This window comes from Pseudomonas sp. LBUM1641 (genome assembly GCF_059716235.1).
Window position 1 is genome coordinate 4053567 of the sequence record NZ_CP166815.1, and the last position, 226962, is coordinate 4280528.

The following is a 226962-nucleotide window of genomic DNA, read 5'->3' on the forward strand; positions in this document are numbered from 1 at the left end:
TGGAAGAGATCCTGCGGGGTTTTGATGACCTGGTGCGGGCCGGCAAGATCCACTATGCGGGCTTGTCCAACTTTCCTGCCTGGCGCATTGCCCGCGCCGACCTGCTCGCCGAAGTGCGCGGCTTTGCGCCGCTGGTAGCGATCCAGACCGAATACAGCCTGGCCGAACGCACCGCCGACCGTGAGCTGCTGCCCATGGCCGAAGCGCTGGGCCTGGCTGCCACGTTGTGGTCACCGCTGGGTGGTGGTTTTCTCACCGGCAAGTATCGCAACAGCCAGGCCGATACCCGCGCCAGCAAGTTGGGGATTCTGGTCCACGCTGAAAAAAGCGCACGGGAAACGGCAGTGCTCGACACCTTGTTGGCGGTTGCCGGCGAGCTGAACGCCACGCCGACTCACATTGCCATCGCGTGGCTGCGGGAAAAAGCCCGTCGATCCACCACCGCGCTGATTCCGATTCTGGGGCCACGTACCCGCGAGCAACTGGATGGCACCCTGGGCGCGCTGACGGTGCAACTCTCGGCTGAGCAAGTCGCCCGCCTGGACACTGCCAGCGCGATTCCGCTGGGTGTGCCACACGAGATGATCGCGGAGCGCTTCCCCCGCTATACCGACGATGATGCACAAGACCTGCGCTGGCCGCCGGTTATCTAAGGCCCGTTGTGGCGAGGGAGCTTGCTCCCGCTGGGCTGCGTAGCGGCCCCAAAATCTTGGGAGCGCTGCGCACTCCAGCGGGAGCAAGCTCCCTCGCCACAGATGCAGTACTCAGCCTCAGTTAAGCGAGGCTTTTGCTCACCACCTCAAACACATCGCTGGAGAGCTCGCCCGAAGCGCGAATCCGCTCCAGTTCACCTTTCATCAGCGCCTGCCGCGCGCTGTCGTACTTGCGCCAGCGGGTCAACGGCGCCAACTGCCGCGAAGCGATTTGCGGATTGAAGCCGTTCAACTGGATCACCAGGTCCGCCAGGAACCGATAACCCGAACCATCCGCCGCGTGGAAGTTGATCAGGTTCTGCCCGGCAAACGCGCCCACCAGTGCCCGCACCTTGTTCGGGTTCTTGATGTTGAACGCCGGGTGTTGCATCAGCGTCTTGACCCGCTCCAGCGCGCCCGGCAAACCACTGCCCGCCTGCACGCTGAACCACTGGTCCATGACCAGCGGGTTGTCCTTGAAGTTCTCGGCAAACACCGCGAGGGCCTTGGCCTTCTCTTCTTCGAACGGCGAGTTGACCAACACCGCCAACGCCGTCAGGCGCTCGGTCATGTTGTCGCACGCGTCGAACTGCTCAAGGGTTGCCGCCAACACTTCCGGCTTGCCGCTGAGCATCAGGTAAGACAGCGCGATGTTCTGCAAGGCGCGACGGGCAAAGTGTTCCGCCTCGGCCACGTACGGGGTTTTCTTCGACAGGTCGCGATTGGCCTGGTAGCGCAGCCACAAACCTTCGAACAGGTTATCGGCCAATTGCTTGCGGGCGAACTCGCGGGCCGCGTGGATGGCGTCGACGTCCGCCACTTCGCTGATTTCAGTCAGGTAGGCTTCGCTCGGCAGCGAGAGCATCTCGGCGACCATCGCCTGGTCCAGGCTCTGGTCGCTGAGCACAGTGCGCAGCGCCGTGATCAGGCGTTGGTCCAATGCCAGTGCCTTGCCCTGCTGATGCTGGCCGATCAGCTCCTGCAACACCTGCACCGACAGCTGCTGGCCGGCGTCCCAGCGATTGAAACCATCGCTGTCGTGCTGCATCAGGAACATCAACTGGTCGCGGTTGTACGGGAAGCTCAGTTTCACCGGCGCCGAGAAGCCACGCAGCAGAGACGGCAGCGGATGTTCGGCAATGTCGACAAAGGTAAAGGTCTGCTCGGCTTCGGTCACCGAGATCACCCGTGACGTGGCGCCCGCCGCGGCTTCACCGGCCAGGCGTAAGGCGATACCCGCGCCCTTGCTGTCCAGCAGGCCCAGCTCAACCGGAATCACGAACGGCAGTTTCTCTACTTTGTCCGGGGTTTCCGGACAGCTTTGACGGAAGGTCAGGCTGTAGGTTTTAGCCGCCGCGTCGTAGGACTCGCTCACCGCCAGGCGTGGTGTACCGGCTTGGCTGTACCAGCGCTTGAACTGGGTCAGGTCGGCGCCGTTGGCGTCTTCCATGGCCTTGATAAAGTCGTCGCAGGTCACAGCCTGTCCGTCGTGGCGTTCGAAGTACAGGTCGCTGCCCTTGCGGAAGCCTTCGGCGCCAAGCAAGGTCTGGATCATGCGGACCACTTCCGAGCCCTTTTCGTACACGGTCAGGGTGTAGAAGTTGGAGATTTCGATAAAGCCGTCCGGGCGTACCGCGTGGGCCATCGGCCCAGCATCTTCGGCGAACTGGTGCGTGCGCAGGTAGGCCACGTCCTGGATACGCTTGACCGTCGCCGAGTTCATGTCGGCAGAGAACTGCGAATCACGGAACACCGTGAAACCTTCCTTCAGCGACAGCTGGAACCAATCACGGCAGGTCACGCGGTTGCCCGACCAGTTGTGGAAGTATTCGTGGGCGACGATCGCCTCGACACGCTGGTGCGCGGCGTCGGTGGCGGTTTCGGCGCGGGCCAGCACGGCGCTGGAGTTGAAGATGTTGAGGCCCTTGTTCTCCATCGCGCCCATGTTGAAGTCGTTGACCGCGACGATCATGAAGATATCGAGGTCGTACTCACGGCCATAGGCTTCCTCGTCCCAGCGCATGGACTTCTTCAGGCTGTTCATGGCGTGCTGGCACTTGTCGATGTTTTCCGGCTCGACATAGATACGCAGCGCCACGGTGCGCTCGGTCATGGTGGTGAAGGTGTCTTCGACGCACCACAAATCACCGGCCACCAGTGCGAACAGGTAAGCCGGTTTCTTGAACGGGTCTTCCCAGGTCGCCCAGTGCCGGCCGTCTTCGCCCGGGCCGGAAGCAATCGGGTTGCCGTTGGACAGCAACACCGGGTAGCTGTGTTGCTCGGCGATCACCGTGGTGGTGAACACGCTCATCACGTCCGGGCGGTCGAGGTAATAAGTGATCTTGCGGAAACCTTCGGCCTCGCACTGGGTGCAGAACATGCCGCCGGACTTGTACAGGCCTTCCAGGGCGGTGTTGGTTTCCGGGTGGATCTTCACCGTGGTGTCGAGGGTGAAGGTTGTGCTGGTGGGGTGCACGGTCAGGTGGCTGTCGCTCAGTTGGTAGTCGGCGTCGGTCAGTTCCTGGTCGGCCAGGTTTACCGACACCAGCTCCAACTGCTGTCCGTCGAGCACCAGCGGCGGCAGGCCGGCGCCACGCTCGGGGTTGCGGCGCATCACCAGCTGCGCGTGGACCAGGCTATGGTCCTCGAACAACTCGAAGGTCAGGTGCGTCTCGTCGATCAGGTAGTCCGGCGCCTGATAGTCCTTCAGGTAAATCATCTTCGGCTGTTCGGTGCGCATGTCTGTCGTCCTTCTACTGATGCACGGCGAGCTGGTAGGCCGTGTATTTACGAATGTTGATCACGCCGGTGTCGAAGATCAGGTATTGGCCCTTGATCCCCATCAGCGTGCCTTCGGCAATCGGGTTCTTGTCCAGGTTGAAGCTGACAATCTTGGTCGGATACTGCTCGATCGGGTAACGGATTTCGATCGGTTCGATGTCGGTCACCGGTTGGATGGCTTGCAAGCCAAAGCGTGCCTGCAAACCGAGCAAACCCTCGGCACAGCTGGCGAACAGTTCGTCCCGCACCTGCGCAAGATTTACCGTCTGGGCGTCGCCCTTGAGCAGCGCGCGCCAGTTGGTCTTGTCGGCCACCTGGCTGCGGAACAGATCTTCGACGAAGCCCGACTGCTGGCGCGTGGCAACACGCATGATCGGCAGCGCCTGGCTTGCGCCCTGGTCCAGCCAGCGGGTAGGCAGCTGGCTGGCGCGGGTAATGCCGACCTTGATCCCCGACGAATTCGCCAGGTAAACCACGTGATCGGTCATGCAGAATTTTTCACCCCAGGCCGGATCGCGGCAAGTGCCTGCGTCGTAATGGCAACGCTCGGGGCTCATGATGCACAGGTCGCACTGGGCCAGTTTGGTCATGCACGGGTAGCAGTAACCCTGGCTGAAACTGGTCTTGGTCTTGCGACCGCAATGGGTGCAATGGATCGCACCGAGGTATTCCAGGCGCACGGTGGTGCCAATCAACGGGTTGACCGGCACCTCGATGTCGCCCAGACGAAACGCGTATTGAACGGTCGGCTCACCCAACTGCGCCGACATCTTGCTGACTGCACCACGGCCAATCTCAATCAATGGATGGCATCCGACTTGAACAGGATGTTCGGCACCGGCGCCGACTTCGAGGCGCATTCCTGCGGGCCCATGTAGCCGGTGCGCTGGTCTTCCGGCAGGTTCTGCAGTTCCCAGGCGATCACCGCCTGCAACGACAATTCACGCTGCTCGGCGGTGAGCTTGCGGCCATCGGACCACTTGCCGATTTCCACGGCGAGCTTGAGGCTCTCGTAGATGTCCGGGGTGATGTTTTCGATCATTTCGACAAAAGAGGACATAAGACTCTTCCTTAACTAAATAGGAGACATTTTGCGGCGGCTGTACAAGCCACCCAACAAACCGGTCAGGCAACCCATCACTAGGCCACCCACGTGGGCCGCGTTGGCGATTTCGCCGAAACCGATCATCGAAACCAGGCCCGAGAGGCACAGGACCAGCCACACCAGCATCATCACCAGCACCCCGCGAGGCAGGCGATACGCCGGGTTCGGCGACAACAACTGATAGATCCAGCAATGCCCGAGCAAGCCGTACAGCACCCCGGACAACCCGCCAAACAGGCCAGGACCACCAAAAGAGTATTGAGCGTAGTTCGACACCAGGCTGAACAACAGGGTCAGGCCCAGCAGGTTGATACTGCCCTGGCGCAGCTCGATGCGCCGCCCCAGCTCCCAGTACCACATGCCGTTCATGGCCAGGTGCAGGATGCCGAAGTGGATCAGCATCGGCGTGACCAACCGCCACCACTGCCCCGATGCAAGGCTGTCGGCCAGCGACGTGAAGTGCAGGTACTCACCCGACACACTGAACGGCAGGAACGTCAGCCAGCTCATGGCTTGCAGGTTTTCACCCAACAGCGTGACGGCGCCGACGATGATGCTCAGCAGCAGGATAAGTCCGGTCACCGGGCTGTGGCGCAACTGCTGGAAAAACCCCGGACGCTTGGCCGTCGCCGCCTGCGCCGGAATATCCAGTTGCTGGTCCGGGTCACCGGCCGGAAAGCGCTGGTACAAAACCTTCACGTCTTCGCTGATGGAATCGGGTACCCAAAGCACCTGCTCGCCAGCTTCTTCGCTGACGCGATGGGGCACTTGCATGCGTTGCAGCAGCTTGACGAAACCACTCAAATCCACCGCCAGCGGCAGGCGTAATACAGCCACGGTACTCATGTAATAACCTCAGGGCGCTCGACATCGACCCAAACAAATTTACGCGGGTCCAGGCGGGTTTCCTGATCCAGTCGGTAAGCCACCAACTTGCCGTACAGCACTGCGCTGTAGTCCAGGCAGGCCAGGTTCGGGCGGATCGGCGCCGGTTTGCCGCTGCGCCAGTAATGGCCGACGAACAGCAACGGCTCGTCGACGCCGTAGCGCAGCAGGGAATTCTTTTCAGTGGACGACAGTGGCGTGGCGGCCACCGGTTCCGGTAGCGCATCAGGCTGGAACACGATGTCACCGTAGGTTTTCGGATCGTCTTCCCAGAACTTGGTGCGGAAGAACGAGCGCGTCAGCCCGTCGCCGCCGGTCAGGGTCAGGCCGTCCGGCAGGCGCATGTCGGTGCCGCGCAGCAGGCGGTCGAAGGCGTTGCTGGCGAAACTGCCGGGCACGGCGGCGGCTTGCAGGAAGTGCTGGTCGATGCAGCCGTCCGGGAAATGCGCGCGCAGGGGTTCGATAAAACCGTTGTCCCAGCAGGCGTGCACCACGCGGAACCGTCCGGCATCGACAAACAGCGGCATGTCGTAGAACCAGCCGAGGAAGTCGTGCCAGTCCGCCGGGTGCTGCTCGAACTGCGTCAGCGTCTCCTGGATCAACCGCGCATGGCGTGGCGTGTGCTCACGCACGAACTGCTTGCCGCTGCCCGGGGGCGCCGGCGTGCTCCAGCCCAGCGCGTTGAACTCATGGTTGCCCATGATGCACAGCGCCTGGCCGGCCTCGGTCATGTCGTGAACGATGTGTAGCGCCTCGCGAATGCGCGGGCCACGGTCGATGATATCGCCGAGGAACACAGCCATTCGCGACGGATGCCGCCAGGTACCGCCCTGCTTGTGGTAACCCAATTGGTCGAGCAAGTGCTCAAGGGTATGAGCGCAACCGTGCACGTCACCAATCAGGTCGTAGCTACGCGCGGGATCGAGCATCAGTCGCCTCCACCCCCCAAGCGGCTGCCCCAGCCCAGCTTGGTCCGGCACACTTCGTAGTAGTTGTGGTCCAGCGGGTGGATCAACCGCAACTTCTGCGCCTTTTTGCTCACGGTGATGGTGTCACCGGGGGCGCAGGTGAAATGGTTCTGCCCGTCGCAGGAGACTTGCGGGTAGATCTGCATGTCTTTGGACACCACGATTTTCAGCTCACTGTTGCCGTCGACCACTATGGGTCTGCTGGACAACATATGGGGGTACATCGGCACAATCACAATGGCATCCAGCTTGGGATGCATGATCGGCCCGCCGGCAGACAGCGCGTAGGCCGTGGACCCGGTCGGCGTGGCGACGATCAGGCCGTCGGCCTTCTGGCTGCACACGAACTGGCCGTCGATGTACAACTCGAACTCGATCATCCGCGTCGACTTGCCGGGGTGCAGCACCACATCATTGAGGGCGTCGCCCTGGCCGATGGCTTCGCCGTGACGGCGCACTTCGGCTTGCAGCAGGAAGCGGTTTTCCACCAGGTAATGGCCGTCCAGCACCTTGGCCACTTCGACTTCCAGCTCGTCGGGGCGAATATCGGTGAGGAACCCCAGGCTCCCGCGGTTGATCCCCAACACCGGCACGTTATGCCGCGCCAGCGCACGGGCGGCGCCCAACAGGCTGCCGTCGCCGCCCACCACGATCACCATGTCGCAGACTTCACCGAGCATCTTGCGCGACGAGGTTTGCAGGCCGTGGCCCGGGAGGATTTCAGCGATGGTGTCTTCGAGGATCACATGCAGGTGGCGCTCGAGCAGAAACTTTTTCAGCCGGCGGACGGTGTCCAGCACCTGGGTACTGCCCAGGCGACCGATAATGCCGATATTGCGAAATTGCTCCATGGGGCTCCTGCGGGGTTCGGGTTCTGGCAAAAAAGAACGATTATGGGCGAAAGCCGGCGTTACACAAAATCCTTTGTCGCCGCAAACCCCAGACGACAACGGTTCTCAGCCCCCTTCCCGGCTGTAAAAGGCTATGCTCGGACCATGACTCTGTTCCCTGATTTACAGCACCTGCCCCGCCAACTGCGTCACCCCGAGGTGCGCGACCTCGCGTGGGTGATGCTCGCCCCGCCGATGCTTGAGCAGACACCGTGGCCGCAACGCCACCCGCTGACCGGCAGCGACTGGGTGCAGGCCCCGCATTTGCTGGAACACTGGCTGCGCCAGCTGGACCATGACAGCAGCGCCTTGCTGCATTGGCTGAGCCAGGCACGTACCCGTCGGCTGGGCCTGTATTACGAACGACTATGGCAATTCGCCGTGCAGCATGCGCCCGGCGTGGAGCTGCTGGCGGCCAACCTGCCTATCCGCCAGGCCGGGCATACCCTGGGCGAACTGGATATGCTGCTGCGCGACCGTGACGGCGTGCACCATCTGGAACTGGCGATCAAACTGTATCTCGGGCCCCAGGACGGCGACGGCCGGGACACCGCGCAATGGCTGGGCCCGGGCTGTCATGACCGGCTCGACCGCAAGCTGGCCCATCTGGCGCAACATCAATTGCCGATTTCCGCCCGGCCGGAAAGCCGCGAAATACTGGCGGCGTTGGATATCCAGAGATTTGACGCGCATCTATGGCTGGGCGGGTATTTGCTCTACCCATGGCCCGGCATGGCGCAAGCGCCGGTGGGCGCGCATCCGCAGCACCTGAATGGCCGCTGGCTGCACCAGCGCGATTGGTCACGGTTTATCGAGCAGAGTCCCGCCGGTCGCTGGCAACCGCTGCCCCGCCATGCGTGGCTGGCACCGGCGCACTACCCGGCGGACGAGGCCTGGGACGCGGCCCGGATGCGAGACTGGCTAACCGAGCTAGACCCCATGGCGCCCGCGCAATTGCTGGTGCGCCTGGTGGAAAACAGCGAGGGAGAATGGGAAGAAGCCGAACGGCTGTTCCTGGTGGCCGATCTGTGGCCGAACGTACCCGGCACCCCCGTAGCAGCTGTCGAGCTTCAGCGAGGCTGCGTCGGCAGCACCGCAATTGCCGAGTCATCCCCCATCACCGAGTCGCGCCCGACGCAGCCTCGCTGAAGCTCGACCGCTGCTACGGACGGATTTACGGGAGGTTATTACAGGTGATCGATGTGCCGATAATCCACCTGCAGCCCGGCAGCCAAGGCTTTCGCGCGCCCCAAGCGGATCGGCCCGCGCTCGATGTCCACCAGCAATCCTGGGCAGTCCAGCTGCGGCAGCCCTGCCACATCCTTAAGTCGTCCATCGGTGATCACCAGCAACCGCTGCTGCTCCACCGGGTAACGCTTACGACGAGCCAACAACCAATGCCCCGCTTCGCTCAGCGCTGCCAACAATGGCGTGCCGCCGCCTGCACCGAGGCCATCAAGCCAATGACCAAGCCCTTTTGCCGCCTTTAATCCCTGCACCTGCCACTTTGGCGACTGTCCGCTCGCAGTGAGCAACGCCATGCGCGCCCGCTGTCGATAGGCATCGTCGAACAGTTGGGCCAGCAAACCCTTGGCATCACTCAGCGCCTGATGCCGCCGGGTGGACGCCGACGCATCGACGATCACCAGCCACAGTTCGTGGGGCGTGCGGCTGCGCAATTGATACAGCAGATCTTCACGGCGCTGCGGCCGCCCGCCGAGCAGGGTGCCCGGCCAGTTGATCGAACCTTCGGCCGCGCTGCGCGCCTGCCCTCGCCGGCCCTTGTCCAGTCGACCCGCCTTGGGCCGTGCATCCGCCCCCGCTTTAGGCCTGGGGCGGATGCCTAGGGCTTTTTTGGCCAGGTGGGCACGTCCCGGCGAGCACCCGTCGCCAGCGCAGGCGCGGGCATGTCGCCCCATTGGCCCTGGCCTTCTGTTGAATCATTGGGCTTGGGTGATTGACTGCCTGCAGGCGGAGTAGCAGGCGGTGATTGCTCCTGGCGCCGGTGACGCAGGGCAAATTCCGCAACGGCCTCGATATCTTCCTCGCCGATGGCCGGCGCACCCCGCCAGGCGGCATGGGCACGGGCGCCGCGCAGCCAGACCAAGTCGGCGCGCAAGCCATCGACGCCCGCAGCAAAACAGCGCTCGGTGATCTGCGCCAGCGCCTGGTCATCCAGCGGGATGCTCTCCAGCAACGCGCGGGCCTGAGTGCAGCGCTCACGCAACGCGGCCTGCTGGTCGGCCCATTGCCCGCAGAAACCCTGAGGGTCGCTGTCAAAATCCAGCCGACGACGGATGATCTGCCCACGCTCGGCCGGCTGGGTGTTCCCGCTCAACGCCACGTTGAAGCCAAACCGGTCGAGCAATTGCGGGCGCAACTCGCCTTCTTCAGGGTTCATGGTGCCGATCAGCACGAAGCGCGCCGAATGCCGGTGAGAGATCCCGTCGCGCTCGATGAGGTTGGTGCCGCTGGCGGCCACGTCCAGCAGCAGGTCCACCAGATGGTCGGGCAGTAAATTTACTTCGTCGACGTAGAGCACGCCGCCGTCGGCCTTGGCCAGTACGCCGGGGGAAAACTGTGCGCGGCCTTCGCCGAGCGCCGCGTCCAGGTCGAGTGTGCCCACCAGACGCTCTTCGGTAGCGCCCAACGGCAGCGTGACGAACTGGCCGCTGGCGAGCAGGTCTGCCAGGCCACGCGCCAGGGTGGACTTGGCCATGCCGCGCGGGCCTTCAATCAGCACGCCGCCGATTTTCGGGTCGATGGCGGTCAGGCACAGGGCCAGTTTCAAGTCGTCGGCGCCGACAACGGCGGACAGCGGGAAATGCGGGAGGTCGGTCATCAACTGCCTTCTTCTATATCCAACAACAGGTTTTCCAACGCCTCGCGGTACGCCCCGGGCTCCTGCCACATGCCGCGCTGCTGGGCTTCGAGCATGCGTTCGGTCATGTCCCGCAGGGCATCCGGGTTGTGCTGCTGCACAAAGGCCCGGGTGTCCGGGTCCAGCAAATAGGCGTCCGCCAGCAACGCGTATTGATGATCGTCGATCAGCGCCGTGGTGGCGTCGAACGCGAACAGATTGTCCACGGTCGCGGCCATCTCGAACGCGCCTTTATAGCCGTGGCGCTTCACCCCTTCGATCCACTTCGGGTTGGCCGCCCGGGCACGGATTACCCGGTTCAGCTCTTCCTTCAGCGTGCGGATCTTCGGCAGGTCCGGCTGGCTGTGGTCACCATGATAGCTGGCGGCCTTGTCGCCGCTCAGGGTTTCCACGGCGGCGAGCATGCCGCCCTGGAATTGGTAGTAGTCATTCGAGTCGAGCAAGTCGTGCTCGCGGTTGTCCTGGTTCTGCAACACCGCCTGCACCTGGCTCAAGCGCTGGGCAAACTGTTCGCGGGCGGCGGTGCCTTCGTCGGAGCCGCCATAGGCGTAGCCGCCCCAGTTCAGGTAAACCTCGGCCAGGTCTTCGCGGCTCTGCCACAAGCGCCCGTCAATCGCGCCCTGCACGCCGGCACCATAGGCACCGGGCTTGGCACCGAAGATCCGCCAACCGGCCTGCTTCGCCGCCGCTTCTTCGTCCAGGCCCGACAGGCGCAACGCTTCACGCTCGCTGCGCACCTTGGCGGCCAGGGGGTTCAGGTCGTCGGGCTCGTCCAGCGCCGCCACGGCTTGCACCGCCGCGTCGAACAGGCGGATCAGGTTGGCGAACGCATCGCGGAAGAACCCCGACACGCGCAGGGTCACGTCGACACGCGGCCGGTCCAGTAGACTGATCGGCAGGATTTCAAAGTCATCCACCCGCTGGCTGCCCGTGGCCCACACCGGGCGCACGCCCATCAGCGCCATGGCCTGGGCAATGTCGTCGCCGCCGGTGCGCATGGTGGCGGTGCCCCACACCGACAGGCCGAGCTGGCGCAAGTGGTCGCCATGGTCTTGCAGGTGACGCTCAAGAATCAGGTTCGCCGATTGGAAGCCGATACGCCAGGCAGTGGTGGTTGGCAGGTTGCGCACATCCACCGAGAAAAAGTTACGACCGGTAGGCAACACGTCCAGGCGGCCACGGCTCGGCGCGCCGCTGGGCCCGGCTGGCACGAAGCGCCCGCTCAATGCATCCAGCAATCCGCGCATTTCCGCCGGGCCGCAAGCATCCAGGCGCGGCGCGACGACGATGCGCAGGCTCTCGATCACCGACTTGACGTCTTCCCAGCCGGGTTCTTCAAGCTGTTCCACCGCACCTTCCAGCGCCTGCTCGATCAGGCGTGCGGCATACAACTCCAGGCGTTCACGGGTGTCGCCGGCGGTACGCCACAATTGCGGGTCGATATCCTGCAACACCAATGGACGACGCCCGGTCCACGGCTCGGCCAGGGCACAGTCCAGCGGGTCGAAGCCCAGTTCGAAAGCCTTGGCCAATACCCGCAGCAGACTCGATTGCGGCCCACGACCATCGCCACGCGGAATGCGCAGCAAGGCCAGCAAGGTGTCGATGCGCAACCGGCCCTCGGGCGACTCACCAAAGATGTGCAGGCCATCGCGGATCTGCGACTCCTTCAAGTCACACAGGTAAGTGTCCAGGCGCGGCAGCCAGATCGCCGCGTCGGCATCGCTGTTGAGGTTTTCGTCCAGGGCCAGTTCCTGGTCGATACGGGTTTCCCGCACCAGCTTGAGGATGTCCTTTTGCAGCTCGCGGGCACGTCGTGGGTCGAGCAGTTGTGCTTCGTAATACTCGTCGGCCAGCAGCTCCAGGTCGCGCAACGGCCCGTAGGTTTCGGCGCGGGTCAGCGGCGGCATCAGGTGATCGATGATCACCGCCTGGGTGCGACGCTTGGCCTGGGCGCCCTCGCCCGGGTCGTTGACGATAAACGGGTAGATATTCGGCAGCGGCCCCAGCAATGCGTCCGGCCAGCAGTTTTCAGAAAGCCCGACACCCTTGCCCGGCAGCCACTCCAGGTTGCCGTGCTTGCCAACGTGGATCACACCATGAGCGCCGTAGGTCTGGCGCAACCAGAAGTAGAACGCCAGGTAACCATGGGGCGGCACCAGGTCCGGGTCGTGGTAGACCGCACTGGCGTCGACTTGGTAACCCCGGGCCGGCTGGATGCCCACGAAGGTCAGGCCGAAACGCAGGCCGGCGATCATCATGCGGCCGTCGCGGAACATCGGATCGGTGTGGGGCGCCCCCCAACGTGCGAATACGGCCTGGCGATTGGATTCGGGCAAGCGATTGAACATCGCTTCGTAGTCGTCGAGCGCCAGGCTTTGGTGACAGGGACGCAGGTCGAGGCTGTCCAGGTCGTTGCTGACACCGCCCAACAGCTCATGAATCAGCGCCGTGCCGCTTTCCGGCAGGACGTCCGGCAGCGGATAACCCTCAGTCTTTAATGCGCGCAAGATGTTCAGCGCAGCGGCTGGCGTGTCGAGCCCCACACCATTGCCGATACGCCCGTCCCGGGTCGGGTAGTTGGCGAGGATCAGCGCGATGCGTTTTTCGCCATTCGGTACCCGCGCCAGTTCCACCCAACGCCGCGCCAGTTCGGCAACGAAGTCCATGCGTTCCGGCTGCGCGCGATAGCACACCACATCCGACTGGCTGCGCTCGCTGCGCCAGGCCAGGTCCTTGAAGCTGATGGGCCGGCTGATGATGCGCCCGTCCAGCTCCGGCAACGCGATGTGCATCGCCAGGTCACGTGGGCCGAGGCCTTGCTCGCTGGCCTGCCAGCCGGGCTCGTTGTCCTGGGCACAAATCGCCTGGATCACCGGAATATTGCGGCGAAACGGCCGCAGGTGCGGCGCTTCGGGGCTGGATTGGGCAAAGCCGGTGGTGTTCAGAATCACCGCGGCGTGCACCTCGTCCAGCAAGTCCTCGACCACCGTCAGGCAGCCAGGTTCTTTCAAACTGGCCACCGCCATCGGCAACGGATTAAGACCCGCGGCCTGCAAGCGTTGGCAAAAAACATCGATAAAGCCGGTGTTGGCCGCCTGCAAATGGGAGCGGTAGAACAGCACCGCCGCCACCGGACATTCAGGTTGCCAGTCAGCCTGCCAATCGTTGAGGCGGGCGTTGGCTTTGTGCGGGTGATAAATCGCCGTACGCGGCAGGGTTTGCGGCTCGTCCCAGGCGTAATCTCGGCCAAGGTAGCTGGCCGCCAGGCAACGATAGAAATCCAGCGCATTACCCAAGCCGCCCTGGCGCAGGAAGTGCCAGAGCCGGTCACGCGCCTCGGCACCCACGGTGCTGAGGCCGCTGAGTTCCGGGTCCGGGCGGTCGTCCCCCGGCACCAGAATCAGTTGCACACCGCGCTCGGCCAACTCCACCAGGCGCTCGATACCGTAGCGCCAATAACCGATGCCGCCGTGCAGCGAAATCAGGATGACCTTGGCGTGGCGCAGTACCTCATCCACATACAGGTCGACCGAAGCATGGTTCTGCACCTGCATCGGGTTGGCCAGGCGCAGGCTCGGGTAATCCTCGGGCAGCTGCTGGGCCGCTTCGGCCAGCAGCGCCAGGCTGGAATCACCGCTGCACAGGATCACCAGCTCGGCGGGAGTCTGTCCAAGGTCGGCGATGTTGTCATCCGAAACGAAACCGCCGGGCTGGGTCCTGAGCAGGTGCATGGGTTAAACGCTGAGGGCGGCGCGCAGTTGCGCTTCGAGCAAGGCGGCGTCCAGTTCCTGGCCGATCAGCACCAGGTGCGTGGCGCGCGGCTCATCGGCGCGCCAAGCGCGGTCGAAGTGCTTGTCGAAACGCGTGCCCACGCCCTGGATCAGCAGGCGCATCGGTTTGTTCGGGATCGCGGCGAAACCCTTGACCCGCAGGATGCCGTGCTTGACCACCAGTTGGGTCAGGGCGTCCAGCAGCAGGCTTTCGTCGGCCTGGGGCAGTTCGATGGAGATGGAGTCGAAAGCATCGTGATCGTGGTCGTCTTCACCTTCGTGGTGATGATCGTGATGGCTGTGGCGACCGTCGATGTGTTCTTCGGAGCCCGCGCCCAGGCCGATCAACACTTCCAGCGGCAGGCGACCGCTGCTGGCTTCGATGATTTTGACCGCTGGCGGCAGCTCTTCTGCCACTTCCAGGCGCACGCGGGCCAGGTCTTCAGGGCTGATCAGGTCGGACTTGTTGAGGATCACCAGGTCGGCGCTGGCCAGTTGGTCGGCGAACAGCTCGTGCAGCGGCGATTCGTGGTCCAGGTTCGGGTCGAGTTTGCGCTGGGCGTCGACCTGGTCCGGGAAGGCCGCGAAAGTGCCAGCGGCCACGGCTGGACTGTCGACCACGGTGATCACGGCGTCAACGGTGCAGGCGCTGCGGATTTCCGGCCACTGGAACGCCTGAACCAAGGGTTTTGGCAGGGCCAGGCCCGAGGTTTCGATCAGGATATGGTCGAGGTCGCCGCGGCGGGCCACCAGTTCACGCATGACAGGGAAGAACTCTTCCTGGACCGTGCAGCACAGGCAGCCATTGGCCAATTCGTAGACGCGGCCGTTGGCTTCTTCTTCGGTGCAGCCGATGGAGCATTGCTTGAGGATTTCACCGTCAATGCCTAGCTCGCCGAACTCGTTGACGATCACCGCGATGCGGCGCCCCTGGGCGTTGTCCAGCATGTGACGCAGCAAGGTGGTCTTGCCCGAGCCGAGGAAGCCGGTAACGATGGTGACGGGGAGTTTGGCCAGTGTTTTCATCGGATGCCCTTTGGGGCGGGCATACGGGACGAGTGGCCCTGCGCGGGTGCGCAGAAGCAGAATTCGCCACCGGATCACCCCGCCCGGTTGAAGTAGAAAATCGGTTGCGAGGCAGGTCTCCTGGCTTGGGGCTTGCCGGCGGTGAGGCCGGCGCTGGCTGCGCCTTCCCGCCTTGTTCAGGCAGTGGCGTGGCAGTCAGATAAACCCTTTACAGTTGCGGGGGCAGCCGCGGCATTGACCGCGTTCCCTTCTTAGCTTCGGCCTGGGCCGAAGAACCTCGAAGGTGCAAGGCTACGCAGTGCGCGGGGACGGGTCAATGTCCGAGCGTTTGGCGCGAAGCAGCGCCAGGCGCTCCAGCATGCCGTCGCTGGCGGCAGGCCCAGCTTGAACGCTGCACTGCTCGACGGACACGCGCGCGCCGTCGGCATCCACCACCGCCACTTCCACCGGGCGCCGGGTTTTGCGGTCGACCAACTGCAGGCTTTCACCTTCGGTAGCGAAGTGGCGATTGCCCCAGCCGATGAACGCCATGATCACTACCCGGAAATCCTCGCCGACCGGCGTCGGCACGTACTCGAAACGTGGCGGCCGCTCGCTGTATTGGCGGCGCTCCAGCAGCCCCGCTTCCACCAGGCTGTTGAGCCGGCGCGTGAGCATGTTCGGGGCAATCTCCAGGCTTTGGGAGAACTCGTCAAAGCGCCGCAAGCCTTGCAGCGCGTCGCGCATGATCAGGATGCTCCACCACTCGCCTACCCTTTCCACTCCACGGGCTACCGGGCATTCGGCGTTCACCAGCGACTTACGTTGCATTGCAGTTCCTCTGTGGGGCGGCCCCGGAAATTTAAGCTATCGAATGTTACTTTCATAATGATAGCTTCGTCCATGCAGTGCTACCAACCTGAAATTTGCGGAGCTAAGCGATCATGAGTAAGCGAATTGTTGTGACCGGCATGGGCGCAGTGACCCCGCTGGGAACCGGCGTGGAACAGACCTGGAAACGTTTGTTGGCAGGTGAATCCGGGATCCGCAGGCTGCCCGAGGCATTGGTCGGCGACCTGGCAATCAGCATCGGCGGCCAGGTGTTGGACCGCAACCAGGACCCTGAAGCCGGCTTTGACCCGGACACTGTCATCCCGGCGAAAGAACAGCGCAAGATGGACCGATTTATCGTGTTTGCCCTGGCCGCCGCCCAGGAAGCCCTGGCGCAGGCCGGCTGGCGTCCGCAAACGGCAGCGCAGCAGGAACGTACCGCGACCATTATCGCTTCCGGCGTGGGGGGGTTCCCGGCGATTGCAGAAGCCGTGCGCACCGCTGACAGCAAAGGGCCACGGCGCCTGTCGCCGTTCACGATTCCGTCATTCCTCGGCAATATGGCGGCCGGGCATGTGTCGATCCAGCATCAACTGAAAGGCCCGCTGGGCTCGCCTGTCACCGCGTGCGCCGCCGGCGTACAGGCCATTGGTGATGCCGCTCGGATGATCCGCGCTGGCGAAATCGACATCGCCGTGTGTGGCGGCGCTGAAGCCTGCATCCACCGGGTCAGCCTCGGCGGTTTCGCGGCGGCGCGTGCGCTGTCCAGCGATTACAACGACACGCCGGCACTGGCTTCGCGCCCGTTCGATCAAGGCCGCGATGGGTTTGTGATGGGCGAAGGTGCCGGGCTGTTGGTCATCGAGGAGCTGGAACATGCGCTGGCTCGCGGCGCCACGCCCATCGCGGAACTGGTGGGCTATGGCACCAGTGCTGATGCGTATCACATGACATCGGGACCGGAAGATGGCTCAGGTGCGCGCCGGGCGATGGAGATCGCGATTGCGCAAGCAGGGATCAGCGCCGCACAGATCCAGCACTTGAACGCCCATGCCACGTCGACCCCCGTAGGTGACAACGGCGAGCTGGCGGCGATCAATACGCTGTTCGGTGCAAATGCCAGCGTCGCGATCAGCGCCACCAAGTCGGCGACCGGCCATCTGTTGGGCGCCGCGGGCGGGATCGAGGCGATCTTCACTGTGCTCGCCCTGCGCGACCAGATTGCCCCGGCCACCCTCAACCTGGACAACCCGGACCCCGCTGCCGAAGGGCTGGATATGGTCCGAGGCCAAGCCCGGCCGTTACCGATTGAATACGCGATATCCAATGGATTTGGCTTTGGTGGCGTGAATGCCAGTGTGTTGTTCAAACGCTGGGGTTAACGCGGCGATTTGACGCCCATCGCCCGCCCATGCTCTCCTACACATCTTGTTTCGGGTGCCCTTCACAGGGTGAAACGGGAAACCGGTGAGTCATGTTCCTTTACTCAAGGGCGTGACGAGTCCGGTGCTGCCCCCGCAACGGTAAGCGAGTGAAGCGTCAAATCCACTGTGCCTCCAGGGCATGGGAAGGTGATGCTTTCAAGGCCCAGGCCCCTCGCAAGCCCGGAGACCGGCCCGAAAAAATCAGATAACAAACCCGCGGTGGGCGGGCGCTGTTCAGAACCCTGCGTGCCTGGCTCGCGGGGTTTTCATGCGCTCGTGCACCCTGAACCCTGAAGGGACGCGCCATGTCGATCATCAGCAGCACCGCCTCTACCGCCAGCACCACTGCCACCCTGAGCCAACGCCTGACCGCCGCCATCGGCGCGTCGATCCTCGGCGCGTGCCTGGTGTATTTCGCCGGTTTCTCGCACATCGAAGCGGTGCACAACGCCGCCCACGATACCCGCCACAGCGCCGCGTTCCCGTGCCACTGAGACCTGCCGACATGATCAAGCGTATTGCCAAAACCGCAGGTTTCACCGGTCTTCTGGCCGCCTTGCTGCTGACCTTGCTGCAAAGCTTCTGGGTTGCCCCACTGATTCTGCAGGCGGAAACCTTCGAAAAGGCCCCCGTGGCCACCGAAGTGCATGAGCATACCGGCGCTGCGGCCCACAGCCACGACGCCGAAGCCTGGGAGCCGGAAGATGGCTGGCAGCGTGTGCTGTCGACCACGGGCGGTAACCTGGTGGTTGCCGTGGGTTTTGCCCTGATGCTTGCCGGCCTGTACACCTTGCGTGCACCGACCCGCACGGCCCAAGGCCTGCTGTGGGGCCTGGCCGGTTACGCCACCTTTGTGTTGGCGCCGACCCTGGGCTTGCCGCCTGAATTGCCGGGCACTGCGGCTGCAGACCTGGCGCAACGGCAAATCTGGTGGATCGGCACCGCCGGCTCCACCGCTGCCGGTATCGCGCTGATCGTATTCGGTCGCAACTGGCTGCTGAAAGTCCTGGGCGTGGCGATCCTGGCGGTGCCTCATGTGATTGGCGCACCACAGCCGGAAGTCCACTCGATGCTGGCGCCGGAAGCCCTGGAAGCTCAGTTCAAGATTGCCTCGCAGTTGACCAACGTTGCCTTCTGGCTGGCGCTGGGGCTGATCAGTGCCTGGTTGTTTCGCCGTAACCGTGATGGTCAGTATTCGGCATGATCCTGGCGGTTGGCCTGGGGTGCCAGCGGGGGTGTTCTGTCGACGCCCTGCTTGACCTGTTCAATGCCGCCCTCGCCGAGGGTGGCATTGAGCGCCAGCGCATCACTGCGCTGGCCAGTATTGATCGCAAAGAGGATGAGCCGGGGCTGCTGGAATTGGCCCTGGCGCTGAAGCTGCCGCTGACGTTTTTCAGTGCGGGGCAACTGGTGTCTTATGAAGGTCAATTGAGCCATAAATCAGAAACTGTTTTTGCGCACACCGGCTGCTATGGCATCGCTGAAAGTGCCGCCTTGGCCCTGGCAGAACACCTGTCCCAACGCCCTGCTACTCTGCTGATCGCCCGCAAAAAAACCGCCCAGGCCACCTTTGCATTGGCTTGCGCCGGCTGAATTCCCGATAATCGTCAGCTTTGATCATGAGCAATCTTCATCTGGAGGGCTGCTCGCGTGCTTTTTTCACAGGAATGAATCCATGACTGTCTTTTTCATCGGCGCCGGTCCAGGTGACCCGGAACTGATCACCGTCAAGGGGCAGCGGCTGATTCGCAGTTGCCCGGTGATCATCTATGCGGGTTCGCTGGTGCCAGCGGCGGTGCTTGAGGGGCATCAGGCGGAGCTGGTGGTTAACAGTGCGGAGCTGCATCTGGAGCAGATCATTGGGTTGATCAAGACGGCCCATGAGAAAGGCCAGGATGTGGCGCGGGTGCATTCCGGGGATCCGAGTTTGTACGGGGCGATTGGGGAGCAGATTCGGCTGTTGCGGGAGCTGGGGATTGGGTTTCAGATCATTCCCGGGGTTACGGCGGTGGCGGCGTGTGCGGCGTTGTTGGAGGCTGAGCTGACGTTGCCGGACATCGCGCAGAGTGTGATTTTGACGCGGTATGCGGATAAGACGGCGATGCCTGAGGGTGAGGCGTTCAGTAGTTTGGCGCAGCATGGGACGACCATGGCGATTCATCTGGGGGTGAATCATCTGGAGAAGATCGTGGCTGAGTTGGTGCCTCACTATGGGGAGGATTGTCCGATTGCGGTGGTGCATCGGGCGACCTGGCCGGATCAGGATTGGGCCATTGGTACGCTGGCGGATATTGCCGGGAAAGTGGCGGCCAAGGGGTTTCGGCGTACGGCGTTGATTGTGGTGGGTCGGGTTTTGGCCAGTGACAGTTTTAGTGAGTCGTCGTTGTATCGCGCGGGGCATGCGCATTTGTATCGGCCCTGAGGGGGTTGGTGGGCATATCCGTTATTTTTGTAACGGCCGCCTATGGTTCCGCTCTTACAGCGGCTCACTTTTGAACAGCGCAAAAGTAAGCAAAACGCTCTTGCCCCACCACTCGGCACCTCGCTTGGGCTCGGTGTGCCCTCACTCCGGCAGCACGAAGCGGGCCACCGCGACGGGGCGTCCCTGCCCCGTCGCGGCTAAACCGGCGTCCTGCCGGTTTACCCGCTCCGTACTGCCTGCGTTCGGCCAGCGTGGTTTAACGGGGCGCCTAAGATCAAGATCAAAAGCAGATCAACAGCACAGCGGCCTACAGGCCGGCTTGAGTGTGGTGAAGCAACAGCAACAGCAGAATCAAAAGCTAAAGCGGGCACGGTCCAAATGTGGGAGCGGGCTTGCTCGCGAAGGTCGTTAACGATGATGTGGGCATCCTGATTCAACGCGGCGGTCTCAGGTTTTCGCGAGCAAGCTCGCTCCTACAGGAAAGCAGCTTTGTTTTTGCTTTTAACACTCAAGCCGGCCGGTAGGCCTCTGTGCTCTTGCTTTTGATCTGCTTTTGATCTTGATCTGCGGGCCCCGTCAACCACGATGGCCGCAAGCAGGCACGGTGGAGCGGGTAAATCGGCAGGGAAGCCGATTTAGCCGCGCCGGGCCATGGATGGCCCGTCGCGGCGGCCCGCGGAGCCGAGCCGGAGTGCGGGCATGCCGAGCCTAAGCGAGGCACCGAGTGGTGGGGCAAAGACCTTTTGGTTACTTTTGGCTGGGCCGGCATTCCGGGCGTTTGCCAAAAGTGACCCGCTGTAAGAGCGGAACCATAAGCAGCCGTTACCGCAGCAACGGATATGTACACAATGCAACTAACCTAAAACCTCACAAACACCACGCAACCCACTGAATAAAAAGCAAAAAAAACGGCGCTCACGAGGCGCCGTTTTTCCACATCCGCAGCGAACACCCTTAGTAGTAGGCGTTTTCTTTCTGCGTATGGTCAGTCACATCCCGCACACCCTTGAGCTCCGGAACCCGCTCAAGCAGCGTACGCTCAATACCCTCACGCAAGGTCACGTCCGCCTGGCCACAGCCCTGGCAACCGCCACCAAACTTCAACACAGCAATACCATCATCAACCACATCAATCAGGCTCACCTGACCACCGTGGCTGGCCAGCCCGGGATTAATCTCGGTCTGCAGGTAATAGTTGATGCGCTCGTTAATCGGGCTATCCGCATTAACGTTCGGCACCTTGGCGTTCGGCGCCTTGATGGTCAGTTGGCCACCCATGCGATCAGTGGCGTAATCAACCACCGCATCGTCAAGGAACGCTTCGCTGAACGCATCGATATACGCCGTGAAGCTTTTCAGCCCCAACGCCGTATCTTCAGGTTTTTCTTCTCCCGGCTTGCAGTAGGCAATGCACGTCTCTGCGTACTGGGTGCCGGGCTGGGTGATAAAGACGCGGATCCCGATGCCCGGGGTGTTCTGCTTCGACAGCAGATCAGCCAGGTAATCGTGGGCGGCGTCGGTAATGGTTATGGCGGTCATGGAAACTCCTCGCAGGCTTGCCGGCAGTTTACGCCAAATTATTACCGAGGTACAAAGTCCTAGTATTTTTGTCGGGAAAGCATCAACCGTTCGTCGCGATCAAACCAGCCTTTGAGCCGACGATAACTGCCCTTTTCCAACCAGTGATAGCTGGCCAGCGACCCAAGGGCGATCAGCACCACACACATACCGAGCATCACGTAGGCGTTAACCCCGTAACGCTGGGCGACAAAACCACCGGCCGACAGCACCAGCACGTGCATCAAATAGACCGAGTAGGAACAATCCCCCATCACCTTGAGCAGTCGGCTGCGCTCGAAATAGCGCTCCATCGAAATACAGGCCACCACCAGCACCGCGCTCGGCAAGCCCCAGGTCAGGGCCCGTGGCGATGCCGGCCAGTGATAAATCGCCAGCAACACGCCGGCAATACCCGCCAGCGGCAGCCACAGGCCGGGGCGAATCCAGCCCTTGCGGTACAGCATGCCGATGCCAATCCCCAGCAAGAACTCGTACACGATGTCCGAACGATAGAAATCGCTGATCCAGCCAAACGACGTCCACGCTTGGCACACCGCGAACAACAACGCGCCCACCACCAGCACCCGCCACTGCCGGCGAAACAGCAGCGCCCAGGCAAACAGCACGTAGAAGAGCATTTCGTAGTTCAGGGTCCAGCCGACATTCAAGGTCGGGTACACGCCATAACCACCGGGATTTTCGGAAGGTATAAACAGCAATGACATCAACACATGAGCGGCATCGACGCTCTGGTCCGGCAACACCGGCCGGGCAAACACCACCAGCAGCGCCATCAGCACCGTGTAGAACCAGTACGCCGGGACGATCCGCAGCAGGCGATACAGCAGGAATCGCCAGGGCGGCAGCTGTTTGTTCTCGGTGGAGAGGAAGATCACCAGGCCGCTGATGACGAAGAACACGTCCACGCCCGCCGCGCCCTTGTCGACAAACAGGTGCCCCAGCGCCGAGTCGGCCTGGAAGCCAAAGAAAATCTGCATGAAGTGATGACCCACCACGGTCCAGGCCGCCAGGGCGCGCAGTGCCTGTACTGAAATCAACATCGTCGACCCGCTCTCCCAACCATCGACACCGATTATTCAGGTGCCTCTGGCTTGGGACAGCCGTCGACGGTCAAAGGTCGATCAAAGATTCTCGTAGCGGTTCATGTCCAGAACGCCCTCTTCCAGCGGCGTGGTTTCGTGGAGGTACTGCGACAGGTCGTGGAAGTACTGCCAGAACTGCGGATGGCTGCGGCGAATGCCCCAACGGTCGACAATCTTCTCGAAGCGATTGGCGTCCTTGGCATTCTCCATGGCGGCGACAAACTCCGGTACCTGCTGCGCCGGAATGTTGAACATGAAGTTCGGATAGCTGCTCAGCACCCCGGGATAGAGGGTCACGGTGTCCAGGCCGGGCTGATAGCGATAAGCCTCACCGAGCATGAAGGCCACGTTGCTGTGGGCGCGGTTGCGCAGCAGGCTGTAGATCTCACGTTTGCCGCTGCGGGTTTCGATGCGCAGCATGGTCGCTTCCGGCAACTGGTCGATCACCTTGAGCCCCGCCGCCGGGCGATTGGTCAGGCGGCTCAGGGCCTGTTCGGCGTCCTGCAGCGCCGAGTCGATGCCGGGACGCGAGCAATAAGCGCTGATGCAACGGTTAATCGGGTCCGGGCTGGCGTTCAGGTCGCCGTAACGGACCAGCAACTGGTTGGCGAAGTCGCGCTTGGGGTCTTTTTCATCGAGGGTCAGGCCAGTGGGCTTGTCATCGTCAATGGCTTCATAGTCCATCCACAGCTTGACCTTGCCGCTGTTCTGGTACCAATCGTCGAGGAAATCATCCCGCGAGTCCGCCGGCATCAAACGCAGGAAGTTCTGCTCGGCGCCGTTGCGGATCAGGTCGAAATACAAGCGCGTCTGGGCCTGATGGGAGACGTTGCCGAATACATCGAAATTCACCGCCAGCTGGTAATAGGTGCGCTCCAGCAGCGGGTAGTCGAACAGCCACATCGTTTGCGGCACTTCGCCGATCAAGCCCTTGGTCACCGAGGCGCTGTCGAAGTGGCGGAAGATGCTCAGCAAGGCGTTATCGTTGCCCGCCCACAGGGACGCCCAGCTCGGCGGTGGCAGGTCGGCATAGCTGTCTCGGCGCAGCGCTTCGTATTCGTTGCGCTTGTCACGGTATTTAAGCCACAGGCTGAGCACGCTGCCCACATCGTCAATCTGCCCCGGCATCGCCAGCAACGGCGTGGCCTGGCCGCGGTAGCGGGCATCGGTGATGTACAGGTCGTGGTCAGGGTCCTGGAACAGGGTCCAGAAGTTGTCGCGGATTACGTCCGTGGCGATTTGGCCCCGGCATACCGGCCCACGAATGAAGGTGCGTACGAAGTATTCGGCGTTATCCAGCATGAACTGGTAGCGCGCCTTGACCGGAATCGCCTCGAAAGTCTCGAACGGGTTGGCCCGCCGGCCCGGCCCGTAGCCCGGCAAGGCGTTCACCTGCCAGTCATCGGTGTAGAACAGCGACTTGATGCGGGCCATTTTTTCGGCGCTGAACGGGTAGCTGATGTGGGTTTTGTGCACGATCACACCCTGCACCGGCCACAGGCGGTAGTACACCTGGGTGCCCGGGTCGTCGTTGGGGCGACGGGTGTTTATCAGGTCGATCGGCTGCCCGCTCGGGGTGCGCGAACGCACCCACTGGAAGAAATGCCCCGGCTCGCCACCTTGAAAGTAGATGTGGGCGAGGAACAGGTGCTCGAACAACCAGCGCGCCACCAGGCTTTCCCGGGCGCCGGGCTGGTTGAACAGGTTTTCCCATTGCTGCACTTGCAGGGCTTCCTTGGCACTCGGGGCCAGGCCTTGTTCGTCGATCGGTGCACCCGAGGCCAGCCAGCGCTGCAAGGTTTGGTACTGCTGGTCGGTCAGGCCGGTGACCGCCAGGGGCATGCCTTCCTTGGGATGACTACCTGCGTAGGCGTTGAACTCCCCCGGCATCGGGCAGGTGTTTTCGCGGTTCAGGCCCAGCACGATGTCGTCAGGCAGCTTGGCATTGGGCTGCAACGGTGCGTTATGCCCCAACTCCAGCATGCGCGCCATCAGTGCGGCCTGGCTGCCCTGGGCGTCCAGTACCGAGTAGAAACCCTTCTGCTGCCACGCGGCCTTGCCGAAGGCGTCATAGAACAAACGGGTGGGCTGGCTGGCCTGGCTGCGTTCGCCGTCGTACACCGGCACTTTGGTCGCGCCACGTGCGGCGCCTTCAGCACTGCCGAGGTTTAGCTGGCAGGCCGAGTCATAGCAGGCGTGGCAGGCCACACACTTCTCGGTGAAGATCGGCTGAATATCACGGGTATAAGAGATCGCCGGAGCGGGACCTTCTGCCTGTGCGGTAATAGCGACCAGCGCAAAAACGGCGCTGACGATGAGGCGAAGTGACATGTTCCCGGTCCCGGTTCGATGCGTACGGTGAAAAACCTGGCGATTCTACCGATGTAACATCCCCGACAACATGAGCGATATTCATGCAAACCCGGCACATGCTCTAAAGGCGCACAGGTTTGTTATGATCTTCGCCCTCCGTAATACCTGACCAGAGTAGTCCCATGCCCGATCGTAGCGCTCGTCTGCAAGCCCTCCACCAAGCCCTCAAGGAACGCATCCTGATCCTCGACGGCGGCATGGGCACGATGATCCAGAGCTATAAGCTGGAAGAGCAGGACTACCGTGGCAAACGCTTCGCCGACTGGCCGAGCGACGTCAAGGGCAATAACGACCTGCTGGTGATCACCCGTCCGGACGTGATCGGCGGCATCGAAAAAGCCTACCTGGATGCCGGCGCCGACATTCTGGAAACCAACACCTTCAACGCCACGCGCATTTCCATGGCCGACTACGGCATGGAAGACCTAGCCTACGAATTAAACGTAGAAGGCGCACGCCTCGCGCGCAAGATCGCCGACGCCAAGACCCTCGAAAACCCGGCCAAGCCGCGTTTCGTCGCCGGCGTGCTCGGCCCCACCAGCCGTACGTGCTCGCTGTCGCCCGATGTGAACAATCCCGGCTACCGCAATGTGACCTTCGATGAGCTGGTGGAAAACTACACCGAAGCCACCAAGGGCCTGATCGAGGGCGGCGCCGACCTGATCCTGATCGAAACCATTTTCGACACCCTCAACGCCAAGGCCGCGATTTTCGCCGTACAGGGCGTGTTCGAGGAGTTGAACGTCGAGCTGCCGATCATGATCTCCGGCACCATCACCGACGCCTCCGGCCGCACCCTGTCGGGCCAGACCACCGAAGCCTTCTGGAACTCGGTCAGCCACGCCAAGCCGCTGTCTGTGGGCCTGAACTGTGCCCTGGGTGCGAGCGAGTTGCGCCCGTACCTGGAAGAGCTGTCGAACAAGGCCAACACTCACGTTTCCGCCCACCCGAACGCCGGCCTGCCCAACGAATTCGGCGAGTACGACGAACTGCCGTCGGAAACCGCCAAGGTCATCGAAGAGTTCGCCCAGAGCGGCTTCCTGAACATCGTCGGTGGTTGCTGCGGCACCACGCCGGGCCACATCGAAGCCATCGCCAAGGCCGTGGCCGGTTACGCACCGCGCCCGATACCGGACATTCCCAAGGCCTGCCGCCTGTCTGGCCTGGAACCGTTCACCATCGACCGCAGCTCGTTGTTCGTCAACGTCGGCGAGCGCACCAACATCACCGGCTCCGCCCGCTTCGCCCGTTTGATCCGTGAAGACAACTACACCGAAGCCCTGGAAGTCGCCCTGCAGCAGGTGGAAGCCGGCGCCCAGGTGATCGACATCAACATGGACGAAGGCATGCTGGATTCGAAGAAGGCCATGGTGACCTTCCTCAACCTGATTGCCGGCGAGCCGGACATCTCCCGCGTGCCGATCATGATCGACTCCTCCAAGTGGGAAGTGATCGAGGCCGGCCTGAAGTGCATTCAGGGCAAGGGCATCGTCAACTCCATCAGCATGAAGGAAGGCGTGGAGCAGTTCATTCACCACGCCAAGCTGTGCAAGCGTTACGGCGCGGCGGTGGTGGTAATGGCGTTCGACGAAGCCGGCCAGGCCGACACCGAAGCGCGCAAGAAAGAAATCTGCAAACGCTCCTACGACATCCTGGTGAATGAAGTCGGCTTCCCGCCGGAAGACATCATCTTCGACCCGAACATCTTCGCGGTCGCCACCGGTATCGAAGAGCACAACAACTACGCCGTCGACTTCATCAATGCCTGCGCCTACATCCGCGACGAGCTGCCGTATGCGCTGACTTCCGGCGGCGTGTCCAACGTGTCGTTCTCGTTCCGTGGCAATAACCCGGTGCGTGAAGCGATCCACTCGGTGTTCCTGCTGTACGCGATCCGCAACGGCTTGACCATGGGTATTGTCAACGCCGGCCAGCTGGAGATCTACGATCAGATCCCGGCCGAGCTGCGCGACGCGGTGGAAGACGTGGTGCTCAACCGCACCCCGGAAGGCACCGACGCCCTCCTCGCCATTGCCGACAAGTACAAAGGCGACGGCAGCGTCAAGGAAGCCGAGACTGAGGAATGGCGTGGCTGGGAAGTCAACAAGCGCTTGGAACACGCGCTGGTCAAGGGCATCACCACCCACATCGTTGAAGACACCGAGGAATCCCGGCAGTCGTTCAAGCGCCCGATCGAGGTGATTGAAGGCCCGTTGATGTCCGGCATGAACATCGTCGGCGACCTGTTCGGCGCCGGCAAAATGTTCCTGCCCCAGGTGGTGAAATCCGCCCGGGTGATGAAGCAGGCCGTGGCCCACTTGATTCCGTTTATCGAGCTGGAAAAAGGCGACAAGCCGGAAGCCAAGGGCAAGATCCTGATGGCCACGGTGAAGGGCGACGTGCACGACATCGGCAAGAACATCGTTGGCGTGGTGCTGGGTTGCAACGGCTATGACATCGTCGACCTGGGCGTGATGGTCCCGGCCGAGAAAATCCTGCAGGTGGCCAAGGAACAGAAGTGCGACATCATCGGCCTGTCCGGGCTGATCACCCCGTCCCTGGACGAGATGGTGCACGTCGCCCGCGAGATGCAGCGCCAGGATTTCCACCTGCCGCTGATGATCGGTGGCGCCACCACCTCCAAGGCCCACACGGCGGTGAAGATCGAGCCGAAATACAGCAACGACGCGGTGATCTACGTCACCGACGCCTCCCGCGCCGTGGGCGTGGCAACGCAGTTGCTGTCGAAGGAATTGAAGCCGGCGTTCGTTGAAAAAACCCGCCTGGAATACATCGACGTTCGCGAGCGCACCGCCAACCGCAGCGCCCGCACCGAACGCCTGAGCTACCCGGCCGCCATCGCCAAGAAGCCACAGTTCGACTGGAGCAGCTACACGCCAGTCAAGCCGACGTTTACCGGTGCCCGGGTGCTGGACAATATCGACCTCAACGTCCTGGCCGAGTACATCGACTGGACGCCGTTCTTTATCTCCTGGGACCTGGCCGGCAAGTTCCCGCGCATCCTCACCGATGAAGTCGTGGGTGAAGCCGCGACCTCGCTGTACGCCGACGCCCAGGAAATGCTCAAGAAGCTGATCGACGAAAAACTCATCAGCGCCCGCGCCGTGTTCGGCTTCTGGCCGACCAACCAGGTGCAGGACGATGACCTGGAAGTCTATGGCGACGATGGCCAGCCGATTGCCAAGCTGCACCACCTGCGCCAGCAAATCATCAAGACCGACGGCAAGCAGAACTTCTCCCTGGCCGACTTCGTCGCGCCTAAAGACAGCGGCGTGACCGACTACATCGGTGGCTTTATCACCACCGCCGGCATCGGCGCTGAAGAAGTCGCGAAGGCTTACCAGGACGCTGGCGACGACTACAACTCGATCATGGTTAAAGCGTTGGCCGACCGCCTGGCCGAGGCGTGCGCCGAGTGGCTGCACCAGCAAGTGCGTAAAGAACACTGGGGCTACGCCAAGGACGAAGTGCTGGATAACGAAGCACTGATCAAGGAGCAATACAGCGGTATCCGCCCTGCCCCGGGCTACCCGGCGTGCCCGGATCACACCGAGAAGGCCCAGTTGTTCCAACTGCTGGACCCTGAAGCCCGCGAAATGCAGGCCGGCCGCAGCGGCGTGTTCCTCACCGAGCACTACGCGATGTTCCCGGCAGCGGCAGTCAGTGGCTGGTATTTCGCTCACCCGCAGGCGCAGTACTTTGCGGTGGGCAAGATCGACAAGGACCAGGTGGCGAGCTACACCGCCCGCAAGGACCAGGACCTGAACGTGACCGAACGCTGGCTGGCACCGAACCTGGGTTACGACAACTAATTGCTGGATTGACTATGCTGTCCATACACACCTTCACTGGGGGATGTATGGACGATCCAGCCAACCACAAGCCACCGACGTTCTGGCAAATGCTCCACAGCGTGATGGCCGCCGCCTTCGGCGTGCAAAGCGGGAAAAACCGTGCCCGCGACTTCACCCACGGTAAGCCCAGCCACTTTGTAGTGCTGGGCATCCTGTTCACCGCCGTCTTTGCCTTGACCCTGTTTGGCATCGTCAAGCTGGTGTTGCACCTGGCCGGTGTTTGAACCCGGTCAATGCATCAGCAGTTGCAGGCTGAACGGGTAACGGTAATCCGCCGGCTTGCCCTGCGCTGACAGCGCGCGAAAATCCACCCCGTAATCCTCGCGCCCATGCACCTGCAATAGCTGGGCGGCGAGGGCCGGGTCGATCAATTGAAACAGCCCGAGTTTGCGCTCACGCCCGCCATGCCCGGCCATGTCCAGCCCCAAGGCATCGTCATGCACCACCACCATCGCCCAGCCGCCGACAGTAAAGTGCCCAGCCACCAAGGCACTGAGCCGGCCATCGAGCCGTGCCTGGAGGGCTTCAGGCGAGCTGTTGACCGCGCTGAACAACACGTCCTTTCCCGGCGTGCGCCCGTCTTCTTGCAGCGCATCCATCGCGCCCAGCGCCATCTCGTCATTGGCTGACCACACAAGTGCCGTCTGCGGGTAGCGCTTGAACAACTGCGTGGCCTGCTCGAAGGCGCGTTGGCGGCTCCATTCGCCATACACCAGCTGGCGCAGGCGCACCTGGGGGTAATCCACCAGCGCCCGGCGCAGGCCCTCCTCACGCAGTTGCGCCGCAGGGGTGGTCTTGGCGCCGGAGAACGCCAGCAGGTCAAGTGTCTGGCCTTCGGTAACCGGGCCATGCAGGCGCAGCAGTTCCTTGAGCATCAGGTAGCCGGCTTCTTTATCGTTGGCCACCATGCTGCCGATCCAGTTGGGGTATTTGCCGGCATCCAGCAGTTGAGTCTGGTCGGCGGTCAGGGCGTTATTGACGATCAGCAGCTTGACCCCGCTGCCCTGGGACAGGCGCAGGATCTGTGGCGCGATGTACTGCTCGTTGACCAGCACCAGGTAGTCCGGACGGTCTGTTCCTTGCAACGCCTCACGGGCCTGCACCAGTGTGGCCTCGGGGTTGCGCTCGGAATAGCGCACACGCAAATCCAGGCCGAGGTCCCTGGCGGCGGCCTGCATGAATTGCGCGTAGCTGACCCAGAAGGCCTCAGTCGAATTGCCAGGGTTGAGAAACACCACCGACGTCGCCTGGGCAACAGCCCAGAACGGCATGCTCAGCACCAGCAAGCACTTGCAGAGAACCTTCAACATCGTTTTCTGAGCCCTTGGAAATGACGGCCCATGATAATGGCATCGGGCCGATCAATCTCGGCTAATTGCCGATTGTCGGGCAGCAGGGCTCGGTAACGTCCTTTTATTGATGGCTGACCCAGAACACGGCAGTGGAAACCACCAAGATAATCAAGAACAGAATGGCCCAGGCATCGACACTGCTGTCACTTTTGCGGGCTTTGGTCGGATTGCTCATAGCATCGCCTCTTGTCGGTTTTATAGGTGATTGCATAAAGACACGAGCACAGTAAAGATCATGATTGCCCGCATGACAAATGTGGGTATCGCGATAACAGTTCTCATTAGTCGATTTGGTTATTTGCATATACTCAAACATCACTTTTGCGCATAAACGCAAACTGGTATCGTGCGCCGGCTCCGTTGGGAGTGCGCGGCCGTGCGCGCAGATTTGCCGAGAACAGGACCTATATGTACGTATACGACGAATACGATCAGCGCATCATCGAGGACCGCGTCAAGCAGTTCCGTGATCAGACCCGACGCTATCTGGCAGGCGAACTGAGCGAAGAAGAGTTCCGCCCTCTGCGCCTGCAAAATGGCCTTTATGTTCAGCGCTTTGCGCCGATGCTGCGGGTTGCCGTGCCTTATGGCCAACTGACTTCCCGTCAGACGCGCATGATGGCCAAGATTGCCCGCGACTTCGACAAGGGCTACGCCCACATCAGTACCCGCCAGAACGTGCAGTTCAACTGGCCGGCCCTGGAAGACGTGCCGGACATCCTGGCTGAATTGGCCACCGTGCAGATGCACGCCATTCAGACCAGCGGTAACTGCCTGCGCAACGTCACCACCGACCAGTTCGCCGGCGTCGCCGCTGACGAGCTGATCGACCCGCGCCCGTGGTGTGAAATCGTCCGTCAATGGACCACCTTCCACCCGGAATTCGCCTACCTGCCACGCAAGTTCAAGATCGCCATCAACGGCTCGACCTCGGACCGCGCAGCCATCGAAGTGCACGATATCGGCCTGGAGCCCGTGCATAACGCTGCTGGCGAGCTGGGCTTCCGTGTTCTCGTCGGCGGTGGCCTTGGCCGTACGCCGGTGGTCGGTGCGTTCATCAACGAATTCCTGCCGTGGCAGGACCTGTTGAGCTACCTCGACGCGATCCTGCGGGTCTACAACCGCTACGGCCGTCGTGACAACAAGTACAAGGCCCGGATCAAGATCCTGGTCAAAGCGCTGACCCCTGAGGTGTTTGCCCAGAAGGTCGACGCCGAGATGGAGCACCTGCGCGGCGGCCAGACCACCCTGACCGAAGCCGAAGTGCACCGCGTCGCCAAACATTTCGTCGACCCGGACTACAAGGCCCTGAGCAATCAGGACGCCGAGTTGGCCGAGCTCGACCAGCAGCACCCGGGTTTCGCCCGCTGGCGCACCCGCAACACCCTGGCCCACAAAAAGCCGGGCTATGTGGCCGTGACCCTGTCGCTGAAACCTACCGGTGTTGCACCGGGCGATATCACCGACAAGCAACTGGACGGCGTCGCCGATCTGGCCGAGCGTTACAGCTTCGGCCAACTGCGCACCTCCCACGAGCAGAACATCATCCTCGCCGACGTCGAACAGTCTCAGCTGTTCACCCTGTGGGGCGAGTTGCGCGAGCAGGGTTTTGCCACGCCGAACATCGGCTTGCTGACCGACATCATCTGCTGCCCGGGCGGCGACTTCTGCTCCCTGGCCAACGCCAAGTCGATCCCGATTGCCGAATCGATCCAGCGCCGTTTCGACGACCTGGACTACCTGTTCGACATCGGCGAACTGGACCTGAACATCTCCGGTTGCATGAACGCCTGTGGTCACCACCACGTCGGCCACATCGGCATCCTGGGCGTGGACAAGAAAGGCGAAGAATTCTACCAAGTGTCCCTGGGTGGCAGCGCCAGCCGCGATGCGAGCCTGGGCAAGATCCTCGGCCCGTCCTTCGCCCAGGAAGCCATGCCTGACGTGATCGGCAAGCTGATCGATGTGTACGTTGAACAGCGCACCGAAGATGAGCGTTTCATCGACACCTACCAGCGCATCGGCATTGACCTGTTCAAGGAGCGCGTCTATGCAGCGAATCATTAAGAACAACGAAGTCCTCGACGAAACCTGGCACCTGCTGCCCAAGGACGCGAGCTTCGATGGCATCTCCAACTGCGACGACCTGATCGTGCCGCTGGCCCTGTGGCGCGAGCACGCTCACGCCCTCAAGGCCCGCGACGGCGGCCTGGGTGTGTGGCTGGACGCCGATGAAGAAGCCGAAGAGATCGGTGATGACGTGGAGCACTTCCAGGTCATCGCCCTGAACTTCCCGGCCTTCACCGACGGTCGCAACTACTCCAACGCCCGCCTGCTGCGTGACCGTTATGGTTACAAGGGCGAGCTGCGCGCGATTGGTGATGTGCTGCGCGACCAGTTGTTCTACCTGCGCCGTTGCGGGTTCGATGCCTTCGCCTTGCGCGCAGACAAAGACCCGTATGAAGCGCTGGAAAGCCTCAAGGATTTCTCGGTGACGTACCAGGCCGCGACGGATGAACCGTTGCCGTTGTTCCGCCGCCGTTAAGCCTCGCTTCAATAAAAAGCCCCGACTAGTCGGGGCTTTTTGCATTCAGGCGGTGGGTTGCAAGGCGAGTTGCACCGCACCATCGACACTCAACCCGCTGATCAGCACCTGCGGCGCGCACGCTTCAGGCAACGTCTGCAACACCTCCTGCGCCTCATGCCGTACGCGGGCCAGCACCAGGCACTTGCCCTCCCCTTGCACCTGGACGAAAAACGCCTGCAACGCCTCAATGCTGGTGCCATCGAGGTCAGGCGATTCTTCCAGGCTAAGCACCACCGTGTGCACCGGTAACGTAGCGTGCCGCATCAGGCTCAACACCGCCCCCAGCACTCGCTCGGCATTCGCAAAGAACAGCGCTTCGCTGGGCCGCACGATCAGAACACCCGGGATCTGTTCGGCGCTCGGGTGATGCAGCAAGTCGACAAAATCATGCCCACCGTCAATGCGCCCCAGCTCACGCACATCCGCCGACGACATCTGGCGCAGCATCAACACCACGCTGATGCCAACCGCCACCAGCAGACCGTCCAGCACGCCGAGCACCAACACCGCCGCCACCGCGCAAATCACCAGCAACCGGTCGCGCCGCCAGGAGAAATAGCGGCCCAAGGGTTGCAGGCTCAAGCCCCGACCCAAGGCGTAGATAACGATGGCGGCGAGCACCGGCTCCGGCGTCAGTGCAACTAACGGCAGCACTGTAAGGACAATCAGCAACACCACCAGCGCCGCGACCGCCCCCGCCAGTCGGGAATTGGCGCCCGCTGCCTCATTGGCCGACGTCGCCGAATAACCGGCGCCTGTGGGCATGCCCTGAAACAACCCGGACAACAGGTTGGCGGCCCCCAGCGCCAGCAGGTCACGGTTGGATGACACGCGATCGCCATGCTTGAGGGCGAATGAGCTGATGGAGCCGTAGGACTCGGCGTAAAGAATCATCACCATGGCAAACGCCAGCTCCCCCAGGCGCAGCCAGTCGGCGAACGGCAATACCGGAAGGTGCGCAAACTCCAGGTGCAGGTCGATCACACCGATCAATGCCACGCCATGGGCCTGCAAATCCAGCCACTGGCCGGCGGCTATCCCGAGGATCACCACCAGCAATCCGCCCGGCAGGCGCCGGACCCGCGCGCACAGCCACAGCAAGAGCAATGCGACACCCGCGACTGCTGCGGCGGCCCAGTTCCAACGAGGCAGTTGCTCCAGGAGTTGGGGCAGGAAGCGAATCAGGTTGTTATCGGTCAGGTGTACGCCCACCACGCTGGCCAGTTGCTTGAGGATGATCGTCAACGCCAACCCGAAGGCAAAGCCACGCAGCACCGGCTTGGCGATAAACGAGGTCAGCCCGCCCAGCTTGAGCAACCCGGCCAGCAGGAAAAACGCCCCGGTCACCATTACCAGGCCCATTGCCAGGCTCGACCTGAGTGTCGGGTCGTCCCCCGCCAGCGTCGCGGTGGCTGCCGCCAGCACCGCTGCCGAGGATGACGTGGCGGAGACGATCGCGAAGCGGCTGGTACCGAACAGGCCGTAGCACAGTAACCCGGCGAACAAGGCGATCACGCCTGCCTGGGGCGGCAACGCGGCGATGCTGGAATAGGCCACGGCCTCGGGCAGCAGCAAGCCGGCGATGGACAGGCCGGCCAGCAAGTCTTGTGCACGGTTCGGCGTGGAGTCGCTCTCAGGCTTGATGTTCAATCCCTAATTCCCTGGCAAAAAAAACGGCCAATCCGCAGTCTGCGAATTGGCCGTGATCATTGCACTGAAACCGGGTGCTGTCAGGACATCAGCGAGTAAATCAGCGCGGTAATCGCCACCAGGCCCACCGCCGTCACAAACACGTTGGACGCCTGGCCACGGTACTTGGCCATCGCCGGTACCTTGCGGATCGCGTACATCGGCATCAGGAACAGGATCGACGCAATGATCGGCCCGCCCAGGGTCTCGATCATGCCGAGGATGCTCGGGTTGAGAGTGGCGACGATCCAGCACACCACCAGCATGAAGGCAGCCGTCATGCGGTCCAGGGTCTTGGCAGCCGGACGACGGCCGCTTTTGAGCACCAGGCCCTTGAGGCCTTCACTGGCGCCGATGTAGTGGCCCAGGAACGACTTGGCAATCGCCACAAACGCGATCAGCGGCGCGGCGAACGCGATGGTCGGGTTGCTGAAGTGGTTCGCCAGGTACGACAGGATCGACAGGTTCTGCGCCTTGGCTTCGGCCAACTGCGCCGGGGACAGGGTCAGGACGCAACTGAACACGAAGAACAGCACCATCACCACCATCAGGATGTGCGCCCGGGACAGGATCTGCGAGCTGCGCTCTTCCGCGTGTTCGCCGTACTGGCGCTTCTGGTCCACCGCGAAGGCCGAGATGATCGGCGAGTGGTTGAACGAGAACACCATCACCGGAATTGCCAGCCATAGAGTATGCAGCAGCGCCGACGGGGCCGGCACGGTACTGGCGGTGCTGAGGATGCCGCCATTCCAGTGCGGCACCAGGTACACGGCCAGGAACAGCAACGCCACGATAAACGGATACACCATCAGGCTCATGGCCTTGACGATCACCTGCTCGCCGCAACGCACCACGGCCAGCAGGCCGAGGATCAGCACCAGCGACAGGATCGCCCGCGGCGGCGGCGCGATGTGCAGTTGATGCTCCATGAAGCTGCTGACAGTGTTGGTCAGCGCCACGCTGTAGATCAGCAGGATCGGGAAGATCGCGAAGAAGTACAGCAAGGTAATCGCGGCACCGGCCTTGAGGCCGAAGTGTTCCTCGACCACGTCGGTGATGTCCGAGCCTTCACGGCCCGAGAGTACAAAGCGGGTCAGGCCACGGTGAGCGAAAAACGTCATCGGGAACGCCAGCAGCGCGAGGATCACCAACGGCCAGAAGCCGCCAAGGCCCGCGTTGATCGGCAGGAACAAGGTGCCGGCGCCGATGGCCGTACCGAACAGCCCGAGCATCCAGGTGGTGTCCTGGCGGCTCCAGCTTGTGAGGGTTGCAGGTGTCGTTGCGTAGCGTTCGTCGACACTATTGGCCTGATCATTCATCCGTTCGGATCTCCGCATTCACTCAGTCGGGGCGAGTCAGAAAAACCTGACAGGCAGCGCCGCGACCGAAACAGGGGCGCGATTGTCCGGGATTCGCTTGAATAAGCAAAGACTTAGCTGAGGAATGGTTGTGCAGAGCAGGTGATTGGAGAGGCGGTGCATTGAGTGATTTTCGTTTTTTACCCAGCCCATCAAGAGGTTCGCACCTCGACTCACGGCGAAATTGAAGGTCTTTGCTTCATCGCTATCATCACGTCTATTCGCACGGGTGAAAAAACCGTGCTGCAGTGATCGAATGCGCGTATGAATTGCAGCACTACCTTTCCGAGGTAAAAGACGTTGTGGTCGAGCATGTCCACATGATGTGTCCTCCGACGGTCAGCGGTCGAAGTGAATGGGCCCTTGAGAAGCTTGAGAGCATCGTTGTCTTTCAGGGGGCGCAACTAACGCAAACGCGGTTGTTTACCGAACCGCCATCGCGAGCTACATGCTCGGGGACCTAGATTTGCGGAAAAAAGAGTTCACGGGTTTTGTACTCGCCTCAGCATCTCCAAAACCCCACACCATCGCGTGGGCTGGAAAGGCTCCAAGGCGATAGCGGCGGCCTCTACGGCCCTCTATGGCGGAAGTAGCCGATCTTAGGACCGGCACTGGCAGAAAACGTCCAGCCGCTGGTTATCACATTCAAAACTGGCAGAGGTGTCCGGCGTGGATTCGCTCAATGCCTTCTGAAATACACCGGCATGATCGAAGCGCTCCTTTGGATCATTCTGCAATGCTTGCACGAGGATGTTTGCAGGCCACTCTTCGGAAGACTCAACCTGAGCCTGAATACTTGCAACGTATGCGGCGTCGAGCTTCAAAAGCATCGGCCAGGCCTGAAGCAAATGCCAACCCGTCAGCCCTGTGCGAAGACATCACGACGGAATGGTGTACTGCCTTCCATCGCGGTGTCCTGGTCTTCCTGTAGTGCGATAGCACCGGTGCTCAGCAAAAAGGTCCTGTCCGGTTTATTCGCCGATCACACTCCGACACCCTAAAGGGCACAACTCACAACCAACGAATTTAGGCCATCGCAGAAACACTCGGCTCTTCGAGCTGGTAGACCACGCACAGACGTTCTGTCCCCCTTCTGGATCGATGGCCGCTCGGGAGACTGACGCGATAGGAGTGAGCGGAAATGTCCGCATTCGGCAATCCTATCGGGTGCTTTTGATCATGTCGGCGACCTTTTCGCCGATCATGATGCACACCGAGTTGGGGTTACCTGAAATCAGCGTTGGCATAATCGACGCGTCGGCCACTCGCAGCCCCTCGATGCCATGCACCTTGAGATCCGGCCCAACCACCGCCTGTTTATCTACCCCCATGCGGCAGGTGCCCGAAGGGTGCAGCGCGGCATGGGCTTCCTGGTGACAGAATTTCCTCATGGCTTCTCGCGAACGTACGCTCACATCCGGTACATGCCGCCGTGCCACATAGGGTTTGAAAGCCGCCTGGGCCATGATCTGTTCGCCAATCAGACAACCGTCCACCAGGCTTTCGATGTCGTACGGATCGGAAAAATAGTTAGGCACAATGCGTGGCGGTGACATCGGGTCGGCTGAATACAGCTCCACATAACCCCTGGACCTTGGCCGTATCTGCCCCAGGTTCAAGGTACAGCCATTGCCGCCGGGCACCGAATCCACGCCCTCCTCGATGCCCGCGCCCACCACCATGAAATACTGGATATCCGGATGCGCCGCCGTCTTGTCGCCCCACCAGAACGCCCCGCCTTCAATCAGGTTCGACGCCGCCGGACCCTGTCTGAACAGCGCGTACTGCAAGCCCGCCATGAGTTTCCACCAGGGCTTTTTGTATTTGTCATAGCTGTGGGGGCCGGTCAGTTCATACACCAGCGATATTTCGATATGGTCCTGCAGATTCTGCCCCACGCCGGGCAAATCCTGAACAACTTTAATCCCGTGTTTCTCCAACTGCGCGGCGGGCCCGATCCCGGACAACATCAACAACCGGGGTGAGTTGATCGCGCCGGAGGACAGGACGATTTCCTTGTCGGCGTGCATCACCTGGCGCACGCCCTTCTCCAGGTATTCGACACCAACAGCCTTGTTACCCTGCATCAGGATACGCAGCACCCGGCAACCGGTCTTCACCGTCAGGTTCTTGCGCGACTTGGCGGGCGCCAGGTAGGCCACGGCGGCGCTGCTGCGAAAACCGTTCTTGGCGGTGATCTGGTACAGCCCGCAGCCTTCGGGCTGGCCCGAGTTGAAGTCGTCGTTATAGGGCAATCCGTACTGCTGGCAGGCGCGCAGCCAAACCTTGGTCAAGGGGTGAATATTGATCGGGTCCGACACGCCCAACGGCCCGCCGACACCGTGTACCTCATTGCAGAAACGCTCGTTGTCTTCAGCCTTTTTGAAGTACGCCAGCACGTCCTTGTACGACCAGCCGGCTGCCCCCTGCTCGGCCCAGCCATCGTAGTCGGCGGGCACGCCACGGATGTAAATCATCGCGTTCACCGAGCTGCCGCCGCCGAGCACGCTGGCCTGGACCATGGTCGGCGTTTCGCTGCGGTGCTGGTCCTCGGTGGGCTCCCAGGCATAGCGCTTGAGCAGCGGGCCCTGGGCAGTCTTGTAGTAGGCGCCGGGAATATGGATGTACGGGCTGCGATCGCGCGGCCCTTCCTCGAACAGCACCACTGACGCGCCTTCCTCCTCGCTCAGGCGCGATGCGACCGTGCAGCCTGTGGAGCCGCCCCCGATTACGATGAAATCCACCATGACAACCTCAGATCTTTTTAGTATTCAGCCAGTGTTAAAACGCGCGTTATCGACCGACCAGGCCGGTTAACAGCGTCTTCAATTGTTCGGCGACGACGTAGCTGTTTTGCTGCTGCTGTTTTTTGCAGAACAACTCACAACTCCACCACCCGACGTAACCGGTAGCCTTTACCGCGGCGGTCCACTCGGCCAGGTCGAGCACCCCACTGCCGGTGGGAACATCGCGCAGCACTTCTTCATTCGGGATGCCGCCTTCGAAGGCCAGCGAGTCGCAGACATGCACGCCGTAGATCACGCCCTTGTCGAGCCTGGCGACGTCCGCAGGAGTAACGCCGCTGGTAAAGCAATGCCAGTAGTCGATCACCATCTTCACGTTGCTGCGCCCTGTGCGTTCGATCAGTTGCAGTTGGTGGTCCAGGGTATTGAGTGGCGTCCAGGACAGCGCTTCGAGATAAAGCAGCAGGCCGTATTGCTTGGCCACATCGGCCAGCTCCGCCAGGTTGCTGGCCGTGCGAGCGTACTGTTCGGCTTGATCCAGGCCCAGCAAGCCCGAGTAATGGGCGCTCTTGCCCGTCGCCTGGAAATCAATCACCGCCTGCACATTGATCGGGCCGGTGAGCACTTGTACGCCTTTGGCGCCGGCCAGGATTGCTAACTCAAATAGCCGTTCAGCTTCCTTGAACAGGTCATCGCGCTCGGCACCCTGGCGCTCGATATCCCGCAGGTAGCCGATGCCGGTGACAGGCACGTCTTTGAGCAGTGCTTGAAGCTCCAACTCGGTATAGCCAGCCTGCAGATACGCTTCCAGCTTGCCGCTGTTTATCTCCAGCGCGTCAAAACCCAGTGCCTCTGCGATGTCGATATCCATCGCCAGGGTCGAGTGTTTGGCGACGGTGGAATGCAGGGCGAGAATATTATTTTGGGTTGCCATATGAAGCTCCTACGGTTGAATAACGATCAGCCAAGGCACCCACGGCCAGCGCCGCAGCGTCCAGCCGAGCCTGGGGCAAGGTGCCCCGGGCGACGGCGGTGACAATCGCCCGAGCGATTTGCGGCACCTGCGGCATGGCACCGGCAGAAATCAGCAGCAGGTCAGCTCCGGCATTCAACGCTGCCACTGCGACCTCGCCGAGTGACATCTGGCCAATGGTCGAGCGGTGATCGAGGTCGATGGTCATCACCAGCCCCTTGAAGCCCAACTCCTGGCGCAACACGCCGATCAATTCCGGCGATACCGATGCCGCCGTGGGCGGTGTGCACGCGGCGAATATCGCCGGGCCCATCATCACCGCATCCGCTCCCGCGTCGATCCCGGCCTGGAACCCCGGCCAATAGGCACGCAGTTGCTTCATGGATTCGCTGACCACCGCCGTCTCGGTCGATGGCTGCTGAAACAACACCGGATGCCCAGGGAAGTGCTTCAGGGTGCTGGCCAGCCCGGCCCGCCGCACGCCACGCACATACGCACCGACCATCGCCGCGGTCTGCTGCACGTCGTCCGAAAGCGTACGCCCTGCCAGCCACACATTGGGGCCGCCAACAACATCCGCCGTCGGCGACAGCAACAGATTGACCCCGGTCTCCCGCACGGCGGTCGCAACCTTGAAGCAGGCCTGCTCCAGCGCGGCGCAGTCCATCGCCCTTGCAACGTCGGGTTCAGGCAGCGCCGGGGTGATCCCTTGCAAGCGGTGCACGGCGCAGATGTCGGCGTCTGCCGCCAGCAGCAGCGGCCCGCCGAGCGCGGTGGCCGTGCCGGTAAAGCGTTGCCAGGTGTCCAGGGTTTCGGCTTCCAGGCGGCTGGCGCTCATTTTTCCGCTGATGTATTCCTCGCCCGTCTCGCCAAACAACAGACTGCGCCCGCCATTCCCGAGAAACCGGCGCACGTCATCCGTCATCTGTACGTCCAGCAACACCGGGAACAGCACGCCGTAGGCCTTGCCTTCATTCGCGCTCATGGTTAGTCCCCTGGGTCGCGATTGCCAACTGGCGGACCCTGGCGGCTGCATCCAGCAACACCTGGCGATCCAGCGTGCCTTCGTGAACGGCGGCGACGATCGCATCGGCGATGCTGTCCAGGCCGGACTCGCTGGAAACCAGCAACAGGTGCGCACCGGCCACCAACGACGCGACAGCGGTGTAGGGAATGGTGTTGCCGCGCAGAATGGAAACCGCGTCCAGATCATCGGAAATGATCAGGCCTTCGAAGCCGAGGGTGTCGCGCAGTACGCCGATAACCTTGGATGAGGTGGAGGCCGAGTGATCGGCATCAATCGCAGGGAACACCGCCGGGCCTGGCATGATGGCTTTCACGCCGGTGGCGATGACCTGCTTGAACACTTCAAGGTTGTCATGCAGCAATTCCAGCGAACACGGCACGGTAGCTTCGGCAATGGCCGGGTCGTGTTCGGTGACGTAATGCCCGGGGAAGTGCTTGGCGGTGGCGATCACACCGGCGCGCTGCACCCCACGAATAAACGCGCAGGACACCCGGCTGACTTCCACCGGGTCGGCGCCGAGGTGACGGTTATGCAGCCACGGATTGGCGCCGGTGACCACGTCCACGATCGGCGCCAGAAACAGATTCACCCCCAACTCACGGGCCACGGTGGCCATCTCGAAGCACCGTTGCTCGATGTCCTGGGCACTGAGGCCCTGGAGCTGCGCCCGGGAAGCGACCGCCGGGACCAGTTGGTGCAGGCGCTCGATCCCGCCGAGTTCCTGGTCTACAGCGATCAATACCGCAGAACCCGCCAAAGCCGTAGCTTCCTTAACGACATTGACAAAATCAGCCTTGGACTCGGCTGCCTTGCGCGCCGGGCTCATGCCTCGGCCAACGTATTCATCGCGAGTTTCCCCGAGCAACAGGGACACACCACCACGGCTCAGGTAACGGCGCACATTGTCGTCCAGGTGCAAATCCCCGAACGCGGGAAGCAGTACCGAATACGCGGCGCTATGCAGTTCGCTTGACATTGCTTTTCCTCAACAGCGTTATGGTGAGCGGAACGCTCAACTCGGTGGTTGCGCGGCGATGCCACGCATGAATTCAATTACAGCGGGAACGGCACCCAGGCACGCCGCTGGTGGGATTCGACGCAGGCCTGGGACAACAGCACCCCGCGTACGCCCTCCTGGATATCCGGCAACGGCACGCTGGTCGCCGTGCGCCACTGCGCCCCTGCCTCCAGGGCGTCGGCGAAGTCGGCGTACAACACCGCCAGCGCTTCCAGATAGCCCTCGGTATTGCCCGCCGGTAGGCTGGTGAAGTCCAGCGTCTGGGGCATATTGTCTGCCTGGCCACGCCGATAAATGCGGTCGGCGCCGTCGATGGGTGTGAACAGCAGGGTTTCCGGTGACTCCTGGCGCCATTCGAGCGAGGCCAGGCTGCCGACGATCTTGAAGCGTAAGCCGTTGCGATGCCCAGGCGCCGCGAAGCTGGCCCACAACAAGCCGTCTATACCGCCGTCGAACTCCAGTTGCACCACGCAGGTGTCGTCCAGGCCCCAACCCGGCACCACGCTGGTCAACTTGGCGTTGAGCTGGTTGCAGCGCTGCCCGGAAAGAAACTCCAGCAGGTTGAACGCGTGGGTGCCGACGTCGCCCAACGCACCGGTGGGGCCGGCTTTTTGCGGGTCACCGCGCCACGCCAGGCTGTTGCTTAAGCCGGCCACGCCGGGCGCCAGCCACTCCAGCAAATATTCGACATACAGGAAGCGCAGCTCTCCCAGCTCACCGGCCTGGATTCGACTGCGGGCGTCCCGGACCATCGGGTAGCCCTGGTAGGTGTAGGTCAGCGCAAAAAATGTCCCGTGACGCTCGGCAAGGTTTGCCAGCTCAAGGGCTTCGTGGGGATGGTTGACCAGGGGCTTGTCGCAGATCACCGGAATGCCCGCTTCCAGGAACAACCGGCACGGCTCGAAATGCAGGTAGTTGGGCGTCACGATGACCACCGCCTCAATCGGGTCAGGACGGCGCGACTCGGCGGCGGCCATGGCCCCGAACGACAGGTAGATGCGATCGGCTTCAATATTGAGCGCAGCGCCCGCCTCAAGGCATTTGTCCGCGTCCGACGAGAAGGCCCCGGCGACGATGTCGAAGCGATTACACAGGCGCATCGCGGCACGGTGGTAACTGGCGAAGTAAGCGCCCTGCCCGCCACCCACCATGCCGACCTTGAATCGCCGCTTTCCGGGAATGTCGCCGGTCAACCTTGTCATCACCCAATCCTCCGCAAAAAGCATGGGGCCGAGTATCAAGGGTGATGTTTGTTTCCACCATTTCGCACCCTTGGTGATACCTGACGCGGACTGAAGCACTCACAAGCAGCACGCGGTGTTACCCGCGGCATTTCAATGTGTTACTGGGCGCCGCGATTCTGCGACTAAAACTACGATGCCGCGCTTGTCGGCGGTGCCGAACAGCCAGCGAAAGCGCTTACAATCTGACGCATTCAGTGGTTCTAAAACTTCATGTAGAAACTTAAACAAACGGCATGAAAGATGCTTTGGTAATTACCCGAATTTTCAAACGCTGAAACGGTTATTAAGGTTATACGAAGGATTATTCAATAACTGCGATATAACTTTAATAACTGGCGCCTTAACCCAGCCAAGTACATCGAGATAATAATGCACAGTCGCCCGGACGCATCCCCCCTGTCGTTAGCCGCAGCCACTTCGCACCCCGAGCGACAGCAGGCGCGCAGTGACTTGCAGGCCAATGTGCAAAAGAACCTGAGCACCCTGGTCGAGTCGTGCCGGTCAGTGGCCGACATGTGTCGCAAAGTTGATGTGAATCGCCAGCAGTTCAACAAGTACCTGGTGGGCCAGCACGTTCCGTCGCAGAAGATCCTTCAGAAGATCGGGCGCTATTTCATGATGGAAGCGGAAGACCTTTTCCGTCCGCCCGCCGAGTTCAAGAAGTTCTATGAAGGCTATGAAAACGAATTGCCGACCGGCTTGCGGGCCTCGGAGCAGTTCAATCATTTCCTGCCGCTGGCCAAACAGTCGGCTGACGTGCTTGAAGACTATCTGGGTGTGTATTACCGCTATCACAATTCCTCGATCTACAAGGGGCGCATCCTGCGTTCTGTCACCTGCCTGTACCGGGCCGATTCGATGGTGCAGTACGTCACCGTCGAGCGGTTTCCGTTGCGCGATGGCAGCGGCAAGATCGGTTATTCATTTACCTACCACGGGTTCTGTTTGCTGCTGGGCGATCGCCTGTTCATGGTGGATTTCGAAGGCAAGCAGCGTAACGAGATGACGTTTTCAATCCTCACGCCGCAACATCGTCGGCCGATCCGCTTCCTGTATGGGTTGGTGACGGGTGTAGCCTCGTCCTCGTTTCGCCAGCCCTTCTCTACGCGCATGGCGCTGGGGCTGGTGGACAAGGGCAAGATCCGCAAGCATCACTTGCGCAATGCAACGGTGCTGTTGCCCAGTGATCAGTCGATCCCGCTGGATGTGCGTGAATACATGACCGGCGACAACGCAACCATCGTCTGGGGCGGTCAGGACTGAGGAGCTTGCAGGGGTTGGCGCGTGGTCATCATTTCAACCAGCGACGGGCCCTTGCTGTTGAGGGCTTTGACCAGGGTCGCGTTGAGTTGTGAAACGTGTTCGACGCGCCAGGCTTCCAAACCGAAGTTGCGGGCGATACCGGCGAAGTCCGGGGCGTAGGGCTTGCCATCGGGCAAGTTGAATTCACCGGCCCGGTGTTGCTCGATGGGCTGGGCTTGTACGTCGTTCACAGCGTCGTCAGCGCTGCGGTTGAAGACCAGGAATACCACCGGAATGCTGTGCATCACGCACACGGCCATCTCTTGCATTGACTGCAGGAAGTCTCGGCTGCCGATGGCGCAGACCACTTGACGGGCGGGCATGGCGAGCTTGGCGCCGATCGCTGCCGGGACAGCCCAGCCGAGGGTGGCAGGGTTGCCGGCGCATAGGTGCCTGCCGGGGTAATGCACCGGGAACATTTCGCGGGCCCTGGGCTGTGTGGGCCCGGCGCCCAGGACGAGGAGTGCATCGTGTTCCAGCACGGAACGTGAGGTGCGGCCTTCGCGCAGTACGGTTATTTTTCGCGGGGTGGGTTGGGGTTCTGCGCGCAGGGTGGCGAGTGGCAGGCTGGCGTTGGTGGAGGCGCGTTGGAGGGTGTCGTCGATGGACAGGCTGACGGGGCCGGAATGGGCGCTCAGCATGGTGTCGAAGGCTTGGCGCAGGGCTTGGGGTAGCTGTTGTATCGTCTGGACTGTCGTCTGGTCTTTCAAGACGTTGACCGATACCGGTTCGGCCTGGGCGTTGCTGATGACCATTAGTGCAGAGGCGTCCTGGTGCGCGGTGGCCAGGGCCCCCAGGGCTGAGGCGATGCCCAGCGAACCGGTCAGTACGACGGCCATGGGGCGCCCGCACGCGCGGAAGTAGCCGTCGGCGAGGTGGACGGCACTGTGGGCCTGGATGACGTGGATGAACGGGATGTCGGTGCCTGGGGTCAGCAATGCTTCGACCAGGGCCCGGGAGCCGTCGCCAGGGATGCCGGCTACGTAGTCGACACTGTTGGCTTTCAGTGCCTTGGCGATGATTTGGCCACCTGTGAGTTTCACTTAACACTCCAGCGAATGCGCGGCGTCTGGGCCGGGGATCAGGCTTGGAGTATTCGCCTGGTGCGGGGTGGGCTCAATTTCGCACCTTGGGTAAAAGAGACGCAGATTGACGCAGGTGCTTGGGGGGGGCCGGGTTTGGGGGGTATATCCGCTATTTGAGTAATTGTTAATACTCAATCCCCGACCAAAAACTCAAACCCGGAAGCCTGCGCCGATTAGGTCACTTCAATGCGTCAGAGTGCGTCGCTTTTAACCCCCCTGCGAAATTGAGCCCCCCGCCTCCCGGCTCAATACTCAACCCATGAAAACAACAAGCCGAGCCTATCAAGCGCTGGGCGCACCGCTTCAGGCCTGCAACTCTATAGCCCGGAAAAAGCGTGCGTCGCCCAGCCAAGGAAGAGTCAATCGGAACAGTGGAGGCCTTACCACCCTCCCCAGCAGCATGGAGTCAATGCTGGCCATAACACTGCCGATCCAACTGACTGCATACAAAAGGAAGCACCCGGCCACACCGCCGGGCCCACGCCTTGCAAGTCGCTCAACGTTCGCACCCACCACCCCAGGCAGGAACTCGAAATGAAAAAACAAATAGAGACGGGTTATGGTTTGACCGGCATAGACTTCAATTCCCTCAGCTTGAAACGACGCTCGTTTCTGCTGGGCGCTGCCGCCTCTGCCGCAGGCTTGTACCTCGGCTCGTTCGTGCCCAGCGCATTTGCCGCCACCACCGGCCACCTGGAAATCCTCGGCTGGGAAGGTGAAACCGGCGACGCCGAACTCGCCGACTGGCGCAAGCAGCGCAACGTCACCGTGCGCTCCAGCTATGCCAGCAACCAGGACGACATCACCGCACGGTTGGCAGGCTCCGATCCGGTGCAACTCGACCTGACCATGTACGCCCTGGGCTACGAAAAGATCTATCAGGAAATGGGTCTGCTCAAGGCCATCGACACCACGAAGATCCCCAACTATTCCGCCGACAATACCCTCGCGCTGTTCTACAAGGGCAGCCGCTGGTACTGGGACGGCAAGCAATGGGGCATCCCGTTGCTGTGGGGCATGAACACCATTATCTACAACCCCAAGAACGTCAAAAAACCTACCCAATACACCGACCTGCTGGACCCGAAACTCAAGGGAAAACTGACCTTTGTCGATGATGGCACCTCGAACTGGTCGCTGATCGCGACCATCGCAGGCTACGGCGACAAGTACCCCAACCTGACCCGCGCCGAATTCAACGATGCCTTCGAAAAACTAAAGCCGTACCGTGATCAGTGCCGGGTGTTTGCCGCCTCTTCGGGCGACGCAGTGTCGCTGCTGGTGTCGGGTGAAGTGGACGCGGTGTTCTCGGCCTCCGCCAACACCCCGAGCGAAACCATCAAGCGTGGAGTGACTACTGCCCTGTCGGTACCCACCGAAGGCGCAGCGCTTTGGTGCGATGCGTTGTTCATCCCGAAAACCGCAAAGGATATTCCCCTGGCCCTGGAATTCATCAACAAGACCCTGGAGCCCGACACCCAGGCCAAGATGGCGACCACGATGTTCTCCGGCGTAGTCAACCCCAAGGCCGTGCCGCTGCTGCCCGAGGACCTTAGAAACACTTTCGACTACGCGAACCTGGACAGCTTTTTCGAGAAATCCAAACTCTATGGCCAACCGCCCCTGAGCTCCGAAAAATATGTGACCTATGCTGAATGGATCGATCAGTGGGCGAACTTCAAGGGTTCGTTCTAGAGCGCTTGGCACGTCGGTGCAGGCAACCGTGGAGCGGGTGTTCACCCACACCCGTTGCACGGGTCAACGCGCCCTGACTATCGAATAAAAACGCAAAGGCAATCTCATCATGACCGTAGTCAACAATACCGAGTCCATGCCCCTGGACGACCGGGATTTAAGGGTCGGCAAACACATGAAGATCGACAAGAGAACCCTCAGCGGGTATTGGCTGGCGTCGCCACCGTTGCTGTTTCTGGTTGTGTTCTTTCTGATTCCGTCAGTGCTGCTGCTGGTCGCCAGTTTCTGGACCGCCAAGACCTTCAGCATGGAACCCGCCGCCACCCTGGCCAACTATGCCAAGGCCCTGAGCGCCAGCGGGTTTTATGACTCGTTGTGGATCGCCCTGCAAAACGGTTTCTGGACCGCCCTGCTCTCCACCGTGATCAGTGCGCCGGTAGCCTATTACATCGTGTACCGCACACGCTCCAACGCCGTGTTGTACCTGGCGCTGGTCTCGTGGTTTTCCAGCTATCTGGTGCGGGTCTACGCATGGCGCTCGATCCTGGGTACCAACGGCGTGATCAACTCCACCCTGCTGCACTTCGGCCTGATCGACCAGCCGCTGGATTGGCTGGTGTTCAGCAAGTTCGCGGTGGTGCTGACCCTGGTGCACATCATGCTGCCCTTCACCCTGTTGCTGCTGGTGTCGGGCCTGCGGGACATCAAGAAGGACTACCTGGAAGCAGCCGCCGACCTCGGCGCCGGCGGCGTCACCATTCTGTGGCGGGTGATCATGCCGATGGCGCACAAGAGCATCGTCAGCTCGTTCATGTTCACCTTCGTGCTCGCCGCCAGCGACTACGTCACCCCCCAATTGCTGGGTGGCCGGGATGCGATGACCACCGGGCTGGTGATCGCCAACCAGTTCCGTTCGGTGGGCAACTGGCCACTGGGGGCAGCGATGGCCTATCTGCTGTTGATCGTGTTCATGCTGGTGTACGCGTTGCTGCTGGCGGTGTTGCGCGCTGCGAACCTGGCACCCGGCAAGCGTTACCACGACTGAATACCGCCCATAAAAAAGGTAACTCGCCATGATCCGGCTATTCACTTACATCTACATGCTGTTCCTCTACGCGCCCATCGCGATTATCGCGCTGTTCAGCTTTCACTCGTCGGCCTCGTTGTCATTCCCGTTCGAGGGATTTTCCACGCGCTGGTATGAAGCGCTGTTCAGCAGTTCGGACTTTATGACAGCCCTGACCAACAGCGCGATCGTCGCCGCTGGCTCGGCGATTCTTACCACGCTGCTGGGCACGTTCTCGGCCCTGGCGCTGATGCGTATGAAAGGCCGGGTGAAGGCAGTGTTCGCGTTCATGAACTTCGCGCCCATCGCCTTGCCCGGTTTGTTCTTGGGGATTGCGCTGGTAATTTTCTTCTCGCTGATCGGCCTGCCCCGCTCGCTGCTGACGGTGATCATCGGCCATACGCTGTTCACCTTTCCGTTCTTTGTGGAGTCGGTGCGTTCGCGGCTGGAGTATTTCGACCTGTCGTTCGAGGAGGCCGCGCGCGACCTCGGCGCCTCGCCCCTCAAGGCGTTCTGGCTGGTGACGCTGCCCATCATCGGGCCAACCATCGCCGGCGCCGCGATCCTCGCGGTGGCGCTGTCGATGGATGAGTTCCTGATCACCGTGTTCGTCACCGGCAGCGACACCACGCTGCCGCTCATGATTCTTTCGATGATGCGCCGCGCCGTCAGCCCCACCATCAATGCCGCCTCGGTATTCATGCTGGTGGTAACCATCGCCATCATCGCCATCGCCGGCCTGGTCATGACCCTGCGTCGTCGCCGCCTCGAACTTGAACGTGCTGAAACTGCAGAGTAATCACCATGACCAACAGTATTGAACTGACCGGAATTTCCAAGAGCTACGGCAACCTCACTGCCCTGGGCAAAGTCGACCTGACGGTCAAGCGCAACGAGATCCTGACCCTGCTCGGCCCCAGCGGCTGCGGTAAGACCACCCTGATGCGCATCATCGCCGGCTTCGAAGAGCCCACCACCGGCAAAGTGGTGATCGACGGCAAGGACTCCACCGCCCTGGCGCCTGAACACCGCCCGGTGAACATGGTTTTTCAGAAATACGCGCTGTTCCCGCACCTGGACGTCTTCGACAACGTGGCCTTCGGGTTGCGCCTGAAGAAGAAGCCCAAGGATGAGATCAAGCGTGAAGTGAACAAGGCGCTGGAACTGGTGCAACTGGAAAGCTTCAAGAGCCGCTGGATCTCCGAACTCAGCGGCGGGCAGGCGCAACGTGTGGCCCTGGCCCGCGCACTGGTGAACCGCCCGGCAGTACTGCTGCTGGATGAACCGCTGGCGGCTCTGGACCTGAAGATTCGCCACCACATGCTCAACGAGATCAAGCGCATCCACGAAGAGACGTCGACCACCTTTGTGTACGTGACCCACGACCAGGACGAAGCGATGATTTTGTCGGACCGTGTGGTGCTGCTGAACAAGGGCGGCATTGAGCAGATCGGCGGGCCGCAGGAGATGTATTGGTCGCCGCGCACCTTGTTCGCCGCCAAATTCTTCGGCGATACCAATATCGTCAACGGCACGTATGGACTGGGCGGCGTGGTCGACTTGCCGTTCGGGCGCTATGCCCACACCGCCAAAAGCAGCGTGGGTGCGGGGCCGGTGAATGTGTCGATCCGCCCCGAAACCATCGGCCTTGAGCCCGCACTGGGGGCCACGCTGGCTGACGGCGCGTTTGCCGGCAAGGTCAAGGACACTTCGTTCATCGGCAACCGCGTGATCTACCGCGTGGAAGTGGCCGGTGGCACACTTGATCTCAAATGCCAGCAACTGCCGACTCCCGGCAGCCACGCACTGCCGCCGGGTACGAACGTGGCGCTGACCTGCAAACCGGAAAGCTTTGTGGTGATTCCAGCCTGAAGGGGTTGAACATGCGGCCTGGCTAAAGCAGCCGAGGTTCATTTTTACGCTGGATCATTCGCTCTTTCACGGGAGCCTGGTCTGGCGTTTTTTTTGCCCGGGGGGAAGAGAATAATGGTCGGTTACATTGAGCGGGTAGTGGTGGGCGGGGGGCTACGGGAGGCTGATAACTCGATTGCGCCGATGTTGTGTTCTAGCAATACCAGTGCTTTGGCGATCATGACTGGGGAAAGCCTGTGGATCGGGTTTTGCGGGGGGGGACTGTCAGTTTTTTTGTGTGCGGGCCGGTAACGGCCTGCCGTCAGGCAGGCCGTGCTTTTACCAGGTTGGCCTGATAAATCGATCTCCGTACAGAATCGCAAATTGATTCATCGCACTTTTCCAGTCATGGGCCGCCGAGCCCCAGTTTGCAGTGATATTTCGCAGCCCGAGCCAGATCAGTTTGGTTGCCGCATCGTCGGTCGGGAAGTGGCCGCGAGTCTTGATGATCTTTCGTAGCTGAGCGTTGATGCTCTCGATGGCGTTGGTGGTGTAGATCACTTTTCGGATTGCTGGCGGGAAGACGAAAAATGGAATGACTCGATCCCAGGCCCTTCGCCAAGCAGCCACTACCGTCGGGTATTGCTTGCCCCAGGGCCCGGTTTCAAACGCGTCCAGCGCCTGTTCAGCCGCTTCGGCGGTGACCGCCTGGTAGATCGGCTTGAGCGCCTTGGCCAGTTCGCGACGCTTATCCCACGCTGCGTAATCAAGGCTGTTACGGATCAGATGAACAATGCAGGTTTGCAGTGTCGTCGCTGGAAAGACAGCGCCAAGGGCTTCTGGCATGCCTTTGAGTCCATCTGTCACGGCGATCAGTACATCTTCAATACCGCGTGTTTTGAGGTCGTTGAACACCTTCATCCAGAACTTGGCGCCCTCGGTATTTTCGATCCAAATGCCGAGAATATCCCGTGTGCCGTCAGGCAGAACACCCAGTGCCAAGTAGATCGCCTTATTACGCACCAGTCCTTCTTCGCGGATTTTGACCCGCAGGGCATCGAAGAAAATAACCGGATACATCGGCTCCAAGGGCCTCTGTTGCCATGCGCCGATCTCAGCCATGACCTCGTCGGTCACCGAGCTGATGAAATCAGGCGAAACGTCCGTACCGTACTGCTCGGAGAGAAACGCGCGGATCTCTCTGACCGTCATGCCGCGGGCGTACATAGCGATGATCTTGTCATCGAAACCGGTGTAACGGCGTTCGTGCTTGGGGATCAGAATGGGCGAAAAACTGCCGTCCCGGTCACGCGGAATATCCAGCCGGAGCGGCCCATCGCCCGTGAGAACCGTCTTGCCGCTTTTGCCATTACGCTGGTTGGTTTCATCCTCTGGGCGCTGCGCGCCCGGCGGATAGCCCAGGTGATGGCCGAGCTCGGCATTCAAGGCTCGCTCGATCAGAGCCTTCTTGAAAGCCGCTGAGGCGTCTTCGATGGCCTCGGCGGTCATCATGCCGTCAGCGAACTGCTCGAGCAGCTCTTTCGGGATTTTTGGTAGTTCACGCAGCGGTGGTTTCTTTTTGGTTGGCATACATGCACCTCTTGCTCATGGTATGCCCGAACACAAAATTTCTGACACCCCCTGCGGGGGTGATGGGGTGTATATCCGTTACCTAAATAACGGATATACACACCTACCCCAAAAACCAAAAACTACCCCCCACAATTCCCACCAATCACCTCCCCCGCAAACACCTTACGCACAAACGGCGTCGAGTCCCCCAGCGAACCATTGACCGTCGCTGAATGATCAAGCTCAGGATAAAAATGCCATTCGATCCGGTCCCCCGCCTTGCAAGCATCCCTGACAAGCGCCTTTTGCCCCGGCACAAACACATCCCGATCCTGGCCACCCGTGCCCACGAAAACCGGAATATCCGTCTTCAACGTCGGATACGCCGACTCACGATAAACCTTGTCGAGTGCCGCTTTCGGCGAGCGCTTGAAGCTGTCATTGAACGTAAGCCCATCCGCCACCACCCGCTGCTCAATGGCATGTAAACAATCCCGCTGGCTGCTCTCAAACGCAGGCATCGCGCGCGCGCTCAAATAGTCGGCAGGCACAAACGAAGGATCAAACAAGGTCGCAGTACTCAGCCGCAGCAAGTTGTAGGCAAAGGTCGGCACCACCGAACGGCGTGCCGTTTCCAACTCGGCACTGTCTCCCGTTTTACGGGCCGCGGCGTATGGCGTACCCGTCGCCACCACACCGACGATATTCAACTCGGGCGCATAGTCTTTCCCATAGACCGCCGTGGCAAACGCAGCACGTGCACCCTGTGACTGGCCGAACACCACAACACGCCTGGAGAGCCCGAAATCACCCGCTATCACCGCACGAATGCTGTCGAGCACGCCATAAGCGAGCGGACTGGTCAGCCCATACGGGTGCAGGCCAGGTGTCCCGAGCCCTTGGTAATCAGTGGCGACGATGGCGTAGCCCTGGGCCAGCCAATAATTGAGATAGCGCGTATCCCGTGGGCTACGACCAGCAAACGACGGCGCACAGATATCGGCGCTGCCTACCGTGCCGTGAGCCCACGCCATCAGCGGCCAGCCACCCGGCGGCGGTGTACCCTTTGGCAAGAACAGAGCACCGGAAACGACAACCCGTTTGTCGGTGTCGAGACCGTCGGTGGACGTATACAAAATGCGGATATTCTTCCCCGCATCGGCAAGGCTTTGCTGGCCGGTCAACGGCTCGCTGCGCAGCATCTGCCCAGGTGATGCAGGCAGCTTGTCGGGCCAGGTATAAAACGCAGGAACACCACCATCACCAACAGGCGTTTGCCCGGCACTCACACCCGTGCATCCCGCAAGCAAAATCGCCAGCGCAAGCGACACCCGACGCGACATCACCAGCCCTCTTTCAACATCCGCAATTCAAGATACTGCAACAGCATGATGGTCTTGCCGTCGACGATCTCGGCACTTTCTACCATGGCCAGCGCGGCCTCAAACCCCAGCTCCAGCACCTCGATATCCTCGCCCTCATCTTCGAGCCCTCCGCCATCACTGACCCGATCACCCGGCTGATATTCGCCGATGAAAAAGTGAATGCGTTCAGTCACCGAGCCTGGACTCATGAAAGCCGAGTAGATTTTTTCTACATGGCCCACACGGTAGCCCGTCTCTTCTTCGGCTTCCAGGCGAATGCGTTCCTCGGGGCTGGCGTTGTCCAGCAGGCCGGCAGCAGATTCGATCAGGTAGCCGTGGTAGCCATTGACGAAGGTGGGCATGCGGAACTGGCGAATCAGCAACACCGTGCGCCGTTCACGGTTGTACAGCAGGATGGTCGCGCCATTGCCCCGGTCATAGATTTCGCGAGTCTGGGACTGCCAGCTGCCGTCGCGGCGGCGCAAGTCGAACGTGTACTTTTTCAGTACATACCAGTTATCCGAGAGCAGTTCCTCGGTGTGAATACGAACGGGGCTGTTTTCCATGGCAGGGCCTTTTTGTCTTGTGTTATTCAGCATGTCGTGCAAAATCGTGCACAGTCAAGAAAAAACGTGCAGGAAGCTACCAATGCTGACCCAACAACGCAAACAACACCTGCTGGACACATTGCACCGCGACGGCCGGCTGATTGCCAAGGAGTTGAGCCAGGCATTGGAGGTGTCCGAGGACACGATTCGCCGCGACCTGCGGGAAATGGCCAAGGAAGGTTTGCTGCTGCGGGTGCACGGCGGCGCCTTGCCGGCTTCGCCCGCGATGGCTGATTTTTCGGTACGGGAACACTTGGTCCCCGAGGAAAAGATCGCCATTGGCCGCACGGCGGCGCAACTTGTGCAACCCGGCCAGGTGGTGTTTATCGATGGCGGTACCACATGCCTGCAACTGGCCCATCACTTGCCAGCGGGCCTGAACGCCACCGTGGTCACCCACAGCCCGTCGATTGCCATGGCCTTGGTGGAGCATCCGCAGATTGAAGTGATCATGCTCGGCGGCCGACTGTTTCGCCACTCACTGGTGGGGGTTGGCGCGGCCACGCTGGAGGCCATCGGCCGGGTAAACGCCGACCTGTATTTCATGGGGGTTTGCAGTGTGCACCCGACTGCCGGGCTGTCTACCGGCGATTATGAAGAGGCGGTGGTGAAGCGCGCGCTGTGCCACGCCGCGGCTGAAACCATCGCGCTGGCCACCTCGGAAAAGCTCAATACCGCATCGCCCTACCAGGTGGTGGAGCTGGAACATGTCAGCGCGATCGTCGCATTGGCCAGCACGCCGCAGGCACTGCTGCAACCCTATGAGGCCCAAGGGCTGACGCTTTATCTTGCGTGACCGTCAACACTCCTTGATGGCCTCCCATGATGCGGCGACTTGCGTAGCGTCCGAGGCTTTGACCCGCGCCAGATCAACTGGATACTCGACATGCTGGTTCTCAAAGAACCGCGTGGCGGTGAACTGGCCGTTACTGGCCCGCAGGATGTAGCCGCTGTCCAGGCACGACGCCGAGGCCAGGAAGACCACCCCAGGGGTTACCCACTCCGGTTTGAGGTTGTCCGGCTCGCCGCTCACGCCCCACATGCGCGTCTTGGCTACCGGCGAGATGGCATTGACCAGGATTCCATCCTCGGCCCCTTCGCCACTCAACGCATTCATGATCCCCAATTGCGCCATCTTGCCGGCGCTGTAGGCCACGAGTCCCGGCTGGGCATAGTGCGTGTACATCGCTCGGTCCGAGGTGGTCAGCACGATGCGCGGCGCGGTGGAGTGCTGGAGGTGCCGCCAGGCGTGTTTGCACAGCCAGATAGGCCCGTAGACATTGATGTCCATTGCCCGCCGGATAAACGCCGCGTCGGCGGCCTCAATCGGCTGATAACCGACCCAGCCGGCATTGTGGATCAGGATATCGAGCTGCCCGAAATGGGTGATCGCGCACTCGATCAGTTCTCGGCAACCCGCTTCACCGGACAGGTCACCCGCGTGGCCAACCACCTGTAGGCCTTCGCTCTGAAGCGCCAGCGCAGCCGCCTGGACCACCTGTGGATCCGCACCATCGCCGAGGGTGTCCGCTCCGATATCACTGATCACCACCTGCGCGCCGAGGCCTGCCAACTCACGCGCATAGCTGAAGCCCAAACCACGGGCGGCACCGGTCACAATTGCGGTTTTACCTGTAAAGTCCATCGTTGCGTTCTCCTCATAGACGCCCCACCCTAACAACTCGCAACCGCACTGTTTAATACTGAAAAACAGCGATATTGATACCCGCCGCGTATCAGGCCATGCAGGGCCATTCACCTGAAGGAACAGCCGAGATGATCGAAACCCGCCTGATGCGCCAGTTCATTGCCGTTGCCGAAGAGCTGCACTTTCACAAGGCCGCGCTGCGCCTGCATATGGCGCAGCCGGCGTTGAGCCAGGCGATCAATCGCCTGGAGCAGAAGTTGGGGTTTGCCCTGCTGCAGCGGGACCGGCGCGGAGTGCAGCTGCTGCCGGCCGGGGCGGCGTTTCTTCAGACGGCTTACTCCGTGCTCGGGCAATTGCAGCAAGGTGTCGAGCACGCCCGGCAGGTGTCCCAAGGCGTCGCCGGCACACTCACCATCACCTCGGTCTCGATCGCCGGTTATCCCTGGCTGCTCGACACCCTCAAGCAGTTTCGCCTGGCGTTTCCCAAGGTACAGCTGGTGATCAAGGAAATGCCCTCTGCCAGCCAGGCCAAAGCCCTGATAAGTGGAGATGCAGATATCGCCTTTTTGCGCTATCTGCCGGGTCAGGCGGATAACATCGAGTCCCGGCTGCTGCTCGACGAACCTATCCTGATGGCACTGCCCGTGGACCATCCCGATGCCGGGAATGCCGTTATCGAGCTTAGGGATTTTGCGGGCGCAGACTTCGTGTTCACCCCCCAGGTATTGGGCAGTGGTTATCACCACCAGTTGATCGATTTGTGCGAGGCCGCAGGCTTCTATCCGCGCGTGGTCCAGGAAGCCGATCAATTGCATACGCTGATCGGCCTGGTGGCATGCGGGTTCGGCGTGGCACTGGTCCCAGAGTCGATTGCCCTCTCCATCAGCAGTGACAAGGTGGTGTTTCTTCCCCTCTGCGCCTCGCCCTCCACCATCGGGCTCTATCTCAATTGGAGCACCGACAATCCTTCCCCATTACCCGGGCACTTCTTCTCAGTACTGGAAGGAACGCTGTAATACTTTGCAAGCAATGCCCGGTGACGACTGTCTAAATATTTCCTGCGGGGCCAAGGCATCTGTTAAAAACCGTGCTTCACCCCTGTCCTGGAACCTTCATGTCTTCACGTTTGCTGTCCCGCCTCGGCCTGCGCTGGTTTCCCCTGCTGTGCATGGCCGTCTTGATCATCGGCCTGCCAGTGGGGTGTGCGGTGCTGCAACACAAGGAGCGCGAACTGCTGTTTCGCGTCGAGCCGGGCACTGCCAGCTGGTACAGCGGGTTGCCGCGTGATGTGCAGGAATTCGACCTGAAACCTTTGAGTTTCAAGTCAGGGCAAAACATTCATGGCTGGTGGTGGCCCGCTGCACAGAAGGACGCGCCGGCGATTCTCTATCTGCACGGCGTGCGCTGGAACCTCACCGGTCAGCTGTTTCGCATCGAGCAACTGCGGGCCCTGGGCTTCTCTGTACTGGCTATCGACTATCGCGGCTTCGGCCAGAGCCAGGGCGACCTGCCTTCGGAAACCAGCGTGTACGAAGACGCGCGCATCGCCTGGGAGCGCTTCCAGGTGCTGCAACCCGACCCCGCCAAGCGGTTGATCTACGGGCACTCCCTGGGTGGCGCCGTGGCCATCGACCTCGCGGCGGAACTAGGCAAACAGGCAGCGGATAATCATGTGCCGCCGCCGGTGCGCGGGCTGGTGATTGAGTCCACGTTCACGTCACTGGCGGACGTCGCCACGGCGGTGGCAAAGACTTCGCTGCCGGTGCGCTGGTTGCTCTCGCAGAAGTTTGATTCGATCGACAAGATCGCCGATATCCACATGCCGCTGCTGGTGGTTCACGGACTCGCCGACGCCTTTGTGCCACCGCGTTTCAGCCAGCAACTGTTTGACGCGGCACAAGAGCCCAAACACCTGTTGCTGGTACCCGGTGCCACCCATAACGACAGCATGCGGCTGGCTGGGCGCACCTATCGCCAGGCCTTGGACAGCCTGATGCAATCGAAGCGTCCAACTCAGGTGGCCGGCCCCTCCACAGGGCGCCCGAACAACTCGTAAATCTGCATTTCGGCACCGGTTTCGCCGGTGCCTGTCAAGGCGAAAAGCCTGCCCATACTGGCCATAAACAGCGACTGATCAAATATTAACCGCAGGTTAAATCGCCATACCCGCCGGGCTCAAGGGAAGTTATCCACAGAGATACCCACGGTTTTCGTGGACAACTCTTTTTACTTTTTTACGATTTTTTTTCTCAGCAATGCCCTGTTGGAAAGCTTCCCGGCAGCAAAATCTCCTGCGCACTCTCGCGAATCAAAACCCTGGTGCCGGGCACCGAGCATGCCCATGGTCCAGCGCGGTTTCGTCAGGCCGTTCAGCACATCTTGCAGGACGTCGTCAGAGCAACCACCCATTGCGTTTGCGCCAAATGCTGATTAATCTCGCATAAACACGCATTAACGAGCACAAACATGCATAACAACCATGCCGCCGTCGACCTGCCCTCCCTGCGTAAACAGAAAATCCTGTTGCTGCTGGAGCGCGACGGCAAAGTTACCGCCTCGGAACTGGTGGAACATTTCGCTGTTTCCCAGGACACCATTCGCCGCGACCTTGGCGAACTCGCCTCTGCCGGCCTGCTGCAACGCGTGCATGGTGGTGCACTGCCGCGGCCCAAGGACACCGGCAAGGACTTCTTCACGCGTTTCGGCGAGACCACCGCGACCAAACGCCACCTGGCGCAACTCGCCGCCGACCGTGTGGAAGACGGCCAGATCGTGCTGTTCGACTCCGGGACCACCACCCTGCAAATCGCTCAGTCCTTGCCGCATTTCATCAAGCTGACTGCCGTCACCCACTCACCGATGATTGCCATCGCGTTGTCCGAACACCCCAATGTGACGGTGATCCTCGCCGGTGGCCAACTCAACCCGGTGACCATGGCGGCCAGTGGGCACGAAGCGTTGCGGCTGATCCAGGGCATCAAGGCCGACCTGCTGTTCACGGGCGTGTGCGCCCTGCATCCACAGGTCGGCATCAGCTCGCTGCACTTTGAGGAGGTGGCGGTAAAACAGGCTATGCTCGACAGCGCCTCCCACGTGGTGGCCGTCACCCTGGCCGACAAACTGGGCGCCGTGGAGCCATTTGTGGTGGCACCGTGCAGCCGCATTCATACCCTGATTACCGAGTGGCATGTGCCGCCGGGCAGCGTCGAGGCTTATGAATGCCTGGGGCTGGAGGTGATGCAAGTGGATGCCTGACAAGCTCCCCCATAGCGGCCCCCGGTAGCCTTTGCAGAGGAATATTCCCATGGCGTTTCCCGTGCTGATCCTGGATGCCCCCAACCCTCCCCTGCTCCATGATGAGATCGAACGATGCCTGGCATACGGCCTGGAAATCACCCTCAACCTGCACTACTTCACCGACCAGGACAGCATCAAATCCCGTTACGCCGGGCGTATTCAGTTCGTGGATATCAACTGCCACGACACACCTTCGCTGATCAGCGCGGTGGTAAACGCCGGTGGCTACAGCGTACTCAAGACCCGCTTGAACATTCCCTTGGGCACGGCACTGATCAACGCTGCAGCTTCGCCTGATCTAAGCAGCCCGTTACAGGCGATCGCCCAGGCCGGCGTCGGGCTAAACCATATCGACTTGCAGGCCACCGCCGAGCGTGGCGTGACCGTACTCAATACCCCGGGGTCCAACGCAACGGCAGTGGCTGAATATGTGCTGGCACAAACGCTGTTTCTGTCTCGGGACCTCAATCTCTACAACGCTAAAACTCATCAAGGCCAGTGGTCAAAGGGCCTGCTTGCGCCCACGCTGCAAATCGCCGAGTTGACGTTGGGACTGGTGGGCACGGGCAGAATCGCCCAGGCGCTCGCCCATAAGGCCCGCGCCCTGGGCATGCAAGTGATTGCCACCGGCTCCGAGCGACTCACCCGACAGGCCGCCTCCAACCTGGGCCTGCAATGGCGCGCCACACTTGGCGAATTGCTGGATGAGGCCGACGTCGTATCCATCCATACGCCGCTCACCGCACAGACCAAAGGTTTGTTCGACAACACAGCGTTCACGCGGATGAAACCGGGTTCGATCCTGATCAATACAGCCCGTGGCGGCATCGTCGACGAGGGCCAACTGGCAAGCTTCATGACGCGCTTTCCCGGCCACATCAAGGGCGTCGCCATCGATACCTTTGCCCGGGAAAAAGATCAGTTCGAATCGCCGTTGACTGGCATTGCCAACGCGATACTCACGCCGCATATCGCAGGCAATACCCGTGCGGCGATCAGCGAGGCGTCAACCCAGATCATTGACCACATTCATGCCTATTACCAAGCAACGCTTGAAGGCTAAGGGCATCCGCAACCGCATGGCCACTGGCGGTGTTGTCAAAGATGCACCAGGTGGGAACCCCCTCGGCTGATGACCTTTGCACGGCCGCGCACAAGGCCTGCAGTCGATCCATTTCGTAGGCGCTGTGATAGATACGCGGCGAACCGTGCAGGCGCCAATAACGCACGCCTTGCCAGCCTTTCGGTACGTCACCTTCAGCGATTACCGGTGGGTCGGCAGCCACCCGGCCTATTCGGTACTCCTGCAACATGCCTTCGGCATGCACCCAACTGGCATGCCGCGGCTCCAGCACCACATTGCCGGCGAAGCGTTGGCGCAAGGCCGTGAAGAAACCGGCAGCGACGGCTGCCTCATAGTTCAATGAAGGCGGTAATTGCACCAGCAAGCAGCCCAGGCGATCGCCCAACTGCAGGCACGGTGAAAGGAATTCATCCAATGCCGTACCACAGTCATGCAGACGTAATTCATGGGATATAAGCCGAGGCACCTTGACCGAAAAACCAAAGCCGGGCGGCACCGATTGGGCCCATCGCTCATAGGTTTGCGGGCGATGGGGACGGTAGAAGGAGCTGTTGATTTCAACCGCATTCAAGCACGACGCATAACGCTGCAGATGGGTGCCGTGCGGGGGGAATCGTGGCCATTGCTCACGAGGCAGGCTCCAGCCGGCACACCCCAGAAAAATCGGCATCAGAACAACACCGACGCTGCATCCCTCATGAAAATCTCCACCGTCTTCGGCCCGACGCCCTCGAACGCGTTCAAGCGCTTCTCAAACTCCTCACGGTCGGCACTGGCATCCTGTATCTGGCTGATCTTGCCCGCGTACTCTGCGTTCAACTTGCTACTGAGGTCCAGCAGGCGCTGCGCAGTGCTTTCGTCGTAACGCACGTAATGCGCCTCGCCGAGCATGGCCACCAACTCGCGGGAGGTGCAGTGCTGCAATTTGCGCGGGGTGTCCCCGCCATGCTTCACCACAATCACCTGATAGGCCTGGGCCGCGATCTGCGCCTGAATGCGCTTGCCCATCAAGAAGCTGGCGATAAACCACTTGAATAACGCGTTGTCATCGCCAGGCCTGAGTTCAATACCCAGCTCACCGGCGCTGATGGATCGGCCCATGGCTGCCTCCGTTATTCACTTTCCCAACTTGCGTTCGGCCTTGGCGGCTTGCTCGTTGATCTGGTCGGTTTGCCGTTGTGTGTCCTTGATGGATGTCGGCGTGATCACCTTATCAACGGTTTCAGTCTTGGGGTTGGGGCGCTGTAAAGCGCTGTCCTGGTCGTCCACCTGGCGACCTTTCTGCGCCTGTTCGGAGCTGATTGCGTCGGGGGTTTTGTCGGCGGTTTTTTCAGTGCCCATGGAAGTTCTCCTGCTATTCAAAGGTCAGGCTCCAGCGCGGAACCGTTATGCAGCAGAGCCCATGGTTTTTTGATAGTTCAAGGAAATTGCGTGGGCTGCGGCCCGGAGAAATAAGCGCAAATTAATTTAAACCTTTTGCTCGGGCACCCGCCCAACAGTCCCAGCACGCCAATTAATTCTCTACCCACTCAGGAGACACTCGACCATGAGTTCGCAATTGCACGGCAAGAAGATTCTGATCATCACCTCCAACACTGGCATCGAGCGCGACGAATTGCTCAAGCCGCTGGAAGCCCTGCGCGGTTTTGGCGCCACGGTAACCCACGGCTCGAGCAAAGGTGGCAGCACCCAGACCTTTCTCCAGGACACCGAGAAAGACAGGACAGTGGAGTCCGATGCCAAGCTTTCGGATCTGCACGGCAGTGATTTTGATGCATTGGTCATCCCCGGCGGCACCGTCAACGCTGACACCCTGCGTCAGGATGCCGATGCCTTGCGGCTGATCAATGATTTCGTCAAGGCCGGTAAAACCGTAGCCGCCATCTGCCACGGCCCTTGGGCCCTGATCGATGCCGGCGTGATCGAAGGCAAGACCCTCACCTCCTACAAAAGCGTGCGCACCGACCTGGTCAATGCCGGCGCAGCCAACTGGGTGGATACGCAGGTGAAAGAATGCCCGGCCAATGGCTGGACGTTGATCACCTCACGCACGCCTGATGATTTGCCGGCGTTCAACGAGGCGATTGCCAAAACAGTGGCGGCCTGACGCCATCCAACGCAAACAGGCGCCCTTGGGCGCCTGTTTTTGTTCGATTCTGTCTTAGCTTTTGCCGTGCTCAGCGGCGTGTGTCGCGCGGTTCACACCCTTGGGCCCAAACAGCGCCCAGAGGATCAGCCCCAACAGCGGCATGAAGATCAGTACCACCAACCATAAACCCTTGGTTTCCCAGCCACTGCCACTGCGCAGCACGCTATTGATCGCCCACAGTTCCAGCAGCACCAGAATCACCGCCAAGCCAATCCAGACATATTCGATTTGCATGATTCATCCTCCTGAGGTCGTATGCGTTAGGTCAAGCAACACGCCCGAGGGTTCATTAAAATTGCAACGGATGGCTCTCGCCCAACGGTTGCGGCATATGCGCCGGAACCTTCTAGACTCAACTGCACGTCACCTCTCACCCCACGGAGGCCCAGGATGACCGAGCACATCATCCACTTTCACTGCCAGATCGATCAGGGCACCACCGAGCGCTTTCGTGATTGTTGCCTGGAGGCGATCGAGCAAGGTGCCAGCTCGTTGCTGTTGAACCTGTCGACCACCGGTGGCAGCACCAATTTCGGCTTTACCCTCTACACCTTTCTCAAATCGCTGCCGGTGCCGCTGTGTGCGATCAATGCGGGCAATATCGAGTCCATGGGCATCATCATGTTCCTGGCGGCCGGGCGCCGCATCACCACGCCCCACTCACGCTTTTTGATCCACCCGATGAACTGGTACTTCAGCCAGAACTCCGTCGATCACCAGCGCCTGCGGGAGTACCTTTCGAGCCTGGACAACGACCTGGCGCGCTACGTGAAAATCTATGAACTGGAAACCGCCACGGCGGAAACTCACCTGGACATCTTCAAGTGCCTGTCGGCAGAAGAAAAAGTGATTGCCGCCCACGAATCATTGGCCTACGGAATTGCCCATGAGGTCGAGCAGATCGTGTTTGCCGACGACATCAAGCACTGGAAAGTCAGCGGCGGCTAGGCATTGTTTAATGCATGCCAGCCGCCACCTGACCGTGCAACCTGCACGATCAGGACCGATATTTATGCGATATAAGCTATTGATTTATAAGCGAATAAATATTCAGTTCAACTTGGTACAACTCATGCTGTAGAGGTCTGCACAGGCGGGCAATTCGACCCGCCCTTTCGCTACCCGTGAGGTGTCACCCATGAATGCCATTGATCTTCTCAAGGCCGACCACGAACGCGTCAAAGCCATCCTCAACCAACTCAGTGAATCGACCGAGCGCGGCGTAAAGAAGCGCACTGAGCTCCTGGCCAAGCTGGAAATGGAAATCAGCCTTCACACCCGCCTTGAGGAAGAAATCCTCTACCCGGCTTTTCGCAAGGCAGGGGGCAAGGATCAGGAAATCATGTACCACGAAGCCAAGGAAGAACATCGCACCGTCGACTCCCTCGTCCTGCCAGACCTGAAGCAGACTTCGCCCTCCACCACCGAGTTTTCCGGTCGCGTGAAAGTCGTCAAGGAACTGTTGGAGCACCATATCGAGGAAGAGGAAAGCGAGATGTTCCCACAGGCCAGAAAGCTGTTGGGCAAGGCCTTGCTTGAAGAGCTTGGCGCGGAGATGGAAGCGATGAAAGCCGCGCACAAGAAAGCACCCGGCGCGAAGCCAATGGCCGCTTGATGCCCATTCGTCGCATGCCTGGAAACTATTTCAAACTTTGATTTGGCTGGAGGATTCCCAATTAGGCAACACCATTGATTCGCTCATCATTGAGGGTTTTCAAAATGGCTAATAGCGGAAAAACCACACCAGGTGCTGGTCACAAGGACCAGCAAGACACAAACCGTAAAAGCGGCGGCCAGGGTTCAGGCGGCAACTTCGCCAATGACCGCGAAAAGGCTTCTGAAGCGGGCAAAAAAGGCGGGGCTCATAGCCACGCTCCAGGCTCCAAGAAGTCTTGATTGAGGCGTCGCCGAAGCCTGGATGTGTTCCGGGCTTCGGTCCCCATCGCCAAGAGGGATTGAGTCATGAAGACCAGCATTTCCCAAAGGATCGTACTTGCCGCCAGCTTGACGCTCGTACTGTATGCCCCTGCCTACGCAGCCTTCGGCGACAACACCGCACCCGAGACGCCCGCCTTGAGCGGCAACAGTGTCCCAGGCTCGGCACTGCCGCCGGGCACCTACCCCAGCAGCCCATCAGGGGCCGACAGCAGTGGCAGCAAGGACACTGAAACCAAAGCGCCCGCGCCGTCAAAAAGCGTGAAGAGCACGCGCCACAAAGGCTCCTCGACCCAGCACCCGGCCAGCAAGAACGGCAAGAAAACCGCGCCTGCATCGGGAAGTTGAGTAACTAGAGCTCGCTTGGACCACCGATAAAGTCCAGGCGCAGATTTAACCACTGCCGAACGATTTCCCGGGACGCTTGCCGGGCATCAACTGCAGTGAAGCCGCGCTCGCGCTGCAGCCAGGTGCTCGTCGCTTGGCGCGCCGGCTCGATGGCCGCCAGCGCCTGCTGGCGTTGCTTGGCGGGCCACTGCTTATCGGCGCCCCAGTTACGCAGGGTTAATTCAGGATCCTGACCCTTCCCTGCGGCGCCTGGCTGGAGAAACAGCCGAGGTGACGCGGTGGCCTTGAGCGAAAGAGCGCTCCAGTCGGCATAGCTGGCAAAGCGGATCGTGCCCTCGTTCTGCGAGGCCGTGGACAAAGGCTCGGTCAAACTATCGTCCAGCCGCTTCCACGCCGGCTGTGAAAACAGATCACCTTGGGGGGCACAGATCGGCGCAAAGCTGTCGCGGGTGGAGCCGTACAACGACCCGAACGACTCATACGCAACCTCACCCTGCCGGCTGAAGACAAAGCAGTGCACATACGGGCGCTGATCGGCGAACAACTCATACTGCTGACGTTCAATCATCATGCGCAGCAAGGTCAACATCACCCGGTCACGACTGACGGCGGGATCGTTTTGCAGGTCCTGCCAAATCGACCACGGAAAACTGTCTTCCTTGAGCGCAACGAGGACCTGCTTGCGATTCTCCTCGGCCTCATTCTTCGTAACGCCACTGCCAGGCTCAAAACGCTGCAGGTAGACCAGCCATGCAGCGGCCAGATCGTTCATCGGGTAACGTCTGAGCCCTTCTGTTGCTTGGGCCGGATGGTAAGGAATACTGGCGATAATTGCGTCAAGGGCCGCCGTATCCTTGTGGGTGATCGTGCCTACCTCAACCACTCTATGGCTCAGTTGGGATTGCAGGCAGCTTGGGAGCGAGCCCGGGTCACCGGCACATGCGTTGCGAGCCTGCAGCCAGGTGCGCTGGCCACGGCGCAGTTCATCACGCTGGTCAGGTGCCAATTTGGCCATTGCCTGGCTGTAATAAAGGCCCAACGTGCTGTCGAGTTCGCTTAGTTCGGGATTGGCGCAAATCGCCTTTTCCACCGGTGTAGCGGCCTTTTTACAATCGAAGGACGCGCCACTGGCAGGCATCCCTGCGCCCATCAGCGCGCCAGCGAGCAACAACATTGGGTAGGCAGAATTAATACGGCGGGCCATTGCTTTCCTTGGGTGAGTTCCTTTCAAGGCGCTTATTGTGCCGACGCGCCTGCCAATGTCCAGCCTGTCGGCACTGTGCTACGAAGCACTTGCCATGGAGGGGCGATCACTTGCCAGCTCGCGCTCAATCTGTTCGATGCTGGGCAGGCTGGTTTGCAGCTCTTCCGGCAGGGATTCCACCAGCTGATACTCGGCAACCCCAATAGGACGGGAGCTGTCACGCAGAGCGTATTCGGCCACTACTTCGTTCTTGCTCTTGCACAGCAGCAGGCCGATGGTGGGGCTGTCTTGCGGGTGCTTGAGCTGGGCGTCTACCGCCGCGAGGTAAAAACCCAACTGCCCCAGATGGTCGGGTTTGAATTTACCGGCCTTGAGTTCGATCACCACATAGCACCTCAGCTTGAGGTGATAAAACAGCAGGTCGACGAAAAACTCCTCGCCCCCTACGTCCAGCAATACTTGCCGTCCCACGAAGGCAAAACCGGCGCCCAGCTCCAGCAAAAAATCGGTGACATGTTTGACCAGGGCGTTTTCGATTTCACGCTCCTGCGCGTCAAGGGTCAGGCCCAGGAAGTCGAAACGGTAAGGGTCTTTAAGTGATTCGCGAGCCAGGTCGGATTGGGCTTTGGGCAGCAGTCCGTCGAAGTTGCTGACCGCATTGCCGCTGCGCTCCAGCAGGCGACCCTCGATTTGCATCACCAGGATGTTGCGCGACCAGTTGTGTTCGATGGCCTGTGCGAAGTACCAGCGACGGGTTTCGGGGCCGGGCAACCTGTCCAGCAACACCAGGTTATGGCCCCAAGGCAATTGTGCAGCAGCCTGTTGCACAAATTCGGAATCCGGCCACGCCTCCGCAAATGCCCGCATGTACTTCAGGTTGCGCGGCGAAAAACCCTTCATCTCCGGAAACGCTGAGCGCAAATCCTGCGCCAGTCGCTCAATCACCTTGGTGCCCCAGCCCTGCCGCGCTTGCCGGGTCAAAATATCCTGGCCGATTTGCCAGTACAGCAACACCAGCTCGCGGTTTACCGCCAGGGTGGCGCGCTGCTGGGCGGAGTGGATTCTACCCTTGAGATCAGTCAGCCAGTCGCTGTATCCCTCGGGTGGTGTGATCAGGCTATCGGGGGTCTCACTCATTCCTTTTCCCTCGTGGGTTTGGCAGGCGGCCGATAGTAGCGAGGGAAAAATGCGTGATGGGCCAGCAGAATGCTTTCGATACAAATCAACTGGAACCGTACCTTCAGGCGCATCAAGGGGTGCCTCAACATGCGTGCTGTGGTCAAATGAGCCGGTCACTTCCATGGTTATTCCCGATCTATGAACGCCACACCCACCGACGACAGCCAGGCATCCACCGGGGACCGCATCCTGTTCCTGCTCAAGACCCGTGGCCCCTTGAAAACCACGGACCTGGCTGCGCTGCTGGACATCACCTCCGAAGCCGCTCGCCAGCAGATCCAGAAGCTGCAGGTCGCGGAGTTGATTGTCGGTGTGTCGGCCCCGATCTCGGGTGCCGGTCGGCCATCCCTGAAGTGGACGCTGACCGAAACCGCCCAGGGCAAATTCCCGGATTCCCACAGCGTGTTGACGTTGCACCTGATCGAGTCCATCGAAGGGATTTTTGGCAGCGAAGGCGTGGAAAAAGTCATCGCCAGCATGGAGGCGACCGCCAAGCACGAATACATCCAGGCTTGCTCCGTCGCATCCAGCTTGCAGGAGAAAGTCGAGATCCTGGTGCAGATTCGCGAGCGCGCCGGGTATATGGCGCAGATGGAGCCGCTGGACAATGGCTGGCTATTGGTGGAAAACCACTGCCCTATCTGCGTGGCCGCCCGTAAATGCCAGGGGTTTTGCCGCTCGGAGTTGCAGATTTTCCAGGCAGCGCTGGGCGATGAGAATGTGGTGGAACGCTGCGAGCATTTGATCTCCGGGGATCGACGCTGCGCCTACAGCATCCAGCCTCGCCGCCCGTAAGAAAGAGGCTGCGATGGGCTGCGCAGCAACCGCAATTCCAGCGCCGCAGTGTCCCGGATACACCAACGGTTCAGGATTCACAATTGCTGCGCAGTCCATCGCAGCCTAAACCTCAGGCCGAAGCCAGGCCCATTGCAGGTTGAACAGTGCGAACGCCAGCAGCGCCCAGATCGCCAGCACCAAGTGCGTCAGCTGCAAGCCCTCCTGGCGAATCCAGTAGCCAAACCACAAGCCTCCCAGCAGCATCGCAAACACGAAAGCCGAGAAGCCGCTGAGGGCGAGATTGAGCCATGGCCGGGCGGCCGAGAGGCCATCACCGAGGATCAACTGGTAGCTGCCGGTCCATGCCGCCACTACCGCGATAACTTGCAGCGCCAACACAATCAGCAGGGCCAATTGATGCAGGCGCGGGGAACGCACAGCGCGCCTCAACAGAGGGATGTCGATGGCCGGAGCCTGGTGCAGTGGCGCCATGGCCATGGTCGCGCCCACCGCACCGACCGAGCTGCGAAAAGCCTGCCCGTTGTTGACCACGGCGAGGGTCAACCAGACACTCAAACCCAAAGCCTGCGTGCCTAGGAACAACCCGGCAGAACCTCCCGGCAGCCATGCTTCTTCGCTCATCCAAAACTCCTTGTTCGCCGACAGCGAAAATCAGGTCTTGGGCCTATATCCAAGAACATATTTGGATAATACGTAACGCCGCCTAAATTAAACAAGCTAATACTTTGTTAATTGATCAGTCCACACCCTGATCACGGCGCCTGCTCAGCATCGAACTGCTCCCGGGCACGCCTGAATCCGTCGGCGTTTTCCACTACCCACGTCCACAACGGAATCATGTTCACCAGCAGCTGTTTGCCCAGCTCCGACAGCTGGTATTCGACCTTGGGTGGCACCTCCTGAAAGTCATGGCGCAACACCAGGCCATCGCGCTCCAACTGGCGCAACGTGCGCGTGAGCACGCGCTGGGTAACGCCGTCCATGCGGCGGCCAATCTCGGCGTGACGCAGGCGCCCGTTGACCCCTAGCAGGTGCACGATGCCCAACGACCAGCGGTTTCCCGCATGGGTCAGCACCTGGCGCTTGAGCCCGTCTTCATCGGCGCTAAGGGCTTCGCAGGCGGTTTGTGAGCGCCTGATGATCTCGTCGTTGTCCACCTTCTACTCCCGGTATCACTGGTGTGCCTTCTTATGCCCCGTCGGCAATTCTGCAAGCATGGCATGACTTTCAACCGAACCGAGAACCCTATGACTGCTTCGATCCTTGTACTGGGCGCCGGCGAACTGGGCCTGGCGGTACTGCGCCAACTGTCACGCCTGGCTGCACCGCAAAATGTGCCTGTGACGGTGTTGCTGCGCCCCGCCACACTGAACTCCCCCGACCCCGCCAAACAGCAGGAAATCACCGAGCTGCGCGCCCTGGGCATTGAGCTGCTGGCCGGTGACCTGGCAAACGGCTCCGAGGCCGAACTGGCAACGGTGTTCGCCGACTATCACACCGTGATCAGTTGCATCGGCTTTGCCGCAGGCCCCGGCACCCAGCGCAAGCTGACCCGCGCGGTCATCGCAGGCGGCGTGAAGCGTTATGTACCGTGGCAATTCGGCGTGGACTACGATGTGATCGGCCGCGGTTCGGCCCAGGACCTGTGGGACGAACAGCTTGATGTGCGCGACTTGCTGCGTGACCAACAGGGCACGCAATGGGTGATTGTCTCCACCGGGATGTTCACCAGCTTCCTGTTTGAACCGTCCTTCGGCGTCGTCGACCTGGCGCAGAATACCGTGCATGCACTGGGAGACTGGGGCACCGCTGTCACCGTCACCACGCCTGAGGACATCGGCCTGCTGACGGCGCGCATCCTGTTCAGCGAGCCGCCGATCACCAATCAGGTGGTGTACACCGCCGGCGACACCCTGACCTACGGCGAGCTGGCAGATACCGTGGATGCGCAACTGGGGCTCACGCTCAAACGCGAACGCTGGTCGGTGCCGTACCTGGAAGCGGAACTGGCCGCTGCACCCGAGGACAATCTGATGAAATACCGGGTGGCCTTCGCCCAAGGCAACGGCGTGGCCTGGGACCCCGCCGTCACCTTCAATGCCCAACAGCAGATCGCCGTAACCAACGTTGCCCAGTGGATCGGGAAAAACCTCAAGGCACCGCCAACCACCCGCTGAACCGGCCCTGGCTATCCAGCGCGCACCAGCCGAAATCCCACGGCAACGGTGGCAGCGTTTGCAGCGGCCCGCCACTGCCCGGCTTCCAGTCCACCACCTGTAGCGGCGCACCTTGCCAGGCCAGGACCACCCCCCGCGCCTGGCTGGTGTCATCGCTGACCCAGCGGGCTGCCGCCGCCGTCATGAACGCTTCGATGGGTTCTTCATCGATCTGCGTGCGATACACCGAACCGAGCAACCAACGGCACACACTCACGTGGTAGGTCCAGTTCAGGGAGGGACGGTTGCGGTAAGCCCAGGTCATGAAACTGCGAAACAGGTTCAAGCCCTCCGGTGGGTCGAGCTTGAGCAAACCTGGACAGATGTCGAACAAGGTGTGCCAGTACGGCAGCAACCGTGCATCCAGGTGGACGAAACAACGGGCGTTACTCGGGTATTCGACAGACGGCAACAACACGTTGCCGCGCGACGGACGGCGCGACGCCTGGCTGACCAGGCGGGCAGCGCCGGAAGGCAGGATAGAGCTCATGGAACGCACTCACACTCGTGACGATAGAACGCCTCCTAGGTAACAGGAAGCCCAAGGCACACGTCAGAATGCAGGGGAAGCGCGAGGGTTGGCCGAGGGCCAGGAATACCGCGGAGGCGCCTTGTTACGCTGCTCATGGGCCGGGCGCGGCTTTTGCCCCAGGCCCAACAACCAGGCCAGGCAAAACAGGAAGACGATGCCCAGGGTCACGGCGGAGCACACCGGGCAGGCGAAGAAGTTCGACCAGCTGCTGGCCGTCGGATTACCCAGGCCGGCATCCGAGGCCGGCGCCTTGGTGCCCAGGCTTGAACAGAACTGCCCGCCCAGGCCATTGAGCTCCAGGCCCATCATCTGCCCATGGCCCAAACCGCAGACGAACACATTGAACAGGACGCAAAAATACAGGGTCCAGGCAATGAGTGAACGGTCCGGGCGGGTCAGTTTCATGGCGGCGACTTTACCACTCCCCCTGTAGGAGCTGTCGAGCTTTAGCGAGGCTGCGAATGGATCGCCTCGGTGCCCCTGCAAGACCGTGGCGCCTGCATCGCAGCCTCGCTAAAGCTCGACAGCTCCTAGATTTGGTCCTGCCCGGCAGGGCCTGTGACAGAACGTCGCAGATTACGCCCGCAGCCCCAGGTTGTTAGAATGCCACGCTCTCCTCGCCTGATTTAACGCTTCGTGGTACCCAGGCGCTTCACAGGATGCACAGTTGATGAGTACGTTATTCACTCGCCGCAAAGTCCTCTCCGGCATGGGATTGCTGGGACTGGGCCTGCTGGCCGGCTGTGACAACAGCCCGAAACTGAACTTCAAGTACGGCAAGGATCTGAGCGACAAGATCATGGGCCGTACCTTCAAGCTCAAGAACACTGACGGCGAAACCGTCACCTTGAGCTCCTTCCGCGGCTTGATGCCGGTGGTGTTCTTCGGCTTCACCCAATGCCCGGCCGTGTGCCCGACCACACTGGCGCGCATGGCCCAGGCGAAAAAACTGATGGGCCGTGACGGCAAGATCATGCAGGTGGTCTTTATCACCCTCGATCCGGAACGCGACACGCCCGAGATTCTCGACGCCTACGTCAAGGCCTTCGACCCGAGTTTCGAAGCGCTGTACGGCACCCCGGAAGAAATCGCGGTGGCCGCCAAGGAGTTCGGGATCTTTTATGAAAAGATCCCTGCCGGCGACAGCTACACCCTCTCCCACACCGCCACCAGCTTTGTGTTCGACACCCGGGGCACCCTGCGCCTGGGCCTGTCTGCCTCGCTTAACGCCAAAGAGTGCGCAGAAGACCTGCTCACCGTCATGGAGGTCTGCTAATGACTGCCGTTCAACACCTCAAACGCATCGCCCTCGGTCTCTCCCTGCTGGGCCTCGCCGCACACGCCAGCGCACAGGCGGTGGTCAGCGACGCCTGGGTACGCGCCTCGGTACCGGGCCAGCCGTCCAGCGGCGCCTTCATGACCGTCACCGCCGACACCGACAGCAAACTGCTCAGCGTGGCTTCGCCGATCGCCAAGACCGTGCAGATCCATGAGATGACCATGAAGGACGACGTGATGCGCATGGGCCCGGTGGACTCGGTGCCGTTGCCCGCCGGCAAGGCCGTCAAGCTCGACCCGGACGGCTATCACGTGATGTTGATCGACCTCACCGCCCAGATCAAGGAAGGCGACCAGGTGCCGCTGACCGTCACCGTGGAAAATGCCAAGGGTGAAAAGCAGTCGATTGAAGTGAAGGCCGAAGCCCGTGCGTTGAATGCAATGGAGACGATGGATCACAACAAGATGCACTAAGGCGCAGATCAAAATGTGGGAGCGGGCTTGTGTGGGAGCGGGCTTGCTCGCGAATGCGGTGTGACAGTCACCGGATGTGTTGACTGATCCACCGCATTCGCGAGCAAGCCCGCTCCCACATCTGCCTTTCGGTGCTTGAGAAATCGTGCGCACCCTCCTGATACTTTTTTCGTCTCACCTCAACACTTTCTATATATTTTCAATCTGCAAAACAACTCGTTAGCCTGCGCAAGCCGGACGCGTCTCCCTGTCGCCGTCCGGCCAGATAATTCTAAAAATAAGCAGCAGACAACGGGAATAACAATGAACAAATCCCCCATTACCCTGGGCCTGACTTCGGCCACCCTCGGTTTGACCCTCGCCTTCCCAACCTTCGCCGAAGCTGACTTTTTCAAAGACAGCAAGGCCGACCTCGAATTTCGCAACTTCTACTTCAACAGCGATTACCGCCAGGACAACGCCAGCCAGTCCAAACGTGACGAGTGGGCTCAAGGCCTGATTCTCAACTACCAGTCGGGTTACACCGAAGGCCTGGTGGGATTTGGTATCGATGCCATCGGTCTGCAAGGCCTGAAACTCGACTCAAGCCCAGACCGCCAAAACAGCGGCCTGCTCCCCGTCGGCGAGGATGGCGCACCGGACAGCTACAGCCGAATGGGTGTCACCGGCAAAGCGCGCATCTCCAAAAGCGTACTTAAATTCGGCACGCTGATCCCCAAGCTGCCGACCGTGCTGCCCAACGACGGCCGGCTGCTGCCCCAGACTTTTCGCGGCACGCAATTGACCAGTCAGGACATCGCCGGCCTGACCTTCGACGCCGGGCGCCTGACCAGCAACACCCTGCGTAACGACAGCGGCCATGCAGACATTGAAGTCGACGGCAAAGGCATCAAGGGCGCCGTGCCCAGCGATAAATTCGACTTCGCCAGTGCCAGCTACGCCTGGACCAAAACCTTCGTCACGGGCTACCACTACGCCAACCTCGAGAACAACTACAAGCAACACATCTTCAACCTGGTCCACACCCTGCCATTGGGCGACGCGCAGTCGTTCAAGACCGACCTGCGTTACGCCGACTCCAGCAAGGAAGGCAACAGCAACATCGACAACCAGGCCTTCGGTGCCAAGTTCACCTACAACATCCACGGCCACTCGTTCGGTGCCGCCTACCAGCGCATGAAAGGCACCACCGGCTTCCCCCACCTGGACGGCACCGACTCCTACCTCGTCAACTACGTGATGATCTCGCCGGACTTTGCCAACCCCGAGGAAAAATCCTGGCAGGCCCGCTACGACTATGACTTCGCCGCCCTCGGCATCCCCGGCCTCACCTTCATGACCCGCTACCTCAAAGGCGACAACTTCGTACGTACTCGCACCCTGGAAGGCACCGAGTGGGAGCGCAACACCGATATCGGCTACGTGTTCCAGAGCGGCGCCCTGAAGAACCTTGAAGTGAAATGGCGCAATGGCACGTATCGCAGCAATGGCAGCGGCAGCGATATCGACCAGAACCGCTTTATCGTCAGCTACACCCTGCCCTTGCTGTGATTTTTTCCGGAGCGTTGCACATGAATACCAATAAAAGCCTGATCCACCTGGCCATCGCCTTTGCCCTGTTCAGCAGTTACGGCGCCTATGCCGCCGATACCGGTGCGCTGCCCTGCAACACCACCGAAGAATGCGCGGCCCAGGCGGCCAAAGTCGGCGCCACACCGGGCTCCTCGCAAACGGCCCACAAGGCCAAGGGCGACCCGACCCAAACCCAGTTCGCCTGGCTGAACCGCATCAACAAAGCCTCGATTGTGATGCTCACCGAAGAAGGCATCGTCAAGCCGGACATGGGCCACAAGATCGCCGGCGGCGTGCGCTTTGCCATCGACCAGGCCGATCAGCCCGACGGCAAGCGCCCGGAAGATGTGCTGCAGCTGGAAAAAATCATGACCGACAAGATCGGTCCTGAAGCCTCCCTGATCCACTCCGGCCGCAGCCGCCAGGACATGCTCGCCACCTACCGCCTGGCCAGGTTGCGCGCACAGGTGCTGGCCTACAGCGACGCGCTGAACGCCACCCGCCAGCGCATCCTTAACATCGCCGAGAAGAACGTCGACACCCTGATACCGGCCTACACCAACGGCGTGCAGGCCATGCCCATCAGCTACGCGCATTACCTGCTGGCGTTCGAAGCGGCGTTCGATCGCGACGGCCAGCGTATTCGCGAACTCTACACCCGCCTCAACCTGAGCCCGATGGGCACCGCGGTGCTGGCGAACTCCGCCTACCCGCTGAACCGTGAACGCCTGGCGGAGTTGCTGGGCTTTGATGGCGTGCGGGAAAACTCCCTGGATTCGAGCCAAGTGTCGACCTATGACATTCCGATCGAGGCGGCGAACCTGGCGGCGTCTTCGGCGATTCGCATCGGCGCGATGATTGGCGATATCCACACCCAATACCATCAGATCCGCCCTTGGCTGCTGCTGGACGAAGAGTCCACCTACACCAGCAGCGCGATGCCGCAAAAACGCAACCCGGGGCTGTTGATGCGCACCCGGGAATCAGCCTCGGACGTGGTCGGCCTGGCGCAGACCGTGACCTTGCGCGCGCACAACGTCACTACCGGGATGACCGACTACAAGTTTGCGTTTGATTCCTTGGGGCTGTTCCAGTCCACCGACGAAATGTTCAAAAGCATGGACGCGGTGCTGGATGCGCTGCAAATCAACCCGCAGCGGGCGCTGGATGAACTGGAGTCCGAGTGGACGACTTCGATGGAGTTGGCCGACACCCTGGAGCGCCAGTTCAAGGTGCCGTTCCGCATTGGGCACAGCTTCGCGTCGCTGATCGTCACCGAGGCGCGCAGCAACGGCACCACGCCAAAGACCTTCCCGTATGCGGACGCGCAGAAGCTATACACCCAGGCGGCGGACAAATACAAATGGACGCCGAATACCTTGCCGCTGGATGAGGCGGGTTTCCGTGCGGCGCTGTCGCCGACGGCGATGGTCAAGACCCGTAAAGGCACGGGTGGGCCGCAGCCGGAAGAGGTCAAGCGGATGTTGGTGGAAGCGCGCAAGAACCTAGACGCGGACCAGAGCTGGTTGAAGGAACGTCGTGAGAAGCTGAAAGGTGCTGAAGGCAATCTGGACAAGGCCTTCGACAAGTTGCTCAACACCAAGGGCTGAAATGCAACCTAAATGTGGGAGCGGGCTTGCTCGCGAAGGCGGTGGATCAGTTAGCAGGTGTATTGGCTGACCCACCGCTTTCGCGAGCAAGCCCGCTCCCACATTTGACCGAGTTGGGGTCTGGAAAGTCTGCTCGGCTCAGTGACTCAATTCCCGCTTCAACACCTCACCGTCAATCGACTTCTGCCACCCGCATATCGCCAGGCACGCCACACAATTGCCCAACACATTGGTCAACGACCGGCACTTCATCAGCCGCTCCACCCCCAACAGCAACCCCACCCCTTCCAGTGGCACCAGTTGCAGGATGTTCAAGGTGGCAATCAGGGTAAACAGCGCCGAGCCCGCCACACTGGTAGACCCCAGGGAGGTAAACAGGCAGATCACCAGCACCGCCAGCAATTCGGGAACGGCAATTTCCACCCCGGCCAGATGCGCCAGAAACATGATGGCGGTGGTCAGGTAAATATTGGTCCCGGCCAAGTTGAACGTATAGCCGGTGGTCAGCACCAGGCGCACTAATTGGCGATCACAGCCCAGCGCCTCAAGTTTGCTGACACAACCGGGAAGTGCGGCAACCGACGAACCGGTAAACGTCACCAACAACAACTCTTCTTTCAAGTAAACAATTAGCCGCGTCAATTTAAATCCAACCAGACGGGCAATCGTCGCAAACACTAAAATGACGAAAATCGCGCAAGCCAGATAAATAACCACGATAAACTTCAACAGCGGCAAGACAGAACTTACACCGTACTTCCCCACCACAAATGCCATCGCCCCAAAAGCCGCGAGCGGTGCAAATTTCAAGACAAGCCGCAGCAGCCAAAACAGCCCGGCGACGGCCGCTTCCAGCCAGCCGAGGCAGCGGTTGCCGACCGCGCCGCCACGTCCCAGCACCCACCCGCACAGCACCGCCAGCAGCATCACCTGCAACACCAGACTTTGGCTGAAAACCCTGTAAAGACTGGATGAAATCGAGGTTGCGGAGAGTTCACCCAAGAGCTTTTCTGGCGCAACGGACGAGGTCAGGTGGTCGAAATCCAGGTTGGCCACCGCCGCGTGATCCAGGCTGAACAACCACCCCGTCGACATTCCCAAGACCAATGCGGCAAGGGACATCAGCTGGAAATACACCACGATGCGCCCCACTACATGCCGATGGTGAGGCTCGCGCTTGATACCCGCCACTCCCGTCGACACCAACACAAACAGCAGAAACGGCATCAGTAATCCGACCACTTTTATAAAAGCGTCACTGAGCAATTTCATCTCGACCGCCACGCCCGGATAAAACAGCCCCAATACCATGCCAAGTGCAATGGCAATCAAAATAGGCAAAGTGGCGTTAGTGGAAAATCGGGCTGACATCAATGCTCCATGGTCTTTTTATTTATTGTTATTGTCGGATCAGGCCACTTTCGGCATATTGGTTGCCAAGGCGCATTCAGGCCACAAATAATAAAGTCTTGTCACGGGATATACCACCATGGAACTTCGCCATTTACGTTATTTCATCATGGTGGCCGAAGAGCGACATTTCACCCGCGCCGCCGCTCGCCTGAACATGCAGCAACCGCCCCTCAGCCAACAGATTCGCGCCCTGGAACAAGAGCTGGGGTTCGACCTGTTCAAGCGCCACCCCAAGGGCGTCGACCTGACAGCCGGCGGCCTGGTGTTTCTCGATGAAGCACGGGCCATCCTCGCCCGCGTCGAACAAGGCTCTCTCAAGGCCGCCCGCGCCGCCCAGGGCATTGAGGGCACACTGGTCATCGCCTTCACCAGCTCCGCGGCTGCCCACCCGCTGATCCCGCGGATCATCCGCGCCTACCGCGAGCAATACCCGGGCGTGGAACTCTCGATCAACGAAGGCAGCGCCCGGGAAGTCACCGAAGACACCATCGAAAAACGCATCGACATCGGCATCCTCCGCGCACCGGTCGGCGACCACCAGAGCCTGACTTTCCACCGCCTGCTCAACGAAGAAATGCTGCTGACCCTGCCCGTCGGGCATCCGTTGCTCAAGAGCGCCGAGCCAAAAATCACCATGGCCGACCTCAAGGACGAACGCTTCATCCTGGTCCGCCGCCCGGGCGCGCCGGGGATGTACGCCAACTTGATCAAGGCCTGCCAGAACGCCGGCTTCGAGCCGAAGATTGCCTTTGAAGTGGAGCGCATGCTGACCAACGTCAGCCTGGTGGCCGCAGGCGAAGGCATCTCGGTGGTGCCCGCATCGATGCGCGATGTGCACCGCGAGAGCGTGGTGTATTGCCGAATCAGCGATGCGCGACCAAGGTTATTGGCGCCGATCACCCTGGTGCGGCGCACGTTCAATCCGTCGGCACCGTTGCAGAATTTCATTGGGTTGGCGCGTGAGTTGGCGGGGGTTTATCGCAAGGGTTGAGCTGCATCGTCGGCGCGTCGAACGACTCAACGGAAAGAGATACTTCAGGCAAACCCGAAATACTGTCATTGAGCCACTAGTCCTTGTACGCTAAAGGGCCTTTTTGACCGTGAGATAGAACATGGATGTGCTGCACAAACTGAAAAACGCCTACGTCAGCGAACGCAAAGCCCATATGGTCGCCACCTATTTTACTTTCCGCCACATAGGCCTGCGGCTGGGTAACGCTGAGAAATACTGGGACGAACTGACTCGTCAGGAAGCCCGCCTACTGGAGAAAGGCTCCCAGGTTCTGGCCGATACACTAACCCAGCAGCCGAAAACGCAAGCCGAGTTGAAGGCCTATCAACTCGTCCTGAAAAACACCAACGCGAAGCTCACCGAGCGTGGCAACTTTCTGCTGGCGCTGGTTACCCTGATGACGGCCTTGAGTCTGACCAAACTCAATGAAGTGTTCCCTTGGCCTGATGGTTTCTGGTCCGCCGGACTCGCGTTTTCCGTCGTTGGTGCAGCCATCTTTTTTTCGATTTTCGACACCGTACGAGTACGTAGCCGGGCGGCGATCCACGAGGAACTGATAAACGTAATAGAACGTTATCTACAACACGCGCCCGCTGTCGCACCTATTACTCCTCTAATGCCTGCTCCAATCCCAGTGGTCCCTACGTCGCCTCCCGCCCCCGTAGCAGAAGGCGTCCTGGAAAGGGTCTTCAGCAAAGACGTCTACTCAGCGCTATTTAAGGCTTCCATATTGGCCTTTGGTGTTGCCTTGGTCGGAATATCACAAACCGGACCGACTCTTTACGAAAAAGAACTGAGCGCCTACGCCGACAAGTTCAACATCGAAGCCGTTACTGGTCGCACTCTCGAGGAAATCGACTGCGAACTGCTGACTGCGCATAAAGCCGGATGCAATATGGCCAAACACAAAATCGACGCGTCGAATAGCGCATTAGACCTGCTCGATACAATCGTCAAAGGTGGCCTGCGCTTCGGAATGGGATTGTTCCTGGCGGCGGTCTTCATCTTTATCGCATCATTTTTTGTGCATCGTGCCGCCAACGAAAGCCGCCCGTAATCGTTGGGTACTTCGTACTTAACGAGTCAATCAACAACAAATAACTTCGCTCCAATGGCGGTGGAGGAACGATGCCCTTCCATCTCATTGCCCACCTGATAACTCATCCCGGCAGTCAGCGTGAACTGCCGGCCATCCTCCAGCTCGGTGTGCAACTCACCTTCCAGGCACAACAGGATATGCCCCCGCCAGCACCAGTGATCGGCCAGGTAACCGGCGCTGTATTCAACCATGCGCACGCGGGTTGAGCCGAACTGACAGGTGCGCCAATACGCGCTGCCGGTTTCGCCGGGGTGCAGCACGGGTTCGAGGGTCGACCAGTCGGTAGTGCCAAAGGGGATTGCGCTCAGGTCCATGGTTTTCTCGGCATTGAATAGGTATGGATGAACCGTACCGATAAGGTGAATGCCGCGATAGAGACAGATCCGCTGCATTTGCGGGATACAGGGCAACAACTCTTGGTATCCTGCCAAGCCTCTTCGCATGGAAGCCCGTCGATGAAGATCGATCCATCCTTTGTTGTGCATGAGACCGAGCATTGGCTGCTCAATCATCACCTGTCGTCCACGCTGCCGGGCTACCTGATGCTGGGTGCCAAGGCGCCTATACACTCACTGGCTGACATGCCCGATGCGGCGCTCGCGGAGCTGGGCGGGTTGCTGGCCAAAATCCAGCGAGTGATGGAAGCGCAACTGAAACCCAAGTGGCTTTACATCAGCCGGTTCGGGCATATGCCGGGCTTCCCGCTGCACTTTCATTTCATACCGGTTTATGGATGGGTTGAAGCGCTGTTCTGGCAGGATGAGCGCTATCGGGTGTTGCAGCATTTCGGGGCGCAGCAGAAGGCAACCGACGGTGCGGAGCTGACGCTTTTTATCTGGCGGGAGTTTGGTGAGAGTCCTACGCCGCTGGTGGTTCAAGGCCCCTCTGTCAGCGAGGTGATCCAAGATTTACGTGCGGCACTCAATACCGAGGGCAGCACCTGACCTGTGGCGAGGGGGCTTGTCCCCCGTTGGGCTGCGCAGCAGCCCCAAAACAGTCACTGAGTTCTGCCTGCAAGACAGCGGCAGCCTGATTGGGGCCGCTTCGCAGCCCAACGGGGGACAAGCCCCCTCGCCACAGCAAGCCTCCCTGCCACAGTCTTTTTGTCGTGTCAGCGGACACTGTGCAGGTGTTTACGCATAGGAATACAGGCCAACTGCAACCCCGACGGCGAATGATAGATCGCCTGCTCATCGCCCACATACCCACACCTCCGATAAAAATCCGCTGCGTTCAACGTCGCGTCCAGAATCACTTCCTCAATCCCCAACTCCCGCGCCATTGCCTCCAGATACGCCAGCACCTGCTTGCCAATCCCACGTCCGGTAAACCCTGGAAGCACAAACAGCGCACCGATTTCGTTGTTCGCCAAATCCAGCATCCCCGTGGCCACAGGTTCACCGTTCACGCAGCCCAGGTAAAAATGCTTGTCCATCAGCGTGTCGTAACCGTCCTCGGCGGCGCCCCGGGTCCACAACATCATCTGCTCGGACGTATAGGCGCCGATGCATTGGCTGCGTATGGCCAACAGGCGAATGTCGAAGGCTATCTGTGCATCTTCCAGCGTGGCGCGTCGTATTTCGAGCATGGGTCCCTCCATGGACGTCAGGCGTTCTCGTCACCCGGTCGGGTAAACGAATAGCGGTCAATATCGTTCCTCAACTGCCAGCCCTGGCCCTGCCAATAACGGGCGGCGCTGTCATTGGTCTTGAACACATCCAGGTGGCATTTGCGGATGCCCAACTGCGCAAGGCTGGTGAGGCAGCGCTCTACCAGCGCGTTCGCAATGCCCTGGCGCCGATACTCAGGCAGCACCAGCAGATGCTGCAAATAACCGCGCCGGCCATCGTGCCCGCACATCACACACCCACCCAGCACCCCGTCGATCTCGGCCACGAAACTCATGCCCGGATTGCGCTCCAGGTAACGCGCGGTGGCCTCGCGGGAATCGGCATCGCGCAGGGAGATGCCGGGGGTGTTGCGCATAAGGTCTATGAGAGGCTCGTAATCGTCGAGGGTCATGATACGGATATCGGGCATGGCCTGGCGCCTGTTCGTGTGGGTTCGCTTTCAGCAAGGTATCAAATTAGACATGACAGGCTCGGGAAATAGAGCGAAAAAATATGGCTGAACGCCATCACCTGTCAAAACTCAATCTACTCTCAATATGCCATTCACTCAAAAACCCCAAGGAAGAGAGGCTGATCATGCGCTTACTACTGCTTTTTTTATTAATGGGCACGCTAGCGGGATGTCAGTTTTTTCAGGTTTTGACTACGAGAAAAATCGAGCCGCAAGCCAATTCGAAAGATGAAGTCTATATAAAACTGCTAGAGACCGATAACACAGACACCCCAGCCTGGCTGGATACGACAATTGCCAAAACCTGCGCTAGCCAGCGGAAAGCTGATCTTGTGCCTGCGATATGGGCGCCCATCGCAGGCAAGCTCGCCTTCGATATTGTCGTCGAAAAAATGGGCAGCTATGTCAAAGACACTAACGATCGATCAAACAAAAGCTACTCGGTCAAAGGTGTTTTCCACTCATCCACGCTCCGCAATACTAATTGCATTGTCGTGTATCGCGGCGTGATTCCGAAAGACGAGAACACAAAGAAAAGCTGGAAGCCTAGCGCTGCCTTTGTCGCTCAACTCGAATGGGCGGGCCCCTCGGCATTTGTGATGAAGCCGCTACTCGTGATAGCGCAAAACAGTGTGTCACTTACGAAATACTCATCCGATGAATCGGCTGCCAATAAAGGGAAAGTGAATCGCCCCGGGTTTCGTAGACACCTCCATGCCTTAAACTGAGGCCAATCAGGAGGTGCCATGAGCAACCCACGTTATCCCGAAGAATTCAAAATCCAAGCGGTCAATCAAGTGACCGAAAAGAAGCTGCCTGTCGCTGATGTGGCGGCGCGTCTTGGCGTGTCGACGCATAGCCTCTATGCCTGGATAAAGCGCTACAGCAAACCTCAGGCAGAACGGCAGCAAGACGACGATCAGCACGCTGAACTGCGTCGTCTGCGAGCGGAACTCAAGCGGGTCACTGAAGAGCGAGACATCTTAAAAAAGGCCGCCGCGTACTTTGCCAAGGAGTGCGGCTGAAGTACGCCTTTATCAAGCAGCGCGCGGGCGACTATTCCATTCGACGGCTTTGCCTGACGCTGAAAGTCCATCCCAGTGGTTATTACGCTTGGTTGTCTGAGCCGCAATCTGCACGCGCTAAAGACGACCAGCGATTGCTGGGTTTGATCAAGCACTCGTGGCTGGAGAGCGGCGGAGTTTATGGCTATCGCAAAATCCATGACGACCTGCGCGAGGTCGGTGAAGCTTGTGGTCGGCATCGTGTGGCGAGGCTGATGCGTCTTGAAGGTCTGCGCTCTCAGACAGGGTATCGACGCCGTCCTGGCAAATACGGCGGTAAGCCAGCGGTCGCCTCACCCAATTTACTGAAGCGCCAGTTCGATGTCGTAGAACCTAACAAAATTTGGGTCACCGACATCACCTACATTCGTACGTATGAAGGTTGGTTGTATTTGGCGGTGGTGCTGGATCTGTTTTCTCGTCAGGTCATTGGCTGGTCAATGAAGGCGCAGATGACCAGTGATTTGGCCATTGATGCGTTATTGATGGCGGTTTGGAGGCGAAAACCGAAACAAGAGGTGATGGTTCATTCCGACCAGGGCAGCCAGTACAGCAGCTCCGATTGGCGCAGTTTTTTGAAGGCAAACAATTTGGTTGCCAGCATGAGCCGCCGAGGCAATTGTCATGACAACGCCGTGGCCGAGAGCTTTTTCCAGCTTCTGAAACGGGAACGGATCAAGCGAAAAATCTACACCACGCGGGAAGATGCTCGCAGTGATGTGTTTGATTACATCGAAATGTTCTACAACGCAAAACGCCGCCATGGTTTCAACAATCAGCTGTCACCGGTAGAGTTTGAAAAACGTTACGCAATGAGCTTGCAAGGTGTCTAGAGAATCCGGGGCGATTCAGACCTCATAGATCAGCGAAGCTCCGAACTGCTACCTGCTCCGGATCAAGACGTAGCGATTCAGCTTTCGTTTGCGATCACTGAATCCGGGAATGTCGTAGGTGATGCTGACGCTGCGCAAGCTGAAATCAAAGCCATTGCAGCCGCAATAGGACCGGGGTTGGAAGCTGAAATCACACGACGTTACAAAGAAGATTGACCCCATCCCACACAGTCGCGAGGCCGCAATGCGGCCTTTGCGACTGCGCTGATCCAAGCCTCTCTCCAAAGCAACAACCACACTCTGCATCCGATATTTATGCTCACTTCCCAGCTTAATAATATTTTATTAAAAACCGCCCTCCCCCTAGCCTTGAAGCCATGCCTAAGCTGAATCCAACTGCATTACGCAAGGACAGACACATGACTCAAGCAATAACAAAAACAGACACGCTGGTAGTGGGAGCCGGTCAGGCTGGCGTCGCCATGAGCGAGCACCTGAGCAAACAAGGCGTGCCGCACCTGGTGCTGGAGCGCAGCCGTATCGCCGAGCGCTGGCGCACCGGCCGCTGGGATTCGCTGGTCGCCAACGGCCCGGCCTGGCATGACCGTTTTCCGGGCCTGGCCTTCGATAACGTTGCCCCCGATGGCTTTGCGCCAAAAGAGCGCGTGGCAGACTACTTCGAAGCCTATGCACGCAAGTTCAATGCGCCGATTCGCACCGGCGTGGACGTGACCTCCGTGGTGCGCAATGTCGGTCGTCCGGGTTTTACCATCCACACCAGCGAAGGCGTGATCGAAGCCAACCGTGTGGTGGCGGCAACCGGGCCGTTCCAGAAGCCGGTGATTCCGGCGATTGCGCCTAAAGACACTGCGCTGCACCAGATCCACTCCGCCGACTACCGCAACCCCGCGCAACTGCCGGCCGGCGCCGTGCTGGTGGTGGGCGCCGGGTCCTCCGGGGTGCAGATCGCCGATGAACTGCAACGCTCCGGGCGCCAGGTGTACCTGTCGGTCGGCGCTCACGACCGCCCACCACGCGCCTATCGCAACCGCGATTTCTGCTGGTGGCTCGGGGTGCTGGGCGAGTGGGACCAGGCCGCGATGAAACCCGGCCGCGAACACGTGACCATCGCGGTGAGCGGCGCCCACGGCGGCAAGACCATCGACTTCCGCGAGCTGGCCCAGCAAGGCATGACCCTGGTCGGCCTGACCCAATCCTTCGACGGCAGCGTCGCCCGCTTCCAGCCCAACCTGGTGGAAAACCTCGCCCGCGGTGATGAGAACTACCTGGCCCTACTGGATGCGGCGGATGCCTACATCGAACGCAACGGCCTCGACCTGCCGCCAGAGCCCGAAGCACGCCGCGTGTTTCCCGATGCCGAGTGCATCAAACACCCGATTCTGGAACTGGACCTGGCCAAGGCCGGTATCACTTCAATTATCTGGGCCACCGGCTTTGCGGTGGATTACAGCTGGCTGAAGGTCGATGCATTTGACGCCGCCGGCAAGCCACAGCACCAGCGCGGCGTGGCCAGCGAGTCGGGCATCTACTTCCTTGGTTTGCCATGGCAGTCGCGCCGGGGCTCGTCGTTTATCTGGGGCGTTTGGCATGACGCCAAGTACGTGGCCGACCATATCGCCATCCAGCGCCAATACCTTGAGTACCGCGAACCCGCACCGGTTGTTTACACCTCACCTGTCAGCGCCTGATCACTTTTTTTCTGGAGTTTTTTTGATGCCTACTCACACTCGCATCCGCATGTTCAACACCAAGGAAACCTACCCGAACCAGAGCCTGGACAATGACCTGTGCCAGGCCGTACGCGCCGGCAACACGGTGTATGTACGCGGCCAGGTAGGCACCGATTTCGACGGCAAGCTGGTGGGCCTCGGCGACCCGCGCGCCCAGGCCGAACAGGCCATGCGCAACGTCAAGCAACTGCTGGAAGAAGCCGGCAGCGACCTGAGCCACATCGTCAAGACCACCACCTACCTGATCGACCCGCGCTACCGCGAGCCGGTGTACCAGGAAGTCGGCAAGTGGCTCAAGGGCGTGTTCCCGATCTCCACCGGGCTGGTGGTGTCGGCCCTGGGCCAGCCACAGTGGCTGATGGAAATCGACGTGATTGCAGTCATCCCCGAGTAACCCAAGGAGGCAGGACATGACCTTTTCAATCGTCGCCCGCTGCGCGGAAACAGGCCAGATGGGCATTGCCATCAGCTCCTCAAGTATTGCCGTGGGCGCCCGCTGCCCCTGGCTGCGGCCCGGCGTGGGTGCGGTCTCGACCCAGAACATCACCCTGCCGGCCCTGGGCCCGGACGTGCTCGACCTCTTGGAACAAGGCCTCGCACCGGCCGACGCCGTGGACAAAGCCCTGACCCGCAATGGCTACAGCCAATACCGGCAACTGACGGCGATTGATCACCTGGGGCGCACTGTGCATTTCAGCGGCAGCGAAACCCTCGGCACCCATAACGCGGTGTCGGGTGAACAGTGCGTCGCGGCCGGCAATATGCTCGCCGACCGCTCGGTGATCCAGGCCATGGTCAACGCATTTGAACAGGGCGAAGGCCAACTCACCGATCGCCTGCTGGCCGCCATGCATGCAGCCATCGCCGCCGGTGGCGAGGCCGGCCCGGTGCATTCGGCAGCGGTCGTGGTGGTGGGCGAACTGACCTGGCCGATCATCAACCTGCGGGTGGATTGGGCCGATGAGAACCCGATAGGCGAACTGCAGACGTTGTGGGACGCCTATCGCCCGCAAGTCCAGGACTACATTGACCGCGCCCTGGCTCCGGACCGCTCCCCAGGCTACGGCGTGGCCGGAGACGACCGATGAGCACCAGCCGCGAATTGCTGCAGACACTGGTGGGGTTTGATACCACCAGCCGCGAATCCAACCTGATGTTGATCGAGTTCGTGCGCGACTACCTGGCGGGCTTCGGCGTCGCCAGCGAGCTGATCTACAACGATGAGCGCAGCAAAGCCAATCTGTTCGCGACCATTGGCCCAGCGAATGTGCCCGGGATTGTGCTGTCGGGGCATACCGATGTGGTGCCGGTGGATGGCCAGCCGTGGACACTGCCCACGTTTGCGCTCACCGAGCGCGACGGCAAGTTATATGGCCGCGGCACGGCGGACATGAAGGGCTACATCGCCTGCGTGCTGGCGCTGGTGCCATCGCTGGTGAACGCAGACCTGCGGATGCCGGTGCATATTGCGCTGTCCTACGACGAGGAAGTCGGCTGCCTTGGGGTGCGTTCGCTGCTCAAGGTGCTGGAGCAATGGCCGGTGAAACCGCTGCTGTGCATTATCGGCGAGCCCACCGAGCTGAAGCCGGTGCTGGGCCATAAAGGCAAGCTCGCCATGCGCTGCGAAGTGCATGGCGAGGCGTGCCATTCGGCGTATGCGCCTCAGGGCGTGAATGCAATCGAGTATGCGGCGGAGTTGATTGGTGAGCTGGGGCGGATTGGCCAGCGCCTCAAGGTGCATCAGGACGAGCGCTTTGACCCGCCTTTCAGCACCGTGCAAACCGGGGTGATTTCCGGGGGCAAGGCGCTGAATATCGTCCCGGCGGATTGCCGCTTCGACTTTGAAGTGCGCGCCTTGCCGTCGATGGACCCGGGGGAAGTGGCTGAGGAACTGCAGGCGTATGCGATGCAGCAGGTGTTGCCGCGTATGCAAGCGGTGAGCCGGCAGAGTGCGATTCGGTTCAGTGAATTGTCGGCGTACCCAGGGCTGGCCACCGACCAGCGTAGCCAGGCGGCAGAGCTGATTGCGGCGTTTTGCGGCTCGCGGGAATTTGGCACCGTCGCGTTCGGGACTGAGGGTGGGTTGTTTGATGCGGCGGGCATTCCCACTGTGGTGTGCGGGCCTGGGAGCATGGACCAGGGGCATAAGCCGGATGAGTTTGTGAGTGTGGAGCAACTGAAGGGTTGCGATGCCATGTTGTTGCGCATGCTCGACTCGATTCGCGCCTGAAACGCGGGCCAAATGTGGGAGCGGGCTTGCTCGCGAATGCGGTGTGACAGTCACCCGATGTATTGACTGATCCACCGCTTTCGCGAGCAAGCCCGCTCCCACATTTTGCTCTGTGTTTTACCCAAGTAACCGCGCCAGTTCCTCCCGGCAATACTCCACAAACAACTGCACCGGCTTGGTCAACGGCGCCCGCCGCAACCACACCGCCGACAACCCCGACCCCGTCACCGTCTCCGCCAACGGCACACACACCAGCTTCTGCCCGTCATAGGAGTACTCGGAAAACGGCTTGGTCACCAAAATCGAAAAGCCAAACCCGCGCCCCACCATCCCGCGCACCATCTCGATCGAGGGCGAGCTGAAGACAATATTCGGCGTCAGCCCACGCTCTTCAAAGATGCTCACGAAGTACGTCCGGCTCGGCAGCACATCCAGCAGAATCATCGGTTCCAACACCAAATCCGCCAGCGACACCTTGGCCTGCTGCGCAAACCGGTGATCCGCCGGCAACAACGCATAGGGCTGCTGCGGCGGCATCAACGGCGTGGTCTCGATGGCGCTGCCCAGGTCATGCTCAAACAGCATCGCCACGTCGATACTGCCCGCAGTCAGCGCCTGCACCAGCTCCTGCTGTTCACCGTCCCGCAGGCGGATTTCCACCCCCGGCCAGCGCTGCTTGAAGCCGGCAATCAAACGCGGCAAATACAACGGCGCCACCGTTTCGAAGCACCCGATATCGATCTGCCCCGCCACCACGTCATTGTCTGCCAGGGCGTTCTGCTCGAATTCATGCGCCACCCGCAGCAGCTCCAGGGCCTTGCGGTAAAACCTTGCACCGCTGGGGGTCAGCGACACCCCTTGGGCGTGATGGCGGATAAACAGCTGCACGCCAAAGCTGTCTTCCAGCTGCTTGATGGCGGTCGACACCGACGGTTGCGCGATATAGAGCTTGCGCGAGGCCTCGGCCACGCTGCCGCACTCGGCGGTGGTTACAAAATATTTGAGCTGGCGCAGATTATAGGCAGCCATCGGGACCTCCAGAAACGTGGGATTTCGCCCCAAACACGTGCAAGAACAGCCGCTTTTTTTGACGATTCAAGTCCATGCAACATACCGGAGCAAAAAACGCCGCGAGATATTATTTTTAAGGTCTATAGCAACAAACTTACTAATTTACCTACCCTTGACCATTGCACATGATCACTCCAACAACAAAAGCGACGCACACGCGCCGCCCAGCGAAGTACGTCAACGTACTCACCTTGCCTTGGAGCTCGTCATGGTTACCACCGCAACATCCTCCGCCCCGCTTATCGAAAAACACACGATCGGATACGTGCCCCCGGAAGATCGCCACGGAAAGGTAAGAGACCTGTTCACCCTGTGGTTCGGCGGCAACATCGCGCCGTTGCCCATCGTCACCGGCGCGCTGGCCGTACAACTGTTCGGCCTGAACCTGGTGTGGGGCATCATCGCCATCCTCGTCGGCCACCTCGTCGGCGGCGTGCTGATGGCGCTGCACTCGGCCCAGGGCCCGCAAATGGGCATCCCGCAAATGATCCAGAGCCGCGCCCAGTTCGGCTCCCTCGGTGCGCTGCTGGTGGTGGTAATCGCCGGCGTGATGTACATCGGCTTCTTCGCCTCCAACATCGTGCTGGCGGGCAAATCCCTGCACGGCGTGGTCGACGCGATCCCGGTGCCAGTCGGCATCGTCATCGGCGCCATCGGCTCGGGCATCATCGGCATCATCGGCTACCGCTTCATCCACGTGCTTAACCGCATCGGCACCTGGGTGCTGGGCGCGGGCATCGTCCTGGGTTTCGGCTACATCTTCACCCATGTGCAGACGGCCGACTTCCTGACGCGCGGCAACTTCAACATCTCCGGCTGGCTGGCCACCGTGTCGCTGGCGGCGCTGTGGCAGATCGCGTTTGCGCCGTACGTTTCTGACTACTCCCGCTACCTGCCAGCGGATGTGCCGGTGGCGTCGACCTTCTGGACCACCTATCTGGGCACCGTGCTCGGTTCCAGCCTGTCGTTCATCTTTGGTGCGGTTGCGGTACTGGCTACGCCGGTGGGCATGGACACCATGGACGCGGTCAAACTGGCGACCGGCTCCATTGGCCCGCTGATGCTGTTGCTGTTCCTGCTCAGCGTGATCAGCCATAACGCACTTAACCTGTACGGCGCGGTGCTGTCGTTGATCACCCTGGTACAGACCTTTGCCTACCGCTGGATCCCCACCGCCAAGGCGCGTGCCGTGATCTCGGTGCTGGTGTTGGCGGCGTGTTCGATTGCCGCGGTGTTTGCCTCGAAGGATTTTATCGGGCACTTCGTGGACATGGTGTTGGTGCTGCTGGTGGTACTGGTGCCGTGGACGGCGATCAACCTGATCGACTTCTATGCGATTCATAAGGGCAAGTACGACATCGGTTCGATCTTTCGCGTGGATGGCGGGATTTATGGCCGGTACAACCCCCAGGCGCTGGTGGCGTATGCGGTGGGGATCGTGGTGCAGATTCCGTTTATGAATACGCCGCTGTATGTCGGGCCGATTTCAGAGCACATCAATGGGGCGGATTTGTCCTGGTTGGTGGGGTTGGTGGTGACGTCGCCGCTGTATTTCTGGTTGGCGAGTCGGGACAGTGCGTATAAGCGTCGGTTGGAGGGGGGGAAGTTGGTGGGTGGGGTTTAATTGAGTAACCCATTGCCCTGATCCAGCGCCTACTCCACCACTGTCTTGCGGGTTCTAAAGCTCGCAGGACAGTGGTGTTTTATTTCTACGCCAACGGTCACCGCTACCTTTCTTTGATTGCCTTGATAGCATCCATGTAGGCGCTGTTACCAATACCGACTTGAGCCCAGACAGGCCTGGTTTCATCGCATTGCCGGTCGTACTGTTCATCCGCGTCCCACAAGGTGATCAGTTGATTGGGGAACAGGTATTGGTAGGAGTCGTAGACGTGAGGGCCAGATGCATCTTGGTCGGCAATAACCGAAAACAGCTCTGGCGCTGCAAGCGAATAAACATCCAGCCCTTTGTAGCTAACCGTGATTTCCGGGCTGGACGAAATACCAATAAAGTGAATATTGCCATCAGTGCCACATTCGGTTTGGATACAGGAATGATGGAAGTAATCGAGTGACTCTCTAGCGCTTTCAAGAGGAAAGCCGCTGGCATGCATGGCTTCCCTGGCCTCTGCGCGGGTTACGCCAAGCTTCAAAGGGCCAATGGAATCCAGCGGGATGATTTCAAACGTAATCACTACGATATGTCCTTATAAATGGCCGGGCGCTTTTTACTGTCGATGAAAATCAGAAGGTAGCAAGAATTGGTTACCTGCGGTGGCACCGAGTGATAAGACCTGACCGTAGCAGTTGTCGAGCCTCGGCGAGGCTACGTTGAGCGCGCCGCTACTATGGAGCCGGACGCATGACCGAGTTGGGGCTGACGCAGCCTCGCTGGGGCTCGACAGCTGCTACGGGGGGAGGATGGCGGATATTGTGGTGTTCCGAAGGCAGCCATCGCGGCCTCGCTAAGGCTCGACGGCTCCCACAGGGGGGCGGGGGTGTGGGTGGGTTTTGTGTTCGGCGGTGCTGTCGGGGTGTTCTTTCTTTATCATGGGGGCCGTCGTTCAATTTCTCCGGTAACCCAATGTCCGCCCTCACCTTCCGTAACGCCAACCCCGCCGACGCCAACCGTTGCTACGAGATCGAAATCTCGGCCTACGAAGGCGACGAAGCCGCCACCCTGGAAAAGATCGCCACGCGCATCGCGCTGTACCCGCAAGGCTTTCTGGTTCTGGAGGCGGATGGCGTTGTGGTCGGTTTCATCAACTGCGGTTGCGCCGATGAAGTGGTGATGTCGGATGAGGCCTTCAAGGAGTTGGTCGGGCATTCGGCCGACGCGCCGAATGTGGTGATCATGTCGGTGGTGGTGGATCCCGCCCAGCAAGGCAAGGGCTACTCGACGCGCTTGATGACGGAGTTCGTGCAGCGCATGCAGGCGATGGGCAAGAAGACCATTCACCTGATGTGCAAGGACCGCCATGTGGAGCTGTATAAGCGCATGGGCTATCGCTATGTGCAGCCGTCGGCGTCTGACCATGGCGGGATGGCGTGGCATGAGATGGTGATGGATATCTAGTATTGGCTGCTTCAGGAAAAGGATTTTGCTTATGTTCATCGGACGACTCGCCAAGCTCACAGGCTGCACACCAAAAGCTATCCGGCTGTATGAGCAACTGGGGCTGATCAATGAACCCCAGCGGGAAGGCCGGTACCGCCTCTATAACGCGCACCATCTGCAAATCGTGCACCTGATCCGCAAGGCGCAGGTGGCCGGTTTCAAGCTGGCAGAGATGGGGCCGCTGATCGCCGCCAAGAATCGACTGAAGGCTTTTCCGTTGGTGCTGGCAAATGAGGCGGTGGATTTGAAGCGCCAGCAAGTCCAGGAAAAGATCGCGCAGTTGCAGGCGCTGGATCTGCATCTGGTGGCGCTCAAAGGTGAGATGAACGCACTGTTCGACGTTGCAGGTAAGCGAACGCCGACCGCAATGCCGCTTCAGGCGGCCGAGGGTTGAAACCCAACTCGGTTTTTGCCTTGAGGATGCTGTATTCCTGGCGAACACCCCGGAACAGACGAACCTGGCTGAGCAGCAACTGCGCAGGCATTCCTGTCCATTGCGCCCGTCGCTCCTGAAACCACGCAACCGCCATCAGTAGCCAGCGAGGCGCGGATGGAGGTCGGCGGTAGTCGCTCGCAAGCACATCAAGCAGATCCGCCAGTGACGATGAGTGCTCGTTGGCCAGGATATAGCGCTGACCCGGGCGCCCCTTCTTCGCCGCCAGGATCAATCCGTCGGCCACGTCCCGCACATCCACGAAGTTGAAATGAAAACCCGGATCCAGCGGCAGTTGGCGTTGCTGTACCGACTGCAAAAAACCCATGGTGTCGGTCAACCGTTCCGCATTTGGCCCGACCATCGCGGACGGCAGCACCGAGACCATCCACAGGCCCAATGCTTCAGCTGTTTTCCAGGCCGTTTGTTCGGAGAGAATCTTGGAGAGGTAGTAGGCATTTTGCGCCTCGTCATTCCAGCATTCCTCGTCCAGTGCAGTGCCGTCATGGCCAACCGCGGCCACAGAGCTGACATACACCACCCGCTTGACGCCCGCCTGGGCAGCGGCCTCCAAGACACAACGGGTGCCCTGGACGTTGGGTTCGATGATTTCAAGCGCCGGGTTTCGGGCCCAATGCTTGAACACCGCTGCCACTTGAAACAGCACCTCGACACCTTCCAGTGCCTTGAGCAGGGAGGCTTGATCCTGCAACTCGGCGTAGACCAACTCGCAATCAAGCCCGGCGAACGGTGCGCGGTTGTTTGTGTCGCGCACGCCGGCGCGCACGGTGTGACCCTGTTCCAGCAGTGCCCGGACTAGATTATTCCCCAGGTGCCCGTTCGCGCCCGTTACCAGACATCGCATACCGAATCTCCATTTCGCGGGAGGATTGCGCTCCTCCTTCGCCTGGAAAACAGCCTAAAGTCTGCCCCGCGGGACAGAGTCAAGCAGGCGAGAGGGGACAAACGTTGATCAACAACGATGACGCCTGCAATGCCCAGGCGCTATGCTGTGCGCCTATTTACGCGCCCCCGGCGCCTCCCCCGAACGGACTCAACGGAGACACCCGTGCAACGCCTGATCCTGCCCCTCGCCTGCCTCGCCCTGAGCGCCTGCTCCACCCCCACGGCCAGCGTCAGCCATGGCGATGTCACCACCCATAAACTGCCCGACATCAACCCAGCCGTGATCAAGAGCATCGAGCAGTTGCAGATGCCGGCGCCGAGCAAGGCGCTGAGCTACCTGGATCTGACAGGCACCTCTACCTACCTCAAAACCTCGAAACCAGAACGTATCGAGTCGTTTATAGCGCCCGACCCGGCGACTGGCCAGTTGGCGATCAACTACACCGAGAACGGTCACAGCGGGCGTCAAATCAGTTGGCGCGGCCTGCTGACGCTCTCCAGGAGCGAGTCGAACAAGAGTGCGCAAACCACAACCCTGGTCGGCAGCCTGAATTTTGAAGGCGACTGGAAGCAATTGAACGTGGGCAGTCAAGTCAGTTATACCCGCCGGCAAACCCTCAGTAACAACTACCTCGGGACCTTGATGGATAGCACATGGAAGACGGTTTGCACGATCGACAGTGAGGTTTCTGCCAGTCAGTTAAACCCCAGTTTGAGTGGCAACGCCAAGGCCCTGAGCTGCCGCCAGCCCCGTGAAAACCTGCCGCCGGTCCCGACGCAGCATTACTATTATCTGGTTGACTATGGTTTTTTCTACCACGCCAGCACCGACCAGAGCGACGACATTGGCAAGCAGATGACAATCATGCAGGTGAGGTAATCCCGCGACCTGTTAGAAGCGTGACATGCCCCTAAGGAGTACAACGTGATGACACCGCATCTGATTGAAGTAGGTGACCAGCCGAATGCCGAGGCGGAGCGCATCCTCGGCAGCGGCCTCGCCGCCTTCAACGAACACATCACCGGTTCCAATGATCGGCGCCCGCTGACGGTGTTGATCAAGGATCCCGACACCGGTGAAGTCCTCGGCGGGATCACCGGCAAAACCACCCTTGGCATGGCCTTTCTCGATCTGTTTCATCTGCCCGAGGCGCTGCGTGGCTCAGGCCTGGGCACTACGTTGCTGAAGGCATTCGAAGATGAAGCCCGTTATCGGGGCTGCCGCTCGGCGGTGCTGTACACCCTCAGTTTCCAGGCCCCGGAATTTTACGAGAAGAATGGCTGGGTGCGTTTTGGTGAGATCCCTTGCAATCCGGAAGGCAGCAGCCGGGTGTTCCTGAGCAAAGCGCTCTGAGGGCTAGACGCCAAGCCTTTTGCCAAACAACCGATTTTCATGGGTTTCATTCTGGAACGTATAGGAAGGCGCGCCTAACAGCTCGTAGCCACGGCGCGGATAAAACCCCAGCGCCCGCTCATTGCCAACCCACACCGTCGCCCACAACAACGACGCACCACCCTGCCCTGCGCGCTGTTCAGCCGCTTGCAGCAAACGGTAGCCGAGTCCGAGCCCGGTAAACCGTTCCTGGATGTAGAGCCGCTGCAACTCCGCCGCTTTCGGGGTTGAGATCAGCGCATGGCCTGTGTCCATCGCCACCTGGGCAAACCCCACCAGATGCCCATTGGATTCAGCGACGATAATGCCCGTGCCCGGCTGGGCGATCAGTTCAGAGATCGCCTGGGGCGAAAACGCTTGCAGCGCCTCGGCAGCGATTGAATCGCGAATGCCTTCTGTGGCGTAGGTATCCAGAAAAACCTGCATGCCCAGCACACCAACGCATAACGCGTCTTCAGGGAGTGCTTCGCGGATAAGTATGTCGGGGAGCATTCGATGGGCGCTCTCATCATCAGGAAGGGCAACGTTTTAACACAACGGCACATCAGTTCTACGCGGGCTTCAGTTTCAAGGGTTGGATTGCCTACAAGCCCGCCTAGCTTCCGGGGGAGTCTTACCAACTCCCCGACGCCCCACCCCCACCGCTGGAACCGCCACCCCCCGAAGAGCTGCTGCTGGAACTGGAACTCGAACCGGAGGAGCTGGAGCCCCCACCAGACCCCGACCCCGACCCGCCGCTGATACCGTGGGCAAAGATGAACAGCGCCGCGAACGAGGCGAAGGGAAACGCCAGCAGCCACCCCGTGGTGCCCTTATCAATCAATGCCCCCACGATTCCGTACACCACCAGCACCGCCACCAGTCGCGCGATAAAGCCACCCTGGCTCTCTTTCCACATGCTTTTCATCACCAGGAACAGGCCGAAGTACAGGCCCAGGATCACCAGCCCGGCCATGGGATAAGCCAGCCAGTGGATCAGCGACAGGTCGCCAACAAAGTGATCGGTCAGCAACACCCCGGCGATATAGCCCAACAGCACCAGCACGGTGTAAAACGCCGCCCTCGCCTGCCACAACGCGCCGAAAGTAGCGCCACCGATCAACATGCACAGTGGCAGCAACAGCAAATAGACCGGCCAGTCTTTGCCGCCCGCCACCGCGACCAGCACCACGGTGACAACGACCACCGCCATCAGGGCCCGGCGCCAAGGGAGTTTTTCGGCCCCCATCAATACCCCGACCACCCCGCCAAAAATGAACGCCAGGAGCACCGCATACGCTTCAGGCGGAAAACCCGCCGTGGCCACCTCGGGCAGGTTACCGCCGTCCACCAATAGCGTCAGGTCGTCCACCGCCTGCTGCACGCCGCCGGCGTAATCGCCCTGGCGAAAGGCTGGGGTGATGTGTTCTTCGATGATGCGGTGGGCCAGCAGGTCGGTGACCACGCCTTCCAGGCCGTAACCGACTTCGATCCGCACCTTGCGATCGTCCTTCGCCACCAGCAGCAGGATGCCGTCGTTGACGTCCTTGCGCCCCAGTTTCCAGGCACGGAACAGTTGGTTGGCGAAGTCCTCGATGCCCACGCCATCGGTGCTCGGCAGCAGCATCACCGCCACCTGGGCGCCCTTGCGTTGTTCCAGGCCAGCGAGTTGCGCCGTCATGCGCGATTGAGTGGCGGCGTCGAGGGTGTGGGTCAGGTCGATCACGCGCTGGTCCAGCGCAACCGTGACCGGCGCCGGGGGAACGGTATCGGCCCACACTTGCGAGCCGGAAACGATCAGCAGCAAGCCCAAGACACATTGCCGTAGGAACACCATCATGTTTTGTTACCTGAAGTTTCATCCTGAATCGGCCGACTTTACCCTATCGACGCTATAAACAGGTGACCCAACGCCACCGACTATTTAGACTCACATCACCCCCACACACGCCCTACACGAGAACGCCATGGACCTTCAGCAGCGCAACAACGTCAGGGTGTATGGCAGCGGTCCCTCGACCCTGGTTTTTTCCCATGGTTTCGGGTGTGATCAAACCATGTGGAATTATCTGTTTCCTCACTTCACCGGGCGCTTCCGTGTGGTGCTGTATGACCTGGTGGGAGCTGGCCAGTCTGACCTGAGCGCGTACGACAGCGAAAAATACAGCTCACTGACCGGCTACGCCCATGATCTGGGTGAGGTCATTGATGAATACGCCGTGGGCCCGGTGGTGCTGGTGGGTCACTCCGTCAGCGCCATGATCGGCGCCCTGGCCGATCGCCAGGCCCCCGGAAAAATCGCCGCCCATGTGATGATCGGCCCTTCGCCCTGCTATATCGATTCCGATGGCTATACGGGCGGGTTCACCCTCGAGGATATCCATTCATTGCTCGATACCCTCGACAGCAATTACCTCGGCTGGTCCAGCACCATGGCCCCGGTGATCATGGGCGCGCCCGGGCAACCGGCCCTCGGCGAAGAACTGACCAACAGCTTCTGCCGCACCGAACCCGACATCGCCAAGCGCTTCGCACGGGTGACCTTCCTGTCGGACAACCGCCAGGACATCGCGGGCCTGATGACCCCCACCCTGATTCTGCAATCCACCGACGACTTGATCGCACCGGTCTGCGTGGGTGAATACCTGCACGCGGCGTTGCCCGCCAGCACGTATTGCCTGGTCGATAACGTGGGGCATTGCCCGCACATGAGTGCACCCGGGGCATGTTCAGCGGCCATGGACAGTTTCCTGGTGCCATGGGTAGGTGCCGATGCCAGCCGATAACCTGTCATTGCCGGATCCTCAACGTTTGTTCGACGGCGCGCCCTGCGCCTTGGTGGTTACCCGGGAAGACGGCACCATCGTGCAGGCCAACCAGTGCTTCAGCGACTGGACCGGCTTCAGCCTCGATGAGTTGAAAGAACGGCGGTTTCAGGACTTGCTGACGATGGGCGGGCGGATCTTCCATCAGACGCACCTGGGGCCGCTGATGAAAATGCAGGGCTCCATCGCTGAAGTAAAACTCGACCTGCTGCACCGTGACCGGCGCACCGTCACGGTATTGCTCAACGGTGTCAGGTACGAACATGCCGGCATTGCCTATAACGAACTGGCCCTCTTCGGCACCACCGACCGCGACAAGTACGAGCGTGAACTGCTCAATGCCCGCAAACTGGCTGAAGCCTTGTTGCAGGAAAAGACCGCCACTGAAGTCGCGCTGCAGCAGGCCCAGGCCGAATTGAGCAGCGCCTATGAAATCGCCCAGCGCCGGGCGCTGTTTGCCGAGCAGATGGTCGCGATTGTCAGCCATGACCTGAAGAACCCGCTTGCCGCGATCAAGATGGCCTCGGAGTTCCTCGCCCGTGGCGAGCGCAGCTCCAAGGAGCGCCAACTCCTGGGGCATATCGGCCTGTCCACCGAACGGGCGCAACGGATGATCGCCGACTTGCTGGACTTCACTCAGGCCAAAGTCGGCCAAGGCATCGGCATCAACCCCACAGCACTCGACCTGCACACCGTCACCCGTGACAGTCTCGACGAATTGCGGGTGGCGTTCCCCAAGGCGACCCTCGAACATCACGCCACGGGCAGCGCCCGCACGTTCCTGGATGCCGACCGCATCCAACAAATCATCGGCAACCTGGTGGCCAACAGCGTGGCGTACGGCGATCTGCAACAGCCGATTACCGTCACCTCGCACCAGGACGCGCAAGAGAGCCGGCTCTCGGTACATAACCACGGCCCGGCCATTCCCGAAGCGTTGATGGCCGGATTGTTTGAACCCATGACCCGAGGCACGGAGCAAGACAGTGAGGTGCGTAGCGTTGGCCTGGGGCTGTTTATCGTGCGGGAAATCGCCAAGGCCCATGATGGAGGTGTTTCGGTGAGCTCAAGCCCGGACCAGGGCACCAGCTTCAGTGTGCACTTTCCATTGCGCCACCCATGAGCGCGGCAGCCACCGTGCCGTGAACAACGGTTTGCACAGCCCTCGTCAACACCACGCCGCCGTGCCCATCCCAATGCACCGTCACGGTACCGCCATCGCATTGCACGTCGACGGTGTCATCCAGCAGCCCACGACGAATCCCGTTGACCACCGCACCACAACAGCACGAGCCCGAGCCCTGCGGGATGCCGCCGCCCCGTTCCCAGATCCGCAGACGAATATAGCTGCGATCCAGCACTTGCACGAAATGCACGTTGGTCTTGCTGGGGAACAGCGGGTGGGTTTCCAGTGACGGCCCAAGAGCCGCGATATCGACCGCCGCAAGGTCGTCGACAAAGAAGGTGCAATGCGGGTTACCCATACTGCACGCCGCCGGGTCGCCCTTCAGCGGCAAGCATTCGGTGGCCATCGCTTGGGCAAGCGGAATCTCTTCCCAGCCCAATGATGGCCGCCCCATGTCCACCGACACCCGCTGCCCTGATTCGCGCACGCAGGTCAGCAGCCCCCGGTTGGTTCGTAGCACGATGGTGGCGGTGCCGGCTTCGCGCATCAGCATGTCCGCGACCCCACGGGTGGCGCTGCCGCAGGTGTCGAGCGGCGTGCCGTTGGGGTTCCAGAATGTGATGCGGGCGGCGGCGTCAGCACAATCGAGCACCACGGCCAATTGATTGAAGCCAATGCCGCGATGGCGATCCCCCAGGCGGCGGGCGATGTGCGCGGTGATCGGGTCATCCTGGCCGCGTCGGTCGATCACGACGAAGTCATCACCGTGGGCGTGCATTTTCACGAACTGCAAGGTCATGGGGCGTCCTTTTCTAGACCGGGCAAGCCCTGCAAGGATAGAGGGCTGGCGGGTATTTCATCAAATACTCGTCACGGGCATGGTAGCGTGACTTTGCCCCGCCCGGGTCAATCCATCCCTGAGGAACAGCATGCTACAACGCCCTCTGAAAACCGTGGCCCTGGCCGCGCTGCTCGTCTCGCTCTCCCACGCCGCCTTCGCCGCGTCCCAGGTGCTGAGTGCGTGCCAGCCCGTCACCTCGAATCCGACCTCCAAATCGCTCCTGGCCGCCGCCCAGCGCCACCTCGGCGACCAACCCGACGCCCTGCCCCATCTGCACACCGAAGGCACGCTGCCCAACCACGGCATTCGCGAGCAAAGCATCACCGCCGAGAAGGATTGGCCATTGATGCGCCAAGCCGCCCTGGCCTGGCGCTTGAGCCGCGACACGCGTTACCTCAAGCAAGTGGATGACTACCTCAGCGCGTGGGCCAGCACCTATCAGCCGGACTTCAACCCGATCGACGAAACAAACCTCGACATGCTGATGAACGCCTACGCCCTCACCGCGAGCGACCTGCGCCCCCAGACCCGCGACGCCACCCGCGCGTTGCTGACCAACCTGGGCAATGGCTATATCGAACGCATCAAGCAGTTCCATGGCGCCAAGAAGGCCACCAACACCAATAACTGGCAAAGCCACCGCGTGAAGCTGGTCACGGTAGCCGCCGCCGCGTTGGGCGACCGCGAGATGCTGGAAGAGGCCTTCAAGTTGTTCCAGCAACAGATCACCGACAATGTGCTGCCCGACGGTTCGGTAACCGACTTCCAGGACCGTGACGCCCTGCACTACGTGGTCTACGACCTGGAGCCGCTGGTTCAAGCGGCGCTGGCGGCCAAGCCCTACGGCATTGGCGGCAACTGGCTGGACTTCACCGCGTCCCACGGCGGCTCGCTGAGCGAGGCACTGGACTGGCTGGCGCCATATGCCAAAGGCCAGCGCAGCCACGAAGAATTCGTGAACACCCACGTGCAGTTCGACAGGGACCGTGCCCGCATCGGCGAACCGGGCTACAGCGGCGAGTGGAACCCCAAGAGCAGCAATACCCTGTACTGGCTGGCAGCGCAGTTGGACGCGCGGTATTTGCCGGTGGCCGAACAGCTCTCACCCAAGCCTTCGGACTGGATCAGCGCCTGTTATTTGAAGTGAGTGACCCGTTAGACTGGCCCGCCCCACCCATTCGAAGGATCGACGATGCTTATTGTGTTCAGCGGCCTGCCCGGCACCGGGAAGACCACGATTGCCAAGGCCCTTGCTGTCCAGACCGATGCCGTTTACCTGCGCATCGATACCATCGAGCAGGCCATCCGGGATGCCGGGGTTCTGGAGCAAGGCGTGGGCAGCAGCGGCTATCAGGTGGCCAATGCGCTGGCGTTGAGCAATCTTCTGCTGGGCCACACGGTTGTCGCCGACTGCGTGAACCCGGTGGCTGAAAGTCGCCAGGCGTGGCGCGACACCGCTCTGCACGCGGGTAAGCCGCTGGTGAATATCCAGGTGATTTGCTCCGACACGCCGGAACATCAACGTCGTGTGGAATCACGCACCAGCGACATTCCAGGGCTTACGCCGCCCAGTTGGCAGTCTGTCCTGGCCCATGAATACGAGCCGTGGGCCGAGCCGCCATTTACTGTCGATACTGCGCACTTGTCGCCCGATCAGGCGCTGACGATGATCAACGCACAGCTAAGCGCCTAGAGCGCACTCTCCATCGCCTTCATCAACACCGGATCCCGCCCGTAAATATCCGGCGCGTACAACAACGCGCCCTGACTATCGACCTGCACCGTCCAGTACGCCAACAACACCGGCACTGGCATCGCGAGCCGGAACTCGTGGGTGGTTTCCGTCGCCAGCAGTTCTTCGGTGCGGATCTTCTCCGCCGGGCTCACCAGCAAGTCCCGCAGCAGCAGTGGCTGCTCAACCCTCACACACCCCGAACTGAAGGCCCGCGGGCCCTTGGAGAACAGCGGTTGGCTCGGTGTGTCGTGCAGGTACACCGAATACGGGTTGGGAAAACGCAGCACGATCCGGCCCAGCGGGTTGCGCGGGCCGGCGCCCTGGCGCAGCAGGATGTTGCCGGGGTGCGACCAGTCGACCTGCTCTGGCGCCAGTGGGTTGCCCTGGCTGTCGAGCACTTGCAGGTTCTGTTGGCGCAGGTATTCGGGGTTCAGGCGGATCGCCGGCAGCTTGTCCTCGCGCATGATGGTGGGCGGGATGGTCCAGGTGGGGTTCAGGGTCAGCCGGGTGATGCGCGACTTCAGCAACGGCGTCTGGCGGTCGGCGCGGCCGACTTGCAGGCGGGTTTGCCACACAGGCACGCCGCCCTGATAGAAGCTCAGTTGCGCCGCTGCCACGTTCACCAGCACACCGTCGGGCTCCATGTCCCGGGACAACCAGCGAAACCGCTCAAGGTTGATGCGCAGTTGTTCGCGACGAATCGCCGGGCTGATGTTCAATTCGGTGACGGTGCCGGGGCCGATCACGCCGTCGGCTTGCAGGGAGTGGCTTTGCTGGAAGGTCTTGACCGCGTTGACCAGCTCGCCACGGTATTGCGTCCCCGAAGAAGGGCTGGCCAGGTAGCCGCCATTGACCATTCGCCGCGCCAGTTGCGGCACCCGCGAATCGTCCATGCCCGGACGTAACAGCGGGCCGCTGGCTACTGCCTCCCAGTGCTGCAACGGTTGTTGGCGCAAGGCGGCATAGGCGCTGCGCAGGCTGAGGTACAGCGGCGCGCTCGGGCGGGCCTGGTCGAAGGCTTGGGCGATGTCCTGCAAACCGGGCCCGGCCAGCGCCAACAGTTGGGTGTCGGGGTCAAGGGCCGGTGGTTGCGAATGCCAGACGGGCTCGAAGCTCGACTGCTGCAAGCGACCGAAATGCAGATCCCGCAGGGCTTGCAAGTATTGCTGGCTGGTGCCGATGTCGCTGCACAGCACATTCCCCGTGGCATCTACCGGGGGCAGTCTATAGTGAGCGGGGTCGAGGCCGTCATCGGCCAGCATCAGCAGTTGGGCTTGCAACGCGCTGCGGCGTTCGCCCTCGGACCAGAGCACCACGTCGCCCTGCTGCTGATAAAAAGCCTGCAGGCGCGCCTGGGAAGGTGCATCGATTTGCCCGGTAAGGCCTGGGCAAACCGTCGACAATTGCGACAGCGCCAGTTGCACCGGGGCCGGCGAGACCACCAACAGGTCTTCGGCTGTCGCGACCAGCGGTGCAACGAGCAGGCAAATGCTCAAGTAACATGCGTGTTTTTTGAACAATCGCTTAGCTCCCATCCACGGCGGAGATGCTCTATACATGCTGACCTTTTGCTGCCGACTCGGCCTGATCATCTCGACCTTTGCCTCGCTGAGCACCGTTGCGCTCGCAGACACGGGTAAACCTCTTACTCTGTATAGCAGCCTCGCCCACGCCGCTCCAGAACTCAACCCCGACGTATTGAAAAGTGCCTTGAGCGCCATGCAATGCGCGGTGGGCAATGGCATCGAACAGTCCGACCGGCTGGCCGTTATCGACTATTCCCAACCTTCGACCGCTCGTCGCCTCTGGATCTTCGACCTGCGCAAGAAGACGTTAGTGCTGCGGGACCTGGTGGCCCACGGACAAAAATCCGGGGAAAACTTCGCCACCCAGTTCTCCAACCGTGAAGGCAGCTACCAATCGAGTATCGGGCTGTTCCGCACCCAGGAGAGCTACGAAGGCGCCCATGGCTACTCGTTGCGCATGGACGGCCTGGAGCCGGGCTTCAATGACCGTGCGCGGGACCGTGCCATCGTGATTCATGCCGCCGACTACGTGAGCCCCTTGTGGAGCAAGCGCGAAGGCCGCATCGGCCGCAGCCAGGGCTGCCCGGCGGTGCGCCCGCAAGTGGCGCGCCAGGTGGTGGATAAGCTCAAGGACGGCCAGTTCATGTTTTCCTGGTACCCCGACCAGCGCTGGCTGAAGTCCTCGGCGTACCTGAACTGCAAGCCACGCCAGATGGCGAGTGCCGGTACCGTCAAAGGCGGTTGATGGTCTCGCCGTTGCCGTGCACCATGCGGCTCATGCCACCAGGAACTCCACCGTGTTCCTGGGCTTGATGAGAGAGAGAACCTGAAATGCTTTTACATCAATCCACCTGGATCGAGATTGGCCAGTTTCTGGAACGCAGCCGCAGCATCGTGATTCCCATCGGTTCCAATGAGCAACACGGCCCCACCGGCCTGCTGGGCACCGACTGGATGTGCCCGGAAATCATCGCCCATGAAGCGCAAAAGAATGCCGACATCCTGATCGGCCCGACCTTCAATATCGGCATGGCCCAACACCACCTGGGTTTCCCCGGCACCATTTCCCTGCGCCCTTCGACCTTTATCGCCGCGATCGGCGACTGGGTGCGTTCGTTGGCGGGCCATGGTTTCGAGAAGATCCTGTTCCTCAATGGCCACGGCGGTAACATCGCCTCGATCGAAGCGGCGTTCTCCGAGCTGTATGCCGAAGCCAGCTTTACCGGGCGCCCGTCAGGTTATGCGCTGAAGCTGTGCAACTGGTGGGACCTGGAAGGCGTGAGCGAGCTGGCGCACCAGCAGTTCCCGGTGGGCCATGGCAGCCATGCCACGCCGTCGGAGATCGCCGTGACCCAATGGGCCTACCCGGATTCGATCAAGTCGGCTGACTACTCGCCGCAAATCGCCAACACCGGCCCGATCCGCGAAGCCCGCGACTTCCGTGCACGTTTCCCGGATGGGCGCATGGGTTCGGACCCGGCGCTGGCTACTGCGCAAAAAGGTGGTGAGTTGGTGGCGTTGGCGGCCAAGGGGTTGGTGAAGGCGGTCGATACGTTCAGCAGTGAGCCAAAGCCGAGCTGAATGGTTCGCTCAAGACAATGAAGATCAACTGTGGGAGCTGTCGAGCTTTAGCGAGGCTGCGATGGGATCACCTCGGTGTCACTCTCAAACCGCAGCGATGCCACCGCAGCCTCGCTGGGGCTCGACAGCTCCCACATTAGATCCCGGCCAGCCGACAGACCGACGCCAGTCGATTACAGGCAATCCCGCGCCGCATGCTCGAAACGCGAAGGCTTGAACGGTGACGCCACCGGCTTGCGCTCATACAAGAACACCTTGCCGCCGTCCTGCGCCTTGTAGACTTCCAGAATGTTGTCGGCGGCGATCTTGCTGCTCACCACGATCCGCGCATGCCGAGAGTTCTGCGTGACCGTGGAGGTCATGCCGTTTTTCTCGAACTTGGGCACCACGCACTCAACGTACGCATCGGGAGACTTGCTGGTTTGCAGCGTCAAGGTCGGTGCGTTGGGGGCAGACGCGCAGCCCGCCATCAATAAAGCAGCAGAAGCCATCGCTGGCACGAACAACAAGCGCATAGAAATTCCTGAAAAGTAAACGAAGTGGGCGTTAGCCTGCGGCGACGAGCGCCTTGAGCGAGGCATCGAACTGTTTCAACGCATTCAGCTGAACGTCGCGCTGCTGCCCAATCTGTGCAGCGATCTGGGGCGCCGTTTTGTCATGTACCCACACATTAGGCAAGTGCATTTGCATCGAGCCCTCGGCTTTGGCGATGTATTGCAGGTCAAGGTCATAGAATTTGGCCACAAACCGCGCCTCCACCAAATCATTGTGCTGAGTCAGCAACTGGTTGTAGGTGTCGAGCATCACCACCACATCCGGGTGCGCCTGCAACAGCGCATCAAGGGTGTCGTAGCGGGTGACTGAGGCAAAGGTGTGCCGCAACGAAGTCATCAGCCAGTCAATCGCCAGGTCCGGGTCGGAGCTGTCGACGAAGGCCCGGCGGATCTGCTCGTCCAGTTGGTCCTTGGCGCCATTGACCGCCATGTCGTGATAGCGACCCAAGTACTGCAGGTTGTCGAGGGTGTTGTCGCTGTAGAGCACGCCCACCGATTGCGAACGCTGCAAACCGACCGGGCTGGCGACGATTGGCGCCAGATGGCTGGCTTGAAGCCCACCCGCCACAGCCGACGCGGAGGCAGCCATTGAGCTCATCAGCAGCGCCATCAGCGCCCATCCGGTAAAAGTCCTCATCGCAACGTCCTTACACAGCATGTTCAATGATGGCAATTGTCCTCCTTTTTCAGAAAAACAGAACTCGCAATACTTGATGGTGACTATTATCTAGAGCAATAGTGTCGTGCAGGCCGCCTCACACAAAATGATAAGGAACGCCTATGAAGCCCCACCAGAAAACCTTCGATCGCATCCGTGAAGCCGTGCTGCCGGAGTTTCGCGAGCGGGTTGCCGATTACCTGGTCGATTATGAGGACGTGCTGCTGGATAACGCCGCAGAACCTGAAGTGATCTACGCCATCGCCCAGCAACTACGCGGTTACTTGCGCGGTTTGAACACCACCCGGGTGCTGGGCATGGCCGACTGGGAAGACCTTGACCGCCGGGTGGTGCAGACCTGGTTGGTGCTGCTGGAAGCCGAATAGCGCCGCGCTACCCGCTCAGCGAATATCCACGCGGTAACGGAAATGTTCGGCGTGGCCGCGACCGCGTCGCAACTCCAGGGGTTGACCGGCGTAATCCCGGGCCAGCCGTTCGATCACCATCACCGGGCTGCCCACCGGCACCTGCAGCCAGCGCGCCCACACGTCGTCGATGGACTCGGCGGTGAGGGCTTCTTCGGCAGACGCCACGACTTGCCCGCAGACTTCTTCGTAGGTCGGGTACAGCAACAAGCCCTGCCGGGTCAGGTCCACGTCCAGCAGTGCCTGGAACCGCGCGCGGGGCAGCCAGATTTCTTCGGCCAGCACTGGCCCCGTGTCCAACACGTGCACCCGCACGATGCAAATCACCGGCGCATCCGGGGCCAACCCCAGCACTTCGCTCACCGACAACGGCGCCTTCACCGGCTTGACCGACAAGATCCGGCTCTGCGGCAACTGGCATTCGCCGCCCGGGCCCTGGAAGCGGAAACACCGGAACAACGACGACTGAAACTTCGGCCGGCGCACAAACGTGCCCCGCCCTTGCTGACGCTCCAGAATGCCTTCACCGACCAATGCCTCGATCGCTTTACGCACGGTGCCGGTGGACAGTTGGTACTGGGTGGATAACACCGCTTCGGGAGGAATGGCCGCACCGGCACGCCAGTGATTGTTGGCAATCTGCTCAATCAGATGATCCCGAAAACGCTGATACAACGGCAGGCGGGAGTCACTCGACAGTATATTCATGGACCAGGATTCACTTAGTAATTGAGAAGGTGACTACAGCGACGGTCGTGCCTGCTTGACCCATTCCTGGACCGAAGGCCGTTGCCATTGGTGCTGGGCGTACGCCACCAGGTTGGCGGGCACGCTGTCACCGTTGAGGATCAGCCGGTTGAGCATCACGGCCAGGTCCACGTCGGCAATCGACCACTCGCCGAACAGGTACTCGCGGCCGTCGGCCAACAGCGCCTGTGCCGCGCTGATCAACTTGTGCGCCGCCGCTTCAGCAACGGGCGACAGCGGTTCGCCCTTGAGCCCGTAAAACACCACCAGGGTCGAGCGCTCCTGCCGAATTGGCATCAAGTCACTGCGCAGCCACGCCTGCACCTGCCGCGCCCTCGCCCGCTGGCGGGGTTCGGCCGGGTACACCGGCACCTGCGGGAACACCTCTTCCAGGTACTCGGTAATCGCCGACGACTCGGACAGCGCAAACTCACCCTGCACCAGGGTCGGTACGCGCCCGGTCAGTGACAACTGAGCGAACGCTTCGGTCTGGTTCTCGGCCGTGTCGAGGTTCAGGGTGAGCAGTTCAAATTCAAGGCCTTTTTCCCGCAGGGTCACGAACGCCGACATCGCGTAGGGACTGGTGAAGTGGGCGTCAACGTACAGGCTCAGCGGGCGATGGTTCACGGCGACATCTCCTTGGTGGGAGCACCACACTACGAGATCGCGCCGCGCAAATGAAATGCGCGGTTTTTATGGGGGCATTCCTGGCTGGAATACCATCGATAATGGCAATACTATGGCCCTTTGCACCCCGCCCGTAACGCCCCGAAAAGCAGATCAAGGAACGATCAACAGATGAAACAAGCGGTAGTCGTGATTCACGGCATCGGCGAGCAGCGCCCGATGGACACCCTGCGCGGCTTCGTGGAAGCAGTGATCCCGACGGACACCCCCGAGGCGAAGCCTTTCTACTGGAGCAAACCCGACCGGTTTTCGCGCAATTTCGATTTGCGCGTATTGAAGTCGGCGGGCCGCAACACCACCGATTTCTACGAGTACTACTGGGCCCACAAGATGCAGGGCACCAAGGTCGGGCATCTGCTCAGTTGGCTCTGGGACATTTTCAAGCGCCCGCGCCGGGACATTCCAACCGCTATCGTGCCAATCTGGCGCGCCACCCGCTGGACCTTGCTGGCCCTGCTTGGACTGCTGGTCAGCGGCATCCTGGCGACGCTGTATGGCCGGTTTCCCCACAGCGACAACCCCTTTGCCCTGATCCCGGTGCTGCTGGCGGTGATCGGCCTGGCCCTGAAGTACTCGGCGCTGTCATACCTCGGCGATGCCGCCCGCTACCTGAGCCCCAACCCGCAGAACGTGGTGGTGCGCGAACAGATCCGCGCCGACGGCGTCGACCTGCTGCGCGCCCTGCACGACAAGGGTGATTACGACCGCATCATCGTTGTCGGCCACAGCCTGGGCAGCGTGATTGCCTACGACATCGTCGGCTACCTGTGGCACGAGCATCACGACCAGTTGCACCCCAACAACCCGGAACTCGCCGCCCGCTATGCCAACCATGAGCGACTGCAGCCAGTGGTGCAGGACACGCTGCCAAAGGCCGGAAACGCCCTCGATGGGCGCCTCCAAAGCCTTCTCAGGTTTCGCGAGCAACAGGCCCAAGCCTTTATTGAACAACGCAACCTCGGCAACCCGTGGCGCATCACCGACCTGGTCACCCTCGGCAGCCCGATGGCCCACGCCAGCCTGTTGCTGGGCCGCAGCGTGAGCGACTTCAAGCGCCGCATCGAGCGCCGTGAAGTCCCTGCGTGCCCGCCTACGCTCGACGAAAAGGGCTACGGCTACAGCGGTCGGCTTCCGTTCACCGTGGGCGGTCGCCCATTTTCACCCCTGTACTTGCACCATGCCGCGGCCTTCGCCGTGACCCGCTGGACCAACCTCTACTTCCCCGCGCCCATGGGCCTGTTTGGCGACATCGTCGGCGGCCCGGTCAGCCCGGTGATGGGGCCCGGTGTGCTGGACCTGCCGGTCACCGTGGGCAAATGGAAAGGCTGGCTCGCCAGGTCCTGGCTCAGCCACACTCACTACTGGAGTGAACGCGGCGGCAAGCAGGGCTACCTTGGCAGACTGACCACCGATGAGGCAGCGATTACCCATGGCGAACGTCCGTCAGCGACTGAAGCGCTGCGTTGGGCGATTGACCTCAAGGGCGTTCGACGTTTTCGTCAGGCGGGCGTCAGAGACTTAGTGGCTGAACCCGAGGCCTAGCCCGAAAAGCCACCGTCCTCCAGGAACGCCCGCTCCTCTTCTGTCGTGCCCCTGGCCAACACCTCATTACGATGAGGAAAGCGCCCGAACCGCTCGATAATGCGGGCGTGCTCCTTGGCCCAGCGATAGGTATTGGCATCGAGATCCTTGTTCAGCGCCATCGACAGCTGTTGGTCCTCGGGGTCTTCAGAATGCTCGAAGGGCAAATAACAAAACGCCCGCAGCGGGGTTTCGATCAACGTGTCCATCCCCGCCTCTACCATCTGCCGCGCATACAGGCGTGCCAGCGGGTCGGTGGCGAACATATGCGCCGTGCCCCGGAAGGTATTGCGCGGGAACTGGTCCAGCAGCAACAGCAACGCCAGCGCGCCTTCAGGTGATTGCATCCAGCCCTCCAGTTCGCGCCGGGCCGCCTGCAAATGCACGGTGTAAAAAACCTCCCGAAAGCGCCGGTCAAACCCTTCATCCTTGGCAAACCAGAGCTTGGGCCCCGCTTGCTTCCAGAACTCGATAACCGCCAGCGCTCCATTTTCGATAGTCGTCACAAGCCTCTCCTCGCTCACGCCACACAGTTCATCATCACTTTAAACAACACCTATAAAGTTTCGGAAGGTGTCTGAGTGTTTGCACCGTACACAGGTGTAGTGTTGATGATCCTACGCCTTGCCCAGGTTTAAGGGGGCGATCTGGAACTTTATCGGCTCGCTGAACGACATCTTCGGGATGCTGGGCTACCTGATCAGCGGGATCTTTGTGGCGAGGGGGCTTGTCCCCCGTTGGGCTGCGCAGCGGCCCCAAAAAAGCTGGGAGCGCTTCGCACTCCAACGGGGGACAAGCCCCCTCGCCACAACAAGCCCCCTCACCACAACAAGCTTTCTCCCCAGAAGGTCTTCATTCACTTCGATAGGTTTTCCCAGGCTCAGAAATCCACCGTCGCCGACAATTTCACCGTCCGCGGCTCACCCTGGGTCAGGTAGCTATTCGCCGTCGAAGCCGACGACCAGTACGCCTTGTTCGCTACGTTTTCGACGTTGGCGCGCAGGGTGATGTATTTGTCGTCCGCCTTGAAGCCATACCGCGCGCCCAGGTCGACGCGGGTCCAGGCCGGGATGCTCAGGCTGTTGGCGGCGTTGACGTATTCGCCACCGGTGCGCAGCATCCGTGCGCTGACCGCCGCCCCCTGGATGCCCGGCACATCCCAATCCGCACCCACGTTGTACTGGAAGCGCGGCACACCGGCGGCGCGGTTGCCGTCGGTGGCACCGTTGGAGGTGCTCTTCTGTTCGGTGTCCATCCAAGTGGCACCGGCCAGCAGGCGCAGGCCGTCGATGGGCTCGCCGAACACGTTGAGCTCTACGCCTTTGTTGATCTGTTCGCCGTCGACGGTGAAGGTATCGAGCCTCTGGCCCGGGAATCGGGTGGTCGCGTTGTTCGGCTGTTCGATGCGGTACACACCCAGCGTGGCGCCATAGTTTCCCCAGTCCAGCTTGACCCCGGCTTCCGTCTGTTTGCTGCGCTTGGGCGGGAAGACCTCGCCGGGATTGGTCACGTTAGTGAGTGGCGCCGTCGGGCCTTGAGCCAGGCCTTCGATGCGGTTGGCGTAGAACGACACGTGCTCCCACGGCTTGATCACCAGGCCATAGACCGGCGTAGTGATGGACTCGGAGTACGGTGTACCGCGCGCGCCCGTGGCGGTGTTCCAGCTGTCCACCTCGATCGTCTGGCGCCGCACCCCCAGGGTCAACAGCACCCGATCATCCAAAAAGCCCAAGGTGTCGGATACCGCCGCACTCTTGATGCGGTTCTTGCCGACAACACGCGGGTCGTGGATATCGCTGCCGAAATAGGTGTTGGTCGGCCGCGGTGTTTGCGTCGGGTTGTACAAATTGCCCGGTTGACGGTTGGCCTGCAGGATCGCCTCGTAAGACGAGCGCTGCTCGCCCCAGATCCCCGACAGCCCGAAGTTCATCTGGTGGGTCACCGGCCCCGTCGCGAAGTGCCCGTTCAAGCCGGCCATGGCGCTTTTGTTGTCTTCGTCATGGGGCGAATACAGGAAGCCCACCTTGGCGCTGCCATCGTTGCCGACATACAGCGACGAATACTGGCCGTTCTCCCGAGTGTGCTTGGCGCCACCCGCGGCGTAGGCGGTCCAGTTATCGTTCAAGTCATATTCGGCGTTGACCATGCCATAGGTGTCTTCCAGCTCCGACCAGCTCCAGTCCTGGGCGTAGTTGTCCTTGGCCGACGGCGGGCCGGGCACTTTGGTGCCGGTCAGGTAAACCACCGAGCGGCCGTTATTGATGCGCTCTTTCTGGTAGCCAAAATCGGTGGAGACCCGCAAACGATCGCCGCGATAATCCAGGGCAACGGCGATCAACTGCGAGCTTTTGTTTTCGTCATCCACGGCGGTTTCGCCGCCGTGCCGGGCCAGGTTGACCCGGGCGCCGAAGCGATTGTCTTCACCGAAGCGCTGGCCGAGGTCGATGTGGCCGCCGGTCTGGCTGTCGCTGGCGTAATCGAGGGTGACGCTGCGGGTTGGCGTGTCTTCGGCGCGCTTGGGCACCAGGTTGACGCTGCCGCCGATCCCGCTGCCCGAAGGCGATACGCCGTTGACGAAGGCGTTGGGCCCCTTGAACAGCTCCACCCGCTCCAGGGCTTCAGTGGTGATGATCTGCCGGGGCAGCACGCCGTACAGGCCGTTGAATGCGATGTCATCGGTGCTCAGCGGCAGGCCGCGAATGGTGAACACCTGGGAGAAGTTGCCGAACCCGGACGACTGGCGCACCGACGCGTCGTTGAGCAACACATCGCCCACGGTTCGCGCCTGTTGGTCGGCGATGGTTTTCGAGGTGTAGCTGACCACGCTGAATGGCACGTCACTGATGGACCGGTTACCCAGCACGCCCAGGCGCGCCGAGCGTGCCACCTGGCCGCCGGCATAGGTGTCCGCCTGGGCGCCGCTCGCCTCGCCGCTGATGGTGGTGGCGCCCAGTTCCAACGCATCGCCGCTGGCCTGGGGCACCACGGTGTAGCCATTGGCGCTGGTACCTTGCAGGGTATAGCCGCTGCCTTGCAGCAACTGGGCAAAGCCCGATTGCGCGCTGTAACTGCCTTGCAACCCCGGGCTTTGTTGATCGTTGAGCAACGTGGAATCGAACGACAACGGCACCCCGGACAACGCCGCAAACTGTGCCAGCACATTCCCCAACGGCCCCGGCGCGAGGGTATAGCTGCGCGCCGCACTGCTTGGCGCAGCTTCTTCTGCCTGGGCGTTCTGCAGCGGTGCGACGGCAGCAAGGGCGACCGCCAGGCTCAATGCCTTCAACGGACGGGGGCAGTACGGGAGCGGTCTGGCGGTCATGGGCATTCCTGTCGGCGCGGAGCAATGTTGAGGGTTCTCCCCTACACCGGGCGACAACGAAAAAGGTATCAGCGAATGTTGAAAAAAATTCAGCGCGGCTCGACCGTCACCCAATACCCGGTGAGGCTGCTGACCTTGACCGGCAGGGTTTCCTGCAACAGGTGCAGGCTGGCGTCGGTATCCCGCAGGGAAAACGCGCCCGATACCGTGAGGTTGGCCACCGAGTCGTGGCAGCGCAACACGCCGGCGCGATAACGTCCCAGCTCATCCAGCAGGTCCGCCAGGCGCATGTGCTGGGCCAGCAGCATGCCGTTTTCCCAGGTCAGGGCGCTGACATCCAATGGCTCGACGGCCGCCACACGGTCCGCACTGAAGGCGCCCTGCTCGCCCGCCTTGACGATCACGCCCTGGCGGGCATGCTCCGCCAGCAACTCCACCGCGCCTTCGGTCACGGCCACTCGGCTTGCCTGCTCACCTACCCGCACGCTGAACCGCGTGCCCAAGGCGCGGGCGGTGCCGTGGCGGGTCTGAACGATAAACGGACGATGGGCGGAGTCCTTGGCGGTGGTGATCAACACTTCGCCCTTGAGCAACTCGATGCGCCGTACCTGATCGGAGAACGCGATATTCAGCGAGCTGCCGGTGTTGATCAGCAGGCGTGTACCGTCGGGCAAAGTCAGGTTCTTTTGTTCGCCAATGGCCGTGTGCTGGTCGGCGGTCCACTGCTGCCACGGCACCTGCCGATACGCCAGCCAGGCCGCCGGGCCCGCCGCCAGCAACAGCCCGAGCGCCTGGCGCCGACCGAGGGACTTTTTGCGCCCAATGCGCTTGAGGGTATCGCCGGCAATCGCCGCCGGCACGCTGTTGAAGTCCCCCAGAACGGCCTGCGCCCGTTGCCAGGCCTGGGCGTGCTGAGCGCTGCGGCCCTGCCATTGGGCGATAGCGCGGCGGTCTTCATCGGTGGCGCTGCCGGACTGCAACTGCACCATCCAGTCGGCGGCTTCACCGAGGATCAGCGGATCAATCGACTGGCTCATGCCACGCTCAGGCAGGCCAGGAAGGCATCGCGCATGTAGCGTTTGACTGAAATCAGCGACACACCCAGGGCCTCGGCAATCTGCTGATAGGTCAGGCCGTCGATCTGCGACATCAGGAAGGCCTGGCGGGTTTTTTCCGGCAGATCCCGCAGCATCGCCTCAATGCGGTACAGCGCTTCGAGGATCAGCCAGCGGGTTTCCGGCGAAGGTACATGCTGTTCGGGCAGGTGGGCGATGGTTTCCAGGTAGGCGCGTTCCACCTCCTGGCGGCGCCAGCTGTCGATCATCAAGCCCTTGGCGATATGCGTGAGCAACGCCCGTGGCTCGGCGCCCAGGTGGGTGCTGGTTTGCCGGGTGAGCAGGCGCATGAACGTGTCATGGGCCAGGTCCGCGGCATCGCTGGCATTGCCCAGCTTGCGGTCCAGCCAACGGTGCAACCATCCATGGTGTTCGCAGTACAGGTCCTGGATATGCAGATTGAGGGGAGACGACATGCCGATCACCGGGGCGCGCCGGGCGGTGAGACCCAAGCGTAATTAAGAATTGATCGCATTCTAATCTGCGCGGGGTGATGCTGGCAATTTCATGATTTTGATAACGCCGGAGACCCAATGTGGGAGCGGGCTTGCTCGCGAATGCGGTGGGTCAGTCAACATCTTCAGTGACTGACACCCCGTATTCGCGAGCAAGCCCGCTCCCACATTTTTTTGATCTTCACCCGGCGTTTGATTCCGAGTGTTTAGATCAGGCCAGTTCAGCCCGCAGTTGACGCGCCGCAGTCACCATGTGAATCAGCGCCGCTTCGGTCTCCGACCAGCCACGGGTTTTCAGGCCGCAATCCGGGTTGACCCACAGGCGTTCGGCCGGGATGCGTTTGGCTGCCTTGCGCAGCAGGTTGGCCATTTCCGAGGCATCCGGCACCCGTGGTGAGTGGATGTCGTACACCCCCGGGCCGATGTCGTTCGGGTAAGCGAAGGCTTCGAATGCCTCCAACAACTCCATATCCGAGCGCGAGGTTTCGATGGTGATCACGTCGGCATCCATCGCCGCGATGGACTCGATCACATCGTTGAACTCGCTGTAGCACATGTGGGTGTGAATCTGGGTTTCGTCACGCACGCCGGAGGCGCACAGGCGGAACACTTCAGTGGCCCAATCCAGGTATTCCTTCCACTGCGCCTGGCGCAACGGCAAGCCTTCGCGGAACGCGGCTTCGTCGATCTGGACGATCTTGATGCCGGCGGCTTCCAGGTCCACCACTTCGTCACGAATCGCCAGGGCCAGTTGGCGCGCCTGTTCTTCGCGGCTCACGTCTTCACGGGGGAACGACCACATCAGCATGGTCACCGGGCCGGTCAGCATGCCCTTCATCACCTTGTTGGTCAGGCCTTGGGCGTAGCGGATCCACTCCACGGTCATGGCGTTCGGGCGGCTCAGGTCACCGAAAATCACTGCGGGTTTCACGCAACGGGAACCGTAGCTCTGCACCCAGCCAAACCGGGTGAACACGTAGCCGTCGAGTTGCTCGGCGAAGTATTCGACCATGTCGTTGCGTTCGGCCTCACCGTGCACCAGCACGTCCAGGCCAAGGTTTTCCTGCACTTCTACAGCGTGACGGATCTCGCTGTGCATGGCTTCGACGTATTCGGCTTCGCTCAACTTGCCGGCCTTGTACGACTGGCGCGCCAGGCGGATCGAGGCGGTTTGCGGGAACGAACCGATGGTGGTGGTCGGGAACAGCGGCAGGTTGAGGCCGGCCCGTTGTTTCTCGATACGCTGGGCAAACAGCGAGTGACGCTGGCTGTCCTTGGCGGTGATCGCCGCCACGCGGGCTTGCACCGCGGGCTTGTGGATGCGCGGGGAAGCGACACGGGCAGCTTGAACGGCGCGGCTTTGAGCCAGGGCGGCGATCACGTTTGGCGCTTCAGGTTGATTCACGGCCTGAGCCAGCACGGCCACTTCCTCGCACTTCTGTACCGCAAACGCCAGCCAGCTTTTCAGCTCGGCATCCAGCTTGTCTTCACGGCCCAGGTCCACCGGGCTGTGCAGCAAGGAGCAGGACGGCGCCACCCACAGGCGATCACCCAGACGCTCATGAGCGTGCTGCAAGGTGGCCAGGGCTTTTTCCAGGTCGCAGCGCCATACGTTACGGCCGTTGACCACGCCCAGGGACAGCACCTTATAAGCCGGCAGGCGATCAAGGATGGTCGGGTACTGATCCGGCGCACGCACCAGGTCGATGTGCAGGCCGTCCACCGGCAGGTTGGCTGCCAGGCCGAGGTTCTCTTCCAGGCCGCCAAAATAGGTGGCCACCAGCTTCTTCAGCGGGTCACGCTGGATCAGGTTGTAGGCACGTTCAAAGGCATTTTTCCAATCCTGCGGCAGGTCCAACACCAGGATCGGCTCGTCGATTTGCACCCACTCCACGCCCAGGTCCGCCAGGCGCTGGAAGATCTGGCCGTACAGCGGCAGCAGTCGGTCCAGCAGGTCGAGCTTGTCGAAATCGCCGCCCTTGGCCTTGCCCAGCCACAGATACGTCAGCGGGCCGATGACCACCGGCTTGACGGTGTGGCCAAGGTCACGGGCTTCCTTGACCTCTTCGAACAGTTGATCCCAACCCAGCTGGAACTGCTGGTCGGCGCTGAATTCAGGCACCAGGTAGTGGTAGTTGGTGTCGAACCACTTGGTCATTTCCTGGGCGTGGGCACCGCCGCAGCAGTTGTCGCTGACGCCACGGGCCATGCCGAACAGGGTTTGCAGGGTGGCTTTGCCATCGGCCGGGCGGAAACGCTCAGGGATCACGCCGAACATCAGCGAGTGAGTCAGTACCTGGTCGTACCAGGCGAAGTCACCGGCGGGCAGCAACTCGATGCCGGCTTTCTTTTGCAGGTCCCAGTGCGTCTTGCGCAGCTCACGACCTACGGCGCGCAGGCCGGCTTCATCGAGCTCGCCCTTCCAAAACGCTTCCTGCGCTTTTTTCAGTTCACGATTGCGACCAATGCGCGGGAATCCAAGGGAATGGGCAACAGCCATGACGTAAAGCTCCAATGTGTGTGTATGGGAGCTATTGTCGGGACCGAGCGATAGTGAGACAAACTCATTTTATTCCAGATCATCACAAGTTCTACTCATGACGAAATGCGCCGCCCAGGCTTGAATGATCGCGCGGTGCTTACGCTCCACACTCCAAGCGCTCCCCGCGCGTATGCACGTATGCACGTATGCACGTATGCACGTATGCACGTAGCAGCTGTCGAGCCCCAGCGAGGCTGCGTTGGGCGCGACTCGGTACGATGCCTGGCACGGCAACCTCGCTGGGGCTCGACAGCTGCTACGCGCGGGAGTGGGTGGGCTTTCGTTTTGCTTATCACTGAAATAGCTGGCGGCGTCTGTTTCGGTGCCCGGCCGCTCTACATACTTTTGCTTCCCAAGCCCCAAGGAAGCCCTCACATGAAACCCCGTCGAACTCAGCCTGTAACCGCCCTGCTCGCTCACTTCGCCGCGTTGGGCGTGGCCATCCTCGGCATCGGCAGCCTGGCCCTGCTGATGGCTTGGGCCGGGCGCCTGATTTTCTAGTTCAGTCCGCTGGAATATCGACCGTGACCCGTCGCGGCGTACGCTCCAGCAGCTTGCGGCCAAGGCTTTCCTCGAGGCGTTTTATCTTCAGGCTGATAGACGCCTGGATGGCGTCGATATCGGGCATTTTCATGGATGGGCTGGCGATAGAAAGTCAAGGCGTGACGTTAGCATGCCGCGCCTGCTGCCCAAACCATTGCATGATCAGCGCACAGCCTGGGTGTGACGCCGCCGATGGCTGCAGGCACAGCGCATACACCCCGCCGGTCACCAACGGCTGACCAAACGGCACTACCAACACCCCACGCTCGATCGACTCTGTCGCCAGGGTCAGATCCGTCATCGCCACCCCAAGCCCGCGCGCGGCGGCATCCAGTGCCAGTTCGTCGAGGTTGAACGGGATATGCCGGTAGTCGTCCAGCGACCGCGCGCCATTGGCCGCCAGCCAGGTCATCCAGTCTTGTTTGTCGGCCGAACGATGCAGCAGCGCAAAGTGTGCGAGTTGTTCCACCGAAGCCAGCGGCCCCAGACCAGGGGCGCAAACCGGGACCAGTGACTCGTGGAACAAGGTCAGGCGCGCAGGATCGTTGTCGGGTTTTGGCAGGTAAAGGATGTAGGCATCGCTGTCACTGGCCGGCTCGACCACCTCGGTGGCGACAGTCTCGATCGCCAGGGAAATATCGGGATGGTTGCGATAGAAATCACTGAGCTTGGGCAGCAGCCAGCGCACCGCCAGCGACACATGCAGGCGGATGCGAAACGGGCGTTTGTGAGGCGAGAGCCGATCCTCCAGCACCTTCAGTTGCGCCAGGATGCTCCGGGCGCTGGCCAGCACCTGCTCACCTTCGGCGGTGAGGCGCAGGCTGCGGCTGGTGCGGGTGAACATCGGCACGCCGAAGTGGCTTTCCAGTTGCTGGATTTTGCGACTCACCGCGCTCTGGGTAAGGCATAGCTTCTGTGCTGCCACGGTGAAACTGGCGCAATCGCTGACTTCAACCAGCGCCTGCAGGCCCTGCAACGAGGGCACGTGACGAATGTTATCCATGCGTTTTCCGAATAGCTGGATGATTTTATAACGTTGGTTGTATCACCACCGCCCCTATAGATTCCAGCTGTAGCCCGAACTTAGTCATGCGAACAACGCATACAGCCGAGGTTCTTCATGGAAAACACATGTGGCTGGATTGCCCAGACTGACAGCCTCCCCGCCCGGGGCCGACTGACCGGCGTTCAAAGAGCCGACTGGCTGGTGATCGGCGCGGGGATTACCGGTTTGTGTGCGGCCCACAACCTGGCCGAGATGCACCCCGAGGCACGCATCGTGATCGTCGACCGCCAGCGCGCCGCCCAAGGTGCCTCGGCGCGCAATTCCGGTTTTGTGGTGGCCCATGAGCATCCCGCTGAAAGTGAATTGATGGGCCGTGCTGGCTTCGCCGATTTCGAGGTGGACACCGCCATCTCGCGCGCCGCCAGTCATGAAGTGCGCGAGCGCATTGCGCGCCATGCCATCGACTGCGATTTCAGGGACAGCGGCTACTTCTTCGCCGTGCACGATCCCGACAAGCTCGAGCATGTGGATGCCAAGCTGGCGACCTTGCGTGCGGTGGGTGCTTCAGCGCACTTTCTACAGGGTGAGGCGCTCGCACAAACACTCGGCACCGAGCATTACCAGGCCGCTATCTGGTGCGGCAATGGCAACGCCCTGCTGCAACCGGCGAAGTACGTAAAGGGCTTGCTGGACGCCCTGCCGGACAACGTGACGCTCTATGAGAACACCGACATCACAAGCCTTGAGCGCATGGCCAATGGCGGCATTCGCGCCAACAGCCCGGACGCCTGCATTGAAGCCAGCCAGGTGCTGGTGTGCCTCAACGCCTTTATTCCACGGGTGCGTATTGAAGACAGCGCAACGTTCCCGATGGAACTCAGCGCCAGCCTCACCCGCCCTCTCAGCGATGAGGAATACTGTCGTATCGGCGCGGTGGAGCCCTGGGGCGTACTGTCCACCCGGCCACTGGGCGCCACGGTGCGCCTGACGCCGGACCGCCGGGTGATGATCCGCAACACTGCGGAATACCGCACCCGTGACCTGTCCAACGGCGACCTGTTGCATCGGCGCGAGCACCATGTGAAGGGTTTGCAGCGGCGCTTCCCGTGGCTCACCGAACAAGACATCCACTACACCTGGACCGGCCACTTGAGCGCATCCCGCAGCGGGCAACCGTATTTTGCGCGGGTCGAAAACAACCTGTACGCCGTCGCCGGCTGCAATGGTTCGGGCGTGGCCCGCGGCACGCTGTGGGGTCGACTGCTGGCCGAGTGGGCGTCGGGCCAAACCTCTTCACTCCTGGACTCCGTGATGCACAGGGCAACGCCCGGCTGGCTGCCGCCTCGCCCGTTGTTCGACATCGGTGCCATGCTGCGTATGCGCGTGGAAACGGTCCGGGCTCGGACAGAAATCTAGAACAAAAAACCTCAACAAAGGTGATTCACATGCACATCAACAGTCTGTCCCTGGCGGTCATTCTCAGCGCGCTCCCGGCGGCCGTGTACGCCGCCGAGGAAGTGAATATTTCCAACTGGAACGGCTACATCGCCGACGACACCTTGACCAGTTTTACCAAGGCGACCGGGATCAAGGCGACCTACGACATTCATGACAGCAATGAAGTGCTGGAGTCCAAGTTGATGACCGGCAACACCGGTTATGACGTGGTCAGCCCGTCCAACCACTTCCTGTCGCGGCTGATCAAGGCCGGAGCGATCCAGAAGCTCGACCGAAGCCAGTTGCCCAACTGGAAAAACCTCGACCCGCTGCTGATGAAGAAGCTGGAGACCAACGACCCCGGCAACCAATACGGCTTCCCGTATATGTGGGGCACGGCGGGGATTGGCTACAACGTCGAGAAGATCAAGGCGATCTTCGGCACCACCGACGTCACCCATTCCTGGAGCCTGTTCTTTGATGAAAACACCATCAAGAAACTCAGCGCCTGCGGCGTGGCGATTATCGACAACCCCACGCAGATCCTGCCGATCACCCTCAACTACCTGGGCTTGCCTCACCACAGCCACGAACCGGCCGACTACAAAAAGGCCGAGCAGGCGCTGTTGAAGATCCGGCCCTACATCCAGTACTTCCACGCCTCCAAGTACATCAGCGACCTGGCGAATGGCAACATCTGCGCAGTGATCGGCTTTAACGGCGACGTCGTGCAAGCCGCCGCCAGCGCCAAGGAAGCCAAGAACGGCATCAACATCGCCTACTCGATCCCGGATGAAGGTTCGACGTTGTGGCTGGACATGGTGGTGATGCCCAAGGGCGCGCCGCACGAGAAGAACGGCTATGCCTATATGAATTACCTGCTGGAGCCCAAGGTGATTGCCAACATCAGCAACAGCATCCACTACGCCAACCCCAACAGCGCGGCGGATGAGCTAGTGACCCCTGAGGTGAAGCAAGAACTGGCGATCTACCCGCCGAAAAGCGTGATGGACAAGCTGTTTATCGTGGAGGACCTGCCGCCGGCGATTGCGCGGTTGGCGACGAGGTTGTGGACCAAGTTGAAGACCAATACGTGATACCGAAAACTGGACTTGCTCAAGGCTCACGGGAGAGCGGTATAGTCACTCCATTGAGCTTGGGATTGAATCAACATGGAAGGACTTCACCAGGGTAGCTGCCTGTGCGGCGCGGTCAGCTACCGAGTATCAACACCGCTGCAAGCAGTGACGCATTGCCACTGCAAAAAATGCCAGAAGGGTCATGGCGCCGCTTTTGCGACGTACGCGAGTGCCCCGAAATCGTCGGTGCACATCGCGTCCTCGCTGCAAACGCTCAAGGCTTACGAATCTTCCGAGGGTGTGTTTCGTGAATTTTGTTCACGCTGCGGCTCGTCGCTGTTCTGGTCCGATGCCAATGGGGTTTACCCGGACTGGGTCTCGATAGCGATCGCTACACTCGATACGCCGTTCTCGCCTGGCAAGCAGAAGCATTCATGCGCCGACTCCAAGGCCGCTTGGCTGGATCTGGAGAATCGCAGTGGCTGAATCAGAGGACGGTTTGTCGATACGCGCCCTCTCGGTATTGCCCGAACAAATCCAGGCATTGGAAACAGAGGCGGTAGCTGAAGGGTTCAGATTTCTAACGCGCTTGATTGCAGAGTGGCACAGCGGCGCCAACCGTTTCGACCAGCCAGGCGAATGTCTTTTGGGCGTTTTCAATAGCGGGCAGTTGATCGCCGTTGGCGGGCTGTCTTATGACCCTTATGCCGGTCCGGACGTTGGCAGGCTACGCCGGGTGTACGTCGCACGCGCTTCGAGGAAACGGCATATAGGTAAAGCGTTGGTGGGCCAGCTTTTGGAACGCGCGGTGCAATCCTTCCATGTTGTGCGCCTGTCTACCGACACCCGCGAGGGCGCAACCTTTTATCTGCGCTGCGGGTTTGAGCCGGTACAGGACGAACATGCAACTCACGCTAAATCATTAATTGATCAGGAGGCTTCATGCAGGTGATCAACGACAACCGGCCTGAATACATTCAGCGGCTTGAACACCTTCTGTATGGCTACAACTATCAGGTCTCGTTGGACGTCTACGGCCCTCTGGATTCGGGCGCCCCGTTGATAGACATCCTCAAGTCTGCGGTCAACTCATCCTGCGTGGTGAGTCGCTGTGCTCCCGTCAGTCTCAACGAAGTTCGCGAGCAAGTGCTTGAGTGGCTGCTCTACCCTGGCGACCCCGGTTCAGGCCCCAAAGACCTCGACATCAAACACGCAGAAATTCGGGCATTGGCCGAACAACTGTTGCAGGGAGCACAACTCGATAACGCTGATGCAGCCTATGATTTCTACCTCGCCAACGGCCATCCAGGCTATCCCGTGTTCTGGGAGTTCGCCTATGACATCCATGCCTCGGGCAAGCGCTGGATCTTGCTCGGCAGCAGCAGCGATTAATATCGGAGCGCCACCGCGCAAGAGATAAACCTCCGGGAAACTTCAGTCAATCAATCCATGAGCGTCATAAAACGGATACGGCCCCGGGTAGTCCCCGAATACGCCGTTGTGGCTGACCAACCCTTGTTGTTCATCCCAGCGGTGCAAGAGGTAACCCGCCGGTTCCAGATTAAAATGCGCCGGCGCGGCCTCCTGTAGATCCAGCACGATTTGATGGGACGTACCCGGGCATACGCAGCTCACACTGCCGCCGAAACGGCGCTGCATCGGCCGGTGCAAATGCCCGCACAGCAGACGCTCCACCTGGGGGTGACGGGCGATGACCTTTTCCAGCGCGGCAGCGTTACGGAACGGCTCGCGGTCCATATGGCCGATGCCGCTGATAAACGGCGGGTGATGCAAGATCAGCAGGGTCGGCACGTTCGGATGCAGCGACAGTTGCTCATCAAGCCACTGCAATTGGCTGTCCAGCAGCTGGCCGCCATGGGCATCAGGGATCGTCGAATCCAGGCCGATCAGCCGCACCGGATAGTCGTCCACCGCCCAGTCCAGCGGGCCGTCGGCGCTCGCCGGCAAATAGCGGTGATCATGAAACGCGTCGAGCAAATGCTGGCGGTTGTCGTGATTGCCCGGCACCAGGTAGCAAGGCATCTGCAAACGGGCCAGCTCGGGGTGCAGCACGGCGTATTCATCGGCGCGACCAAAGTCCACCAGGTCGCCGCTGATCACCACGATATCGGGCCTCGGGTAACTGGCATTCAGGTGGTCGACGGCACGGCGCAATGCACCGAGAGTGTCGACCACGCCGTAAGTCAGGCGCTGACCGGCTTTAAGGTGCAGATCGCTGATCTGCGCAACAAGAAACGGACGGTTCAAAATAGGCTCTCTGAAGTCAGGCATGCAGGGTGAACAGCTTGTGTGGGGCGATGGCCAGGGCAATCGGCGCGCCGACGGCGTAAAGCTGGTTGTCGCTGCTGTCCACCAGCAACGGTTGCGGGCCGCCGACATCCACCAGCAGGCGGCTTTGCGCGCCCTGGAAAAACTGCGCCAGCAAATGCCCGTGCAGGTGCCCTTCGCTCTCCATCACCCGCAGGTGCTCGGGGCGGCAGTACACGGTGGCCGGCAGATGGGGCTCGTGCCACGGCAGTTCGCCGCCGCACACTGTCAAGCCATGGGCCGTGCGATCAACCACCGAAAAGGCATTCAGGTTGCCCACAAAGCCTGCGACAAACGCGTTGGCCGGCTGCTGGTAGATCTCCCGCGGGCTGGCCAGTTGCGCGATACGCCCCTGCTCCATCACCAGGATGCGATCTCCCAGGGCCATGGCTTCGCCCTGATCGTGGGTGACGAACACCGAGGTGATGCCGAGGCCGCGCAATAGCTGATCCAGCTCGCTGCGCAGGCGCTCACGCAACTGTGCATCGAGGGCGGCCAGCGGTTCATCCAGCAACAGCACTTTGGGCCGAGGTGCCAAGGCGCGAGCCAGTGCCACACGCTGGCGCTGGCCGCCGGACAGTTCATGGATGCTGCGCTTGCCATGGTTCTGCAGGCCCACCAGCTCCAGCAGTTCGTCACAGCGCTTGTTGCGCTCTGCCGGCGCGACGCCGCGAATTTTCAGGCCATAGACGATATTGCCGGCCACATCCAGGTTGGGAAACAACGCGTAATTCTGGAACACCATGCCCACATCACGGCGCTCGATGGGCAGGCGCGTGACGTCGGTGTCACCGAAAAAAACCTGGCCCACATCAGGACGCTCAAGGCCGGCGATCAAGCGCAAGGTGGTGGTTTTACCGCAACCGGACGGGCCGAGAATGGCCAGGGTTTCGCCGCCCTCGATGGTCAGGTCAAGGTTTTGCACGGCAACGGTGCCGTCAGTGAATGCCTTGCGGCAACCCTTCAGGCGAATGGTGATAGCGGTCATCGACGCTCTCCACGGGACAGACGAGCACTGATGGCCTGCAACGCAATCAGCAGCGGTACGATCATCAGCAAAAAGATAAGGGTGTAGGCGCTGGCGATTTCCAGGCGGGCCGAGGCATAGCTGTCAGCGAGGCCGACGGGCAAGGTCTTGGTCATCGGCGTGTGGAGCATCCAGGTCAGGTTGAACTCGCCCAGGGACAGGGTGACGACCATCAGCACCCCGGCGAGAATCCCCGCCCGGCAATTAGGCACTACCACACTGAAAAAGCGCCGAACGGGGCCTGCGCCCAAACTGGCGGCGGCCTCTTCCAGAACCGGCAGTTGCTGGCGTTGCATCACCGCCATCACCGGGCGCACCAGGAACGGCAATGTGAACAACACATGCCCCACCAGGATGAACAACCAACTGCTGCGAAACCCGCCGAACTGGCCGTAGGTCAGCAACAACGCCAGGGCACTGGCCAGGCCGGGCATGGCCACCGGCAGCACCATCAATTCCTCGAAGGCGCGGCTGAAGCGGTTGTTCATGCGCACCAAGGCATACGCCGCCGGTACGCCGATCACGCAGACGCATACCGCGCAGGCCAGGGCCAATTGCAGCGAGAGCCAGACCGTCGGCGAGTAGGCCTGCCAGACCTGAATCAACCAGTCGAAGGTCAGGCCGCTGGACAGGCCGACAAAGAAATTGCGCGTCAGCCCCGCCAGCAATGACATCAATACCGGCACCAACATGAAGGCGCAGACCAGCAAGGTAAACAGCAGCTGGATGACAAACAGCGATGAGCGCTTCACAGGACGGTCCCCGAGTGTTTCACCAGGCGCCGCGTCAGCAACAACACGGCCCAGGTCACCGCGCCGAGCACCACCGAGAGGGCTGCCGCCACCGCAAAGTTGGCGTAGTTGGTGAACACGTTATAGATAGCGACGGGCGTCACGTTCAGCCGCGTGCCCAGGGTGAACGCCGTGCCGAAGGCGCCCATGGACGTGGCAAAACAGATCGCCCCGCAGGATGCCAAGGCCGGCGCCAGGCCCGGCACGATCACGTCGCACACCACACGCCAATGCCCGGCCCCCAGTGAATGGGCGGCTTCCTCGAGGCTGCGGTCGAGGCTTTCACACGCCGCCATCACCGTGAGGATCACCCGAGGAATCGAGAAGTACAGGTAGCCGACAAACAACCCCGCCAGCGAATAGGCAAAGATCCAGCGCTCACCGGCCAACTGAAGCCCGAGTGCGGCAAACAAGCCTTGTCGACCGGCCAGCAGGATCACCAGGAAGCCCACCACCACACCGGGGAACGCCAGGGGAAACGTCAACAACGCCACCAGCGCCGAACGCCCGAAGAATTGCTGACGGGCGAGAAACACACCGGCGATGCCGCCCACCAGCAGCGCCGCCAGCGTCACCAGCACCGCGAGCACGCAGGTTTGCGCCAGGCTGCCCAGGTATTGCGCGCTGCTCAGCACTTGCCAGTAACCGCTGCCGTGGCTGTCGCGGCTTTCGCCGCCCAGCACCATCAGGTGCGCCAGCGGCAACAACCAGAACGCGAGCAGCACCGCAAACGCCGGGGCCAGTGCCCAGGCGGGATTTGGCCGCAAGAGTGCCTTCACTTACTTGACCTCACTCAGGTAACGCGCGGCGAAGGCTTCCTGCACGGCGGCCATTTTTTGGTAATCCACCACGCCGGCACGGGCGTAGTCGCTGTCTGGCAAAAACTGCGCGGCGACGTCCGTCGGCATCTTCAATGGCCGCACCGGACGCAGGTAGGCTTTGGCCCAAAGTGCCTGGCCCGCATCGGACAAGACGAAGTCCAGGACCTTTTCACCGTTGGCGCGATGCGGTGCGTTCGCCACCAGGCTCATCACGTACGGCACGCTGATGCTGCCTTCCTTGGGAATCACGAAGGCGACGTTGGCGTTGTCCTTGTAGCGGGCGCGATAGGCGTTGAAGTCGTAGTCCACCAGGATCGGCAACTCGCCGGAAAGCACCCGCGCATAGGCGGTTTGCTTGGGCGCGATGGGGGCGTTTTTCGACAGTTTCTGGAAGTAGTCGATGGCCGGGGCGAAGTTATCGAGGTCGCCGCCCATGGCGCGGTTGATCGCCACCGCCGAGACGTAGCCAACGAAAGCGCTGGACGGGTCGAGGTAACCGACCATGCCTTTGTACTCAGGCTTGAGCAGGTCGGCCCAACTTTGCGGCACCGGCAGCCCGCCCAGGGCATCAACGTTGACCATGATGCCCAGGGTGCCGGAGTGAATTGCGAACCACTGGCCGTCCGGGTCTTTCAGGCCGGCGGGAATCTGTTCCCAGCCTTTGGGTTTATAGCCCTCCACCACCGCGGCCTTCTGCGCTTGCAGGCCGAACGTCACGCCGTAGTAGACGACATCGGCCACCGGCGCGGCTTTCTCGGCCACCAACTGCGCCAGGGACTGGCCGGAGTTCTTGTTATCCAGTGGCACCTGCACACCGGTGGTCGCCGCGATGGCCTTGAGTTGCGAGCCCCAGTCCGCCCAGTCTGGCGGGCAGTTGTAGCAAATCGCGGTGTCGACGGCCTGGGCCAGGCTGGCCGTGCCGCACAGCAGCAATGCCGCCAGGGTTTTACTGAGCATGCTCATCAAGCGTCTCCTTTATGGGGTTGGGTACTTTCGCCCGGCTGGATATGGCACGGCAGGCAGTGGGAAGTCGGTGGGTTGCCGGCGATTTGCGCCAGCAGTTGGTCGATCACGGTGCTGGCCAACAGCGCGATGGGCTGCACCACGCTGCACAGCGTCGGGTGCATCTGGGTGCCCAGGGAAATGCCGTCGAACCCCATCACCGAGAGTTGTTCGGGCACGTTCCAGGCATGGCGGCGCAGTTCGGCGATCAGGCTGATGGCGAGAAAATCGTTGGAACACACCAGCGCTGTGGGGGCCTGGGGGCCTTGCAGGAAGGGTTCAATGGCGGCGAACTCAGCTTGGGTGTGGGCCGGCATTTCGATCACCGGCTGGCTATCGAGACCGTACTCGCCCATGGCATCGCAATACCCGGCGTAGCGCAGGCGGGCCCGGTCGGACTGCAACGCGGGGCCGGCAACCATGGCGATCCGGCGATGGCCGGCTTCCAGCAGATAACGGGTAGCGAGGGCCATGCCGGCGCGGTTGTCCACGGAGACGGCGCTGTAGTTGGGGTTGTCGGGTTGGTGGTAAGCCAGCACGAACGGTGTTTCTTCCGTGGCCAGGCTGTGGAGCACGCTGTTGCTTTCGGCGTCGGTGACGGTCAGCACCAGGCCGTCGACGCGCTGGCGCAGCAGTTCTTCCACCACGCTGCTTTCGCGCTCGGCGCTGTAGTCGGTGGTCGCCAGCAACAGGTTATAGCCACGCAGGCGCGCGGCGCGCTCCATGGCCTGGAACTGCTCGGCGAACACCGGGTTGAGCAGATTGGGCACCACCACACCAATCAGTTGGGTGGTTTGCAGGCGTAGTTGGCGGCCCAGCAAGTTGGGCCTGAAACCCAGCTCGCGGGCGGCAGCGAATACCTGGTCGCGGGTGGCCGGGCGCACTTGTTCCGGGGAGGCAAAGGTGCGGGCGGCGGTGGCACGGGATACGCCGGCCAGCCGCGCTACGTCTTTCAAATCAGTCATTGTCACTCGCTTGAGATCGATCTCATTGGCGAGGACAGTAACGGGGGAATGTGGCAGTCAGACGATGGGGAGATGACGGTTTGATGTCAGTGTGGACGGGGTTTTGGAGGCCGCTGAAGATCTCCTGTGGGAGCTGTCGAGCTTTGGCGAGGCTGCGATAGCGGTGTGTCAGGCGACCTATTTAGAGGCTGTGCCGCCGCCTTCGCGGCCTCGCTAAAGCTCGACGGCTCCCACAGGGGATGGGGGGTGCTTGGTGGGTTTGTGTTTCAAGGCCGGGTCACGAGCCCTTGCTTGGTTGCATTGGCGAGTATGTCTTGGGCGGGCACGTTGACCCATGTGGCGGCGTCCACCTCACCCAGCGTTGCCAGCCAGGCCTCCACCATCTGGTAGCCGAGCGTGTAACCCAACCACCTTGGCCGCGCGCCGGTACCAAAGAACCATTCACTGTGGTCGTAATACGTGGCCTCGAGAAGCTGGCGGTCTACAGGGGAACTCAGCAGTTCCTGTGGTGCAAGCGCCCTCTCCCACAACTCCGGCTCACTGCCCAGCACCCGGCGCACAAACTGCCCGGCCAGGCCTTCACTGACCATCGCCTCCCCCAGCGTCCAGCCATAGCCGGGCCCTGCCATGCGCAGGCAATGATGCACTTCATGCACCACATGTCGGCGCAACGCGCCGCTTTGCAGGCTGGCGAGGAAATTCGGATTGTCGGGATCAAGGGTCATGCTGAACAGGGTGCTGCGATAAGCGCGCCCCACCAGGCCCAGTTCCGGGAGGGTCTCCCCCGGCAATCGCTGGATCAGAATGTCCAGGCGCGGCGGTGGCATCAGCTCCGCAATGGCCACGTAGGCGACTTCAAATTCACGGATCAGCTCAGGGCGAAACTGCGCCAGGCTCCCCGAAGCTTCCAGCCAATGCAGCGTCCATGCGTCCATTCTCACCTCTCGTCGCCAAAGCCGGGATGCGTTATCAAAGCGGCTCATCATACCTACGGGCTGTCATATTCACAGGCCAGCTTATAACCGGGCCAGCAAATTCCGCTGACTAACCTTTCGATCTGTCCCAAGTGCGGGCACAATGCGTGTCCTTTTTTGGCAGGCACCGCCGCAGGCTCTGAAAATGATCAAAACGCCGTACTACCTCATCGACAAACAGAAGCTTCTGGTCAACATGCAGAAGATCGCCTACGTGCGCGAACAGTCCGGCGCCAAGGCTCTGCTGGCCCTCAAGTGTTTCGCCACCTGGTCAGTGTTCGACCTGATGCAGGAATACATGGACGGCACCACCTCGTCGTCGTTGTACGAGCTCAAGCTGGGTCGCCAGAAGTTCGAAGGTGAAGCTCACGCCTACAGCGTGGCCTGGGCCGACGATGAAATCGAAGAGATGCTGGATAACTGCGACAAGATCATCTTCAACTCCATCAGCCAGCTGCAGCGCTTTGCCGAACGCAGCGAAGGCAAGACCCGCGGCCTGCGCGTCAACCCGCAAGTGAGCAGCTCCGACTACCTGCTGGCCGACCCGGCGCGCCCGTTCAGCCGTTTGGGCGAGTGGGACCCTGTGAAGATCGAAGGTGTGATCGAGCAGATCTCCGGCTTCATGTTCCACAACAACTGCGAGAACGGTGACTTCAACCTGTTCGACCAGATGCTCAACACCATTGAAGAGCGCTTCGGCGCGCTGCTGCACAAGGTCAACTGGGTCAGCCTCGGCGGCGGCATCCACTTTACCGGTGAAGGCTATGCCATCGACGCCTTCTGCCAGCGCCTCAAGGCGTTCTCGCAGAAGTACGACGTGCAGGTGTATCTGGAGCCCGGCGAAGCCGCGATCACCAACAGCGCCTCCCTGGAAGTGACCGTGCTCGACACCCTCTACAACGGCAAGAACCTCGCCGTGGTAGACAGCTCCATCGAAGCCCACCTGCTGGACCTGCTGATCTATCGCCTCAACGCCAAGCTGGCACCAAGCGACGGTGAACACACCTACATGGTGTGCGGCAAGTCGTGCCTGGCCGGGGACATCTTCGGTGAATACCAATTTGATCAGCCGCTGGCCATCGGCGATCGACTGTCGTTCATCGACACGGCAGGCTACACCATGGTCAAGAAAAACTGGTTCAACGGCCTGAAAATGCCGTCCATCGTAGTGAAACAACTCGACGGTACAGTCGAAGTGGTTCGTGAATTTGGTTACGACGACTACCTGTCCAGCCTTTCGTAAAGCGGACAGATAAAGGAGAGATAAAGCAATTGAAAAAGAACGTTCTTATCATTGGTGCAGGAGGTGTCGCCAAGGTGGTGGCCCACAAGTGCGCGCAGCACAACGACGAACTCGGTCGTATTGCTATCGCGTCGCGCAACATCTCCAAATGCCAGGCCATCATCGACAGCGTCAAGGCCAAGGGTAGCCTCAAGGTACCCGCCCAGATTCAAGCCTTTGCGCTGAACGCTTTGGACGTGGAAGCGACCAAGGCACTGATCCGCGAAACCGAATCGCAGATCGTCATCAACGTCGGTTCCTCGTTCCTCAACATGTCGGTACTGCGTGCCTGCATCGACACGGGCGTGGCATACCTCGACACCGCCATCCACGAAGAGCCGGGCAAGGTCTGCGAGACCCCGCCGTGGTACGGCAACTACGAGTGGAACCACCTGGAAGAGTGCAAACAGAAGAACATCACGGCCATCCTCGGCGTGGGCTTCGACCCGGGTGTCGTCAACGCGTATGCAGCGCTGGCGCAGCAAAAGCATTTTGACCGCATTGATTCGATCGACATTCTCGACGTCAATGCCGGCTCCCACGGCAAATATTTCGCCACCAATTTCGACCCGGAAATCAACTTCCGCGAATTCACCGGACAGGTGTGGAGCTGGCAGAACAGCCAGTGGACCAGCAACACCATGTTCGAAGTCAAACGCACCGACGACCTGCCTGTGGTCGGTTCGCAGAACCTGTACCTGACCGGCCACGATGAAGTGCACTCGCTGTCGAAAAACCTCGACGTGCCCAATGTGCGTTTCTGGATGAGCTTCGGCGAACACTACATCAACGTGTTCACCGTGCTGAAAAACCTCGGCCTGCTCTCCGAAAAACCGGTCACCACCGCCGAAGGCCTGGAAGTCGTGCCGCTGAAACTGGTCAAGGCCGTGCTGCCTGACCCGTCGTCGCTGGCACCGGGCTACACCGGCAAGACCTGCATCGGCGACCTGGTCAAGGGCACCAAGGATGGCCAGCCACGCGAGCTGTTCATCTACAACGTGGCCTGCCACGAAGAAGCCTTTGCCGAAACCGACAGCCAGGGCATCTCCTACACCGCCGGCGTGCCACCCGTGGCCGCAGCGCTGCTGGTTGCCCGTGGCGAGTGGGACGTGAAGCACATGGCCAACGTCGAGGAACTGCCGGCTGAGCCGTTCCTGAAAGCGCTGGACGTGATGGGGTTGCCGACTCGTATTAAAGACGAGAATGGTGATCGTGCCTGGGATGCGATTGCCTGATAGGCGATAGTTGACCGAACAAAAAAATGCGCCCGAAGGGGCGCATTTTTTGTTTGGGCTCACACCAATCTCCAAGAATGATGAAGATCAAAATGTGGGAGCGGGCTTGCTCGCGAATGCGGTGTATCAGTCGCCAGATGCAGTGACTGGCACACCGCATTCGCGAGCAAGCCCGCTCCCACATTTTTGATCTGCTGTGTTCTTGAGAATGGGGCTATTCAAGGTTCCGCGCTGAGTTACTCAACGCCCTTGAACACTGCAACAACGCCGGCGCCAACTGCTTCTCCGCATCCGCCCTGCTCCACCGACTGGTGGGCGCCACCACATGCACCGCCGCCACCGGCCGACCATTCGCGCCCAACACCGGCGCGCCGATGGTCATGTCGCCCAGGAACAGCTCCTGGCCATTCACCGCATAGCCCTGTTCGCGCACCTGCTGCAACGACGCCATGATCCTGTCGACCTCAGTCAACGTCTGGCTGGTATGCGCCACCCGCTGGCTGTTCTCAATCAACACCAACGCCTCATCCTGCGGCAACGCACTCAAATACGCCCGGCCCGACGCCGTGCAGTACATCGGCACCCGCGAGCCAATCGGCATGTGTACCGGCACAAAGCCTGAGCTGACAAACCGCGCGATATAGGTCATGTCGTAACCCGCAGGCTCGGTCAGGCACGAGGTTTCTCCGGTCAGCCGGGTCAATTCCGAGAGGAACGGGTTGGCCACCTCAATCAACGAATGCGCATCCAGATAACTGAAGCCCAACTCCAGCACCCGCGGTGTGAGTTGGTAATGGCGCGTGCGCGAGTGTTTCCGAAGGTAACCCAGGCTTTCCAGGGTAAACACCATGCGCTGGGCCGAGCTTTTGGTCATGCCGGCGGCCTCGGCCACCTCTGCAAGGCTCATGCTGCGGCGCTGTGCGCTGAATGCCTTGAGCACCGACAGGCCTTTTTCGAGGGATTGGTTGTGCAAGCTGTTGCGTTCTTCAGACATGGCGAACTCGCGGTCAGGTCGATCAAGCGTGGCGATATTTCTACACCAAACTGCCAAATTCGACCACATAAAATCGCATACCGATACGAATGGTTCATTTTGTCGATTTTCAATACCACTAAACGATTTTATTGAATCGAAATGGCATAGAGCTTGCGGTTTGCTTTCCAACCGCTTGCGGTACTGACGATCCGTTTTCCTTCTGGAGTAACCCGATGAACAGTCTTTCGCCCTTGTTTCGCCGCCTCGCCTTCGGTATTTGCGCCACCTTTTGCGTAGCAACCGTGCACGCCGCCGGTGCGGCCTCGTACAAAGTCGGTGCAACGGCCAGCGGTTCGCCGTTCACCTTCCTCGACATCAAGAGCAACAGCATCCAGGGCGTGATGGTCGACGTCGCCAATGCCGTGGGCAAGGCCGGTGGTTTCACCAGTGAAATCGAGCAGACCAACTTTGCCGCACTGATCCCGTCGCTGACCTCCGGCAAGCTCGACTTCATCGCCGCCGGCATGCTCAAGACCCCGGAGCGCGCCCAAGTGGTGGACTTCAGCGCACCGGTGTACGCCTACGGCGAAGGCCTGATCGTGAGTGTCGATGACAACGCCGCCTATCCCGACCTCAGCTCCCTGAAAGACCAGGTGGTGGGTGTGCAAGCCGGCACGATCTTCTACGACATGCTCAACAAGCTGGGGATCTTCAAGGAAATCCGCACCTACGACTCCATCGGCGAAATGGTCCGCGACCTGAGCCTGGGCCGCATCAAGGCCGCCGTGGGTGACCAGCCAGTGGTGGCCTACCAGATCCGCCAGAAGCTGTTCAAAGGCGTGAAGCTCGCCGCCGACTACAAGCCGGTCAACGTCGGCGAGGTGTGCCTGGTGGTGCGCAAGGGCGACAGCGAAACCCTCGCACGCCTGAACCAGGCCATCGCCAGCATCAAGGCTGACGGCACCCTGGACGCAATCCTCAAGAAGTGGGGACTTGATGCCCAGGTGCAACCATGAACCCGGCTGAATTCCTGCAAAACGCCCAGGACTTCTTGCCGATCCTGCTTCAAGGCGCCTGGGTAACGATCCAGATTACCGTGCTGTCGTTCCTGCTCAGCAGCGCGATCGGTCTGGTGCTGGCGTTGCTCAAGCTGTCGCCGATCCGCGCTCTGTCGTGGGCAGCGAGCACCGTGATCAATGTGATTCGCGGCCTGCCGATCATCGTGCAACTGTTCTACATCTACTTCGTGTTGCCGGACATGGGCGTGCACCTCAGCGCATTCCAGGCGGGTGTGATCGGCATGGGCATCGCCTACTCGGCGTACCAGGCGGAGAACTTCCGTACCGGCATCATCGCCGTCGAACAGGGCCAGCGTGAAGCCGCCGAAGCCCTGGGGATGCGCTCGGTGCTGATGATGCGCCGGGTGATCCTGCCCCAGGCCTTTCGCATCGCCTTGCCGCCCTACGGCAACACCCTGGTGATGATGCTCAAGGACTCGTCCCTGGTGTCGACCATCACCGTCGCCGAGATGACGCGCCAGGGCCAACTGATCGCCTCATCCACCTTCCAGAACATGACCGTCTACACCCTGGTCGCCCTGCTCTACCTGCTGATGAGCCTGCCGCTGGTGTATGGCCTGCGCCGCATGGAACAGCACCTGGGCCGGAGGAAAAAAGCATGATCAAGATTCGCCAACTGCAAAAACACTACGGCACCCATCGCGTGCTGCACGGCGTCGACCTGGACGTGGCCAAGGGCGAAGTGGTGTGCCTGATCGGCCCGTCCGGCTCGGGCAAATCCACCCTGTTGCGCTGCATCAACGCTCTGGAAGCCTACGACGGCGGCACCATCCGCGTATTCGGCGAGACCGTGCAGCGCAGCAGCAAGACCGTGCATGCCCTGCGCAGCCGCATGGGCATGGTGTTCCAGCGCTTCAACCTGTTCCCCCATCGCACCGTGCTGGAAAACGTGATGGAAGGCCCGGTGTACGTCAAAGGCGAACCGCTGAAACAGGCTCGCGAAGAAGCCCTGGCGCTGCTGGATAAAGTCGGCCTGTCAGCCAAGGCCGATGCCTACCCGGAACAACTCTCCGGCGGCCAGCAACAACGGGTGGCCATCGCCCGCGCACTGGCGATGAAGCCCGACGCCATGCTGTTCGACGAACCCACCTCGGCCCTCGACCCGGAACTGGTGGGCGATGTGCTGGAGGTGATGCGCACCCTGGCCGACGAAGGCATGACCATGATCGTGGTGACCCACGAAATGGGCTTTGCCCGGGAAGTGGCCGACCGCGTGTGCTTCCTGCACGGCGGCTACATCGTGGAGAGCGGGCCGGCCGAGCAGGTGCTGGGCAACCCGCAACAACCACGTACCCAGGACTTCCTGCGCCGCGTGCTGCATCCCACGGCCAACACCCGGAGCCTGTCATGAAGTCACTCTGGGCCGCGACCGCGCCCGCTGCACCGCCGACACCCGCGCTGGCTGAGTCATTGAAGGTGGACGTGGCCATCGTCGGCGCCGGGTACACCGGCTTGTCCACGGCCCTGCACCTGGCGGAACGTGGCGTGAGCGTGTGCGTGCTGGAAGCCAACGAACCTGGCTGGGGCGCGTCCGGGCGCAATGGCGGGCAAGTCAATCCGACGCTCAAATACGACCCGGATCAACTGGTGCAGATGTACGGTGCCGAGCGCGCCGAGCCGCTGATCCATACCGTGTCCAACTCGGCGGATCTGGTGTTCAACCTGATCCAGCGCCATGGCATTGACTGCGCCCCCACGCGCAAGGGCTGGATGCAGGTTTCCTATTCCGAAAAAGGCGTGACAGGCCTGCATGCCCGGGCCGAACAATGGGAGCGCCGCGGGGTACCGGTGCAGCGCCTGGATGCCAGCGCGGTGTCCGCTCGGATGGGCAGCCAGGCGTTTGCCGGTGGCTGGCTGGATGGCCGCGCTGGCGCCATCCAACCCCTGGCCTATGCGCGCGGCCTGGTGCGTGCAGCGCAGGCGGCGGGCGTACGCATCCACGGGCAAAGCGCCGTGACCGCGATGCAACAGGCGGGGGCTGGCTGGAAGTTGCAAACCGCCAGCGGCGCGCAGGTGTCTGCCGGCCAAGTGGTGCTGGCCACCAACGGCTACAGCGGCGACTTGTGGCCCGGCATGGCCCAGAGTGTGCTCGCGGCCAACAGCTTTATCGTCGCCACCCGACCATTGAGCGGGGCTGCGGCCGAGAGCATTTTGCCGGGCAAGGAAACCGTCTCAACCGCACAGCGCCTGTTGCTGTACTTTCGTAAGGACGCCCACGGCCGCCTGCTGATGGGCGGGCGCGGACTGTTCGAAGATCCCACGGGGCCAGCGGATTTTGCGCACCTGGAACGCTCGCTGGCGTTGTTGTTTCCGCAACTGGGCAAGCTGGACTTCGAGTACCGCTGGGCGGGGCGGATCGCGATCACCCGGGACTTTATGCCCCACGTTCACGAGCCCGCGCCCGGCTTGACTCTGGCGCTGGGTTGCAACGGGCGCGGGATTGCGTTGTGTACCAGCCTGGGCCAGCAACTGGCGGGACGCTTGTGTGACAGCCGTTCGGATTTTTCTTATCCGGTAACTCCGCTGCAGCGACTACCCTTGCATGGGTTGCAGCGGTTCTACATTGGCGCGGGCGTGGCGTGGTACAGCTTGCTCGATCGTTTGAATGTGACCTGAGGACCTGGGGGCGCGCCTGTGTCGCACCCCCAGCTCTGTCCGGCAGCGTTTACTACATCCATCCTTGTATGTTGGCCCAGCATGTACGAAAGGAGTCGTCCATGAACAGTGGAACACCCTCAAACGGTATGGCAGCACGCCTGGCCATGCTGTTCTATAGCGCCGTGAGCTACGGGTTTTTTTTGATCAGCGTGGTGTACTTGATCGGTTTTCTTGGACGCCTGCTCGTGCCCAAGCATATTGATGACGGCATCACCCTCGACTGGCTCCTGGCGGCGTTAGCCAACATCGGCCTGATCAGCCTGTTTGCCGTCCAGCATTCGGTCATGGCCCGCAAAGGGTTCAAGGCGCGCCTGACCCAGGTCATTCCAGCGACGATCGAGCGCTCTACCTATGTGTTGATCAGCAGCCTGATACTCGGGCTGATGTTCTGGCTGTGGCAGCCCATCACCGCTTCTGTCTGGACGGTGGATTCTCCACTCGCAAGAGCGCTGATAACGGGCCTGTTCTGGACAGGTTGGGCGGTGGTTTTTGTGGCAACATTGCTGATCAGCCATTTCGACCTGTTCGGCCTCAGGCAAGCGATTGATCACCTTCGTGGCACGGCACCCCGCGCCCAACCGTTCAAGACACCGGCGCTGTACAAGGTCGTTCGTCACCCACTTTACCTGGGCTTTCTGATCGCCTTCTGGGCAACCCCGGACATGACCGCCGGGCATCTGCTGTTTGCCCTGGCCTTCACCGCCTACATCTTCATTGGCGCACACATTGAAGAAAAGGACCTGGTGGCGCTGTTTGGAGAGACCTACCGGCGCTATCAGAAAGAGGTCGGCATGGTGCTGCCGTGGCGTCGAAAAGGTTAGCCGTGAAGGTCAAAGCTCGCAGGGTTCGCCGGCCTCATTGAAGCTGTAGATGTTTTCATGCTTGTAGCCCCAGCGACCGCCTCGCTGGCGAATATGAGGCTCGAAGGTGAAGCACGTCACCTCTTCAAGACGCCGGTGATTTCCCGCCTCAATGTAGAGCCGTTGGTCACGCTGTTCGCAGATGCTGTGACCGACGTTGCCAGCGAAATCGAGGTTCTCGAAACCTTCGGATGCGATCAGGTCATTGGCGAATGCGTGGAGGTCGTTGAACGTGGTTTCAGGCCGGGCGAATGTGCGCATCATCGCGTGTAGCTGGTGCTCGACTTCATAGCCCCTGCCAAACTCCGCTCCCGCCGGAACCGTCCGGCACACGCCCTCCTCCACATAGAATGAGCGGGCGCAGTCGCCCCATACATTGCCCGCTCTGGGGCTTAAATCCACCGTGATCAGATTGTGCAAACCGACCGCTTCGTCACTGGGCCTATAGTCGCGCCCCGACACCGAAAGCACACTGCGTGAACCCAGCAACACGAAGGCCGGGCAGTCGTAATACCAGGTCTCCGGATAGCCGGAATCCGCGAGCATCTGCGTCGCCATTTCGGCGATGGAGGCTTCAGTTGACTGTGGCGTGATTCGCGTAACGAGCTGCTGCAGCACCGACTTGGCGGCGGCCTGGACGACACGATTGGGCAACATGGACCGTCTCTAACTGATGGGTGATTGCGTCGATAGTATCAGCAGCAGACCTGACCGCGCGGCTGGCGACAGATGAAGTTCGGGAAGAAACCGCTCTCGGATTTTTCCGACAGCTGTTTCAGGTTGTCGATCGGACGGGGGCTGATTAACCTTCGCCGTCGCTGCCAATTCAGCGACCGGATTTGACCGTCCGCCTTCCCAAGTACACCTGTGCCAACATCGACTCAGGCGTTTTTTTCACGCCTGTTGTATCGTGTCGCGGCAGCTGTACGCGGGATACCTTCGGGTATGCCGGGTTTCCTTGGGACCGGTCGGTCAACCCGCGTATAGCTGCCACCCTAATTCGTTTGACCGCGAATCGTGGCAGCTCCACTTCCCTTGGAGTTTCACCATGATTAAAGACAGCCCCAATCCCCCTGGCCATTCAGACTTCGACACCAGCACACTGCACGAAGTGGCCTATCGCGCGATCAACCACTACCTCAATCCCGGCAAACCGATACCCGAACCTACCGATGGGCTCTTCACCGTGCGCGCCGACCTGGGCACGGAAACCCTGCTGGTTAACGCGTCCCAGGACCTGGCCTCCATCAGCGATATCGCCACCCACTTGGCCTTTGAAGTCGACGGAGCCCAACGCAATGTGGCGCTGGGCATCTGCCGCATGATCGAAGGCGTTCAATTGCTGGTCGACAAGGCACTGAATGTGACCCACCCAACGGCCTAAAACTTAGGCCAGCGCTCCTACGCAAAGCGTGGGAGCGATCAAGTCCTAGAACACCGACCACCCAATCCGCTCGCTCAACAACTCCAACGCCTTCATCCCCGCCAGCGAATTGCCCGCCGCGTTCAACTCCGGCGACCAGACGCACACCGTAAACTGCCCCGGCACCACCGCGAGAATCCCGCCGCCTACCCCGCTCTTGCCTGGCAAGCCGACGCGATAAGCAAAATTCCCCGCCTCGTCATAGAGCCCGCTGGTGGCCATGATCGAGTTCACTTGCTTGGTCTGGCGCGCCGTCAGAATCTGCTCGCCGCTGTGGGTGCACACGCCTTCATTCGCCAGAAAGCAAAACGCCTTGGCCAAATCCAGGCAGCTCATCTGCAACGCGCAGTAGTTGAAGTAGCTGTGCAGCACCGCATCCACATCGTTGTGAAAGTTGCCAAACGACTTCATCAGGTACGCCATGGCTGCATTGCGCGCACCGTGCTGGGCTTCGGATTCAGCCACGACGCTGTTGACCAGGATCTGCGGGTTGCCCGACAGCCGCCGCACGAAGTCGCGCATGGACAGGATCGGCACGGCAAAGCGCGATTGGTTGATGTCGCAGATCACCAATGCCCCGGCGTTGATAAACGGGTTACGTGGCCGCCCGCGCTCAAACTCCAGCTGCACCATGGAGTTGAACGGCTGCCCCGACGGTTCGTGGCCCAGGCGCTCCCAGATGCTTTCGCCGCCATGGTCGATGGCCTGCACCAGGCTGAACACCTTGGAGATGCTCTGCACGGAGAACAGGGTGTGAGCATCGCCCGCGCAATAGAACGAGCCGTCATTGCCATACACGGCAATGCCCAGCTGCTGCGCCGGTACGTCGGCCAGTGCGGGGATGTAGTCGGCGACCTTGCCGAGGCCGATCAGTGGACGAACTTCGTCGAGGATCGACTCCAGGAGGGCCTGCATGTTTTGTTCTGGCATGGTATGGGAATAGTTGTTGAGCGGGGCGCGGAGGATACCTGAAACACCGGCACCAGGCAGGCTGCTAGTGCAAAGATGGACGCTGCGCAGGCCGTGCGATATCTTCTGGCCGCCGCCGATTCAGGCGAAAACACACGAAGGAGTGGAACGTTGAAGATGCAGGACGCTTTGAGAGGACGAAGCTTTGCTGTGCTGATGGGCATTGCCTTTATTGCCTTGGACCAGTTGATCAAACTGCTGGCGCTGTTTTCGCTGCAAGCCACTACGTTCCGGTTCGGTTCAAGCCCGGTGAACATGGCGTTGGAACTGAGCCTGAACCCGGGCGCATTCCTCAGCCTCGGCGCTGGTTTGCCGCCGCAGGTCAAGCAACTGATCTTTATCGTCGGTGTGGCCGCCGTAGTGTGTTGGGCCGGTTATTGGGCCTGGAAGAACTGGAACCATTCCCTGCGCAAGGCCGCGCCGCTTTTTCTGATTGCCCTGGGCGGCGCCGGGAATCTGATCGACCGGGTATTGCGTGACGGCCATGTCGTCGATTACATGGTGGTGAATGTCGGCTCGCTGCATACAGGCGTATTCAATCTTGCGGATATCGCGATCACCTTGGGTGCGTTGTTGCTGATGGTTGATCTGTTCAAGAAGCCGGGTAACGTCTGAGGTTTGTCCAGTCAACCCGAATGGCTGTCGGAAAACCCTGAACACTTGTGGGAGCTGTCGAGCTTTAGCGAGGCTGCGATGGCGTCAGCTCTGCAACATTGATGCTGCCTGACCCACCGCTTTCGCAGCCTCGCTAACGCTCGACAGCTCCTACGTTTGATCTTGCGCCACCCGCTCCCGCCCCTTGAACGCCACCGAAAAACAAAAAAAGATCAACAACGCAAAACCCGCCGGAAACAGCCAGATGCTGCGCCAGTCATGGCTGCCCCCTGCCGCTAGATAGTGGTCGGTAACTTGCCCCGCCACCCAGAATCCAATCAACATTCCCACGCCATAGGTCGCCAGGGTAATCAGCCCCTGGGCCGAACTCCTGAAGCGCTCCGGTGCTTTCGCATCGGTGTAAATCTGCCCCGAAACGAAGAAGAAGTCATAGCAGATGCCATGCAGCGCAATCCCGGTAAACAGCATGAACGCCAGTTCGCCGTTGTTGCCGTAGGCGAACAGCGCATAGCGCAGCGCCCAGGCCAGCATGCCTACCAGCAGCGCGATCTTGATGCCGAAGCGCTGGATAAACAGCGGCAACAGCAACATGAACAGCACTTCGGACACCTGCCCGATGGCCATCTTCGCCGTTGGGTTGGTCATGCCGATTTCCGCGAGAAACGGGTTGGCGTTCTGGTAGTAAAACGCCAGGGGAATGCAGATCAGGATCGAGGCGATGAAGAACACCAGGTAGCTGCGATCCTTGAGCAACCCCAGCGCATCCAGCCCCAGCAGTTGCTTGATATCGCCACTGCCCGCCTCGGCTTTCAAAGGCGCAGTGCGCGGCAAGGTGAAGCTGTAGAAGCCCAGCACCAGTGACGCGATGGCAGACATCAGGAAGGTGTTACGCAACGCGCCCGTGGTGATCGACTGCTGGGAATCCCAGGCGAATACAAAACTGATCACCAACCCAGCGACGATCCAGCCCAAGGTGCCCCACACGCGGATGCGCGAAAACTCCTGCGCCGGGTCGCTCATTTGCCGGAAGGCCACCGAGTTCACCAGCGCCAGGGTTGGCATGTAGATGACCATGTACGCGAGCACGTAAGGGTAAAACCCGATGAAGTCCGGCGCGCGGTACAGCTGGTAGAGCAGCACTGCGCCGATCAGGTGCAGCACGGCCAGGATGCGCTCGGCATTGAAGTAACGGTCGGCGATCAGGCCGATGATAAACGGCGCGATGATCGCGCCCCACGACTGGGTGGAAAACGCCATGCTGATTTGCCCGCCACTGGCCCCCAGGTTGCTGGCGAGGAAAGTGCCGAGGGTGACGAACCAGCCGCCCCAGATAAAGAATTGCAGGAACATCATGACGCTCAGTCGCGCTTTCATTGGGTTCACCGTTTTATTGTTATTTTGGGTCAGAAGCGGTGTTCAGGCGTCGGGCAGGCCCAGCAGCCGTCGGTTGGAGTGCTCGTCGGACGTCACGCCGGCGAAATCGTCGAATGCCTTTTTGGTCTTGCGGATCATGTGCTGCTGGATGAACGTCGCCCCTTCTGCCGCGCCTTGTTGCGCATCCTTCAGGCAGCATTCCCACTCCAGCACGGCCCAACCGTTGAAGTCGTATTGGGTGAGCTTGCTGAAGATCGATTTGAAATCGATCTGGCCATCGCCCAATGAGCGGAAACGGCCAGGGCGGTCGACCCATCCTTGATAGCCGCCATACACGCCAGAGCGTGCATCCGGGCGAAATTCGGCATCCTTGACGTGGAACATGCGGATACGCGCGTGGTAACGGTCGATAAAGCCCAGGTAGTCCATTTGTTGCAGCAGCAGGTGGCTGGGGTCGTAGAGAATGTTGGCGCGAGGATGGTGATCGACGGCGTCGAGGAAGCGTTCAAAGGAGGCGCCGTCGTGCAGGTCTTCGCCGGGATGGATTTCGTAGCAGAGGTCGACGCCGGCGGCTTCGAAGCAGTCGAGGATCGGCAGCCAGCGCTTGGCCAACTCAGCGAAGCCTTGTTCCACCAGGCCGCTGGGGCGTTGTGGCCAGGGGTAAATGTACGGCCAGAGCAACGCGCCGGAGAAGGTCGCATGGGCCTTTAAACCAAGGCGCTGGCTGGCGCGGGCGGCGAGTTTCAATTGCTCGATGGCCCACTCGGTACGTGCCTGGGGTTGGCCCCGCAGATGGGCCGGGGCGAAGTCGTCGAACAGCGTATCGAACGCTGGGTGAACCGCCACGAGCTGGCCTTGCAGGTGGGTCGACAGTTCGCTGATTTCGACACCGGCGTTGGCACAGGTTGCCTTGAGTTCGTCGCAGTAGGCTTGGCTTTCGGCGGCGCGGGCCAAGTCGATATAGCGAGTGCCGAGGGTCGGCAGTTGGATCGCTTTGTAGCCTTGGGATGCCGCCCATTGAGCGATGTTGGCCAGGGTGTCGAAAGGTGCTTCGTCCGAGATGAACTGGGCGAGAAAAATGCCGGGGCCGCGCATGTTTGTAATCTCCTTCATGAATGGGCTGCCAAGGTGGTCCACTTAGCGTCGCCGCGGTGGTTGGTGATCACGGCTTCGATAAAGGCCATGCCGCGTACGCCGACTTCGATGCCGGGCACGCCAGCGGCCGCGGTGCCTTGGCGAATGGCCGTGGCAAAGTCGCGGTAGAGGTTGGCCATGGCTTCGAGGTAACCCTCGGGATGCCCGGCAGGCAGGCGCATGCGTTGCAGTGCCGCGTCGCACAGCCAGGGCTGGCCGACGCCGGAACGCAGGACGCGCAGGGGTTGATCGAGGGAGCGATGGATCAGGCTGGCGGGTTCTTCCTGGCGCCATTCCAGGCCACCTTTGTCGCCATAGAGGCGGATCTTCAGCGGGTTCTCTTCACCGGCACACACTTGGCTGGCGATCAGCACGCCGCTCGCGCCGGAGGCCATCTTGAACAGCATGGCGGCATCGTCATCCAGTTGCCGGCCGGGTACGTGGATGCCCAGGCTGGCGCAAAGCTGTTCGATCGGTTGGTCGGCGATGAACTCGGCCAGGGAAAACGCGTGGGTGCCGATGTCGCCGATGCAGCCGCCGAGCCCCGACAGCTCCGGCTGGCCACGCCACTCAGCCTGTTTGCTGCCCTGCCCGCCCACGTCCTCGCTGAGCCAGCCTTGTGGGTACTCCACGATCACTTTGCGCAGTGCGCCGATGACGCCATTGCGCACCATTTCGCGGGCCTGCCACACCATCGGGTAGCCCAGGTAAGTGTGTGCCAGTCCGTAAAGCCCGGGGCTGTTTTTGACGACTTCTGCCAGCGCCTGCACTTCGGCAAGGTTCAGCGCAGCAGGCTTCTCACTGAATACGTGGAAGCCGGCCTGCAACGCCTGGGTCGCGATGGGTGCGTGCAGATGATTGGGGGTGACGATCACCAGCAGTTGCATGCGCTGCCCGGCCGGGAGTGCCTGTTCGGCGGCCAGCATCTGTTGCCAGTCGCTGTAGCAGCGGGACGCAGGCAAGCCCAGCGCATTGCCGGTGTTGCGATTGTTCTCGGCCTGGCGACTGAAGGCACCGCACACCAGTTCAAAACATCCATCCAGCCCCGCCGCCTGGCGGTGGGCCTGGCCGATGAAGGCGCCTTCGCCGCCGCCAACAAAGCCCATTCTTATTTTTTGCACAGCAGCCGTCATCGCAAGTCTTCTCTTTTTGGGTCATTACCGGCCATGATGTAACCGGTTACATCGAGCCGGAAATTTAGGCCCAGTTGCTCACGGTGTCAAACCCCGACTGCGGTAAACTTGCCGGCTGCTGCTCTGATAACGAGGTTGTCTTGTCCAATATTCGCGAAGTCGCCCGCCTGGCCGGGGTTTCGGTGGCCACTGTGTCACGGACCCTGGCCAGCCCTGAACGCGTGCTACCCGAGACCCGTGACAAGGTCAACGCCGCCGTGGAACAGACCGGCTACCGACCGAACCGCATGGCGGTGCAATTCCGCTCGCGACGCACCGGCAACCTGGTGATTCTGGTACCGGCGATTGCCAACACGTTTTTCGCCCGGGTGATCAGCGGCGCACAGCAAGCGGCGCAGGCGTCGGGTTATCGGTTGCTGTTGTGCGACACCCGGGGCCAGGCTGAAATCGAAAAGCAGTTCGCCGAACTGGTCCACGCCCATCAGGCCGATGGCGTGATTCAGTTGCGCGCATCCGACCCTTTCAGCGATTGCAGCGATTCACCACCGCTGGTGAACGCCTGCGAAGTGATCCAGAACGGCCGTCATCCCACCATCAGCCTCGACAACCGCGGCGCGGCCATGGCCATGACCCAGCATTTGATCGACCTCGGCCACCGCCGCATCGGCTTGATCAAAGGCCCGAAAAGCAGCCCACTGACCCAAGACCGCGTGGCCGGTTATGAAGACGCCTTGCACGCCGCAGGCATCCCCCGCGACCCGGCACTCATCTGCCACGGCGACTTCACCTTGCACGCCGGTTTCGAGGGTGCCGGCAGCATGCTCGACCTGGCCGAACGCCCCACCGCGCTGTTCTGCGAAAACGACGAAATGGCCATCGGTGCCTTGAAGCGCATCAAGCAACAGGGCCTGCGCGTGCCCCAGGATATTTCCCTGGTGGGCTTTGATGACATCCCCTTCGCCGCCTACTGCGACCCGCCGCTAACCACCATTGCCCAGCCTGCCGAAACCTTTGGCCGCAAGGCGGTCGAGATGCTCATCGCCCTGATCGAGAAAACGCCACTGCCAGAACGCCAGGTGGTGTTGCCATTCGAGCTCACCTTGCGTGGCAGCACGGCAGCGCCCAAGACTCAATAGTGCGCCACGTCCGACACCTGGGTATCCAGCACGTCCCGCGCCAGTGCCCAGGCCTGATCCGTGGATTCGACTACCAGTAACGGGTAGCCCCACGCCTTGCCAAACATCACTGCAAACGGCTTGAGCGCCAGGCGCTTGGCCGCGCTGGGCTCCACCTGAATCATGCCTTTGACGAAAGCACGCAGGGCCACCTTGTTCTTCTTCATCCAGATAGAAGCGTGTTTGCGTTCTTCGTGGGAGTGCTCGTGAGTGCTTTCGTCCACGGCTTTTTCATGCAGCAGTACGAAGGGGTCTTCGCGCTGCAACAAGGCCTCGAAGGCCACGAAGGTGTCTTGTGGTGCGTCGCTGGGGGCGTCGAAAACGATTTTCACCACGGGAAATGTAGAAGTGTCGAGTTGCATGGGAAGCGCCTTTAACGAGAATGTTTCTCATAATAGCCATGCCATCACTGGACGCCATTGCACAGAATAGCCAGAATGTTTCGCATTCCAGCCAAGACCCGTCCCCGCCATGTACAACCACCGCCTCGAAACCCGTGACCCGTTGCGCCCGGCCCTTGCCGATGCGATTCCCCGTGCCGTGGTCGCGGTGAGCGCCTCGAGCACCTCCGCCAGTTGGGAGCACGCGCCGCACCAGCACCGCAAAGGCCAGTTGATGTACACCTTGCGCGGGGTGATTCATTGCGTCATCGAACAAGGTATCTGGATCGTGCCACCCCAGTGCGCACTATGGATTCCCGGCGGTCTTTCCCATGCCGCACGCGGTTCCGGTGCAGCAGATGTGTACTGCCTGCTGGTCGACCCAGACGCTGCCGGCGCCCTGCCACGGCAATGCTGCACGCTGGCGGTATCGCCGCTGTTACACGAATTGATCAGCAAGGCTGTCAGCTTCCCGCCGCTGTACGACACCGAGGGTGCACAGGGCCGATTGGTGGCCACGCTGCTGGACGAACTGGCACTGGCGCCGATCGAGGCCCTGCACTTGCCCATGCCACGGGACATTCGGCTGCGGCGCTTGGCCGAGAGTTTGCTGGCCAACCCCAGCGACAAGGCCACCCTGGGCGAATGGGCGGTGCGCATCGGCATGAGCGAACGCAGCATGACCCGGCTGTTGCTGGAAGAGATCGGCCTGAGTTTCGGCCGCTGGCGCCGACAGCTGCACGTGATCCTGTCACTGCAGCGCCTGGCGAAAGGGGAAAGCGTGCAGACGGTAGCGCTGGACCTCGGCTATGAAAACGCCAGCGGCTTCATCACCATGTTCCGCAAGGCCATCGGCCAACCTCCGGCGCGCTACCTGGCCGACCGCGCGAGCATCTCCCAGCACTCAACGCCCGCTATTGCCTTGCTGGATTATTATAAATAGTCACGTATAAGCGTTTTAGAGCTTAAGGACTAGAAGGGTTAAATCATTCCAGCCAAAAAATATCAACCCGCCTAAAATACTTATCGCACACTAAAAAATTTGCACTAGCATATGAGTACTCCTGCGCAGAAATCCGCTTTCAACACCCGCCTGAAATCCGCCTTACCCCTGCAAATAACGTGGCGAATGTTAAAATTTGTCACGTTTTGGCGTATTCAATTCGATTAACATCTAAACGCCTGCAGCGATTGAATTGACGGCCTCGCATGCCGGAAAAGGGAGCAACGTGATGCATTTTTCCAACGTCCTCGCTATTGCACGGACCCCATCGAAATCCGAGGACTTCAGCGAGCTTATAGTTCGTACTGTACCGAAAAATCTAAAAGTCGATACACGCTCCTACGGCCAACTAATTGGTCCCTATGAAAGCCATGGACATTACCGTGCCATCATCATAGAGATCGACACCCCCTCTGCCAGCACCCAAACGCTGGACATCATTAAAAAAACCAGATCCGAAAATCCTGGCAGCACGATTTTCCTGGTTGTCACCTTCGCCACTACATTAAGCAAAACCAAATACTATCTCGCGGGGGCCGATTACTGCATAAAGGTGGTCGAGAGCTCGCCCGAGAAAAAACTTGCCCTGTTTGCCGCGTTTCTCAGCGAGACGTACTGGCTAAGTAATACTGATTTGCTACTCGACCAGGACCGCATGTGCATCTACGGGGGCGGCAAGAAGCTCGAAGTCTCCTTCGTTGAAATGAAAGTACTTGAAGCGCTGATTCATAACCGGTTGCTCAGCCACGATGAAATTGCCGTCGTGATGGGACTTAACGCGCGTTTCTATGATTCCAGGGCGCTCGAAAAATCAATTAGCCGCTTGCGTGGCAAAATCAAGTCGCACTATGGAAGTAATATTATTCAAAGCATCCGGGGTTACGGCTACAAACTAAGCAGAGGGCTGGCTTCGGTTAATCATATTCAACCCGTCAGGGAGCGGCCAAACCGTGAATAGCGGAACTCTATTGCTTGCAGAGTCAGTCGACTTTAGATATTCACGACAAGCGATACTTGAACGAAGTTGTACGTTATGGGGCAGCGAGATCCGGGTCCATGCCGAGCATGCGCTCCACAGCCTGCCCGCTGATCCGAGCCCTTTTTATTCCGAGCAACTTAAAGACGCCTACAGCGAAGCCCTGCGGTACACCAAGCCAAATTCGTTCGCTCAAGAAGGAAAACGTTTGCGTGTGGATAAAAGCCCAGGCCTCCACAAGTTTTTCCGAATAGAGCAGTCATTATTGATGAATGAGGACCTGCTCACCGAAATTATCAGCACGTCAAACGCGCTGGAGAAACACAAACAACAACTCATCGTCAGTGTTGAAAACACACTGGACACTCTGCCAGGCCCGGTAGAGCGCCGGAACATGATCCGCCAGCTCTATAGCCTGAAAGACCGAAGCAGCCTGAAACTTGCCTATAACAATTACACATTAGATACAAAAAACACCGACCTGCTGATCGACTTGAGTCTTTATGACTATATAAAAATGCCCTTTCCAGACTCGGCCCTCAGGCTCAGTCTGAACACGCGTTCGGGCCTGTTCGACCGGCTTTACGACCAGATGCTGGGGGTGATGAGCACCACCCGGGTCTCGTTCATCGCCGACAACGTCGAGCACGCCGACAGCGCACTTCTCGCCAGACGCTTGCCTTTTGACTATTTTCAGGGCCCCTACTTTTCCCCTGCTGATAGTTTATGAACCCCCGTACTTTCCTGGAATCGGTGAATGCCATGAGTTCTCTCAAGAAACACACATTTACATCGACATACCCGTCAATCGCACTGCACGATTTCACGCCGAATGTGGCATTTTTACATTACGACGTCGACAGCGGCCCATTGATCGAAACTGCAGAAAAAACACCGGACTCTTCGACCAGCGCCTATGCCGTTAACAGCGAGCAAAATTTCAATCTATGGCTCAGTAACTATGTGGCTGCCAAAAGACTCTACGAGGCCAATAACCGACTGACCCGAAAACTTTACGACGCCTCGAAAAACCCGAAAATCACCGCACTGAAATCAGATATTCCACACCCGAACTTTACTAACACGCCGACAGAAACGGTTAATGCAACACCCGCCTTGCGCACCCCGGATGTCTGGCTACTTACCCAGCAAGACCGGGCGCTGGTCAAAGGTGGGCTGCGTATTTCGTTGACCACTATTGAGTCGGCGCTGATTAAAAAGATGCTGCACCATGAGGAGCGTGTGGTGAGCAAGGAAGAACTTATTCGCAACATCGGGCGCGAACCCGACCTGTATCGCGGGCTTGAAATGTGCCTTAGCCGGTTGCAGGACAAGTTCAAGCGCGTCAACGATGGCGAGCGCCTGTTCCGGGCGGTGCGCAATCGCGGTTATTGCCTCACACAAAAAATAAAAAGCCCGTTGAGCAACCGCAACACCGTCGCCGAACAATAATTATTTCATAAAAATTACAACTCACCCTGCCTATTAAAACTTCGTTCTATCTGCCATTTTATAACAACATGACCGCGTTATAAGTCGTCAGCCATTGCTCCCTGCCATTCATTACTATCAATACGCACGCCTACGCGTGCGCCTGCCATTTGATAGTCATTAAAACCACGCCTCGCTTTAACCTGCCAGCACGTGAGTGGATACCACAGGGAGCAGAAGTATGCTTAATAACAGAAGGATGCACCGTAATCTTACACCCAAGGGCCTTACCTTTTGGGGGCAGTGGGCTATTGCCTTGAGTGTGGTCGTTGTACTTTTGTTTTCACTGGTACTGTTCAAGACCGGACAATTGGAATCCCACTACCGGATATTGGCGGCCATTACAATACTGGCATCTATCCCCGCTTACATGTTATGTGACGTCTATAGCAAAAAAGATGATTTTTTTGTTGGGCTGGGACGGTTATTCACCGGCTGGTTATTAACCCTGGGCATATTATCGGCGGTTGGCATTGCCTGTAATGCCAGCTCGCTGTTTCCCTTGGAGATCCTGCTACTCTGGGCAGCTGTCAGCTATCCGATACTAGCACTTTGCTACATTCCGATTCACAGTCTGTCCAGGCACTACCATCGGCAACTTCACGAGCGCCAGAAATCGCTGATTATTGGTACGGGTAAACTAGCAACCGACTTGGCCAACACTCTTGCCAGGCAAAAACGCTCACCCTTAGTCGGCCTCGTCGGTCCCGGCACCGCTTCACCTCAGGACAGCACTCAACCGCAGATTCTCGGCGACTTGCCCGACCTTCCCTCGTTGATCCGAAAGCACGGAATACGCCGCCTGTACATCACTCACTCGCTCCAGGAAGCGACGCACATCGAGGCGCTGTACCTCAACCTGCTGGAGATCAGCGTGGACGTGATTTGGGTGCCCGACCTCAACAACATGCTGCTGCTCAATCACAGCGTGGCCGAGGTGGATGGCTTGCCCGCGATCTTCCTCAATGAGAGCCCGCTGACCAGTCGCCCCACGGCGGCACTCAGCAAGTCACTGCTCGACAAAAGCCTGGCGCTGTTGGCGATTGTGTTGCTCAGCCCGTTGTTGTTGCTGTTCGCCCTGCTGATCAAGCTGACCTCCCCGGGCCCGGTGATTTTCAAGCAGGACCGTCACGGCTGGAATGGCGAGGTGATCAAGGTCTGGAAGTTTCGCTCGATGCGCGTGCATGACGATCAGGAAGTGCGCCAGGCCAGCCGCAACGACTCACGCATAACCCCCGTAGGGCGCTTTATCCGCCGTACCTCCATCGACGAATTGCCGCAGCTGTTCAACGTGCTGCAAGGGCACATGGCACTGGTGGGACCACGCCCCCATGCGGTGGCCCACAATGACTACTACTCGGGCAAGATTCGCGCGTACATGGCGCGGCATCGCATCAAGCCCGGCATCACCGGCCTGGCGCAAGTCAACGGCTGCCGGGGCGAAACCGAGACCCTGGAGAAGATGCAGCAACGCGTCGATATCGACCTGCGCTACATCAACAACTGGTCGCTGTGGCTGGACATCAAGATCCTGTTCAAAACGCCGTTTACCCTCCTCTCCAAAGACATCTACTGACCCCTGCCTCCCCCGCACCGCCCTACCGGCGGCGCGGGGCACCACACGCCCTTAGGGGCGCTGTCCTCACCGCCCCCTCATCATCCCCGCCCGGCGCAAAGCTAACGCCCACAGCGACGCCTGGGCATCCAGGCCCAAGCCATTTGTATTGAGATCAGAAAGGAATATCAGGGAAGTGTCGCGCGCCGGCATTGCACCTGGCGCCTTACTGCTGCGGCCTGTTCACTGCCCGGCGCATTCAGCACCGGGCAGTGAGTTACCTTGTCGGCAGATGCCGCTACATCACTCGGTGATCTTCTCGAAGTTGTTGTAGAACAGCTCGCTGTCACGCCCGTCGGTCATGGTTTGCAGTGAGTACGCGCGGTTCAGGCGTGCGCCGCCATCCCGGGTCAGGGGTGCCCATACCACGTTGGCGCGACGCATGGTCGAGGTGCTCATCAGCTCGTCGAACGGGACGGAAATGTAGATGCCCTTGTCGAAGCTGCCCTCGCCGTATTCTTCCTTCGAGGCAGTGGTCAGCGTGACCCAGCCACCAAATTTCACGCCGTTCTTGAACTGCCGCGAGATGTCGACCGTGGTGCCCCAGTCCCGCGCCAGATAACGCCCCACACTGACGGCGGCCAAGGTGTCATACGGCAACTCCGTATAGCTGGTGACATGCCCGGTGATGGTCTGGTAATCCCGCAGGCCGAAGCCCTGATTGAAATCACGCTGGCGCACGAAGTTCAGGTCCGCTCCCACCGACCAGTGTTTGCCAGCCGGCCGGAACAGCATCTCGCCGCCAACCCCGGCGTACATCGACTCCAGGTAACCACCGTAGACCATGCCATACAGGTCGCGATCCAGCCGCGCCGCATGGTTGAACTGGAACGTCGGCATCGTCACATCGGACGTCGTCATGTATTGGCGCAGGTCGGTGCGCACCCGTGGCAAGCCGCTTGGCGCGTCGTAGGTGAACTTGTCGTAGTTGTTCAGCAGGTTGGCGCTGACCAAGCCGCTCCACCAGGTGTTGCGGGTAAAACGGTACTCTGCGTCGGCGTCGGCGGTGAACTGATAGAGCAACCCGTCGGGGCCGCCGATGTTCTGTTTATAACCCAGGCCGAGCCCGTAGCTGAACGGCTGACGCTTACCGGTGTAGAGCGTGGTTTCCCGGTGGGCAATCGCCGGGTTGACCTCGGTGCTACGGTGCAGGTCCTTCAACGGCTGATCGTTGTTGACCACCGCGCGGAACGTGTCGCGAGGCACGCTGGTTTCTTCGATGGGCATGTCATAGCGCTTATTCACCAGGGTGAACCAATCGATATCCTGATTGACGCTGTTGTCGAGAATCCGGCTGGCGCGCCCCACGGCCTTGGCTGAATAGAAGTAGCGTTGTTGCTCGCCATACACCATCAGCTCGGAACCGCGCTGTGCAATGCGTTCCACTTTGTAGCCGGCATTCTGTTGCAAACGATCGGATACATTGGCCCAGTTAACCTGGTCGGCCGGGGTCGTCGGCATGCGCGTCGGCAACGGTTCGGCGGGAGGGTCGTAGGTCTTCACCGGCGCCTTGCGGCTGACAAAGTTGGTGTGCAGGGTGATGCCAAACATCGCGGTATTCCCGCGCTCCCAGGCCGCGCTCAGATCGACGCTGTCGGCCAGCTTGTAGACCACGCCGATATTCACCGGCGAGTCCTGCTTGATCGGGTTGTCCAACGGCTCGTGCTTGTAGTCGTTGCCTTCGTATTCGAGCTTCAGGCTCAGGGGTTCCCAGGGCGTTTGATAGGCAATCCCGCCAAACAACGAAGGGCGCCCCCTGAAGTAGGCGTTGGAGTTCACATCCCCTGCCCTGGCGACAACCGCAGTGCTCTTTGGCCGGTCGTTGAACTTGCTGCCGAACACCGACAGCGGGTTACCGAAATCGCCCCGATTACCCAGGTAGCCCCACGCGATACCGAGGCTGAAATCCAGGTTGCCATAACGCTTGTTGGCGACGAAATATTCGCTGGAAAACAAGCCTGTACCCCCGATATCCCGGGCACCGAAGGCCAGTTGGGGCGCCCAGTGGCTTTCTTCCCAGAGCCGCGCCTTGAAGTCGATGGCCTTGTCTTTGAAGCTCTGGCTTCCGCTCAACGCCTCGGCGCCGTACTTGCGGTTGCTGATGGCGGTGTAACGAAACGAGCCCTCCAGCCAGTCGAACGGCTGCAAGGAAAAACTGTAGCGCGAGTAGGGATCGGTGCGGTTGGCGTTGGCGCTCAACTCACCCACCGGGGCCATGCGTGCGGTGGGGCTCTGGAGCAGGCCCACGCCGCCAAAATCATTTTGGGTGTAGCGCGGTTCTCCGTGAACCAGTCCGCAGGGCAAGAGCAATACCACAGCAAAACGTAAATTCAAGGGTTCACCTCAGCCAACGGTTGAGTGGCAAAAAACTCGGCCAGTTGTTGGTTGAGATCAGGGGTCGGCGTCTCAAGGTCATCGCTGCGCACCGGCACCAGGATCCGGCTGCCGGGCGCGGCCACGACGCCCTCCTCCCGATTCCACGCCGCCACACCCACCCGTCGCACCTGGCCGTCGGGCTGGATCAGCCACAGGTCATCACGCTCGGCATCGCCGAGGATGGTGCAGTCGCGAACATAATCCTGGACCTCCCGCATCGCGCGGTACGGCACATCACAGGCCTGCGAAACGGCCCCGAGCACTTCCACGGTGGACGGCCTTTCGGGGTAAACAAGCTGGTCACCGTCATCGAGCAATGCGTTGCGCGCGAAGCCCGCCTCCACGGCGATGGGGTCCAGCAGCGCCACCTGGCGGCCGGTGACCGGCAACTGCTCGACCTGCCGATACAGACGCGCACTCAAGTCCGCTAGCGTGTGCCGGTCATCCAGCAAGGCTCCGCGTTGCAGCAGTTTCAGATCGAACAAAACCCCTGCCTTCAAACGCGCCTGCTGATCCATCAACGACTGGTGCAACCACGCGGCGCCCAACCAGTAGCTTTCGGCATTCGGTTGCGCCACGCGAATAACGTCCTGCAAGCGCGCCCCTGGTTTTACGTCGTAGGTGCCGGGGCTGCGTACATCGCCACTGACCGTGACAGCTGCCTGGCCGGCGCCGGGGCCGATCAACAACAGGCCCAGCCATAAAAGATTCAAACGCTTCACCGGGCAACCTCCCGATCGGGACGCAACTGCACGATTTTCAGGGACAACCGGGGCGTCAGATGCTGCTCGCTGCGCAGGATGAAACCATCCTGCGGGTCGACCCAATAATGGTTGGTGGCGTGGAAATTCAAGGTGGGAACATCCACCTGCTCGTCGATGCGCAGCAAGGCATGATCCTTGTCCAGAATGCGGAGGGTCTCGATGTCGTGGGTGCTGAAACGGCTGTTGACCGCGACCCCGATTCGGTTGCCGTCGTAGACGTCGATCCAGCGTGTGCTGGTGTAGCCATCGGGCAGGTGCTGGAGGCCGCGCTTGAACGGTGACTCGCCACTGAAGCGAGTGCCATCCAGGGAAACACCCAGCCCGACCGTGCGTACCACCAGGCCGTCACGCATCATCACCACTTGCTTGCCCGAAGCGACCCAGAATTCCAGGTCGCCCCGGCGGCGTGCCATGGCCATCACCCCCTCGCTGACGGCAGTAGTGACCAGGATCTGCGGGTACGGCACGGCGTCGACCTGGGCGCGGGTCACGTTGATCGGGGCCGGGCCGCTGACGGAGGATTCGAGGGTGTACCAGGACGCCCTCATCAACGGGTTACACCCGCACAACAAGAGCGCCATCGACAGACAGGCGCAGGTAGGCAAAATTTTCACGACGGGATTGAGCCTTATCTGCTGTTGGCTTCGCTGAGGTCATTAAACGATCGTGCACCGAGCCCAATGGCACTGGCGGTCGGCAGCAACTGGCTGATCAGGCGGTTCCAGCGCGTCACGCCGGCCGGCCCGACGTACACGATGTCTTGGGGCTGCAAGTCGAACCGGGTGGCCAGCACCAACGAGGACGGTGATTGGGCATCGAGCTGGAACACCTTGGCCGGCTCGGCTTCCAGGTTGTCCACGCCGCGAATCACGTAGACCGCATTGCCATTGGAGGTGGTCTGGTTCAAGCCACCCACCGTGCCCAAGGCATCGGTCAGGTTGATCGACTTGCCCTTGAAACTCAGCGCCCGGGGCTGATTGACTTCGCCCATGAGGTAGACCCGTTTTTGGTCGTTATAAGGCAAATACAACCGGTCGCCGCCCTTGAGGTAGATGCCCTGCAGTTGCGAGCCCTGGCGATTCAGGCTGTCCAGGTCCAGCGTGTATTCACGGCCGTCACGGGTGAGTGTCAGGCCCGACAGGTCGGCATTCGTCGGGTCGATGCCGGCGGCGCCAATGGCTTCAACGGCACTCAATGGCGTGGTAGTGATCGGCTGTTGGCCGGCTTTGATCACCGCACCGGTCACCACCACGGTCTGGCTGGCAAAACGCAGGACGCTGACGTCGACCTGAGGGCTTTCAATAAACTGCGACAAGCGCCCGGCGATGAACGCACGCAACTCTTCGATGGTTTTACCGGCCACCGGAACGTTGCCGATATACGGATAAAACAGCGTGCCGTCGGGGCGAACCAAGCGACCGTTGGCGTCGATCTGCTGTTGCGGCCCGGACGGTGCCGTCAACTCGGGGTGATCCCAGACCGTGATAAACAACAGGTCATTGGCGCCTACCCGATAGCCACCCGGAACATACGCCAGCAACTCAGAAGGTACCGATTCACGAACGTGCGTGGCGGCATCCATGGCAATCAACTTGGGCGTGATTGGAATCAACTCCACCCGGGTACTTTCGGGAGAGCCTTCACTGGACATTTGACTGGTGTCCATGTGTTGACCAGGCGAAAACATGCAGCCGTGCAAGCTGATACTTGCCAGCAAAAGAACAGGTAACCTAGAAATCATAATGGCACTACGCTAGTCGAGGACGAGTCTAAAAAAGATCACCCAGAAAGTTCTGAGTGATCTTGTACAACAGGGTTTACGAGGGATTAGTTGGTACCGGTAGTACCGCCTGTGCCGGTGGTACCGCCGGTGCCGGCAGTACCGCCGTTGGAACTGCCACCCGAGTTGGAAGCGGCTGCCGCAGCGCCGACAACCGCCGTGCCGACCCCAACCCCTTCACCGAGCGTCACGCCGCCCAAGAGCGGGGCGCTCAACGACAGGGACTCACCTGCGCCGGCAGCCTCGCTTACCGCAGCGCCGGCGACTTCACCCGCCGCCATTGCCGCAGTACTTGTGAAAGCCAGCAAGCCGGCCAACAGTAATTTCCTCATATCAGACTCCTTCTCGATATTTACCCCTTATCAAAACTTTGCAATAAGGGAGTAGTGATGGAACGGAGATAAACAGGCCATGAAAACTGCACAAAGATCCAGTGGGATCACGCACTTAGCCTCCTCGAAATCATCTCACTTGTGGGTAGCTCAAACCACCAATGTTAATAATCGTCAGGTTTAAACAACTGGCCGTACCGACAAGCCGCGACCAATACCGTAATAGTCGAAACCATTGGCTTTCATACGCTGCGGATCGAATATATTGCGGCCATCAAAGATCACTGGCGTGCTCAGTTTCTCTTTAATCAAGTCCAGGTCCGGGGCTTTGAACTCGCGCCACTCCGTCACAATCACCAACGCATCGGCACCTTGCAGCGCGGCTTCCTTGGTCCCCATGAGCAGCAGGTCTTCGTTCATGCCGTAAATGCGCTGGGTCTCGGCCATTGCTTCCGGGTCGAAGGCTTGAACCCTGGCGCCCACGCTGCGCAATTGTTCGATCAGCACGCGGCTGGAGGCTTCGCGCATGTCGTCGGTATTGGGTTTGAAGGCCAGGCCCCAGATCGCAAAGGTCTTGCCTTCCAGTTGCCCGCCAAAGTGATGGTGGATATGCCCGAACAGGTGCTGCTTCTGGCGCTTGTTGACCTCCTCGACGGCCGACAGAAGCGTTGCCTGATAGCCGATCGACGACGCGGTACGCTCCAGCGCCTGTACGTCTTTCGGGAAGCACGAGCCGCCATAACCGCAGCCAGGGTAGATAAAGTCGTAGCCAATCCGTGGGTCAGAGCCAATACCCTTACGAACGGCCTCAATGTCTGCGCCCAATCGTTCGGCGAAGTTGGCCATTTCATTCATGAAGGAAATCTTGGTGGCCAGCAGGCAGTTGGCCGCGTACTTGGTCAGCTCGGCACTGCGGATGTCCATCGTGATGATTTTTTCGTGGTTGCGGTTGAAGGGTTCATACAGTTCCCGCATGCGGTCCACTGCGTAGCTGCTGTCACTGCCGATGATGATTCGGTCGGGGCGAGTACAGTCGGCGACTGCCGAACCTTCCTTCAGGAACTCCGGGTTCGAGATGACGTGAAATTCCACCTCAAGCCCCCGAGACGCCAACACCTCGGACACCTTCGCCCGGACTTTATCCGCCGTCCCCACCGGTACCGTGGACTTGTTCACGATAATCTTCGGCTCGGTCATGTTGAGCGCGATGGTCGCGGCAACGGAGAGCACGTACTTGATGTCGGCGCTGCCATCGTCATCCGGCGGCGTGCCCACGGCGATGAATTGCACCTCACCGTGACGCACGCCTTGCGCGGCGTCGGTGGTGAAATGCAAGCGGCCGGCATCATGGTTCTTTTGCACGAGGGCACTCAGCCCGGGCTCATAGATCGGAATAATCCCGCTCTTGAGGTTCTCGACTTTGGTGGCGTCGATGTCGACGCAGCAGACTTCATGCCCCGCATCAGCCAGCACCGCCGCTTGCACCAGGCCCACATAGCCGATTCCAAATACAGTTACGTTCATTTCAATATTCCTTTAAACAAGCTCGAGGCGGCCATAGCGGTCTTCAAAGCGGATGATGTCGTCTTCGCCCAGGTAGGAGCCGGACTGGACTTCAATCAGCTCCAGCGGGATGCGTCCCGGGTTTTCCAGGGAGTGCACGACGCCAATGGGGATGTAGGTGGATTGGTTCTCGGTGAGCAGCACCTGCTTGTCGGCGATTTGCACATTCGCCGTGCCGGACACCACGATCCAGTGCTCGGCCCGATGGTGGTGGAGCTGCACCGACAGCTTGTGCCCCGGCTTGACCGTGATCCGCTTCACCTGGTAGCGATACCCCTGGTCCACCGAGTCATATTTGCCCCACGGCCGATAGACTACGCGGTGACTGGCGCTCTCGATCCGGTGGTTTTTTGTGAGCTGGGTGACGATTTTCTTGACGTCTTGCGCATGGTCCTTGGTGGTCACCAAGATCGCGTCGGCGGTCTCGACCACCACCACATCGCTGATCCCGGCAACGGTGACCAGGCGGTGGCTGGCGTGCACATAACTGTTAGTCACGTCTTGCAGCAGCACGTCACCTTGGGTGCAGTTCTGGTGTTCATCCTTGAGGCCCGCTTCCCACACGGAATCCCAGGCACCCAAGTCGCTCCAGGGGGAGTTGAGGATGACCACCGACGCGATGTCGGTTTTTTCCATCACCGCGTAGTCAATCGACACGTTGGGCGCGTTCACGAAATCCACCTGGTTGAGCCGGGTGAAATCCTGGTCGTAGGCCGCATTGGAGAGGGACAGCTCTGCGGCTACCATGATCTCCGGGCTCAAGCGCTCGAGCTCAGCCTTCATCACGGAAGCGCGGAACATGAACATGCCGCTGTTCCAGAAGTAGTTGCCTTGGGCCAGGTAGCTTTGTGCGGTCTCAAGGTCGGGCTTTTCGACAAAGGCCTCGACATGTGCGGCGCCGTCGAGCGCAGCGGTTTGAGTACGGATGTACCCGTAGCCGGTCTCGGGCTTGGTGGGTACCACGCCGAAGGTGACGATCTTGCCCTTGTTGACCTCCACCGTGGCCAGCGTCAAGGCTGCATTAAAGGCACTGGTATCGCCGATCACATGGTCTGCCGCCAACACCAGCAGGATCGGATCATCGCCGTCTTGCAGGGCTGACAACGTCGCGGCGGCAATCGCCGGAGCGGTATTCCGGGCGGTGGGTTCCAGGAGAATTTTCTGGGGTATCAAGTCCAGCGATCGACTTTGCTCGGCCACGATGAAACGGTGTTCTTCGTTGCACACAATGATCGGAGGGCTGACGTTCTCGCCCTCTATCGACAGGTTCTTGATGCGGTCCAACGTGGCTTGAAACAAACTCAAGTCACCGTGCAGCGCTATAAACTGCTTTGGCTTAAGCGCTCTAGAAAGCGGCCACAGGCGCGTGCCTGAGCCGCCAGACAATATCACTGGGATCATAGCGATTACTCGATGATTAAACGTAATTGGAGCGTGTCGACCAACAGCCGAAACTCAGGACGTGAATGACTTCACATAACTGATCAAGCGGTCTCTTTCGGTAAAGTCCAATGGACTTTCCGAACTGCTGTAGTTAAGTGCCGAATCAATCGCCGAAAAGAAGCCGTCTTTATCGTGGGCAATAAACACCGACGGAAGGTCTGAAAAGTTCTCGGCGGTGTCGAACTGATGATTATTGATATGTTCACCTCGCCGACTGTCGCGCGGGACGATAACGATGGGTTTTCCCAACTCAAGGGAGCGAATGATATTGCCCATGCCCGCATGGGAAACGATCACTTTCGAAGCATTGAAGTTCTTGGAAAACAGCGGCTCGGCGATGGTCTTGTACGCCGTAATGCGGCCCAGGTCATTTTCGTTATTGCCCACCTGGGCCACAATCGGAACCTGCGGGTTTGCATGACTCCACTCATGCAAGTAGCCGAGCATTCTTTCAAAGGGTGCTTGAGTGCCAACGCTGCAAAATATCATTTATACAATCCTCCCTTTATATTGGGCGCGGCTGTTTTGCGAAAGCGAGGGCCACTGGGTCAGTAACTCATCGACAAAATAAACAGCGATGCGGCCGGACAACGAGAGTTTCTTGGGATTGGCGATGCTGTCGATCCACAGGGTCTTTTTCCCCATGAGTTTTCCCGCCACCAATCCCAGCAACCCTGGAGCGGCGCCGGTGGAGATCACGTACTTGGCCTTGCTGCGGTAGACGATCGCAAAGATCTGGCAAAAGCCCTTGATGATCTTCATCGGCTCACTGCGATTAAAGTCCGGGACTTTCGCAAAGGCATGGGCTGGATACTGCGAGCCAATGCTGATATCCACGGTGGCGATGGTAACTTTCTGACCGTCGAAGGCCGGCAGCAACTTGCTCATTTGCACCCAGTGCCCACCTCCAGAACAAATCAATAAAACATCACTTGATTGACTCATGACGGTTCCCTTCCTGTCAGGTGTAATAGACATCATTAAATAGTGGCGGCAGTTCTTAACAGTTGTGCCTGGCCTTTCCAGCGGGTAATTCGCTTGGCTTTGAGCAAGGCTGATTTCTCTTTATAGATTTCTTGATTGGCGATGAGCTGCGCTACGCCGGCCTTTATGGACAGCGGGTTCAGGGTGTCCACGAACACTGCGGCTTCGGAAAACAGCGAGCGCAGTACCGTGGTATTCGAGAGCGCCATCGGCCGGCCGGCGCTGACCGCTTCATTGGCCACGCTCAACTGGACGTTGTCGCGGGTGGTCAGGCCGAGCACCACATTCGCGTTGCACAGCAGCTGTTCGAACGTCGCTTTGCTGAGAAAGCCGGTCAGCTTGATGTTCGCGGGCAGTGACGCCACGAGTTCTTCGGACAACTTGCCCTGGTGCTTGCCGGTGATCAGAAAGTCCACCCCCGGCATTTCCCGGGCGGCGTTGATCACGATTTCTATCGGCTCATCGATATCAAAGGAACACGGAAACAGCACATAGGGCGTCTCGCGCTCAGTGGCGGCCGCCGCCGGGAAATCACACGGCAAGTCTTCCAGGATAAAAATATTGGTTTCCTTGACGCCAAGGCTTGCCAACTCTTCTTTGACCTTAAAGTTATGCACGACCACTGCATCGATTCTGTTCAACAGTGAAACGGTGCCCGGAAAGCCTATCCACTGTTTGCGCAACAAGCTGTTGTGGGCATCGGCAATAATCTTCAGGCGCCGGTTAAATATAAACTTGTAGGCCAGTGCTATATGCAATACAGGGCTCGGTGGCAACTGCACCCACAGCACTTCAGGCGAACCGGCCAACAGCGTCTTGATGGTTTTGAACGATTTGATCAAGTAGTCCAGTGGCCGTGCCGACTTCTTCTTGAACCGGTTGGGCAGATGCAGAATGTCATACGCCCAATATTGCTTCATGGTATCGGCGCGTCGTTGATAGCCAATCCATGCGATCATTAATGATTTCACGTCAGAGTCCTGCATAAATAGAGGGGGCAAGTGGAGTGCTTACACTGCAAACCAAATCGGAAAGTCGGCGCGGTACAGAATATTTTTATTCCTGTAGCGAAGATGTTTGGCCGGGTTGCCGCCCACAATCGAGTACGCTTCAACGTTGCGAGTGACCACACTGCCTGGATAAACCACGGCGCCTTTTCCGATGGTGACGCCTGGCATCACCATCACATTGGGAAAGATCCATGCGTTGTCTTCGATCACTACGGGTTTGCCCACCAGGCAACTCATCGGGTCATCGATATCGTGACCCAAGGTATAAATCCGGGCGTTGTGGGAAATATTGACGTTATCCCCAATCTGGATACCCGCCCTGTTGTCCAGGTAGCAGTCGTAATTGACCGTGCAGTTTTTCCCGATGGAGAAGTTGCCGAAGGTGAAAAAAACCACCTTGCGGTGAACCGTGGTTTTTGCGCCCACCCGGCATCCGGTCAGCCTGAGCAGTGAACGCCTCAGGTTGAAAAACAACGCCAGGCTGAGCAGCGAATTAAACAGCGCAACAGCGGCCTTCTTGATATTCAGTTTCAGGTTTTTCACTTAGTCACCCTGCCCTGATGGATCAGTCACGCGCTGGGAACTCATCACAAAATTCCTGAAGCGGATATTGGTGCTGACCGGCGTGGCGAAAGACGGGTTATTCCCACCAAAGAACGTAGAAAACAGCAGGCCATCAATGGTGATGTCCGGCGTGTCTCTGAACGTCAATCCGGTTTCGGAGTGCACCAGTTTTTTGTCGTACCAGATGGAAATCACACCGTCGGCCTGCCCCGGTGTATTCAACTTCACCAGTTGCTCCAATGTGTGCCACCGCCCGACAGTAAAGATCCAGGAACCCAGGCCTACTGCCGTGCCCCAGGTTTTGCTGGTGGGCAAATAGGCATAGATCGCACCGGTGCCCTTCTCTTTCCAGATGTAGCGCGTGGAAAAGCCATCATGGCCGTTGGGTATTTTCCCGCCGGTATTGCCGGTGCCACCGTAGAGGCCCGGGAGCTTGCCGCCTTTTACAAAGTTGAAATTCTTGTCGAACTTCAACTCGTACGTCAGCACCAGGCATTCCCTGCCCGGTTGCGGGAGCGCGGATTTGAATTCGATTCCGCCGTAGGGCAAACCCAACCGCACCATCGAGCCCGGGTCGTACGAGCCGGCGGGAAAATGCACGGCGATGTCCTTGATTTTTTGGCTGTAGGCCTTGTTCGTTAAATTGGCGCGGCCCTTGATGCTGTTTGGCGCCTGAGCACCGTCGAGCACCTGCGACACATCAGGAAGTGACGGATAGATGTTTTTGATGCGTTGCTCGCAGCGGTCGCTTACCTCTGTTGCGCCGCTCGCGGCCACCTGCAGAGAGAACGCCAAAGTGAGTAGCGTCGAGGCTGTCTTTTTCACGTCGGTTGCCCCTGCACTTTATTTTTCATCTACCCATTTCAAAAAGTCGTCGACGGCTTTTTGCGCAATGGAGGATCGCTGGGAGATTTCTTGCTTGAGGTGCTCGGCCATTTGCGCTTTCGATTGGCGGAATTCGCTGATGGTGCTCATGATCACGGCGGGGTCCGGGACGCTGACCAATTTCGTGCCGTGCGGCAGCATTTCATGGACTTTTTTCAGCTTGTTTTCGATTTCAACGGCGATGGTTGGGAAACCCAGGGAGGCTGGCAACAACACACCATGGGCCCGCGCACTGATGATCACGTCGGACTCAACGATCAGTTTCGCCATGAAGGTTTCAGGCGTATCGCCGGCGGCGTCCCAGCACAACCACTCGAAGGTGTCGTACTTGTCGATCAGGTGCTGGTCACGCTCTTTGTAGAGCGAGACCAGGCGTACCTGCTCGCCACGTTTGGCCAACTCATCAGCGGCCTGGACCATCGCCTTGATGAACTGTTGCCCGTTCGCGTCGTGGGGCCAGTCGCGCAGGATAAAGGACAGGTATTTGCCCTTCTTGAGGCTGCCGATTTCCAAGTCTTTGCTGGAGATCCACAGATCGGAAAGCAGGCTGGGGTCGGTGTACACCTCCACGTCTTTCTTTCCAAAGGTATTGCAATGCTGCTGGCTGGTACCGTCCCGCACGGAAATGTAGTCACAGCGATTGATCACGCTGACGGCACGGGTCAACAGCTTGCCGCCGCCATCAAACGGGCCCAGGCCGATACAGAACGCCGCCAGACGCCGGTGGAAATAGATCCTGTCGACACCGCCACGCAGCCCGACATACAGGCGTAACAGCGTGGACTTCAGGTCGGTTTGAGCCTTGATGCTCTTGTAGACCTTCGCCAATCGCCCGGTGGTGGCGGTGACTTCTTTGGCCGGCGGGATGAACGAGAAGAACTGGCCGCCGCCGCCCAACACCACCAGGTCAGCCTTGACCGGTTCCTTGATATGCAGCCACTTGATGCGCGGGTTGAAGTTCCTGGCGATCTCCGGATGATCGACACCCACCGCAATATCCGATTCTTTAAAGCGCTTTTTCAGAATATTGATAACGCATAGCATTAATACGTCATCACCCAAATTACCAGGACCGTATGCACCCCGGATATAAACTTTACTGACATTCATGCTGGGCTTCCATTTTCCACGGGGTCATTAAACACGGTATTCAAGGCAAACGTTGTTGCGAGAATGTAGATAAATATCATCGCCATAATCATCAATCGATACAGCACACTTTCGACGTAGGCGCTTGATATGAAACTGATAAAAGGCAATGTCCACAGGATCAGGATCCTGGGAGATATAAGCAGTTCCAAAGGCAGTATTTTCTTATAAACAAAATAAGGCAGGCCCAGTAGGAAGTGGATGAACTGCGAACCAATGAACGCCTTGGCAATTCCGATTGCGCCCTGCTCCCTGAGCCATAACGCGCCGGCGATAAACAGCAGGCCCCATAGAATGTTACTCATGACGCTGAACCAGGCCAGGTTCATCACGATCATCTTTCTTGAGATGCCGGACTTGAATGCACTGAGCAAAGATCCGAGGATGACCAGCACCAACGTGACTTCAAAATCCCGCCCGAGGAAACTGCTGCCATAGAGTTTTGCCAGCAACTCGGGGAACATGATCACCGGCTGTATGATCACCAGCACCACTAACCAGCCTGACAGAAAGTTCAAGGCGTCCAGTTTGCGGTTTTTACCACCCAGCGCTGCAGCCAGCATCGGAACCAGTACGGAGCCCAACACCACGGAGACATGTGAAAAGATCGCATTCCATTGCATGGCGGCGGCGTACATGCCTAACGCCGCAAGGCCGTTAGTTGTTTCTGCCAACAACTTGTTGGCGAACCAGTTCATTGGGGCGACCATCAAGCCCGTCAGCAATACCGGCAGGCCCACCGACAACACGGCATGCTTTTCAGTCATCGCACCTGTGAAGCTCAGGGTGGTGTTCCGGGCCTTGAGTATTTTCCAGCAAGCCAGTGCGCTGAAAAACACGATCAGCAATTGGGAACCGGCCAACCCCAGCAGCGCGCCGTTGAGTCTGAACTTGACCGTGAGGAAGTACGTCGCCGGGATCGCGACAATCGCGATGATTCCGTTGATCGTCGCAATCAACCGGTATTGCCCCCAACCGGTCAGGCAGCCTTGGGTCCACCCCGACAGAATAATGAACGTGATGGTGCTCAATACAATCAGCGACGCCGCGCTCAGGCTGTCTGCGCCCAAAATAACGCTGGAGAAGAAGTGCGGGAAAAACAGCGCTGTCCCGATGATCATCGCGCTGAAAAACACCGAAAATGTCAGTGTCAGGGCGATGCCCCGGCCGGTTTTCTCGGGGCTGCTTTCTTTGAACTGCCCGATATGCTTGGCCGTTGCCGTGGTGGTGGCTTGGGCGGCGACGTTGGCCAGCATCACAATCGCACTTTGGATCAGGCCGTATTCACCAAAGGATTGGGCGCCCAGTACCCGGGCCACTAATATGCCGGTAATGACCACCGACACCTTGGTCGCGACGGCGGATATAAAGCTCCAGGCCGTACTGGAGACGAATTTTTTCAACACTGTGCTGTTCATCCGGCATTCACCTGTAAGGGCGTGGTTATCAGCGGCAGGCTTGGCTTGAGCAGCTTTTTGCGTTGCCTGGCCGTGTGTTCCGCACAGACGCGCAGGACGATGGCGCCATAAGCGATACCGATGGCGTACGGCTGATAAGGCGTGGCCGACACAACGAACATCACGCCCAAAAACACAGCGATCGAGACCGCCACCCGGCTGTTCATGTGCTGGGTAATCGAGGTAATGAACACGTACAACAAGTACAAGCCGATCAGCCCGTACTTCACGAAGTACGTTAAGTAGGCACTGTCGATATTCGAGTTCTTGTCATCGAGGCCACGGTATTCAAACCAGGGAATTTCGAACGGCGTTCCCGCGCCCAATCCGACAAAGTAATGCAGCGGGTTCATGCCCCGGATCAGTTCCAGCGCGGGGCTGAAACGAGTGCCCAGTTGAGCGGCCATGCCTTCAGACGACAAACCGTCATTGATTCGGTCAGCGCCGATCATATTGCTGACGCCGATAAATGCCATCAGCACAACCGCCCCGGCCAGGGCGACCCCGATCATGCGGGCTGGCTTTATATATTGGTGAATGATGATCGCCGCAAACACCGCAACAAAGATGAACCGCGAGTTGGCGATAAACAGACAGATGAAAGAGGTCGCCAGACAAATTCTTGCGAGCTTTTTTCTCTGTTCAAACAGCCGCGGGTCTATGAAGTAATAAATCAGATAAGCCACGGCGGCGTACGTACCGCCATCCAGGTACCGGTAGGCGTTCTCTTCATAGTAGACGTCTTGAAACTTGTACAAGCCCAACCGCAACCAAGCGATATCCAGCACATTGAATGCAGTCATCGCGATCAATAGCAAAAGCACGGTTTGCAGCTTCAAGGTTTTCGCGGCAAGGGTCGCGATGTTCGAGAGCACAATAAACGACAGGATCATTATGAAAGGCCGGACATCCTTCAACAGGTACTTGTTCGAAGACTCCAGCAAGCCGCACGCGAGTAACACCAGATACAGTCCACAGCCAAACAGCAGGCCGCCTGGCGCTGTCAGTTGATTCTTCTGCGAAACCACCTGCCTGACCAGCAGTGCACCCAGCCCACCGACGATGTAAAAGTCAAAAAAGTAGATGCCTTTGAGCGAGATTATTTCGCTGTAGGAGTTACCCGTGGGAATAACAGCCAGCATTATCCCAAACACCACAATTGAGTATTTTGGATTTTTCGCCGCGAGCAAACCCGCTGACAGCGCGATAAGGGATAACAGGTAAAACATGGCTGGGTATTCTTTATGCTGATTTGAATTTGGCACGCTACCGCCCCAGGATTTTTCGTTCATTTCCTGAGAACGTGACCTCTATCCTGCAATTACAGTGGTGAATCAGCTCCGATCAGCCTGGTACTCGTACTGGTAATACCCGTAGTTGCCGTAGCCATATTTGGCCGAGGCCTTCTTTTCAACGCCGTTGAAGATCGCGCCCCTGAGCACGATGCCGTTCTGGGCAAACCGGCGAATGGTGTGCTCGATTTCTTTTGCCGGGTTCAAGCCATAGCGCGTGACGATCAGGTTGGTCCCCGACTGCCGTCCCACAATCGACGCGTCGGTCACGGCCAATAGCGGTGGCGTATCCAGAATCACCAGGTCATAACGTTCGCTGACTTGCGACAACAGTTCGGTCAGGTTGCGATGCATCAGCAACTCCGAAGGATTGGGCGGTATCTGCCCGCGGCTGATGATGTCGAGGTTTTCAATGCCGGTTTTGTGGATCGCGGTTTCAAGGGTGCATTGGTTGGAGAGGATGTCGGAAAGCCCATCCTTGGCCGGCACACCCAGCACTTTGTGCAGGTAGCCACGGCGCATATCCACATCAATCAACAAGACGCGCTGCCCGGTTTGCGCGATGACCGCCGCCAGGTTGACCGAGACGAAAGTCTTGCCTACTTCGGGGCTGGGGCCGGAGATCATGATGCGGTTATTGGGCGCCTCGAGCATCGCGAAGTGCAGGCTGGTGCGCAAACTGCGCAAGGCCTCCACCGCCAGGTCCGTGGGGTGACTGATGGCCAGCAATGAAGACACCGCATCGGTACGTCCACGGCTGCGAGTGATTTTGTCTTCTTCAACTTTTTGCAGCGGGCTGTACGGAATCGACGCATACACCGGCAACCCGAGCTGCTCGATGGCTTCCGGGCTTTCCAGGCCACGGTTCAGCGCCTTGCGCAACAGCACCAACGCCACCGCCAGGAAGCCGCCGAGCAAGGTCGCGATCAACACGATCAGGATCCTTTTCGGCTTGATCGGCTTGAGGTAATTGACGTCTGCAGTGTCGATCAGGCGCACGTTGCCCACGGTGCCCGCGCGCATCACATCCAGTTCCTGGGACTTGTTGAGCAGTTGGGTATAGATAGCCGTGCCGACCTCAACATCCCGGGTCAGGCTCAACAGCTCCTGCTGGGTCGAGGGCAGGCTTTCTACCCGGCTCGCCAGGCTTTGCTGCTTGCTGGTCAACTCGCCGATCTGGGTCAGCAACGCGCGATACGCGGGGTGCTGCCGGGTGAACTTGCGGTCCATCTCGGCCTGCTGCAACTTCAACTCGGAGATGCTGGTGTCGAGCCCCACGATCTGGTCGAGAATCGCCTTGGTTTCAAGGGTGATGTCCACCGACTTGCTGCGGGTCTGGTATTCATTCAAGGCCTTGCCGGCTTTTTCCAGGTCCTTCTTGACCTCCGGCAGTTGCTCCTTGAGAAACGCCAGGCTTTGCGCCGCCTCAGCCGAGGTGCGCTCGACGTTTTGCCGCACGTAAATGGCCGCGATCTGATTGAGGATTTTGATCGCCTGGTCCGGGTCGGTGCTTTCCAGCGCCAGGCCGATCATGCCCGACTCTTTCCCCCGCTCGACCACGTCCAGGTTCTCTTGGTAGTCGAGGATGCTGGTCAGGCGTGCATTGCGGATCACCCGGAAACGCGTGCCGGGTTTGGCGCGCAGTTCTTCAATCTGGAACGCGATGCCATTTTGCTCGATCAGTTGCCCTGCCTCGCCGGCCGCCAGCACTTGGTCATCTTCATCCACCAAGGTGAAATGCGCGTTTTCACCCACGGCCAGGGTCAGCTTCTTGCCCAATTGCCCGTCGGGCAGGTCCAGCTTGAAAATCTTCAGCGACTCGCCGCCCCAGGCGAAACTGTCCAGGCCCAGCAAGGGCTCGGCGATTGCACCGGGGTTAGTCTTCTGGAAGCGACGCGCGAGGAACTCGCCGACCACCGGGAAGTACATCGGCTGTACGACGACATCGAGTTTCAGGTTGTCGACGGTTTTGCCAATTACATAGCGCGACTGGATCAACTCGATCTCGGTGGCCGAAGGCGACTCCTTGCCGAGCATGCCGCCGATGTCCGAGAAACCCAGCAAGTCGTTCTTTTTCGCTTCGACCTGCAACAGGGCATTCGCCTGATAGACCGGGGTCGCCAACACCGCATACGCGGCGCCCGTGAGCATAAAGGCGCCGGTAACCGCGGCGATCAACCATTTGTGGTCGATCAGTGTTCCAAACAGACCGAGGAGATCAATCTCCTCGTTATCGTCTTCCCGTACGGTGACTGCTGGCGCTTGCTGCATAAGTCGGATTCTTAGCCTTTATTTCGATTCAAAAAGTCATGGCGATCAGCGTGCGAGACGCTGCGCCCATGCGTTTACGGCTTCTTCGATCAACGCATAAGCGTGCACAAAAGCAGCTTTCCCTTGCCGGTAGGGGTCGCTGATCTCTCGCTCGTTTTGCCATTTCCCCAGCAGCAAGACCTTGCCTCGTGCCTCGGGCGCCATGCTGAGCACGGCGCTGATGTGCTGTCGCTCCATCACCAGGATCAGGTCGGCTTCACTGATCGCCTGTGGCTCCAGCTGGACGGCCTGGTGCTCAATAACTGGATGACCATGAGCCTCGAGTACCGCACGCGCGGTGGTTTCAATCGGCTTGCCGACCAACGCGGCAATGCCCGCAGAACTGACCTTGATATCGCAGCGACTCAATGCGCCACGCAACAGGCTTTCCGCGGTGGGACTGCGGCAAATATTGCCAATACAGACAATCAACACTCTTTTAAACAAGACACTATTCCCCGGGCCATCCATTACCCCACAAAGCCATCAAATCAACTTCGCAACTTCGCGGCAGTATTTATTACCATGGAACCCCCACTTCACCAACATTATCGCCGGACGAAAAATAACAACACTCACACCAACCCGACGATTTATAACATTCATGACTTTGCAGCGTGCGTCGGCTTTAAATTACATGACTGCCGAGTTTCGTTATATATAGACAGAGGAAGTTCCATGAGCGCAAATGCCAACAAAGCCTGGTACCTGGTCCAGTGCAAATCCCGGCAGGACGAGCGCGCGGAGGAACATCTTCAGCGCCAGGGCTATACCTGTTTTCGCTCTACCTATAAACGCGAACGGCTGTTGAAGGGCCAGCGCAGGACCACTCGCGAATCGCTGTTTCCCGGTTATCTGTTTATTCAAATGAGCCTGCAGGACAGCTGGAGCTCCCTGCGCTCGACCCGCGGGGTGTCGCGGGTCGTGGCATTCGGCGCACATCCGCTGCCCATCAGCGACGCACTGGTGGGCGAGCTGCAAGAGCGAGACCATCAGGGCGTTGTGGCAACCCTGTTGCAGCCGGGCGAAAGCGTGCGCATCAACGAAGGGCCGTTCGCCGAACTTGAGGCCGTCTTCCTTGCCATGGACGGAGAAGAACGTGTGGTATTGCTGATGAACTTCCTGCAACGGGAACAGCGCATCAACGTGCCTTTAGCGGAAATCAGCCGAGTCGAGTTGACTTGCTGAAAACCTATTTATCCAGACGAAAAATAACATTCAACTTATTAGCAGACTAAAAATAACATCCCCTTACTTTTTCGCCTCTTCAGAATAAAGTAATAGCTGAATAAACAGCGAGGGACGGCCATGAAAAGTTCAAAGCTATTGGTAGAGCGTATCGGCCTGTTTCCTTCTTCGGGAAACATCCACGTCAAGGTTAATAGTTCAACCACCGTTGTAGAACGCATGCAGGTCTTATACGCCAGCAATTCACTGGACAGCGACGAATCCTGTAGCGGGCTTTCAATGGTCTTTGCCGACTGGCGCTTCAAATTGCAGGTGAGCAATCCCCTGTCCATTTGCCTGTGTGTGGAGAGTCGCGGCGACAGCCACCTGATGCAAATGAAGACGGCCGAATTACTCGCCAACATCTCCTGCACCGAGGAGCGGCCATGAGCATTTATGAAGACCTGAAACGCGCCTACGCCTTGAAAAGGCTGACGAACGCGTTTGAAGGATTCGTAGGCCTGGCGCCCAATGAACAGCTGCCAGCGGAGCAATATGCGCGCAACACCCAAGTGCTGTCCCACTGGCTGGATCGCTTGCGAGACAGCTCACCCCAGGACATCACCGATACGTTATTCAAGCAAATGAAGCGCGCTCAGCGCCGTGGCGATGCCCGGCGCTTGAATTGCCAGACGGTACTGCTGGAGCTGCTGGTGGAGAGTAACCTGGCCCTGGACCTGGCCACTTACTCGGCGTTCATCGGCATGGAAGAGGCGCGCCAGGAAGGTTCCTGATGGGCCTGATCGGCCCCTGAAACCGCCACCGCGACATGGTTGAGCAGTTTCTCGGCGTTGTACTTGGGCACCATCGCGCTTAACAACAGAATCACCATTCCCCCACCGATCAAGGATGGGGAAACCCGCACGTCAACCACCTCAAGTCGCCATAGAAAAGCGATCGCCGCCATTCCACCCAAGAAGCCACCGGCCAGCGCTTCGTTAAGCGGGTGAATATAGGGCGCGACGCAATAAGCGCTGAACCACGCGGTGATCAACAGCCCGCAGATAGCCGCGGGCCAGCGCCAATCGGGGTTGATGCGGCGGGCTACCAGGCTTATCGCCACAGGGACCATCAACGAGGTATTCATGGCGTGACCGCTGAGCACGGCGATATCAAGGTGTTGGAGCGAAACGCCCCAGCCCTTGAACAACAACTTGCTGAACGCGACGATGGAATAGGTGCAGGCGATTGTCATCAGCCACCACTTGACCGCCTGGGGCCGGGAGTACCAGAGCCAGACGGCGATCACCACTGCGGCCGGAATCATGACGGTGATACCGCCATATTGCGCCAGTTCTTCCCGTATCAAGTGTTGTTCCTTACCTGCAATTTTTCCTGGTCCCAATGAGACCTCAGACCTGGGTAAAACACAACGACTTCGGGGCTCGGTGGCCCATTTGGACGTGGACCGAGTACATATCCGTTATTTAGGTAACGGCTGCTTATGGTTCCGCTCTTACAGCGGGTCACTTTTGGCAAACGCCCGGAATGCCGGCCCAGCCAAAAGTAACCAAAAGGTCTTTGCCCCACCACTCGGTGCCTCGCCTAGGCTCGGCATGCCCGCACTCCGGCCATCGTGGTTGACGGGGCCCGCAGATCAAGATCAAAAGCAAGAGCACAGCGGCCTACAGGCCGGCTTGAGTGTTAGAAGCAGAGGCAAGATCCAGAGAGAAAGCAGAGCTGCTTTTCTGTGGGAGCGGGCTTGCTCGCGAAAAACCTGAGACCGCCGCGTTGAATCAGGATGCCCGCGTCATCGTTAACGACCTTCGCGAGCAAGCCCGCTCCCACATTTGGACCGTGCCCGCTTTAGCTTCTGATCTTGCTGTTGCTGTTGCTTCACCACACTCAAGCCGGCCTGTAGGCCGCTGTGCCCTTGATCTGCTTGTGATCTTGATCTTAGGCGCCCCGTTAAACCACGCTGGCCGAACGTAGGCAGTACGGAGCGGGTAAACCGGCAGGACGCCGGTTTAGCCGCGACGGGGCAGGGACGCCCCGTCGCGGCGGCCCGCTTCGTGCTGCCGGAGTGCGGGCACACCGAGCCCAAGCGAGGTGCCGAGTGGTGGGGCAAGAGCGTTTTGCTTACTTTTGCGCTTTTCAAAAGTGAGCCGCTGTAAGAGCGGAACCAATAGCGGCCGTTACCGCAGCAACGGATATGCACCCTCCTCTCGGGGGATGCCGCTAAGGTTGCAGGCTCACGCCACATTACGAACCTTGTGCAACGACCCCGCCACCAGCTTGCCAAACGCATCCACCGGCCCTTGCAGGTTACCCAGAAAATGCGGATAGATCAGCCAAAGATCCATCACCGGCTTGAAATCCTTCAACGGCATGGCAGCCAACTGATCACGATGAGCACTGCGCTCCAGCAACGGCCGTGGCACCAGCCCAAGGCCCAGGCCGTCAGCCACCAGCCCCAGTTGCAACTCGGTGCCAAAGGTCTCCAGATTGACCCGCAACGCCAGGCCCTGATCCGCCAAGGTACGTTGCAACCCGGCGCGGAACCCACAGCCATCCGGGTTGAGGATCCAGCCATTCTGGTACACGTCCGCCAGCTTGCAGGGCTTCTTGGGCAGTTGGGCCTTGGCGCAGACCACCACCAGTTCCATCTTGCCGATGGACTCGCCGACGATGTTATCCGGGAAGATCTTGCCCGCCGGAAACAGCGCCGCCGCTGCGTCCAGTTCGCCGCGTTCGATCTTGCCCACCAGTTGGCTGCCCCAACCGGTGGCCACCTGTGCGCGCAACTCGGGGAATTCACTGCGCAGGTGCTTGAGGGCATCCAGCAACACCACGTCGCCGATGGTTTGCGGCACGCCCAGGCGCAGCAGGCCGGTGGGCGGTGCGTCGGTGGCCACCAGTTCGCGCAGGGCGTCCATTTCCCGAAGGATCGAACGGCACTGCTCATACACCCGCGTACCGATCAAAGTAGGCTTGAGCGGCTTGGTGTTGCGGTCGAACAACTCCACACCCAGCGCCTGCTCGAAGTTCTGCACGCGACGGGTGATGGCCGGCTGGGTCAGCTGCAATGACTCGGCGGCATGGCTGATGGACTGGCAACGAATCACTTCGACAAAGGCATCGATATCGTCAATTTTCATTTGGGCCGCACATAGAGAACAGTCATTAAGATGTGTGAAAAGCATAGTTCCATTACCGGTAGCTGGATAGGCCACGGGGCTGCTCGATAACAACCCACGCGACTCAGGCCGGTTCTAAATTACTTTCAGCTATAACCTAATCATTAAAAGACAGCATATTAAGATCAAACATTATGCTTAGATAAAGCCATCACCCTGAACCACCCACGATGGAATTGTCATGACCCAGGCCCGACACCCGGAGAGACTCAGAGCATTCATTGGCGCCCTGGCGGAATTGATCGACGGCAACCCTCGCGAAGGCGACCTGCTGCACCGCGGCGGCAAGCTGCTGGCGCAACTGGTCAGCCACGATGACTGGCTGCCGGACGAGTTTGCCCAACCCAACCCCGAGCGTTATCAGCAATTCCTGCTGCACGCCGATTCGCGCCAGCGCTTCAGCATCGTAAGTTTTGTGTGGGGGCCGGGGCAGACCACGCCGATCCATGACCATCGCGTGTGGGGGCTGATCGGCATGCTGCGCGGTTCCGAGTATTCCCAGGGTTTTGAGCGTAACGCCGAGGGCGCACTGGTCACCGATGGCGAGCGCATCCAGCTCGAACCCGGCCAGGTGGAAGCCGTGTCGCCGAAGATCGGTGACATCCATCAGGTCAGCAATGCCTTCAGTGACCAGGTGTCCATCAGCATTCATGTGTATGGCGCCAACATCGGTGCGGTGCGGTGCGCCGCGCCGTGTACCAACCGGACGGCAGCGAGAAACTGTTTATCTCCGGTTATTCCAACGCCTTTCTCCCTAACATCTGGGATTTGTCCAAAGACGCCCTGTCCAAAGAGAGCCCTGCCCCATGACTGCATCGAACCGCAGCTTCGCCCAGATCCGCCAGGCCCTGCTGGACCATGAAGAAGTCGCCCTCGTGGATGTGCGTGAGGAAGCGCCCTTCGCTGAATCCCACCCATTGTTCGCCGCGAATATCCCGCTGTCGAAACTGGAGCTGGAGGTGTACTCGCGGATCCCACGACTGGACACCCAGGTGACGGTCTACGACAACGGCGAAGGCCTGGCACCGATCGCTGCCCAGCGCTTGCAGGCCCTCGGCTATACCGAGGTCAGCCTGCTGGAAGGCGGCCTGGACGGTTGGCGCAACGCCGGTGGCGAGCTGTTTATCGACGTCAACGTACCGAGCAAGGCCTTTGGCGAGTTGGTGGAAAGCCAGCGCCACACGCCGTCCCTCGCGGCTGAAGAAGTGCAGGCCTTGCTCGACAGCAACGCCGACGTGGTGGTGCTCGACGCCCGCCGCTTTGATGAATACCAGACGATGAGCATTCCCACCGGCATCAGCGTGCCCGGCGCCGAGCTGGTACTGCGCGCCCGTGAGCTGGCGCCCGACCCGGCCACCCGCATCATCGTCAATTGCGCCGGGCGTACCCGCAGCATCATCGGCACCCAGTCGCTGATCAATGCCGGCATTGCCAACCCGGTGTCGGCCCTGCGCAACGGCACCATCGGCTGGACCCTCGCCGGGCAAAAGCTGCAACACGGCCAGGCTCGACGCTTCGCGCCGACGTCGGAAGAACACCGCCAGATCGCCGCCAAAGACGCCCGCCAAGTCGCCGACAAGGCCCGCGTAGGCCGCGCCACCCTCGCCGACCTGCAACGCTGGCAGCAGGAAGCCGCACGCACCACTTACCTGTTCGACGTACGCACCCCGGAAGAATTCGCCACCGGCCACCTGCCCGGCTCGCGCTCCACACCGGGCGGCCAACTGGTGCAGGAAACCGATCACGTCGCCAGCGTGCGCGGCGCCCGGCTGGTACTGGCAGATGACGACGGCGTGCGCGCCAATATGTCTGCCTCCTGGCTCGCACAGCTGGGTTGGGACGTGCATGTGCTGGACGACCTGCAACCTGCGCATTTCAACGAACCGGGAGCCTGGGTCGCTCCCGTCCCGGCACCGCAACAGGCCGAGTTGATCAGCCCGCACACCCTCGCCGAATGGCAGGCCCATGGCGACACCGCAGTACTGGATTTCACCGCCAGCGCCAACTACGTCAAGCGCCATATCCCCGGTGCCTGGTGGGCGTTGCGTGGGCAGTTGCCCGAAGCCTTGCGCAAGATGCCTCCTGCCGAACGCTACGTATTGACTTGCGGCAGCAGCCAGCTGGCGCGCCTCGCGGTAGCGGAAGTCGAAGCGCTGACCGGCAAGCCGGTGTTCCTGCTGCAGGGCGGAACCGCCAGCTGGATCGCCGCGCAACTGCCCCTGGAAGAAGGCGAAACCCGCCTCGCTTCATCGCGCATCGACCGCTACCGCCGCCCGTACGAAGGCACCGACAACCCAAGGGAAGCCATGCAGGCCTACCTGGACTGGGAGTTCGGCTTGGTGGACCAGTTGGCCCGCGACGGCACCCACGGGTTTTATGTGATCTGAAAGGTCGTTAACGATGACGCTGGGTACCTGGCACCCAGCGGCGCTCTCAAGCTTTTCGTGAGCAAGCTCGCTCCTACGGTTAATTGAGCAATTTCGGCATGCGCACAAACCCCGGCGGCAGCCCGAACACCTCAACCCCTTGCACGGTGGTTTGCCCGGTGGTGACCACCAGGTTTTCCTCCGGCTGCGACAAGTCTTTGCGATAGGTTACGCGGTGCACGTCGCCCTCCTGCGCAATGGCCGCGGGTGGGACGACAAGCGCCTGGTCATTGCGATAGGTGACGATAGTCAAACGGGCACTCATGCCCAAGCGTACGCGCTGTAGCTGCTCGGGCGTTAGCCGCGCAATCGACAGCGTCACCGCAAACCTGGAGGCGCCTTCGTCAGCCAAGGCCAGGCTGTTGACACCCAACACAGAACCGCTCAAACGCTCACCTTCGAAGCCATCACCGAGCACCTCGACGGCTTGCCCCGGACGCAGTTGATTAACGTCCAGCTCCGAGACTTTTGCCACGACTTTCAGCTGCTCAATGTTAGCCAGGCTCAATAACGGCTGGCCCTGCGCAACTTTGCTGCCGGCTTGTAAAGACGGCGGCGCTCCAGGCTCAGCACCCTGTGAGGCGGGCAGCGGGAGCACCACACCATCGAACGGCGCCATTACCTCGCGGCCAGCCAGTAATTGTTGCAACGCCTCATACTTGACTGTGGCGTTAGTCAGTTCCATGTCAGCGATCTGACGATGTTCACCCGTGCCCTGCTCCAGCACTTGCTTGAGTTCACCGTGCGCGGCAGCCAGCTCCAGGTGCTGCATCTGAACCTGCTGTTTCAAGTCATCCAGCTCGTTGCGGGCAATGATGCCGCGGTCAAACAACTGGCTGCTTTCCTCGAGCTTGTGGGTCAGGTTGCTCATCAGCATCTGGGCAGTGCGCACTGCGCGGCGCGCGCGCACCACGGCACCACCGTTGTCCCACTCTGCAAGCTCGCGCACCGCACGCCGAGCCTTGAGCTGTACGGCCAGGGCTTCACGTAACTGCGTCTGAACCTGCGCCGGATCAATGCTCAACAAGACTTGCCCGGCAGTCACCTGCTGGCCCTCCTCCACCTGTTTGATCAGTACATTGCCGTCAAACGGCGCCGTCAGGATGACGGTGTGATGAGCCTCGATCCGGCCCGCCAGCGCGATCTGCCGTACCAGCGGACCCGGTTGTACCGCCAGCCAATTCGCATCCGATCCGGCGCTGACGCCAGGCGTGCCGGCGCCGAAGATCAGCCCGCCCGTCACCACCGCCAGTAGAACTGCACCGCCCACCAGCAGCTGTCGCGATACGGAGTTTTTAATAATCATTGAGGGCAATCTCCCAGCTCTCCAACGTCATGCCGAGGGTCAACTCCAGGCGGGTCTGGGCATTCAGATAAGCGATCAGTGCACCCAACCGCGCACTCTGTGCGTTACGCAAATCGCCTTCGAAACTGATGACCTGAAAGTTGCTGGAGCGTCCTGCGCCAAGCTTTTCCCGTTCGATGTCCAGCTTGCGTTGTGAAAGGTCGACAGAGCGCCGGGCGATTTCGTACTGGCGCCATAAAGTGCCCAGTTCGCGCACCACGGTGGTGACCTCGGCATCGAGGGCCTGGCGCGCATCAGCCAGGGCGATTTCCTGGGTCTGTTGATTGACCCGCGCCTGCACCTCGGCCTGATAGACGCCGCGATCGCCGAGGGGAATTTCCAACTGCACACCGGCGTAGCGATCCCAGCGCCGGGTTGCGCCGGTGTCATGGCGGTCGACCCTCTGATTGGCCCCCGCCACCAGCGACAGGTCCCAGCGCGACTGGTCCTTGGCGATCACCAGGTTCAATTCCGCCTGCTGGCCTTGCAGCAAGGTCGCCAGGTATTCCGGTTGCTGAACCTGCGCCAACTGCAGCGCCTGCCGGCGGTCAATGTGGGTCTGGGACGCATCCAACACCTCACTGGCCTGTACCGGAATCGAAAGGTCCAGGGCCAGCAGTCGCAGCAGCGCAACACGGCTGCGCTGCAACTGATTGTGTGCCTCTTCGACGCCCAACTCCTGGGCGGCAATATCAGCCTGGGTCTGTACAACATCAAACTCGGCCATGCGGCCCGCCTGGATCAGCGCCCGATTCACTTCCAGCAAAGAATGAGTGCGCTGGAGTGCCTGCTCGACGATGCTCAGTTGCTCCTGGGCATGGAGCAAGTCCCTATACGTGGTGATGATGCCACTGACGGTCTGGGCAACACTGGCCTTGAGGTTCAGACGCCGCGCCTGCTCCGACAGCCTGGCCAGGCGCAGGGGCGCAGTCGTGACCTCACGCCCGGCGCCACGCAGCAGCGGTTGGATCACCGCCAGCTCAAGGCCGTCACTGCGCATCCGGGCCGCCTGTTCGGAGGTATTCATCTGTCGGGTCCATCCCAGGCTCAGGCGGGTACCGTACTCGCCCAACAAATCAGCGCGGGGCGAAAGCTCAGCGTTGCGCGTGCGGTCTTCGCTACCCCGTGTATTGAGGTAGGTACTTTTCAGCGTCAACCTGGGCTTGAAGGCATCCTCGGCGACCTGCAGATCGAATTTTTCAGCGACGCGTTGCAAGTAGCCGCTACGGATACTCGGGTTATTGCGCAAGCCCAGAAAAATCGCTTCGCCGAGGGTAAGGCGGGTCATCTGCTCACCAAGGGAGAGGATGAAACTGCCCGGCAAGCTGGGTGCACTGACCCCGTCATAATGTTGCAGCGTGCCGTGTCCCGCCGGGCTCAATAAGCCAAGGAATACAGCCAGTACCACCGGGCCCTTACTCTTCACGCAAGGCCTCCACCGGTTGCAGCCTGGCGGCCGCCATGGCGGGGTATAACCCGAAAAACAGGCCCACCAGCAGGGTACTGCCCATCCCCATCCCCAACGCCAGCGATGACGCGGCGAGGGAAAAACTCCAGCCAGACAAGGATGAGTACGCCCAGGCACACAGGCCACCCAGCAGCGCACCCAACACCGCGCCCACGGCCGTCAGCGACAGCGCTTCCAACAAAAACAAGTAGCGAATGTCCCGGCGACGGGCCCCCAGCGCTATGCGCACACCGATCTCCTGGCGGCGCTGGGCAACATTCGCCAACATCACATTCATGACTCCCACCCCGCCGCTCAACAAAGACGCTCCGGCGAGCGCCATCAGTAAATAGCTGAAGGTACGGTTCTGGTGGGACATGCCTTCGATCATTTGCCGGGCAATCATGATGTCGACGTCGTGCGGCCCGACGATCGACAACAACGCCTCACGCACACTGACCGAAAATGCGTTCATGTCCTGATCAGGCATGGCACGGACAATCACCTCATCCACCTGTGCGCTGGCGTCAACACGGCGCATGCCGGCAAGCGGGATGATCAATGAAGAACTGGCTCTGACGGGCGCCATCAGCCCGTCCGCACTGTCTTGCAAGATGCCAATGACCTGATACAGGTAATCGTTGAGACGCAGGTGATCGCCCACAAACAATGGGCTGCCCTCTGCCGCCAGCACCTGGGCCAGTTGGTGCCCGACAACCACGTAGGTTGCACGCGAGTCAAAGTCAGACAAAAAACGTCCCACCTGCAACTCCAGCCCCATGGCATCAGCCAACTGTGCCGTGCTGCCAACCAACGTCGCGTTCAGGCTGCGTCCTTTGAACACGAACTCGGTACCGGTTTGCGCAATGGGTGCAGCGCTGCGCAGATGAGGAACTATCGAGCGCAGGCCTGCGCTATCAACGTGCAGGTTCGCCCCAATGCCCGGTACATCAGGAAGCCGAACGAGCAGTGTGTCGACGCCCATGCCCTGGAAGATTGCTTCAGCCTCTTGAGCGGCGTTATTGCCGATGTTGATCAAGGCAATGACCGAAGCGCTGCCCATGACAATACCCGCCAGCGCGAGAATCGATCGCTTGCCCAAGCCACGCAGGCTCAAGCCGGCATCGCGAACCAGCTCAACGATTCCCAGCCCGACCACCGTGCTCACGCAAGGCACTGCCGGTCCTCCTGTACAACTGAGTCGATGACGCGAATCTGCCGATCCAGGCGCCGCGCGATAGCAGGGTCATGGGTGACCACGACCAAGGTGGTCCCGTGCTCCCGATTGAGTGACAACAACAGGTCCATGATGTCGTGGGCCGTCTGGTGATCGAGATTACCGGTGGGCTCATCAGCCAGGATCAGAGAAGGTTGCCCCACCAATGCGCGAGCGATGGCCACGCGTTGGCGCTGGCCACCCGACAAGTCCGCAGGACGATGGGCAGACCGATCGCAGAGCCCGACTTGTTCGAGCATCGCCTTTGCACGCAACAAGGCCTCACGGCGACCAACGCCGCGGTAGCTCAGGGGAAGGGCGACATTTTCAAGCGCCGTCATCCGCGCAATCAGGTTGAAATTCTGGAAAACAAAACCGATTTGCCGGTTTCGCAGCGCAGCCAGTTGATCAGCACACGCCGTGAGTACATCGTGGCCAGCAAACCGGTATTGACCGCTGTCAGGCAGATCCAACAGGCCAAGTATATTAAGCAATGTACTTTTACCTGAACCCGATGCGCCAAGGATCGCACAACTTTCCTTGGCGCCGATAAACAGCGAGGTGCCCTTAAGCACATGACACGGTTTGCCGCCCAACTGATAGCACTTGGTGATATCTATGAGCGAGATAAACTTATCCAAATGAATATCATCACGCTGTGCCGCTGCCATCGGGACTTTATTCAGTTATAGCGCGAGGGTGGCAGTGCAACTCGGATCGTTACCACTCTTATCAAAAATGAATTGAAAATTCGCCGTCCGCCCATTCACAGCCGTACGTGAGAGATCGATCGAGTCAATAGTCCCCCAATTCGTGTGCTGCTTCAGGTTATCCGCAGATTTGTGTTGGCTTCCACTGTCAATACTGAGGTTCAGATTGGCCTTGTTACCGGCATTCTGCTTAATATAATGTTTATAAATGTTGTACCCAGTCACCTTGACTGTCTTGTGCCCCGTCGACGAGCGAGTCACCACCCCATATGCCGTCCCTCTAAATAGCGGCTGATAAAAGACGCCGCCAGCGTAATAAGCATTGCCCACATTCTTGGTGCAACTCTGCTGAAATTTTGTCGTTGTGGTTGTCACGGCGGGCATGGGATATGGCTTGATACTAATCCCAGAGTTCGCGGTAGCGGACAAAGACGAAACCGCACAGGCGGCACACAGTAAAATCGGCGCGATTATTTTTTTCATAAACTAGCTCACTTATGATTTTTTTAATTTATTGACACTTGACACCCTCTATCACTCAACAAAGATGCCAGTCCGGAAAATATAAACTTCACCACCAGGCTGACACGTAGGAGTTTCCTTAGCATTTATTTAGAATCGCTGATCAATCTATAAGTATCCAACCAGCAATCAATAACCGGAGTTATGCCAACGTCAGGCTTTCACGCAAGAACTCAATCAACGCCTGCACCGGCCGTGAGCTTTGCCGGTGTTGAGGGAACACTGCCGACAGGGCCAAGGCTTCAGGGGCAAACGCTTCCAACAGGGGGACCAGGCGCCCGTCGTTCAGGGCTTCGGCGACGATAAAAGTCGGCAGGTAGGTGACGCCCAACCCGGCGATTGCCGAGTCCCGCAGCAACTCACCGTTGTTCACGCGCATGCGCCCGCTGACATTCAACACCAACGGTTTGCCCTTCACCATAAAACGCCATTGCACTTGGCGACTGTGGCCATAGGGCAAGCACGCGTGCTCGGCGAGGTCTTCCGGGGTTTGCGGGGTGCCACATCGGGCCAGGTAGTCGGGGCTGGCGCAGTAGACGCGCTGTACGCTGGCGATGCGGCGGGCAATCAGGGTGGAGTCTTCAAGTGTGCCGATGCGCAGCACCAGGTCGTAGCCTTCGCTGATCAGGTCGACGGGGCGGTCGCTGAGGTCGACTTCCACCGACACGTGGGGATAGCGCTGCAAAAACAGCGGCAACAGACTGCCCAAATGAGCCATGGCAAACGACAACGGCGCGCTCAGCCGAATGGTGCCACGGGGGTCGGTGTTTTGCCCGGAGATGCCCTGCTCCACTTGCTCGACTTCACTGAGCAGGCGCAAGGCGGATTCGTAGTAACTCTGGCCCAGCGGCGTGACGTCCAGGCGGCGGGTGGAGCGGTTGAGCAGGCGTACGCCCAGGCGTTCTTCCAGCTGGATCAGGCGGCGGCTGACAAATTGCTTGGACAGGCCAAGGTGTTCGGCTGCGGCGGTGAAGCTGCCGGATTCCATGACCTGGCAAAACAGGCGCATGTCTTCGAAGGGGTTCATTGTCGCTTCTCGGTGGACGCTGGGCTGTTTTATAGCCCGCCAGTCGCCACACCACAAATCAAATATCGATACCCATGTGGAGAGGGAGCTTGCTCCCGCTGGGCTGCGTAGCGGCCCCAAAAATCCTGGGAGCGCTTCGCACTCCAGCGGGAGCAAGCTCCCTCGCCACAAGGTGGTTACTTCGGCCCTGAGGTTACTTGGCCGTCAGCGCCGAGTAGCTGTTCATCAGGTTGCGATAGTTGGGAATGCGCGGCGACAGCAGGTTGGCCAGGCCTTCCATGTCGTTGCGCCAGTCGACCTGCAGCTCACACGCCACCGAGAACCAGTTCACCAGTTGCGCACCGGCGGCCGTCATGCGCGCCCAGGCGGCCTGTTGCACGGTTTCGTTGAAGGTGCCCGACGCATCGGTAACCACGAACACTTCAAAGCCTTCAGCCAGCGCCGACAGCGTCGGAAATGTCACGCAGACATCCGTCACCACACCGGCAATGATCAGTTGCTTGCGCCCGGTGGCTTTTACCGCCTTGACGAAATCTTCGTTGTCCCACGCATTGATCTGGCCAGGACGCGGGATGTACGGCGCGTCCGGGAACAGTTCCTTGAGCTCCGGCACCATCGGACCGTTGGGGCCGCTTTCGAAGCTGGTGGTGAGGATGGTCGGCAGTTTGAAGAACTTGGCCAGGTCCGCCAGGGCCAGTACGTTGTTCTTGAACTCGTTGGGTGAGAAGTCCTGTACCAGCGAGATCAGGCCGGTCTGGTGATCCACCAGCAGTACCACGGCATCATCTTTGTTCAGGCGTTTGTAAGTCATGGGTGAACTCCTTGGGTTGTATTCAGAAGGCAAAACATGAGCAGCCAAATGCGCCCCAGAAACCCTGGAAGTCGCTGACCGGTACGTTCGACAGACGCGCCCGTTCATGGCTATGGGAATGCACGCCACACGGGCCGCTGCACTGGTGAACCTGGGCCTGCAGCGGTGCAGTCGGGCGCCAGTGGCCCGGCACCTTGGCCACCGGCGACCAGTCCGGCAGCACGGGCACGCGAGGCGGTGCGAAATCTTCAAAGTCGCCGGCGCCGTAGACCACCTTGCCGCCGACCACGGTGAGTACCGATTCGATCCACTTGATGGCTTCTTCGTCGACGCTGAAGAAATCCGCCGACAGTGCCGCCACGTCCGCCAATTGGCCGACCCTGATCTGGCCCTTCTTGCCCTGTTCGGAGGAGAACCAGGCACTGCCATGGGTGAACAGTTCCAGGGCGGTCAGCCGGGGCAAACCTTCGGCGTGCAGCTCCAGCCCGCCCACCGTGCGACCGCTGACCATCCAGTACAGCGAGGTCCAGGGGTTGTAGCTCGACACTCGGGTGGCGTCGGTACCGGCACCCACCGGCACGCCCTCGGCGAGCATGCGCTTGATCGGCGGCGTGGCCTCGGCGGCCTTGGCGCCGTAGCGCTCCACAAAGTACTCACCCTGGAACGCCATGCGGTCCTGGATCGCGATACCGCCGCCCAGTGCCCGCACACGTTCGATGTTCTGCGGGGTGATGGTTTCGGCGTGGTCGAAGAACCACGGTAGGCCGTTGAACGGGATGTCGCGGTTGACCTTCTCGAACACGTCGAGCATCCGCGTGATCGACTCGTTATAGGTGGCGTGCAGACGGAACGGCCAGCGCTGTTCCACCAAGTGGCGCACCACGGGTTCCAGCTCCTGCTCCATGGTCAGCGGCAGGTCCGGGCGTGGCTCGAGGAAGTCTTCGAAATCCGCCGCCGAGAACACCAGCATCTCGCCGGCGCCGTTGTGGCGCAGGTAGTCGTCGCCCTGGTGCAGGGTCACGCTGCCGGTCCAGTTCTTGAAGTCGTTGAGTTCTTCCTTGGGCTTCTGGGTGAACAGGTTGTAGGCGATGCGCACGGTCAGTTGCTGGTCCTTGGCCAACTGCTCGATCACGGCGTAGTCGTCGGGGTAGTTCTGGAAACCGCCGCCGGCGTCGATGGCACTGGTCAGGCCCAGGCGGTTGAGTTCACGCATGAACTGGCGGGTGGAATTGACCTGGTATTCCAGGGGCAGTTTCGGGCCCTTGGCCAGGGTCGAGTAGAGAATCATCGCGTTGGGCTTGGCCACCAGCATGCCGGTGGGGTTGCCGTTGTGGTCGCGTACGATCTCGCCGCCGGGCGGGTTCGGCGTGTCCTTGGTGTAGCCGGCCACACGTAGGGCGGCGCGGTTGAGCAAGGCACGGTCATACAGGTGCAACACGAACACCGGCGTGTCGGGTGCAGCCTGGTTGAGTTCATCAAGGGTGGGCATGCGTTTTTCGGCGAACTGGAATTCGTTCCAGCCGCCCACCACCCTCACCCACTGCGGCGTGGGCGTACGGTCGGCCTGGTCCTTGAGCATGCGCAGGGCATCGGCCAGGGACGGCACGCCTTCCCAGCGCAGTTCGAGGTTGTAGTTCAGGCCGCCACGGATCAGGTGCAGGTGCGAGTCGTTGAGGCCAGGGATGACGGTGCGGCCCTTGAGGTCGATCACCTGGGTGCCACTGCCGCGCAGGGCCATGGCTTCGCCGTCGGTGCCCACCGCGACGAAGCGGCCCTGGTGAATGGCGACTGCCGTGGCGCGGGGGTTTTCACGGTCCACGGTGTGAAACTGGCCATTGAACAGAATCAGATCGGCGTTCATAGGGTTTCCTTTACAGAGGCTTCAAGCCAGGGAGCGAACAGGCGGGTGGCCGCCGGCATCAGCAGGTAAACCACCAGGACAACGATGGTCACGGTGACCAGGAAGGTGGCGACGATGTAGTTGGACAGAAACGGATGCAGCCTCAGTACCGGGCCCCAGATGATCGGCACCAGCAAGGTCAGCGGCAGGATCACCAGCAGCGTGACCACCGCCTGCTTCCAGCGCGGCGGCTTGGCAGCGGCATCGGCCAGGGGCGAAAACCAGAACTCGTTGACCGCGCCGACTTCAGTCTGGTCGCCGTCGGCCAGCATCGGCGCCGCTTCGTTGATCAGCTCCAGGCGCTGCGGCGAATCGAGCCAGCGCTCCAGGTCATCGGTGGAGCGGTAACGCAGCACGCAGGTGAACAGCGCCAAGCCGCCCTGCCGGGTGCGCACCACGTCGACGCCGAGATGGCCCGGACGTTCGCCGGCGATACGCACGATGCGCCGCAGCCAAGCTTCATAGTCGGCTTCGTGGCCGGGCTTGATGCGGTGTTTGACCACCAAGGTGACAACCTCGTCCGGGCCGCCTTGTTGCGTTGCTGAGTCCATCGTGCCCCTCCCCTTAATACGTGAGCGATGGCCGCAGTGTGGGGTGTCACGTAGCGGAAAAATTGGATGTACGTGCTCTGTTAGAGCGCCCGCGACATGTGTTCGCCAATCCGCGATCGCAACCAGCGTTCCGCCGGGTCGTTGTCGTGCACCCCACTCCACACCATCGACAGCTCTGCGGCATCGATGCTGAACGGCGGGTCCTCGGCCCGTAAGCCGCTGCCTTGGGTCAACGCGCAGGCGGCATAATCGGGCACCGTCGCAATCATCTCGCTGCCGGCCAACAGGTCCCGCAACCCGCTGAATTGCGGCACCGCCAACACCACTCGCCGGGCTCGACCGATGCGCGCCAGATCCAGGTCGATATTGCCGCTCAAATCACCGGAAAACGAAACCATGGCATGGGGCCGCGAACAGTAGTCATCCAGGGTCAACGGTTCAGGCCGGTCGTCCCCCCGCAGGACCTTGCATGGAATGTCGCGCAGCTTCTTGCGCTTGGCATTGGCCGGCAGCTCGGTGGTGTAGCTGACCCCCACGGAGATCTCGCCACTGGCCAACAACGCCGACATCAGCAAGTAGTTCGCGCGCCGCACCACCACGATGATCCCCGGCGCCTCTTCGCGCAGCTGGCTGAGCAACGGTGGAAACAGCCCGAACTCGGCGTCGTCCGACAACCCGATGCGAAACACCGCGCAACTGGTGGAAGGGTCGAAGTCCTTGGCGCGGCTGACCGCGCCGGAAATGATGTCCATCGCCGGTTGCAACTCCTTGAGGATCGCCACGGCCCGTGGCGTGGGCTCCATGCCGCGACCATTGCGCAGCAGCAGCGGGTCATCGAACAGGTCGCGCAACCGGCCCAGGGCCGCACTCACGGCCGGCTGCCCCATGAAGAGTTTTTCGGCAACCCGGGTCAGGTTCTTTTCGAACATCAGGGCCTCGAAAATCACCAACAGGTTCATGTCGACGCGGCGCAGGTCGTTGCGATTCATAGGGTTTACCGGAGGGTGAACAGGCCGCCAGCTAAACACGTTCAAGGCGTGCGCAATTGCATGCCTGTGCTGTCTTTTCCCCCCGGACACCTGGCGAAATTAACAACGATTAACTCGCCAGCCAGACAGGCCGGAGCGAAAAATACGCCGGTCTACGCTGGATTTTCATTCACCGGGAACGCTCCCATCGACCACGGAATCTGTCATGGCCCGACTCGAGCACATCGCACCTGCCCCGCACTCACGCCCCTCCGCCACCGGCGGCCTGTGTGCCCGCCGCGAACGCATGGTCAAGCAGTTGATCCTGGCGAACCTGGGAGAAAGCCTGGAAGTCACGGAACTGGCGCGGGCATGTGCGCTGTCCCGTAGCCATTTCTCTCGCGCCTTTAAATGCAGTACGGGCCTGTCGCCCCAGGAATGGATTCGCCAACAACGCATCCAGCGGGCCAAGGAACTGATCGTCAGTTCCGCCTTGAGCCTGACTCAAATCAGCCAGGAATGCGGTTTCTGCGACCAGGCACACTTCTGCCATATTTTCAGCCGCAGTGAAGGCGTGAACCCCATGACCTGGCGTAACCACCAACTTCGCGTGATCGCCGCCTAGTGGTGATTGCACCCGGGCGCAAACCTCTGGAATATGCACCACAGACCCCACCCCAGAGCCCGCGCATGAGCAACCCCGCCGACCAGGCCATGCATTTCGGCCCCTACCGGATTCACCCGCGCCAGCGCGTGGTGCTGGAGGGTGGCCAGCCGTTGCGCCTGGGCCGGCGGGCGGTGGATATCCTCCTGATTTTGCTGGAGCACGCCGGTCAGGTGGTCAGCAAACAGGAACTGATCGCCCGGGTCTGGCCCAGGACGGTGGTGGAGGATGGCAACCTGCGGGTGCACATGGCAGCCCTGCGCAAGGCGCTCGGCGACGGCCAGGCCGGGCAGCGCTATATCGTCACCGTGGCCCAGCGTGGCTACAGTTTTGTGGCCCCCCTGAGCGTCGACCCCACAACGTTGGAGGGCGACGCCGCTTCGCCCTATCCAGGGCATAACCTGCCGCTGCGCCGCACGCGAATGCTGGGGCGCCAGGCCCTGATCGAAAGCCTGGTGCAACAGTTGCCTCACCACCGCTTCATCACCCTCACGGGTGCAGGGGGTATCGGCAAGACCACCGTCGCGCTGCGAGTGGCTGAACTGCTGATCGGACGTTACCGCGACGGCATCCGTCTGCTGGACCTGGCGCCCCTGAGCCAGCCCTCGATGATCGTGCCCAACCTCGCCGCCCTGCTGGAGCTTACGCCACCGAGTCACGACCCCTTGTCCGGCCTCGCCAGCCTGTTGCGCGAGCGCCAGATGCTGCTGGTGATCGACAACTGCGAGCACCTGCTCGACGATATTGCGCTGATCAGCGAAACCCTGCTGCGCCATGCCCCTCAGTTACACATTCTGACCACCAGCCGTGAAGCGCTGCGCGCCGAGGGCGAGTTCGTGCAGCGCCTGGAGCCTTTGGCGTGCCCGCCGGCCACCGGCGGCCGCGCCGAAGCCATGGCGTACCCCGCGCTGCAATTGCTGGTGGAACGGGCGCTGTCGCGCTGGGACGGCTTTGAACTGAGTGACGCCGAGCTGCCCCTGGCCATCGATATTTGCCGACGACTGGACGGTATTCCCTTGGCGATCGAGCTGGTGGCGGCGCAAATCGAACGCTTTGGCCTGAAGGGCTTGCTGGTGCAGATGGAGGACAACTTTCGCCTGTTGACCCGTGGTCGACGCAGCGCCCTGCCCCGGCACCAAACGCTGCGCGCCACCCTGGAGTGGAGCTTCGATCTGCTGACCGCTTGCGAGCAGGTATGCCTGCGGCGCCTTGCGGTGTTCCGGGGTAGTTTCACCCTGGCATCGGCGGCGGCGGTAATCGCCGGTGAGCACATTGCGCCGATGGAGGTGCTGGGCTCGATCACGCAGTTGGTGGCCAAGTCGCTGCTCAACGTTGAGGTGGGCGACGAAGAGGTGGCCTATCGGCTGCTGGACATCACCCGGACCTATGCCCTGGAGAAACTCAGTAGCGCCTGCGAACTGGAGGCCAGCCGTGAGCGACACGCCGGCCGCTGCCTGACGCTGATGAATCAAGCGCAAGCCGACTGGGAACGAGTGCCCACCCAGCAATGGCTCGACCGTTATGCAGCCTGTCGCGAAGACGTGCGTGCGGCCCTCGACTGGGGGTTGCGCGAGGAAGGCGCGCCGTTGCTGGCGATCCGCCTGACGGTCAGTGCAATGCCGCTGTGGCAGGAGCTGTCGCTGCTCACCGAGCACGGTTTGTATGTGGGCAAGGCCCTGGCCTTGCTTCAGCAATCGGCAGCACCCTGCCCACACTTGCACCTGCAACTGCAGTTGGCCCTGGGCAGCTTTTCCTATCACACCCAGGGCGCAACCCCGCAGACCATCAATGCCTTTGAGCATGCACGGCAACTGGCCGAAGCCAGCCACGATGTCGCCGGCCAGCTCAGGGCGGTGTCCGGCCATATGGCCGTCAACCTGTGCAACGGCAACTACCGCCAGGCCCTGCGCCAAAGCCTGCATTTCGACCGCCTGGACCCCAACGCCCAACCGCTGCTGGACTTGAGCGCCCAGCGCCTGCGAGTACTGGCGCAACATTTCGCCGGTAACCAGGCCCTGGCGCGGCACAACGCCGAACAGATGATGCAGCGCATGGCCCACAGCGGCCACCTCAATCGCTTTACCCATGGATTTGGCGTGCAATACGACCAGAGCGTGGCATCGCTGACGGTGCTGGCGCGCATCCTCTGGCTACAGGGTTTTCCGGAGCGCGCCTGGCGCACCGCCCGACAGGCGCTGGAGCTGGCGCTGCAAATCAATCACGGCACCTCGATCTGCTACACACTTGCCCTCTCGGGCGTCGTCATCGCCCACTACAACGGCGACGACGCGACGGCAAGGTCAATGCTGGAGCTGTTGTCGCAGCAGGCACAGAAGCACTCGGTGTTGCTGTTTGACACCTGGGCCAGGCATTACGCCCTGGCATTGGACGCAGGGGTGCCCGAGGACGATGTCGACGGCCTTGGCCTGATCAAGGACATCGTTGCGACCTTGCGCACAAGGGATGTGGATGAGGCCTGCTTCGAACGCGCCAGGCAGGGCAATGCGGGTTGGTGCACCGCAGAAATCCTGCGGGCGCGGGCCGAATCCCTGCTGCTGCGCCCTGACCCGCTCGCGGCGCAAGCGGCTGAAAGGCTGCTGCTGGAAGCGCTGGGGCTGGCTCGTCAGCAAGGAGCCTTGGCCTGGGAACTGCGTTGCGCCCTGTCCCTTGCCCGGCTATGGCAGCGCGAGGGTCGACAGGCTGCCGCACGCGAGCTTTTACAAGCGGTGTATGGGCGCTTCACTGAAGGATTTTCCACGCCGGACCTAGTGAGCGTGCGCCGCTTGCTCGACGAACTGCACCACCCGCTGCCGGCCTGAGAACGGCTCGAGCTCGTAGCCTTGTTGCAACAGCATCACCTGGGCCGGGTCACCCAGGCGGGCCAACGCGTAGGCACGCACGCTATTGAGCAAACGATAACGCCGGAGACCGGGACCGGGTTCGACGGTCAGCAGCGAAGTCGCCACCAACCGTGCCAGCAGATAAGACAGGTCGGCGTGTTCCAGCTCAGTGCCGGCAACCAGCGCGCCCAGCGTCGGCACGGTCACCGCCATCTTGAACAGGCCCAGTTGGAGGAACAGCCAGCGCTCCGGCAGGCTCAAGCGATCATAGGTCCAGTCCAGCGCCGCGCTCATGGATTGATGGCGCTCTACAGCCGTTCGCCGCCCGCGAGTCAGCACCTGTAAGCCGTTTACCAACTGCGCTTGCAAACTCTTGACCCCAAGGGCGTCGACCTGGGCTGCCGCCAGCTCCAGAGCCAACGGAATACCGTCGAGGCGCCGGCAGATTTCCCGCAGAGGCGCCAGGTCTTGCCTGCGTAACTCAAAGCCTTGCTGACTGGCCTGGGCCCGGCTGACAAATAGCTGGACCGCAGGCGAATCCAGCGTCTGCTCAACGCCCGCCAATGCCGACAACGGCGGCAATGCCAACGCGGGTACGCGCTGGGCCCATTCGCCAGGAATATTCAGGGCTTCGCGGCTACTCAGCAGCAACGTTACCTGAGGCGCCATGCCCCGTAGAGCCAATACCAGGTTGCGGCAAGCAGCCAATGCCTGTTCACACCCATCAAGCACCAGCAGCAACTGCCGTGACGACAGTTGTCGGCAAAAGCCATGCAACGTGCCGCCCGGTTCAACCTCAATCCCGAGCACCATGGACAATTGACGGACCACGTCCGATAACCGACTGATACCGGCCAACTCCACCCGCCACACTCCGTCGCGATAGCGCGGCAGCACCTGTGCGGCCAGGTAGAGGGCCAGGGTGGTTTTGCCGATACCGGCGCACCCGGTGAGCGTCATCAGCGTTTGCCCCGGCAAACGCCGGGCAAGGGCATGGGCCAGCGGGTCCAGGCCGAACACCGGTACCAGGCGCGCCGGCAGATTATGCTGAGGCAGAGGCTGCGCAGGTGCTGACTGTGTCGGCTGCGTCGCGACAAAACAATAACCGCGTTGCGGCAGGTTGATGATATAGCGCCGCCCGTCCTCGCCATCGGCCAGGGCACGGCGCAAGGCCGCGATGTGCACCCGCAGGTTGTTCTCCTCCACCACACTGCTGGGCCACACCCGTGCGATCAAGGATGCCTTGTCGACAAACTGCCCGGCCTGCTCCACCAGCACCCCAAGAATGTCCAGGGCGCGCCCGCCCAACGGCAGCGGCCGGCCCTCTTCGCACACCAGGCGCTGCTGGGGGTAAAAGGTGAAGGGGCCGAAGCGCACGGCGCATTCCGGTTCAATCGTATGAAGGCTGTTCATGCTCGTCAAAGCGCTGGAACACCCGGCCTTGGGCGCCTGCGCATCCTTTTCCATGAGACTGACAGCTATCTTGCCAGCTACCGGTGACAGGACAATGCTGGCACAGGGATCCACACGGACATTCAGGTGCGCCAGACGGACATCAGCTGAATTGCTGGCGGTATTGGGTCGGGTTCAAGCCGAGTTTTTCACTGAACAGAGACCGCATATGCCGCACGCTGCCAAACCCCGCGTGAAACGCGACGGTCTTGAGTGGCAGGTCGGTGCTTTCCAGCAAGTGCCGGGCACGATCGATGCGGGCACCTTGCAGGAAGGCCATCGGGGTCATCTGCACTTCCTTGGCGAACACCCGCGCAAAGTGCCGCGTGCTCATGCCCGCCAACTGCGCCATGGACTCGATGGTAAAGGCCTGGTCCAGCCGCTCCAGCACATGGGTCTGCACCCGGGTAATCGCGGTTTCCTGAGAGGCCACGGCTGCGGTCATCGGGCTGAACTGGGCTTGACCGCCCTGGCGCTTCATCACCACCAACAACACCTTGGCCACATCGACGGCCACCTGCTTGCCGTGGTCCTGGGCAACGATGGACAGCGCCAGGTCGATACCCGCCGTCACACCGCCAGAGGTGATAAGCCGACCGTCTTGCAGGTAGATCCGGTCGGTCTCGACCATTGCCTTGGGAAAGGCCTTGATCAGCCGTTCGGTGTAATGCCAGTGAGTGGTCGCGCGCTGGCCGTCCAGCAAGCCCGCGTACCCCAGCACAAAGGCGCCGGTGCAGATGGAGCCGAATCGCCGGGCGCGGGGCGCAGCTGTCTTGAGCCAAGGCAACAGCGCGGGATGGCATTCGTTATAGGCGCCGGGGCCGCCGGGGACCAACAGCAAGTCATAAGCCTCTAGGGCCTGATCCAGCTGCAGATCAGGGTGCACCACCACGCCATTGGAGGCCCGCAGCGACCCGGGCTCAGTACCGATGGTCAGGACCTGATAGTGGGCTGACGGCTCCAGGTAACGATTGGCAATGGAGAACACTTCCAGTGGTCCGGCCATGTCGAGCAGAAGGAAGTCAGGAAACAGCGCCATGGCCACGGTTTTCATTGTCAGGAATTGTCCGTTGAGAGAGATGAGCTTGAGCATTATGGCACGCTGAGCACTGTCAACTCATACAGGACAGTAATTCCGGTTTCAGCTTCTTAATCAACCTTTCGCTAACCAGTAACCTTCTTCTCACACCGAAGCCCTGCATCTCGCAGCCAAGCTTCCCTTGAGGAGAACACCCCATGCTGACCCTTCGCAAAGCCTCGGAACGCGGCGCCGCCAATCACGGTTGGTTGAAGTCGTTCCACACCTTCTCGTTTGCCAACTACTGGAACCCCAAGGAACAGGGTTTTTCCGACCTGCTGGTGATCAACGATGACCGGGTTGCCGCCGGCAAGGGCTTCGGCCAACACCCGCACCGCGACATGGAGATTTTCTCCTATGTGCTCGAAGGTGCCCTGGAACACAAGGACACCCTGGGCACCGGTTCGGTGATTCGCCCCGGCGATGTGCAACTGATGAGCGCCGGCAGCGGCGTGGCCCACAGCGAGTTCAACCACAGCCACACCCAGGGCGTGCACTTCCTGCAAATCTGGATCGTGCCGCAGGTGGCGGGCGCCGAACCGCGCTATCAGCAGGAGCACTTCACCGAGGCGCAAAAACGCGGCCGGTTGCAGTTGATCATCTCGCCGGAAGGCACCGACGGCTCCCTCGGCGTGCGCCAGGATGCGCGGGTGTATGCCGGGCTGTTCAACGGCTTTGAAACCGCCAGCCTGCCACTGGCCCCGGAGCGCTACGCCTACATCCATGTGGCGCGGGGCAGCGTTGAAGTCAACGGCCAACGCTTGCACGAAGGCGACGGTGCGCGAGTGCGCGATGAGCGGGAAATTCACCTGAGCCATGGCGAGGACGCCGAGGTGCTGGTGTTCGACCTGCGCCCTCAGGAATTGCCTGAAATGCCGTGATAGTCGGCGCGATGGCCCGGGAAACCGGGCCATCGCTGGCGTCGATAGTCACCATCAGCCCAATGAAGTTCTCTAAAAAAATCCACCGCGTAACATCACATCCATACCAACCAATGACATCCCGGAGCACACCCTCATGAAACGCCAACTCTTGCTTAGCCTCGCTTTCTCGGTACTTGCTGTAAGCGCCTTTACCCAACCTGCCCTCGCTGAAGGCGGCGCGGATCGCCTGATGGACAGCCGCGTGGCTGAGGGTGGTTCTGACCGTATGCTGGAACGTCGCGTTGCTGAAGGTGGCTCTGATCGCCTGCTGGAACGTCGCGTAGCCGAAGGTGGTGCAGACCGTCTTCAAGAAAACCGCGTAGCCGAAGGTGGTGCAGACCGTCTTCAAGAAAACCGCGTAGCCGAAGGTGGTGCAGACCGTCTTCAAGAAAACCGTGTAGCTGAAGGTGGTGCAGACCGTCTTCAAGAAAACCGTGTAGCTGAAGGTGGTGCAGACCGCCTGATGGAAAACCGCGCATAACCCCTGTCGTTCGCGGTTCACCCCCAGCCGGCCTGATCAGCCGGCTTTTTTTCGCCTGCTATTAACTGATCCTCACAAGCGCCACGACCACTGTGGCGAGGGAGCTCGCTCCCGTTGGGCTGCGCAGCAGCCCCAATGAACTCACTGCGTTTCTCGAGGAAGACCCCATTGGCAGGTTTTGGGGCCGCTTCGCAGCCCAACGGGAGCAAGCTCCCTCGCCACACAAGCTCTCTCGCAGTTAGTGAAGTTCACGATCCAGCCACACCACCGCCTTGCCAATCTGCTGCCGCGCCTCAATCCGCGCGTGCACCTGCTGCACTTCTTCCAGCGCGTAATGCCCTTCGATATCCACTGTCAGCGAACCTTCGAGCATCGCCGCGAACACCGCATTGGCACGCCGTTGCACGGTCGGGCCGTCGGCCATGTGGTCGTTGAGCCGTGGGCGAGTCAGGAACAGTGAACCGGCTTCCCCCAACTCCATCGGGTCCAGATCAGTGATCGAGCCCGAGACATTGCCGTAATTGACGATCAACCCTTGCGTGCGGCACGCCCTGAAGCTCTCGCGCAAGGTGGCCTTGCCCACCGAATCGAACACCACATCCACGCCCTGCCCCTGCGTTGCCTCCAACACCCGCTCGGCAAACCCGTCGTATTGCCAGGCCTGATCGGCGCCACGCTGCAGCGCAATCGCGCACTTTTCGGCGCTGCTGCCGGTGGTGAACACCGTGGCGCCGAGCCGGTGGGCCATTTGCACCAGCAACTGGCCGATGCTGCCGGAAGCCGCGTGGATCAAGCAGCGGTTGCCCGCCTGCAACCGCGCGACATCTTCAATCAGGTAGTGAGCCGTGCAGCCCTGGAACATCGCCGCAGCTGCTTGATCGAAGCCGATCGCATTCGGAATTTGCGCCACCCGCGCGGCGGGTACGCTGGCGTATTCAGCAAACGCGCCCCAGGCAATGCACCAGGCCACCCGATCACCCGGAGCCAAATGGCTCACGCCCTCGCCCACCGCCACCACCACACCCGCCCCTTCCATACCCAGAGTGCACGGCAGCCGTACCGGGTAGGTCACCGACTTGGCGTACTTGCCTTGGCGGGTGTGCACATCCATGAAATTGATCCCGGCACAGGCCACCTTGACCAGTACATGGCCGGCGGTCACCTGGGGTTTGTGCACATCAAGGCGCAGTTGAACGACCTCAGGGCCGCCGTAGGTTTCAAGGGTAAGGGCTTTCATCACGGGACAACTCCGTTTGCGGTGGGAATGCGCCATGGTAAAAGCCGCTACTCTGTACGAGAATTCCCCAATACATCCCACCCTCCGTGCGGAAATAACCCGATGTTCGACTGGCAGGACCTGTATTTCTTCACCGTGTTGGCGCGCACCCAGTCGCTGTCGGCTGCCGCCCGCGAGCTGCAAGTGGAACACGCCACCGTTGGCCGCCGCGTCGATGCCCTGGAAAAAGCCCTCGGTGTCAAACTGGTAGACCGCCTGCCCCGCAGCCGGCCGCTCACCGAGGAAGGCCGGGCACTGGCGAAATTGGCGGCAGGCATGGGCGACATGGCCACCGAAGTGATGCGCCTGTCCCGCGTGGCCTCGATCGAAGTGGCCGGCACCGTGCGTGTCAGTTGCCCACCGTCGATTGCCATCCACTGCATCGCGCCCCACGTCGCACGCTTCAGGGCGCAGTATCCCAAGCTGAATATCGTGTTGATGTCCTCGACAACGCTCGCCGCCCTTGACAAAGGCGAAGCCGACATTGCCCTGCGCACGGTGCGTCCCGATGAGGAAGCGCTGGTACGCAGAAAGGTCGGCGCCGTGCGTTTCGGGCTCTATGCCACGCCCGAGCTCAAACAACTACCCGCTGAACAGTGGACGTTCATTGCCTATGACGCCACCCGCGACCACCTGCCCCAACAGGCGTGGATGCATCAGGTACGCGGCAACCGCACGATTGCCTTCGCCGCCAGCGACCTGATCACCCAGCAAATGGCTGCCCGGTCCCAAGTGGGTGCAGTGGTGTTGCCCACGCTGGTGGGTGATCACGACGCGGCATTGGTGCGGCTGGCAACGAACACCGAAGGCCCGGTTCGCGATATCTGGCTGACGGTGTATCCGGATATGCGCCGCTCGCCTTCGGTGAAGGTGGTGATGGAGTTTTTGGTGAGTTGTATTGAAGGCGAGCCGCAGTTGCGGCGGTGAAGCGGATTACTGCGCCGCGTACTGTGAGTCGCTGACCTGTTCCATCCAGTCCACCACCTTGCCGTCGAGCATTTCGCTAATCGCGATATGGGTCATGGCGGTGTTCGCCGTGGCGCCATGCCAATGCTTGACCCCGGGCGCAATCCAAACCGTGTCGCCGGGACGGATTGATCTTACCGGTTGCCCCCATTTCTGAACCTGGCCCAGGCCTGCAGTCACGATCAGCGTCTGACCCAGCGGGTGGGTGTGCCAAGCGGTACGCGCGCCGGGTTCGAAGATGACGAAGGCCCCGGTGACGCGTGCCGCGTCGGTGCCCTTGAAAGGTGAGTCGACGCGTACCGTGCCGGTGAAATAATCCGCAGGGCCTTTTGCAGAAGGCTAGGAACCGTTGGGCGTGATGGTCAGCATGGGTGTCTCCTGTGCCTGTGAATCGAGTGCCAGTAATGACAATGAAAGCGCGGTGGCTGCGAAGCTGGTTTTCATAGGCCGGTCATCCTTTCCAGGGCGCATGCAGCCTCCTTTTCCCTGACGTTGAAAGGCCATCCGGTAAAGCCCTAAGCTAAGACCGAAAAATTATTTATCGAATAATTTTTAGAACAATAAGCTGACCTTAATCCATTAAGAGTCGAGCACGCCATGCCCCTGTTTTCGCTCCATCGCCTTTTCATCACTGGCCTGGCCACGCTGGGCCTCTGCACCGCCCTGAGCACTCAAGCCCAGGAAACTGTGCGCATCGGCTACCAGAAATCCTCGACCCTGATCACCCTGCTGAAAACCCAGGGCACCCTGGAAAAAGCCCTCAAGGCCGACGGCATCGACGTGACGTGGCACGAGTTCCCCAGTGGCCTGCCACTGCTGGAAGCACTGAACGTCGGCAACGTCGACATCAGCGCCGACGTAGCCGACACCGTGCCGATCTTCGCCCAGGCCGCCCAGGCCAAGCTCACCTACTTTGCCCAGGAAGCGCCCTCGCCCCAAGCCCAGGCGATTGTGGTGCGTAAGGATTCGCCGATCCAGCAACTGGCGGATTTGAAAGGCAAGAAAATCGCCGTGACCAAGGCTGCCGGTACTCACTACCTGCTGATCGCCGCCCTGAACAAGGCAGGCCTGGCCTTCTCCGATATCGAGCCGGCGTACCTGACGCCTGCCGACGGTCGCGCGGCGTTCGAGAACAACAAGGTTGATGCGTGGGTCACCTGGGAACCCTTCCTCAGCAGCGTGCAGCGCCAACTGCCGACCCGCACCCTCGCGGACGGTACTGGGCTTGCCAGCTACAAGCGCTACTACCTGACGGGCACGCCCTACGCCAAGGCGCATCCAGAAGTGCTGAACGTGGTGTACGAGCAATTACACAAGGCTGGCGAGTGGGTGAAGAGTCACCCGCGTGATGCTGCGAAAGTGCTTGGCCCGTTGTGGGGCAACCTGGATGTGGACACCGTCGAGGCCGCCAACGCTCATCGTAGTTATGAGGTGCAGCCGGTGGCGCTGGATCAACTGGGTGAACAGCAGAAGATTGCCGATGCTTTTTTCAAGGCGGGGTTGTTGCCCAAGGCGGTGGATGCGCAGGATGTGCAGGTGTGGAAGCCTTGACGGTTCAGTTGCCATTTGGGGTTGGGGCTGGCTGGGCTGGGCTGGGCTGGGTACATATCCGTTATTTAGGTAACGGCCACCTATGGTTTCGCTCTTACAGCGAGTCACTTTGCAAAAGCGGCAAAGTAACCAAAACGCTCTGCCCCGCCTGTCGGCACCTCGCTTAGGCTCGGTGTTCCCTCACTCCGGCATTACTCCGCGGGCCGCCGCGACGGGCCATCCATGGCCCGGCGCGGCTAAACCGGCGTCCTGCCGGTTTACCCGCTCCGCAATACCTGCGTTCGGCCTCGGGCTGAATGGGGCAGTCAGATCAAAAGCAGATCAAAAGCAAGAGCACAGCGGCCTACAGGCCGGCTTGAGTGTTAAAAGCAAAAGCAAAGCTGCTTTTATGTGGGAGCGGGCTTGCTCGCGAAAAACCTGAGGGCGCCGCGTTGAGTCAGGATGCCAACGTCATCGTTAACGACCTTCGCGAGCAAGCCCGCTCCCACATTTGGACCGTGCCCGCTTTAGCTTTTGATTTGGCTGTTGCTGTTGCTTCACCACACTCAAGCCGGCCGGTAGGCCGCTGTGCCCTTGATCTGCTTGTGATCTTGATCTTAGGCGCCCCGTTAAACCACGCTGGCCGAACGCAGGCAGTACGGAGCGGGTAAACCGGCAGGACGCCGGTTTAGCCGCGACGGGGCAGGGACGCCCCGTCGCGGCGGCCCGCTTCGTGCTGCCGGAGTGCGGGCACACCGAGCCCAAGCGAGGTGCCGAGTGGTGGGGCAAGAGCGTTTTGCTTACTTTTGCGCTGTTCAAAAGTGAGCCGCTGTAAGAGCGGAACCCATTTCAGCCATAACAAAAATAACGGATATACACCCAATCCAAAAAACGTGACCTATCGCCCAGGTCAGCCTTTGCGCGTCGCATCATCCAGCGCCAGGATGGTATGAGCATTGGTCACCGTGGTCGCCAGCGTATTGATCACCCCCGACCGCAACGCCCCCAACGTCGCCGCCGCCTTGGTATTTTCACTGGCAATCGCCACCACATCCGGAATCCGGAACAGCTCCTGCACCGTCAACCCGATCACCCGCCCTTGAATCGCGTTGACCGCCGGCTGGCCATGAATGTCGATAAAGTCATACCCCATCATGTCCCCAACCGTGCCGGACAAACGCGCCTGAGCAATCTCCTGCGGTGAAAACCACCCCATGCGCACCATGTTGCTATTTTCACTCATGTCACCGATGCCGATCAGTGCCATGTCGGCACGGCGGGCACGGTCAAGGGTAGAACGCACGGTATCGTTGCTGATCAACACGCCCCGCAGTTCCGGATTAGCCACCAGAGCCGGGGCGTACAAGCTTTCACTTTCGCCACCAAAACGCAGGGCCAGGCGCCGGCAGATGTGGTCGGGGTTCATGTATTCGCCCGCCTTGAGCGAACCGCCGATGGCGCACACAAACGTGCAATTGCGGGTCACCGGCAGGAACACGTTATCGGCCACCGCGCCAACGTTACGGCCCATGCCGACCGCGACGATCATGCCGTCGCTGAGGGTTTTGTTCAGGTAGTTGGCCACCAGGCTCGCAACCGCCGAACGCTGGGTGTCGGGGTCGCTGTGGTCGACCGCGATCAAGGCGCGGTCCAGCTGGAAACGATCCACCAGCGCCTGTTCCAATTCGTTGTTCATCGCCGGATGCTGCAACACCCGCACCTCGACGATGCCTTCATCCCGTGCGCGTTTGAGCAGGCGGCTGACTTTTGCCCGGGACAGGTCGAAGCGCTTGGCGATGGCTTCCTGAGTGACGTTCTCAAGGTAATAGAGCATCGCCACTTCGGTCATCAGGTCGATGTCGCTGGCGATGCGCTGGGTACTGTCACTCATGGGCACGGGCTTCCGTTTCGGTGTCAAAGGCGCATTCTCCCGACTCTTGCCCCGTTCCGTCCACTACTGATGCCCGTCACGCTCGATCGCGTTGATGCGGTCGACCTTGGCCCCGGAACGCGCGGCTTCGAACTCCGACTCCAGGAAGGACTTGACGATGCTCTTGGCCAGTTCCGCACCGATCACCCGTGCACCGATGGACAGGATCTGCGCATCGTTGCTCTTGCGCGCCCGCTCCGCCGAATAGGTGTCGTGGGCCTGGGCCGCACGAATCCCCAGGACTTTGTTGGCCGAGATGGCCATGCCGATACCGGTGCCGCACACCAGCACCCCCAGCCGCTGTTCACCGGCGTTGATCGCCGTGGCCACCGCCAGGGCGATGTCCGGGTACAGCACCGGGGCCGTGGAGTGGGTGCCGAAGTCGGTCACCGGGTAACCCAGCGCCTCGATATGGCGCTTCAACAGTTCTTTGAGCTCATAACCCGCTTCATCGCATCCGATAGCCACCGGGAAAGGTGTGTTCATGGCGTTTGGCTCCGCTGCCGTTTTGGGTACTTTCGAATGATCATATGATCACTCAATGAAATTTCGCTCAGTCATTTCTCGGATATTCCAGGCGCCCTGTCAAGCAAGATTTAGCTGACCTTACAGTCAAAGCCCTCTAAATCGGCATACTTTGCGCAAAACCACCCATTTACAACTTTTCAGTGAAAGAGATTGACTGATCAGAATTTCATTTGATACACATATGCTCACAGCGAAACATGACTGTGCGACCTAATAAGAATTCACAGCACGAGGACACGCCGATGGCCACGCCATTACTGCTCCAGGCTGAACACGTCGCCAAGGCTTACGCCGGGATCCCTGCCCTGCGTGAGGGGCGCCTCTCTCTGCGGGCCGGCAGCGTCCACGCCCTGTGCGGCGGCAATGGCGCAGGAAAATCGACTTTCCTGAGCATCCTGATGGGCATCACCCAGCGTGACGCCGGGACCATCCTGCTCAACGGCTCACCCGTTCAGTTCAACCGCCCCAGCGAAGCATTAGCGGCGGGAATCGCGATGATCACCCAGGAGCTGGAACCCATTCCCTACATGACCGTCGCCGAAAACATCTGGCTGGGCCGCGAACCGCGCCGCGCCGGCTGCATCGTCGACAGCAAGGAACTCAACCGGCGCACTCGCGAGCTGCTGGAAGGCCTGGAGTTCGACGTCGACGCCACCAGCCCCATGCATCGCCTGAGCGTGGCGCAGATCCAGTTGGTGGAGATCGCCAAGGCATTCAGCCACGACTGCCAGGCGATGATCATGGACGAGCCCACCTCGGCCATCGGCGAGCGCGAGGCCGAAACCCTGTTCAAGGCAATCCGCCGCCTCACCGCCCGTGGTGCCGGCATCATCTATGTGTCGCACCGCCTCAGTGAACTGGCGCAAATCGCCGACGATTACAGCATCTTTCGCGACGGCGCCTTCGTTGAGACCGGGCGCATGGCCGATATCGACCGCGCCCACCTGGTACGCGGCATCGTGGGCCAGGAACTCACCCGCATCGACCACAAGGTCGGCCGCGAATGCGCCGCCGAATGCTGCCTGGATGTCGACAGCCTGAGCCGCGCCGGCGAGTTCCAGGACATCAGCCTGCAACTGCGCCAGGGCGAAATCCTGGGCATCTATGGGCTGATGGGATCGGGCCGCAGTGAATTCCTCAACTGCATCTACGGCCTGACCACTCCGGACTCCGGCAGCGTGACCCTGCAAGGCAAACCGATGCCCATCGGCCTGCCCAAGGCAACGATCCAGGCCGGCATGTCACTGGTCACCGAAGACCGCAAGGACAGCGGCCTGGTGCTCAGCGGCAGTATCCTCTCGAACATTGCGTTGTCGGCGTACAAGCAGCTGTCGAGCTGGTCGCTGATCAATGCGCGCAAGGAAAACCAGCTGGCCCAGGACATGGTCAAGCGCCTGCAGATCAAGACCACCTCCCTGGACCTCCCAGTGGAATCCATGAGCGGCGGCAACCAGCAAAAAGTGGTGCTCGCCAAATGTCTGTCGACCCAGCCGATCTGCCTGCTGTGCGACGAGCCGACCCGGGGCATCGACGAAGGCGCGAAGCAGGAGATCTATCACCTGCTGGACCAGTTCGTGCGCGCCGGTGGCGCGGCGATTGTGGTGTCGTCCGAAGCCCCGGAATTGCTGCACCTGAGTGACCGTATTGCCGTGTTCAAAGGCGGAAGGCTGGTGACCATCAGCAGCGATACCGCCCTTTCCCAGGAAGCCTTGTTGAGTCTTGCCTCATGAATGCCAAATCACTTTCTACACCTGCAGCCGCCCCCATCACGACCGCACCCCGCAGTCGCCTGCGCTTGTCCCTCGACCGCTTCGGCCTGCCGCTGGTGTTTATCCTGCTGTGCCTGGTGATGGCCTTCGCCAGCGAGTACTTCATGACCTGGCGCAACTGGATGGACATCCTGCGCCAGACCTCGATCAACGGAATTCTCGCCGTGGGCATGACCTACGTGATCCTGACCAAGGGTATTGACCTGTCGGTGGGCTCGATCCTGGCGTTTGCCGGGTTGTGCAGCGCCATGGTCGCGACCCAGGGGTATGGCGTGCTGGCCGCGGTCAGCGCCGGGATGTTCGCCGGGGCGATGCTCGGGGTGGTGAACGGCTTTATGGTCGCCAACCTGTCGATCCCGCCCTTTGTCGCGACCTTGGGCATGTTGAGCATTGCCCGGGGCATGACCTTCATCCTCAACGACGGCAGCCCAATCACCGACCTCCCCGACGCGTACCTCGCGCTGGGCATCGGCAAGATCGGCCCGATTGGCGTGCCCATCGTGATCTTCGCCGTGGTCGCGCTGATCTTCTGGATGGTGCTGCGCTACACCACCTACGGCCGTTATGTGTACGCGGTGGGCGGCAACGAGAAGAGCGCGCGCACCTCCGGGATCGGCGTGCGCAAGGTGATGTTTTCGGTGTACGTGGTCTCGGGGTTGCTCGCCGGGCTGGCCGGTGTGGTGCTGTCGGCACGCACCACCTCCGCCCTGCCCCAGGCTGGTACCTCATATGAGCTGGACGCGATTGCCGCCGTGGTGATCGGCGGCACCAGCCTGTCGGGCGGCACCGGCACGATTGTCGGCACGCTGTTTGGTGCGCTGTTGATCGGCGTGATCAACAACGGCCTGAACCTGCTCGGCGTGTCGTCCTATTACCAGCAGGTCGCCAAGGGCCTGATCATCGTGTTCGCAGTCCTGATTGATGTGTGGCGCAAGAAAAAACGCTAGTCGATTTTCCTCGAAACCGAACTGAACGACCTACAACAATAAGCGGAGTTCTCATCATGAAAGTTGGTATTTCCCTGGCCGCCGTCGCGGCACTCTCCCTGCTCGCCAGCAGCATTGCCCTGGCTGCCGATGGCAAGACCTACAAGATCGGCGCCGCGGTGTACGGGCTCAAGGGCCAGTTCATGCAGAACTGGGTACGCGAGTTGAAGGAACACCCGGCCGTCAAAGACGGCACCGTGCAACTGACCGTGTTCGACGGCAACTACGACGCCCTGACCCAGAACAACCAGATTGAAAACATGGTGACCCAGCACTACGACGCGATCCTGTTTGTGCCCATCGACACCAAGGCCGGCGTCGGCACCGTTAAGGCGGCCATGAGCAATGACGTGGTGGTGATCGCCTCCAACACCAAGGTGGCGGACGCCAACGTGCCTTATGTCGGCAACGACGACGTGGAAGGCGGCCGCCTCCAGGCCCAGGCCATGGTCGACAAACTCAAGGGCAAAGGCAACGTCGTGATCATCCAGGGCCCGATTGGCCAGTCGGCACAGATCGACCGGGAAAAGGGCGAGATGGAAGTGCTGGGCAAGCACCCGGACATCAAGATCATCGAGAAGAAAACCGCCAACTGGGACCGCGCCCAGGCCCTGGCCCTGACTGAAGACTGGCTGAACGCCCACCCCAAAGGCATCAACGGGGTAATCGCGCAAAACGATGACATGGCCCTCGGCGCGGTGCAGGCATTGAAGTCCCATGGGTTGTCGTCCAAGGATGTGCCGGTGACCTCCATCGACGGCATGCCGGATGCGATCCAGGCCGCGAAGAAAGATGAGGTGACCACCTTCCTGCAAGACGCCCAGGCCCAGTCTCAAGGCGCGCTGGATGTGGCGCTGCGAGCGTTGGCGGGCAAGGATTACAAGCCGCAGTCGGTGATCTGGGAACGCTATGGCAAGGACGTGAAATGGGGTGACGGCACCGCCAAGAACTACATCCTGCCGTGGGTGCCGGTGACCAATGCGAATGCGGATGCGCTGTATCAGCAGGTCAGCGGCACGAAGTAAGTTTTGACTTGAAACCTGGTCAAGTGTGGGAGCGGGCTTGCTCGCGAAAGCGGTGGATCATTCAACAGATGTGCCACCTGATACACCGCTTTCGCGAGCAAGCCCGCTCCCACATTGGATCTCCACCGATCTGAAAAATGGAGTCATGTTCATGTCTGGATTCTGGAATCAAGCCTTCGACCTCACCGGCCGCTGCGCCGTGATCACCGGCGGGGCCGCCGGGATCGGTCTGGCTTGTGCCAGCCTGCTGGTGGAACGCGGCGCACGCGTCGCCCTGCTCGACCGTGACCCGGCCGTGGTCGAAGTCGCCGCCAGCCTCGGCGCCGGGAACATCGGCATCGCCGTCGACCTGCGTCAACTCGACCAGGTGCACAGCACCGTCGACTACGTATTCGATCACTTCAAACGCCTGGATTACCTGGTCAACAGCGCCGGCGTCGCGCTGCTGGACAAGGCCCTGGACGTCAGCGAAAACGCCTGGGACACCACCCTCGACATCAACCTCAAGGCGAGCTTCTTCGTGGCCCAGGCCTGCGCCAAACACATGCTGGCCCAGGGCAGCGGACGCATCGTCAACCTCGCCTCCCAAGCGGCGGTGATCGGCCTGGACCGTCACGTCGCGTACTGCGCCAGCAAGGCCGCCGTGGTCGGCATGACCAAGGTATTGGCCATGGAATGGGCGCCCCACATCAACGTCAACGCCATCTCCCCGACCATCGTCGAAACCGCCCTGGGCAAAAAGGCCTGGGCCGGCGAGCTGGGGGAACGGGCCAAATTGCAGATCCCGGCGGGCCGCTTTGCCCAGCCGGAAGAAATCGCCGGGCTGGCGTTGTACCTGCTCAGCGACGCCGCACAAATGATCACCGGCGAAAACGTGGTGATCGACGGCGGCTACAGCATCCAGTAATTCATCTTTTGTCGTGAGGTTTATCGTCATGTCTACCGTTACCGAACGCACGCCAGAGCAACTGTCACCCGTCATTCCAAAAACCATGCAGGCCGTGGTCTGCCATGGGCCCGAAGACTATCGCCTGGAGACCGTCGACGTGCCGACGCCCGGCCCCGACGAGATCCTGACCAAGGTCGAGCTGTGCGGCATCTGCATGGGCGACATCAAGACCTATCGCGGCGCGCCGTCGTTCTGGGGCGACGCCGAGCAGCCGCGCTACGTGAAGCCGCCGATGATTCCCGGCCACGAATTCGTGTGCCGCGTGGTTGCCCTCGGCCCAGGCGCGGAAAAACGTGGGGTGAAGGTCGGCGACCGGGTGATTTCCGAACAGATCGTGCCGTGCTGGGGCTGCCGCTTCTGCAACCACGGGCAGTACTGGATGTGCCAGAAACACGACTTGTACGGTTTCCAGAACAACGTCCAGGGCGCCATGGCCCAGTACATGATCTTCACCAAGGAAGGCATCATCCACAAAGTCCCGGACTCGATTGCCCCGGACGAAGCCATCCTGATCGAACCGCTGGCCTGCTCACTGCACGCAGCGGAGCGGGCGAATGTGGATTTCGACGACATTGTGGTAGTGGCCGGCGCCGGTACGTTGGGCCTGGGGATCATCGGCGCGGTGCGCATGCGCAACCCGAAAAAACTCATCGTGCTCGACATGAAACCCGAGCGCGCCGCCCTCGCCCTGCGCATGGGTGCGGATGAAGTGTGGAACCCGGCCGAAGTCGACGTGATGGCGAAGATTCGCGAAATCACCGATGGCTACGGTTGCGACATTTACATCGAGGCCACCGGGCACCACAAGGCGGTGAACCAGGGCCTGGCGATGCTGCGCAAGCTGGGGCGCTTTGTGGAGTTCAGCGTGTTCAACGACGAGGCCACGGTGGACTGGTCGATCATCGGCGACCGCAAGGAACTGGACGTGCTGGGCTCACACCTCGGGCCGTACATGTACCCGCGCGCCATCGACTTTATCGGTAACCGCAAGATCGACATGCGCGATGTAGTGACCCACAAATTTGCCCTGGCAGACTTCAAGGAAGCGTTTGCGGTGATGGAACGCGGGGACAAGTCGCTTAAAGTCGTGCTGGAACCCTGAAACACGCCAAAACCGCTTTTACTGTAGGAGCGAGCTTGCTCGCGAAAGTCGTTAACGATAATGCTCGCGTCCTGAATCAACGCGGCGCTCTCTGGTTTTTCGCGAGCAAGCTCGCCCCTACAGTTGATCAAAACAAAAACAGGAAACCGCGTTATGAATCGAGTGATAAACGATCCGGATCAGGTGGTCGAGGACATGCTGCGGGGCATCTTGGTCGCGCACCCCGAGCTGCGCCAATACGAAGCAAATCCACGGGTGATCGGCAAGTCCAAGCCGTCGCCACAGGGCCGCGTGGGCATCGTGACCGGCGGCGGTTCCGGCCATGAACCGGCCTTCCTCGGCTATGTCGGCCCCGGCCTGGTAGACGCCGTGGCCGTCGGCGAAATCTTCTCCTCTCCCACCGCCAAAAGCTTCTTCGACGCCTTCCGCGCCGCCGACCATGGCGCTGGCGTGGCGTGCCTGTACGGCAACTACGCCGGCGACAACATGAACGTGAAGCTGGCAATGAAAATGGCCGCCAGCAAGGACATGCAGATCCGCACCGTGGTCGCCAACGACGACGTGGCTTCGGCGCCCAAGGCCGACATCGCCAAGCGTCGCGGGGTGGCAGGCGAGATCTTCATGTGGAAGGTCGGCGGTGCAGCTGCTGCCCAGCATTACGATCTGGACGGGGTGATTCGTGTCGCCCAGAAGGCCGTCGACAACTGCCGCTCCATCGGCATCGGCCTCACGCCCTGCACCATCGCGGCGGTGGGCAAGCCGAACTTCCAGATTCCTGACGGGCAGATGGAATTGGGCATCGGCCACCACGGCGAACCGGGCATCGAGGTGATCGCCATCGAATCCGCCGAAGCCATGGCCGCGCGCATGCTCGCGCCGATCCTCGCCGACCGTGACTTCAGCCAGGATGACAGCGTGGTGGTGCTGGTCTCGGGTCTGGGCGCGACGCCGGTGATGGAACTTTACATTTTCTACGCCGAGGTTGAACGTCAGTTGCAGGCCAGGGGCTTGAAGATTCACCGCTGCTACGTGGGCAACTACTTCACCTCACTGGAAATGATGGGCGTGACCCTGACGTTGCTGGGCCTGGACGCCGAGCTGAAAACCCTGATCGACCAACCCTGCCGTTCCATCGGCATGACCCAGGCGGAATAAACCATGAGCCAGCATTTCTCCACCCATGACGGCAGCGCCATCGTTGCCGACCTGGTGAGCGTGATCGTTGCCAACCGCGAATACCTGAGCGAAGTCGACGGTGCCATTGGCGATGGCGACCACGGCATCAACATGGCCAAGGGGTTCGCGCATTGCGGACGCACCATTGAAGGCCGCCAGTTGACCCTGGCCGAAGCGTTGGACGAGTTGACGCTGAGCCTGATGGAAGGCATCGGCGGCTCCATGGGGCCGCTGTATGGCAGCCTGTTTATCGGTATGGCGGATGAGGTGCGGGGCAGCGAAGAGATTGATGCGGCGACCTTTGGGCATTTGCTACGGGGCGGGCTGACGTCGTTGCAGGACATCACCGAAGCCGGCGTGGGTGACAAGTGTTTGATGGACACCTTGATTCCGGCGGTGAAGGCGTTTGAGCAGGCCCATGGGTCGGGGGCGTCGTTCAGTGAGGCGCTGGACGCGATGAAAAGTGCGGCGTCGCGGGGGCGGGATTCCACCAAGGATCTGGTGGCAAAGATTGGTCGCGCCAGCCGCCTGGGCGAGCGCTCGCTGGGTGTGCTGGATGCCGGAGCCGTGTCGTGCTGCTTGATACTGACGCGATTGGCGGATTCGATTCAACCCCGACTGATCTAACCCAACCATCACCACCTCCGTAGCAGCTGTCGAGCCTTGGCGAGGCTGCGTAGCGGTACATCAGACACACCGCCACGCAGCCTCGCCAAGGCTCGACAGCTGCTACGGGAGGTTTGGAGTTTGTTTGACCTGCTCGATATACCGCGCCACCGCCGGCGCCTTTTCAAAGCGCCGGTGAATCAGCGACAGCCACGACGACGCCTCACTGCCTTCAATCGTGCGGTACACCACGTTCGGCAAGCTCACATGCCCCACCACCGACTCCGGCACCACCGCCACGCCCTGCCCCAGTGACATCAACGCAATCACCGCCACCAACCCGCCCGGCTGCGGCCCCAACCGAGGCGCATAACCACCCTGCGCGGCAACCTGCAGCGTGCCGCTGATCTGCTCGGGCAAGATAAAGGTCTCGTTTTGCAGATGCTCGCAACTGATCGCCTTTAATCCCAGCAGCCAGGAATCCTGCGGCAACGCCAACACAAACCCTTCGCTGTTCAAGCGCACCGCCTCGACGCCCTCGGGTAATGTCATCGGCGAGCGGATATAACCAATATCGAAGCGCCCCTCCGCGACCAGCCCCGGCAACGTCGCCATCGGGCTTTCGCGCACGCTCAGACTCACGTCGGGGAAGTTCCCACAGAACGACTGCACCTGGCGCTGCAACAGGCCTGAATAGACCGCCGACGCAACGTACCCCAACTCTATGTGACCAATCTCACCGCGCCCGGCGCGCTGGGCATTGCGCTGGGCGAATTCGAACTGACGCACCGTGGCCTCAGCCTCGATCAACAGCGCCGCACCCGCTTCGGTGAGGCTGACTTCGCGCTGCTGGCGGATAAACAAGCGCGTACCGAGGGTGTTTTCCATGTCCTGGATCTGCCGACTCAGGGTCGGCGGGGCGATGCCCAGCTGTTCGGCGGCCCGAGTGAAATTGCGTTGCCGGGCAACCGCCAGAAAGTAGCGGAAATGACGTATTTCCATCGCAGGATTAGCTCAAAGGTAATGAAGATCACTGTCACGCCTAATAAAGCCAAGACTCGGCGGGACTAAGCTGGGCGCACGCTCACAGTAGAGAGGCACCCCCATGTTAGTCAAATCCCTGATACTGGCACTCGCAGGGCTGGTCACCCTGCCCTCGGCAATGGCCGCCGAACCGCCTGCCTCCATTGCTCACAAGGCAATACTGACCCTGGCTACCGCCCAGCAGATCGCCGCGCAGGCCCGTAAAGCGGCCGCTGAAAAAGGCTGGCCCTGCGCGCTGGCGATTGTCGACGATGGCGGCTGGCCGATCCTCACCACCCGCATGGACGGCGCTCCGGTGGTCGCCGGGATTGAGTTGGCCCAAGGCAAGGCCCGCACCTCGGCGCTGTTCAAACGGCCGTCGGCCGATCTGGAAAACGCCATCAACGGCGGGCGCCAGGCAGCCGTCACCGCCGGCCTGCTGATGATGAAAGGCGCACAGCCAATCATCCTCGAAGGCCAGGTAGTGGGCGCCATCGGCATCAGCGCAGACACCCCGGCCCACGATGATGAAATCGCCCTGGCGGCGGTGGCTTCGGTGCAACCATGAGCAAGGTCAGCCCACGTGTCACGCTGCTGACTGCCTCCGGGGTGTGTTCGCTGATCGTGCTCGACACCAATATCGTCGCCGTGACCCTGCCGAGCATCGCCCGGGACCTGGGGGCGAATTTTGCCGATATCGAATGGGTAGTCAGCGCCTACATGCTGGCCTTCGCCGCCCTGTTATTGCCGGCCGGGAGCATTGCCGACCGCTTTGGGCGCAAGAAAACCCTGATCTGGGGCCTGAGTATTTTCATCCTCGCGTCCATCGGTTGCGGCGCGGCGCCGAATGCGTTGTTCCTGGATATCGCCCGCGCCGTCAAAGGTGTCGGTGCGGCGCTGCTGCTGACCTCGGCCCTGGCTTCCATCGGCCATACGTTTCATGACGAAGTGGAGCGCGCCAAGGCCTGGGCCTTCTGGGGCGCGTGCATGGGCGTGGCGATGACCGCCGCGCCGACCCTCGGCGGTTTGATCACCCAGTACCTGGGCTGGCGCTGGATTTTCTATCTCAACTTGCCGGTCGGCCTGGTGTTGATGGGGTTGGTGCTGCGCGCGATTCCGGAGTCTCGCGACGCCCAGTCCGCAAGGCTTGATCCCTGGGGCAGCCTGACCTTCAGCGCCAGCTTGCTGTGTTTGATCTGGGGCCTGATCGAAGCCAACCGCATCGGCTGGGACAACCCGCTGACTTACGCGCGGCTGCTGGGCGGCGCGGCGTTGTTGGGTTTGTTTGTACTCGCCGAACGCTTGCAACAGCGACCCATGGTGGACCTGCAGTTATTCAAGCACCCGCGCTTCATCGGTGCGCTGCTGGGGATGTTCGCCTACGCCGGCTGCGCCCAGGTGATGATGACGTTGCTGCCGTTCTACCTGCAAAACGGCCTGGGGTTCTCCGCGATCGCCTCGGGGTTGGGCATGCTGCCGTTTGCCATGACCATGCTGATTTGCCCACGGATTGGCGCACGCCTGGCCAGCCGTTTTGCCCCGGCAACGATGATGGCGACAGGACTGGCGTTGGTGGGGTGCGGCAACCTGCTGAGTGCCTGGGCGGTGAATGTCGGCGGTTATCTGCCGTTCGCCCTGGCGATAGCGGTCACGGGGGCCGGTGCCGGGCTGCTCAATGGCGACACCCAGAAAAACATCATGGCCTGCGTGCCACGGGACCGCGCCGGCATGGCGTCGGGCATGAGCACCACCATGCGCTTCAGCGCGATCATGTTGGCGATCGGTGTGTATGGGGCTTTGTTGAGCAGCCATAGCGAAAAGCTGCTGCACACCAGCCTGGGCTCGCAGTGGCAGGAACAGGTTGCGGGGATTGCTTCACGGGTGGTGGCGGGCGATATGCCGGCGGCCATGGCGCTGCTGCCTGAAACGGCACGCGGGATGGTGCAGCCACTGGCGCGGCAGGCGTTTGTCGGCGGGTTCAGCGCGGTGTTGTGGGTGGCAGGGTTGTTGGGCTTGCTGGGGGCGCTGGTGGTGGGGATGTTGATGAAGAACCCGATCCCCGCTGCACCGATACCCAACTGTAGGAGCGAGCTTGCTCGCGATGGACGTTAACGATAACGCGGGGAGCCTGGCTCCCCGCGGCGCTCTCAGGTTTTTCGCGAGCAAGCTAGCTCCTACAAGGTACTACCAGAAACGCTGCTGAGTCAGGCGGCTCCACCAGGCCAGCAACACCCGGTCTACCGAGCCGCTGGCCGCCAGGCCTACCCGCTCCTGCAGGCTTTTACGCTCGGCATAGTGCAGGTGGAACACCTCGGCAGTCTTGGCCTTGGTCGCCAGGTATTCGTCGCTGGTTTGCAACTGGTCTACCAGTTGCTTGTCCAGCGCCGCGACGCCGAGCCAGACTTCACCGGTGGCCACGTCATCAATGGCCAACTGCGGGCGGTAGCGCGACACGAAGTTCTTGAACAGTTGATGGGTGATGTCCAGGTCTTCCTGGAACTTCTCGCGGCCCTTCTCGGTGTTTTCGCCAAACACCGTCAGGGTGCGTTTGTATTCACCGGCGGTCAGCACTTCGAAGTCGATGTCGTGCTTCTTCAGCAGGCGGTTGACGTTAGGCAACTGCGCCACTACGCCGATCGAGCCAAGGATCGCAAACGGTGCGCTGATGATCTTCTCGCCGATGCACGCCATCATGTAGCCGCCGCTGGCCGCGACCTTGTCGATGCACACGGTCAACGGCACGCCCGCCTCGCGGATACGCGCCAGTTGCGATGACGCCAGGCCGTAGCTGTGAACCATGCCGCCGCCGCTTTCAAGGCGCAGTACCACTTCGTCCTTGGGCGTGGCCAGGCTCAGCAGTGCGGTGATTTCATGGCGCAGGCTTTCAGTGGCCGAGGCCTTGATGTCGCCGTCGAAATCCAGCACGAACACCCGAGGCTTGGCTTCGGGTTTCTTCTTGCTGTTCTTCTTTTCGGTTTTGCTTTCGGACTTGCGCAATGCCTTGAGCTGGTCCTTGTCGAGCAAGGTCTGCTCCAGGCGCTCACGCAGGCCCTTGTAGAAATCATTGAGCTTGCTGACCTGCAACTGGCCGGCGGATTTGCGACGCCCTTTGCTGCGCAGGGCGGCAAAACTGGCGAGGACCACCAGAATCGCGACCACCAGGGTGACGGTTTTAGCTAGAAAACTTGCGTACTCGGCAAGAAACTCCATAAGACACCTGTGAGGCTTGAAAGGCGCAGTCTACGGGGATTGTCGTCGTGATGTCTAACACTGTCGAACGCAACAAATTCCTACAAAAATAACCCATATTTCCTACTTGCGTAGTTCAATTCCCACAGGATTTTCAGACCTCACGCCCAGCATTTATAGGAGAAAACCGACTTAAACTCCGCGTTTATCAGACCCTGTAGAAGCAACGCTCATGTATAGCAGCCATTGCAACATTCCGTGCCAGATCCGTGCGTCCTGGATGCTCACGGCCCTGGCAATCGTGCTGTTTACCCCCACACCCACCCTGGCTGCCGACCCTCGAGCCCAGGAGCTTGAGCGGCGAACCCGGGAACAGCTGGAACTGGAGCAACGCTTGCGCCGGCTGGAGCGCTCCGGCTCCTTGCCACCCCAGGCTGCGTCGGGGCCGCCGCCACCGCTCCCCGCCGAGCCGTGCTGGCAGGTCCGAAAACTCAGGTTGCAAGGCAATACCCTGCTCAGTTTGGCGCAGATCAACGCACGCCTTCAGCCGCTGATGAGCGACTGCATGAGCGTCACCCGCATCAACCAATTGCTGGCGTCCCTGACGGCGCTGTATGCCGAGGCCGGCTTCATCGCCAGCCGGCCTTACCTGGTGCAACGGCCACAGGACGGCCAAAGCCTGGACGTGATCATCGAGGAAGGCTTTGTCGAGAGCATCGAGCTTGCCACTCCCGACCTGCCCATCTCCCTGCGAGGTGCCTTCCCGGGCATGCTCGGCAAGCCGCTGCAACTGCGGGAGCTGGAACAGGGCCTCGACCAGCTCAACCGCCTGCGCTCCCTGGACCTCACCGCCGACGTGAGCCCCGGCAGCTTGCCCGGCGGCTCACGGCTGCTCATTCGCCCCCGCAGCAGCGCGGCGCCGATGGGCGCGGTCGTAAGCTACAACAACCGTGGCACCGAATACATCGGGCGCCACAACGGCGCGCTGACCCTGACCTACGACAGCCCCTTGGGGTTGAACGATTTTGTCGCCCTCAGCACCAGCACCACCCTGGACCAGACGTCCGCCTACAGCCGCAGCCAAAGCCTTTACTACAACATTCCCTACGGCTTCTGGACCCTGGCCCTGAGCGCCAGCCACTCCCAGTACCGCTATCCGGTCGAGTTACCGAGCCAGACCTTCCGCGCCAACGGCCAGACCACCCAATACAGCCTCAGCCTCAACCGCCTGCTCTGGCGCGACCAAGGCACGTTGCTCAATGGCATGCTGCGCCTGAGTTCAAAACGCTCGCAGAGTTACTTCGCCGACCAATACCTGGCTATCCAAAGCCCGAGCCTGACGGTGGCCGAGGCCAGCCTTAACCTGCTGAAAATCAGCGACGGCCTCTGGAACATCAACCTGAGCTACGCCCAGGGCCTGGACTGGCTGGGCGCCGACCGCGACGAGCAACGACTGTCGCGCGCCCTGCCCAGCGCGCAATTTCGCAAGTACCGCGCGGACATCGGCTACTGGCGCCAGGGCCGCGACGCCCTATGGAGCTGGAACAGCCAACTGGCGTTGCAATACAGCCCCGACCCACTGCCCAGCCTGGAACAGATGCTGCTGACCGACAACTACGCGGTACGCGGCTTTCGTCAGGACCTGGTACAGGCGGCCAATGGCGCGGTGTGGCGCAACACCCTGAGCCTGCCCCGCCACCTCGGCGCGCAATGGACCCTCAGCCCGCGTCTTGGGCTGGATGTGGGCTGGAGCAAGCGGGTGGCGGGTACCGAAAGCCAGCGGCTGGCCGGGGCCAATGTCGGCGTCGGCTTGAGCACCTCCCACTGGCAACTCGACCTGGATTACCAACACGGGCTTTACGGCCCTCCTTCCTTGCGCAGAGAACCCGGTTTCTGGCTGCTTGAACTGAGCCTGCGAACCCCATAACAACAATCAAAAAGGTATCGCTATGCACCCTTCCACACGCTTCCCGAGAGTCCACCTCAAACCCTGCCAGACGCTGCGCCGGGCGATATGCGCCCTGGTGTCCCTCCACTCCCTGCAGGCGATCGCGGCCGCTGACGTGGTGCCGGTTGCCGGCGGCGCCACCGTATCCGCCCAGCAAGGAATGCCGGTGGTCAACATTGTTGCCCCCAACGCGGCAGGACTCTCACATAACCAATTCCTGAACTATGACGTTGAGCGCCAAGGGCTGGTGCTGAACAACTCAACGGTGCCCGGCCAATCGCAATTGGCCGGGCAACTGGGTGCCAACCCCCAGTTCAATGGCCGCGACGCCAGCGTGATTCTCAACGAAGTAATCAGTCGCAACAGCTCAAGCATTAACGGCCCGCAGGAGATCTTCGGCCGGGCCGCCGACTATGTGTTGGCCAACCCCAATGGCATCAACGTCAATGGCGCCAGCTTCATCAATACACCGCGAGCGGCTTTCGTGGTGGGCAGCCCGGAGTTCGAAGACGGACGTCTCGCACGCCTCACAACCTTTGATGCGCGCAACGAACTGATAGTCGGTGATCGCGGGCTGAGCAACATGGGCGGCGCCCTTGACCTGATTGCACCGCGTATTGACATTACCGGCAGCACCCACGCACGGGGTGACCTGAATGTCATCACGGGTTTCAACCAGGTGGCCTACAACGATCTGCGGATCGAACAAGTACGCCAGCCGGCCAGGCCGCCCGTCGACGCGCAACTGTTCGGCGCGATGCAGGCCGGGCGGATCAATATCATCAGCACCGTCGATGGCGCCGGGGTCAAGGTTGCCGCGCCGTTGCTGGCGATGGCAGACCTTGCGGTGGCCTCGGCCGGCAACCTGGAAATTACCGGCAGTACCCAGGCAGATTCGCTCAACGCCAACCGCACCCTGTTGAACAGCGACACCGGCGACGTGCAGTTGCAGGCCAAGGATGACCTGGTACTCACCGCCACCGACGTCAGCGGCCGCAAGATTGACGCCACCGCCGGGGGTGACCTGCGGCTCGACGCCCTGACCAGTACGCGTAAAACCGAACAACGGGAAAACTGGAAAAAAAATTTCTGTTCATCACCACCGAAACCTACGACAAAAAAACCACTGACACCCGCGTCCAGCAACATGGCAGCACTCTCACGGCCACTGCCGATTTGACCCTCAAGGCCGGCGACAACCTAGAGCTCAAGGCCTCCAAAGCGAGCGCCGCCGGCACCCTCACGGCAGAGGCCGGCAAGGATCTGCGCCTGAATGCACTCAATGACGCCAAGGCGACCCGCGAAACCCTCAACCACCGCAAAAACCTCTGGCGCGGCGACTACGATAAAACCGAAAAAATCGAAACCGCCCGCGGTAGCAGCCTCACCAGTGGCGGCGCAATGCAGTTGAGCAGCCAGCAGGACCTGCAAGTGCTCGGCAGCGAGGTCGTGAGCCAGGGCGACCTGTCAATGGATGCCGGAGGCAAGGTGCACATCGGCAACACCCGGGTCGTGCAGGAGAACTGGCAAAAAGACTACGAAGGCGACTTGCTCTCCGGCAGTTTTTTCGGCGAAAACCTGAAGGACGAACGCAACGAAGACCTGATGGTCGGCAGCCTGGTGGAGGCCAACGGTACATTACGGCTGCGCTCGGAAAACGTCGCTATCGTCGGCAGCCAGGTCGTGGGCGCGAAGGATGCGCTGCTGATCAGCACAAGCGGCGCCCTGAGCATCGACGGCGCGCAAAACCTGGTGACGTCGGACAGGTCCGTCACCGACAGCAAACTGTTTGGCCTGCTCAAGGACCAGACCCGCGAGCGCAAGAACACCACCACTCAGGTCCGCAGCCAGGTGCAGTCGCAAAGCAATCTGCGGCTGCAAAGCGCCAGCGACTTGAACGTGATTGGCTCCGACGTGTCGGCACAAGGCCGGCTCGAACTCGAAGCGGCCGCCGACATCAACCTGCTGGCAGGCAAAAACACCGCCCAAACCATCACTGAGACCGACCAGCACGGGTTCTCCGCCTCCGCCGGCGAAACCAAGGAAGCCGCGCCCGGGATCAAGGGATCGGAGCAATACCAGGCCGGGATCAACTACAACCAGAACCAAACCCTGACCACCGAGGACACACTCAATCACGAGGGTAGCCAGCTCACCGGCGGCAGCGTGGACATCAACGCCGGCAATAATCTGCTGGTCAAGGGTTCCGACGTAACGGCCACCAAGGGTGATTTGAACCTCACGGGCCAATCCATCGAATTGCTCAGCGAGGCGGATAAAAGCCTGCTGCTCGTCGAGGAAAACAGCCTCAGCCTTGGCCAGTTCTACACTGGCGGCATGGACCGCGCAGGCGGCGGCTGGCAGGTCGCCAAGGACAAGGACGTGACGACCACGGACACCTCCACGGTGCAATCAAGCCAGTTGAGCGGCGCCGGAAATGTCAATTTGATCGCCGGTAAAGGCCAGGGCCAACTCATCACCGAGGCCGCCAAGGTCAAGGCGGGTGGCGAGCTGAATGTCAGCGCGGGCACCCTGGAAAATCGCGCGGTGTATGACCGCGTTGTCGAGACCCGGGAGGTCGACCACTGGAGTGTCAGTGTCGGCGGCAACATCGAATACAAGGACGTGACCCGGCCGATCAAGAAAGTGGTCGACGGGATCGACCAGACCAAGGTCTACCAACCCTCGGTGCTGGATGCGCTGGACCCGCCCAACGCCGGTATCGACCTGGCCGTCAACGTGCTGGACAGCCGCGCCGAGTCAGGTTCCAGCACGGCGGTGGTGAGTGAGTTCGAAGGTGGCTCGGTGAAGGTACAGGTCAACGGCGCGCTGACCGACACCGGCACGCGTTATGTGGCCACCGACGGTACGCTGGCGATCACCGCCGGGAGCCATGTGCTTGCAGCCGCTGAAAACACCAGGTTCAGCCGAGACAAGGGCACCGATGTCGACACCGCATTGCGGGTCTATACCACCACCGGCAGCGACATCAACGCGCGGGTCCTCGGCTCGGGCGGCAGCTTCGACCTGCGGCAGGCCACCGGCACCGCCGTACCCGGCAGCCTGGAGGGCAAATACGGGATTCAGGTGCAACTGGGCACGGATGGGCGGTATGAGGGCACCCGTTTTGATGCAGGCCAGGGAGACCTGAAAATCCGCACGCCCGGATCCCTGAGCTTTACCGAGGCCCGCGACTGGCAAACCAGCGATGAAACAACCCTGGGCGGGTTTGGCTGGGTGGAGGCCGGCACCAGCCCCAACACCCTGAAAAAAGCCAACGCGGGTGGCCAGCTCGACAAGGCGTGGCTGGTGGTCGAAGACACGCAGGGTCGTGGCGTAAGCCTGCTTGCTGAAGGCGTGACCGAGATCGTCGCCGGGCAGGACCTTACGTTGCACGGCGCGCAAATCGGCACCGCTGAACGCAACAGCGGCGATGTGCGGCTCAAGGCCGGCGGTGACGTGGAGTTGCTGGCCGGTGTCGACACCTATTCGGCCGCCGGTGGCAACCTCGGCGGCGGTGCGCGGGCGAGCGTCAAGGCCAGCCAAAGCGAAACCGCCAGTGGAACGAGCGGCGGGTTCGGCATCCAGGGCGGCGCGGGCAGAATTGATGAGCGCGGCACGCTGCAACGGGGTGGCAGCCTCGACAGTCGCGGCACGGTACAAATCGAGGGCCGGAACGTGCGCCTGCAAGGGATGCAAGGCAAGGCCGAAGCGTTCGAGCTGGCTGCCATCGGCGGCGATCTGATCCTGGAATCCGCCGTCTCTGATGAACAGCGCGACAACAAATCCCTGACCGCCGGGCTGGGCGCCAGCCTTACCCGCAGCTCGGACTCGTCGAACAACGGCTCGGGCCTGTTCGCCCGGGCGAAAGGCGGCATCGACCAACTCGACAGCCAAACCCACGACAACATACGCCTGCAGGCTGGCCGGGTGCAGCTCGACAGCCAGGGCGATACGCGCCTGCTGGGCGCCACCGTCACCGCCGGCGAGGTCAGCGGCCGGATCGGCGGTGACCTGGTGGTGGAGAGTCGGCAAGACCAGGTACGGGGATTGACGGTGAACGTGGATGCGCAATTGACCACTGAAAAAAACCCATCCGGCGGTATCGATAAAGCCAGCGTTGCCGCAGGTCCGTTCGGTGGCACCGTGAAAAACACCGGCAAAAAGCTCTACGAAAAAGCCGCCGACAAGACCCAGGCGCTCAAGGACAAGTTGCTGGCCAGAAGCACTGGCCGCCCGGGCGCCTCCCGCGATCGCTTCAAGGACCTGCTGTTCCAGAACCCGAAAAACCGCGATGCAACCCCGACCTTGCTGGCGGACTTCAGCCGTAGCCGCAACAACACCGTGGCCGAAGCTTCAGGCATCCAGGGCCGCAATGGCGTCAACCTGCAGGTGGCAGGCGGTGTCGACTTGCTCGGTGCACGGATTGGCGCCAGCAACGGCGCCGTGGACCTGGGCGGCGCGGCGGTTACCGGCCAGGATTTGAGTGGCCGCGACCAGCGCATGGACCTGGGCCTCAATGCCTCCTCGTCCCCTTTGCTGCTGGCCCTTGCACTGCGTGACGCGTTCACTGAAGACCGCGACCCGCAAAGCCTGGCCGACGAGCAGTTCAACACCGGCCTGCTGCGCGTCGGCGGGCACGACGAGAGTCAGTTGCTGACCAGCGGGGTCGATCAAAAAGGCCGCTGACAGCGGCTGGCAAGTGATGCAGCCCCGATGCCGGGGCTGCCCTCTAACGAGCTTTTAAAACAAGCGTATGTTTTTTCATTGACAGCTTCCCGGCATCCTCATAACCTCGCCAGACTTTCAACGTACCGGGAAAACGGACGTGGGCAGCATCTACCTGATTCGACATGGCCAGGCCTCCTTCGGTGCAGACGACTACGACGTGCTGTCGCCCATCGGTGTGCAACAGGCGCAAGTGCTGGGCCGCCACCTGGCGGAACTGGGCCTGAGCTTCGACCGCTGCGTGTCGGGCGACCTGCGCCGCCAGCAGCACACCGCCACCGCCGCCTTCGAACAATACAGCGCCCTCGGCCTGCCGGTACCCACGCTGGAAATCGACAGCGCATTTAACGAATTCGACGCCGAGGCGATCATCCGCGCCCTGCTCCCGGACCTGCTGCACAGCGAACCCGAAGCCCTGCACATCCTGCGTAACGCCGCGCAGCATCGCGGCGAGTTCCAGCGCATCTTTTCCCTGATTGTCGAACGCTGGCTGGCCGGCACCTACGACCCGCCGGGCCTGGAAAGCTGGCTGGGGTTTGTCGAACGTGTCCAGGGCGGCCTGCAACGTATCCTCGAAGCCGCCGACAACAGTAACAAGATCGCCGTGTTTACCTCCGGCGGCACCATCACTGCCCTGCTCCACCTGATTACCCGAATGCCTGCTGCACAGGCCTTCGAACTGAACTGGCAAATTGTTAACACCTCGCTCAACCAACTGAAATTCCGTGGTCGCGAGGTGGCACTGGCTTCCTTCAACAGCCATACCCACTTGCAACTGTTGAAGGCGCCGCAGCTCATCACCTTCCGATGAATTGCGGCCAACCGTGACCCCAAGGTCACTGGACTCACCATAAAAGGATCGAAACCATGACTGACGTAGCTAAAGCCGTAGAAGCAATGAAAGCCAAATTCAACCCAGCCGCTGCCGACGGCCTGGACCTGGTGTTCGGTTTCCGTATCGACGACACCCAGAACTTCTCGCTGGTCGTGAAAAACAAAACCTGCGAACTGCTGGAAGGTGAAAACCCGGACGCCCAAGTCACCCTGGTGATGGACGGCGAAACCATGAAAGGCATCGTCGACGGCTCCACCGACGGCATGCAGGCATTCATGGGCGGCAAACTGCGCACTGAAGGCGACATGATGCTGGCCATGAAATTGAGCGAGCTGTTCCCGGCCTGATCAAGCCGGCTTTAAATGACAAATCCCGCCAATGGCGGGATTTGTCGTTTCAGGGGCGAAGCAAACGCCTAGCGGGTTCCCGCATCGTCCAACTCGTCAAAGGTCTCCAGGTACTGCGGGTCGTTGGTATCCCCCACACGAATCTCTCGCCCCTCGTACTCTGCGGTTATTTCGCCGGTGTTCACGTCCAGACCAATCATGACCAAGAATTTTTTGCGGCCAACCTGCACGTACAGATCGTAAAGATCCCGCGGCACATCCGGAGCCACAAACACGCTGTACGAGTAGCGCACGCGGCGGGTCAACACGGGCCACTGCGCCTCAAGGGCGATCACATCCTGCGACTCGCCACCGGCATTGCCCACGCCTCGCAGGGCAGCCTCCACCAACTGATCGTTATCCTTGGCGGTGAAGACCACTGGTTTTCTTCGGATCATCGTGATCATCGGGCTGGGGATGAGATCCGTTTCAAGGCGATACATCCCATTGCTGAACCACTGGGTCGCGTCAAACGTTTCGCCTTTCTTGCAATCACTGCAATGCATCATCATCGGTGCCGCAGCGCCTGCCCGGGGATAAAGGGACGTCATGAAAATACTGGTGGTGATCAGCAACGCACTCAAGAGAGTCGTACTGCTGAATCGCGCAACGACCTTCGCCATTGTCTACATCCTTGTATGAGGGGCGACGAATTTACCCGATTCTGATCGTTACCACCCATGGAAATGTTGCACCCTGCAGGAGCGAGCTTGCTCGCGAAAAACCTGAGGACGCCGCGTTGAATCAGGATGCCAACGTCATCGTTAACGACCTTCGCGAGCAAGCTCGCTCCTACAGGGGCTGCAACAACAGCGCCACCAGCGCACTCCACCCCGTCTGATGCGAAGCCCCCAACCCCCGCCCCGTCTCGCCATGAAAGTACTCATGAAACAACACCAGATCGCGACTGGCCGGATCCGCCTCCAATTGCGCATACCCGACCATCGACGGCCTCGAACCGTTCTCATCCCTCAGAAACAAACGCGTCAACCGCTGACTGAGCCCATCGGCAACCTCCGCCAACGACGCCAGATACCCACTCCCCGCCGGATACTCCACCGAGAAATTATCCGCGTAGTACCGATGAAACTCCCGCAGCGACTCAATCAGCATGTAATTGACCGGCATCCACAACGGCCCACGCCAGTTGGAGTTACCACCGTACAACCGCGAATCCGACTCCGCCGGCTCATAGCAGGCACAGAGGGTATTGCCATTCATTTTCAGCGCCAGCGGCTCCTCGGCAAACGCTTTCGACAGCGACCGCACACCAAACGTCGAGAGAAACTCAGACTCATCCAGCATGCGCCGCAGCAAATCCTTGGTCCGCTCCCCCCGCAACAACGCCAGCAACAATCGATTCCCCTGCCCCGGCTCGTTCCAGCGCGACACCAGCTTGGCCAGGTCCGGCCGATGCTTCATAAACCCCAGCAACCGCTCGCGCAAACCTTCCAGCCCCTCATGCTCACGCTGCTCCAGCACCAGCACCGCAAACAGCGGCATCAGGCCAACGATGGAGCGCAACCGCACCGGCTCACTTTCACCGCCCGGACGATGCAGCACGTCATAGAAAAACTGGTCCTGCTCATCCCACAAGCCTTCGGCGCTGTCGTCCACCCGGTTGATCGCCCCGGCGATATACAGAAAGTGCTCAAAGAACTTCACCGCGATATCCACATACACCACATTGCGCTTGGCCAGTTCCAGGCCCATACGCATCAGGTCCAGCGCATAGGCAGCGACCCACGCCGTGCCATCCGCTTGGTCCAACTGATAACCCGGCGGCAAATCAGCCGAGCGATCGAACAGCGCAATGTTGTCCAGCCCAAGAAACCCGCCCTGAAACAGGTTGCGGCCCTCGGCGTCCTTACGGTTAACCCACCAGGAAAAATTCAACAGCAGCTTGTGGAAGATCCGCTCCAGGAAATCCATGTCGCCCACGCCGTTCAGCGCCTTGTCCTGCTGATACACCCGCCAACTGGCCCAGGCATGCACCGGCGGGTTGGCGTCGTCAAAACGCCACTCGTAGGCCGGCAACTGGCCGTTGGGGTGCATGAAGCGGTCTTTCACCAACAACAGCAGTTGCTGCTTGGCGTAACCCGGATCGATCAGGGCAAACGCCACGGCCTGGAAACCCTGGTCCCACGAGGCGTACCACGGGTATTCCCAGGTGTCGGGCATCGAGAGGATGTCGAAATTCGACAAGTGCCGCCAATGGGTATTACGGATATGCAAACGCTCGGGCGGCGGCGCGGGCTGGGCCGGGTCGCCGTCGAGCCATTGATTCACGTCGAAGTAATACAGCTGCTTGGACCACAGCAACCCCGCCAGGGCCTGGCGCTGCACGTTGCGCGCATCTTCATCGGCGATGCCTTGTTGCAGCGCCGCATAAAAATCATCGGTCTCCTGACGGCGTTCTTCGAACAGCTTGCGCGCATTGATCCACGGTGCCTGCGCCGGGGCGAAGCGCAGGTACAGGATTTTGCTTTCCTGGCCCGCCAGTTCGAGGATGAACCGCGCGGCCACCTTGGTACCCGAGTCCCGGCGAATCGCCGCTTCCGAACCCGTGGTCACATAGTCGTTGATCCCGTCCTTGAACGGCCCTGGCCCAGGTTGCCCGTCCAGCCTGGGGAAGTTGGTTTCGTTCTCGCAGAACAACCATTCCACACCGTCCTGGCCCCAGGCACTCAGGTGGCGATCAAACAATTCATGGTGCCGCGCCACCACCTGTTCGCCCTCCAGCCGCAGTTCCGGTTTGGGGGCATCGTGGGCCCAACTCCAGTCGTTGCGCGCCCACAAGTGCGGCAGCACCTGCAAGCGAGTGGGCTGGTCCGAACGGTTGTGCACGGTGATGCGCATGAACACGTCATCGGGCTGGTGCTTGGCGTATTCCACCGTGACGTCGCAGTAGCGGTTGTCTTCGAAAACCCCGGTATCGAGGATTTCGTATTCGGCATCACCCAGGCCACGCCGGGCGTTTTCGGTGATCAGGTCGTCATAGGGAAAGGCCGCGTGGGGGTATTTGTAGAGCATGCGCATGTAGGCATGGCTCGGTACGCCATCGACGAAAAAGTACAGTTCCTTGACGTCTTCGCCGTGGTTGCCCTCGGCGTTGTTCAGGCCGAACAGACGCTCCTTGATGATCGCGTCGTGCTCGTTCCACAGCGCCAGGCCCAGGCACCAGCGCTGGGCCTTGTCGCTGAAGCCCGCCAGGCCATCCTCGCCCCAGCGGTAGGCGCGGCTGCGGGCGTGTTCGTGGGGGAAGTAGCGCCAGGCATCGCCGTCGGCGCTGTAGTCTTCGCGCACCGTGCCCCATTGCCGCTCGCTCAGGTAGGGGCCCCAGTCACGCCAGCGCTCGGCGTCATCCGTGGCCAGGCGCTGGCCTTCAATCGTGTTCAGAATGTTCGTCGCAGGCTGTGCCGTCATCGAGTCTTCCGTCGCGTTCAGAGGTGACGGCCAGTGTAGAGCCCATCGGCGCTGAGATGCACGTGAAGCTAATAACATCCAGCTCATTCATTTGCAGAATGAAGTCCAGAGGAATCTTCGTTTGCAAGGCAATGGCGGGCCCAACAAAATCAGGCAACCGTGTAGTTCACCTCGACAGCCGCCAGGAATTTTTCTATGCCCACCGCCCGCCATGTCAGCCCTGACGACATTCGCAAAGGCTTCTCCAAAGCCATGTCCGACATGTACCGCGATGAAGTGCCGTTGTATGGCGCGCTGATGGAACTGGTGGCCGAGACCAATGCCAGCGTGCTCAGCACTGACGCCGGGCTGGCGCACCAACTGCAGCGCACCGGGGAAATCCACCGCCTGGACATGGAGCGCCACGGCGCCATCCGCCTGGGCACCGCTGAAGAGTTAGCGACCATCAGCCGCCTGTTCGCGGTGATGGGCATGCAGCCGGTGGGGTATTACGACCTCACGGCCGCCGGAGTGCCGGTGCACTCCACTGCCTTTCGCGCCGTGCATGAAAGCGCGCTGCAAACCAGCCCGTTCCGGGTGTTCACTTCCCTGCTGCGCCTGGAACTGATCGAAAATCCTGAACTGCGCGCATTCGCCGAGTCAGCCCTGGCCAAACGCTCGATCTTCACGCCGCGCGCCCTTGAGCTGATCCAACAAGCGGAAGCCGACGGCGGCCTCGACGCCACCCACGCCGAAGCGTTTATCCAGCAAGCCCTGGAAACCTTCCGCTGGCACCACACCGCCACCGTCACTGCCGCGCAATACCAGCAACTGAGCGACCAGCACCGGCTGATCGCCGACGTGGTGGCATTCAAGGGCCCACACATCAACCACCTGACGCCGCGCACCCTGGACATCGACCAGGTGCAGGCCGCGATGCCCGGCAAAGGCATTACCCCCAAGGCCGTGATCGAAGGCCCGCCGCGCCGCCAGTGCCCGATCCTGCTGCGCCAGACCAGCTTCAAGGCCCTCGACGAGGCGATTGCCTTTACCGATTCCAAAGGCAGCCATAGCGCACGATTCGGCGAAATCGAACAACGTGGCGTGGCGCTGACGCCCAAGGGCCGCGCGCTGTATGACCAACTGCTGAATGCTGCACGGGATGAATTGGGCGCGTTTCCGAATGAGGCCAATGCCTGGCGCTACACCGAATTGATGGAACAACACTTCCAGGCGTTTCCCGACAATCACCGCGAGATGCGTGAGCAGGCGCTGGCGTACTTCCGCTATTTCGTGACCGAGAAAGGCTTGGCCGCCCAGGACAAGGTTAAAACCCTGGACGAACTGATCGCCGCCGGCCACGTGGACGTGGAGCCATTGGTGTACGAGGATTTTCTGCCGGTGAGTGCGGCGGGGATTTTCCAGTCGAACCTGGGGGATGCAGCGCAGAGTCACTACGCGGCCAACTCCAACCAGGCCGAGTTTGAAAAAGCCCTGGGCCGCCAGACGATTGATGAGCTGAAGTTATACGGAGAAACCCAGCAGCGCTCGATTGACGAATGCACCCGCGCGCTGCTGGCTTGAAAGAGAGAGTTCGCCCGGCCACAGCGCATTCCATGCGCCGTCTAAGAGCCCCAGTGCCGGGCGAACGATTGGCATGATAGGCAGCGGCGGTGCTGCTGTCTTTCAGGCAATTCTGAACAAATCTGCTACTTGGCCGTCGCTTTCTCCAGTTGCTCGACGATCTTGTCTTTGATCAACAGGCGTTTCTTCTTCAGCTTCTCCAGCTCCTCGTCACCGCCGCTTGAGGACTCAAGCTCCAGCACCTCCTTGTCGGCGCTGTCGTATTGGTGGAGCAGCGAATCCAGGTAGTTGTCGCCCGCCCTGCGCTGTTGAATGTCTTCCTTGGTGAAAGTCAGGTCCTGATACAGGTCGTGTTTCACTGGCATGGAGTACCTCCGCAAGTTGATCAATGACTGAATGCCCCTTGAAGCTAGCCCATCCGATGGGCTCTTGTCATGTTTGAGATCAACCTGCCGCGTTTGAGCCCCGTTCGTCGCTGGGCAGACGATTTCATAAAACCTTTGGCCCACCCTGCCCTCCACTGTAGATCGTCACCCGATGGAGAACAGGTTCCATGAATCACGCTGCCAACGCTGTCGACACCCAGTGCATCAACACCCTTCGTACCCTCGCCATGGACGCCGTGCAGAAGGCCAACTCCGGCCACCCCGGTACGCCCATGGGCCTGGCGCCCGTCGGTTACACCTTGTGGAGCCGATTCCTGCGTTATCACCCCGAGCACCCCGACTGGCCTAACCGTGACCGTTTCGTGTTGTCGGTGGGCCATGCCTCGATGCTGTTGTATTCGCTGTTGCACCTGGCGGGCGTGGTGGAGATTGACGCCCACGGCAAGCGCTCCGGCCAGCCGGCCATCAGCCTGGACGACATCAAGCAGTTCCGGCAGATGAGTTCCAAAACTCCCGGCCACCCTGAATACCGCATGACTACGGGGGTAGAAACCACCACCGGGCCTCTCGGCCAGGGTTGCGCCAACAGCGTCGGCATGGCGATGGCCGAGCGTTGGCTGGCCAAGCGCTTCAACCGTGACGACCAGGTGCTGTTCGACTACAACGTCTACACCCTGTGCGGCGACGGCGACATGATGGAGGGCATCAGCAGCGAGGCCGCGTCCATCGCCGGGCACTTGAAGCTGGATAACCTGTGCTGGATCTACGATAACAACACCATCAGCATCGAAGGTCATACCGAACTGGCCTTCAGCGAAGACGTGATCAAGCGTTTCCAGGCCTATGGCTGGCACACTTTGCACGTCACCGATGCGAACAACCTGCTGGCCCTGAGCGATGCCCTGAGCACCTTCCAGAAAAACACCGGGGCACCGACGCTGATCGTGGTCGACAGCGTGATCGGCTATGGCTCGCCTCACAAACACAACACCGCGTCAGCCCATGGCGAGCCCTTGGGCGAAGAAGAGATCCGCCTGACCAAAGCCGCTTACGGCTGGCCTGAAGACTCAAGTTTCCTGGTACCGGATGAAGCGCGCACGGTCCTGCGGGATGCGCTGCTTAAACGCAGCAAGCCGCTGTATGAGCAATGGACTGAAACCCTGTCCCATCTGGAACGGTACGAGCCGGAGCTGGCCGATGAGTTGCGCCGCATGCGTGCCGGCGAGATGCCCGAGCATTGGCAGGAGCAACTGCCGAACTTTGCCGCGGATGCCAAGGGCATCGCCAGCCGTGCCGCCGGTGGCGAGGTGTTGAATGCGTTTGCGAAACAGATCCCGTGGCTGCTGGGAGGCTCGGCAGACTTGTCGCCGTCCACCAAGACCAACCTGACGTTCGACGACGCCGGGCGCTTCAGCGCCGAGAACTACGGCGGGCGCAACCTGCACTTCGGTATTCGTGAACATGCGATGGGCGCGATTGCCAACGGCATGGCGCTGTCGTACCTGCGGCCGTATACCTCGACCTTCCTGGTGTTCAGCGATTACATGAAGCCGCCGATTCGCCTCGCGGCAATCATGGAGTTGCCGGTGGTGTTCGTGTTTACCCATGACTCGATTGGTGTCGGCGAAGACGGTCCCACTCACCAGCCCATCGAACACCTGACACAACTGCGGGCCACCCCGGGCTTGTTGACCCTGCGCCCAGGCGACGCAAATGAAACCCTGGAAGCCTGGAAGATCGCCCTGGCCCAGACCCACCGGCCGACCTGCGTGGTGCTGTCGCGGCAAAATCTGCCGACCCTGGATCGTACAAAATACGCCGCAGCCTCGGGCACGTCCCGTGGTGCTTATGTACTGGCCGGCGCCGAGAAGCCCCAGGTGATCCTGATGGCTACTGGCAGTGAAGTCAGCCTGGCCGTGGATGCCTATGAGCAACTGAAGGCTGAAGGCGTGGCGGCGCAAGTGGTGTCGATGCCGAGCTGGGAACTGTTCGAAGAACAGGACCAGGTCTACCGCGACAGCGTGCTACCGCCAACGGTGAAGGCACGCCTGGTGGTGGAACAGGCCGGCCCGTTGGGTTGGGACCGCTACGTCGGGCAGACCGGGGCCAAGGTGGTGATGAACAGCTTTGGCGCATCGGCGCCGTTGGCCAAGTTGCAGGCCCAGTTCGGCTTTACCCTGGAGAATGTGGTGAAGCTGGCGAAGGAGCAGATCAAGCTCAACAGCTGACTCCGCGCAAGCAGGCCGGGCGTGGCGTACCGAGGGGAGCCTCGGAGCCACGCCCTGCTGCTATTTACCGCCGGTGACATCCAGGAACGTACCCGTGATAAAGGACGCCTCGGCGCCTGCCAGCCACAGGATCGCCCGGGCCACTTCCTCAGGCTGACCGCCCCGCCCCATGGGGATCGAGTCTTTGACGCGATCAACCCGCCCCGGCTCTCCGCCGCTGGCGTGAATGTCGGTGTAGATATGCCCGGGGCGGATGCAGTTGACGCGTATTCCCTCCCGGGCAACTTCCTTGGCAAACCCGATGGTGAAGGTCTCAAGCGCGCCCTTCGATGCGGCGTAGTCGACGTATTCGTTGGGGCTGCCAAGCCGGGCGGATGCCGACGAGATATTGATCACAGAGCCTCCCCGCCCATCGTGACGAAACGACATGCGCTTCACCGCTTGCTGGGCACACAGCATCGGCCCGATCGCGTTGACCGCGAAAATCCGCAGCATGCGCTCGAAATCCAGGTCCTCGACCCGAGACTGCAACGCGTTGATCCCGGCGTTGTTAACCAGCACGTCAATGCGCCCGAACGCCCGATCTAACGCCGCAAATAACTGAACGACCTGCTCCGGGTCTGCACTGTCTGCACGCACGGCCAACGCCCGGCGCCCCGCTGCCTCTACATCCGCCACTACCGCGAGGGCAGCAGACTCGTCGGAAACGAAGCTGATCGCCACGTCATAACCTTGTGCGGCAGCCAGCCGCGCGGTGGCGGCGCCAACGCCACGACTTCCACCCGTTATCAGAATCAGCGGTGCCTGCGGGACGGTATCCATTGAGCGAACCTTCATGTGGTGGTGGGAAATGCGTGACCTGTTCTCAGCCGATGAGCATGGTGCCGGTGGCAATCACTACACACGCCAGCACCTTGCGCACCGTCAATGCCTCGCCGAGGAACAAATAGCCAATCAGCGCCGCGAACAACACGCTGGTTTCGCGCAGGGCCGACACCGCCCCCATCGGCGCACCGGCCATGGCATAGATGATGATTCCGTACGCCAGGAGCGACACCAATCCACCGCCAAACGCCGTGAAGAACCCGGGCCGCACGCTGAACAAACTCTTTGCCCCACGCAGGCCGATATAGACCGCTGGCATCAACACGCCCCACAGGGCGCACATCCAGACCGTGTAGGCCATCGGGGCACCGGACAGGCGTGCGCCGATGCCATCGGTGACGCTATAGGCGGCAATGAAACACCCGGTGCCCAAGGCGTAGGGCAGGCTTGGAACGGCCAGGCGGCGCCCCCTGGACGCCAGTGAAATAATCCCGCCAGACACCAGGGCAATGCCCAGCAGCGAGCTGGCCGAAACGCTCTCCCCGGCAAACACCGCGGCGCCAAGGGTGATCAGCACCGGCGAGGAGCCGCGTGAAATCGGATAGGTTTGCCCCAGGTCGCCCACCTTGTAGCTGCGCACCAGGAACAGGTTGTAGCCAACATGCAGTACCGCTGACAGCACCACATAAAACCAGCTGGCCGGCGCGGGCGGCTCCAGGAACAAGGCGATTGCGCCACTGGCGATGGCAACTGCCAGGCACATCACTGTCATCGACCAGAGTCGGTCGGCGCCGCCACGCAGCAGCGCATTCCAACTGGCGTGCAGTAAGGCGGCGAACAGGACCAGTAGAATGATGTGATAAGGCATGCGCCAATCCTAAGCAAACCAGCGCGTTAACTGAAACGAAGTCTCCTCATTGAAGAATGAGCAAATCCTCATGCCTCATTCGTAAGCCAGCCCGGCGTTTACGGCCTCCTGCATCAGCCATTCACGAAAGCTGACAATGTGCGGGCGCGTTTCGAGGCCCTTGGGGCACACAAAGTAATAAGCGACCGGGGACGGGAACGGCACATCGAACAGCTTGATCAGGCTGCCATCACTCAGTTCTGATTCCACATGCCCACTGCGTGCCAACGCGATGCCCTGGCCGAGCAAGGCGGCCTCGATCGTCATGTTGGTGTCCGCAAACCTGACGCTCTCCTTGAGCGGCGAAATCCCCAAGCCCACGTGTTGAAACCAGACTTCCCATTTCGGTACCAAGTCGGCACCGTCTCGCGTCAGCAAGGGATAGCGCAGCAGTTCGGCCGGCGTGCGCGGCATGCCAAAACGGTTCAGAAGATCGGGGCTCGCCACCGGAAAAATCTGCTCCCGGAACAGGAACTCCGAGTACAGGGCCGGGTAATTTCCGTTGCCGAAGCGGATCGCCACGTCAGCCTCCGCGCTGGAGAAGTTGATGGCTTTGTCACTGGAGTCCAGCGAGACCAATATTTCCGGGTGTCGCTGGGCCAGGCTCGGCAGCCGGGGCAGCAGCCATTTCAGCGCGAAGGAATAGGTGGTGCTGACCTTGAGCCGCACCCTGCCCTTTTGCTCCCGCAGGTCCGCGAGTGTGGCCTCAAGGTTCATGAAGAACTCACGCACGATGGGCGCAAGGGCCGCGCCGGCAGGTGTCAGGCTGAGTGACTTGCCCCGCTGGAACAGCTGCAATCCCCAGAGTTCTTCGAGGTGCTTGAGTTGATGGCTGACGGCACTTTGAGTGACGTGCAGCTCTTCTGAAGCCGAGGTGAAGGTTGCGTGACGCGTGGCAACCTCAAAGGCGCGCAATGTCGAGGTAGGTGGCAGGTCTCTCATGGCATTGCTTCCCGGACGGGCAGTCCTTTATGAGTTAACACTCATGATAGAGCATTCCATTTACCCGTCGAAAGCTGCCCGTTTATTCACCTGCCACACACACCTGCTGGAACCACGCCGAAAAATTCGGCCAGCGCTCATTCGTCGGGCCATCGTGCGACCAATACCGAACCTGCCCTGTCTGCGACACGCAGAAGTAGTCGCCGTTTTCTTCAAT

At 60.6% G+C, this 226962-nt stretch carries 216 protein-coding genes, 4 pseudogenes and 2 riboswitches (2 of these 222 running past the window's edge); of the genes and pseudogenes, 102 read left to right on the forward strand and 118 right to left on the reverse strand.

Annotated elements, in window-relative coordinates; genetic code table 11:
• Positions 1-653 carry the 3' portion of an aldo/keto reductase gene (locus tag ACA046_RS18610; RefSeq protein ID WP_497674653.1) on the forward strand. 403 nt of this gene lie to the left of the window's left edge, so the window shows 653 of its 1056 coding nt (coding positions 404-1056); its start codon lies beyond the left edge, outside the window; the stop codon is at positions 651-653.
• Positions 654-774: 121 nt separating this feature from the next.
• Here ACA046_RS18610 and pepN read toward each other — a convergent pair whose 3' ends face one another.
• Genes pepN through ACA046_RS18640 form a run of 6 tightly spaced genes read right to left on the reverse strand, consistent with a single transcriptional unit; the run spans position 775 to position 7282 of the window.
• Positions 775-3432, reverse strand: coding sequence for an aminopeptidase N (pepN, locus tag ACA046_RS18615; RefSeq protein ID WP_497674654.1), 2658 nt, complete (start codon positions 3430-3432; stop codon positions 775-777).
• Between the two features lie 13 nt (positions 3433-3445).
• Positions 3446-4276: a DUF2797 domain-containing protein gene (locus ACA046_RS18620; RefSeq protein WP_497677112.1), complete on the reverse strand. Its 831-nt coding sequence runs from the start codon at positions 4274-4276 to the stop codon at positions 3446-3448.
• On the reverse strand, positions 4273-4533 hold the full coding sequence (locus ACA046_RS18625) for a YeaC family protein (protein ID WP_003217900.1): 261 nt from the start codon (positions 4531-4533) through the stop codon (positions 4273-4275). The genes ACA046_RS18620 and ACA046_RS18625 overlap by 4 nt, the downstream gene beginning before the upstream one ends.
• Positions 4534-4548: 15 nt before the next feature.
• On the reverse strand, positions 4549-5424 hold the full coding sequence (locus tag ACA046_RS18630; protein ID WP_318303141.1) for a rhomboid family intramembrane serine protease: 876 nt from the start codon (positions 5422-5424) through the stop codon (positions 4549-4551).
• Positions 5421-6395: a metallophosphoesterase gene (locus ACA046_RS18635; protein ID WP_459029323.1), complete on the reverse strand. Its 975-nt coding sequence runs from the start codon at positions 6393-6395 to the stop codon at positions 5421-5423. The genes ACA046_RS18630 and ACA046_RS18635 overlap by 4 nt, the downstream gene beginning before the upstream one ends.
• Positions 6392-7282 carry an NAD(+) kinase gene (locus tag ACA046_RS18640; protein WP_003217892.1) on the reverse strand — a complete coding sequence of 297 codons (891 nt, stop codon included), beginning with the start codon at positions 7280-7282 and terminating at the stop codon, positions 6392-6394. Before ACA046_RS18640 ends, ACA046_RS18635 begins: the two co-directional genes overlap by 4 nt.
• A 144-nt stretch (positions 7283-7426) precedes the next feature.
• On the opposite strand from ACA046_RS18640, the gene ACA046_RS18645 reads away from it, so the two are divergent.
• The gene (locus tag ACA046_RS18645; protein WP_497674655.1) at positions 7427-8470 is read left to right on the forward strand and encodes a DUF1853 family protein; all 1044 of its coding nucleotides are present in this window, start codon (positions 7427-7429) and stop codon (positions 8468-8470) included.
• A 38-nt stretch (positions 8471-8508) separates the two neighbouring features.
• Here ACA046_RS18645 and ACA046_RS18650 read toward each other — a convergent pair whose 3' ends face one another.
• The 5 genes from ACA046_RS18650 to ACA046_RS18670 form a co-directional block, all read right to left on the reverse strand.
• Positions 8509-9111, reverse strand: a complete 603-nt coding sequence (locus tag ACA046_RS18650) for a vWA domain-containing protein (RefSeq protein ID WP_497677113.1) — start codon at positions 9109-9111, stop codon at positions 8509-8511.
• Positions 9112-9164: 53 nt separating this feature from the next.
• Positions 9165-10163, reverse strand: a complete 999-nt coding sequence (locus ACA046_RS18655) for a magnesium chelatase ATPase subunit I (RefSeq protein WP_497674656.1) — start codon at positions 10161-10163, stop codon at positions 9165-9167.
• Positions 10163-13936 carry a cobaltochelatase subunit CobN gene (cobN, locus tag ACA046_RS18660; protein WP_497674657.1) on the reverse strand — a complete coding sequence of 1258 codons (3774 nt, stop codon included), beginning with the start codon at positions 13934-13936 and terminating at the stop codon, positions 10163-10165. The genes ACA046_RS18655 and cobN overlap by 1 nt, the downstream gene beginning before the upstream one ends.
• A gap of 3 nt (positions 13937-13939) precedes the next feature.
• Positions 13940-15001: a cobalamin biosynthesis protein CobW gene (cobW, locus tag ACA046_RS18665; RefSeq protein ID WP_497674658.1), complete on the reverse strand. Its 1062-nt coding sequence runs from the start codon at positions 14999-15001 to the stop codon at positions 13940-13942.
• Between the two features lie 93 nt (positions 15002-15094).
• Positions 15095-15296: riboswitch (cobalamin riboswitch) on the reverse strand.
• Positions 15293-15811, reverse strand: coding sequence for a winged helix-turn-helix transcriptional regulator (locus ACA046_RS18670; protein WP_497674659.1), 519 nt, complete (start codon positions 15809-15811; stop codon positions 15293-15295). It overlaps the preceding riboswitch by 4 nt.
• Before the next feature lie 113 nt (positions 15812-15924).
• Here ACA046_RS18670 and fabF point away from each other — a divergent pair, with 113 nt between their 5' ends.
• From fabF to cobM, 5 genes are all read left to right on the forward strand, one after another.
• Positions 15925-17193 carry a beta-ketoacyl-ACP synthase II gene (fabF, locus tag ACA046_RS18675; protein ID WP_459021461.1) on the forward strand — a complete coding sequence of 423 codons (1269 nt, stop codon included), beginning with the start codon at positions 15925-15927 and terminating at the stop codon, positions 17191-17193.
• Positions 17194-17229: 36 nt separating this feature from the next.
• Positions 17230-17445: riboswitch (cobalamin riboswitch) on the forward strand.
• Positions 17446-17540: 95 nt separating this feature from the next.
• Positions 17541-17729, forward strand: a complete 189-nt coding sequence (locus ACA046_RS18680; protein ID WP_003217883.1) for a CbtB domain-containing protein — start codon at positions 17541-17543, stop codon at positions 17727-17729.
• 11 nt (positions 17730-17740) lie between these two features.
• The gene (locus ACA046_RS18685) at positions 17741-18439 is read left to right on the forward strand and encodes a CbtA family protein (protein ID WP_497674660.1); all 699 of its coding nucleotides are present in this window, start codon (positions 17741-17743) and stop codon (positions 18437-18439) included.
• On the forward strand, positions 18436-18828 hold the full coding sequence (locus ACA046_RS18690; RefSeq protein WP_497674661.1) for a cobalamin biosynthesis protein: 393 nt from the start codon (positions 18436-18438) through the stop codon (positions 18826-18828). The genes ACA046_RS18685 and ACA046_RS18690 overlap by 4 nt, the downstream gene beginning before the upstream one ends.
• Before the next feature lie 82 nt (positions 18829-18910).
• On the forward strand, positions 18911-19657 hold the full coding sequence (gene cobM / locus ACA046_RS18695; RefSeq protein WP_497674662.1) for a precorrin-4 C(11)-methyltransferase: 747 nt from the start codon (positions 18911-18913) through the stop codon (positions 19655-19657).
• Between the two features lie 954 nt (positions 19658-20611).
• Here the strand turns inward: cobM and nfuA are convergent.
• From nfuA to ACA046_RS18710, 3 genes are all read right to left on the reverse strand, one after another.
• A complete protein-coding gene (gene nfuA, locus ACA046_RS18700) occupies positions 20612-21196 on the reverse strand; it encodes a Fe-S biogenesis protein NfuA (RefSeq protein ID WP_003210817.1) in 585 nt (194 codons plus the stop codon).
• Positions 21197-21255: 59 nt separating this feature from the next.
• Positions 21256-22278, reverse strand: coding sequence for an acyltransferase family protein (locus tag ACA046_RS18705; protein WP_497674663.1), 1023 nt, complete (start codon positions 22276-22278; stop codon positions 21256-21258).
• 81 nt (positions 22279-22359) lie between these two features.
• Entirely contained in the window at positions 22360-24651 is a 2292-nt protein-coding gene (locus tag ACA046_RS18710; RefSeq protein ID WP_497674664.1) for a fatty acid cis/trans isomerase, read from the reverse strand.
• Positions 24652-24815: 164 nt separating this feature from the next.
• On the opposite strand from ACA046_RS18710, the gene metH reads away from it, so the two are divergent.
• Together metH and ACA046_RS18720 are read left to right on the forward strand one after the other, a co-directional pair.
• Positions 24816-28526 (forward strand): methionine synthase, encoded by a 3711-nt coding sequence (gene metH, locus ACA046_RS18715; RefSeq protein ID WP_497674665.1) that lies wholly within the window; start codon positions 24816-24818, stop codon positions 28524-28526.
• 47 nt (positions 28527-28573) lie between these two features.
• Positions 28574-28792 carry a DUF2970 domain-containing protein gene (locus ACA046_RS18720; RefSeq protein WP_076014869.1) on the forward strand — a complete coding sequence of 73 codons (219 nt, stop codon included), beginning with the start codon at positions 28574-28576 and terminating at the stop codon, positions 28790-28792.
• A gap of 6 nt (positions 28793-28798) precedes the next feature.
• On the opposite strand, the gene ACA046_RS18725 is transcribed toward ACA046_RS18720, so the two are convergent.
• Positions 28799-29878, reverse strand: coding sequence for an ABC transporter substrate-binding protein (locus ACA046_RS18725; RefSeq protein ID WP_497674666.1), 1080 nt, complete (start codon positions 29876-29878; stop codon positions 28799-28801).
• Positions 29879-30328: 450 nt separating this feature from the next.
• Here ACA046_RS18725 and ACA046_RS18730 point away from each other — a divergent pair, with 450 nt between their 5' ends.
• Positions 30329-31987, forward strand: a complete 1659-nt coding sequence (locus tag ACA046_RS18730; RefSeq protein ID WP_421525142.1) for a nitrite/sulfite reductase — start codon at positions 30329-30331, stop codon at positions 31985-31987.
• Entirely contained in the window at positions 31971-32465 is a 495-nt protein-coding gene (locus ACA046_RS18735; protein ID WP_003210798.1) for a DUF934 domain-containing protein, read from the forward strand. Before ACA046_RS18730 ends, ACA046_RS18735 begins: the two co-directional genes overlap by 17 nt.
• Positions 32466-32510: 45 nt before the next feature.
• Here ACA046_RS18735 and ACA046_RS18740 read toward each other — a convergent pair whose 3' ends face one another.
• From ACA046_RS18740 to ACA046_RS18775, 8 genes are all read right to left on the reverse strand, one after another.
• Complete coding sequence (locus ACA046_RS18740; RefSeq protein ID WP_497674667.1) at positions 32511-34157, reverse strand: SulP family inorganic anion transporter; 1647 nt, start codon at positions 34155-34157, stop codon at positions 32511-32513.
• 80 nt (positions 34158-34237) lie between these two features.
• Positions 34238-35515 carry a serine/threonine transporter gene (locus ACA046_RS18745; protein WP_497674668.1) on the reverse strand — a complete coding sequence of 426 codons (1278 nt, stop codon included), beginning with the start codon at positions 35513-35515 and terminating at the stop codon, positions 34238-34240.
• A 638-nt stretch (positions 35516-36153) separates the two neighbouring features.
• Positions 36154-36384 carry a hypothetical protein gene (locus ACA046_RS18750; protein WP_497674669.1) on the reverse strand — a complete coding sequence of 77 codons (231 nt, stop codon included), beginning with the start codon at positions 36382-36384 and terminating at the stop codon, positions 36154-36156.
• Positions 36385-36714: 330 nt separating this feature from the next.
• Positions 36715-38301, reverse strand: coding sequence for a GMC family oxidoreductase (locus tag ACA046_RS18755; RefSeq protein ID WP_497674670.1), 1587 nt, complete (start codon positions 38299-38301; stop codon positions 36715-36717).
• Positions 38302-38347: 46 nt separating this feature from the next.
• Positions 38348-39232 carry a sugar phosphate isomerase/epimerase family protein gene (locus tag ACA046_RS18760; protein ID WP_459021485.1) on the reverse strand — a complete coding sequence of 295 codons (885 nt, stop codon included), beginning with the start codon at positions 39230-39232 and terminating at the stop codon, positions 38348-38350.
• A complete protein-coding gene (locus tag ACA046_RS18765; RefSeq protein ID WP_497674671.1) occupies positions 39216-40256 on the reverse strand; it encodes a glycoside hydrolase family 3 N-terminal domain-containing protein in 1041 nt (346 codons plus the stop codon). The genes ACA046_RS18760 and ACA046_RS18765 overlap by 17 nt, the downstream gene beginning before the upstream one ends.
• The gene (locus ACA046_RS18770) at positions 40243-41274 is read right to left on the reverse strand and encodes a glycoside hydrolase family 3 N-terminal domain-containing protein (RefSeq protein WP_497674672.1); all 1032 of its coding nucleotides are present in this window, start codon (positions 41272-41274) and stop codon (positions 40243-40245) included. The genes ACA046_RS18765 and ACA046_RS18770 overlap by 14 nt, the downstream gene beginning before the upstream one ends.
• A 77-nt stretch (positions 41275-41351) precedes the next feature.
• The gene (locus ACA046_RS18775; RefSeq protein WP_497674673.1) at positions 41352-42518 is read right to left on the reverse strand and encodes a Gfo/Idh/MocA family protein; all 1167 of its coding nucleotides are present in this window, start codon (positions 42516-42518) and stop codon (positions 41352-41354) included.
• Positions 42519-42956: 438 nt separating this feature from the next.
• On the opposite strand from ACA046_RS18775, the gene ACA046_RS18780 reads away from it, so the two are divergent.
• Positions 42957-43823, forward strand: a complete 867-nt coding sequence (locus ACA046_RS18780; protein ID WP_032899479.1) for a helix-turn-helix transcriptional regulator — start codon at positions 42957-42959, stop codon at positions 43821-43823.
• Here the strand turns inward: ACA046_RS18780 and ACA046_RS18785 are convergent.
• A complete protein-coding gene (locus ACA046_RS18785; protein WP_459021493.1) occupies positions 43814-44905 on the reverse strand; it encodes a thiamine pyrophosphate-dependent enzyme in 1092 nt (363 codons plus the stop codon). The two genes, ACA046_RS18780 and ACA046_RS18785, sit on opposite strands and share 10 nt — an antisense overlap.
• A gap of 576 nt (positions 44906-45481) precedes the next feature.
• On the opposite strand from ACA046_RS18785, the gene ACA046_RS18790 reads away from it, so the two are divergent.
• The 4 genes from ACA046_RS18790 (at position 45482) to ACA046_RS18805 (ending at position 49580) form a co-directional block, all read left to right on the forward strand.
• Complete coding sequence (locus ACA046_RS18790) at positions 45482-46642, forward strand: ABC transporter substrate-binding protein (RefSeq protein WP_497674674.1); 1161 nt, start codon at positions 45482-45484, stop codon at positions 46640-46642.
• Positions 46643-46751: 109 nt separating this feature from the next.
• On the forward strand, positions 46752-47687 hold the full coding sequence (locus tag ACA046_RS18795; protein WP_497674675.1) for an ABC transporter permease: 936 nt from the start codon (positions 46752-46754) through the stop codon (positions 47685-47687).
• A gap of 28 nt (positions 47688-47715) precedes the next feature.
• Positions 47716-48507 carry an ABC transporter permease gene (locus ACA046_RS18800; protein ID WP_177089960.1) on the forward strand — a complete coding sequence of 264 codons (792 nt, stop codon included), beginning with the start codon at positions 47716-47718 and terminating at the stop codon, positions 48505-48507.
• A 5-nt stretch (positions 48508-48512) separates the two neighbouring features.
• A complete protein-coding gene (locus ACA046_RS18805; protein ID WP_459021500.1) occupies positions 48513-49580 on the forward strand; it encodes an ABC transporter ATP-binding protein in 1068 nt (355 codons plus the stop codon).
• Positions 49581-49898: 318 nt separating this feature from the next.
• Here the strand turns inward: ACA046_RS18805 and ACA046_RS18810 are convergent, their stop codons facing one another.
• From ACA046_RS18810 to nudK, 3 genes are all read right to left on the reverse strand, one after another.
• The gene (locus ACA046_RS18810; protein WP_497674398.1) at positions 49899-51149 is read right to left on the reverse strand and encodes an IS256 family transposase; all 1251 of its coding nucleotides are present in this window, start codon (positions 51147-51149) and stop codon (positions 49899-49901) included.
• 122 nt (positions 51150-51271) lie between these two features.
• Positions 51272-52474 (reverse strand): alpha/beta hydrolase family protein, encoded by a 1203-nt coding sequence (locus ACA046_RS18815; protein ID WP_497674676.1) that lies wholly within the window; start codon positions 52472-52474, stop codon positions 51272-51274.
• A complete protein-coding gene (gene nudK / locus ACA046_RS18820; RefSeq protein WP_076017127.1) occupies positions 52474-53061 on the reverse strand; it encodes a GDP-mannose pyrophosphatase NudK in 588 nt (195 codons plus the stop codon). Before nudK ends, ACA046_RS18815 begins: the two co-directional genes overlap by 1 nt.
• 82 nt (positions 53062-53143) lie before the next feature.
• Here nudK and ACA046_RS18825 point away from each other — a divergent pair, with 82 nt between their 5' ends.
• Positions 53144-53899: a DeoR/GlpR family DNA-binding transcription regulator gene (locus ACA046_RS18825; protein WP_459021505.1), complete on the forward strand. Its 756-nt coding sequence runs from the start codon at positions 53144-53146 to the stop codon at positions 53897-53899.
• A gap of 3 nt (positions 53900-53902) precedes the next feature.
• Here ACA046_RS18825 and ACA046_RS18830 read toward each other — a convergent pair whose 3' ends face one another.
• On the reverse strand, positions 53903-54748 hold the full coding sequence (locus ACA046_RS18830; protein WP_497674677.1) for an SDR family NAD(P)-dependent oxidoreductase: 846 nt from the start codon (positions 54746-54748) through the stop codon (positions 53903-53905).
• Between the two features lie 131 nt (positions 54749-54879).
• Between ACA046_RS18830 and ACA046_RS18835 the strand changes: the two genes are divergently transcribed.
• From ACA046_RS18835 to ACA046_RS18850, 4 genes are all read left to right on the forward strand, one after another.
• Entirely contained in the window at positions 54880-55767 is an 888-nt protein-coding gene (locus ACA046_RS18835; protein ID WP_459021508.1) for a LysR family transcriptional regulator, read from the forward strand.
• A 98-nt stretch (positions 55768-55865) separates the two neighbouring features.
• Entirely contained in the window at positions 55866-56807 is a 942-nt protein-coding gene (locus ACA046_RS18840) for an alpha/beta hydrolase (protein WP_497674678.1), read from the forward strand.
• Positions 56808-57217: 410 nt separating this feature from the next.
• Positions 57218-58006: a DeoR/GlpR family DNA-binding transcription regulator gene (locus tag ACA046_RS18845; protein ID WP_459021510.1), complete on the forward strand. Its 789-nt coding sequence runs from the start codon at positions 57218-57220 to the stop codon at positions 58004-58006.
• 49 nt (positions 58007-58055) lie between these two features.
• Positions 58056-59111 carry an NAD(P)-dependent oxidoreductase gene (locus ACA046_RS18850; RefSeq protein WP_497674679.1) on the forward strand — a complete coding sequence of 352 codons (1056 nt, stop codon included), beginning with the start codon at positions 58056-58058 and terminating at the stop codon, positions 59109-59111.
• Here the strand turns inward: ACA046_RS18850 and ACA046_RS18855 are convergent.
• Genes ACA046_RS18855 through ACA046_RS18865 form a run of 3 tightly spaced genes read right to left on the reverse strand, consistent with a single transcriptional unit; the run spans position 59065 to position 60473 of the window.
• Positions 59065-59802 carry a DUF72 domain-containing protein gene (locus ACA046_RS18855; protein WP_497674680.1) on the reverse strand — a complete coding sequence of 246 codons (738 nt, stop codon included), beginning with the start codon at positions 59800-59802 and terminating at the stop codon, positions 59065-59067. The genes ACA046_RS18850 and ACA046_RS18855 overlap by 47 nt on opposite strands.
• The gene (locus ACA046_RS18860) at positions 59802-60233 is read right to left on the reverse strand and encodes a DNA methylase (protein ID WP_497674681.1); all 432 of its coding nucleotides are present in this window, start codon (positions 60231-60233) and stop codon (positions 59802-59804) included. Before ACA046_RS18860 ends, ACA046_RS18855 begins: the two co-directional genes overlap by 1 nt.
• Before the next feature lie 15 nt (positions 60234-60248).
• A complete protein-coding gene (locus ACA046_RS18865) occupies positions 60249-60473 on the reverse strand; it encodes a hypothetical protein (protein ID WP_497674682.1) in 225 nt (74 codons plus the stop codon).
• 205 nt (positions 60474-60678) lie between these two features.
• Between ACA046_RS18865 and ACA046_RS18870 the strand changes: the two genes are divergently transcribed.
• Entirely contained in the window at positions 60679-61239 is a 561-nt protein-coding gene (locus ACA046_RS18870; RefSeq protein WP_459021520.1) for a type 1 glutamine amidotransferase domain-containing protein, read from the forward strand.
• Between the two features lie 54 nt (positions 61240-61293).
• Here ACA046_RS18870 and ACA046_RS18875 read toward each other — a convergent pair whose 3' ends face one another.
• A complete protein-coding gene (locus ACA046_RS18875; RefSeq protein WP_063030824.1) occupies positions 61294-61515 on the reverse strand; it encodes a PLD nuclease N-terminal domain-containing protein in 222 nt (73 codons plus the stop codon).
• 156 nt (positions 61516-61671) lie between these two features.
• Between ACA046_RS18875 and ACA046_RS18880 the strand changes: the two genes are divergently transcribed.
• The 4 genes and pseudogenes from ACA046_RS18880 to ACA046_RS18895 all read left to right on the forward strand — a co-directional run bounded on the left by ACA046_RS18880 (position 61672) and on the right by ACA046_RS18895 (position 63564).
• Positions 61672-62229, forward strand: a complete 558-nt coding sequence (locus ACA046_RS18880; RefSeq protein ID WP_497674683.1) for an ATP-dependent Clp protease proteolytic subunit — start codon at positions 61672-61674, stop codon at positions 62227-62229.
• A 190-nt stretch (positions 62230-62419) separates the two neighbouring features.
• Positions 62420-62896 (forward strand): PA2171 family ribosome-binding persister protein, encoded by a 477-nt coding sequence (locus tag ACA046_RS18885; RefSeq protein ID WP_008435010.1) that lies wholly within the window; start codon positions 62420-62422, stop codon positions 62894-62896.
• A gap of 167 nt (positions 62897-63063) precedes the next feature.
• Positions 63064-63177: pseudogene (locus ACA046_RS18890) on the forward strand (con-10 family general stress protein); the annotation flags it as partial.
• A gap of 66 nt (positions 63178-63243) precedes the next feature.
• Positions 63244-63564, forward strand: coding sequence for a hypothetical protein (locus tag ACA046_RS18895; protein ID WP_497674684.1), 321 nt, complete (start codon positions 63244-63246; stop codon positions 63562-63564).
• A gap of 4 nt (positions 63565-63568) precedes the next feature.
• Here the strand turns inward: ACA046_RS18895 and ACA046_RS18900 are convergent, their stop codons facing one another.
• Both ACA046_RS18900 and ACA046_RS18905 read right to left on the reverse strand, forming a co-directional pair.
• Positions 63569-64768 carry a lysozyme inhibitor LprI family protein gene (locus tag ACA046_RS18900; protein ID WP_459021525.1) on the reverse strand — a complete coding sequence of 400 codons (1200 nt, stop codon included), beginning with the start codon at positions 64766-64768 and terminating at the stop codon, positions 63569-63571.
• A gap of 78 nt (positions 64769-64846) precedes the next feature.
• Positions 64847-65905 (reverse strand): PDDEXK nuclease domain-containing protein, encoded by a 1059-nt coding sequence (locus tag ACA046_RS18905; RefSeq protein ID WP_497674685.1) that lies wholly within the window; start codon positions 65903-65905, stop codon positions 64847-64849.
• Positions 65906-66085: 180 nt separating this feature from the next.
• Here ACA046_RS18905 and ACA046_RS18910 point away from each other — a divergent pair, with 180 nt between their 5' ends.
• A complete protein-coding gene (locus ACA046_RS18910) occupies positions 66086-66742 on the forward strand; it encodes a helix-turn-helix transcriptional regulator (RefSeq protein WP_167663138.1) in 657 nt (218 codons plus the stop codon).
• 105 nt (positions 66743-66847) lie between these two features.
• Here ACA046_RS18910 and ACA046_RS18915 read toward each other — a convergent pair whose 3' ends face one another.
• A complete protein-coding gene (locus ACA046_RS18915; protein ID WP_497674686.1) occupies positions 66848-67366 on the reverse strand; it encodes a DUF2165 family protein in 519 nt (172 codons plus the stop codon).
• A gap of 131 nt (positions 67367-67497) precedes the next feature.
• Positions 67498-67902 (reverse strand): winged helix-turn-helix transcriptional regulator, encoded by a 405-nt coding sequence (locus ACA046_RS18920; RefSeq protein WP_497674687.1) that lies wholly within the window; start codon positions 67900-67902, stop codon positions 67498-67500.
• Positions 67903-67992: 90 nt separating this feature from the next.
• Here ACA046_RS18920 and ACA046_RS18925 point away from each other — a divergent pair, with 90 nt between their 5' ends.
• The gene (locus ACA046_RS18925) at positions 67993-68922 is read left to right on the forward strand and encodes an aromatic alcohol reductase (RefSeq protein WP_497674688.1); all 930 of its coding nucleotides are present in this window, start codon (positions 67993-67995) and stop codon (positions 68920-68922) included.
• On the opposite strand, the gene ACA046_RS18930 is transcribed toward ACA046_RS18925, so the two are convergent.
• Together ACA046_RS18930 and ACA046_RS18935 are read right to left on the reverse strand one after the other, a co-directional pair.
• The gene (locus ACA046_RS18930) at positions 68897-69451 is read right to left on the reverse strand and encodes a putative natural product biosynthesis protein (RefSeq protein ID WP_459021535.1); all 555 of its coding nucleotides are present in this window, start codon (positions 69449-69451) and stop codon (positions 68897-68899) included. The genes ACA046_RS18925 and ACA046_RS18930 overlap by 26 nt on opposite strands.
• A 63-nt stretch (positions 69452-69514) precedes the next feature.
• On the reverse strand, positions 69515-69898 hold the full coding sequence (locus tag ACA046_RS18935; protein WP_076017104.1) for a DUF2946 domain-containing protein: 384 nt from the start codon (positions 69896-69898) through the stop codon (positions 69515-69517).
• 265 nt (positions 69899-70163) lie between these two features.
• Between ACA046_RS18935 and ACA046_RS18940 the strand changes: the two genes are divergently transcribed.
• From ACA046_RS18940 to ACA046_RS18955, 4 genes are all read left to right on the forward strand, one after another.
• Positions 70164-70769 (forward strand): SCO family protein, encoded by a 606-nt coding sequence (locus ACA046_RS18940; protein WP_076017103.1) that lies wholly within the window; start codon positions 70164-70166, stop codon positions 70767-70769.
• On the forward strand, positions 70769-71245 hold the full coding sequence (locus ACA046_RS18945; protein ID WP_497674689.1) for a copper chaperone PCu(A)C: 477 nt from the start codon (positions 70769-70771) through the stop codon (positions 71243-71245). The genes ACA046_RS18940 and ACA046_RS18945 overlap by 1 nt, the downstream gene beginning before the upstream one ends.
• Before the next feature lie 303 nt (positions 71246-71548).
• The gene (locus ACA046_RS18950; protein WP_459021539.1) at positions 71549-72796 is read left to right on the forward strand and encodes an OprD family porin; all 1248 of its coding nucleotides are present in this window, start codon (positions 71549-71551) and stop codon (positions 72794-72796) included.
• Between the two features lie 20 nt (positions 72797-72816).
• Complete coding sequence (locus ACA046_RS18955) at positions 72817-74427, forward strand: argininosuccinate lyase (protein WP_497674690.1); 1611 nt, start codon at positions 72817-72819, stop codon at positions 74425-74427.
• 138 nt (positions 74428-74565) lie between these two features.
• Here ACA046_RS18955 and ACA046_RS18960 read toward each other — a convergent pair whose 3' ends face one another.
• Positions 74566-75798, reverse strand: coding sequence for a cation:dicarboxylate symporter family transporter (locus tag ACA046_RS18960; protein WP_497674691.1), 1233 nt, complete (start codon positions 75796-75798; stop codon positions 74566-74568).
• Between the two features lie 118 nt (positions 75799-75916).
• Here ACA046_RS18960 and ACA046_RS18965 point away from each other — a divergent pair, with 118 nt between their 5' ends.
• Positions 75917-76831 (forward strand): LysR family transcriptional regulator, encoded by a 915-nt coding sequence (locus tag ACA046_RS18965; protein WP_459021545.1) that lies wholly within the window; start codon positions 75917-75919, stop codon positions 76829-76831.
• Positions 76832-76952: 121 nt separating this feature from the next.
• Positions 76953-77909, forward strand: a complete 957-nt coding sequence (locus ACA046_RS18970; RefSeq protein ID WP_497674692.1) for a hypothetical protein — start codon at positions 76953-76955, stop codon at positions 77907-77909.
• A 26-nt stretch (positions 77910-77935) separates the two neighbouring features.
• Here ACA046_RS18970 and ACA046_RS18975 read toward each other — a convergent pair whose 3' ends face one another.
• Positions 77936-78265, reverse strand: a complete 330-nt coding sequence (locus tag ACA046_RS18975) for a DHCW motif cupin fold protein (RefSeq protein WP_497674693.1) — start codon at positions 78263-78265, stop codon at positions 77936-77938.
• A 141-nt stretch (positions 78266-78406) separates the two neighbouring features.
• Here ACA046_RS18975 and ACA046_RS18980 point away from each other — a divergent pair, with 141 nt between their 5' ends.
• The gene (locus ACA046_RS18980) at positions 78407-78895 is read left to right on the forward strand and encodes an HIT family protein (protein WP_497677114.1); all 489 of its coding nucleotides are present in this window, start codon (positions 78407-78409) and stop codon (positions 78893-78895) included.
• Between the two features lie 167 nt (positions 78896-79062).
• Here the strand turns inward: ACA046_RS18980 and ACA046_RS18985 are convergent, their stop codons facing one another.
• Positions 79063-79539 carry a GNAT family N-acetyltransferase gene (locus ACA046_RS18985; protein ID WP_497674694.1) on the reverse strand — a complete coding sequence of 159 codons (477 nt, stop codon included), beginning with the start codon at positions 79537-79539 and terminating at the stop codon, positions 79063-79065.
• Positions 79540-79556: 17 nt separating this feature from the next.
• Complete coding sequence (locus ACA046_RS18990; protein ID WP_497674695.1) at positions 79557-79991, reverse strand: GNAT family N-acetyltransferase; 435 nt, start codon at positions 79989-79991, stop codon at positions 79557-79559.
• Positions 79992-80074: 83 nt separating this feature from the next.
• Here ACA046_RS18990 and ACA046_RS18995 point away from each other — a divergent pair, with 83 nt between their 5' ends.
• From ACA046_RS18995 to argE, 6 genes are all read left to right on the forward strand, one after another.
• The gene (locus tag ACA046_RS18995) at positions 80075-80761 is read left to right on the forward strand and encodes a hypothetical protein (RefSeq protein WP_497674696.1); all 687 of its coding nucleotides are present in this window, start codon (positions 80075-80077) and stop codon (positions 80759-80761) included.
• An 18-nt stretch (positions 80762-80779) separates the two neighbouring features.
• A protein-coding gene (locus ACA046_RS19000; protein ID WP_497674569.1) for an IS3 family transposase occupies positions 80780-81930 on the forward strand; the annotation gives its coding sequence in 2 pieces (ribosomal slippage) (positions 80780-81014 and positions 81014-81930; 1152 coding nt in all).
• A 377-nt stretch (positions 81931-82307) separates the two neighbouring features.
• Complete coding sequence (locus ACA046_RS19005; protein WP_497674697.1) at positions 82308-83639, forward strand: flavin-containing monooxygenase; 1332 nt, start codon at positions 82308-82310, stop codon at positions 83637-83639.
• 25 nt (positions 83640-83664) lie between these two features.
• A complete protein-coding gene (locus tag ACA046_RS19010) occupies positions 83665-84075 on the forward strand; it encodes a RidA family protein (RefSeq protein WP_026077677.1) in 411 nt (136 codons plus the stop codon).
• A 16-nt stretch (positions 84076-84091) separates the two neighbouring features.
• Entirely contained in the window at positions 84092-84769 is a 678-nt protein-coding gene (locus tag ACA046_RS19015; RefSeq protein ID WP_497674698.1) for a DUF1028 domain-containing protein, read from the forward strand.
• On the forward strand, positions 84766-85911 hold the full coding sequence (gene argE, locus ACA046_RS19020) for an acetylornithine deacetylase (protein ID WP_497674699.1): 1146 nt from the start codon (positions 84766-84768) through the stop codon (positions 85909-85911). Before ACA046_RS19015 ends, argE begins: the two co-directional genes overlap by 4 nt.
• A 117-nt stretch (positions 85912-86028) precedes the next feature.
• On the opposite strand, the gene ACA046_RS19025 is transcribed toward argE, so the two are convergent.
• Positions 86029-86940: a LysR family transcriptional regulator gene (locus ACA046_RS19025; RefSeq protein ID WP_076017084.1), complete on the reverse strand. Its 912-nt coding sequence runs from the start codon at positions 86938-86940 to the stop codon at positions 86029-86031.
• 250 nt (positions 86941-87190) lie between these two features.
• Between ACA046_RS19025 and ACA046_RS19030 the strand changes: the two genes are divergently transcribed.
• Positions 87191-88606, forward strand: a complete 1416-nt coding sequence (locus ACA046_RS19030; RefSeq protein WP_497674700.1) for a purine-cytosine permease family protein — start codon at positions 87191-87193, stop codon at positions 88604-88606.
• Between the two features lie 103 nt (positions 88607-88709).
• Here ACA046_RS19030 and ACA046_RS19035 read toward each other — a convergent pair whose 3' ends face one another.
• Positions 88710-89177 carry a hypothetical protein gene (locus tag ACA046_RS19035; RefSeq protein ID WP_497674701.1) on the reverse strand — a complete coding sequence of 156 codons (468 nt, stop codon included), beginning with the start codon at positions 89175-89177 and terminating at the stop codon, positions 88710-88712.
• Positions 89178-89566: 389 nt separating this feature from the next.
• Between ACA046_RS19035 and ACA046_RS19040 the strand changes: the two genes are divergently transcribed.
• On the forward strand, positions 89567-90058 hold the full coding sequence (locus ACA046_RS19040) for a GNAT family N-acetyltransferase (protein ID WP_497674702.1): 492 nt from the start codon (positions 89567-89569) through the stop codon (positions 90056-90058).
• Positions 90059-90089: 31 nt separating this feature from the next.
• Positions 90090-90494 (forward strand): MerR family transcriptional regulator, encoded by a 405-nt coding sequence (locus ACA046_RS19045; protein ID WP_497674703.1) that lies wholly within the window; start codon positions 90090-90092, stop codon positions 90492-90494.
• Here ACA046_RS19045 and ACA046_RS19050 read toward each other — a convergent pair.
• Positions 90412-91398 (reverse strand): NAD-dependent epimerase/dehydratase family protein, encoded by a 987-nt coding sequence (locus tag ACA046_RS19050; protein WP_497674704.1) that lies wholly within the window; start codon positions 91396-91398, stop codon positions 90412-90414. The two genes, ACA046_RS19045 and ACA046_RS19050, sit on opposite strands and share 83 nt — an antisense overlap.
• A gap of 204 nt (positions 91399-91602) precedes the next feature.
• Between ACA046_RS19050 and ACA046_RS19055 the strand changes: the two genes are divergently transcribed.
• Entirely contained in the window at positions 91603-92319 is a 717-nt protein-coding gene (locus ACA046_RS19055) for a hypothetical protein (protein WP_497674705.1), read from the forward strand.
• A gap of 48 nt (positions 92320-92367) precedes the next feature.
• The gene (locus tag ACA046_RS19060) at positions 92368-92793 is read left to right on the forward strand and encodes a GNAT family N-acetyltransferase (RefSeq protein ID WP_497677115.1); all 426 of its coding nucleotides are present in this window, start codon (positions 92368-92370) and stop codon (positions 92791-92793) included.
• A 3-nt stretch (positions 92794-92796) separates the two neighbouring features.
• On the opposite strand, the gene ACA046_RS19065 is transcribed toward ACA046_RS19060, so the two are convergent.
• The gene (locus ACA046_RS19065) at positions 92797-93324 is read right to left on the reverse strand and encodes a GNAT family N-acetyltransferase (RefSeq protein WP_497674706.1); all 528 of its coding nucleotides are present in this window, start codon (positions 93322-93324) and stop codon (positions 92797-92799) included.
• Positions 93325-93445: 121 nt separating this feature from the next.
• Positions 93446-94651 carry a TPM domain-containing protein gene (locus ACA046_RS19070; RefSeq protein WP_497674707.1) on the reverse strand — a complete coding sequence of 402 codons (1206 nt, stop codon included), beginning with the start codon at positions 94649-94651 and terminating at the stop codon, positions 93446-93448.
• Between the two features lie 127 nt (positions 94652-94778).
• Here ACA046_RS19070 and ACA046_RS19075 point away from each other — a divergent pair, with 127 nt between their 5' ends.
• Positions 94779-95597, forward strand: coding sequence for an alpha/beta fold hydrolase (locus ACA046_RS19075; RefSeq protein ID WP_497674708.1), 819 nt, complete (start codon positions 94779-94781; stop codon positions 95595-95597).
• On the forward strand, positions 95584-96759 hold the full coding sequence (locus tag ACA046_RS19080; protein WP_497674709.1) for a PAS domain-containing sensor histidine kinase: 1176 nt from the start codon (positions 95584-95586) through the stop codon (positions 96757-96759). Before ACA046_RS19075 ends, ACA046_RS19080 begins: the two co-directional genes overlap by 14 nt.
• On the opposite strand, the gene dapF is transcribed toward ACA046_RS19080, so the two are convergent.
• Complete coding sequence (gene dapF, locus ACA046_RS19085) at positions 96728-97561, reverse strand: diaminopimelate epimerase (protein ID WP_497674710.1); 834 nt, start codon at positions 97559-97561, stop codon at positions 96728-96730. The genes ACA046_RS19080 and dapF overlap by 32 nt on opposite strands.
• Positions 97562-97691: 130 nt before the next feature.
• On the opposite strand from dapF, the gene ACA046_RS19090 reads away from it, so the two are divergent.
• Entirely contained in the window at positions 97692-98750 is a 1059-nt protein-coding gene (locus ACA046_RS19090; protein WP_459021580.1) for an alginate lyase family protein, read from the forward strand.
• A gap of 45 nt (positions 98751-98795) precedes the next feature.
• Complete coding sequence (locus ACA046_RS19095) at positions 98796-99296, forward strand: P-loop nucleotide/nucleoside kinase family protein (protein WP_497674711.1); 501 nt, start codon at positions 98796-98798, stop codon at positions 99294-99296.
• On the opposite strand, the gene ACA046_RS19100 is transcribed toward ACA046_RS19095, so the two are convergent.
• Positions 99293-100858: a L,D-transpeptidase family protein gene (locus tag ACA046_RS19100; protein WP_497674712.1), complete on the reverse strand. Its 1566-nt coding sequence runs from the start codon at positions 100856-100858 to the stop codon at positions 99293-99295. The genes ACA046_RS19095 and ACA046_RS19100 overlap by 4 nt on opposite strands.
• A gap of 37 nt (positions 100859-100895) precedes the next feature.
• On the opposite strand from ACA046_RS19100, the gene ACA046_RS19105 reads away from it, so the two are divergent.
• A complete protein-coding gene (locus ACA046_RS19105; protein WP_076017072.1) occupies positions 100896-101609 on the forward strand; it encodes a murein L,D-transpeptidase catalytic domain family protein in 714 nt (237 codons plus the stop codon).
• Between the two features lie 86 nt (positions 101610-101695).
• Positions 101696-102445 (forward strand): creatininase family protein, encoded by a 750-nt coding sequence (locus ACA046_RS19110; protein WP_459021587.1) that lies wholly within the window; start codon positions 101696-101698, stop codon positions 102443-102445.
• Positions 102446-102618: 173 nt separating this feature from the next.
• Here ACA046_RS19110 and ACA046_RS19115 read toward each other — a convergent pair whose 3' ends face one another.
• Together ACA046_RS19115 and ACA046_RS19120 are read right to left on the reverse strand one after the other, a co-directional pair.
• Positions 102619-102960 carry a hypothetical protein gene (locus tag ACA046_RS19115; RefSeq protein WP_167663163.1) on the reverse strand — a complete coding sequence of 114 codons (342 nt, stop codon included), beginning with the start codon at positions 102958-102960 and terminating at the stop codon, positions 102619-102621.
• Positions 102961-102991: 31 nt separating this feature from the next.
• Positions 102992-103636 carry an ATPase gene (locus tag ACA046_RS19120; RefSeq protein WP_459021589.1) on the reverse strand — a complete coding sequence of 215 codons (645 nt, stop codon included), beginning with the start codon at positions 103634-103636 and terminating at the stop codon, positions 102992-102994.
• A gap of 143 nt (positions 103637-103779) precedes the next feature.
• Between ACA046_RS19120 and ACA046_RS19125 the strand changes: the two genes are divergently transcribed.
• Entirely contained in the window at positions 103780-104043 is a 264-nt protein-coding gene (locus tag ACA046_RS19125; protein ID WP_076017068.1) for a hypothetical protein, read from the forward strand.
• Between the two features lie 15 nt (positions 104044-104058).
• On the opposite strand, the gene ACA046_RS19130 is transcribed toward ACA046_RS19125, so the two are convergent.
• Together ACA046_RS19130 and yfcF are read right to left on the reverse strand one after the other, a co-directional pair.
• Positions 104059-104790, reverse strand: coding sequence for a GntR family transcriptional regulator (locus tag ACA046_RS19130; RefSeq protein WP_076017067.1), 732 nt, complete (start codon positions 104788-104790; stop codon positions 104059-104061).
• Positions 104791-104823: 33 nt separating this feature from the next.
• Positions 104824-105456, reverse strand: coding sequence for a glutathione transferase (yfcF, locus tag ACA046_RS19135; RefSeq protein WP_497674713.1), 633 nt, complete (start codon positions 105454-105456; stop codon positions 104824-104826).
• A 171-nt stretch (positions 105457-105627) separates the two neighbouring features.
• On the opposite strand from yfcF, the gene ACA046_RS19140 reads away from it, so the two are divergent.
• A complete protein-coding gene (locus ACA046_RS19140) occupies positions 105628-107058 on the forward strand; it encodes an alpha/beta hydrolase family protein (RefSeq protein WP_497674714.1) in 1431 nt (476 codons plus the stop codon).
• Here the strand turns inward: ACA046_RS19140 and ACA046_RS19145 are convergent.
• The 5 genes from ACA046_RS19145 to metE all read right to left on the reverse strand — a co-directional run bounded on the left by ACA046_RS19145 (position 107055) and on the right by metE (position 114489).
• A complete protein-coding gene (locus tag ACA046_RS19145) occupies positions 107055-107603 on the reverse strand; it encodes a DUF924 family protein (protein ID WP_497674715.1) in 549 nt (182 codons plus the stop codon). The two genes, ACA046_RS19140 and ACA046_RS19145, sit on opposite strands and share 4 nt — an antisense overlap.
• Before the next feature lie 374 nt (positions 107604-107977).
• Positions 107978-110419: a TonB-dependent siderophore receptor gene (locus tag ACA046_RS19150; RefSeq protein WP_497674716.1), complete on the reverse strand. Its 2442-nt coding sequence runs from the start codon at positions 110417-110419 to the stop codon at positions 107978-107980.
• A gap of 89 nt (positions 110420-110508) precedes the next feature.
• The gene (locus ACA046_RS19155) at positions 110509-111456 is read right to left on the reverse strand and encodes a FecR domain-containing protein (RefSeq protein ID WP_497674717.1); all 948 of its coding nucleotides are present in this window, start codon (positions 111454-111456) and stop codon (positions 110509-110511) included.
• Positions 111453-111950, reverse strand: a complete 498-nt coding sequence (locus ACA046_RS19160; protein ID WP_497674718.1) for a sigma-70 family RNA polymerase sigma factor — start codon at positions 111948-111950, stop codon at positions 111453-111455. The genes ACA046_RS19155 and ACA046_RS19160 overlap by 4 nt, the downstream gene beginning before the upstream one ends.
• A gap of 250 nt (positions 111951-112200) precedes the next feature.
• A complete protein-coding gene (metE, locus tag ACA046_RS19165) occupies positions 112201-114489 on the reverse strand; it encodes a 5-methyltetrahydropteroyltriglutamate--homocysteine S-methyltransferase (protein ID WP_497674719.1) in 2289 nt (762 codons plus the stop codon).
• Between the two features lie 417 nt (positions 114490-114906).
• On the opposite strand from metE, the gene ACA046_RS19170 reads away from it, so the two are divergent.
• Positions 114907-115032, forward strand: a complete 126-nt coding sequence (locus tag ACA046_RS19170) for a hypothetical protein (protein WP_459021606.1) — start codon at positions 114907-114909, stop codon at positions 115030-115032.
• Between the two features lie 25 nt (positions 115033-115057).
• Here ACA046_RS19170 and ACA046_RS19175 read toward each other — a convergent pair.
• Positions 115058-115159, reverse strand: a pseudogene (locus tag ACA046_RS19175) (helix-turn-helix domain-containing protein); the annotation flags it as partial.
• 27 nt (positions 115160-115186) lie between these two features.
• The gene (locus ACA046_RS19180; RefSeq protein WP_459021610.1) at positions 115187-116077 is read right to left on the reverse strand and encodes a LysR substrate-binding domain-containing protein; all 891 of its coding nucleotides are present in this window, start codon (positions 116075-116077) and stop codon (positions 115187-115189) included.
• Positions 116078-116194: 117 nt separating this feature from the next.
• Between ACA046_RS19180 and ACA046_RS19185 the strand changes: the two genes are divergently transcribed.
• The 5 genes from ACA046_RS19185 (at position 116195) to ACA046_RS19205 (ending at position 119988) form a co-directional block, all read left to right on the forward strand.
• The gene (locus tag ACA046_RS19185) at positions 116195-117496 is read left to right on the forward strand and encodes an NAD(P)/FAD-dependent oxidoreductase (RefSeq protein WP_497674720.1); all 1302 of its coding nucleotides are present in this window, start codon (positions 116195-116197) and stop codon (positions 117494-117496) included.
• Positions 117497-117525: 29 nt separating this feature from the next.
• Positions 117526-118614, forward strand: coding sequence for a polyamine ABC transporter substrate-binding protein (locus tag ACA046_RS19190; protein WP_497674721.1), 1089 nt, complete (start codon positions 117526-117528; stop codon positions 118612-118614).
• A gap of 75 nt (positions 118615-118689) precedes the next feature.
• Positions 118690-119082 (forward strand): GFA family protein, encoded by a 393-nt coding sequence (locus tag ACA046_RS19195; RefSeq protein WP_459021616.1) that lies wholly within the window; start codon positions 118690-118692, stop codon positions 119080-119082.
• Entirely contained in the window at positions 119075-119548 is a 474-nt protein-coding gene (locus ACA046_RS19200; RefSeq protein ID WP_497674722.1) for a GNAT family N-acetyltransferase, read from the forward strand. Before ACA046_RS19195 ends, ACA046_RS19200 begins: the two co-directional genes overlap by 8 nt.
• The gene (locus tag ACA046_RS19205) at positions 119539-119988 is read left to right on the forward strand and encodes a hypothetical protein (RefSeq protein WP_459021620.1); all 450 of its coding nucleotides are present in this window, start codon (positions 119539-119541) and stop codon (positions 119986-119988) included. The genes ACA046_RS19200 and ACA046_RS19205 overlap by 10 nt, the downstream gene beginning before the upstream one ends.
• 42 nt (positions 119989-120030) lie before the next feature.
• Here the strand turns inward: ACA046_RS19205 and ACA046_RS19210 are convergent, their stop codons facing one another.
• From ACA046_RS19210 to ACA046_RS19240, 7 genes are all read right to left on the reverse strand, one after another.
• A complete protein-coding gene (locus ACA046_RS19210; RefSeq protein WP_497674723.1) occupies positions 120031-120864 on the reverse strand; it encodes a phosphodiesterase in 834 nt (277 codons plus the stop codon).
• A gap of 16 nt (positions 120865-120880) precedes the next feature.
• A complete protein-coding gene (locus tag ACA046_RS19215; RefSeq protein ID WP_497674724.1) occupies positions 120881-121912 on the reverse strand; it encodes an ABC transporter ATP-binding protein in 1032 nt (343 codons plus the stop codon).
• The gene (locus ACA046_RS19220) at positions 121909-122703 is read right to left on the reverse strand and encodes an ABC transporter permease (protein ID WP_258346442.1); all 795 of its coding nucleotides are present in this window, start codon (positions 122701-122703) and stop codon (positions 121909-121911) included. Before ACA046_RS19220 ends, ACA046_RS19215 begins: the two co-directional genes overlap by 4 nt.
• Entirely contained in the window at positions 122700-123521 is an 822-nt protein-coding gene (locus ACA046_RS19225; RefSeq protein WP_459021628.1) for an ABC transporter permease, read from the reverse strand. Before ACA046_RS19225 ends, ACA046_RS19220 begins: the two co-directional genes overlap by 4 nt.
• The gene (locus ACA046_RS19230) at positions 123522-124526 is read right to left on the reverse strand and encodes an ABC transporter substrate-binding protein (RefSeq protein WP_497674725.1); all 1005 of its coding nucleotides are present in this window, start codon (positions 124524-124526) and stop codon (positions 123522-123524) included.
• Positions 124526-125530 carry a LacI family DNA-binding transcriptional regulator gene (locus ACA046_RS19235; protein WP_497674726.1) on the reverse strand — a complete coding sequence of 335 codons (1005 nt, stop codon included), beginning with the start codon at positions 125528-125530 and terminating at the stop codon, positions 124526-124528. Before ACA046_RS19235 ends, ACA046_RS19230 begins: the two co-directional genes overlap by 1 nt.
• Positions 125531-125796: 266 nt before the next feature.
• Positions 125797-126465, reverse strand: coding sequence for a DUF2268 domain-containing putative Zn-dependent protease (locus tag ACA046_RS19240; protein ID WP_497674727.1), 669 nt, complete (start codon positions 126463-126465; stop codon positions 125797-125799).
• Between the two features lie 184 nt (positions 126466-126649).
• Between ACA046_RS19240 and ACA046_RS19245 the strand changes: the two genes are divergently transcribed.
• Both ACA046_RS19245 and ACA046_RS19250 read left to right on the forward strand, forming a co-directional pair.
• On the forward strand, positions 126650-127747 hold the full coding sequence (locus ACA046_RS19245; protein WP_057438683.1) for a carboxynorspermidine decarboxylase: 1098 nt from the start codon (positions 126650-126652) through the stop codon (positions 127745-127747).
• Between the two features lie 29 nt (positions 127748-127776).
• On the forward strand, positions 127777-129021 hold the full coding sequence (locus ACA046_RS19250) for a saccharopine dehydrogenase family protein (protein ID WP_459021636.1): 1245 nt from the start codon (positions 127777-127779) through the stop codon (positions 129019-129021).
• A 214-nt stretch (positions 129022-129235) separates the two neighbouring features.
• Here ACA046_RS19250 and ACA046_RS19255 read toward each other — a convergent pair whose 3' ends face one another.
• Positions 129236-130015 carry an IclR family transcriptional regulator gene (locus ACA046_RS19255; protein ID WP_076017050.1) on the reverse strand — a complete coding sequence of 260 codons (780 nt, stop codon included), beginning with the start codon at positions 130013-130015 and terminating at the stop codon, positions 129236-129238.
• A gap of 215 nt (positions 130016-130230) precedes the next feature.
• Between ACA046_RS19255 and ACA046_RS19260 the strand changes: the two genes are divergently transcribed.
• The 5 genes from ACA046_RS19260 to mddA all read left to right on the forward strand — a co-directional run bounded on the left by ACA046_RS19260 (position 130231) and on the right by mddA (position 134555).
• Positions 130231-131013: an ABC transporter substrate-binding protein gene (locus ACA046_RS19260; protein WP_459021638.1), complete on the forward strand. Its 783-nt coding sequence runs from the start codon at positions 130231-130233 to the stop codon at positions 131011-131013.
• Complete coding sequence (gene ehuD, locus ACA046_RS19265) at positions 131010-131678, forward strand: ectoine/hydroxyectoine ABC transporter permease subunit EhuD (RefSeq protein ID WP_177026630.1); 669 nt, start codon at positions 131010-131012, stop codon at positions 131676-131678. Before ACA046_RS19260 ends, ehuD begins: the two co-directional genes overlap by 4 nt.
• Positions 131675-132427: an amino acid ABC transporter ATP-binding protein gene (locus ACA046_RS19270; RefSeq protein WP_497674728.1), complete on the forward strand. Its 753-nt coding sequence runs from the start codon at positions 131675-131677 to the stop codon at positions 132425-132427. Before ehuD ends, ACA046_RS19270 begins: the two co-directional genes overlap by 4 nt.
• Positions 132424-133692, forward strand: coding sequence for an NAD(P)/FAD-dependent oxidoreductase (locus ACA046_RS19275; RefSeq protein ID WP_497674729.1), 1269 nt, complete (start codon positions 132424-132426; stop codon positions 133690-133692). Before ACA046_RS19270 ends, ACA046_RS19275 begins: the two co-directional genes overlap by 4 nt.
• Before the next feature lie 101 nt (positions 133693-133793).
• Positions 133794-134555, forward strand: coding sequence for a methanethiol S-methyltransferase (gene mddA, locus ACA046_RS19280; RefSeq protein WP_497674730.1), 762 nt, complete (start codon positions 133794-133796; stop codon positions 134553-134555).
• A 9-nt stretch (positions 134556-134564) separates the two neighbouring features.
• On the opposite strand, the gene ACA046_RS19285 is transcribed toward mddA, so the two are convergent.
• Complete coding sequence (locus ACA046_RS19285; RefSeq protein ID WP_459021646.1) at positions 134565-135251, reverse strand: M24 family metallopeptidase; 687 nt, start codon at positions 135249-135251, stop codon at positions 134565-134567.
• A 391-nt stretch (positions 135252-135642) separates the two neighbouring features.
• Between ACA046_RS19285 and ACA046_RS19290 the strand changes: the two genes are divergently transcribed.
• Positions 135643-135978 (forward strand): DUF6124 family protein, encoded by a 336-nt coding sequence (locus ACA046_RS19290; RefSeq protein WP_076017044.1) that lies wholly within the window; start codon positions 135643-135645, stop codon positions 135976-135978.
• Between the two features lie 45 nt (positions 135979-136023).
• On the opposite strand, the gene glsB is transcribed toward ACA046_RS19290, so the two are convergent.
• Positions 136024-136932, reverse strand: coding sequence for a glutaminase B (glsB, locus tag ACA046_RS19295; RefSeq protein WP_010171887.1), 909 nt, complete (start codon positions 136930-136932; stop codon positions 136024-136026).
• 171 nt (positions 136933-137103) lie between these two features.
• Between glsB and ACA046_RS19300 the strand changes: the two genes are divergently transcribed.
• Positions 137104-137601, forward strand: a complete 498-nt coding sequence (locus tag ACA046_RS19300; RefSeq protein ID WP_497674731.1) for a signal peptidase II — start codon at positions 137104-137106, stop codon at positions 137599-137601.
• A gap of 150 nt (positions 137602-137751) precedes the next feature.
• On the opposite strand, the gene ACA046_RS19305 is transcribed toward ACA046_RS19300, so the two are convergent.
• From ACA046_RS19305 to ACA046_RS19315, 3 genes are read right to left on the reverse strand one after another with little or no spacing between them, the layout of a single operon-like run.
• The gene (locus ACA046_RS19305; RefSeq protein ID WP_497674732.1) at positions 137752-138975 is read right to left on the reverse strand and encodes a nucleoside permease; all 1224 of its coding nucleotides are present in this window, start codon (positions 138973-138975) and stop codon (positions 137752-137754) included.
• A gap of 42 nt (positions 138976-139017) precedes the next feature.
• A complete protein-coding gene (locus ACA046_RS19310) occupies positions 139018-140070 on the reverse strand; it encodes a sugar phosphate isomerase/epimerase family protein (protein ID WP_497674733.1) in 1053 nt (350 codons plus the stop codon).
• Positions 140071-140084: 14 nt separating this feature from the next.
• Positions 140085-141215, reverse strand: coding sequence for a Gfo/Idh/MocA family protein (locus ACA046_RS19315; RefSeq protein WP_497674734.1), 1131 nt, complete (start codon positions 141213-141215; stop codon positions 140085-140087).
• Between the two features lie 167 nt (positions 141216-141382).
• Here ACA046_RS19315 and ACA046_RS19320 point away from each other — a divergent pair, with 167 nt between their 5' ends.
• Positions 141383-142378: a LacI family DNA-binding transcriptional regulator gene (locus tag ACA046_RS19320; protein ID WP_459021653.1), complete on the forward strand. Its 996-nt coding sequence runs from the start codon at positions 141383-141385 to the stop codon at positions 142376-142378.
• On the opposite strand, the gene ACA046_RS19325 is transcribed toward ACA046_RS19320, so the two are convergent.
• Positions 142372-142779 carry a hypothetical protein gene (locus tag ACA046_RS19325; protein WP_497674735.1) on the reverse strand — a complete coding sequence of 136 codons (408 nt, stop codon included), beginning with the start codon at positions 142777-142779 and terminating at the stop codon, positions 142372-142374. The genes ACA046_RS19320 and ACA046_RS19325 overlap by 7 nt on opposite strands.
• 109 nt (positions 142780-142888) lie before the next feature.
• Here ACA046_RS19325 and ACA046_RS19330 point away from each other — a divergent pair, with 109 nt between their 5' ends.
• The 5 genes from ACA046_RS19330 to ACA046_RS19350 all read left to right on the forward strand — a co-directional run bounded on the left by ACA046_RS19330 (position 142889) and on the right by ACA046_RS19350 (position 147843).
• Positions 142889-143740, forward strand: a complete 852-nt coding sequence (locus ACA046_RS19330; protein ID WP_497674736.1) for an AraC family transcriptional regulator — start codon at positions 142889-142891, stop codon at positions 143738-143740.
• A gap of 289 nt (positions 143741-144029) precedes the next feature.
• Positions 144030-144758, forward strand: coding sequence for a winged helix-turn-helix domain-containing protein (locus ACA046_RS19335; protein ID WP_076017037.1), 729 nt, complete (start codon positions 144030-144032; stop codon positions 144756-144758).
• Positions 144751-145506: a YuxH family protein gene (locus ACA046_RS19340; protein WP_497674737.1), complete on the forward strand. Its 756-nt coding sequence runs from the start codon at positions 144751-144753 to the stop codon at positions 145504-145506. Before ACA046_RS19335 ends, ACA046_RS19340 begins: the two co-directional genes overlap by 8 nt.
• Positions 145507-145538: 32 nt before the next feature.
• Positions 145539-146228, forward strand: a complete 690-nt coding sequence (locus ACA046_RS19345; RefSeq protein ID WP_497674738.1) for a winged helix-turn-helix domain-containing protein — start codon at positions 145539-145541, stop codon at positions 146226-146228.
• A gap of 220 nt (positions 146229-146448) precedes the next feature.
• Positions 146449-147843: an undecaprenyl-phosphate glucose phosphotransferase gene (locus tag ACA046_RS19350; RefSeq protein ID WP_459029333.1), complete on the forward strand. Its 1395-nt coding sequence runs from the start codon at positions 146449-146451 to the stop codon at positions 147841-147843.
• Positions 147844-148125: 282 nt separating this feature from the next.
• On the opposite strand, the gene ACA046_RS19355 is transcribed toward ACA046_RS19350, so the two are convergent.
• The 17 genes from ACA046_RS19355 to ACA046_RS19435 form a co-directional block, all read right to left on the reverse strand.
• Complete coding sequence (locus ACA046_RS19355; RefSeq protein ID WP_497674739.1) at positions 148126-150216, reverse strand: YjbH domain-containing protein; 2091 nt, start codon at positions 150214-150216, stop codon at positions 148126-148128.
• Positions 150213-150980 (reverse strand): capsule biosynthesis GfcC family protein, encoded by a 768-nt coding sequence (locus ACA046_RS19360; protein ID WP_497674740.1) that lies wholly within the window; start codon positions 150978-150980, stop codon positions 150213-150215. The genes ACA046_RS19355 and ACA046_RS19360 overlap by 4 nt, the downstream gene beginning before the upstream one ends.
• The gene (locus ACA046_RS19365) at positions 150977-151636 is read right to left on the reverse strand and encodes a YjbF family lipoprotein (RefSeq protein WP_497674741.1); all 660 of its coding nucleotides are present in this window, start codon (positions 151634-151636) and stop codon (positions 150977-150979) included. Before ACA046_RS19365 ends, ACA046_RS19360 begins: the two co-directional genes overlap by 4 nt.
• Positions 151637-151650: 14 nt before the next feature.
• Positions 151651-152763: a polysaccharide biosynthesis/export family protein gene (locus ACA046_RS19370; RefSeq protein ID WP_076017031.1), complete on the reverse strand. Its 1113-nt coding sequence runs from the start codon at positions 152761-152763 to the stop codon at positions 151651-151653.
• 86 nt (positions 152764-152849) lie between these two features.
• Positions 152850-153134, reverse strand: a complete 285-nt coding sequence (locus ACA046_RS19375) for a hypothetical protein (RefSeq protein ID WP_497674742.1) — start codon at positions 153132-153134, stop codon at positions 152850-152852.
• A gap of 180 nt (positions 153135-153314) precedes the next feature.
• Positions 153315-154658 carry a UDP-glucose dehydrogenase family protein gene (locus ACA046_RS19380; protein WP_459021668.1) on the reverse strand — a complete coding sequence of 448 codons (1344 nt, stop codon included), beginning with the start codon at positions 154656-154658 and terminating at the stop codon, positions 153315-153317.
• Positions 154659-154670: 12 nt separating this feature from the next.
• Positions 154671-156098 carry a mannose-1-phosphate guanylyltransferase/mannose-6-phosphate isomerase gene (locus ACA046_RS19385; protein WP_497674743.1) on the reverse strand — a complete coding sequence of 476 codons (1428 nt, stop codon included), beginning with the start codon at positions 156096-156098 and terminating at the stop codon, positions 154671-154673.
• Positions 156099-156152: 54 nt separating this feature from the next.
• Positions 156153-156629, reverse strand: coding sequence for a glycosyltransferase (locus tag ACA046_RS19390; protein WP_497674744.1), 477 nt, complete (start codon positions 156627-156629; stop codon positions 156153-156155).
• Positions 156630-157028 (reverse strand): polysaccharide biosynthesis protein, encoded by a 399-nt coding sequence (locus tag ACA046_RS19395; protein WP_497674745.1) that lies wholly within the window; start codon positions 157026-157028, stop codon positions 156630-156632.
• Positions 157029-157120: 92 nt separating this feature from the next.
• Complete coding sequence (locus ACA046_RS19400; protein ID WP_459029335.1) at positions 157121-158083, reverse strand: glycosyltransferase family protein; 963 nt, start codon at positions 158081-158083, stop codon at positions 157121-157123.
• Between the two features lie 51 nt (positions 158084-158134).
• Positions 158135-158677, reverse strand: a complete 543-nt coding sequence (locus ACA046_RS19405; RefSeq protein ID WP_076017024.1) for an acyltransferase — start codon at positions 158675-158677, stop codon at positions 158135-158137.
• The gene (locus tag ACA046_RS19410; RefSeq protein ID WP_459021676.1) at positions 158678-159523 is read right to left on the reverse strand and encodes a polysaccharide lyase; all 846 of its coding nucleotides are present in this window, start codon (positions 159521-159523) and stop codon (positions 158678-158680) included.
• Positions 159524-159541: 18 nt separating this feature from the next.
• Positions 159542-160693, reverse strand: a complete 1152-nt coding sequence (locus ACA046_RS19415) for a polysaccharide pyruvyl transferase family protein (protein ID WP_497674746.1) — start codon at positions 160691-160693, stop codon at positions 159542-159544.
• Positions 160690-162150, reverse strand: a complete 1461-nt coding sequence (locus ACA046_RS19420) for an oligosaccharide flippase family protein (protein ID WP_459021680.1) — start codon at positions 162148-162150, stop codon at positions 160690-160692. The genes ACA046_RS19415 and ACA046_RS19420 overlap by 4 nt, the downstream gene beginning before the upstream one ends.
• Entirely contained in the window at positions 162147-163418 is a 1272-nt protein-coding gene (locus ACA046_RS19425; RefSeq protein WP_497674747.1) for a DUF6369 family protein, read from the reverse strand. Before ACA046_RS19425 ends, ACA046_RS19420 begins: the two co-directional genes overlap by 4 nt.
• 105 nt (positions 163419-163523) lie before the next feature.
• Entirely contained in the window at positions 163524-165752 is a 2229-nt protein-coding gene (locus ACA046_RS19430; RefSeq protein ID WP_497674748.1) for a polysaccharide biosynthesis tyrosine autokinase, read from the reverse strand.
• 45 nt (positions 165753-165797) lie between these two features.
• A complete protein-coding gene (locus tag ACA046_RS19435; RefSeq protein ID WP_497677116.1) occupies positions 165798-166238 on the reverse strand; it encodes a low molecular weight protein-tyrosine-phosphatase in 441 nt (146 codons plus the stop codon).
• Positions 166239-166469: 231 nt separating this feature from the next.
• Between ACA046_RS19435 and rfaH the strand changes: the two genes are divergently transcribed.
• The 3 genes from rfaH to ACA046_RS19450 all read left to right on the forward strand — a co-directional run bounded on the left by rfaH (position 166470) and on the right by ACA046_RS19450 (position 167752).
• Complete coding sequence (gene rfaH / locus ACA046_RS19440) at positions 166470-166979, forward strand: transcription/translation regulatory transformer protein RfaH (protein WP_497674749.1); 510 nt, start codon at positions 166470-166472, stop codon at positions 166977-166979.
• Between the two features lie 120 nt (positions 166980-167099).
• Positions 167100-167408 (forward strand): phosphomannomutase, encoded by a 309-nt coding sequence (locus tag ACA046_RS19445; protein ID WP_256576961.1) that lies wholly within the window; start codon positions 167100-167102, stop codon positions 167406-167408.
• Entirely contained in the window at positions 167405-167752 is a 348-nt protein-coding gene (locus tag ACA046_RS19450; RefSeq protein WP_497674750.1) for a hypothetical protein, read from the forward strand. Before ACA046_RS19445 ends, ACA046_RS19450 begins: the two co-directional genes overlap by 4 nt.
• Here the strand turns inward: ACA046_RS19450 and ACA046_RS19455 are convergent.
• Both ACA046_RS19455 and ACA046_RS19460 read right to left on the reverse strand, forming a co-directional pair.
• Complete coding sequence (locus ACA046_RS19455) at positions 167704-168327, reverse strand: hypothetical protein (RefSeq protein WP_497674751.1); 624 nt, start codon at positions 168325-168327, stop codon at positions 167704-167706. The two genes, ACA046_RS19450 and ACA046_RS19455, sit on opposite strands and share 49 nt — an antisense overlap.
• 883 nt (positions 168328-169210) lie before the next feature.
• Positions 169211-170116 (reverse strand): LysR family transcriptional regulator, encoded by a 906-nt coding sequence (locus ACA046_RS19460; protein WP_497674752.1) that lies wholly within the window; start codon positions 170114-170116, stop codon positions 169211-169213.
• A 220-nt stretch (positions 170117-170336) separates the two neighbouring features.
• On the opposite strand from ACA046_RS19460, the pseudogene ACA046_RS19465 reads away from it, so the two are divergent.
• Together ACA046_RS19465 and ACA046_RS19470 are read left to right on the forward strand one after the other, a co-directional pair.
• Positions 170337-170965, forward strand: a pseudogene (locus ACA046_RS19465) (cysteine dioxygenase family protein).
• Positions 170962-172542, forward strand: coding sequence for a rhodanese-related sulfurtransferase (locus ACA046_RS19470; RefSeq protein ID WP_497674753.1), 1581 nt, complete (start codon positions 170962-170964; stop codon positions 172540-172542). The pseudogene ACA046_RS19465 and the gene ACA046_RS19470 overlap by 4 nt, the downstream one beginning before the upstream one ends.
• Positions 172543-172621: 79 nt before the next feature.
• Here the strand turns inward: ACA046_RS19470 and ACA046_RS19475 are convergent, their stop codons facing one another.
• From ACA046_RS19475 to ACA046_RS19520, 10 genes are all read right to left on the reverse strand, one after another.
• Positions 172622-173887, reverse strand: a complete 1266-nt coding sequence (locus tag ACA046_RS19475) for an efflux RND transporter periplasmic adaptor subunit (protein ID WP_497674754.1) — start codon at positions 173885-173887, stop codon at positions 172622-172624.
• A complete protein-coding gene (locus ACA046_RS19480; protein WP_497677117.1) occupies positions 173877-175283 on the reverse strand; it encodes a TolC family protein in 1407 nt (468 codons plus the stop codon). The genes ACA046_RS19475 and ACA046_RS19480 overlap by 11 nt, the downstream gene beginning before the upstream one ends.
• Before the next feature lie 58 nt (positions 175284-175341).
• Positions 175342-176541, reverse strand: coding sequence for an ABC transporter permease (locus tag ACA046_RS19485; protein WP_497677118.1), 1200 nt, complete (start codon positions 176539-176541; stop codon positions 175342-175344).
• Complete coding sequence (locus tag ACA046_RS19490; RefSeq protein WP_497674755.1) at positions 176538-177260, reverse strand: ABC transporter ATP-binding protein; 723 nt, start codon at positions 177258-177260, stop codon at positions 176538-176540. Before ACA046_RS19490 ends, ACA046_RS19485 begins: the two co-directional genes overlap by 4 nt.
• Positions 177261-177275: 15 nt before the next feature.
• Complete coding sequence (locus ACA046_RS19495) at positions 177276-177782, reverse strand: hypothetical protein (RefSeq protein ID WP_459021703.1); 507 nt, start codon at positions 177780-177782, stop codon at positions 177276-177278.
• Between the two features lie 181 nt (positions 177783-177963).
• Positions 177964-178848 carry a LysR family transcriptional regulator gene (locus ACA046_RS19500; protein WP_459021705.1) on the reverse strand — a complete coding sequence of 295 codons (885 nt, stop codon included), beginning with the start codon at positions 178846-178848 and terminating at the stop codon, positions 177964-177966.
• A 193-nt stretch (positions 178849-179041) separates the two neighbouring features.
• Positions 179042-179659: an isochorismate family cysteine hydrolase YcaC gene (gene ycaC, locus ACA046_RS19505; RefSeq protein ID WP_003207315.1), complete on the reverse strand. Its 618-nt coding sequence runs from the start codon at positions 179657-179659 to the stop codon at positions 179042-179044.
• A 22-nt stretch (positions 179660-179681) separates the two neighbouring features.
• Positions 179682-181520 (reverse strand): amidohydrolase, encoded by a 1839-nt coding sequence (locus tag ACA046_RS19510; RefSeq protein ID WP_497674756.1) that lies wholly within the window; start codon positions 181518-181520, stop codon positions 179682-179684.
• Positions 181517-182110: an antibiotic biosynthesis monooxygenase gene (locus tag ACA046_RS19515; protein WP_076017006.1), complete on the reverse strand. Its 594-nt coding sequence runs from the start codon at positions 182108-182110 to the stop codon at positions 181517-181519. Before ACA046_RS19515 ends, ACA046_RS19510 begins: the two co-directional genes overlap by 4 nt.
• A gap of 80 nt (positions 182111-182190) precedes the next feature.
• Positions 182191-183099: a LysR family transcriptional regulator gene (locus ACA046_RS19520; RefSeq protein ID WP_076017005.1), complete on the reverse strand. Its 909-nt coding sequence runs from the start codon at positions 183097-183099 to the stop codon at positions 182191-182193.
• Between the two features lie 205 nt (positions 183100-183304).
• Between ACA046_RS19520 and ACA046_RS19525 the strand changes: the two genes are divergently transcribed.
• Positions 183305-183703, forward strand: coding sequence for a helix-turn-helix domain-containing protein (locus ACA046_RS19525; RefSeq protein WP_167663211.1), 399 nt, complete (start codon positions 183305-183307; stop codon positions 183701-183703).
• Positions 183704-183768: 65 nt separating this feature from the next.
• Complete coding sequence (locus ACA046_RS19530; RefSeq protein ID WP_497674757.1) at positions 183769-186561, forward strand: ATP-binding protein; 2793 nt, start codon at positions 183769-183771, stop codon at positions 186559-186561.
• Here ACA046_RS19530 and ACA046_RS19535 read toward each other — a convergent pair.
• The gene (locus ACA046_RS19535; RefSeq protein WP_497674758.1) at positions 186508-188049 is read right to left on the reverse strand and encodes an ATP-binding protein; all 1542 of its coding nucleotides are present in this window, start codon (positions 188047-188049) and stop codon (positions 186508-186510) included. The genes ACA046_RS19530 and ACA046_RS19535 overlap by 54 nt on opposite strands.
• 88 nt (positions 188050-188137) lie before the next feature.
• Positions 188138-189088 carry a GlxA family transcriptional regulator gene (locus tag ACA046_RS19540; protein WP_497677119.1) on the reverse strand — a complete coding sequence of 317 codons (951 nt, stop codon included), beginning with the start codon at positions 189086-189088 and terminating at the stop codon, positions 188138-188140.
• Between the two features lie 182 nt (positions 189089-189270).
• Between ACA046_RS19540 and ACA046_RS19545 the strand changes: the two genes are divergently transcribed.
• A complete protein-coding gene (locus ACA046_RS19545; protein WP_076017000.1) occupies positions 189271-189993 on the forward strand; it encodes a pirin family protein in 723 nt (240 codons plus the stop codon).
• A 136-nt stretch (positions 189994-190129) separates the two neighbouring features.
• A complete protein-coding gene (locus ACA046_RS19550; protein ID WP_497674759.1) occupies positions 190130-190516 on the forward strand; it encodes a hypothetical protein in 387 nt (128 codons plus the stop codon).
• Between the two features lie 238 nt (positions 190517-190754).
• Here ACA046_RS19550 and ACA046_RS19555 read toward each other — a convergent pair whose 3' ends face one another.
• Positions 190755-191753, reverse strand: a complete 999-nt coding sequence (locus ACA046_RS19555) for a quinone oxidoreductase family protein (RefSeq protein WP_497674760.1) — start codon at positions 191751-191753, stop codon at positions 190755-190757.
• 102 nt (positions 191754-191855) lie between these two features.
• Between ACA046_RS19555 and ACA046_RS19560 the strand changes: the two genes are divergently transcribed.
• Complete coding sequence (locus ACA046_RS19560; RefSeq protein WP_459021720.1) at positions 191856-192719, forward strand: LysR family transcriptional regulator; 864 nt, start codon at positions 191856-191858, stop codon at positions 192717-192719.
• Positions 192720-192725: 6 nt separating this feature from the next.
• On the opposite strand, the pseudogene ACA046_RS19565 reads toward ACA046_RS19560, so the two are convergent.
• A pseudogene (locus ACA046_RS19565) lies at positions 192726-193127 on the reverse strand ((R)-mandelonitrile lyase).
• A gap of 228 nt (positions 193128-193355) precedes the next feature.
• Here ACA046_RS19565 and ACA046_RS19570 point away from each other — a divergent pair.
• A complete protein-coding gene (locus ACA046_RS19570) occupies positions 193356-194309 on the forward strand; it encodes an aliphatic sulfonate ABC transporter substrate-binding protein (RefSeq protein WP_459021722.1) in 954 nt (317 codons plus the stop codon).
• A gap of 889 nt (positions 194310-195198) precedes the next feature.
• Here the strand turns inward: ACA046_RS19570 and ACA046_RS19575 are convergent.
• Both ACA046_RS19575 and rpiB read right to left on the reverse strand, forming a co-directional pair.
• A complete protein-coding gene (locus ACA046_RS19575; protein WP_226477269.1) occupies positions 195199-196179 on the reverse strand; it encodes a sugar-binding transcriptional regulator in 981 nt (326 codons plus the stop codon).
• Positions 196180-196242: 63 nt separating this feature from the next.
• Positions 196243-196704, reverse strand: coding sequence for a ribose 5-phosphate isomerase B (gene rpiB / locus ACA046_RS19580; RefSeq protein ID WP_003215716.1), 462 nt, complete (start codon positions 196702-196704; stop codon positions 196243-196245).
• A gap of 284 nt (positions 196705-196988) precedes the next feature.
• On the opposite strand from rpiB, the gene ACA046_RS19585 reads away from it, so the two are divergent.
• The 7 genes from ACA046_RS19585 (at position 196989) to dhaL (ending at position 204380) form a co-directional block, all read left to right on the forward strand.
• Positions 196989-198476: a sugar ABC transporter ATP-binding protein gene (locus ACA046_RS19585; RefSeq protein WP_497674761.1), complete on the forward strand. Its 1488-nt coding sequence runs from the start codon at positions 196989-196991 to the stop codon at positions 198474-198476.
• Positions 198473-199462, forward strand: a complete 990-nt coding sequence (locus tag ACA046_RS19590; protein WP_010172022.1) for an ABC transporter permease — start codon at positions 198473-198475, stop codon at positions 199460-199462. Before ACA046_RS19585 ends, ACA046_RS19590 begins: the two co-directional genes overlap by 4 nt.
• A gap of 56 nt (positions 199463-199518) precedes the next feature.
• A complete protein-coding gene (locus ACA046_RS19595; protein ID WP_017479039.1) occupies positions 199519-200526 on the forward strand; it encodes a substrate-binding domain-containing protein in 1008 nt (335 codons plus the stop codon).
• 151 nt (positions 200527-200677) lie between these two features.
• Positions 200678-201433, forward strand: a complete 756-nt coding sequence (locus ACA046_RS19600; protein WP_076016986.1) for an SDR family oxidoreductase — start codon at positions 200678-200680, stop codon at positions 201431-201433.
• Between the two features lie 28 nt (positions 201434-201461).
• Positions 201462-202577 (forward strand): MDR/zinc-dependent alcohol dehydrogenase-like family protein, encoded by a 1116-nt coding sequence (locus tag ACA046_RS19605; protein ID WP_063031068.1) that lies wholly within the window; start codon positions 201462-201464, stop codon positions 202575-202577.
• A gap of 153 nt (positions 202578-202730) precedes the next feature.
• Positions 202731-203732: a dihydroxyacetone kinase subunit DhaK gene (locus ACA046_RS19610; RefSeq protein ID WP_497674762.1), complete on the forward strand. Its 1002-nt coding sequence runs from the start codon at positions 202731-202733 to the stop codon at positions 203730-203732.
• A 3-nt stretch (positions 203733-203735) separates the two neighbouring features.
• Positions 203736-204380: a dihydroxyacetone kinase subunit DhaL gene (gene dhaL, locus ACA046_RS19615; RefSeq protein WP_459021736.1), complete on the forward strand. Its 645-nt coding sequence runs from the start codon at positions 203736-203738 to the stop codon at positions 204378-204380.
• Positions 204381-204482: 102 nt separating this feature from the next.
• Here dhaL and ACA046_RS19620 read toward each other — a convergent pair whose 3' ends face one another.
• Positions 204483-205361: a LysR family transcriptional regulator gene (locus tag ACA046_RS19620; protein WP_497674763.1), complete on the reverse strand. Its 879-nt coding sequence runs from the start codon at positions 205359-205361 to the stop codon at positions 204483-204485.
• Between the two features lie 103 nt (positions 205362-205464).
• On the opposite strand from ACA046_RS19620, the gene ACA046_RS19625 reads away from it, so the two are divergent.
• Both ACA046_RS19625 and ACA046_RS19630 read left to right on the forward strand, forming a co-directional pair.
• A complete protein-coding gene (locus tag ACA046_RS19625) occupies positions 205465-205950 on the forward strand; it encodes a GlcG/HbpS family heme-binding protein (protein ID WP_497674764.1) in 486 nt (161 codons plus the stop codon).
• On the forward strand, positions 205947-207494 hold the full coding sequence (locus ACA046_RS19630) for an MFS transporter (protein WP_497674765.1): 1548 nt from the start codon (positions 205947-205949) through the stop codon (positions 207492-207494). The genes ACA046_RS19625 and ACA046_RS19630 overlap by 4 nt, the downstream gene beginning before the upstream one ends.
• A 72-nt stretch (positions 207495-207566) precedes the next feature.
• On the opposite strand, the gene sohB is transcribed toward ACA046_RS19630, so the two are convergent.
• Positions 207567-208592, reverse strand: a complete 1026-nt coding sequence (sohB, locus tag ACA046_RS19635) for a protease SohB (protein ID WP_497674766.1) — start codon at positions 208590-208592, stop codon at positions 207567-207569.
• Between the two features lie 211 nt (positions 208593-208803).
• Between sohB and ACA046_RS19640 the strand changes: the two genes are divergently transcribed.
• From ACA046_RS19640 to ACA046_RS19660, 5 genes are all read left to right on the forward strand, one after another.
• Positions 208804-210498: a ShlB/FhaC/HecB family hemolysin secretion/activation protein gene (locus tag ACA046_RS19640; RefSeq protein ID WP_497674767.1), complete on the forward strand. Its 1695-nt coding sequence runs from the start codon at positions 208804-208806 to the stop codon at positions 210496-210498.
• A gap of 22 nt (positions 210499-210520) precedes the next feature.
• Positions 210521-211699, forward strand: coding sequence for a two-partner secretion domain-containing protein (locus ACA046_RS19645; protein WP_497674768.1), 1179 nt, complete (start codon positions 210521-210523; stop codon positions 211697-211699).
• Positions 211615-215208, forward strand: a complete 3594-nt coding sequence (locus ACA046_RS19650) for a hemagglutinin repeat-containing protein (RefSeq protein ID WP_497677120.1) — start codon at positions 211615-211617, stop codon at positions 215206-215208. The genes ACA046_RS19645 and ACA046_RS19650 overlap by 85 nt, the downstream gene beginning before the upstream one ends.
• A 139-nt stretch (positions 215209-215347) precedes the next feature.
• Positions 215348-216058, forward strand: coding sequence for a histidine phosphatase family protein (locus tag ACA046_RS19655; RefSeq protein WP_497674769.1), 711 nt, complete (start codon positions 215348-215350; stop codon positions 216056-216058).
• A 56-nt stretch (positions 216059-216114) separates the two neighbouring features.
• Positions 216115-216429 (forward strand): SCP2 sterol-binding domain-containing protein, encoded by a 315-nt coding sequence (locus ACA046_RS19660; protein WP_017479029.1) that lies wholly within the window; start codon positions 216115-216117, stop codon positions 216427-216429.
• 68 nt (positions 216430-216497) lie between these two features.
• On the opposite strand, the gene ACA046_RS19665 is transcribed toward ACA046_RS19660, so the two are convergent.
• A complete protein-coding gene (locus ACA046_RS19665; RefSeq protein ID WP_459021753.1) occupies positions 216498-217091 on the reverse strand; it encodes a hypothetical protein in 594 nt (197 codons plus the stop codon).
• A 169-nt stretch (positions 217092-217260) separates the two neighbouring features.
• Positions 217261-219894 carry an MGH1-like glycoside hydrolase domain-containing protein gene (locus tag ACA046_RS19670; protein WP_497674770.1) on the reverse strand — a complete coding sequence of 878 codons (2634 nt, stop codon included), beginning with the start codon at positions 219892-219894 and terminating at the stop codon, positions 217261-217263.
• Between the two features lie 195 nt (positions 219895-220089).
• Between ACA046_RS19670 and hglS the strand changes: the two genes are divergently transcribed.
• Entirely contained in the window at positions 220090-221457 is a 1368-nt protein-coding gene (gene hglS, locus ACA046_RS19675; protein WP_497674771.1) for a 2-oxoadipate dioxygenase/decarboxylase HglS, read from the forward strand.
• A gap of 125 nt (positions 221458-221582) precedes the next feature.
• Here the strand turns inward: hglS and ACA046_RS19680 are convergent, their stop codons facing one another.
• A complete protein-coding gene (locus tag ACA046_RS19680; RefSeq protein WP_063031086.1) occupies positions 221583-221822 on the reverse strand; it encodes a DUF465 domain-containing protein in 240 nt (79 codons plus the stop codon).
• Positions 221823-222010: 188 nt separating this feature from the next.
• Here ACA046_RS19680 and tkt point away from each other — a divergent pair, with 188 nt between their 5' ends.
• Positions 222011-224071 (forward strand): transketolase, encoded by a 2061-nt coding sequence (gene tkt, locus ACA046_RS19685; protein WP_497674772.1) that lies wholly within the window; start codon positions 222011-222013, stop codon positions 224069-224071.
• A gap of 60 nt (positions 224072-224131) precedes the next feature.
• On the opposite strand, the gene ACA046_RS19690 is transcribed toward tkt, so the two are convergent.
• From ACA046_RS19690 to ACA046_RS19705, 4 genes are all read right to left on the reverse strand, one after another.
• Positions 224132-224893, reverse strand: coding sequence for an SDR family oxidoreductase (locus ACA046_RS19690; protein WP_497674773.1), 762 nt, complete (start codon positions 224891-224893; stop codon positions 224132-224134).
• Positions 224894-224936: 43 nt separating this feature from the next.
• Positions 224937-225764 carry an EamA family transporter gene (locus ACA046_RS19695; protein ID WP_497674774.1) on the reverse strand — a complete coding sequence of 276 codons (828 nt, stop codon included), beginning with the start codon at positions 225762-225764 and terminating at the stop codon, positions 224937-224939.
• Between the two features lie 75 nt (positions 225765-225839).
• Positions 225840-226745 (reverse strand): transcriptional regulator GcvA, encoded by a 906-nt coding sequence (gcvA, locus tag ACA046_RS19700; protein WP_318301457.1) that lies wholly within the window; start codon positions 226743-226745, stop codon positions 225840-225842.
• A gap of 82 nt (positions 226746-226827) precedes the next feature.
• A protein-coding gene (locus ACA046_RS19705; protein WP_497674775.1) for an SMI1/KNR4 family protein crosses the window boundary here: on the reverse strand, positions 226828-226962 show its end. It continues 234 nt past the right edge of the window; 135 of the gene's 369 nt are visible here — the last part of the coding sequence; its start codon lies off the right edge, out of view; the stop codon is at positions 226828-226830.

Bases quoted from the DNA above. Each gene is read 5' to 3' on its own strand.
- pepN (WP_497674654.1), bottom strand. From the start codon at position 3,432: ATGCGCACCGAACAGCCGAAGATGATTTACCTGAAGGACTATCAGGCG.
- ACA046_RS18625 (WP_003217900.1), bottom strand. From the start codon at position 4,533: ATGTCCTCTTTTGTCGAAATGATCGAAAACATCACCCCGGACATCTAC.
- ACA046_RS18630 (WP_318303141.1), bottom strand. From the start codon at position 5,424: ATGAGTACCGTGGCTGTATTACGCCTGCCGCTGGCGGTGGATTTGAGT.
- ACA046_RS18640 (WP_003217892.1), bottom strand. From the start codon at position 7,282: ATGGAGCAATTTCGCAATATCGGCATTATCGGTCGCCTGGGCAGTACC.
- ACA046_RS18645 (WP_497674655.1), top strand. From the start codon at position 7,427: ATGACTCTGTTCCCTGATTTACAGCACCTGCCCCGCCAACTGCGTCAC.
- ACA046_RS18655 (WP_497674656.1), bottom strand. From the start codon at position 10,163: ATGACCGACCTCCCGCATTTCCCGCTGTCCGCCGTTGTCGGCGCCGAC.
- cobN (WP_497674657.1), bottom strand. From the start codon at position 13,936: ATGCACCTGCTCAGGACCCAGCCCGGCGGTTTCGTTTCGGATGACAAC.
- cobW (WP_497674658.1), bottom strand. From the start codon at position 15,001: ATGAAAACACTGGCCAAACTCCCCGTCACCATCGTTACCGGCTTCCTC.
- ACA046_RS18670 (WP_497674659.1), bottom strand. From the start codon at position 15,811: ATGCAACGTAAGTCGCTGGTGAACGCCGAATGCCCGGTAGCCCGTGGA.
- fabF (WP_459021461.1), top strand. From the start codon at position 15,925: ATGAGTAAGCGAATTGTTGTGACCGGCATGGGCGCAGTGACCCCGCTG.
- ACA046_RS18680 (WP_003217883.1), top strand. From the start codon at position 17,541: ATGTCGATCATCAGCAGCACCGCCTCTACCGCCAGCACCACTGCCACC.
- ACA046_RS18685 (WP_497674660.1), top strand. From the start codon at position 17,741: ATGATCAAGCGTATTGCCAAAACCGCAGGTTTCACCGGTCTTCTGGCC.
- ACA046_RS18690 (WP_497674661.1), top strand. From the start codon at position 18,436: ATGATCCTGGCGGTTGGCCTGGGGTGCCAGCGGGGGTGTTCTGTCGAC.
- cobM (WP_497674662.1), top strand. From the start codon at position 18,911: ATGACTGTCTTTTTCATCGGCGCCGGTCCAGGTGACCCGGAACTGATC.
- nfuA (WP_003210817.1), bottom strand. From the start codon at position 21,196: ATGACCGCCATAACCATTACCGACGCCGCCCACGATTACCTGGCTGAT.
- ACA046_RS18705 (WP_497674663.1), bottom strand. From the start codon at position 22,278: ATGTTGATTTCAGTACAGGCACTGCGCGCCCTGGCGGCCTGGACCGTG.
- ACA046_RS18710 (WP_497674664.1), bottom strand. From the start codon at position 24,651: ATGTCACTTCGCCTCATCGTCAGCGCCGTTTTTGCGCTGGTCGCTATT.
- metH (WP_497674665.1), top strand. From the start codon at position 24,816: ATGCCCGATCGTAGCGCTCGTCTGCAAGCCCTCCACCAAGCCCTCAAG.
- ACA046_RS18720 (WP_076014869.1), top strand. From the start codon at position 28,574: ATGGACGATCCAGCCAACCACAAGCCACCGACGTTCTGGCAAATGCTC.
- ACA046_RS18725 (WP_497674666.1), bottom strand. From the start codon at position 29,878: ATGTTGAAGGTTCTCTGCAAGTGCTTGCTGGTGCTGAGCATGCCGTTC.
- ACA046_RS18730 (WP_421525142.1), top strand. From the start codon at position 30,329: ATGTACGTATACGACGAATACGATCAGCGCATCATCGAGGACCGCGTC.
- ACA046_RS18735 (WP_003210798.1), top strand. From the start codon at position 31,971: ATGCAGCGAATCATTAAGAACAACGAAGTCCTCGACGAAACCTGGCAC.
- ACA046_RS18745 (WP_497674668.1), bottom strand. From the start codon at position 35,515: ATGAATGATCAGGCCAATAGTGTCGACGAACGCTACGCAACGACACCT.
- ACA046_RS18750 (WP_497674669.1), bottom strand. From the start codon at position 36,384: ATGCTTTTGAAGCTCGACGCCGCATACGTTGCAAGTATTCAGGCTCAG.
- ACA046_RS18755 (WP_497674670.1), bottom strand. From the start codon at position 38,301: ATGGTGGATTTCATCGTAATCGGGGGCGGCTCCACAGGCTGCACGGTC.
- ACA046_RS18760 (WP_459021485.1), bottom strand. From the start codon at position 39,232: ATGGCAACCCAAAATAATATTCTCGCCCTGCATTCCACCGTCGCCAAA.
- ACA046_RS18765 (WP_497674671.1), bottom strand. From the start codon at position 40,256: ATGAGCGCGAATGAAGGCAAGGCCTACGGCGTGCTGTTCCCGGTGTTG.
- ACA046_RS18770 (WP_497674672.1), bottom strand. From the start codon at position 41,274: ATGTCAAGCGAACTGCATAGCGCCGCGTATTCGGTACTGCTTCCCGCG.
- ACA046_RS18775 (WP_497674673.1), bottom strand. From the start codon at position 42,518: ATGACAAGGTTGACCGGCGACATTCCCGGAAAGCGGCGATTCAAGGTC.
- ACA046_RS18790 (WP_497674674.1), top strand. From the start codon at position 45,482: ATGAAAAAACAAATAGAGACGGGTTATGGTTTGACCGGCATAGACTTC.
- ACA046_RS18795 (WP_497674675.1), top strand. From the start codon at position 46,752: ATGACCGTAGTCAACAATACCGAGTCCATGCCCCTGGACGACCGGGAT.
- ACA046_RS18800 (WP_177089960.1), top strand. From the start codon at position 47,716: ATGATCCGGCTATTCACTTACATCTACATGCTGTTCCTCTACGCGCCC.
- ACA046_RS18805 (WP_459021500.1), top strand. From the start codon at position 48,513: ATGACCAACAGTATTGAACTGACCGGAATTTCCAAGAGCTACGGCAAC.
- ACA046_RS18810 (WP_497674398.1), bottom strand. From the start codon at position 51,149: ATGCCAACCAAAAAGAAACCACCGCTGCGTGAACTACCAAAAATCCCG.
- ACA046_RS18815 (WP_497674676.1), bottom strand. From the start codon at position 52,474: ATGTCGCGTCGGGTGTCGCTTGCGCTGGCGATTTTGCTTGCGGGATGC.
- nudK (WP_076017127.1), bottom strand. From the start codon at position 53,061: ATGGAAAACAGCCCCGTTCGTATTCACACCGAGGAACTGCTCTCGGAT.
- ACA046_RS18825 (WP_459021505.1), top strand. From the start codon at position 53,144: ATGCTGACCCAACAACGCAAACAACACCTGCTGGACACATTGCACCGC.
- ACA046_RS18830 (WP_497674677.1), bottom strand. From the start codon at position 54,748: ATGGACTTTACAGGTAAAACCGCAATTGTGACCGGTGCCGCCCGTGGT.
- ACA046_RS18835 (WP_459021508.1), top strand. From the start codon at position 54,880: ATGATCGAAACCCGCCTGATGCGCCAGTTCATTGCCGTTGCCGAAGAG.
- ACA046_RS18840 (WP_497674678.1), top strand. From the start codon at position 55,866: ATGTCTTCACGTTTGCTGTCCCGCCTCGGCCTGCGCTGGTTTCCCCTG.
- ACA046_RS18845 (WP_459021510.1), top strand. From the start codon at position 57,218: ATGCATAACAACCATGCCGCCGTCGACCTGCCCTCCCTGCGTAAACAG.
- ACA046_RS18850 (WP_497674679.1), top strand. From the start codon at position 58,056: ATGGCGTTTCCCGTGCTGATCCTGGATGCCCCCAACCCTCCCCTGCTC.
- ACA046_RS18855 (WP_497674680.1), bottom strand. From the start codon at position 59,802: ATGCCGATTTTTCTGGGGTGTGCCGGCTGGAGCCTGCCTCGTGAGCAA.
- ACA046_RS18860 (WP_497674681.1), bottom strand. From the start codon at position 60,233: ATGGGCCGATCCATCAGCGCCGGTGAGCTGGGTATTGAACTCAGGCCT.
- ACA046_RS18865 (WP_497674682.1), bottom strand. From the start codon at position 60,473: ATGGGCACTGAAAAAACCGCCGACAAAACCCCCGACGCAATCAGCTCC.
- ACA046_RS18870 (WP_459021520.1), top strand. From the start codon at position 60,679: ATGAGTTCGCAATTGCACGGCAAGAAGATTCTGATCATCACCTCCAAC.
- ACA046_RS18875 (WP_063030824.1), bottom strand. From the start codon at position 61,515: ATGCAAATCGAATATGTCTGGATTGGCTTGGCGGTGATTCTGGTGCTG.
- ACA046_RS18880 (WP_497674683.1), top strand. From the start codon at position 61,672: ATGACCGAGCACATCATCCACTTTCACTGCCAGATCGATCAGGGCACC.
- ACA046_RS18885 (WP_008435010.1), top strand. From the start codon at position 62,420: ATGAATGCCATTGATCTTCTCAAGGCCGACCACGAACGCGTCAAAGCC.
- ACA046_RS18895 (WP_497674684.1), top strand. From the start codon at position 63,244: ATGAAGACCAGCATTTCCCAAAGGATCGTACTTGCCGCCAGCTTGACG.
- ACA046_RS18900 (WP_459021525.1), bottom strand. From the start codon at position 64,768: ATGGCCCGCCGTATTAATTCTGCCTACCCAATGTTGTTGCTCGCTGGC.
- ACA046_RS18905 (WP_497674685.1), bottom strand. From the start codon at position 65,905: ATGAGTGAGACCCCCGATAGCCTGATCACACCACCCGAGGGATACAGC.
- ACA046_RS18910 (WP_167663138.1), top strand. From the start codon at position 66,086: ATGAACGCCACACCCACCGACGACAGCCAGGCATCCACCGGGGACCGC.
- ACA046_RS18915 (WP_497674686.1), bottom strand. From the start codon at position 67,366: ATGAGCGAAGAAGCATGGCTGCCGGGAGGTTCTGCCGGGTTGTTCCTA.
- ACA046_RS18925 (WP_497674688.1), top strand. From the start codon at position 67,993: ATGACTGCTTCGATCCTTGTACTGGGCGCCGGCGAACTGGGCCTGGCG.
- ACA046_RS18930 (WP_459021535.1), bottom strand. From the start codon at position 69,451: ATGAGCTCTATCCTGCCTTCCGGCGCTGCCCGCCTGGTCAGCCAGGCG.
- ACA046_RS18935 (WP_076017104.1), bottom strand. From the start codon at position 69,898: ATGAAACTGACCCGCCCGGACCGTTCACTCATTGCCTGGACCCTGTAT.
- ACA046_RS18940 (WP_076017103.1), top strand. From the start codon at position 70,164: ATGAGTACGTTATTCACTCGCCGCAAAGTCCTCTCCGGCATGGGATTG.
- ACA046_RS18945 (WP_497674689.1), top strand. From the start codon at position 70,769: ATGACTGCCGTTCAACACCTCAAACGCATCGCCCTCGGTCTCTCCCTG.
- ACA046_RS18950 (WP_459021539.1), top strand. From the start codon at position 71,549: ATGAACAAATCCCCCATTACCCTGGGCCTGACTTCGGCCACCCTCGGT.
- ACA046_RS18955 (WP_497674690.1), top strand. From the start codon at position 72,817: ATGAATACCAATAAAAGCCTGATCCACCTGGCCATCGCCTTTGCCCTG.
- ACA046_RS18960 (WP_497674691.1), bottom strand. From the start codon at position 75,798: ATGTCAGCCCGATTTTCCACTAACGCCACTTTGCCTATTTTGATTGCC.
- ACA046_RS18965 (WP_459021545.1), top strand. From the start codon at position 75,917: ATGGAACTTCGCCATTTACGTTATTTCATCATGGTGGCCGAAGAGCGA.
- ACA046_RS18970 (WP_497674692.1), top strand. From the start codon at position 76,953: ATGGATGTGCTGCACAAACTGAAAAACGCCTACGTCAGCGAACGCAAA.
- ACA046_RS18975 (WP_497674693.1), bottom strand. From the start codon at position 78,265: ATGGACCTGAGCGCAATCCCCTTTGGCACTACCGACTGGTCGACCCTC.
- ACA046_RS18980 (WP_497677114.1), top strand. From the start codon at position 78,407: ATGAAGATCGATCCATCCTTTGTTGTGCATGAGACCGAGCATTGGCTG.
- ACA046_RS18985 (WP_497674694.1), bottom strand. From the start codon at position 79,539: ATGCTCGAAATACGACGCGCCACGCTGGAAGATGCACAGATAGCCTTC.
- ACA046_RS18990 (WP_497674695.1), bottom strand. From the start codon at position 79,991: ATGCCCGATATCCGTATCATGACCCTCGACGATTACGAGCCTCTCATA.
- ACA046_RS18995 (WP_497674696.1), top strand. From the start codon at position 80,075: ATGGCTGAACGCCATCACCTGTCAAAACTCAATCTACTCTCAATATGC.
- ACA046_RS19005 (WP_497674697.1), top strand. From the start codon at position 82,308: ATGCCTAAGCTGAATCCAACTGCATTACGCAAGGACAGACACATGACT.
- ACA046_RS19010 (WP_026077677.1), top strand. From the start codon at position 83,665: ATGCCTACTCACACTCGCATCCGCATGTTCAACACCAAGGAAACCTAC.
- ACA046_RS19015 (WP_497674698.1), top strand. From the start codon at position 84,092: ATGACCTTTTCAATCGTCGCCCGCTGCGCGGAAACAGGCCAGATGGGC.
- argE (WP_497674699.1), top strand. From the start codon at position 84,766: ATGAGCACCAGCCGCGAATTGCTGCAGACACTGGTGGGGTTTGATACC.
- ACA046_RS19025 (WP_076017084.1), bottom strand. From the start codon at position 86,940: ATGGCTGCCTATAATCTGCGCCAGCTCAAATATTTTGTAACCACCGCC.
- ACA046_RS19030 (WP_497674700.1), top strand. From the start codon at position 87,191: ATGGTTACCACCGCAACATCCTCCGCCCCGCTTATCGAAAAACACACG.
- ACA046_RS19040 (WP_497674702.1), top strand. From the start codon at position 89,567: ATGTCCGCCCTCACCTTCCGTAACGCCAACCCCGCCGACGCCAACCGT.
- ACA046_RS19045 (WP_497674703.1), top strand. From the start codon at position 90,090: ATGTTCATCGGACGACTCGCCAAGCTCACAGGCTGCACACCAAAAGCT.
- ACA046_RS19050 (WP_497674704.1), bottom strand. From the start codon at position 91,398: ATGCGATGTCTGGTAACGGGCGCGAACGGGCACCTGGGGAATAATCTA.
- ACA046_RS19060 (WP_497677115.1), top strand. From the start codon at position 92,368: ATGACACCGCATCTGATTGAAGTAGGTGACCAGCCGAATGCCGAGGCG.
- ACA046_RS19065 (WP_497674706.1), bottom strand. From the start codon at position 93,324: ATGCTCCCCGACATACTTATCCGCGAAGCACTCCCTGAAGACGCGTTA.
- ACA046_RS19070 (WP_497674707.1), bottom strand. From the start codon at position 94,651: ATGATGGTGTTCCTACGGCAATGTGTCTTGGGCTTGCTGCTGATCGTT.
- ACA046_RS19075 (WP_497674708.1), top strand. From the start codon at position 94,779: ATGGACCTTCAGCAGCGCAACAACGTCAGGGTGTATGGCAGCGGTCCC.
- ACA046_RS19080 (WP_497674709.1), top strand. From the start codon at position 95,584: ATGCCAGCCGATAACCTGTCATTGCCGGATCCTCAACGTTTGTTCGAC.
- dapF (WP_497674710.1), bottom strand. From the start codon at position 97,561: ATGACCTTGCAGTTCGTGAAAATGCACGCCCACGGTGATGACTTCGTC.
- ACA046_RS19090 (WP_459021580.1), top strand. From the start codon at position 97,692: ATGCTACAACGCCCTCTGAAAACCGTGGCCCTGGCCGCGCTGCTCGTC.
- ACA046_RS19095 (WP_497674711.1), top strand. From the start codon at position 98,796: ATGCTTATTGTGTTCAGCGGCCTGCCCGGCACCGGGAAGACCACGATT.
- ACA046_RS19105 (WP_076017072.1), top strand. From the start codon at position 100,896: ATGCTGACCTTTTGCTGCCGACTCGGCCTGATCATCTCGACCTTTGCC.
- ACA046_RS19110 (WP_459021587.1), top strand. From the start codon at position 101,696: ATGCTTTTACATCAATCCACCTGGATCGAGATTGGCCAGTTTCTGGAA.
- ACA046_RS19115 (WP_167663163.1), bottom strand. From the start codon at position 102,960: ATGCGCTTGTTGTTCGTGCCAGCGATGGCTTCTGCTGCTTTATTGATG.
- ACA046_RS19120 (WP_459021589.1), bottom strand. From the start codon at position 103,636: ATGAGGACTTTTACCGGATGGGCGCTGATGGCGCTGCTGATGAGCTCA.
- ACA046_RS19125 (WP_076017068.1), top strand. From the start codon at position 103,780: ATGAAGCCCCACCAGAAAACCTTCGATCGCATCCGTGAAGCCGTGCTG.
- ACA046_RS19130 (WP_076017067.1), bottom strand. From the start codon at position 104,790: ATGAATATACTGTCGAGTGACTCCCGCCTGCCGTTGTATCAGCGTTTT.
- ACA046_RS19140 (WP_497674714.1), top strand. From the start codon at position 105,628: ATGAAACAAGCGGTAGTCGTGATTCACGGCATCGGCGAGCAGCGCCCG.
- ACA046_RS19150 (WP_497674716.1), bottom strand. From the start codon at position 110,419: ATGACCGCCAGACCGCTCCCGTACTGCCCCCGTCCGTTGAAGGCATTG.
- ACA046_RS19155 (WP_497674717.1), bottom strand. From the start codon at position 111,456: ATGAGCCAGTCGATTGATCCGCTGATCCTCGGTGAAGCCGCCGACTGG.
- ACA046_RS19160 (WP_497674718.1), bottom strand. From the start codon at position 111,950: ATGTCGTCTCCCCTCAATCTGCATATCCAGGACCTGTACTGCGAACAC.
- metE (WP_497674719.1), bottom strand. From the start codon at position 114,489: ATGGCTGTTGCCCATTCCCTTGGATTCCCGCGCATTGGTCGCAATCGT.
- ACA046_RS19170 (WP_459021606.1), top strand. From the start codon at position 114,907: ATGAAACCCCGTCGAACTCAGCCTGTAACCGCCCTGCTCGCTCACTTC.
- ACA046_RS19180 (WP_459021610.1), bottom strand. From the start codon at position 116,077: ATGGATAACATTCGTCACGTGCCCTCGTTGCAGGGCCTGCAGGCGCTG.
- ACA046_RS19185 (WP_497674720.1), top strand. From the start codon at position 116,195: ATGGAAAACACATGTGGCTGGATTGCCCAGACTGACAGCCTCCCCGCC.
- ACA046_RS19190 (WP_497674721.1), top strand. From the start codon at position 117,526: ATGCACATCAACAGTCTGTCCCTGGCGGTCATTCTCAGCGCGCTCCCG.
- ACA046_RS19195 (WP_459021616.1), top strand. From the start codon at position 118,690: ATGGAAGGACTTCACCAGGGTAGCTGCCTGTGCGGCGCGGTCAGCTAC.
- ACA046_RS19205 (WP_459021620.1), top strand. From the start codon at position 119,539: ATGCAGGTGATCAACGACAACCGGCCTGAATACATTCAGCGGCTTGAA.
- ACA046_RS19215 (WP_497674724.1), bottom strand. From the start codon at position 121,912: ATGACCGCTATCACCATTCGCCTGAAGGGTTGCCGCAAGGCATTCACT.
- ACA046_RS19230 (WP_497674725.1), bottom strand. From the start codon at position 124,526: ATGAGCATGCTCAGTAAAACCCTGGCGGCATTGCTGCTGTGCGGCACG.
- ACA046_RS19235 (WP_497674726.1), bottom strand. From the start codon at position 125,530: ATGACTGATTTGAAAGACGTAGCGCGGCTGGCCGGCGTATCCCGTGCC.
- ACA046_RS19240 (WP_497674727.1), bottom strand. From the start codon at position 126,465: ATGGACGCATGGACGCTGCATTGGCTGGAAGCTTCGGGGAGCCTGGCG.
- ACA046_RS19245 (WP_057438683.1), top strand. From the start codon at position 126,650: ATGATCAAAACGCCGTACTACCTCATCGACAAACAGAAGCTTCTGGTC.
- ACA046_RS19255 (WP_076017050.1), bottom strand. From the start codon at position 130,015: ATGTCTGAAGAACGCAACAGCTTGCACAACCAATCCCTCGAAAAAGGC.
- ACA046_RS19260 (WP_459021638.1), top strand. From the start codon at position 130,231: ATGAACAGTCTTTCGCCCTTGTTTCGCCGCCTCGCCTTCGGTATTTGC.
- ehuD (WP_177026630.1), top strand. From the start codon at position 131,010: ATGAACCCGGCTGAATTCCTGCAAAACGCCCAGGACTTCTTGCCGATC.
- ACA046_RS19270 (WP_497674728.1), top strand. From the start codon at position 131,675: ATGATCAAGATTCGCCAACTGCAAAAACACTACGGCACCCATCGCGTG.
- ACA046_RS19275 (WP_497674729.1), top strand. From the start codon at position 132,424: ATGAAGTCACTCTGGGCCGCGACCGCGCCCGCTGCACCGCCGACACCC.
- mddA (WP_497674730.1), top strand. From the start codon at position 133,794: ATGAACAGTGGAACACCCTCAAACGGTATGGCAGCACGCCTGGCCATG.
- ACA046_RS19285 (WP_459021646.1), bottom strand. From the start codon at position 135,251: ATGTTGCCCAATCGTGTCGTCCAGGCCGCCGCCAAGTCGGTGCTGCAG.
- ACA046_RS19290 (WP_076017044.1), top strand. From the start codon at position 135,643: ATGATTAAAGACAGCCCCAATCCCCCTGGCCATTCAGACTTCGACACC.
- glsB (WP_010171887.1), bottom strand. From the start codon at position 136,932: ATGCAGGCCCTCCTGGAGTCGATCCTCGACGAAGTTCGTCCACTGATC.
- ACA046_RS19300 (WP_497674731.1), top strand. From the start codon at position 137,104: ATGCAGGACGCTTTGAGAGGACGAAGCTTTGCTGTGCTGATGGGCATT.
- ACA046_RS19305 (WP_497674732.1), bottom strand. From the start codon at position 138,975: ATGAAAGCGCGACTGAGCGTCATGATGTTCCTGCAATTCTTTATCTGG.
- ACA046_RS19310 (WP_497674733.1), bottom strand. From the start codon at position 140,070: ATGCGCGGCCCCGGCATTTTTCTCGCCCAGTTCATCTCGGACGAAGCA.
- ACA046_RS19315 (WP_497674734.1), bottom strand. From the start codon at position 141,215: ATGGGCTTTGTTGGCGGCGGCGAAGGCGCCTTCATCGGCCAGGCCCAC.
- ACA046_RS19325 (WP_497674735.1), bottom strand. From the start codon at position 142,779: ATGCAACTCGACACTTCTACATTTCCCGTGGTGAAAATCGTTTTCGAC.
- ACA046_RS19330 (WP_497674736.1), top strand. From the start codon at position 142,889: ATGTACAACCACCGCCTCGAAACCCGTGACCCGTTGCGCCCGGCCCTT.
- ACA046_RS19335 (WP_076017037.1), top strand. From the start codon at position 144,030: ATGCATTTTTCCAACGTCCTCGCTATTGCACGGACCCCATCGAAATCC.
- ACA046_RS19345 (WP_497674738.1), top strand. From the start codon at position 145,539: ATGAGTTCTCTCAAGAAACACACATTTACATCGACATACCCGTCAATC.
- ACA046_RS19350 (WP_459029333.1), top strand. From the start codon at position 146,449: ATGCTTAATAACAGAAGGATGCACCGTAATCTTACACCCAAGGGCCTT.
- ACA046_RS19370 (WP_076017031.1), bottom strand. From the start codon at position 152,763: ATGATTTCTAGGTTACCTGTTCTTTTGCTGGCAAGTATCAGCTTGCAC.
- ACA046_RS19375 (WP_497674742.1), bottom strand. From the start codon at position 153,134: ATGAGGAAATTACTGTTGGCCGGCTTGCTGGCTTTCACAAGTACTGCG.
- ACA046_RS19380 (WP_459021668.1), bottom strand. From the start codon at position 154,658: ATGAACGTAACTGTATTTGGAATCGGCTATGTGGGCCTGGTGCAAGCG.
- ACA046_RS19385 (WP_497674743.1), bottom strand. From the start codon at position 156,098: ATGATCCCAGTGATATTGTCTGGCGGCTCAGGCACGCGCCTGTGGCCG.
- ACA046_RS19390 (WP_497674744.1), bottom strand. From the start codon at position 156,629: ATGATATTTTGCAGCGTTGGCACTCAAGCACCCTTTGAAAGAATGCTC.
- ACA046_RS19395 (WP_497674745.1), bottom strand. From the start codon at position 157,028: ATGAGCAAGTTGCTGCCGGCCTTCGACGGTCAGAAAGTTACCATCGCC.
- ACA046_RS19400 (WP_459029335.1), bottom strand. From the start codon at position 158,083: ATGATCGCATGGATTGGCTATCAACGACGCGCCGATACCATGAAGCAA.
- ACA046_RS19415 (WP_497674746.1), bottom strand. From the start codon at position 160,693: ATGAATGTCAGTAAAGTTTATATCCGGGGTGCATACGGTCCTGGTAAT.
- ACA046_RS19420 (WP_459021680.1), bottom strand. From the start codon at position 162,150: ATGAACAGCACAGTGTTGAAAAAATTCGTCTCCAGTACGGCCTGGAGC.
- ACA046_RS19425 (WP_497674747.1), bottom strand. From the start codon at position 163,418: ATGTTTTACCTGTTATCCCTTATCGCGCTGTCAGCGGGTTTGCTCGCG.
- ACA046_RS19430 (WP_497674748.1), bottom strand. From the start codon at position 165,752: ATGCAGCAAGCGCCAGCAGTCACCGTACGGGAAGACGATAACGAGGAG.
- rfaH (WP_497674749.1), top strand. From the start codon at position 166,470: ATGAGCGCAAATGCCAACAAAGCCTGGTACCTGGTCCAGTGCAAATCC.
- ACA046_RS19445 (WP_256576961.1), top strand. From the start codon at position 167,100: ATGAAAAGTTCAAAGCTATTGGTAGAGCGTATCGGCCTGTTTCCTTCT.
- ACA046_RS19450 (WP_497674750.1), top strand. From the start codon at position 167,405: ATGAGCATTTATGAAGACCTGAAACGCGCCTACGCCTTGAAAAGGCTG.
- ACA046_RS19460 (WP_497674752.1), bottom strand. From the start codon at position 170,116: ATGAAAATTGACGATATCGATGCCTTTGTCGAAGTGATTCGTTGCCAG.
- ACA046_RS19470 (WP_497674753.1), top strand. From the start codon at position 170,962: ATGACTGCATCGAACCGCAGCTTCGCCCAGATCCGCCAGGCCCTGCTG.
- ACA046_RS19475 (WP_497674754.1), bottom strand. From the start codon at position 173,887: ATGATTATTAAAAACTCCGTATCGCGACAGCTGCTGGTGGGCGGTGCA.
- ACA046_RS19490 (WP_497674755.1), bottom strand. From the start codon at position 177,260: ATGGCAGCGGCACAGCGTGATGATATTCATTTGGATAAGTTTATCTCG.
- ACA046_RS19495 (WP_459021703.1), bottom strand. From the start codon at position 177,782: ATGAAAAAAATAATCGCGCCGATTTTACTGTGTGCCGCCTGTGCGGTT.
- ACA046_RS19500 (WP_459021705.1), bottom strand. From the start codon at position 178,848: ATGAACCCCTTCGAAGACATGCGCCTGTTTTGCCAGGTCATGGAATCC.
- ycaC (WP_003207315.1), bottom strand. From the start codon at position 179,659: ATGACTTACAAACGCCTGAACAAAGATGATGCCGTGGTACTGCTGGTG.
- ACA046_RS19510 (WP_497674756.1), bottom strand. From the start codon at position 181,520: ATGAACGCCGATCTGATTCTGTTCAATGGCCAGTTTCACACCGTGGAC.
- ACA046_RS19515 (WP_076017006.1), bottom strand. From the start codon at position 182,110: ATGGACTCAGCAACGCAACAAGGCGGCCCGGACGAGGTTGTCACCTTG.
- ACA046_RS19520 (WP_076017005.1), bottom strand. From the start codon at position 183,099: ATGAATCGCAACGACCTGCGCCGCGTCGACATGAACCTGTTGGTGATT.
- ACA046_RS19525 (WP_167663211.1), top strand. From the start codon at position 183,305: ATGGCCCGACTCGAGCACATCGCACCTGCCCCGCACTCACGCCCCTCC.
- ACA046_RS19530 (WP_497674757.1), top strand. From the start codon at position 183,769: ATGAGCAACCCCGCCGACCAGGCCATGCATTTCGGCCCCTACCGGATT.
- ACA046_RS19535 (WP_497674758.1), bottom strand. From the start codon at position 188,049: ATGGAAAAGGATGCGCAGGCGCCCAAGGCCGGGTGTTCCAGCGCTTTG.
- ACA046_RS19540 (WP_497677119.1), bottom strand. From the start codon at position 189,088: ATGAAAACCGTGGCCATGGCGCTGTTTCCTGACTTCCTTCTGCTCGAC.
- ACA046_RS19545 (WP_076017000.1), top strand. From the start codon at position 189,271: ATGCTGACCCTTCGCAAAGCCTCGGAACGCGGCGCCGCCAATCACGGT.
- ACA046_RS19550 (WP_497674759.1), top strand. From the start codon at position 190,130: ATGAAACGCCAACTCTTGCTTAGCCTCGCTTTCTCGGTACTTGCTGTA.
- ACA046_RS19555 (WP_497674760.1), bottom strand. From the start codon at position 191,753: ATGAAAGCCCTTACCCTTGAAACCTACGGCGGCCCTGAGGTCGTTCAA.
- ACA046_RS19560 (WP_459021720.1), top strand. From the start codon at position 191,856: ATGTTCGACTGGCAGGACCTGTATTTCTTCACCGTGTTGGCGCGCACC.
- ACA046_RS19570 (WP_459021722.1), top strand. From the start codon at position 193,356: ATGCCCCTGTTTTCGCTCCATCGCCTTTTCATCACTGGCCTGGCCACG.
- ACA046_RS19575 (WP_226477269.1), bottom strand. From the start codon at position 196,179: ATGAGTGACAGTACCCAGCGCATCGCCAGCGACATCGACCTGATGACC.
- rpiB (WP_003215716.1), bottom strand. From the start codon at position 196,704: ATGAACACACCTTTCCCGGTGGCTATCGGATGCGATGAAGCGGGTTAT.
- ACA046_RS19585 (WP_497674761.1), top strand. From the start codon at position 196,989: ATGGCCACGCCATTACTGCTCCAGGCTGAACACGTCGCCAAGGCTTAC.
- ACA046_RS19590 (WP_010172022.1), top strand. From the start codon at position 198,473: ATGAATGCCAAATCACTTTCTACACCTGCAGCCGCCCCCATCACGACC.
- ACA046_RS19595 (WP_017479039.1), top strand. From the start codon at position 199,519: ATGAAAGTTGGTATTTCCCTGGCCGCCGTCGCGGCACTCTCCCTGCTC.
- ACA046_RS19600 (WP_076016986.1), top strand. From the start codon at position 200,678: ATGTCTGGATTCTGGAATCAAGCCTTCGACCTCACCGGCCGCTGCGCC.
- ACA046_RS19605 (WP_063031068.1), top strand. From the start codon at position 201,462: ATGTCTACCGTTACCGAACGCACGCCAGAGCAACTGTCACCCGTCATT.
- ACA046_RS19610 (WP_497674762.1), top strand. From the start codon at position 202,731: ATGAATCGAGTGATAAACGATCCGGATCAGGTGGTCGAGGACATGCTG.
- dhaL (WP_459021736.1), top strand. From the start codon at position 203,736: ATGAGCCAGCATTTCTCCACCCATGACGGCAGCGCCATCGTTGCCGAC.
- ACA046_RS19620 (WP_497674763.1), bottom strand. From the start codon at position 205,361: ATGGAAATACGTCATTTCCGCTACTTTCTGGCGGTTGCCCGGCAACGC.
- ACA046_RS19625 (WP_497674764.1), top strand. From the start codon at position 205,465: ATGTTAGTCAAATCCCTGATACTGGCACTCGCAGGGCTGGTCACCCTG.
- ACA046_RS19630 (WP_497674765.1), top strand. From the start codon at position 205,947: ATGAGCAAGGTCAGCCCACGTGTCACGCTGCTGACTGCCTCCGGGGTG.
- sohB (WP_497674766.1), bottom strand. From the start codon at position 208,592: ATGGAGTTTCTTGCCGAGTACGCAAGTTTTCTAGCTAAAACCGTCACC.
- ACA046_RS19640 (WP_497674767.1), top strand. From the start codon at position 208,804: ATGTATAGCAGCCATTGCAACATTCCGTGCCAGATCCGTGCGTCCTGG.
- ACA046_RS19645 (WP_497674768.1), top strand. From the start codon at position 210,521: ATGCACCCTTCCACACGCTTCCCGAGAGTCCACCTCAAACCCTGCCAG.
- ACA046_RS19660 (WP_017479029.1), top strand. From the start codon at position 216,115: ATGACTGACGTAGCTAAAGCCGTAGAAGCAATGAAAGCCAAATTCAAC.
- ACA046_RS19665 (WP_459021753.1), bottom strand. From the start codon at position 217,091: ATGGCGAAGGTCGTTGCGCGATTCAGCAGTACGACTCTCTTGAGTGCG.
- ACA046_RS19670 (WP_497674770.1), bottom strand. From the start codon at position 219,894: ATGACGGCACAGCCTGCGACGAACATTCTGAACACGATTGAAGGCCAG.
- hglS (WP_497674771.1), top strand. From the start codon at position 220,090: ATGCCCACCGCCCGCCATGTCAGCCCTGACGACATTCGCAAAGGCTTC.
- ACA046_RS19680 (WP_063031086.1), bottom strand. From the start codon at position 221,822: ATGCCAGTGAAACACGACCTGTATCAGGACCTGACTTTCACCAAGGAA.
- tkt (WP_497674772.1), top strand. From the start codon at position 222,011: ATGAATCACGCTGCCAACGCTGTCGACACCCAGTGCATCAACACCCTT.
- ACA046_RS19690 (WP_497674773.1), bottom strand. From the start codon at position 224,893: ATGGATACCGTCCCGCAGGCACCGCTGATTCTGATAACGGGTGGAAGT.
- ACA046_RS19695 (WP_497674774.1), bottom strand. From the start codon at position 225,764: ATGCCTTATCACATCATTCTACTGGTCCTGTTCGCCGCCTTACTGCAC.
- gcvA (WP_318301457.1), bottom strand. From the start codon at position 226,745: ATGAGAGACCTGCCACCTACCTCGACATTGCGCGCCTTTGAGGTTGCC.